The sequence below is a fragment of the Streptomyces sp. NPDC059679 genome, assembly GCF_042734105.1.
Classification (GTDB): domain Bacteria; phylum Actinomycetota; class Actinomycetes; order Streptomycetales; family Streptomycetaceae; genus Streptomyces.
This window is the reverse complement of the sequence record NZ_JBHWES010000010.1, coordinates 25,729-218,586: the sequence shown is the minus strand read 5'-3', so window position 1 is coordinate 218,586 and position 192,858 is coordinate 25,729. Positions and strand designations below refer to the sequence as shown.

Genomic DNA, 192,858 nt, shown 5'->3' with positions numbered 1-192,858 from the left:
GGGCCGGGGGGGTCGGGGCCCGTGGGGCGGCCCCCCGGTAGCCCCCCCGGGGTGGGCCCCCCGGCCGCACCCCGCTCGTCGCACGCAGGGGGCACCTCCCAGCGGTAGCTGGGGGAGCCGCGGAGCTCTCCTCACGGGGCACACCCATGCTTGCCCCTCGACCCGCTCCTTCACCTGCGCTCCCTACTGCCGGACGGTCTTATCGGGCCTCAGAACAGCCGCAGCTTGTCGTCCTCGATGCCGCGCAGCGCGTCGTAGTCCAGGACGACACAGCCGATGCCGCGGTCCGTGGCGAGCACCCGCGCCTGGGGCTTGATCTCCTGCGCCGCGAAGATCCCCTTCACCGGGGCCAGATGCGGATCGCGGTTGAGCAGTTCGAGATAGCGGGTCAGCTGCTCCACCCCGTCGATCTCTCCGCGCCGTTTGAGCTCCACCGCGACGGTGCCGCCGTCGGCGTCCCGGCAGAGAATGTCCACGGGGCCAATGGCAGTGGGGTATTCACGCCGAATAAGCGTCCAGCCATCGCCAAGTGTCTCGATACGGTCGGCCAGCAACTCCTGCAGATGGGCTTCCACGCCATCCTTGATCAGACCGGGGTCCACCCCGAGTTCATGCGAGGAGTCGTGCAGCACTTCCTCCATGGTGATGATGAGCTTCTCGCCCGCCTTGTTCACCACCGTCCACACGTCGCCGTCCCCCTCCTTGAGGGTGCACGGCGGAGACATCCAGTTGAGGGGTTTGTAGGCCCTGTCGTCCGCGTGGATGGAGACACTGCCGTCGGCCTTGATGAGGATCAGACGGGGTGCCGAGGGCAGGTGGGCGGTGAGCCGGCCGGCGTAGTCCACGGAGCAACGGGCGATGACGAGACGCATGGTCGGCAACGCTACTCGACGGCGGGTGGCCTACGCGATTCGTCCGACGCCGGGCCCCTGCGGAGGTGGCTGGTTGTGCACGCATTCTCCTGGTGCGCCCACAGTGGCCGAATTACCGTTGAAGCGGGCGGTCGTCATGCGGGTACGCTCCGTCGCCGTCCGCTCATCCGTCCCTGAGACCCCCGTCACGGGGGTCGCGAGAGGAGAATCCATGTCGCTCGACGTCTCACCGGCCCTCCTTGCCCAGGCCGAGCGAGGCGAGGTCGACGAAGCCGAATTCGTCGACTGCGTCCGGAACTCCCTGCCTTACGCATGGGAGATGATCAGCTCTCTGGTGGCCCAGTTGAAGATCGACGGCGGGGAATTCGCCGACAATCAGACACCGCCGCCGGACGAGCAGGCCCGCGGTCAGCTGCTGCGGGCACTCGCGAGCGACGCGATACGAGGCGCGCTGCAGCGCCACTTCGGGGTGCGGTTGGCCTTCCAGAACTGCCACCGGGTGGCGGTGTTCCCGTTGGACGGGTCGTCCGACGAGAGACTGGCGCGCTTCACCTCGCCGCGCGGTCAGCTGCTGAACCAGTCACCCGAGCTGCGCGACTGCTGACCGGATTGTCCGCTGCCGCTCCACGAGGGGGAGGTGTTCAGCGCCGCATCAGCCAAGGTTTGCCCCGCTCGCCGCCCTGGCACGGCCGCCCCCAGGCTTCGCCCGGGAGGTGCCCCCGGCTGCGTTGCCGAATCGGCCGAGTAGGCCCGCCCCCAGCCTTCGGCCGGGCGGTGCCCCCGGAGGCCGATCCGGCGCCTTGCATCTGACCGCACCAGGACGCCTCGCTACCGGGCAAACCTTGACTGACGCGGCACTGGCGCGCGCAGGACTTTTCCACACGAGGTCTTCAGCGCAGGAGCGGCAGCACCTCGGCGCCCAGCCGGCGCACATTCTCCTCTGTGGCCGCCAGCTCTCCCGAGCCCTCGACCAGCAGCGCGAAGCGGCGGATCCCGGTGCGCTCCGCCGTCGCCGCCAGCCGGTCCGCGCACAGCCGCGGCGGCCCGACCGGGTGCAGCCCGCACAGCAGCTCGGCATAGGCGAGCGGATCGCGCATCCGGCGCGGTCGGCCGTCCACCGTCACATGCGCGTCAAGGCCCTGGCGCAGCCAGCCGGGCATGGCCTTGACAAGGGTCTCCGCCGCGACGGGGCGGGCGTCCGCGATCTGCACCACCCCCGCCGAGACATGCTCTTCGGCCACCGCCGCGACCTCCTCCGGGGAGCGGCCCGCGGCCAGCGCGGATTCTCGCCACAGCCCGACCGCCTCGGCCTTCTCGTCGTCCCCGCAGTGCATCCCCAGCATCATGGGCAATCCGCGCTCGGCGGCCAGCCGCACGGTGCCCGGTGACGTACAGGCCACGATCACCGGGGGCCCGCCGACCATCCCCTCGTCCGTCAGCGCCTCGGTGGGCCGTGGGACGACCGGCACCTCGCGGAAGGTGAACCGCTCCCCGTCCGCGCCGACCCGTGGCTCGCGCAGCCAGCGCAGCAGCAGGTCGAGCGACTCGGGGAAGTCCCGTTCGTACGCCCGCAGACCGGTGCCGAACACCTCCAGGTCCACCCAGGGCCCGCCCCGGCCGACGCCCAGGGTGAAGCGCCCCCCGGAGACGAGGTGGAGCAGCGCGGCCTGCTCACCCAGCGCGACGGGGTGCGCGGTCGGCAGCACGCTCACGGCGGTGCCGACGCCTATCCTGCGCGTACGGCCGAGCAGCAGCGCGGCGAGCGTGACGGCGGACGGACAGACGCCGTACGGGACGAAGTGGTGCTCGGCGAGCCACACCGCGTCCAGCCCCGCCTCTTCGGAGAGTTGTGCGGACCGTACCGCCCGGTGCAGCGCCTCCCCCTGACCCTGGCCCGGGAATTGAGCGGCGAGGATGAAAGCCCCCACACGCATTGCCATCTGCCTCCTCTTGCGGTCGTCGCCGCCGCCACGGGCACCCTCCCCCCGCATAGGCATTAACGCCTGACACGTGCCAAGGGCACGGCCTGGCAAGAATTTTTCATGATGATCGGAGGACGGTTGTGGACACGGCTTTTCGGGACCGTGACGGTAACGCGTACGCTGGTCACAGCCAGTAGCTCCCAGCGTCCTTCGAGGTGCCCCGTGTCCCCACGCCGAAACCGCTCGCGAGGCGGCGAGAAGCCGAACGGCCGCCAAGACGAAGATCGCGCCGACCGCTATGGGCTGGAGTCGACGCAGAGCTGGCGGGGCGAGGAGTGGGTGGTGCGCCAGATCGGCGGCGGCGGCGCCACCAAGCACTACCGCTGCCCCGGCTGTGACCAGGAGATCCCGCCCGGTGTGCCGCATATCGTGGCCTGGCAGCAGCACAGCGGCGTGGACGACCGCCGCCACTGGCACAGATCCTGCTGGAACGCGAGAGACCGCCGGAGCGCGAAGCTCCAGCGGTCCCGTAACGCGCCGAGGCATTAGCCGGCGGTTCAGCAGGTGCGGTTCGGCAGGTATGGGCCTGCCGCCCGCGCCGGTCAGACGTCGCGCTTCTCCAGCAGCGCGTACGCCGCGATGAACGCCGCGGCCGTGACCCCGGCCAGCAGCCCCAGCTGGGACCAGCCGGTGCCGAGTTCGTCGTCGATCTGGAAGAGCGCGGCCAGCGAGTTGGGGGAGGAATACTTCTGCATCTTCTCGCCCAGGGTCTGCAGGCTGCTCGACATCATCAGGAAGGCGGGGAGGATCGCGGGGAGCAGCACCACACCGAGCATCGCGGTGATCGCGCCGGCCGAGTGGCGCAGCATGCTGCCGACCGCGAGCGAGAGCAGCCCGAGCAGCGAGACATACAGCCCGGCCCCCACGGTCGCCCCGAGCAGCTGCTTACCGGTCGGCTCCGCGACGTCCGGCCCGCTGTGCGCCCCCGTGCTCACGAAGGCCACGAACGCGAGCGCGGCGGTCGTGGTCAGGAAGGAGACCAGGAAGAAGACGAGCGCCTTCGCGGTCAGCACGCGTGAGCGCTGCGGCGAGGCGGTGAAGGTGGTGCGGATCATCCCGGTGCCGTACTCGGAGGAGACGACCAGCACACCCAGCGTCACGATGCACAGCTGGCCGAGCAGCGTGCCGAACAGGCCGGGGATGGTGGTGGGGGTGGTGGAGTAGTCGCTGTCCTTGGTGCCCGTCGCCACGAGCAGCCCGATGCCGATGACCAGCGCGGCCATGACGCTCAGCGTCCAGATCGTCGAACGCACCGACTTGATCTTGGTCCACTCGGAGGCGATCGCATGCCCCAGGTGCGTACGCCGGATCGGGATCGGCGAGGTGTACCCGGCGGGGGCGGCGGCGTAGGACTGCTGCGGTGCGCCCTGCATACCCGGCGCGCCACCCGGCATGCCCGGCTGCGGGGTCTGCACGCCCGGCTGCTGGGGCTGCATGGCCTGCTGGTGGGGTGCCTGCTGCGGGGCGGCCGGCATGCCCGGCGCACCGGGTACGCCCTGCGGCTGGGGTGCCTGCTGGGGCGGCTGCGGCGGGGCGGACGGCTGGGCAGCCTGGGCCTGCTGCTGGTACGGAGGGGTCGTCATCGGGCGTCCTCGCTGTCGCGCTTGTTCATGTCGGCGGGGGCGGGCGCGGCGGCCGGAGCGGGGGGAGCGGCCGGCGGCTGCGCGGGGGCGGCGGGCTGCTGCGGCGCGCCTTGCCCGACGAGCGGCTGCTGCGGCTGCCAGGGGGCCTGGCCCGGAGCGGGCTGTCCCGGGGCGGGCTGGCCGGGCGCGGGCTGGCCCTGGGGCGCGGGCGGCGGGTTGTAGCCCGGCATGGAGCCCATGGGCGGATAGCCTGCGGGCGCGCCGCCCGCGGTCGGCGGGGCGTAGCCGTACGGCCCGGCCTGCGGGGCCATGCCCGGTACGGGCTCCTGGAGCCCCGCCCGCTGGTCGGCGGTCGAGCGGTAGTCCACGGCGCCCTGCGTCATCCGCATGTACGCCTCTTCCAGCGACGCCTGGTGCGGGGAGAGTTCCCACAGCCGGACGTCCGCGTCATGTGCCAGATCGCTGATCCGCGGCAGCGGCAGCCCGGTCACCCGCAGCGCGCCGTCCTGCTCCGGCAGCACCTGGCCGCCCGCCTCGCTCAGCGCGGCGGTCAGCTTCTCGCGCTGCTCCGTCTCCCCGTCGGGTGTGCGCACCCGCGCGAAGTCCGCGGAGTTGTAGGAGATGAAGTCCTTGACGCTCATGTCCGCGAGCAGCTGCCCGCGCCCGATCACGATCAGGCGGTCGGCGGTCAGCGCCATCTCGCTCATCAGGTGGCTGGAGACGAAGACGGTACGGCCCTCGGACGCCAGCTGCTTCATCAGGTTACGGACCCAGAGGATGCCCTCCGGGTCCAGGCCGTTGACCGGCTCGTCGAAGAGCAGCACCTGAGGGTCGCCCAGCAGCGCGGCCGCGATGCCCAGGCGTTGCCCCATGCCCAGCGAGAACCCCTTGGAGCGCTTCCTCGCGACGCTCTGCAGCCCGACCACGCCCAGCACCTCGTCGACCCGGCGGGCGGGAATGCCGGACAGCTGGGCCAGGCACAGCAGGTGCTGGCGGGCGCTGCGGCCGCCGTGCACGGCCTTCGCGTCGAGGAGAGCACCCACCTGACGCGGGGCGTTGGGCAGCTTGCGGAAGGGGTAGCCGCCCACCGTGACATGGCCCGAGGTGGGCTCGTCGAGCCCCAGGATCATGCGCATCGTCGTCGATTTGCCGGATCCGTTGGGCCCCAGGAAGCCGGTGACAGTGCCAGGGCGCACCTGGAACGAAAGGTTGTACACGGCCGTCTTGGCGCCGTAGCGCTTCGTCAGGCCGACTGCCTCGATCATGCTCCGCCCCTCGTGCGATGCGTCCGGGGCGCGTGCCCCCGTGCGGGTAAGGAGGATAACCGCGCGAGGCTGGTTCCCGTTAAGCGAGAGTCGAGAGCGGATCGTGACCGTGCAGCACCCAGCCCTCCTCCGCGAACACCGAGGAGGCCGTCTCGCGCAGCGCGCGGTCCGCCGCCGCGCGCCGGATCCAGGTCCCCGGGTCGGGCCCCAACAGGCCCCGCAGCCGCGCCGAGGACGCCAGCAGCCCGGTCAGCAGGGCGCTCTGGTCGCCGCCGCCCGGCCGGGGTCTGCCGGAGGGGCGGTCCGGGGCGCCGTCGGGGCCCGCGAGCACTCCCCGCGCGCCGACGTAGAGATACGCGCCGCCCAGCCGCTCCCCGGACGGCAGCACCATCGGGAAGTCCGCGCCGGGCAGCAGGATCCGCCGGTAGTTGGGGAATTCGGTGGCGTCCACCGAAGCCAGCTGGGCGGCGTCGAGCCAGCTGACCACCAGCGGGGTCTCGGCCGTCGGATCCGCGTACGGCGCGGTGGCGACGTACCCGTACCGCCCGATGTGCGCCGAGCAGCCGACCCCTATGCCGCGCACCCGCACCGGCACCATCGGCACGGCGGCCGGGTGTCCGAGCGCCGTCAGCTTGTGGTGCAGCTGCGCGGGGGAGGCGTTGGAGCCGACCGCGATGACGGGATGGCGCTGCTCCAGGGGCACTTGGCCGAGCCGGGCCAGTACGGCGTCGAGCGGTTCGCGCGGCGAGCGTTGACCTGTCCGGGCCGCCCCGAGCACCGGCCAGCCGCCCGGCGCGCCCGGCGAGGGCGTCAACTCCCACAGCTCGGACCCCGCGAGAAGCACGGGTGCGGTGACGGGTCGGCCCGGATAGGTCAACGGCCGCAACGCGGGCACATCGACGAACCCCAGGGCGGCGAGGCTGCGGTCGGTCACAGGGGGAGGTTACGCACCGGGCGGCCCGCCCGTAAGAGGCCGTACACGAGGAGGACACCCAGGACCCGTAACGCCCAGGACCCGTAATGCCCGCGCCCGATGCGCCGTCACGCGCGTGCCCCGCGCCGCAGGGAGCGGGCGCGGGGCACGAGAAGCGCGGGCGTGATCCGACGTCAGCGGTGCTGGACGTCAGCGGTGCTGGACGTCAGCGGCTCTGCTGGGCCGGGACACCACGCGAGATCGGCTCGTCCTCGGTGGGGGAGCCGGCCGCGGCCACCGCGGCACCGGTCAGCGTGGCCAGCATCTCGCGGACGTTGGTCAGCTGGGCGTTGATGCTGTCGCGGCGGTTGGTGAGCGCCGCCAGCTCGCGCTCGGATTCGCTGCGGATGCGGTCGGCCTTGGCGTTGGCGTCGGCCACGATGTCCTCGGCCTGGCGCTGCGCGGTCTCCACCGTCTGGCGGGCGCGGCGCTCGGCGTCCGTACGCAGCTTCTCGGCCTCCAGGCGCAGCTGCTCCGCCCGGTGCTCGATCTCCGCCAGCCGCTTCTCGGCCTTGGCCTGACGGGAGGCCAGGTCGCGCTCGGACTGCTCGCGGCGCTTGGCGAGGTTCGTCTCGAAGTCCGCGGCGGCCTGGGCGGCCTTGGCGCGGGTCTCCTCGAAGAGGGAGTCGGCCTCCTCGCGCTTCTGCTGCGCGTCCTTCTGGGCCTCCTGGCGCAGCGTCGCCGCGTCGCCCTTGGCCTTCTCGACGATACGAGCGCCCTCGTCCTCCGCCTTGGCCTTGCGCTCGGCGGCGAACGACTCGGCGTCGTTGCGCACCTGCTGGGCCGCCGACTCGGCGAGTTCCCGGTGCTGTTCGGCGGCCCGGCGGGCCTCCTCGCGCAGGTCCTTGGCCTCCTCCTCGGCGAGACGGAGGATCTTCTCGACGCGCGCGCCGAGCCCCGCGTAGGACGGCTCCGCGTCGTTGATCTGGGCCTGAGCGTTCTGCGTCTCGAGGTGCAGCTCCTCGATGCGCTTTTCCAGAGAGGTGATACGGGCCAGTGCACTGTCACGGTCGGCGACGAGCTTGGTAATGCGGTCGTCCACCTGACCGCGGTCGTATCCACGCCGCACGAGCTCGAAGCCGAAGGGGGAGGAAGTGTCGCTCATGGGGTTCCTGTCGAAAGAGACCGGTGAGGTGATAGAGGGAATCCTAGGGGGCCAAACGGCGTGTCAACGAGTCAACGTCCGTTTGATCTGGAGAATGTCCAGCCTTTTGAGTGGCAGACAGCCAGACGGCTTGTCACTCGTCGGGATGATACGGACACGACACAGGGTGTGTCTCTAGCGCTTCCGCCCACGAACACTACGATTCGGCAGCGCCCGCCCCAGGAGTCTCAGCCGTCCGAACGCTTGCCGCTCGCCCGGGTGCCCGCGCCGGCCGCCGTCTTGACCCCACCGTTCTCGTTCCTTCCCGAGTTCCCGCCCGAACTGCTCCCCGATGCGGGGGCCTCAAAAGACTCCAACGCCGCCAGCACGTCCTGGACACGGGAGATCTCCGCGTTGATGTCCTCCTGGCGCCGTTTGAGCAGCTCCAGCTCGCGCTTTCCTTCGTCGACGATCCGCTTGGCCTCGGCCTCCGCGTCGGCGCGCCTGCGCGTCGCGTCCCGCTCGGCGTCGGCCTTCTTCTGCTCGGCCTCCTTGAGCAGCGACTCGGCCTTCTTCACCGCGGCGATACGGACCCGGCTGGCCTCGCTGTTGGCGTCGGAGACCAGCGTCTTGGCCTTCTCCTCGGCCTTCATCAGCTGCGCGGTCGCCGCCGCGACCAGCTTGTCGACGCGCTCGCCGGTCGACTTCATCTGCTCCGCCGACTCCCGGCGGGCCCGCTCGTGCAGCTCCTCGACGTCCGCCTCGGCCCGGGTCCGCAGCTCCTCGGCCCGCTCCCGGATGGCGGTCGCATCGCCCCGGGCCTCGCCGAGCATCGTGTCGGAGTCCGTACGGGCCTTCTCCACCAGGCTGTTCGCCTGCGCGGTCGCCTCGCCGACGAGCCGGTCGGCTTCCTTGCGGGCGACGCCGATCATCGTGTCGGCCTGCTCCTCGGCGGCGGTCGCGGTCCGCAGCGCGGCCTCCCGCGCCTCCTTCGTCAGCCGGTCCGCCTCCGCCGTGGACTCGGTGATCAGCCGGTCGACCTGGATCGCCGCGTCCGAACGCCGCTTGTTGGCGTCCTCGCGCGCGCTGTCGACCGTACGCTCGGCCTCGGCCTGCGCCTTGGCGCGGATCCGCTCCGCCTCCGCGGCGGCCTCGGTGGCCACCCGCTCCGCTTCCGCGCGGGTGCGCGCCGCGTGCTGCTGCGCCGAACCCACCGTCTCCGACGCCTCGGTGCGCAGCCGCTCGGCCTCCGCGCTCGCGTCCGTCAGCAGCCGCTCGGCTTCCTTCGTCGCCTCGCCGACCAGCCGGTCGGCCTGCCCGGCCGCCTCCGAGCGGATGTTGTTGGCGTCCCCACGGGCCTGGGCCCGGGTGCGCGCCGCGTCCTGCTCGGCCGCCGCCCGTGCGTCGGATGCCTCCGTACGCAGCTGCTGGGCCCGCGCGTTGGCCTCCGAGACCAGCCGCTGGGCCTCCTCGGTCGCGCCGCCGACCAGCGTGTCGGCCTGCTCGGCCGCCTCGTTGCGGGTCTTGTTGGCGCTGCGGCGCGCGTCGTCCAGCACCTGCTGGGCCTCGGTGCGCAGCCGCTCGGCCTCGTTCGTGGCCTCGGTGATCAGCCGGTCCGCCTGCTCGGCGGCGTCCGAGCGGCGCCGGTTGGCCTCCTCGCGGGCCTGGGCGGACAGCTGGTCCGCCTCCTCGATCGCCTCCGCGACCGTGCGCTCCGCGAGCGCCTTGGCCGCCTCCGTCTCCTCATGGGCCTCGCGCCGCAGCCGCGCCGCGTCCTCGGCCGCCCGCTCCCGCTCGGCGTGCGCGTCCGCGCGGACCCGGTCCGCCTCCGCCTGCGCCTCGTGGCGGGTGCGGTCCGCGGCGTGCTCGGCCGCCGTACGCAGCCCCGTGATCTCCGTCTCGGCCTGCTCGTGCAGCCCCGCGACCGAGTCCCGCACCGCTTGCGCGTGCTGCTCCGCCGCGCCCACCAGCTCCGCCGCGTGCCGCTCGGCCTCCTCGGCCAGCCGCTGCGCCTCGTCCTGCGCCTCGGCGACCCGGTTGCGGGCGGCGGCCAGCAGCTCCTCGCTCTGCTCGTGAGCCAGGCTCCGCTCCCGCTGCGCCTCCTCGCGGGCGTCGCTCAGCGTCTCCTCGGCCTCGCGGCGGCGGCGGACCGCCTCCTCCTGCGCGGCCGCCAGGGCCTCGGCGGCCTCGGCCCCGATGCGCTCGGCCGCGGCGTTCGCCTCCGCGCGCACCCGGTCGGCCGTGTCCTGCGCCTCGGCGCGCAGCCGCTCGGCCTCCGCGGCGGCCTCGCCGCGCAGCCGTACCGCGACCGACTCGCCCTCGGCGCGCATGTTCGACGCGTCCGCGACGGCCTCGTCGCGCAGCCGGTCCGCCTCCGTCTCGGCCTGCTGACGCAGCGCGGCCAGCCGCTCGGCGGTCTCGCCGCGCAGCCGCTCGGTGTCCTCGGCGGCCTCCCGGCGCAGCCGCTCGGCCTCCTCGCGGGCGTCCCGCAGCGCCTGATCGGCCGAGGAGAGCCGCTGCTCGGCCTCCCCGTGCAGCCGGGCCAGTTCGGCCTCGGCCTCCTCGCGGCGGGCCGCGGCGGCCGCCTCGGCCTCCTCGCGGATCCGCCGGGCGGCCTCCGCCGCCTCCGACCTGACCTGCTCGGCCTGGGTGTCGGCCGAGGTCACCAGCTCCTCGGCCTCGCCACGGGCCCGGTCGAGCGCCTCGTCGGCCTGGCGGCGCAGCGACGCGGCCCGCTCGATCGCCTCGGTCCGTACCCGCTCGCTCTCGGCGGTGGCGGCCGCGCGGGTCTCCTCGGCGCCGGTCTTCGCCTTGGACAGCAGATCCTCGGCGGTGCCGGCCGCCTCCTCGATCTGCTGGACCGCCTCCCGGCGGGCCTCGGCGCGGATCCGCTCGCCCTCGGCCACCGCCTCCGCGCGCAGCTGCTCGGCCTCGCCGCGCAGCCGGCGGGCCTCCTCCTGCAGCTCGACGGTCTTGGCGCGGTACTCCTTGGTGTCGTCCTTCGCCGCGCCCTTCAACTGCGCGGCGGTGTCATGCGCCTCGGCCCGCAGCCGGTCCGCCTCGGCCTCCGCCTTGGCCCGGATCCGCTCCGCCTCGTCGGCCGCCGCCTTGGTGGTGGCCTGCGCGTTCTCCGAGGCCTTGGTCAGCACCTCCTCGGCGCTGCGGGCCGCCTTGGCCAGCTGGGCGGCCGAGTCCTCGGCGGTCTTGGCGCGCGCGGTCTCCTCGGCCTCGGCGATCAGCCGCTCGGCCTCGGCGCGGGCGTCGTCCCGTACCTGCTCGGCCTCGGCGCGCAGCGCCTCGGACTCCTTGGTGGCCTCGCCGACCAGCCGGGCGATCTCCGCCTTGGCGGTCCGGGTGCGCTGCTCGTTGTCCGTCTCGGCGGCCGACAGCCGTTTCTCGGCCGCCTCCTTGGCCTCCGTGAGCACCTTCTCGGCCTCGAGACGCGCCTCGCGCAGCGATGTCTCGGCCTCCTGCATGCGCAGCTCGGCGGCCCGGGTCAGCTCGGTGGCCTGCCGGCGCGCCTGGTCGGACTCGGAGGCGGTGGAGGTGCGCAGCTGCTCCGCGTGGTGGGTGGCCTCCTGCGCCTGGGCGCCGGCCGTGTTCACCAGCCGCTCGGCCTCGGTACGGGCGCGGCGCAGGATCGCCTCGGCCTCGGAGCGGGCCGACTCCGCCTCCGAGCCGAGCCGGTCGCGGGTCTGGTCGGCCAGCCGCTGGGCCTCGGCACGGGCGGCGGCCAGCGCCTGCTCGGCCTCGGCGCGCGACTCGTCCATGAGCCGGCGGGCCTGTGCCTCGGTACGGGCGCGCAGTTGCTCGGCCCAGGCGACGTTCTCGTTGACGTGCGACTCGACGGTGGCGCGGCGCTCGGCGAGCTCTTGGTCGAGCCGCTGACGGCGCGCCACGGCCTCGGCGTGCAGCTCGGCTTCGAGCCGTGCCTGCCGCTCGGCCTGTTCCTGCAGCAGCCGCTGGGTCTGGGCCCGGGTCTCGCGCACCTCGCGCTCGGCGTCGGCGCGCAGCTGTTCCGCCTGCACCTGCGCGTTCCGCAGCAACTGCTCGGCCTGGTAGCCGAGGTTGGCGCTGTCGTAGGCAGGGCGGCTCGCGAGATTGCGGCGCGCCTCGTGCAGCTTGGCGCGCAGCACCTCGACTTGGTAGCCGAGGTCGTCGGCGTGCTGGACGGCCTTTTCCCGCTCGGTCTTCAGCCGCTCCATCTCGGCCTCGAACTTCGAGAGGTGGTCGTCAGGCTCGTAGCGGTCGTAGCCCCGCACTGCGCGGTCCCATCCGTCCCCTGGTCGCGTTGGCGGCCGGCTCCGTACCTGGGGGTGCCACGTGGCACCTCGCGGTCCCGACCTGGCGCCCGGCCGTGGCGGCCGGACCGGAGCTAGCCCTTCCGAAGAAATGGTGTCAGATCATCGGCAAAGCCTGGGCCGGACCCTGATCCCTTTCTGATCCCGTTCCCGTACCCCGGCCGAGGTTGCACTCTACCGGCCGGGGAAGCGGAAGGTCAGTGGTCCGCTTGAGTGATGGACTTCATCAGTCCCGCTCGTTGTCGGGGCCGTGGTCGGGGTTGTGTTCCTTGGCGGTGTGGTCCGCCGCCGCGGTGACGAGCTCGGTGAGCACGCCGTGGCAGTCCTTGGGGTGCAAAAAGGTGATCCGGGAGTCCATGGAGCCGCGGCGGGGCTCCTCGTACAGCACCCGGACGCCCTTGCCGCGGATGGCCTCGGAGTCGGTGTCCACGTCCGCCGTGCCGAAGGCGATGTGGTGCACCCCCTCGCCGTTCTTGGCCATCCACTTTCCGACGGCCGAGTCCTCCCGGATGGGCTCCAGGAGCTGCAGATACGAGGCTCCGCCGTCCGAGGTCTCGTTGATCTTGAGCATGGCCTCGCGGACCCCCTGCTCATCGTTGGTCTCGGTGTGGAACACCTCGAAGCCGTACGTGGCACGGTAGAACTCGACGGTCTTGTCGAGGTCGAAGCAGGCGATCCCGATGTGGTCGATTCTGGTCAGCATGGTTCCAGTGCACCGCTCACACGGGTGGTTACGCAACGTGCGCGCGATCACACTGATGGCCCGGTGACCCGGCGGGTACTCGTCAGTACATTGACGATAACCCTCGTTAACTTCCTTCTCCTCTGGAGGACGCACCATGACTCGGACATCTGTGATCGTGGCGGGCGCGCGCACGCCGATGGGACGGCTGATGGGCAGCCTGCGCTCCTTCTCCGGAGCGGACCTCGGCGGGGTCGCGATCAAGGCGGCGCTGGAGCGGGCCGGGATCGGCGGCGACCAGGTGGAGTACGTGATCATGGGGCAGGTGCTCCAGGCGGGCGCCGGGCAGATCCCCGCCCGGCAGGCCGCGGTGAAGGCCGGTATCCCCATGTCGGTGCCCGCGCTCACCGTGAACAAGGTCTGCCTGTCCGGGCTCGACGCCATCGCGCTGGCCGATCAGCTGATCCGGGCCGGTGAGTTCGACGTCGTGGTCGCGGGCGGCCAGGAGTCCATGACCAACGCCCCCCACCTGCTGCCCAAGTCCCGCCAGGGCTTCAAGTACGGCGCCGTCGAAATGCTCGACGCGATGGCGTACGACGGGCTGACCGACTCGTTCGAGGGCATCGCCATGGGCGAGTCGACCGAGAAGCACAACACCCGGCTGGGCATCCTGCGGCCCGAGCAGGACGAGATCGCCGCGCTCTCCCACCAGCGGGCCGCCGCGGCCCAGAAGAACGGCGCCTTCGACGCCGAGATCACCCCGGTGGAGATCCCGCAGCGCAAGGGTGAGCCGGTGATCTTCGACAAGGACGAGGGCATCCGCCCGGAGACCACCGTGGAGTCGCTGGCCAGGCTGCGGCCCGCCTTCACCAAGGACGGGACGATCACGGCCGGGACGTCGTCGCAGATCTCGGACGGGGCGGCGGCCGTGGTCGTGATGAGCAAGGCCAAGGCGGAGGCGCTGGGCCTGGAGTGGATCGCGGAGATCGGGGCGCACGGGAATGTGGCGGGACCCGACAACTCCCTCCAGTCGCAGCCGTCCAACGCGATCGCGCACGCACTGCGGAAGGAAGGGATCGGGGTCCGGGATCTTGATCTGATCGAGATCAACGAGGCGTTCGCGGCGGTCGCGGTCCAGTCAATGAACGATCTTGGCGTTTCCTCCGAAAAGGTGAATGTGAATGGCGGCGCGATCGCGCTCGGTCACCCGATCGGGATGTCGGGCGCGCGCATCGTGCTGTCCCTGGCCCTGGAGCTGCGGCGGCGGGGCGGCGGCGTGGGCGCGGCGGCGCTGTGCGGTGGGGGTGGGCAGGGGGATGCGCTGATCGTCCGGGTGCCGCGCGCGGTGTAGTTCTTTACGCGGCTCTGCGCGCGGTTCGCGGTTCTGCGTGCGGCCGGTGGGGCCGCGCGCCGGTGGTTCCTGTCGTCGGGAGCGGAAGGGAGCGGCAGCGATGGCCGATGTGCCCACGCTGGTGGAGCAGGCGCGGCAGGGTCGGCCGCGTGCCGTGGCCCGGCTGATCTCGTTGATCGAGGGCGACTCACCGCAGCTGCGCGAGGTCATGGCCGCGCTCGCCCCGCTGGCGGGCGGCGCGTATGTGGTCGGGGTGACCGGTTCGCCGGGGGTCGGCAAGTCGACGTCGACCTCGGCGCTGGTCACCGCGTACCGCAAGGCCGGGAAGCGGGTGGGGGTGCTCGCGGTGGACCCCTCCTCGCCCTTCTCGGGCGGGGCGCTCCTCGGGGACCGGGTGCGGATGTCGGAGCACGCCTCCGACCCCGGCGTCTACATCCGCTCCATGGCCACCCGCGGCCACCTGGGCGGGCTGGCCTGGGCCGCCCCGCAGGCCATCCGGGTGCTCGACGCCGCCGGATGCGACGTGGTGCTGGTGGAGACCGTCGGCGTCGGGCAGTCGGAGGTCGAGATCGCCGCGCAGGCCGATACGAGCGTGGTGATGCTCGCGCCCGGGATGGGCGACGGGATCCAGGCGGCCAAGGCCGGGATCCTGGAGATCGGCGATGTGTACGTGGTCAACAAGGCCGACCGGGAGGGCGCCGACGCGACGGTCCGCGAGCTGGGGCACATGCTGGGCCTCGGCGAGGCCCGTGCGCCAGGGGACTGGCGGCCGCCGATCGTGAAGACGGTGGCGGCGCGGGGCGAGGGCGTCGACGAGGTGGTGGAGGCCCTGGAGAAGCACCGGGCGTGGATGGAGGAGCGCGGTGTGCTGGCGGAGCGGCGGCTGCGGCGGGCGGCGGGCGAGGTCGAGACCATCGCCGTAACGGCGCTCCGCGCCCGGATCGGCGACCTGCACGGCGACCGCCGGCTGGGGACGCTGGCCGAGCGGGTGGCGGCGGGGGAGCTGGACCCGTACGCGGCGGCGGATGAGCTGGTGGCCGGGGTGACCTCCTCGGCCTGAGGCGCGTGGGTGTGCGCCTGCTGTGCGTGGTCCGGCGGGGTCGGGGCCTCCGGGGCTGTCACCCTGGACCGCATATTTACGGCGCCGGTGACCCGAAGCGTGGCGTTGCTCGGAACTTGGCGCCACAAATATGCGTAAGCGTCCAGGGCGCCACCCCTGCACCCCCGCCCCCTCCCGTCTCGTCGGCGGCTACAGCCGCTCCGTGGCTTCCAGCCGTACGCGGCCGCCCACGTCGATCAGGCCGTCCGGCCGCGGTGCCGTCAGGATCTGGGAGCCGCGGCCCTGCGCGATGTTCAGGGCGCGTCCGAGCTGGGCCGTCAGCAGCAGCGCCGCCGCGCCCGTCGCCTCGTCCTCGTCGATGCCGTCGCCGCGCCCGGGGAAGGCGCGGGCCCTGATCCGGCCGGCCGCCTCTTCCTCCCACGCCCAGGCGTAGATCCACTCGCCAGGCGGCGGTACGGGGAGGCTGTCCACCTCGGCCGCCGAGTCGTAGCGACGCAGCGTGCGTGGCGGTGCCCATTCGGGGCGCGCCTCGATCCAGTTGAACTCGCCTTCGAGCCGGGCGCCCACCAGGCCCGCGGGTGTGACCAGTTCGGGCACGTCGAGCAGCCAGGCCGTGCCCACGCACGGGTGCCCGGCGAACGGCAGCCGCAGCGTCGGTGTGTAGATGTCGATGACGCCGCGCTCGGGGTCGTCGACGAACACGGTCTCGCTGAAGCCCAGCTTCCGCGCGAGGGCCTGGCGTTCGGCCTCGGTGGGGACGGCGGCGCCGCGGCGGATGACGCCGAGCGTGTTGCCGTGGCGGCCGTCGGGCCCGCAGAAGACGCGCAGCACGTCGTAATCGGTCACCTGTGCAGTACATCACGCCGCCGTGGCCGCTCATGCGGCCACGGCGGACCCGCTAGACGCGGCCGCGCTGGGCGCGCAGATGCTCGGCGATCGGGGTCAGGGAGGTGCGGAGGGCGTCTAGGGCTTCGGGGCTGAGCAGGTCGATGAAGTGCTTGCGCACCGATTCGACGTGGTGCGGTGCGACCTTGCGCATGGTCTCCCAGCCGTCTTCGGTGAGCACCGCGAAGAGCCCGCGCCGGTCGGACTCGCAGTGCTCGCGGCGGACGAGGCCCGCGTTCTCCATCCGGGTGATCTGGTGGGAGAGACGGCTCTTGGACTGCAGGGTGGCGGCGGCCAGGTCGCTCATGCGCATCCGGTGGCCCTCCGACTCCGAGAGGTTGACCAGGATCTCGTAGTCGTTCATGGTCAGGCCGAACGGCTGCAGGTCTCGTTCGAGCTGATACGTCAGCAGCCTGCTGACGTCCAAGTGGATGCGCCAGGCGCCCTGTTCCTCGTCGCTCAGCCAGCGCGTGCCGTTCTCGGTCTCCATGGGAAGCATTCTACCTGTAGAAGTTGAATTTCGAACCAATGGATATGAGGTCACCTGTTCGAGGTTACACTCCGCATGCTCACGCTCACGAACCGGTGCCCCCCGTGGTCCCTATGGGCACCTCGGCCATGACCTCTTCCGTCGACTGGAGCAGTACGGTCCCCGCGCCGACGAACTCGAACTGGTGCTCCTCGCCCGAGGTCCCCCCGAGGCCGGTGTGCGCCCGGATTCCGCCGAGGACGCCGCGCAAGTACTCGTGATCGTAGTGGTGGTTGGGCGTTGGGCAGTCCGCCCAGCCGACGAGCGCCTGCGGGTCGACACGGATCGGCGGCTCCATGAAGACCACCGGGCCGTTGGAGGCCGCGACGAACTTGCCGGTGCCGATCAGGGTGAGGAAGCCCGGGACGATCGACTGCTTGAGGGAGAGCGAGGGCTGGAAGGCCAGCAGATTGCCGGACCGGATGGTGAGATTGCCGTCGTCGAGGTCGTAGGAGTTGACGTCGAAGGCCCGGTCCGCGAGCACCATCTTGCCCTGCCCCTCGGCCACCACCCAGTCCGCGGCGTGCAGCGGGGAGTGGAAGCTGTGCGCGATGAGGCGGTCGAGCCGGCCCAGGCCCACGCCCTGGAAGTCGATCCGCCCGTAATAGGCGATCATCTTCCCCTTCTGCAGGAACCACTGGCCGTTGAGTTCGACGCTGAAGGCGTACGGATTGATGTTGTCGTCGACCGGGAGGGTGTACGCGTCGTGGATGACGGGGCCGTTCACCTGGAGCCTCCGAGGATGCCCCGGCCTTCAGGCCGGGGAGGAATCGGACTCCTGCGGAGCAGGGCGGTGAGCGGGGTTTCGCCCGCAGGGCGAAAGACGGTCCACCCCGTGACGGGGTGAGGGAGCCCGCATTGATCAAGAACTCTCAACTGTCAGTCCTCCCAGATAGGTTGGTGTGCATGACGACAGGAGCGATCACGGAGGATGCCGGGCATGCCCGGCACACCTTCCGTGTGCGTCTGTCGTCCACGGCCCGGCGCGCCCTCGAAGCCGAGTGGGACCGGTGCCGGTGGGTCTGGAACGAGTGCGTGGCCAAGTCCAAGGCGGTGCACCTGCACAACAAGGCTCACCCGGAGGACGAGCGGACGTGCGGTCCGGCGCAGCTCGACAGAATGCTGACCGAAGCCCGCAAGAAGACACCGTGGCTGCGTGAGGGCTCGTCCGTGCCGCAGCAGCAGCTCGTACGCGATTTCGGCAAGTCCCGCGCGAAGGCGCACAAGGACATCAAGGACCGGTTGCCGGTCAAACGGCGGGCCGGGATGCCCAAGTACAAGAAGAAGCGCGAGGCCGACCCGAGCCTGAACTACACCCGGCGTGGCTTCCGCCTCAAAGACGGTCGCCTGCACCTGGCCGGGAATATCGCGGTAACGGTGGTGTGGTCGAGAGATCTGCCCGCCGAGCCGTCCTCGGCGCGTGTGTACCGCGACAGCGTCGGGCACTGGTACGCCTCGTTCGTCGTCCCCGCTGAAGTCCAGTCGCTTCCCTCCACCGGTCGTGTGCTCGGGATCGACTGGGGTGTGAAGGAGATCGCCACCACTACATCCGACGACCACGACCTTCCTCACCCGGAACACGGCAGGAAGACCCAGGCGAAGCTGTCGCGGTACGACCGGATGATGGCCCGCCGCAAGCCCGCCAAGGGGCAGGCAGCCTCGAAGGGCTACCGCGAAGCGGAGCACCTGCGCGCCAAGGCGCACAAGAAGGTCGCCCGGCAGCGGCAGGACACCGGACGCAAGTGGGCCAAACGCGTCGTGCACGACCACGACGCCATCGCCGTGGAGGACTTCCGGCCGAAGTTCCTCGCCAAAACGTCGATGGCGCGTAAAGCGGCCGACGCCGCGATCAGCGCCACCAAACGCGCTCTGACCGAGATGGGCCGCAAGCACGGGCGGGACGTCCGCCTTGTGCATCCCGCGCACACCACGATGGACTGCGCGCAGTGCGGAGCGAGAACCAAGCACGCACTACCTCTTTCCGAACGAACCTATGCCTGCACCGCGTGCGGAGCCGTATCCCGCAGGGATAAGAACTCCGCCCGTGTGATGCTGGTCCGGGCTGGTCTCAACCCGGCTGGTGCTGAGGGCGTAAGACTTGCGGGAACGCTGCTCCCGCAGGCAGCCTGAGCCAGGAATCTCCTCCTTTCAGGGAGGGGAGGATTCAAAGCTTCTCCTCCGATGCCTGGACATACACCGTGCCGGTGCCCGAGAGCTCCAGCTGGAAGCCCTCTCCCGAGCCGCGGCCGACCATCTCGCGCCAGCCGAGCGCGGTCGAGAGCTTGTTACGGACGTCCCCGCGGTGGGCGACGTACGCCTGCGGGTCGACGTGGACCGGGCGGCCGGGGGCGATCGGCAGCTGGATCACGCCGCCGTGCGCCATGACCGCCGCCGAGCCGTGCCCCTCCAGGGTGGTGGTGAACAGCCCCTGGCCGGTGACCTGGCCGCGCACGATACCCATCACCCCGCCCTGCGAGCCCATGAACATCGTGCCCTGGCGCAGCGACCCGTCGAAGGCGAGCAGCCGGTCCGACTCGACGTAGAGCTTGTCGCCGGCCAGGTGGATCACCTCGACATGGTGGCCGCCGTGGCCGAACATCACCGTGCCGCTGCCCTCGACGGTCATCAGCGGGGTCGCCTCGCCCGCGACCCGGCGGCCGATCATGCCCATCACCCCGCGCTGCCCGCCGGTGATGCTCGGGGTGAACCGCACCTCGCCCCGGTAGGCCAGCATCGCGCCGCGCTGGCTGAAGACCGTCTGGCCGGGCTGCACCTGTGCCTCGACCATGCGTGAGTTGAGGATGTTGAACGGCATCAGACGTCCCCGCCGATCGTGTTGCGCTCGCTCGGCTGTACGTACACCAGTCCCTCGCCCTCGAAGCGGATCTGGAACGCCTCGCCCGAGCTCTCCCCTATGAGCGTGCGGAAGTTCACCCCGGCCTGGAAGTGCTGCTTGAGCTTGCCCGTATGGGCGATATACGCGCCCGGGTCGACCTGGAGCGGTAGCTGCGGGGTGACGCGCAGCACTACCGCCGTGCCGTCGGAGAGGATGGCCGCCTGCCCGGTGCCCTCGACGGTCGTGGTGAACAGGCCGTTGCCCTGTGCGGAGCCGCGCAGTCCGGTGAAGGAGGTGCCGGTGCGCAGCGCGGCGTCCGTGCACAGCAGATTGCTGGCCTCCACGTGCAGCGTCTCGCCGTGCAGCGAGACCAGGTTGATCTCGCTCGCCCGGTCGGCGAAGTAACACGTGCCGTGTCCTTTGACCTCCATGACCGCCATCTGCTCGCCGGTGAGCCGCCGGGTCACCATCCCGCGCAGCCCCTCCCCGCCGCCGGTTTTCTTCTTGAAGGTCATCTCCCCCTCGTACGCGACCATCGAGCCGTTCTTGGCCTTCACCGAATCGCCGGTCATGTCGACGGCGAGCACCTTGCTCCCCTGGAGCCGAAACTGAGCCACGGATCCGACGTTATCGGGACCGAACGGCGCGGAACAGGGACAGCCGGACCCCGGCGCGGTGATCGGTTACGAGGCTGCGACAATGCGAGGGGAGCTTGTGCATGACTTCACAAGCTCTGCTCCGTGTTCTCTCGTCGTCCTCTCCCTAAAGGTGCTGCTCCCGTGGACTTCAAGACCGCCACCGCACTGCGGCGGCTCCGCCTGGTCTCCGCGCCCGAGGCCGTCTCCTTCCTCCTGCTGCTCGTCTGCTCGGTGCTCAAGCGCACGACCGACTTCAACGCGGTCCCGGTGATGGGCATGGTGCACGGCATCCTGTTCATCCTGTATCTGGTCTTCTGGCTGGACGCCTGGAAGCGTGCCCAGTGGGACCGCAAGACCGCCGCGCTCTACTTCGTCCTCTCCATCCTCCCGACCGGCGGTTTCTTCGCCGAGCGCAAGCTCAAGCGGGAGGCCGAGGCCAGCGTGATCGCCGACCGGGCGCGCCGTGAGGGCGTGGTCAACGCATGATCGTCGCCTTCTCCGTGACGCCGCTGGGCGTCGGCGAGGACGTGGGGGAGTACGTCGCGGACGCGGTGCGGGTGGTGCGCGAATCGGGCCTGCCGAGCCGTACGGACGCGATGTTCACGTCCATCGAGGGCGAGTGGGACGAGGTCATGGACGTCGTCAAGCGGGCGGTCGCGGCCGTCGAGGCGCGGGCGCCGCGGGTGTCCGTGGTCCTCAAGGCCGACATCCGCCCGGGTGTCACCGACGGGCTGACCTCGAAGGTTGAGACGGTCGAGCGGCATCTGTCCGCGTAAGGGGCATCAGCCGGCGTTCCCGCCCAGCAGGGCGATGCCCAGCGGTGTGCGCTCGTACAGCACCCGGTGGCCGTCGCGGCGCGAGGTCAGCAGACCGGCCGCGCGCAACACCCCGAGGTGCGCCGAGACCGACGACGGCGCCAGGCCGAGCCGCTGGGCCAGCGCCGTCGTGGCGGCGGGGTCCTCCAGGGCGCCGAGGATGGCCGCGCGGTTGGCACCGAGGAGCCGTACGAGCGCGTCAGCCGCGCCCTCCGTCCGCTCCTGCCAGAGCCCGCCCACCCCGCGCGCCGGATAGATCACCGTCGGCTGCCAGGGCGGCACGAAACCGCTCACCACGTCCGGCCAGACGAAGACGCTCGGCATCAGCAGCAGGCCCCGGCCGTCGAGCTCCTGCACCTCCGGGCCCCCGGCGCGGGTGCGGACCGTGAGCCGCCCGTCGGCCCAGGACAGCGCTGGGCGCAGATCGGCGAAGAGCCGCTCGAGGCCGCCGTCTGCCAGCTGCCGGGCCCGATAGGCCACATCGGCCTCCAACAGGTCGCGAACCCGGGGCCAGTCCGGTTCGAGCACCGCGTGCCAGACCTGCTCGGTCAGATCCGCGAGCCGCCGCACCGCCCGCGCGGGGTCCGCCAGCACCGAGCGCCCGGCCGCGGACTCTGTGGCCCCCGGCGTGCTGGCCAGGGAAAGGGCCATCTCCCGACGGGCCGCCTCCGGCTCGGTCGCCCGCAGCCGCGCCAGCTCCTCCTCGAACGAGGGATACGGCACCGCCGGCGGCGGACCCAGAAAGTCCGGCGTGTAGCCGCGGATGGGGATGAACAGGGCGAGCGGGGAGAGGTCGAGCCCGGCCACGGCCGAGCGGACCCGGCGCAGCCACGGCAGGTGGTAGCCGTGCCGCTCGGAGCGCAGCAGGGTCCGCACCGCCTCGTGTGTCTGGCACAGCGGTGAGATCGCGAACCGGCAACGTAGTAAGTCGTCGCGACCGAAGCTCATGTGTAGTGGCATGCGTCCCCCGGTGAAGATTCGGCTCGGGGCGAAACACTAGAGGCCCCGGGCCGCACCAGGCACGCTGCCGCCATGCCAACCCCTTCCGGGTCCGGGACGACGGACCCCATCCCGACGCGCCCTGACGCAGGCGCGGTCGGTCCTGTCCCCCCGGAACCCCGCCCGGGCGGTGCCGGCTACTCGGCCGTCTTCGCGGTGCGCGAGTTCCGGGCCGTGTTCCTCGCGCATCTGCTCTCCATGCTCGGCGAGGTCATCTGCGGTATCGCGCTGTCCGTCCTGGTCTACCGGGTCACCGGCTCGCCGCTGCTCAGCGCCCTGGCCTTCGCTTTCGCCCTGTTTCCGTACGTCATCGGTGGCACCCTGCTGTCCGCCGTGGCCGACCGCTACCCCGCCCGCCGGGTGCTGGTCGTATGCGATCTGATCAGCGCCGGCTGCGTCGCCGTGATGGTGGTGCCGGGCATGCCGGTCGGGTTGCTGCTGGTGCTGCGCTGCATCCCCGCCGCGGTCTCCCCGGTGTTCAGCGGGACGCGCGCGGCGACGCTCGGCGACATCCTGGGGGAGGGCGATCTGTTCGTACTGGGCCGCTCCGTGATCCGGCTGACCGCACAGGGCGCGCAGCTCGTCGGGTTCGCCGCGGGCGGGCTGCTGCTGGCCGCGGTCTCTCCGCGGGCCGTGCTCGCGATCACGGCGGCGTCGTTCGTGGCGTCGGCGCTGGTGCTGCGCCTGGGCACCCGGCGCCGCCCGGCCCGTACGGGCGGCCGGCGGGGTGCGCTGCTCGGCGATTCGCTGCATGGCATGAAGCAGCTGTTCGCCGTCGCGCGGATCCGGGCCCTGTTCCTGCTGTACTGCGTGCCGCCGACGTTCGTGGTGATGTCGGAGGCGCTGATGACCCCGTACTCGGACGGGCTCGGCCTCGGCTCGACCGGGCTCGGGCTGCTGATGTGCGGGATGCCGATCGGCGCGATCGTCAGCGAGACCCTGGCGGGCACGCTGCTCGGCCCGGCGGGGCGGGCGCGGCTGACGCTCGTGGTGGCGGTGGTGTGCATGCTGCCCTCGCTGGGGTACGTCTTCGAGCCCTCGTTCGGCTGGGCGCTGGCGCTCCAGGTGGCGACGGGCTGCGGTATGGCGTACAGCCTCGGCCTCGACCAGTGGTTCATGGCGGCCGTACCGGAGGAGCTGCGGGGGCGGGCGATGACGCTGCTGACGGCGGTGCTGATGACCGCGCAGGGCCTGGGCATGGCGGTGGCGGGCGCGGTCGCCGAGGCCGCGCCGGTGTACCTGGTGGTGACCGGGGCGGGGGTGTGCGGCACGGTGTGCTCACTGCTCGCGGTGGCGCTGGTGCGGCGCGGTACCGCACGGCCGGGGGCCGCCGGCAACACGGGGTGAGGGGCGGCTCCGGGCTCGTCCGCCCGAAGGGTGAGACTGAGCTGACCACGATATGACTGGCCGGTAGGGTCGGTAGCGTGTCCAAGCCGCTCAGCCTTTCCTTCGACCCCATCGCCCGCGCAGACGAACTGTGGAAGCGACGGTGGGGGTCCGTGCCGTCGATGGCCGCGATCACCTCGATCATGCGGGCTCAGCAGATTCTGCTGGGCCAGGTCGACGCGGTGGTCAAGCCGTACGGACTGACCTTCGCCCGCTATGAGGCGCTGGTTCTGCTCACCTTCTCCCAGGCCGGTGAGCTGCCCATGTCCAAGATCGGCGAGCGGCTGATGGTCCACCCGACCTCGGTGACCAACACGGTGGACCGGCTGGTCAAGTCCGGTCTGGTGGACAAGCGGCCGAACCCGAACGACGGCCGCGGGACGCTCGCCTCGATCACCGACCGGGGCCGCGAGGTGGTCGAGGCGGCCACCCGCGATCTGATGGCGATGGACTTCGGCCTCGGGACGTACGACGCCGCGGACTGCTCGAACATCTTCGAGATGCTGCGGCCCCTGCGGGTCTCGGCGGGCGACTTCGACGAGGAGTAGGACCGGCGGGGGGTGGCGAAGATCGCCCCGGAACGGACGGTTACGCTCGACGTCATGAAGCGAAGCGTATTGACGCGCTACCGGACCATGGCCTATGTCACGGGCGTCCTGCTGATCCTGCTCACGATCGGTGTGATCGCCAAGTATCTGCTGGACGTGGACGGCGCGTCCGGCTTCGTCAGCGTCGTCGGTATCGCACACGGCTGGTTGTACGTCCTCTACCTGGTCTTCGCCTTCGACCTGGGCTCCAAGGCGAAGTGGCCGTTCGGCAAGCTGGCCTGGGTGCTGCTCGCGGGCACCGTCCCCACGGCGGTGTTCTTCGTCGAGCGCAAGGTCGTGGCGGAGATCGAGCCGCTGGTCAGCGGCGCCGAGCCGGAGCCCGCCAAGGCCTGATCGCAGCTGACCGGGCCCCGCCTGCTGTCCCTCGAACGGACCGGTGGGGCCCGTTTCGCGTCGACATTTACTAGGATGTCCAAGTAAATTTGACGTCATGGACGCGGAAGGCATTGAGGCGGGCCGCCGACGCTGGCAGGCCCGGTACGACGCGGCCCGCAAGCGCGAGGCCATCGGGGGTTCGGGGGCGCAGCCCCCGAGGGATTGGACGCGTACGACGCTGTCCGGGGACCCCGTCGACCCGGTCTACGGGCCCGCCCCCGGCGACCGCGTCGCGGGATTCGACCGCATCGGCTGGCCCGGCGAGTTCCCCTTCACCCGCGGTCTGTACTCCACCGGCTACCGGGGCCGCGCCTGGACCATCCGCCAGTTCGCCGGCTTCGGGAACGCCGGGCAGACCAACGAGCGCTACAAGATGATCCTCGAGGCGGGCGGCGGCGGCCTGTCGGTCGCCTTCGACATGCCGACGCTGATGGGCCGCGACTCCGACGACCCGCGCTCGCTGGGCGAGGTCGGCCACTGCGGGGTCGCCATCGACTCCGCCGCCGATATGGAGGTCCTGTTCAAGGGCATCCCGCTCGGCGATGTCACCACCTCGATGACGATCAGCGGCCCCGCCGTCCCCGTCTTCTGTATGTACCTGGTCGCCGCCGAGCGTCAGGGCGTCGACCCCTCCGTACTGAACGGCACGCTCCAGACGGACATCTTCAAGGAGTACATCGCGCAGAAGGAGTGGCTGTTCCAGCCCGAGCCGCAGCTGCGGCTGATCGGCGACCTGATGGAGCACTGTGTGTGCTCCATCCCCGCGTACAAGCCGCTGTCGGTCTCCGGCTACCACATCCGCGAGGCCGGGGCCACGGCCGCGCAGGAGCTCGCGTACACCCTCGCCGACGGCTTCGGGTACGTCGAGCTGGGGCTCTCCCGCGGGCTCGACATCGACACCTTCGCAGGCGGCCTGTCCTTCTTCTTCGACGCGCATATCGAGTTCTTCGAGGAGATCGCCAAGTTCCGCGCGGCCCGCCGGATCTGGGCCCGCTGGATGCGCGACGTGTACGGGGCGAAGACCGAGAAGGCGCAGTGGCTGCGCTTCCACACCCAGACGGCCGGGGTCTCGCTGACCGCGCAGCAGCCGTACAACAACGTCGTGCGCACGGCGGTGGAGGCGCTGTCCGCGGTGCTCGGCGGCACCAACTCGCTGCACACCAACGCCCTGGACGAGACGCTCGCGCTGCCCAGCGAGCAGGCCGCCGAGATCGCGCTGCGCACCCAGCAGGTGCTGATGGAGGAGACCGGCCTCCTCAATGTCGCCGACCCGCTGGGCGGTTCCTGGTACATCGAGGCGCTGACCGACCGTATCGAGGCCGACGCCGAGAAGATCTTCGAGCGGATCAAGGAGCGCGGCCGCCGGGCGGTGCCGGACGGACGGCACCCCATCGGGCTGATGACCTCGGGCATTCTGCGGGGCATCGAGGACGGCTGGTTCACCGGCGAGATCGCCGAATCGGCCTTCCAGTACCAGCGGGCGCTGGAGAAGGGCGACAAGAAGGTCGTCGGCGTCAACTGCCATGAGGGTTCGGTCACGGGCGATCTGGAGATCCTGCGGGTCGGCCATGAGGTCGAGCGCGAGCAGGTGCGGGTGCTCGCGGCCCGTAAGGAGGCCCGCGACGACGCACGGGTGGCCGCCGCCCTGAAGGAGCTGCTGGTCGCCGCCCGCGACGGCTCGAACATGATCGAGCCGATGCTGGAGGCGGTCCGGGCGGAGGCGACCCTCGGCGAGATCTGCGGCGCGCTGCGCGAGGAGTGGGGCAGCTATACGGAGCCGGCGGGCTTCTGAGCGGTGGCCGGCCTTTGAGCCGGCCCCGCCTCGTCCCCTCCCGTCACCGCCGGGAAGCCGCAGAGCAGCACCTCCGCGAAGTCGCGTGCCCAGGGCGCGTCGACGGGGTCGGCGCTCACCAGCGTCCGGTGCATCACCGCTCCCGCGATCACATCGAAGATCATGTCCGCGGTGCGGGCCGCCGCGGCGGGGTCGGTCTCCCGCGGCAGTTCGCCGCGGGCCTGGGCGCGCTCGCGGCCGAGCAGCACCAGCCGCTTCTGCCGGTTGACGATCGTGGTGCGGATCCGCTCCCGTAGCGCCTCGTCGCGGGTGGCCTCGGCGACCACGGCCATCAGCGAGGTCCCGGCCTCCGGGCGGGTCAGCAGTGCGGCGAACCGGAGCACCGTCTCTTCCACATCGGCGCGCAGCGACCCCAGATCAGGCAGTTCCAGCTGTTCGTCGAGGAGGGCCGCGACCGCGTCCACGACCAGCTCGCTCTTGTTCGTCCAGCGGCGGTAGAGCGTGGTCTTGGCCACGCCCGCCCGGGCCGCCACATCGCCCATCGTCAGCTTGGACCAGCCGAGCTCGACCAAGGCGGCCCGCGTCGCGCCGAGAATCGCGCGGTCGGCCTCGGCGCTGCGGGGGCGGCCGGTGCGCCGTGCTGGCGGGCTCATGTCCGTGACCTTACCCGTACGTCCACTTTGACCCCCTGGATCTCCGAGGGCGCTTCCAGTTACGCTACGAGTCGTAGCGTAAGGGTGCGCTTTTCCATTCACCGCGGGAAGAGGGGAGGATAGGACCATGCAGCCACGGAACATGTCCATGAGTGGAGTGGTCGACCTCGCCGCGGTGAAGGCGGCCGGAGAAGCGAAGCAGAAGGCGGAGAAGGCGCGGGCCGAGGCGGCCCGCACGGGCGGCGGCGCCGCCCCCACCCGTCTGGTCTTCGACGTCGACGAGGCGGGTTTCCAGCAGGATGTCCTGCAGCGCTCCACCGAAGTACCGGTCGTCATCGACTTCTGGGCCGAGTGGTGCGAGCCGTGCAAGCAGCTCAGCCCGATCCTCGAGCGGCTGACGAGGGAGTACGCGGGCCGCTTCGTCCTGGCGAAGATCGACGTGGACGCCAACCAGATGCTCTTCCAGCAGTTCGGGGTGCAGGGCATCCCCGCCGTGTTCGCGGTGGTCGCCGGTCAGCCGGTGCCGCTCTTCCAGGGCGCCGCGCCCGAGGCGCAGATCCGGCAGGTGCTCGACCAGCTGATCCAGGCGGCGGAGCAGCAGTTCGGCATTGTGGGCGTCCCGGTGCAGGACGAGGGTGACGACGGCGCCGAGGCGGTCGCGCAGCAGCCCGCGACCCCGTACGACGGTGCGCTCGCGGCGGCTCACGAGGCGCTGGACGCCGGCGATCTGGGCGGCGCGGTGCAGGCGTACAAGAACGTGCTGGCGGACGACCCGGGCAACACCGAGGCGAAGCTGGGCCTGGCGCAGGCCGAGTTGCTGAGCCGGGTGGAGGGGACGGACGCGCAGCAGGTGCGCAAGGCGGCGGCCGACAATCCCGCGGACCCGGCGGCGCAGATCGCGGCGGCGGACCTGGACCTGGTGGGGGGTCATGTGGAGGACGCCTTCGGGCGGTTGGTGGAGACCGTGCGGCGCACGGTGGGGGAGGACCGGGAGGCGGCAAGGCTCCATCTGCTGGGGCTCTTCGAGGTGATCGGCGCGGACGATCCCCGGGTCGTCTCGGCGCGGGGCGCGTTGGCGCGCGTGCTGTTCTGACCGTTGTCACCTCAAACAAATAAGCGGCCGCGCTTTACCAAAACTTGGTAAACGCGGTCGCTGTAACTGACGGTAAGTGTGCGTCAGGTTTTTGTCCGGGCATGGTGTGAATCTCCCCCTCTTTTCGGGCATGTGACGGCGACCGAGAGTGCTCGGCCTCTACCAGTCTGCCGCAGCACGGTTATCCGCCCGTTACTCGCTAGTAACGAACCCCTTGTGCACCTGCCCGTAAATGCACCACGATCGGCCAAGCTCGGTCCCGTTTCCCGCAGCCCGGCATCCGGTCGGTGCGGTCGGTGCGATGGGTCCCCACCGGGTAGGCCGGCGGCAGTGGCGTCGGCCGTGGACAGGGGGGTCTCTGCTGACCGGCAGGGCCTGTCCAGGAGGTTGCGCGAAGGCGTGGCCAGTGGTTGTCGCTCGGGGGTGATCGCCGGTGTTTCGGGTGCGGTTCGCGCCTGTGAGACGTGGGCGCTCTCCTTCCCGAGGACGTAGCACTTCTCCCATCCCAGGCTCGGGCCTCGGCCCCAGCCGGAGATGTACGTCCGAGAAGGAGGAAAGTCATGGAGTCCCAGGCTCGTGGCGGGACCAGATGGAAGCGGTTCGCCGTTGTCATGGTGCCGAGCGTCGCTGCCACGGCGGCGATCGGTGTGGCCGTCGCGCAGGGTGCGCTCGCGGCCTCGTTCAGCGTGTCCGGCCAGCAGTTCAAGGTGAAGGTGAAGGAGCTCGACGGCAGGGGCTTTGTTCAGTACGGCACGCTTGACACCCAGCACGGGGGCAAGAAGATTCCCGTCGCCGTGTCGGCGTTCAAGAACGCCAAGATCGAAAGCCTGTGCCAGTCCGTGGTGGTCCCGGTCCCGCTCTTCGGCGATGTCACGCTGAGGCTGGAGGCCGGCGGCGACGGCAAGAAGGTGGAGGCGAAGAACCTCTTCATCGACCTCGACCAGCTCAAGGCTGACGCGGTGTTCGGCAACATCAACATCGGCGTGGCGGCCGGCGACACGTCCAAGGGCCCGACGAACGACTCGAACAAGAAGGACCCCGGTTCCTTCGGTCAGGAAGCCGACACGGCGAAGCTGACCGATGTCGAGCAGACCGCATGGGCGACCAACGCGGGCACGTTCAAGCTCCCCGGCCTTTCCATGAAGATCTACAAGGGCAGCGGCAAGGGCAAGGAGTGCTTCTGACCCGTTGAGCGGGTGGGGGGCCGTGTCAGCCGCCCCTCACCCGGCATCGCTCAGCGGTGTCGGAGCATCAGCACCGCGTCCATCAGTACCGCATCAGAACACTTGCGATCGTCCAGATCGCCGGCCCCAGGGAGCTGTTTTCATTGAGTGCCGAGTCGCCGGGGGCGCGTGACCGTATCAGCCGTCTGCGCCTGGCTTTCAGGCATTGGCGCTGGCAGCGCCCGTTCTGGGCAGGGCTCTTGACCATGCTGGCCGGGCTGCCGATCGGGTACCTGCCGTATGCCAACATCACCTTGGGTCAGATGACCGTCCGGATGTCGACCACCACGGGGTCCGGCGCGCTGATCATCGGAGTCCTGCTGATAGTGCTGGGCCTGACCATGTGGTTCCAGCCCGTCGTGCGGGTCTTCGCGGGAGTCGCCACCATCCTGCTCGGTCTGGTCTCGATCCCTGTGGCCAACTTCGGGGGCCTCGTGGTGGGCTTCCTGCTCGCCCTGTTCGGCGGCGGGATGAGCGTCGCCTGGGCGCCGGGTGAGACGCCCACCGAGCAGCCCGCGCAGGACGCGGGGCCCGCGCCCATGGACGGCGCGGACGGTGTGGACGACGCGGACGCTGGGGACGGCGCGGGCGGCGGCGAGCCGGAGCCGGCCGTCGCGGGGGCCGCGCGGGACCAGGAATCCAGGGATGGGAGGCACCGTGCGGGGTGAACAAGAGCAGTCGGAGGGTGCGAGCGTCACGAATCCACGCCGGGCGAGAACGGGGCCGCGGCATGCGGCCCCCAAGAAGTCGATGCTCACCCGCCTTCAGGTGCCCGCCGGCAAGGCGATAGCGCTCGCCGCCATGCCGACGGCCGTACTGATGGGCATGGGGCTGACCCCGCAGCTCGCCCAGGCGACCTCCAGGGCCGAGGACCGCTACAAGCCCGGACCGTGCGTCACCCAGCCCGACGAGGCGGACAAGGACGACGCCAAGGACCACAAGAGCACCGACGCGGCGGGCGAGTCGAAGGACTCCAAGGACTCCAAGGACTCCGACGACAAGAGCGGGGCCAAGGGCTCGAAGAGCCAGGACAAGAGCTCCGAGGACAAGAGCGCGGACGAGGGCTCCAAGCCCTCCGCCACGCCGACGCCCTCGGCCACGTCCTCCGCCGACTCCGGCTCCTCCGGCAGCAAGACGGACGACTCGACGCCGGAGGAGTCCCCTTCGCCGAGCCCGTCCGAGTCCAAGAGCAAGAACCCACTGGACCCGCTGGGCCTCGGGGACGCGCTCAAGGACATCTTCACCGGGGGCGACAAGGACGAGACGGCCGAGCCGAGCGCCACGCCGACCCCGTCGTCCTCCGCGACCGGCTCGCCGGACAAGACGACCGACCCTGCCAAGGACGCGGCCGACAAGGCCGGGGACACGGCCAAGGACACGGTCGACAAGGCCGGGGACACGGTCGACAAGGCCACGGACGCGGCCAAGGACAAGGACGCCGAGGACAAGGCCGACAAGACTCCGTCGCCCGGCCCCTCCTCCTCGTCCTCCTCCAAGGCCGGGGACCGTGACAAGGACGGCAAGGAGCCGTTCCCCTGCCCCACGTACGACGCCGAGGCGTACGAGAACGCCGAGACCGAGCCGACCTCCAGCCTGCTGCCCGACAAGCCCTGGACGCTCAAGAGCACCCTGCTGACCCTGCACGGTCTCGACTACAAGGGCATCGTCGAGGTCAAGACGTACAGCGGGCAGGTCAAGAAGGTCCTCAAGTTCACCGCCTCCGGCGTGGACATCAAGGATCTGCACCAGCTGACGGTCGGGGCCGGCGGTACGACCACCCACGTGGCCGCGCGCGAGGGCTCCACCTCGACCTTCAGCAACGGCCCGATCACCATGTACACCGAGGAGCTGTCGGGCAACCTGCTGGGGATCGTCCCGATCACCTTCAGCCCCAAGACCCCGCCGCCGATCAACCTCCCCGAGGTGTTCTTCACCGATGTGACGGTCACCCAGGCCGGGCAGTTCGGCGGCGACCTGGCCATCCCCGGCATGCATATCTACAAGACGGGGGATTAACCCCGGAACGCAGACCCGTTCGGGAGCCGCAAGGCCCTCCCTTGGGAGGGCGAACGTCGGTGGGCACCACCCCAGCCCGGGGTGGTGCCCACCGGCGCGTCAGCCGTCCGCTCAGGGGCTCGTTCGCCCGCTCGGCGGCGGGGCTACTTGCTCTCGCCGCCCAGGTGGTGCACGCGGACCATGTTGGTGGTGCCGGGGACGCCGGGGGGCGAACCGGCGGTCATGATCATGGTGTCGCCCTCGTTGTAGCGGCCCAGCTTCGACAGCTCGGCGTCGACGAGGTCCACCATCGCGTCGGTGTGCTCCACGTACGGCACCACGAACGACTCCACGCCCCAGCTGAGCGTCAGCTGGTTGCGGGTGGCCACATCGGTGGTGAAGGCCAGGATCGGCTGCTGGGCGCGGTAGCGGGACAGCCGGCGGGCGGTGTCGCCGGACTGGGTGAAGGCCACCAGCGACTGGGCGCCCAGGAAGTCGGCGATCTCACAGGCCGCGCGGGCGACCGAGCCGCCCTGCGTACGCGGCTTCTTGCCGGGGACCAGCGGCTGCAGACCGCGCGAGAGCAGTTCCTGCTCGGCGGCCTGGACGATGCGGGACATCGTCTTGACCGTCTCCAGCGGATACGCGCCGACGGAGGACTCCGCGGAGAGCATGACCGCGTCGGCGCCGTCCAGGATCGCGTTGGCGACGTCGGACGCCTCGGCGCGGGTCGGCCGCGAGTTGGTGATCATCGACTCCATCATCTGGGTCGCGACGATCACCGGCTTGGCGTTCCGCCGGCACAGCTCGATCAGGCGCTTCTGCACCATCGGGACCTTCTCGAGCGGATACTCGACGGCCAGGTCGCCGCGGGCCACCATGACGCCGTCGAAGGCCGCGACGACCTCCTCCATGTTGGCGACCGCCTGCGGCTTCTCGACCTTGGCGATCACCGGCACCCGGTGCCCCACCTCGTCCATGACGCGGTGCACATCGCGGACGTCGCCGGCGTCCCGGACGAAGGACAGCGCGACCATGTCGCACCCCATCGCCAGGGCGAACTTCAGGTCCACGATGTCCTTCTCGGACAGCGCGGGCACATTGACCGCCGCGCCCGGCAGGTTGATCCCCTTGTGGTCGGAGATCACACCGCCCTCGATGACGATCGTCTTGACCCGCGGGCCGTCGACCGCGGTGACCCGCAGCTCGACATTGCCGTCGTTGATCAGGACCTGGTCGCCCTTGGAGACGTCGCCCGGCAGGCCCTTGTACGTGGTGCCGCAGATCGTCCGGTCGCCCGGTACGTCCTCGGTGGTGATGGTGAACTCGTCACCGCGAACCAGCTCCACCGGGCCGTCGGCGAAGGTCTCCAGCCGGATCTTGGGGCCCTGGAGGTCGGCGAGCACGCCGACCGCGCGCCCGGTCTCCTCGGAGGCCTTGCGGACGCGGTGGTACCGCTCCTCGTGCTCCGTGTGGCTCCCGTGGCTCATATTGAATCGGGCCACGTTCATCCCGGCCTCGATCAGCGACTTCAGCTGGTCGTAGGAGTCGACGGCGGGGCCCAGAGTGCAGACGATTTTGGAACGGCGCATGAGACGGATCCTATCCGTTTGTTTCGGAGCGGAATATTTACGCTATGGACAGCGGCGCAATGCCGGGGCAAGAGCCGCCGAACGGCCGGAGATCAGTCGGAAACCAAGCAGCGACCAGGTGGCGACCCAGCAGCGGCTAAGCAGCGACCAGCTCGAAGGTCTGGCTGGCGATCTCCAGCTCCTCGTCGGTGGGCACGACGGCCACCGCGACCCGGCTGGCCTCCGTGGAGATCAGCCGCGCCGAGGCGCCGCGCACCGCGTTGCGCACCGCGTCCACCTCGATGCCGAACGCGGGAAGGCCGCGCATCGCCGCCTCCCGCACCGCCGCGGAGTTCTCCCCGACGCCCGCGGTGAAGGCGATGGCGTCCACCCGCCCCAGCACCGCGGTGTACGCGCCCACATACTTCCGCAGCCGGTGGACGTAGACGTCGAAGGCGAGCTGAGCCGCCGGGTCGCCCTCGCCCATCCGGCGGCCGATCTCACGCATGTCGTTGTCCCCGCACAGGCCGAGCAGACCGCTGCGCTTGTTCAGCAGGGTGTCGATCTCGTCGACCGACATCCCGCCGACCCGGGCCAGATGGAAGATCGCCGCCGGGTCCAGATCGCCCGAACGGGTACCCATGACCAGGCCCTCCAACGGGGTCAGCCCCATCGAGGTGTCCACGCACACCCCGCCGCGCACCGCGGAGGCGCTGGCGCCGTTGCCCAGGTGCAGCACGATCGTGTTGACCTCGGAGAGGTCCCGGCCAAGCAGCGCGGCGGTGGCCCGGGAGACATACGCGTGGGAGGTGCCGTGGAAGCCGTAGCGCCGCACCCCGTACCGGTCGGCGGTCTCCTGCTCGATGGCGTAGCGTGCGGCCTCCTCCGGCATCGTGGCGTGGAACGCGGTGTCGAAGACCGCGACCTGCGGCAGATCCGGGCGCAGTGCGCGGGCCACCTTGATCCCGGTGACGTTGGCCGGGTTGTGCAGCGGGGCCAGCGGCACCAGCTTCTCGATCTCCTCGACCACCTCGTCGGTGATCAGGGTCGGCTCGGTGAACCGGGTACCGCCGTGCACCACCCGGTGGCCGACCGCCGCCAGTTGGGGCGAGTCCAGGCCCAGGCCCTGCGCGGCCAGTTCTTCGGCGACCTGCTTGAGGGCGGCCGAGTGGTCGGCGACGGGGCCCTCCCCGATCCGCTCCACGATGCCGGAGGCGAGCCGGGAGCCGTCGGCCATGTCGAGCAGCTGGTATTTGACCGACGAGGAGCCGGAGTTGAGGACGAGGACTCGGGAGCCGTTCACGCGGTGGGTGCTTTCTGTACGGGGGAGACGGGGGTAGGCGTCTGGGCCTGGACGGCGGTGATCGAGACGGTGTTGACGATGTCCTGGACCAGCGCCCCGCGGGACAGGTCGTTCACCGGCTTGCGCAGCCCCTGGAGCACCGGGCCGACCGCGACCGCGCCCGCCGAGCGCTGCACCGCCTTGTAGGTGTTGTTGCCGGTGTTCAGGTCCGGGAAGATCAGGACCGTGGCCTTGCCCGCCACCTCGGAGTCCGGCAGCTTGGTCGCCGCGACCGCGGCGTCCACCGCGGCGTCGTACTGGATCGGGCCCTCGACCAGCAGGTCCGGGCGGCGCTCACGGACCAGCTCGGTCGCCTTGCGCACCTTGTCGACATCCGCGCCGGAGCCGGAGGTGCCGGTGGAGTACGAGAGCATCGCGATCCGCGGCTCCACGCCGAACTGGGCGGCCGTCGTCGCCGACTGGATGGCGATGTCCGCCAGCTGCTCGGCGTTCGGATCCGGGTTGACCGCGCAGTCGCCGTACACCAGCACCCGGTCCGCCAGGCACATGAAGAAGACCGAGGAGACGATCTGGGCGTCCGGCGCGGTCTTGATGATCTCGAAGGCGGGCCGGATGGTGGCGGCGGTGGAGTGCACCGCCCCGGAGACCATGCCGTCGGCCAGGCCCTCCTGCACCATCAGCGTGCCGAAGTACGAGACGTCGGCGACCACGTCGTAGGCCAGCTCGTACGAGACGCCCTTATGGGCGCGCAGCCGCGCGTACAGCTCGGCGAAGCGATCGCGCAGCGGCGAGGTCTGCGGATCGATGATCTGCGCGTCCGCGAGCTGGATGCCCAGCTCGGCGGCGCGCTTGCGGACCGCGTCCTCCTCGCCCAGCAGTGTGAGGTCGCACACATCGCGGCGCAGCAGCACATCGGCGGCGCGCAGCACCCGCTCCTCGGTGCCCTCGGGGAGCACGACCCGGCGGCGGCCCGCGCGGGAGCGCTCGATCAGCTCGTGCTCGAACATCATCGGGGTGACCCGGCCGGAGCGGGCGACCGAGATCCGGTTGGTCAGCTCGGCGGTGTCCACATGCCGCTCGAAGAGGCCGAGCGCGGTCTCGGCCTTACGCGGCGCGCCCGCGGTCAGTTTCCCCTCCAGTGCGAACAGCTCGGCCGCGGTCGGGAAGCTGCCGCCCGCCACGGCCGCCACCGGGGTGCCCGGGGCCAGCCGGGAGGCCAGCGCCAGGATGTCCTCCCCCGGCCGCTCGTCCAGGGTGAGCAGCACCCCGGCGATCGGCGGGGCGCCCGCGCTGTGCGCGGCCAGCGCCCCGATGATCAGGTCGGCGCGGTCGCCGGGGGTCACCACCAGACAGCCCTCGGTCAGCGCGGGCAGAAAGCTGGGCAGCATGGCGCCGCCGAAGACGAAGCCCCGTACGTCCCGGGACAGCCCCGCGTGGTCGCCGAGCAGCACCTCGGCGCCCAGGGTGCGCACCACCTGGGAGACGGTCGGCGCGGACAGCGAGGAGTCCTCGGGCAGCGCGTAGCAGGGGACGGGGAGCTTGTCCCGCAGCCGCTCGGCCACGGCGTCCCGGTCGCCGGGCGCCACCCGGTTCACCACGACGGCGACGACATCGCAGCCCTGCGCCTCATAGGCGCGGTACGCGTTGTGCGCCTCGGCGCCCTGCGACTCGACGCTCTGATCCTTGCCGCTGACCACGGTGATCACCGAGGCGCCGAACTCATTGGCCAGCCGCGCGTTGAGACCCAGCTCGTCGGGGAGGCTGGTCGCGGCGTAGTCGCTGCCCAGCACCAGCACGTACTCGTACTCGCGGGCCACCTCGTGGAACCGGCCGACCAAATGCGCCACCAGCTCGTCGGTGCCCCGCTCGGCCTGGAGCGCGGACGCCTCGTCGTAGGTGATCCCGGAGACGGACTCGGGCGACTGGCTCAGCCGGTAGCGGGCCCGCAGCAGATCGAAGAGGCGGTCGGGGTTGTCGTGCACCAGGGGGCGGAAGACGCCGACCCGGTCGACATGGCGGGTCAGGAGCTCCATGACCCCGAGCTCGACGACCTGGCGGCCGTCGCCGCGCTCGATCCCGGTCACGTACACGCTGCGCGTCACGCCTGGCACTCCGATCTGATGGTCGACACTCCGGCCTGAAGTGCGGTCGAAACTTCCGTCGAAACTTCCCTAAAAACGGCCGTATCGGCGGCCCCGTCCCCTTGACAATACCTGCGGGCATCGATAAGGCGCTCCTCAGGTACGGGTACAGAGACGGACACAGCACCACCGGGCCCATGAAACAATCGGACTGGCTCACACCTACCCGAAGGCAGCAGGAGACACAGCACGATGCGCATCGGAGTTCTCACCGCAGGCGGCGACTGCCCCGGCCTGAACGCTGTGATCCGTTCGGTCGTCCACCGTGCCGTGGCCGGCCATGGCGACGAGGTCATCGGCTTCGAAGACGGCTTCAAGGGGCTGCTCGACGGCCGCCACCGCAAGCTCGACCTGGACGCCGTGGCGGGCATCCTCGCCCGCGGCGGCACCATCCTCGGCTCCTCCCGCCTGGAGCGGGCCCGGCTGCGCGAGGCGTGTGAGACCTCCAAGGACCACGCCCGCGACTACGGCATCGACGTGCTGATCCCGATCGGCGGCGAGGGCACCCTCACCGCCGCCCGGATGCTCTCCGACGCCGGGCTGCCCATCGTCGGCGTGCCCAAGACCATCGACAACGACATCTCCGCCACCGACCGCACCTTCGGTTTCGACACCGCCGTCGGCGTGGCCACCGAGGCCATGGACCGGCTCAAGACCACCGCCGAGTCCCATCAGCGGGTCATGGTCGTCGAGGTCATGGGGCGCCACGCGGGCTGGATCGCGCTGGAGTCCGGTATGGCGGGCGGCGCGCACGGCATCTGCCTGCCGGAGCGGCCGTTCGAGATCGACGCGCTGGTGAAGATGGTCGAGGAGCGCTTCTCCCGCGGCAAGAAGTTCGCGGTGATCTGCGTCGCCGAGGGCGCGCACCCCGCCGAGGGCACGATGGAGTACCAGAAGGGCGAGATCGACCAGTACGGCCACGAGCGGTTCACCGGCATCGGCAACCGCCTCGCCGCTGAACTGGAGCGACGCCTGGGCAAGGAGGCCCGCCCGGTCATCCTCGGCCACGTCCAGCGCGGCGGCACCCCGACCGCGTACGACCGGGTGCTGGCCACCCGCTTCGGCTGGCACGCCGTCGAGGCCGCCCACCGCGGCGACTTCGGCATGATGACCGCGCTGCGCGGCACGGACATCGAGATGGTGCCGATCGCCGAGGCGGTCACCGAGCTCAAGACGGTTCCGGTGGCCCGTATGGACGAAGCCGAGTCGGTCTTCTGACACCTGCTCCGCACGACACCTCCCCCGTACGACCCCTGCATCGCGTGACGCGGGCTCTGGTACTGTCCCGGCTTGATCAACGGGGTTATCTGATCACCTGATCAAGGGGGACGAAGGAGCGGGGGCGGGATGCGTCGGTTGTGGGCCCGCGTGTGGCTGCGCCACACGGCCCTGGTGGTACTCGTCATAGCGCTGGTCGCGGTCTTCGTCGTCGTGAACCGCGACAGCGACGGCGGCCATCTCACGGCCAACCGCGCCCAGCTGAGAAAGGCGTGCGACGGCACCCTCCCGTACGCGGATCTGAAGCGGCTCGTCCGCGACGGCCGGGCGGGCGAGCTCAGCCAGCACGGCACGATGCTCGAACCCGGCCGGACAAGCCGCTCGCTGCTCCACTGCGCGCTGTCGTGGGGCGACGGATACGGCGTCACCGTCCACGCCGAAGCGCTGGTCTCCGACGTCCCCGAGGGTATGGAGACCGAAGATCTCCTGGGTACGGCCAACACCGACGGCACGTATGTGGCCCCCGGCACCACCGGTCAGTACGGCAGGCGCGGCGCCTGGCTGGTGACCGAGTGCGTGGACGGCCTGCGCGGCCGGGTCCGGCCCACGACCGATCTGTATGTGTCGGCACTTGTCACCGACGGCGACCACGAGGCCGACAGCGCCGCCGAGCGCGAGGAGCGGACCAGGGCCGAACGGGCCGACGCCCTCACCGGCTTCCGCACCGCCGTCCACGTCGCGAACGCCATCACCGAGGCGCAGGGCTGCGGGAGCGCCCCGCTCAAGGCGCCGACCGAGGTGCTGGACACCTACGAGTCGCATGACGACAGCGGCGACTGGCGGTCCGAGCGCATCGAGGAGCCCGGCCGCGATCTGCGTAAATGCGGCTGGATCAACTCCCGTTCGCTGCCCGGCGTGATGCCCGGAGCCTGGACCACGCTCGGCGACCTCCAGGAGTCCCGGGTGGTGAACGCCTGCCAGGGCACCTGGGACTCGGAGGCCGAGAAGAACGACGGCAGCCGCCCGGCGGACTGGCAGGTCACCGGCGTCGAGGCGGCCAGCTGGGCGGGCATCCTCGGCCGGACCGCGTACGACTCGTACGAGCGCGAGGGCCATGTGCCGGGGTGGGGAGTGTCCCAGAACCAGGGAAAGCCGGCCGGTGACGGCAAGGGCGACGACGGCAAGGCCGGTGGGACCGACGGCGCCCAGGGCGAGGACCGGATCTCCTCCTACGTCGAGGACCCCCAACTCGCCCTGTGGGCACGCTCGGTGTGCGGCGGCCGGGACACCTACCACCGCGTCTCGGTGATCCCCTCGATCCTGATCGAGGACGGCGCGACCGCCACCCTGGGCGCCAAGGACCGCGCCAAGCTCTCCCGTACGGCGCGCACGGCGCTTGACCGCTATCTGAGCGCACCGGACGGCTGGCCGAAGTCGGCGGGGTGCCGCGATACGAAGGTGCTGGGGGAGGTCGAGGAATGGCACTGAGCAGACTGCGACGCGGCGAGCGGCCCGGCGAACCGGAGGGCGGCCAGGAGGGCGAGCGGGACGGCGAGAGCCCTTCGGGGTGGCTCGGTGGCAGGCTCACCCGCCGTCGCGCGTGGGGCCTCGGGGCCGCCGTGGTGGCGCTGGCCGCGCTGGCGGGCACGATCGTCTGGATGGCCGGCAGCGACGACCGCGCGCTCGACGCGGCCTGCGACGGAGTGCTGGCCAAGGACGAGGTCCGCGCGGTGCTCGGCGACGGCGAGATCAGCGTGAACAACCGCACCACGGGCACATTCGACGCCAAGGCCAAGGCCAAGGGCGATGAGGACCAGGCCAACACCCTCGCCGTACGGTGCGAGGTGACGGCCGATGACAAGGGCAGCGTCAAGGTGAGCATCGAGGCCGGCCCGCGGCCCCGCACCACGTACGGCATCGCCGGGACGTACACCCCCGTACCCGGGCGGGACACCCTCGCGGTCCCCCTCGGCCACGGCTGGTCCGGGGTCTTCGGCACCGACAATGTGCGGCAGGACGACAACGAGGACGGCGAGGGGACCGCCGCCGTACTGCTCGAATGCGCAAAGGGCGGCACCAGCCTGCTGATCACCGTGGAGACCAAGCTCGGCGGAGTCACGCTGGACGACCCCGCCGTCCGCCCCGACTTCGTCCGCACCGCGACCGCCACCGCCAAGGCGGCCAACGACCACTGGGGCTGCGGCGCCGGCCTGGGCAAACCGGTCCGCACGGTGGGCCTGCCGGTCAACGAGGACGAGTACGAGCCGCTGCTCGGCGCCGACGGCACCTGCGCCGGCGTCCCGACGGCCGCCCGCTCCGCGGTGTCCACGGCCCGGGAGACCGCCCGCGACCGGGCGCCGCGCGAGTCCTGCGCCCTCGGCGCGCGGGACGGCTCGCCGCGCTACCGCCTCGACGCGTACTACGGCCCGTACGCGGAGGAGGTCCGCGCCGAGTACACCGGCAGCCCGGGCCAGGACGGCCCGTCCCCCGGCGACGCACCCTCGGGCCGGCTGGGCCAGAGCGCCTACTGGGCCAGCGCCTCCTGCCCGGACGGCGCCGAGGACGCGCTGTTCCTGGTCCGCGCGGACGGCACCGAGGACGACACCCGCCGCAAGCCGGACCTGACGTACGAGCGCACCGCGCTCAAGGCGTTCGCGGAGCGCTCGGCCCGACACCACGGATGTGAGGCACCGGCCACGCCCGCCAGGTGACCACGCCCGGTTGCCTGGGGCGCCCGCCGGCTGAGTTCAGACCACCTCGCCGCCCACCCCGGAACGTCCCGCGGGCACGCCGACGATGCCCACGGACACCTGCTTGCGGACGGACTCGCCGAAGACCTCGACGACGGCATCGGTGATCGACGCGATCAGCCGCGCGGGGGCGTTCTCGAACTCCGGGTGGTTCAGCGCCCCTTCGCGCATGCTCAGCGTGATGGCGGGGGCGTTCTCCTCGGTCGGCACGCCGCCGATGCCATGGCGCCCGCGCGGCACGCCGAACAGATCGACGACCGCGACGGAGCGCAACCGCTCGCCGTACACCACGCCCACCGCGTCGGTGAGCGCCCGGATGAGCTTCGGCTCGGTCTTTCCGTCGAGTTCTTCCTCGCGGATCTGCACGGTGAAGTGGGGCATGACGAATCTCCGTTCGGTCGGGCAGCTTGCACGCAGACGTGTTTGCTTTGAAAGCAAAGCATCTTTGAATGCAAAGCTATTGCCGTGGTTGATCAGTGTCAACCTCGGTCAGCCCTTGACGGCGCCTCCCAGCGCGAAGCCGCCGCCCATCCGGCGGGCGATCAGCACGTACAGCAGGATCACGGGGGTCGAGTAGAGGATCGAGAAGGCGGCGAGCTGGCCGTAGGCGACCTGGCCGTAGTTGCCGAAGAAGGTGAAGATGGACACCGACGCCGGGAGTTGGTCCGGGGTGAGCAGCAGCATGAAGGGGACGAAGAAGTTGCCCCACATCATGATGAAGCTGTAGATCATCACGACCGTGATGCCCGGTCCCATCAGGGGGAGGATGACGCGCACCAGGCTCTGCAGCCAGGACGCGCCGTCCGTCCACGCGGCCTCTTCGAGGATGACCGGGACGCCGTCCATGAAGTTCTTCATCAGCCAGATGGCGAACGGGAGTTGCGAGGCGGCCAGGAACAGCGCCGTTCCGTACATCGTGTCGATCAGGTCGACCTGTACGAAGAGGCCGTAGACCGGGACCATGATCGCGGTGATCGGCAGACAGGTGCTGAACAGGATCGTCAGCAGATACGGACGTACGAGACGGGAGCGGAACCGGGACAGCGGATAGGCGGCCAGGGCCGCGCACGCCACGGTCAGGATGGTGGCCCCGCCGCACAGCAGCAGGCTGTTGAGCATCGGTGTGAAGGTGATCTCGTCCGTCCACACCGCCTGGAAGTTGTCCAGCGTGGGGGAGCCGGGGGCGGAGACGCGTAAGGTCGCCTCGCCGTCGACGGAGGCCAGGATCAGCCAGGCCAGCGGGAGTACGAAGGCCGCGGCGACGACGAACAGGGCGGCGTCGGCGGCCAGTCGGCGGCGGGTGCGGGGGGACCAGGCGGCGCGGGGACCGGCGGTGCGGCGCTTGGTGGTGCGGGATCTGGTGATACGGGATCTGAGCGGGGCGGACTTGGCCGGATGGGACAAGGTGCGGCCGGACAGTGCGGACAACCTCGGACCTCCTCGCGCCTGCTGAGCGCAGTCGATCAGCGTTCCGTACATGAAACCGCCCGTCCGGCCGGGAGGGGAAGACTGCGGTCAGCGGCTTCAGTTCGGGTGGGCCGCGAGCGCGGTGGCGTGGCGTAGGGCCGCGTCGCCTTGGTGGGCGGCGGTGCGCATGGCGATATAGCCGTCCGGGCGGATGAGGACGAGTCCGTCTTCGCGCATGTCGTAGATGCGGTGGGCCTGGCCGTCGGTGTCGATGACCGTGTCGGGACCGGTCGCCGTCGGGTCGTCGGTCACCCGATAGGCGCGCAGCGGGACGGGCGCGTCCCATGCGGTGGCCGTGTTGTGGCCGCGGCCGAAGGACAGCAGCGTCCAGTGCGGGCCGCGCAGCAGGTCGAAGAGGCGGTGTTCGCGGCCGGTCGCGGCGTCGCGGCAGGGCGCGTCGGGCGCCCGGTCGCCGGCCTGGGGGCCGCTCGGTCGGGTCGTCAGTGGGCTGGTGGGGTACGCGATGGTGAGCCCGGTGGTGAAGTCGTCGGTGAGACCGCGCAGCGCGGTCGAACCGTCGCTGTCGCCGAAGGCGCGCAGCATCGCGTGCATGCGGGAGGTGCTGTCGTCGAGGACGGCCTGGGCGACGGGGCGGCGTTCTCGTTCGTAGGTGTCCAGCAGGGCGGCGTCGGCGCCGCCGAGGACGGCGGCGAGTTTCCAGCCCAGGTTGTAGGCGTCCTGGATACCGGTGTTCATGCCCTGCCCGCCGGCGGGCGAGTGGATATGCGCCGCGTCCCCGGCGACGAAGGCCCGGCCGACGCGATACCGGTCGACCAGGCATACGTTGACCTGGTACAGCGAACGCCAGCCCGCGTCCTGGAGGTCCACGCCCGGCAGGCCCGCGCGTTCGGCGAAGATGCGGCGGAACAGCTCCAGTGTGGGCGTGCCGGGCTCCCGCTCGTCGGCGGGGACGGACGCCTGGAACTGCCAGATGTCGGTGCTGGGCAGCGGGAACAGGGACAGGATTCCGTGCTCGGGGCCGGCCCAGAGGTGCTGGCAGTGCCGGTCGAGGCCGTTGATGCGTACGTCGCCGAGGTACCAGCGGTGGTCCGCGTACGAGGTGCCCCGCAGGACGGCCCCCATCCGCTGCCGGACGATGCTGCGGCCCCCGTCGCAGCCGACGGCATAGCGCGCCCGAATCCCGCGCTGCCCGGCCGCCGTCCGTACGGTCGCGGTGACGGAGTCGGCGTCCTGGCTGAGGTCGCTCACGGCCGAGCCCCATTCCACCTGGCCGCCGAGTTCCGTCAGGCGGTCGCGCAGGACGGACTCCAGTTGGGGCTGTGACAGCCAGACCGGCGGGTACGGAACGCCGGGGGCCGCCGTGCCCACGGCCAGTTCCACGGCTTCGGTGACCACGCGCTCCCGGTCGTAGCGCCGGGTCGGGACGTTGATGGCCCCCAACTGCAGGACGCGGTCGATGACGCCGAGGTCGTCGGCGATCTCCAGTGCGCGCGGCTGGATGGTCTTGGCGCGGGAGGCGGTGCTGGGCCCCTCGGCGGCCTCGACGATGCGGCAGTTGACACCGCGCCGGGCGAGATCGCAGGCCAGGGTCAGCCCGGTGGGTCCGGCGCCGACGATCAGTACGTCGCTCATGGTCATGACGTCCATTACCTAACTTAGGTATCTTTATTGAAGGCGAACGTCCCCAGGGGGCGTTGCCTGGCTGAGATGAATATATACCTAACGTAGGTAACTATCGAAAGGAGCGCCCGCGTGCCGCACGACAACGAGGGGCTGAGGGGACTGCTGCCCGTCATGAACCGGCTCAGCGGCACGCTGAGCCGTGGGCAGCTCTTCGAACGGGCCACCGCGGCCGCCGGGGTGACCCTGGAGCGGCCCGCCGTGACGATCCTGGTCATCCTCGACGCGGCGGACCGGCCCCTGCGGGTCGGGGAGATCGCCCAGCGCATGCAGGTCGCCGGTCCGCACGCCACCCGCCAGATCCACGGGCTGGAACAGCGCGGCCTGGTGGAACGGGTGGCCGACCCCGACGACCAGCGGGCCCGTCTGATCACCCTCACCGCGGCCGGCGAAAAGCTCGCCGACCGCTATCTGCGGGTCATCAACGGCTGGTTCGCCGATGCGCTGTCCGGATGGTCCGATGCGGATCGGCGGCACCTCGTCCTTCTCCTCGGCCGCATGGTCGACGACCTGTCGGCCCATCTGGAGACGGTCACCAGGGATGCCGGGGGCGCCGGGGGTGCCGGGGATGCCAGGGGTGCCGGGGACGCAGGGGGCGACCACCCCGCCGAGTGACTTCAGTCCACGAAGAAGCTGTCGTGGCGGATGCGGAACTCCTCGAGCTCCTTGCCGCCACGCCGGGTCATCTCCGCGACCTGCTCGAAATACTCCTCGCGCGGTGCGCCCGGGGCGAAGAGCAGCAGCAGGGACGCCGGGTCGTCGGAGTCGTTCTTGAACGCGTGCAACCCGCCCACCGGTACGTACAGGAAGTCACCCGGCCGCGCTGTGATCCAGCGATCTCCGTCGTAGAGCCGCACGGCCCCCGACAGGATGAAGAAGGACTCCGAGATCGAGCGGTGGAAGTGGGTGCTGGGCCCCGGCGACCTGGGTCCCATGTCAACCCGGTAGAGCCCGAATTCACCCCCGGTGGTGGCATGGGTGGCCAGATAGTGGGTCCGGTTGCCCGTGGGGGAGTCCAGCTCGGGCGTGGTGTCAACTGGCCGGTAGACCGCGTTGACCTCGCCGTTCTCGCCGAGATAGCGGGGCTCGGGGTACGACATGATCGGCTCCTTTGTCTCATCCGTCCCCGCATTGTGGACACGGACGGAGCCGGTGGTCATCGGCCGGATGAACGGGAGGGCCAGGGCGCCGGGACCAGGGGGGGTGGCTCATCGGCTCGGTCAAAAGACCGAGCATGTGCGGCCGTTGTCGCCCCAGTCGTACGCGGCCGGCCCCACCCGGCCGACCCCATTCGGCCGGGTTCAGGCCAGGACGGCGGGCTTGAGGACTTCCTCGCACCACTGGCGGAAGCTGGTGGGGGTGGTGGACCGGGGGGTGCGCGGTTCGGCGTTGTCCAGGCCCTGGCTCTTGGCCACCATCATGTCGAACATGCCCCGCACCATCGCCTCGGACATCCCGTGTTCGGTCAGCGCCGCCGTGTAGTCGTCGGCGGGGACGTGCTGGAAGCGCACCGGCTTCCCCAGTACCTCGGACATGATCCGCGCCATGTCCTCGTTGGAAAGGTCCTCGGGCCCCAGGATCGGGACCTCGCCATGGGCTCCGCTCCAGGAGTCGTCCAGCAGCAGTTCGGCGGCGACGGCCGCGATGTCGCGGGTGGCGCAGGCGGGGGCCTTGAGGTCGCCGGTGAGCGGGGAGAAGAACACGCCCTGGTTCTTGATCGAGTCGACTTCGCGGAGCATGTTGTCCATGAACGAGGCTGCCGTCAGCGCCCGGTAGTTGACGCCCGTGGCCGCGATCAGGTCGTCCATGGCCAGCGAGCCCGACACCAGCCCGGCGTTCACGATCACCCCGCGGCCCAGGGCCGAGACGCCGACCACCCGCTTGACCCCCTGGGCCTTGAACGCGTCACACGCGGGTCGGGTGAACTCCAGATACATCGCCTCGAGGCTCTTGGCGCGGGGATTCGGCGGGGCCAGCCAGAAGACGGCGTCCGCGCCCGCGCATGCCTTGTCGATGACGTCGGAGTCGCCGTGCGACCCGGCCATGACCTCGACGCGCTCCTGTATCCGCGGGGAGAGCCGGGAGGGATCGCGTGCGATCACCCGGATCGGCTCGTCGCTGTCAAACAGGTTCTCAAGGACCTGGCTCCCGATCTGGCCGGTGGGAGTGGTGATGACGATCATGGAAAAGGGACCTCCCGATGAGTGGCGAACCGGCTTCCCGGACGCCGTGCGGAGGTAACTCTCCGCCGATAAAGGAGTGTTCGTCCAATACCTCTTCGCGCACATTGATACCCTCCGGGTATGGATCTGGATCTGCGTAAGCTGCGCTACTTCGTGGCCGTCGCCGAGCTCGGGCACTTCGGCCGGGCAGCCGACCGGCTGCATATCGCGCAGCCCGTCCTCAGTCGGCAGATCCGCGCGCTGGAGCAGGAGCTCGGCTGCGCGCTGCTGGAGCGCACCACCCGTTCCGTACGGCTGACCCCGGCCGGTGAGCAGTTGCAGAAGGACGCACTCGACGTGCTCGCCGCCGCGCGCGCCGCCACCCGCCGCGTGCACAGCGCGGCGCGCGGCGCCCACCGCCTGGTCGTCGGCTTCACCCCCGGGCTGAGCGTCTCGACCGCCGTCCGCGCGTTCGCCCACGAGCACCCCGGCGTCGAGATCGAACTGCTCCGCCTGAACTGGTACGAGCAGGTCGAGGCGCTACGGGACGGCCGGGCCGACGTCGGTTATCTCCGCAACCCATTCGACACGGACGGGCTTCACACCGTCCCGATCGGCAGCGAGCCGCAGGTCGTCTGCCTGCCCGCCGCCCACCCCCTGGCGTCCCGGCGGCGGCTCACGCACGCCGATCTCGACGGCGAGGAGATCCTGGACGGTGAGCGGCGGCGCATCGCGACGATCGAAGAGAAGCTTGAGCTCGTCGCGGCCGGGGTCGGTATCGCCCTGGTGCCCCGTAGCGTCGCGCGCTACTACTCCCGGCCCGACCTGGTGCACCGGCCGGTGACCGACGCCGTGTCGCACGAAACCTGCCTCGCCGTGGTCGAGGACCGCCGCCAGCAGCATCTGTGGGACTTTCTGGCCGTCGCGGCACAGGCGCTGGCCGGGCGGCGTACGTGAGGTGCCCGTGAGGCGCGCGACACGCACGGCTTGCACGGATGACAACTATTGAAATCTGTCAGCCCTGCATGTCATGCTTCCCGGGCACACCCCACCCCCGTCCCGAGGAGCGTCCTGTGCAGACCCGCACCCTTGGCACCACCGGCCCCCAGGTCTCCGCGCTCGGTCTCGGCTGCATGGGCATGTCCGGCATGTACGGCGAGGCCGACCGCGCCGAGTCCATCGCCACCATCCACGCCGCGCTCGACGCCGGGATCACCCTCCTCGACACCGGCGATTTCTACGGCATGGGCCATAACGAACTGCTCATCAACGAGGCGCTTCGCACCGCCCCCGCCGCCCTGCGCGCACAGGCCCTGACCAGCGTGAAGTTCGGCGCCCTGCGCGATCCGGCGGGCGGCTGGCGCGGCAACGACGGCCGTCCGGAAGCGGTCATGAACTTCCTCGCCTACTCCCTGCAGCGCCTGGGCACCGACCACATCGACATCTACCGCATCGCCCGCGTCGACCCCGTCGTGCCCATCGAGGAGACGGTCGGCGCCATCGCGGAGGCCGTCCAGGCCGGATACGTACGCCACATCGGCCTCTCGGAGGCGGGCCCCGAGACCATCCGCCGGGCCGCCGCCACCGCCCCGATCGTGGATCTCCAGATCGAGTACTCCCTGCTCGACCGGGCCATCGAGGACGAGATCCTGCCCGTCTGCGGCGAACTGGGCATCGGCATCACCGCATACGGAGTGCTCTCGCGCGGCCTGATCAGCGGCCACTGGAGCCGGGACCGCAAGGCCGCCGCCGACGACTTCCGCGGCCACAGCCCGCGCTTCAGCGGGGACAACCTCGACCGCAACCTCGCCCTCGTCGACGCGCTCCGCGAGGTCGCCGACGGCAAGGGTGTCAGCGTCGCGCAGACGGCCATCGCCTGGGTGCTCGCCCAGAACGCCCGGCAGTCCGCCGCCATCGTCCCGCTCGTCGGCGCCCGCCGCCGCGACCGCCTGGCGGAATCGCTCGGCGCGCTGGAGGTTACGCTCGATGCCGACGACCTGGCCGCCATCGAGGAGGCCGTTCCGGCCGGCGCCGCGGCAGGCACGCGCTACCCGGAAGAGCAGATGACCCACCTCGACAGCGAGAAGTAGCCGATGACGTAAGGGACCTGATGCCGCCGCCCGAGAATCCCCTGACCCCCGCCCGCATCCTCGAAGCCACCGAGGACGTACTGCGCCGCTACGGCCCGGCCAAGGCCACGGTCGTGGACGTCGCCCGCGCGCTGGGGGTCAGCCACGGCAGCGTCTACCGCCACTTCGCCACGAAGGCCGCGCTGCGCGAGGCGGTCACCGAGCGGTGGCTCGACCGGGAGCACGACGAACTGTCGGCCATCGCCGACGGCAAAGGCCCCGCGGCAGAGCGCCTGCGGCGCTGGCTGGCGGCCCTCTTCGCGGCCAAGCGGCGCAAGGCAGGCGACGACCCGGAGCTGTTCGCCACCTTCCTGGAGCTGGCCCGCGAGAACAGCGGCACCGTCGCCCGGTATCTCACGACGCTGCTGAAGCAGCTCGCCACGATCGTGGAGAGCGGGGTCGCGAGCGGCGAGTTCGCCGCGCGCGACGCGGCGGCGACGGCGCGGGCGCTGTGGGACGCGACGGCGCGTTTCCACGACCCCATGTACGCGTCGGAGTGGATGGACCCCGAGATCGACGCGGACTTCGCGGAGGTGTGCGAGCTGCTGCTGCGCGGCCTGCGAGCGTAGCGATCTGCGGTCACGACGATCTACGGTCAGCGGAAGGCCCCTGGCATTCGCCGGGGGCCTTCCGCTGCGCCGTGCCTTATGCGGTGCTGTACCTTCTCAACGCACCTCGATGTAGACGTTGTTGTCCTTGACTCGGGCGCCGATGTCGCACCACACGGTCGAGGTTCCTCCGGTGAAGACCCAGGGACCTAGGTGGTAGTACTCGTAGCCGTCCGCCTTCTTGCACCAGACCCATGCCCTGTAACTGTCCGATGAGGTGCCACCCGTGCACCTCACCTCCCCTCCTCGGTGCCCCTCGCTCCCCGTGACGAGCCAGGAGAGGCAGTTGCTGGGGGTGGCGCTGGCTGACGGGGCGAGAGTCACCAATCCGCCGCCGGCGATGGCAACCGCCGCGGCGAGACCGGCAATATTTCGTCGAGTGAACATGCCGGGCATGTCCCCTTTCTGAAGCTGCTGGACGTTGTGGTCTCACTGTCGTCCACGCCGGTATGTCCCGTCGTTAGCAAGGGGTGCGAGCATTTTTCGCATTCAGCGCGAGGGTCCGGACTTCGCGGTGAGCACGATCTGGGTCTGGGTGGTCTGTCCCACCAGCCGGTCCTTGTCGTCCCGCAGATCGGTCTGTACGACGATGAGGGTGCCGCCGACGTGCAGGGGCCGGGCCGTGGCGTGGACTCGCCCGGAGGCCACTCCCCGCAGGAAGTTGGTCTTGGACTCCACCGTGGACGTCCCCGTGCCCTGCGGGAGGTTGAGATAGGCACAGACGGCGCCGACGGAGTCGGCCAGCGCCATCAGGGCCCCGCCGTGTATGACTCCACCCGCGGTGCAGACCTCCGGTGACCAGGCCAGACTGCCCACGGCCCGGTCGGGGGCGGCCTCGTGGAGTTCGATGCCCAGCTGTGCCGTGAAGGGCATGGCTGCCAGGAGGGTGGCGGGGCTGAGGGCTGCCGTCTCGGACGTCTCGGACGTCTCGGACGTCACGGAAGGCTCGGAAGTCTCGGGAGGGGGCATGGCGTGCTGCCTTTCGGGCTCGGGCGCGCGATCTCGTGGCGACCACACTGGCATGTTCCGGCGCCCTGGGGTCGCGGATCAGCGGCGATCTCCGTCAGCCAGGCGGTCGGCGCCCTGCTGGTGCCGTCCGTGCCGTCCGACCGGCGCGCACCGCCCGCCTGCGCGCATTCGGAGGTGGTGGGCACGTTCGCCGGATCGCTCTGGAGACCAACGTGGTCGCGCTCGACGTCACCGAGGTCTGCCCTCCGTACGACCACGCCGACCTGACGGTCAACAACGCCCATCGGCTGATCTGGGAGACGCTTGCCGGCCTGGCCTGCAAGCGAGCCCGACGAACTGAGTAACCCCATGTGCGCGGCCGATGCGACGGCGAGCCCTCTGCGGGCGGTGCGCTCCGCTGCGCTGCGCGTTGGCTGCGCTTCGCCTGCGCCTATGCGTCGTCTCGCGGCATTCGGCGCACGCGAGTGCGGCTTTCGTCTCGGACCCTCCGGGTCCAAAGCGGCAGCAGCGGGAGGGAAGGGGGCGGCCGACGCGGCGTCTCGGTCCTCGGCCCGGTGGACGGCTGAGCTCAAAGCAGGCTCCGCTGCGCTCCGCCGCAGCTGCTGCCGCGCGGTGGCCGAGCCGGTCAGTCGGCTCTCCCCCACCCCCTCTTGAAGCATCGCTTGATGCAGTACTTGATGTAGAGCAAGCACTTTCTTAAGAGCAGGTGGGGGGAGAGCCCAACCGGACCGGCGCCACCGCTCCGGACGGCCACCGGCCGTTCCGCCGCCTGTCGGCCGGTGACGACCCGTTGGGCTGGACGGCGACGACACCTGCGGCGCCCCCGCCCTTCCCGCTGCTGGCCGCTTTGCGCCGAAGGCGCGAGACGATACCCGCTCTCGGCAACCGGGCCATGCCGTCCAACGGCGAGGCGACCCGAAACGCGACGCCGTCGCCGTTACGCGCGGTCTGGGGCTGTGCGCCGGGTGAAGTCCATGTGCCAGTTGGTGATCCAGGTCTGCCCGTCGTCGAGGGAAAACGCCTGCTCCCAGTGGGCGCGGTCGGCGGTGATGCCGGACCAGATGAAGCGCGCCCGGACCTTGCGGCCGTCGTGCTCGTCGTCGCCGTGGAAGACGCCGGTGCCGTCCGCGCCGAAGCTGCCGGTGACGGGTGGGAAGAGGGTGCCGGTGCGCTTGCTGGCCCAGTACAGCGACCACTGTGCGGTCGCCGGGTTGAACAGCCGCAGCGTCAGCCCGGAGAAGCCCTTCGTCGGGAACTCGATCTCGTCGAAGCTGGCGGAGCCCTCGAAATGAACGGAGGCGCGGGTGGTACCGGGGAACTCCTCCCAGCGGCCGTCGCCCTCGGTGGGGTCCAGGAAGTCCTTGCGCCAGCGATTGGCGACGTCGTAGGTGCCGGTGAAGAACGCGAAGTCGTTGTTCGTCATGCCGCAGACGCTAAGGCCGGTCCCCTGACATCCTTTGTCAGCGAACCGGCGTAGGTTTGCGGCCATGCGTGCCAGCCGACTCCTCTCGCTTCTGCTCCTGCTGCAAAACCGTGGCCGGATGACCGCTGTCGAGCTGGCGGCGGAGCTTGAGGTGTCCGTGCGCACGGTGTACCGGGATGTGCAGGCGCTGATTGCGGCGGGCGTGCCGCTCTACGGCGAGGCGGGCCACGCGGGCGGCTATGCCCTGCTGGACGGCTACCGCACGCGGTTGACCGGGCTGACCGCGGACGAGGCGCAGACGCTGTTCCTGGCTGGTCTCCCGGGGCCGGCGGCCGAGCTGGGGCTGGGCTCGGTGCTGGCGGCCGCCGAGCTGAAGTTGGAGGCGGCCCTGCCGGCCCAGTTGCGGGATCAGGGCCGGCGGATCCGTGAGTGCTTCCACCTCGACGCCCCGGGTTGGTACCGGGAGGCGGACGAGGTGCCGCATCTGCCGGCGGTGGCGGCCGCGGTGTGGCAGCGCCGTGCCATCTGGGTGCGCTATCGCCGGTGGTATGCCCCGCAGGTGGTGGAGCGGCGTCTGGAGCCGTGCGGGATCGTGCTCAAGGCCGGACGCTGGTACACCGTCGCTCGTGCCGATGAGGAACTGCGCACGTACCGGATCGGGCAGATCCTCGCCCTGGAGCAACTGGACGAGGTGTTCGATCCGCCGGCCGGTTTCGACCTGGCTCGTCACTGGCAGGCCCATTCGGCGGGGCTGCAGGAGCGGTTGTGGCAGGGCGAAGCGGAGATACGCATCTCACCGGTCGGCATCGCCCGGCTGCAGGACTTCGCGGCGCAGGCGGTGATCGACGGTGTGAACCGAGGAGAGCCGGAGGCCGATGGCTGGCGCCGAAGCCTCATCCCCGTCGAGAGCCTCGCACACGCGGAGTCGGAGCTGTTGCGGCTGGGCCCGGAGGTGGAGGTGCTCGCGCCGACCGAGCTTCGGGAGCACATCGCGGCATCGACACGAGCCATGGCGGCGCTCTACGGCTGAAGTCACAATCCCGGGCTTCCAGCCACGCCGGCCGCGACCGCTCACGCTCAGCCTCGCAAGCGATCATCCGCGAGGTCGGTGCGAACTTGTCGGCGGAGGTCCACCATGTAGAACACCTTGTCGTAGCGGCGTTCGCCGACGGCGACGAAGGCGGGCAGACGGCCGTATTCGCTGAAGCCCAGTGACCGGTAGAGGTCCAGGGCCTTGGCGTTGTCGCCACGGGCATCCAGGGTGAGGACTTCGATACCGGCCTGGCGGGCGTCCGCGATCAAGGCGGCGGTCAGCGCCCGGCCGATGCCACGCCCATGGGCGGCTCCAGCCACCGCGATCTTCTCCAGGTCGGCGTGCGGCCTGTGGGTCGGCCGGGCGTAGCGCAGCCAGTACCCCAGCCCGACCAGCCGACGGTTGAGATAAGCGGCGCGCAGGGCGCCATCCCCGGCCCGCACCGCGGCGACGACCTGGCCGAGGAGTTCCGCCACCTCTGGGCGTGAGGGCGGTTCGACCCAGCCGAGTGCTGCACCTTCGCGGACCAGGTCCGCCAGGATCCGGTGGGCCGACTCCGCGAAGCGGGCTGCCAGCTCCGGATCGGACATCAGCTCCATCGCGCTCAGGATGACCGGCTCGCCGGTCCCGCCGCTGGTCATGGCCGTATTCATGGCCGAGAGACTATCCAGCCGCCCATGGCCCGGCCGAGACCCCGCATCCCCCGCCGTCAGCAAGCACCAGCGCGCCGGCTTCCTGCCCTTCCCGGGGGAACTGCTGGAACCATCGTCCAGCGACAGCAGATGACGACAGGCACAGAAGGGCATCGCATGACCAGCCGCGACCTCGACACTGACAGCGAAGTCTGGGACCCCTTGGGCACCTTGCATCAGGCGTTATGGATCTGCGGGGGCCAGTGGGCCGGAAAATCGACCGTGGCCAGAATCCTGGCGGCACGGTATGGCGTCACCGTCTATCACTACGACTACCACGACGCCCGCGCTCACAACGATCGCCGCATCGCACGTCGCATCAGCCTTGGCGAGCCCGTCGCCGATCCTGACCTGGACGAGGTGTGGGTCAACACCACCCCCGAAGCGATGGCCGCCCAGACCCTGGCCGATTTCCCGGTCCGCTTCGAATGGACGCTTGACGACCTGCGTGCGTTGGTTTCCGGAAGGCCGATCATCGCCGAGGGCTGGGGGCTCCGCCCCGAGCTCGTAGCCCCCATCATCGACTCACCGCGCCGGATGATCGTCATGGTGCCCACACCCGAGTTCCGCCAACATCAAGTTCGCGTGCTGCCCCGGGCCGCCGCGCTCGATCACCGCGTCAGCGACCCGGCCAGAGCGCAGGCCAATCGCCTCGTCCGTGACCGCCTCATCGCCGAGGAGGCCGTGCGTGCCGCCCGAGGGCTGGGTATCCGCGTGCTCGAAGTCGATGGTTCCCGCGACGCCATGGCCATCGCCGATGACCTCGCAGACCACTTCAGCCCCTACCTCGGGCCACGGCGGGACCAAGAAGACTAGTCACCCATGCGGTCACGGATGCGCGCGGCCATGGCGGAGGCTTCCTCGGGCTCCACGGCCAGCACGCCGTTCTCGGTCATCAGCGACGCGAACTGCTGCCGCTCGTACGGGGTGCCTGGCGGCAACCCGGCGATGTGCCAGTGCAGATGTGCGTTCCCTTGCTGGCTGCCCAGTGAGTAGAGGTACGTCCGCTCGGCGCCCACGCAGTCCTCCACAGCGAGGGCGACCTCCCGCACCACCAGCATGAGCCGCGCGTAGGACTCCGGATCCAGGTCGCGAACGACGTGCTCGATGTGTCGCTTCGGGGCGACCAGAACCTTGCCGACGACGGTGGGCCACCGGTCGAGGAAGGCGATGTGGTCGTCGTCCTCGTAGACGGTGTGATGTGCGAAGTCGGGGTGTCCGGATACGAAGGCGCATACGAAGCACGGCCCGCGCTGCGCTCTGGCCGTGTACGCCTTCAGATCCATCGGCTGTCGTTCCGGTGGCATGGGCGGCCCCTCTCTGGGGATGTGGGTCAGTACTACCGGCTGATCTGCCGCGGTGCCGTCAGCGCGAGGAGTTTGTCCGGATTGCGGATGGCGTAGAAGTGGCTGATCTTCCCGTCGACGACGTCGGTCAGGAAGGCACCCTCCAGATGGCCGCCGCGGTAGGCGATAAGCGCGGGCATGTTGTTGCAGTTCACCACCTCGATCCGGGTGCCCGCGCGGAAGATGCGCAGGAGGAGCGCGGCCACCTGCTCCGCGCCCACCACAGGCCGACGCACCGCGATCACCTTCCCGCCGCCGTCTGCGGTCCAGGTGACGTCCGGCGCGAGCAGCGAGAGCAGCCCCTCCATGTCGCCGGTGGTCACCGCGGACATGAACCGCTCGGTGATCCGCGCGGTCCTGCCGGAGCCCCCCGGCTCGAAGCGCTTGCGCCGCGCCTGTACGTGCTCACGGGCGCGGTGCGCCACCTGGCGCACCGTCACAACCGATTTGCCCACCGCGCCCGCGATCTCGTCGTAGTCGAAGCCGAACACTTCGCGCAGGACGAACACCGCGCGCTCATCGGGGGAGAGCGTTTCGAGCAGCACCAGCATCGCCATCGACACCGACTCGGCGAGCACCACGTCCGCCGACGCATCGCGCTCGTCGAGCAGCAGCGGCTCCGGCAGCCACACACCGACGTAGTCCTCACGGCGGCGCGCGCCGGCCCGCGACGTGTTGAGCGCCTGCCGGGTCACCAGCCGCGCCAGGTACGACTTGGTGTCACGGACCGTCGCCAGGTCCACGTCCGCCCACCGGAGATAGCTGTCCTGCAGCACGTCGTCGGATTCTGCCGCCGAACCGAGTATTTCGTAGGCGATCGTGAACAGCAGCGGCCGCAACAGGGTGAACCGCTCGGCATGCTCGTCGGCGGTCATGGGGACGGGACCATCCGCGCGGCCCGCGGCCCGCCCTTCTGCCACACGACGGCACCCGGGCTGCGGGCCTCCATGCCGATACCCATCACCGCCATCCGGCACAGCTCCTCCTTGATCTCCGCGGCCTTCTGCCCGTCGATGCAGGTGTCCAAGGGTGTGTCGTCCTCGCGGGCGGGCTGCATCGTGCCGGCGTGCCGGCCCAGGCTGATGCACGATCCCTTGAATGCCTGGTCTATCACCGCTGGCGCTGTTCCCGCGATGCGGCTCAGCACGGTGTTGGCGGCCTGCACTCCGAGCGGTATCGCGGCCTGGCAGCTCATCCGCAGCGGCCGGCCAGACGGTGAAGCGGCGTCCCCCGCCGCGACGATGCGGTCGTCATCGACGCTGACCAGCGTTTCGTCGGTGAGCAGCCGACCGAGTGCGTCGACGCGCAACCCGCTGGCCGCCGCCAAGCCCGGCACACCGAAACCGGCCGTCCAGATGGTGAGCGCGCTCTGCCGTATCGCTCCGTCGGCGAGGACGACCGCGTCCTGCCGGACCTCGGCCACCGCGTTGCCCTCCAGCACGGTAACGCCGTGCTCGGACAGCCACGTCGCGACGGATCGGCGGCCAGGTTCGCTGAGTGCCGGAGCCAGGGTTCCGCCGCAGACCAGAGTGACCGTACGTCCCTGTTCGGCGAGTTCCGCGGCGGTCTCGATGCCGGTCAACCCGCCGCCGACCACGGTGACCGCGGCCCCGGCCGGCAGCTCCGCCAGCCTGGTGCGCAGCCGCTGGGCGAACTCGAACTCGGCGACGGAATATGCGAATTCGCTCGCGCCCGGCACCGAGGGCGGGACCGCGCCGGTGCTGCCGACCGCGTAGATGACGTGGTCGTAGTCCAGCGCACGGCCCGACGCCAGCTCCACTACGCGGGAGGCGGTGTCGATACGGGTGGCGTTGTCGACCACCAACTGGATGCCGTCGCCGAGCAGCGTGCCGTAGTCGACAGAGGCGTCGTAATCGCCGGCCACGAACTGGTGCAGCCGGATCCGTTCGACGAACTTCGGGCGGGAGTTGACCAGGGTGATGTCGACGTCGGTACGCATACGCAGATGGTTGGCCGCGACGGTTCCCGCGTAGCCGCCGCCGATGACCACGATCTTGTGGGCTGTGCTGTGTTCAGTCATGCCCTCAAGACACCGCGGCTCTATTCGACGTGACACGAGGTGGCGCACCTCACAGATCGAGCCCGCCTCGTGCGTTCCCTTGCCGTGGTCCGGTCAGATTTCGACGGGGGAGGTGGCCAGGTCGAGTTCGACCCAGACTTCCTTGCCCACGGTTCGCTCCCGTACGCCCCAGCGGGTCGCCAGCGCGCGCACGATGAGGAGCCCGCGCCCGAACTTGTCGTCGGGGGTGGGGCGGCGCGGCTGCGGGAGGCGTTCGCCCTTGGCGTCGGAGACGGCGATGCGCAGGAGTGTTTTGGTGAGGGTGAGTTGAACGCGGAAGTTGCGCCCCGGGACGCCGCCGTGCAGCACGGCGTTGGCGCTCAGCTCGGAGACGATGAGCGCGGCGTCGTCCGCGAGGGCGGGGTGGCCCCAGTGGGCAACCATCTTGGCGGTGTAGCGGCGGGCGAAGGTCACGCTTTTGGGGAACGGCGAATAGTCCACGCGATCGTGATGGACGACCGGGTCGTGGGAGTTGTTGGGGTCGGGGCTCCGTGGGTCTTGCGGCGCGAATGCCATCGCGCACCTCCAGCAGGCGAGTTTGGGCCTGAGCGCGCGAGGGCGTGGCGGGTCTCGGCCCGCCGACTCGCCTCGCTGCGCGAGCAGTTCATCACGGACCGTAGCGTCGTCTGCGAGATCAACGCAAGTTCCTCTTGGAGGAAATCCTCCGATCGGTTTGCGGGGGTGTGTTCGCTGACGACAGACTGGGCGTGTGACTACGAGTCAGCTGATGCAGGGAAACAGCACCTCGACCGTTCTGGGGCGCAGACTCGGCGGCGAACTCATCAAGCTCCGCACCGAGGCGGGGCTTACGCAGACGCACGCCGCCAAAGCTCTGACGGCGTCCACCACCAAGGTCGCCAAGATGGAACGCGGCTGGGTCCCCATGCGCGACCCGGACATCCGGGCCTTGTGCGAGCTGTACGGAGTGAGCGATCCTGCGGTTGTGGGCGGGCTGCTGGAGTTGGCGCGAGTCGACCGTGAGCGGCGAAGGGCCAAGGGGTGGTGGGACGACTTCCCGAACCTTGGAGTGATGCAGGAGTACGTCGCCCTGGAGAACGTGGCGACCAGCATCAGGACATGGCAGCTCAGCCTTGTGCCCGGTCTGCTGCAGACCCCCGATTACGCCCGCGCATTGGCCCTCGGTAACTCGATGCGCGGCCACCCGGACGACGGCGAACAGTTCGTTGCCGCCAGAGTGGCCCGTCAGCGGCGGCTCACCGAAGAGCCTGTGCTGGCACTACGGGCGCTGATCCATGAAGGTGCGCTCCGGCACCATGTCGGCGGGCCGGAGGTGATGCGCTCGCAGTTGGCGCACCTGTGTCAGGTCGCGGATCAGCCGCACATCACCCTTCAGGTCCTGCCGTTCACAGCCGGGGCGCACTTGGGCATGAACGGAGCCTTCAACATCGTTTCGTTCGCCGAGCCCGGTGCCATGGATGTGGTGTATACAGAAACCGCCTTCGGTCAGTTGTGGGTCGAGGGCGGCGACGAAGCCGCCCAGCACCAGGATCTCTTTGAGGAGATCTCCCGAAGCGCCCTCACTGAGCCGGAGACCAAGGCATTTATCGAAGTCCTCCGCGAAGAGATGTGAGAGATGACCACGCTTGAGTTCCGGAAGTCGAGCTACAGCAACGGTGACAACGAATGCGTCGAGGTGGCCACCAACCACCCCGACACCGTCGCGATACGCGACTCCAAGCACCCCGAGGGCCCGATACTGCGCGTCGCGCCCGCCGCCTGGACCGCCTTCCAGCAGGCCGTCGTTCAGACCTCGTCTTGCATCAGCCGCAGGTAGACCAGCGAGAACACCGCACCCACCAGCAGCAACAGCAGCGCCACCGCCGTGCCGTAGCCGATCAGCGACTTGTTGAACGCCTGGTCGTACATGAAGACCGGCAGCGTCTGGCTGCGGTTGCCGGGGCCGCCTCGGGTCATGGCCCAGATCAGACCGAAGACGGACAGTGTCTGGAGCGTGTTGAGCATCAGGTTCGTGCCGATGGAGCGGCGGATCATCGGCAGGGTGATGTGCCAGAAGCGGCGCGGCCCACTCGCGCCGTCGACCTCCGCGGCCTCGGTGATCTCCTTGGGGATCTCGGAGAGCGCGGCGGAGTAGACGAGCATCGAGAAGGCCGTGCCGCGCCAGACGTTGGCGAAGGAGACGGCGAGGATGGGGAGGGTGTAGAGCCAGTTCTGGGACGGCAGGTGGAGCCAGTCCAGGATGGCGTTGAGCGTGCCCTCGCGGCGGAAGAAGGCGTACAGCAGAAAGCCCGCGACGATCTCGGGCACGACCCACGCCGCGATGACGATCGAGCCGGTGATGGTCCGTACCGGCTTGGAGGCGCGCTGCATGGCGGTGGCGAGGGCCAGGCCCAGGGTGTTCTGGCCGATCAGCGAGGACAGCAGGGTGAAGACGAGGGTGAGGATGACCGCGTTGCGGAAGTTGTCGTCCTCGAAGGCGCGTTGGAAGTTGTCGAGGCCGACGAAGTCCGTGGTGGCGGCGCCGGTCAGCTGCATATTGGTGAAGGCGATGTAGACGCAGTAGCCGATCGGCCCGCCGAGGAAGAGCAGCAGGAGCACCGTCGCCGGGGCGAGCGGGAGCCAGCGCAGGGGGCGGCGTCTTGGGCGGGCCGGGGCCGCCGGAGCCACCGCCACCTTGGTCGCGGTCGCCATCAGCCCTTGGCCACCGTGGCGCCGTCGGCGATCGTCTTGAGCTGGTCGCCGTACGACTCGGCCGCCTTGGCGGGGGAGGTGTCACTCGTGGTCACCGACTCCATGGCCTCGCCGATCGCGGTGGAGACCTGGGGGTAGACGGGGAGCGCCGGCCGGTAGTGGGTGTACTTCACCAGGTTGGTGAAGAAGGTGATGCCCGGCATGGCAGACAGATAGCGCGGGTCCTTCGCCACATCCTTGCGGACCGCGATCTGCGCGTCGACGACGCACCATTCGACCGCGTTCTTCTTGGTCTGCATCTGCTCGATGAATTTCCAGGCCAGGTCGGGGTTCTTGGACTTGGCGGTGATCGCCCAGGTCCAGCCGCCGGACATGCTGACCTTGCCGGGCGCCTGGCCGTTCTGGGTGGGCATGGCGGCCTGGCCGAGGGTCTTGGACCACTCGGGCCATGGCTTGCCGCCGGTCTTGAGCCAGTTCTGGCCGAGCCAGGAGCCGTCGAGGGCGATGGCGAGCTTGCCCTCGGGCAGCCATTCGCTGAAGACGGTGGTGCCGACGTTGGGGTCGAGGGCGTCGGAGACGTCGGGGCCCAGCTTCTCGTCGTAGACGGTCTTGATGAAGCCGAGGGCGTCCTCGAACCCCTTGCCGCCGGTGACCCACTTCTTCGCCTTCGGGTCGTACAGCGGGTTCTCGCCCGTGCCGTACAGCAGCATCTCGAAGCTCTGCATCACGGCGGTCTCGCCGGGGGCCTTGCCGGTGTAGACGTTGAGCGGGGTGACGTCGGGGACCTTCTTCTTGATCGTGCGGGCCGCGGCGAGGATGTCGTCCCAGCTCCCCGGCTGCCAGTCGGCCGGCAGCCCGGCCCTGGCGAAGATCTTCTTGTTGAACCACAGGCCGCGGGTGTCGGTGCCGTCCGGGATGCCGTACGTCTTGCCGTCCTCGGCCTTGGCCGCCGCCTTCGCGGTGTCGACGAACTGGTCCCAGGTCTGCCACTTGGCCAGATAGTCGTCGAGGGGGCGCAGATAGCCCGCCGTGATGTCGGAGTTGATCCGGAAGGTGTCCTCGTAGACCAGGTCGGGCGCGGTCTTGGGGGACCGCATCATCTGCTGGACCTTGGTGGCGTAGTCGTTGTCCTGGGCCTGGATCGGGATCAGCTTGACCTTCTTGCCGGGGTTCGCCTTCTCGAACTCTTTTTTCACTCCGGCCAGGAAGTTGTCCTTGAATCTGATCTTGTTGTCGGTGCTGCGGTTGTAGGCGATCTTGACCGTGTCCGGGTCGCTTCCCGAGCCGCCGCCGCAGGCGGTGAGTCCTGCGGCGGCGACGAGGGTGGCGGCTGTGAGGATCAGTGGGGCGGTGGGGCGCACTGGCACGACCTCCTTGCTGGCCTCTGGGCTGCGGCCCGACCGTACGGTCGGGCCCGAGTCAAGGTCAATCCCCTTGACCAGGAACGCCCTTGATCGAACGTCAGCTCGGAGGCTCAGCGGTGGATGGCCGTCAGCCGGTGTAGCCCGCCAGCACCTTGGTGAAGTCGTACGTCCCCTGGTCGATGCCGCTGCACGCGTCCGCGTCCCCGTCGGAGCCGCACTTGCGGTCGCGGTTGAGCGACCAGAAGCTGACCCGGGCCAGGTGGTGGCTCTTGGCGTACGAGACCACGGACTTGAAGTTGTCGAGGGTGACCGTCTCACCCGCGACATCGGTCTTGCCGTTCATGGAGGAGAAGCCGACCTTGCGGTACGCGTCGTCGGAGGACAGCCCGTACGCGCTCGCGACCGTGTTCTTCAGCCCGTCGACCGCCGACTTGGTGGCCGCCGCCATGTCCACGGAGCCCTGGCCGAAGTCGAACGGCATGACCGCCCAGCCGTCGACGTCGACGCCGGACGCGGCGCCGCGCTTGACGAGGTCCTTGCCGTTGGAGTCGGGGCCGCTGGTGGTCGTGCCGAAGGTGACGTACACCTTGATGCCGCTGTTCTTCTGCTTGACGATCTTCAGCGCGTCGATCACCCGCTGCCGGACCGTCGCGTTCTCGAACTCGCTCGCCTCGATGTCGATGTCGATCGACTTGAGCTTGTAGGCGTCGATCACCTTCTGGTACGCGCCCGCCAGCGCGGAGGCGGAGGAGCACTTCTCGCCGAGCTTGTTACCGCTCCAGCCGCCGAAGGACACCGTGACATCGCCCCCGGCCGAACGTATGGAGTTGATCGTCGACTGGTCACTGCCGCCGGTGAGCGCGCGGGAGCCGTCCCACTTCGGGTTGCAGCCGCCGTCCGAGAGGATGAAGGCCATCGTGAACTGGGTGGTGCCGGTGGCCGACATCACATCGGTGGCCTTGGGCGGGCTGCCCCAGCCGAGGTAGAGGTACGGGCCGGTCTGGCCGCTGGCGGCGGCGGTCGCTTTCGGGGTGGTCGGGGTGGCCTGGGCGGTGGTGGCGACGAGGGTCGCCGTTCCGCCCGTGGCTATCAGCGCGCAGGTCGCGGTGAGGGCGAGTCTGCGGGTGCGCTTGGAACGCTTGGACATCTTCATGGCGGTCTGGTCCTCCTGAGGGGGGTTGGGAAGGAGGCGACGTGCGGGTTGCGGCTGTGAACCTAGCGAGCCGTCGCCGCTCCGACAAGATGGTGGATAGGAAAGTTTCCTATTGCCTGGTTCGGCCAGCGTCGCCCGGCGGTCAGCCGGCGGTCAGCCAGCGGTAGACCAGCTCGGGGCGGCCGACCTGCCCGTACTGTGGCGCCCGCGCCGCGCGCCCCGCGTCGACCAGGTGCTCCAGATAGCGGCGCGCGGTGATCCGCGAGATCCCCACCGTCTCCGCCGTCGCCGCGGCGGAGATCCCGTCGTCGGCGGCGCGCAGGGTGTCGGTCACGGCCTGGAGGGTGGCCGGGGTCAGCCCCTTCGGGAGCTCGGCCGGCTGCGGTGCGCGCAGTGCGGCCAGTGCGCGGTCCACCTCGTCCTGGCCGCTGGCCTCGCCCACGCTGGCGCGGAATTCCGCGTAGCGCAGCAGCCGGTCCCGAAGCGTTGCGAATGTGAACGGCTTGAGGACGTACTGCACCACCCCGAGCGAGACGCCCTCGCGGACCACCGCCAGGTCACGGGCCGAGGTGACCGCGATCACATCCGCGGTGTGACCTGTCGCACGCAGCGCCCGGAGCAGCTGCAGACCATGTCCATCGGGCAAATACAGGTCCAGGAGCAACAGATCGGCGGGCGTGCGCTCCAGCAGGCGCTGCGCGTCGCCGCGCGTCCGCGCCACGCCGACGACCGAGAAGCCGGGGACCCGCTCCACATACATCCGGTGCGCGTCCGCGGCGACCGGGTCGTCCTCGACGACGAGGACCCGTATCGGGGCGGGCCGCGCCGGGTTCGCCTGCGACGGGCTCGGGCTCATCGGGCGGGTTCCTCTTCTTGGGCGGGTGGCTCTTGGGTGGGTTCCTGTGGGGTGGTGTCCTGTGGGGCGGGCTGCTTCGGGATGGCTTTTGTGAGGGGGGTCACTGGTTCCGCGAGCGCTGCATCTGTCAGCGGCATTCGGACCGTGAACTCCGCGCCGCCGTCCGGCGTCCGGGACACCTCGACCGTGCCGGAATTGCGCCGCACCGCCTGCTGTACGAGGGCGAGCCCCAGCCCCCGCCCCGCGGACTTGGTGCTCCAGCCGCGCCCGAAGGCCGCCTCGGCCGTCGCCGGGTCAAGCCCGGCGCCCGTATCGCTCACCCGCAGCGTCAGCTCGTCGGTGACGGCGCGCGCGGTGACCGTGACGCGGGCGCTTCGGGCCGCGCCGCGGCCGACGCCTTCGGCGGCGGCGTCCGTCGCGTTGTCGATGAGGTTGCCGAGGACGGTGACCAGGTCGCGGGTCGGGAGGCCGGGCGGCAGCAGCCCGTCGTCGATACGGGTGTCGGGGGCGAGGACCAGCTCCACGCCGCGCTCATTGGCCTGGGCGGCCTTGCCCAGCAGCAGGGCGGCCAGCACCGGTTCGGCGACGGCCCCCACCACCTGGTCGGTCAGCGCCTGCGCCAGCTCCAGTTCGGCGGTCGCGAAGTCGACCGCCTCCTCGGCCCGCCCCAGCTCGATCAGCGAGACGACGGTGTGCAGCCGGTTGGCGGCCTCGTGCGCCTGGGAGCGCAGGGCCTCGGCGAAGCCGCGTACGGAGTCCAACTCGCCCGACAGGGCCTGGAGTTCGGTGTGGTCGCGCAGGGTGACGACCGTGCCGCGCTGCTCTCCGCTGCTGACCGGGGAGGTGTTGACGACCAGGACCCGCTGGGCGGTCAGATGCAGCTCGTCCACCCGTGGCTCGGCGGCCAGCAGGGCGCCGGTCAGCGACGGGGGCAGGCCGAGGTCGGAGACGTACCGGCCGACCGGGTTCACCGAGTTCTCGGACAGGCCGAGCAGTTCCCGGCCTGCGTCGTTGATCAGCGCGATCCGCCGCCGCCCGTCGAGCATCAGCAGCCCCTCGCGGACGGCGTGCAGCGCGGCCTGGTGGTAGTCGTGCATCCGGCTCAGCTCGCCGGCGTTCATACCGTGGGTATGGCGGCGCAGCCGGGCGTTGATGACATAGGTGCCGATGCCGCCGATCGCCAGCGCGGCGAACGCGACGACGAACAGCGCCAGCATCTGGCGGCGCACCTGCGCGCTGATGGTGTCGACGGTGATGCCCGCGCTGACCAGCGCGGTGATCTTGCCCCCGGCGCGTGCGTCGCGCACCGGGGCCACCACGCGCACGGAAGCGCCCAGGGTGCCGGTGTACGTCTCGTCGAAGATCCGGCCGTGCAGCGCGGGCCCGGTGTTGCCGAGGAACTTCTCCCCTATACGGGCCGGGTCGGGGTGGGTCCAGCGGATGCCCCGGGTATTCATGATGGTGACGAAGGCGACACCGGTGTCATGGCGCACCCGCTCCGCGTACGGCTGGAGCCGGGCGGTGGGGTCGTCGGACCGTACGGCCTCGGCGACGGTCGGCGAGTCGGCGACGGCGGTCGCGGCGGCGGTGGCCTGGCGGCGCGCGGACTCCTCCGCCTGGCTCCGGCCGGTGATGTACGAGAAGACCGCGCACCCGGCGACCACGACGGCGACCAGGACCACCTGCATGGCGAACAGCTGGCCTGCCAGACTCCGGGGACGGGGGACGCGCATGCCACACAGTGTGCACATGGCCGTTTCGTGAACGAAATGAACGGAAGGGTGACCGCCATCACAGGCGGGGTGCATAGTCCTCGGGACCGTCCAGGGCGAAGTGCGAGCCGCACGACGCATCAGCCGGGACAGCTGGGCGGCAGAGCAGAAGGAGGCAGCACCGTGGCTGCGCAGACCTCGCCGCCCGATTCCGTGGGTACGGATGCCGGGCGGCCGAAGAAGGACCGGATTCATTTCCTCTACCTCGCGGTGATCGCCGCGGTGGCGCTCGGCATCCTGGTGGGCTTCGTCGCCCCCGACACCGCCGTCGAGCTCAAGCCGATCGGCACCGGCTTTGTGAATCTCATCAAGATGATGATCTCGCCGATCATCTTCTGCACGATCGTGCTCGGCGTCGGCTCGGTGCGGAAGGCCGCGAAGGTCGGCAAGGTCGGTGGCCTGGCGCTCGGCTACTTCCTGCTGATGTCGACCGTCGCCCTCGCCATCGGCCTGGTCGTCGGCAACATCATCGAGCCGGGCAGCGGGCTGCACCTGACCAACGAGGTGGCCCAGGCCGGACAGGGCCAGGCCAAGAACGCCGTCAGCGAGTCCCTTCCGGACTTCCTGCTCGGCATCATCCCGACCACGCTCGTCTCCGCCTTCACCGTTCCCGAGGTGCTGCAGACCCTGCTGATCGCGCTGCTGGTCGGCTTCGCGCTGCAGGCCATGGGCAAGAGCGGCGAGCCGATCCTGCGCGGGATCGGCCACATCCAGCGGCTGGTGTTCCGCGTGCTGTCCATGATCATGTGGGCGGCGCCGGTGGGTGCCTTCGGCGCGATCGCGGCGGTGGTCGGCGAGACGGGCGTGGACGCGCTGAAGTCGCTCGCCGTCATCATGATCGGCTTCTACATCACCTGTGCGCTGTTCGTGTTCCTCGTGCTCGGCACGATCCTGCGGCTGGTCGCCGGCGTGAGCATCTTCTCGCTGCTGAAGTACCTGGCGCGCGAGTTCCTGCTGATCGTGTCGACCTCGTCCTCGGAGTCCGCGCTGCCGCGCCTGATCGCCAAGATGGAGCACGCGGGCGTCAGCCAGCCCGTCGTGGGCATCACCGTGCCGACCGGCTACTCCTTCAACCTGGACGGCACCGCGATCTACCTGACCATGTCGTCGCTGTTCATCGCGGAGGCCATGGACAACCCGCTCTCGCTCGGCGAGCAGATATCCCTCCTGGCGTTCATGATCATCGCGTCGAAGGGCGCGGCGGGCGTGACCGGTGCGGGCATGGCCACGCTGGCCGGCGGTCTGCAGTCGCACCGGCCGGACCTGGTGGACGGCGTCGGCCTGATCGTCGGCATCGACCGCTTCATGAGCGAGGCGCGCGCGGTCACCAACTTCGCGGGCAACGCGGTCGCCACCGTCCTGGTCGGCACCTGGACCAAGGAGATCGACAAGGAGCGCATGCAGGAAGTGCTCGCCGGTCGGCTGCCGTTCGACGAGACGACGCTCGTCGACGACCACTCGCCGTACGGCGGGGACGACGCGGACGACGACACGAGCCCGGCGGTGCCGGAGCAGCGCGGCGGCTCGGGTACGGCGAAGGAGCACGCCTCCATCTGACCTGCGCCCCACCCGCGCGGCACCCATCGCGCGCGGACATCGCGGCCCTGCCCTCCTGAATCGGGGCAGGGCCGCGCCCGTTCATCCCCCGGCCGTTCATCCCTCGGCCCGTTCATCCCCCGTCTGAGAACCCCGCGGGCAAGTGCGCGACCCCCGTGGCCGACTCCGCGTGAACGCCTGGGACGAAGGGGAGGAACGGCGCGACCAACAGGGCGACCCCCATGACCGCCGTGGTGATCCGCCCCCAAAGAGGCATGAGCCCCCACCTCTCTTCCTGTTGCTTCGTACGGTCCACTTCACCGGCCCGGCGGTTGTTCGGCAGCCCCATCGCCGTACGAAACAAAGGGAGTAGCGTCTGGGGCCGTACCAGGCCGTCAGGTGGGGGGAATGGGGCATGGGCCGCAAAGAGAGCCCGCTGGATCCGAGCGCGGGCCCGGTCCAGCGTTTCGCGTACGAGCTGCGCAAGCTGCGGAGCGAGGCGGGTGGGCCGACCTACCGGGCGATGGCGCAGCGCGTGCCGTACTCGCTCACCACGCTGTCCCGGGCCGCCGCGGGGGACCAACTCCCCTCGCTGCCGGTCACGCTCGCGTATGTGGAGGCGTGCGGCGGCGACTCGGCCGACCGGATCGCCTGGGAGGCGCGCTGGCGCGAGGCGGCGGAGGAGACGACCGGCCTCCCGGCCGAGGAGGACGACGCCACCCCGCCCTACCGCGGACTGGCCCGCTTCGAACCGGGCGACCACGAACGGTTCTTCGGGCGGGAACAGCTCGTAGCCGATCTGCTGGAGCTGGTCCGGGAGAGCAGGTTCGCCGCCGTCTTCGGCCCCTCGGGCAGCGGTAAGTCCTCACTGCTGCGGGCCGGTCTGATCCCGGCCCTGCGCGACGGCACGGCCGCGCCGTTACCCCGCCCGTCCGTGATCCGCGTCCTCACTCCCGGCGACCGCCCGCTCCGCACCCACGCCGACGCGCTCGCCCCGAAGCTCGGCCCGAACGGGGACGACGACGGGGACACCTGGCTGGTGATCGACCAGTTCGAGGAGGTCTTCACCCTCTGCCAGGACCCGGCCGAACGCGCCGGGTTCATCGAACGCCTGCTGTCCGCCCAGGACGAGGACAGCCGACTGCGCGTGGTCATCGGCGTACGGGCCGACTTCTTCGGCCGCTGCGCCGAACACCGGGAGCTGACGGCCGCACTGCGCGGCGCCACCCTGCTCGTCGGAACGATGGGGCGAGCGGAGCTGCGGGAGGCGATCGTCAAGCCGGCCGCGGCCGAAGGGCTGATCGTCGAGCGGGCGCTGACCGCCAGGGTCGTGGAGGAGGTCGTCGACGAACCCGGCGGCCTGCCCCTGATGTCCCACGCCCTGCTGGAGACCTGGCGCCGCCGCCGCAGCCGGGCGCTGACGGTCGAGGCGTACGAGGCGGCGGGCGGTGTGCACGGCGCGATCGCCCTGACCGCGGAGCGGGTGTACGGGGAGCTCAGCGAGCGGCAGGCGGAGGCCGCGCGGCGGATCATGCTCCGGCTGATCACACCGGGGGAGGGGGCCCAGGACACCCGGCGCCCGGTGGACCGGGAGGAGCTGGGACTGGACTCCGGCTCTGGCTCCGGTGACGCGGCTGATACGGCGCTCGTACTGGAACGCCTGGTGCGGTCGCGCCTGGTCACCCTCGACGAGGGCACGGTCGACCTCGCCCACGAGGCCCTGATCACCGCCTGGCCCCGGCTGCGCGGCTGGATCGACGAGGACCGCCAGCGGCTGCGCACCCACCGCAAGCTGACCGAGGCCGCCCGCACCTGGGAGGAGCTGGGACGGGATCCCGGCGCGCTCTACCGGGGCGCGCGGCTGGTCGAGGCGCGGGAGGCGTTCGAAGAGCCCGACGACTCGGCCGAACTCACCGCCGTGGAGCGCGACTTCCTGGCCGCCAGCCGGGCGGCGGGCACGCGGGAGCGCCGACGGGTGCGTACGTTCGTGGGTGCGGTGGCGGTGCTGGTGGCGCTGGCGCTCGTGGCCGGGGTGGTGGCCTGGCAGCAGAACCGGGCGGGGGAGCAGCGGCGGGCGGAGGCCGTGTCCCGCCGGATCGCGTCCGTCGCACAGAACATGCGGTACGCGGATCCGGTGACGGCGATGCGGCTGAGCGTGGCGGCGTGGAACATCAGCCACACGGTGGAGGCGAGAGCGGCGCTGCTGGGGGCGATGGCGCAGCGCGAGCAGGACACTTTCACCGCTTCGGGAGGCGGCGCGGACGACGACGCGATGCTGAGCGGTGACGGCCGTACGCTCGTGACCTCTGGGATGAACGGCGAGCTGCGCGGCTGGGACGTCCCCACTCATCGCCGGATCAGCTCCGTCAAGATGAGCAACGAGACGGCGATCGTGTCGGCCGTCTCCCCGGACGGGCGGCAGGTCGTGACGTTCGGGGACGATGGTCTCCGACTGCGGGACCGCGCCTCCGGCCGACCCATCGGCCCGCGCCTCGATACCGAGGACGAGGACGGGGACGCGTACTTCGGGGCGAGCGGACGCACCGTCGTCGTGGTGGACGGGCACTGGCTCCGGCTGTGGGACATCCGGCATCGCCGCATCCTGTTCCAGCGCTCCAGCGAGAGCATGCAGGTGCCGGGGCTCAGCGCGGACGACAGGAGGGTCGCGCTGTGTTCGGACCAGGATGACCTGGAGGTCTGGGATGTCCGCGAGCATCGCCGGATACGTACGCTCCCCGCTGTTGTCTCGCGTCCGGTCTGCGATCCGGACGCCGATGTCGACAGCGAGTTCACACTCACACCGGACGGCCAAAGGCTGCTGATCGCCACCGCGAAAGGGATTCGCGGCTGGGAGCTGGCCTCTGGAAAGGAACTGCCAGGCATCTCCCACTCCGGGCTCTCGGACCTCACCGTCAGCCGTGACGGGCGGTTGCTGGCAGCCACGGATGACCAGGAGATCCTGATGTGGCGGCTCGACAGCCCTGGGAAGCCCGTCTACCGGCATCCCCTGGCCGGTCGGCGGATCTCCGGTCTGAAGCTGGATGCGGACCACGGGGTCATCCGGTACCAGGAGGGGGACATCGTCATGAGCGACGCGGTGCGCACCCTGCACCTGGGCAACGCCACGGCCCCGGGATGGGGGCCGAAGCGGGACGGGGCAGCCCTGTTCAGCCCCGACGCGAGCCTGATCGCGGAGGTGCGGACGTCGGGCGAGCGCGAACGGATCGAGCTGCGGCCCACCGGCGGAGGAGCCTCGGTTGCCGCCGCCCTGCCCTCGGCCGACTGCCGGACCACTGCTCAACCGGGGCACAGGGGCCAGTACTGCTTGCCGCTCATGGCGTTCAGCGCGGACGGGCGGACCTTCGCCTATGGGTTCGGCGAGCGCAACGCGGCCGACGGCCGGCCCCGGGCGGAGCGGGTTGCGGTGTGGGACGTGCGCAAGGGCCGTAGAACGGCCGACCTCGTGCTCACCCCGAAGGACGAAGACGGGTCGGGCGCCGACCCGCTCGCGCTGACGGAAGACGGGTCGGGCGCCGACTCGATCGCGCTGACGCCGGACGGGAAGACCGTGCTCGCCTACCGGCACAATCCGGAGACCCTGGAGCTCTGGGGAATCCGCAGCCGCACCAAGGTGACCCGGTGGCCGGACGGGTCGGGGGAGATGGTGAGCAGCGGTAGTGGCAACCTCTGGACGGGGGGGTTCCCGGACTCCTCGGCCCTGGCCGTGCGACCCGACGGCCGGATGGTCACCACGGCGTCCGGGCAGCGCTTCACCCTCCCCTCGGGCCGTCCGCAGCGACCCACCCGTTCCCAGGACCCGGTCTACGCGCTGGCCTACCGCCCTGACGGTGAACAACTGGCCCGCGGCACGGACTCGGGGCAGGTGACGCTGTGGGACGGCAGTGCCGAGCGTCGTCTGGGCGTTGTCGCCGGGACGCTCACCGGCGAGGGGCGGGAGAGCGCCGAACCCGTGAAAGCCCTGGCCTACTCACCCGACGGCAAGATCCTGGCCGTGGCGGGCGACAAGGGCACGCTGCGGCTGTGGGACACCGCGTCCGGCCTTCCGCTGGGATCCGTTCTGCTCACCGCGGGCGACAACATCCGGGCCCTGTCCTTCAGCGAGGACGGCAGAACCCTGCTGGTCGCGGGCGAACACGTACCGCTCCAGAAGATCGCCGTCGACCCCGGGCGCGTCACCGCCGCCGTCTGCGAGCGCGCGGGCGGCGGCCTGCACCGCGCCGACTGGAAGACGTACATCCCCGAAGTCCCGTACCGCAAGGTGTGCTGAACGGGACCGTCATGGCAGGCGAACGAGATCCCGCGCCTCCCCCCGTGGAAGGCGCGGGCGCATAAGGGTGCGCTGACATCAGCGCACGTATCAGCGGGACATCAGCGGGAGTTAAGCGCTTACTGAAATCCGTGCTGAAACCCGTACTGAAATCCGTACGGAGACACCGCCGCGCAAGCGCGTCAGCGTTCGCCGTCCACAGCGGGCCGCAGCTGCTCCGGGAGCGCGGTCCATTCGGGGCCGTCGTCCTGGGGCTTGATCCAGGCGACGTTTCCGCCGGTGTCGATATAGGCGACGCGGCCGATGGCCTCGCGCTCGATGTCGTACACGAGGTCGCCTATCCGAGGGAGGGTGCGAGTCTGTCCCGTAGCCGTCATGAGCTGCCCTTTCGCCATAGCGCTGCCTGTCGGCGCGGATCTGGCCGCCTCGGCCTTGTAGCCGGCCGCCCCGAGAAAACCAATCGCGAGGAGTCCGGCTGCCAGGGCCCGGTTGTACCGGCCGCTCGGTCTGCGCGGTCCGGCCGGTCCGGCGGTATTCGATACGCGGATCAAGCCCCCCATGTCGCCCCCGCTGTCTGGGTACAGAGGGCTCCCCGTTACCGCGGGCTCCCCATCCAGCGGGGTATGCGCCGGACGTGAGCGTGGGTGCGCCGCGGCGCCCTCATTGCCCGTAGGGTGCAACGCGGAGCTGATGTCTCGCTGATGCGGCGCTGACCTGTCCCTGTGGGTAGGCTGCGAGATGGCCGCAGGGAATCTCAGGTACCGACGGGGGAAGCGCGTGCACGGGACCGAGTTTCGTCTGCTGGGCCCGGTCGGTATATGGCAGGGCGAGCAGGGACTCGGCCCGACCGCCGCTCAGCAGCGATCCGTCCTGGCGATGCTGTTGCTGGAGCCGGGGCGAGTGGTCTCCGTGGACCGGCTGGTGAAGGCCGTATGGGGGGAGGACCCGCCGGGGTCCGCGCGCAACGCCGTACAGGTCCAGATATCCAAACTGCGCAGGATCCTGGCCGCGCTGGCCGACACCGAGCTGTCCACCTCCGCACAAGGGTACTGCCTCACCGTCGACCAGGAGCGGGTGGACCTGCACCGTTTCCGGGAGTTGGTGCGTGAGGCGCGGACGGTCGGCGACGGCCCGGCCGGTGAACTGCTGCACGCGGCGCTCCAGCTGTGGCGCGGCCCCGCGCTCGCGGACGTCGCGGGCGGCTGGCTGCCCGAGACCGTCGGGGCGGGCCTCGAGGAGGAGCGGCGCGCGGTGGTGGAGGAGTGCGCCGCGATCGATCTGCGCTCCGGGCGGCACCAGGAGGCGGCCGCTGTCCTGTCCCCTCTGGTGGCGGAGCACCCGCTGCGGGAGCGGTCGGTGGGCCTGCTGATGGAGGCGCTGAGCCGGAGCGGCCGGCGGGCCGACGCGCTCGCGCTCTTCCGCAGTACGCGGCAGCGGTACGTCGACGAACTGGGCATCGAGCCGGGGGACGACCTGCAGCGGCTGCACCGGAAGGTGCTGGACGCGCAGCCGGCGGGGGCGGACCGGGCGGGTGTGGCTCTGGCGGGCGCGGATTCGGCCCCGGCAGCCGCGGACCAAACGCCCGCCCCAGCTGCCGCAGCCCCCACGGCGGCCGTGGCTCCAGCCACGGCCCCAGCCGCCACAGCCCCAGCTACCGCCACCCCACCCCCATCCGCCCCGCAGGACACCTCCCCCGAGCCCCCCGCCGAGTCCCCACCGGCCGCCGAGGTCGCCGTCCCACAGCAACTCCCCGCCGATGTCGTCCACTTCACCGGGCGGGAACGGGAGCTGGCCGGGCTCGACGCGCTGCTGCGACCCGCGCCCGGGTCCGGAACTGGATCCGCAACCGGGTGGGTGCCCACCGCGGCGGTGATCTCCGTGATCGCGGGCAGTGGCGGCCTCGGCAAGACCACCCTGGCCGTGCACTGGGCCCACCGGGTCTGCGACCGCTTCCCCGACGGTCAGCTGTATGTGAACCTCCGCGGCTTCGGCCCGACCGGCTCGGCGATGACCCCCTCCGAGGCGGTACGGGGCTTTCTGGACGCCTTCCAGGTGCCCGCGCACCGGATACCGGCCACCGTGGAGGCCCAAACCGCCCTCTACCGCAGCCTGTTGGCGGGCCGCCGGGTGCTGATCCTGCTGGACAACGCGCGCGACGCAGATCAGGTCCGCCCCCTGCTGCCCGGGGCGCCCGGCTGTCTGGTGCTGCTGACCAGCCGTAACGAGCTCACCGGACTGGTCGTCGCGGAGCAGGCCCAGCCGTTGCCGCTGGATCTGCTCGACCGCACCGAGGCGCGCGAACTGCTCGCCCGCAGGCTGGGTCCCGAGCGGGTGGCGGCCGAGCCGGAGGCGGTGGAGGACGTTGTCACGGTGTGCGCGGGGCTGCCCTTGGCGCTGGCCATCGTCGCCGCCCGCGCGGCCACTCACCCCGGCTTCTCCCTCGAAGCTCTCGCCCGCGAGCTGCACGACGCCCGCGGCAGCCTGGACGCGTTCGACGGCGGTGACGCCACGACCGACGTCCGGGCGGTGTTCTCGTGGTCGTACCACACCCTGGGCACCGACGCCGCCCGGCTGTTCCGGCTGCTGGGCGTGCACCCCGGCCCGGACATCTCGGCCGCCGCCGTGGCCAGCCTGATGGGGTTGCCCGTACCGCAGGCCCGGCGGCTGCTGCTCCAGCTGACCCGGGCCCATCTGCTCACCGAGCGCAGCCCGGGCCAGTACGCGCTGCACGACCTGCTGCGCGCCTACGCCACCGAGCTGGCCGAGGCGTACGACTCCGAGGACGACCGGCGCGCCGCGCTGCACCGCATCCTCGACCACTATCTGCACACCGCCGTCGCCGCCGGCCGGGTGTTCACCCCGCAGCGCACGCCGCTCACCCTCCCCGAGGCGCAGCCCGGCGTGTGCACCGAGCCGTTCGCCGATTACGCCGAGGTGCTGACCTGGTTCACCGTCGAACACCATGTGCTGATCGCCGTGCAACAGCAGGCGGCGGAGAGCGGATTCGAGACCCACGTCTGGCAGCTGGCCTGGTCGCTCGCCGAGTTCCTGGACCAGCTCGGCCACTGGCACGACCAGGGCGTCGTACACGCCGTGGCGCTCGACACGGCGCGGCGTACGGACAACCTGACCGGGCAGGCCCACGCCCACCACGGCCTCGGCCTCGCCGATCTGCGGATGGCCCAGTACGACCGGGCCCGCGACCACCTGATGTGCGCCCTGGACCTGCACGGCAGGACCGGCAACGCGGCCGGCCAGGCGCTCATCCACGTCGCGCTCAACCAGGCGGGCGAGCGGCAGGGCCGCCACGAGGAGGGGCTGTACCACGCGCAGCGCACCCTTGAGCTGTACCGCGAGGTCGGCCAGCGCAGCGGGGAGGCGTACGCGCTGAACAACCTCGGCTGGGCGTACGCCATGGTCGGCCAGTACCAGCAGACCCTGATCCACTGTGAGAAGGCGCTGCGGATGCTCCAGGAGGCACACGACGGGCGGGGCGCCTCGGCCGCCTGGGACAGCCTCGGCTACGCCCACCACCGCCTCGGCGACCACGAGCAGGCCATCGTCTGCTACCGCAACGCCGTGGAGCTGCGCCGCGAGCGCGGCCAGCGGGTCAGGGCGGCCGAGACCATGTACCGCCTCGGCAGCGCCCAGTTGGCCGCCGACGATGTCCGCGGCGCCCGGGACACCTGGCGGCAGGCCCTGACCATGTTCGACGCCCTCGGCCACCCGGACGCCGGCCGGGTCCGCGAGGAACTCGGCCGGCTCGGGTGACCTAGCAGCACCTACTGACGGGGGCGGCGCTCGCCGCCGTCGCCGTCATACCGGACGCCGCGACGAGGCCGCCCGCGATGAGCGCGATGGAGAGCGCCCGCAACAGCCGCTGTTTCATGTTGTCCTCCTTCCGCCTTTGCTCTGCCGTACGGAAGCGAGTACAGCAGTGGCGCGATTGTTCGGCGACCCGTTCCACCGCGCGGAACAAAGGCGGAACATGGACCGAGCGGAACTCAGCCGAACGGAATCCGCACGTACGACTGGTTGCCCGTCCCCAGCGTGCTGCCGCCGTTGCCGATGGCGTTCCAGACCTCGACCCGCACCTTCCCGTTGCTCAGGTTTCCGAGCGAGCCGGTGGCGGACTTCAGCCCGCGGGCCTGGGTGTAGTGCTCATAGCCCGCGACGGGATCGGTGGCGAAGTACTGGTAGGTCTCGGTGCGGTCCCAGCTTCCGTCGCCGGTCAGGTCGTAGGAGATACGGACCTGCTGGCCGTTGGCCACGGTGGTGCCCGCGTCCACGAACAGGTCGAACTGCGTGGCGCCGCCGCTGTAGGTGGCGTTCAGCCCGGAGGCGAGGAAGGTCTGCGGCTGGTAGGGCGTGCCGTCGTGGTTGGTGCCGCCCGCCGAGGGCAGCGTCGCGGTGGACGCGGAGGAGGACGCGGCGCCGAGGGCCCCGCCGCTGCCCAGGTAGCGGGTGGCGGAGCCGGACGGGGGATCGGTGGGCGGGTCGGTGGTGCCGCCGCCGCGGGTCCAGACGGCGACGTAGTCGACGAGCATGGGGTGGCCGGGGTCGGTGGCGGCGGTGGGGGTGGCCGAGCCGTGGACGCCGTCGGGGAAGGCGCCGCCGATCGCGACGTTGAGCAGGATGAAGTAGCCGGCGTGGTCGGTCATGTTCGACCAGGTGGCGGCGTCGACGCTGTTCTGGCTGACGCTGTGGAACTGCTGGTCGTCCACGTACCAGCGCAGCTGGTTGGGCGTGGTGGAGCGGTCCCATTCGAAGCGGTACGTGTGGAACGCGGACTGGCAGCTCGCGCCGGGGCAGGCGCGGCTGGCGCCGACGCCGGTGGTCTCGTTGCAGGGTCCGCCCGGGTTGACGCCGCAGTGGAGCACCCCCCACACGGAGTTGATGCCGTTGACGTTCTCCATGATGTCGAACTCGCCGATGCCGGGCCAGTTCCAGTAGTTGCCCCGGTACGGGCTGCCGAGCGCCCAGAACGCGGGCCAGTAGCCGAGCGCGGCGTTGCCGGTGACGTTGGGCATCTGGATACGGCTCTCGATCCGCAGCACGCCGCCCGCCGGCGCCTTGAAGTCGGCGCGCTGGGTCTCGACACGGGCCGAGGTCCAGTTGCCCGCGCCGTCGCGGAGCGGGGTGATGCGGAGGTTGCCGCTGCCGTCGAGGCTGAGGTTGCTGGTGGAGTTGGTGTAGTTCTGGATCTCTCCGGTGCCCCAGTTGCCGGGGCCGCCGGGGTAGGAATGGCCGGTGTCTATCCGCCAGTTGGCGGAGGACGGCAGCGTGTTCGCGGAACCCTTGAAGTCATCGCTCCACTGCAGGTTCCAGCCGGCGGCGGGCGGCACGTCGCCGCGCGCGGGCGAGGTGCCGAACAGCGTGGCGAGGGCCGCCAGCGCGAGCGCGGCGACGGCCAGCGCCGCGGTGAGGGGTGAGGTGAGGGGTGCCCTGGGTCTGGGTCTGGTGCTCGTGCGTGTGCTCACGGGGGACGACCTCCAGGAGGTGTGTGGGGGTGTGAGAGCGCTCTCACGTTTATGTAGGTGCACACGGGAAGGGCGTCAATGGCTCGTGCGTGTTGGTTTGCCGGCGGGTCTCTGACGCGCGTACGTGTCGTCAGGCCGGCCCGAGCCAGATCGTGGCCAGCGGTGGCAGCACCGGCAGGATGCTCGCGGGCCGTCCGTGCCAGGCGGTGGGTTCGGCCTTGAGCGGTTCCGGGTTGCGGACGCCGCTGCCGCCGTAGCGGCTGTCGTCGGTGTTCAGCACCTCGCGCCACAGCGGGACGTGGTCCGGGACGCCGATGCGGTAGTCATCGCGTACGACGGGCGAGAAGTTGCTGATGGCCAGCAGCGGAGAGCCGTCCGCGGCGAAGCGCAGGAAGGCGAAGACGTTGTCCTCGCGCGCGTCGCCCTCGACCCAGGCAAACCCCTCCGGGTCGGTGTCCCGCTGCCACAGCGCGGGCGTGGCCAGATACACCTGGTTCAGCTCGCGGACCAGGTCGCGTACGCCGCGGTGGTCGGGCTCGGCGGAGTACGAGGGGTCGAGCAGCCACCAGTCCGGGCCGTGGCTCTCCGACCACTCGGCGCCCTGGGCGAACTCCTGTCCCATGAAGAGGAGTTGCTTGCCCGGGTGTGCCCACATGAAGCCCAGGTACGCGCGGTGGTCGGCGCGCCGCTGCCACCAGTCGCCGGGCATCTTCGACACCAGTGACCGCTTGCCGTGCACCACCTCGTCATGGGAGATGGGCAGCACATAGTTCTCGCTGTACGCGTACACCATCGAGAAGGTCATCTCATGGTGGTGGTACTTGCGGTGCACCGGCTCATGGCCGATGTAGCCCAGCGAATCGTGCATCCACCCCATGTTCCACTTCAGCCCGAAGCCGAGGCCGCCGAAGCCGCTGGGGCCCACATGGTGGGTGGCGCGGGTGACGCCGTCCCAGGCGGTGGACTCCTCGGCGATGGTCAGCACGCCGGGGCAGCGGCGGTAGACGGTCGCGTTCATCTCCTGCAGAAACGCGACGGCGTCCAGGTTCTCCCGGCCGCCATGGACATTGGGCGTCCACTGGCCCGGCTCGCGGGAGTAGTCGAGGTAGAGCATGGAGGCCACGGCGTCCACCCGCAGGCCGTCCACATGGAACTCCTCGCACCAGTACACGGCGTTCGCCACCAGGAAGTTGCGCACCTCCGTGCGACCGTAGTCGAACTCCAGCGTGCCCCAGTCCGGATGCGCGGCCCGGGCCGGGTCGGCGGGTTCGTACAGCGGTCTGCCGTCGAACTCGGCCAGCGCCCACTCGTCCCGCGGGAAGTGCGCGGGCACCCAGTCGACCAGCACCCCGATGCCCGCCTGGTGCAGGGCGTCGACCAGGTACTTGAAGTCGTCGGGGGTGCCGAGGCGGGCGGTGGGCGCGTAGAAGCCGGTGACCTGGTAGCCCCAAGAGCCGCCGAAGGGGTGCTCGGCCACCGGCATCAGCTCGACATGGGTGAAGCCGAGGTCCTTGACGTACGCGGGAAGCTGCTCGGCCAGCTGGCGGTAGGTCAGCCCCGGGCGCCACGAGGGAAGATGCACCTCGTACACCGAGAACGGCGACTCGTGTACGCGCTGCCCCGCCCGGCGGGCCAGCCACGCCTCGTCGCGCCACTCGTGGTGGGAGGTGTGCACGATCGAGGCGGTGGCGGGCGGACACTCGGTGCGGCGCGCCATCGGGTCGGCGCGCAGGGTGTGGCTTCCGTCCGGGCGGGTGATGTCGAACTTGTACACCGCGCCCTCGCCCACACCGGGCAGGAACAGCTCCCATACGCCACTGCCGCCCAGCGAGCGCATCGGGCAGGCCGTACCGTCCCAGTAGTTGAAGTCCCCGGCCACGCGTACGCCTCGGGCGTCCGGCGCCCACACCGTGAACCGCGTCCCGGCCACGCCCTGGTGCGTCATCGGATGCGCGCCCAGCGCGCGCCACAGCTCCTCGTGGCGGCCCTCGCCGATCAGGTGCAGATCCAGTTCGCCGAGGGCGGGGAGGAAGCGGTACGGGTCGTGGTGCGGGGCCGCGCCGCTGCCGTACCCCCCGTTCCGGTGCTCCCCGTTCTCGTAGTCGACCAGCAGCCGGTAGTCGGGGATCTCCCGGAGCGGGAGCACCCCGGAGAACAGCCCGTCCCCCTCGGGGCGCAACTGCGCGCGCAGCCCGGTGGCGGTCACGGCCACGGAACGGGCGTACGGGCGCAGCGCGCGGAAGAGGATTCCGCCGCGCACGGGGTGGGCGCCGAGGAGTGCGTGCGGGTCGTGGTGGGAGCCGGAGAGCAGCCGCTCCCGGTCGGTGTCCCCGAGCGGCGTCGCGGCGAGCACACCCCCGCCGCCGGGGGGCGCGGCATCGGTGCGTGGTGCGGTCTCGGCGCGCGGTGGGCCGGTGGGGGCGGGGTCGGGGCCGGCGCTCGGGCTGTGGCTTGGCCTGGGCGCCCGCGGGGTGGGCGGTGCGGTGTACGAGGAGCGGGACATCGGGCCGTCTCCGGGGCCGTGCGCGGCGGCCCGGTGGGCGGGCGGCCGGTCGGGGTCCGGGCGGAAGGTGGCGGGGACGGGCGAGGGCGGGCCGGACGGAGGCGCGTCTGACGAGGCGGACGGAGGCGGGCCGGATAGCGGCGGGTCATGCGGGGGCGGGCCGGACGAAGGCGAGTCCTGCGGAGTCAGGTCGTGAGGGGGCGGGCCGGACGAAGGCGGGTCATGCTGCGGCCGGTCGGACGGCGGACGTGCGGTCACGGGGGTGTCCTCCCAGGGGGCTGGGTGCGTCGTATCAGGTGCGGGTCGCGGCCAGGCGGCGGATGGCCGACATCGGGACGGGCAGCCACTCGGGGCGGTGGCGGGCCTCGTAGACCACCTCGTACACCGCCTTGTCGGTCTCGTGGGCCCGCAGCAGCTCCGGATCGTCGCGCGGGTCGCTCCCGGCTGCCTCCGCGTAGCCCGCGCAGTACGCGGCACGGGAGCCGCCGGCCCAGTCCTGTGGGCTGTCGTGGCCGCCCACGGCCGCCGCGTAGTCGAACGAGCGGAGCATGCCCGCGATATCGCGCACCGCCGGCTGCGGGCGGCGGCGCTCGTCGAGCGGGCGCGAGGGCTCGCCCTCGAAGTCGATGAGCGACCAGTGCGCCTCGCCCTCGACCGTCCGCCGCAGCACTTGGCCCAGGTGCAGATCGCCGTGGATGCGCTGGGCCGTCCAGGTGCGTCCGGCGCGGCCGAGCGCGGCCAGGTCCTCGTACGCGGAGTGCAGCGCGGCGCGGTACGGGTGGAGGGCGGGTACGGCCGCGGCGGCCGAGTCCAGGCGCTCGGACATGGTGGCGGCGAGGTGTTCGATCTGCGGGCGGCGCAGATGGGAGGTGGGCAGCGCGCGGGCCATCGCCAGATGGACCTCGGCGGTGGCCTGGCCGAGGGCGTGGGCGGCGGCGGTGAAGTCGCCCCGGGCGGCCACCGCGTCGAGCGCGAGCTGCCAGCCGTCGGTGGAGCCGGCGAGGTAGGGCTGCAGCACGCCGAGGGTGAAGGGGTCGGCGCGCGGGCCCGTCCCCTCGCCGAGCGGGGCGGCCTCGAACCAGGCGGCCGGGGCGGGCACCCGGGTGCAGCCCGTGCGGGCGAGGGCCAGGGGCAGTTCGAGGTCGGGGTTGGTGCCGGGGCTCACTCGGCGGAAGAGCTTGAGGATAAACGTATCTCCATAGATCACCGAGGAGTTGGACTGCTCGACGTTCACCAGCCGGGGAGCGAGCCCCGAGGGGATGTCCGCGGACGGCTCGCGCAGGAAGCGCAGCGGGCCGAGGGTGCCGGGCATCCGCAGCCGTTCGAGGAGGAGCGTGGTGAGGCGGGGGTCGAGCAGCGCCTCGTAGACGGTCCGGCCGTGCAGCGGCCCGCCGCTGGGGTGGCCGATGAGGGCGGGGGCGAGGTGGGGCGGGAGGGTGGCGCGCACGCCGAGGAGGATCTGGTAGCAGTCGCTGGCCGCCGCGCCGCGCCGGTGTCCGCAGCCGGAGCCGTGCCGGTGGCCGGGCGGCTCGGGCTGCTGGGCGCGGACGAGCAGATGGAGCAGGCCCGGCGTGTTGCCGCCGGTCGCGCACGGCAGCAGCTCGGTCGCGCAGACCAGGGCGAAGCCGGTGACCGGACGGCCCTTGCCCGCGAACCAGCGCTGCCGGGGCAGCCATTCCGAGAGCAGCGGGGCGAGGGAGGCGAGCAGCCCGGCGGGGCCCGCGGCCGCGGCGGGGCGGATGGCGGACGGCGGGGGGTCGGCCCGCGGTACGGCGGTCGGCGGCTGCTGTGCCCCCGGGGAGGCCCCCCGGGAGAATGAAGCTTCCGGCATGGCGTCGCGTCCTTTCCCCGGGCACACGACATATCAGGGCAAAGTGTCCCGGATTGCGGCATTGACTGTGCGACGGTGCGGGACGTGTCGGGCGAGGATCGTCCGTACGGCGAGTACAGAGCGGTACGGCGCGGTACGGCGCAGTACGGAGTGCGCGATCTGCTCCGCCCGTGCGGTAGTAGGGAGGCTGCCCATGATGTGGGGCCGAAAACGCCCGTACGCGCCCGAGGTGGACGCGTACGGACGAGAACGGCAAGCGTGCCCGTCGGCCCGTCGGCCCGTCGGCCCGTCGGCCCGTCGGCCCGTCGGCCCGTCACCCCGTCCAGTGGCCCGCCGCGTCGCCCGCCCGCAGCCGGAACCAGTAGAAGCCGTGGCCCGCGAGCGTCAGCAGATACGGGAGTTCGCCGATGGCGGGGAACCGGACGCCGCCGATCAGCTCGACCGGGTGGCGGCCGCTGAACGCCTGTAGATCGAGCTCGGTGGGCTGGGCGAAGCGCGAGAAGTTGTGCACGCACAGCACGAGGTCGTCCCCGCCGTCCTCGGTCGGCGGCGCCTCGCGCAGAAAGGCGAGGACGGCCGGGTTGGAGGAGGACAGCTCGGTGAAGGAACCAAGCCCGAAGGCCGGGTTCTGCTTACGGATCTCGATCATCCGCCGGGTCCAGTGGAGCAGCGAGGACGGGCTGCTCATGGCCGCTTCGACGTTGGTGACCTGGTAGCCGTAGACCGGGTCCATGATCGTGGGCAGGAACAGCCGCCCGGGGTCGCAGGAGGAGAAGCCCGCGTTGCGGTCGGGGGTCCACTGCATGGGGGTGCGTACGGCGTCGCGGTCGCCGAGCCAGATGTTGTCGCCCATGCCGATCTCGTCGCCGTAGTAGAGGATCGGCGAGCCGGGCAGGGACAGCAGCAGCGCGGTGAACAGCTCGATCTGGTTGCGGTCGTTGTCCAGCAGGGGCGCCAGTCGTCTGCGGATGCCGATGTTGGCGCGCATTCTGGGATCCTTGGCGTACTCCGCGTACATGTAGTCGCGCTCTTCGTCGGTGACCATCTCCAGCGTCAGCTCATCGTGATTGCGCAGGAAGATGCCCCACTGGCAGCCGGAGGGGATGGCGGGGGTCTTGGCGAGGATTTCCGAGACCGGGTAGCGGGATTCGCGCCGTACGGCCATGAAGATGCGCGGCATGACCGGGAAGTGGAAGGCCATGTGGCATTCGTCGCCGCCCTTGGTGAAGTCGCCGAAGTAGTCGACGACGTCCTCCGGCCACTGGTTGGCCTCGGCGAGCAGCACGGTGTCCGGGTAGTGGGCGTCGATCTCGGCGCGGACCCGCCTCAGCATGTCGTGGGTGCGGGGCAGGTTCTCGCAGTCCGTGCCCTCCTCCGCGTACAGATACGGTACGGCGTCCAGCCGGAAACCGTCGATGCCCAGGTCCAGCCAGAAGCGCAGGGCGGCCAGTACCTCCTCCTGGACGGCGGGGTTCTCGAAGTTGAGGTCCGGCTGGTGCGAGAAGAAGCGGTGCCAGTAGTACTGCTTGCGCACCGGGTCAAAGGTCCAGTTGGACGTCTCGGTGTCGATGAAGATGATCCGGGCGTCCTGGAATTGCTTATCGTCGTCGGCCCACATGTAGTAGTCGCCGTACGGACCCTCCGGGTCGGTGCGGGACTCCTGGAACCACGGGTGCTGATCGCTGGTGTGGTTCATGACGAAGTCGATGATCACCCGCATACCGCGCTGATGGGCGGCGTCCACGAACTCGACGAAGTCGGCGAGGTCCCCGAACTCCGGCAGTACGGCGGTGTAGTCGGACACGTCGTAGCCGCCGTCGCGCAGCGGGGAGGCGAAGAAGGGCGGCAGCCAGAGGCAGTCCACGCCCAGCCACTGCAGATAGTCGAGTTTGGCGGTGAGTCCCTTGAGGTCGCCGACGCCGTCGCCGTTGCTGTCCTGGAAGGAGCGCACCAGCACCTCGTAGAAGACGGCGCGCTTGAACCAGTCGGGATCGCGGTCCTTGGCCGGAGTGTCCTCGAACTTGTCCGGGACGGGCTCATTGACGATCATGATGTGGGTGACCCTCCGATCGGTGAGGACGGTCGCACGGACAGCACATGCGCGGGAGCCATCGGGCGGCCCGGCTCCAGGCGCACATAGTTGTCCCTGCCCCAGTGATAGGTCTCGCCGGTGAGCTCGTCGCGCACCGGGGCGGACTCATGCCAGTCGAGGCCGAGTTCCGGCATGTTCAACGAGACCGTCGCCTCCTGGGTGTGGTGGGGGTCCAGGTTGACGACCGTGAGCACGCACGAATCGCCCGCTCGCTTCGAGTAGGCGATGACAGAGTCGTTGTCGGCGTGGTGGAATCGCAGATTGCGCAGTTGCCGCAGCGCGGGATGGCGGCGGCGCAGCCGGTTCAGGCAGCTGAGCAGCGGTGTGATGGTACGTCCCGCGCGCTCGGCGGCCTCCCAGTCGCGCGGCCGCAGCTGGTACTTCTCGGAGTCCAGGTACTCCTCGCTGCCGGGCCGCAGCGGGGCGTTCTCGCACAGCTCGTAGCCCGCGTAGACGCCCCAGGTGGGGGCCAGCGTGGCGGCCAGCACGGCCCGCGCCTCGAAGGCGGGACGACCGCCGTCCTGGAGGTAGGCGTGCAGGATGTCCGGGGTGTTCACGAACAGGTTGGGCCGCATGTATCCGGCCGCGTCCCCGGACAGCTCGGTGAGGTAGTCGGTGAGCTCCTGTTTGGTGTTCCGCCAGGTGAAGTACGTGTACGACTGCTGGAAGCCGATGGCGCCGAGGGTGTGCATCATGGCCGGCCGGGTGAAGGCCTCGGCGAGGAAGATGACGTCGGGGTCGGTCCGGTTGATGTCGCCGATCACCTTCTCCCAGAAGACCACCGGCTTGGTGTGCGGGTTGTCCACCCGGAAGATCCGCACCCCGTGGGACATCCAGAAGCGCAGCACCCGCTCGGTCTCGCGGACCAGCCCCGTGAAGTCGGTGTCGAACGCGATCGGGTAGATGTCCTGGTACTTCTTGGGCGGGTTCTCGGCGTACGCGATGGTGCCGTCGGCGCGCCGGTGGAACCACTCCGGATGCTTGTCCACCCAGGGGTGGTCGGGCGAGCACTGCAGGGCGAAGTCGAGCGCGACCTCCATGCGCAGCTCGCGGGCGCGCTCCACGAAGTGGCCGAAGTCGTCGAGGGTGCCGAGGTCGGGGTGGATCGCGTCGTGGCCGCCGGCGGCGGAGCCGATCGCCCAGGGGGAGCCGACGTCGTACGGGCCCGCCGAGAGCGCGTTGTTGGGGCCCTTGCGGTACGAGGTGCCGATGGGGTGGATCGGCGGGAGGTAGACCACGTCGAAACCCGCCGCGGCGATGGCGGGCAGCCGTTCGGCGGCGGTGCGCAGCGTACCGCTCAGCGGCCGCCGGTCCTCGGCGACCCTGGCGCCCTCCGAGCGCGGGAACAGCTCGTACCAGGACCCGAACAGCGCGCGCTCCCGCTCGACCAGGAGGGGCATCGGGCGGGAGGCGGTGACCAGTTCGCGCAGCGGGTGGCGGCCGAGGACGTCCGTCACGTCGGGAGCGAGGGCGGCGGCGAGCCGGTCGGCGACCGGGCGCCGCTCGTCGCGCAGCCCGTCGACGGCCCGCAACACCGCCTCCCGGCCGTCGTTCTTGGGCACGCCCGCCGCCGCTCTCTCATGCAGCCGCGCGCCCTCCTCCAGGACCAGATCGGTGTCGATCCCCGCGGGGATCTTGATGGTGGCGTGGTGCCGCCAGGTGCCGATCGGGTCGCTCCACGCCTCGACCGTGTACGACCAGCGGCCCTGTGCGCTCGGGGTGACCTCGGCGCCCCAGCGGTCGGTGCCCGGGGCGAGTTCGCGCATCGGTGTCCAAGGTCCCGAGCGGCCTGCCGGGTCGCGCAGGACCACATTGGCCCTGACCGCGTCGTGGCCCTCCCGGAACACGGTGGCGCTCACTTCGAAACTCTCGCCCACCACCGCCTTCGCGGGGCGGCGGCCGCAGTCGATGAGCGGGCGGATGTCCAGGACGGGGATGCGACCGATCATAGGATCACCTGACGGCGTTGCGGGCGTATATTCTTTGGCGGCTTTTGTCCTTTGTATCGGTTGTGCCGCCTTGCGGCGGGTTGCGGGCATGACAGCTCCTGTCCGCGTTCACTCTGGTGGGCGGATGGGGTCGGCCATGGGGGGCGTGTTCGGAAAGCCTTCCCCTACGGCGCGGGGGGACAATCCGGGTTCCCGTTAACTTCCCGTGCGTAACGCGCTCGGCCCCGTACGGCCCGTGAAACACGAACCGTACGGGGCCAATATTTTGCCGTGAGTTGCCCGTCCGTCAGTTGCCCACCTGTCAGTTGCCCACCTGTAGGAGGCGGTTCGGCGAACCGGTCCCCGCGTTCCGCACCTTGCCCTTGGCCGCGTGGGCCGTGAGCGCCGCACTCACCTGGGCCGGGGCCGCCCGCGGATGGTCCGCGAGATACAGCGCGGCGGCACCGGCCGCGTGCGGGGCGGCCATCGAGGTGCCCGACATGACCTTCGACCCCGTGTCGCTCGTGTTCGACGCCGAGACGATCCGTTCCCCGGGCGCGAACAGGTCAACCGCCGGGCCCCAGTTGGAGAAGGCGGAGCGGCGGTCGTCCGGGCCCGTCGAACCGACCGTGATGGCGCCCGCCACCCGGCCCGGGGAGTACGAGCCCGCCGAGCGGTTCTGATTGCCCGCCGCCACCGTGAAGGTGAGGCCGGATGCGATCCCGGACCGTACCGCCTCGTCCCACTCGGGGATGGGAGCGTCCTGCGTGGCGCCCAGGCTCAGATTGACCACGGCGGGCCTGTGGGCGTGTTCCATCACCCAGTCGAGACCGGCCAGCACCTGGGCGCTGGTGCCCTGGCCCGTATCGTCCAGCACCTTGACCGCGACGATGTCCGCCTGCTTCGCCACTCCGTACGCCGATCCGGCGGCGGTGGCCGCGATGTGCGTGCCATGGCCGTTGCCGTCCTCGGCGACCGCGTCGTTGTTCACGAAGTCCCAGCCCGAGCGGGCCCGGCCGCCGAAGTCCCGGTGCGTGGTGCGTACACCGGTGTCCAGGACGTAGATCGTCGTGCCCCGGCCGGCGCTGCGCGGCGAGGTGTACGACGCGTCGAGTGTGCGGTCCGGCTGATCGATCCGGTCCAGGCCCCAAGACTGGGGGTGCTGCTGGCTGTTCTGCTGCCGGGTGCGCAGTGAGACCTGGGTGTCCGGTGCGACCGAGGCGATATGCGGGTCGGCCGCCAGCCGCTCGGCCTGTGTCCTGTTCGCCCGCACCGCGTAGCCGTTCAGCGCCGTGCTGTACGTACGGCTGATTCTCGCCCCGTAGCGCGCGGCGAGCTCCCGGCCCCCCTCGGAGTCCGCGCGGAGGCCCTGCGCCCCCTCCTTCAGCGTGACGATGTAGCTGCCGTCCGCTGTGGCCGCTGTGGCCGCTGTGGCCGCCGTGGCCGCTCTGGCGGTCGCGTCCGTCCTGGCGGCTGCGGCCGACGGCATCGCGGCCGCCAGGACCACCGCGGCGATGCCCGCGACGACGGCCCAGGCCCGGCGCCGGCGGCCGGCGCTCGTATGCGGCATGGATCGATCCCCTCCCCGTCCCTCCCCAATGCGACGGCGTCAGCCTCTCGTGGGGAGGAGGATCGGGACAAGACCGCTTTGGGTGGTTAAATCGGCCAGATCGGTCACGGAGCGGGGGTCGCTGCTGCCTCCGACGCCCCAGCCGTTGCCGCCGCCGACGACGTCCCGGCCGCCGCCGCCGACGCCATGCCCGACGCCAGCAGGCGCAGGGCCGCCTCCGACGAGGAGCCCGGCTCCGCGCCGTACATCATCAGGCACTGGCCCGAGGAGTCCGGCAGCCGCGTCATCTCGAAGGTCAGCTCCATCGGCCCGACCAGCGGGTGGTGGAAGGACTTGATGCCGAAGGCGCATTTGCGCACCGGGTGGCGCGACCACAGCGCCGCGAACTCGGCGCTCTTCATGGACAGCTCGCCGATCAGCTCCGCGAGCCGCCGGTCGTCGGGGTACTCGCCCGCCGCCAGCCGCAGCGCGGAGACCGCGCGCGGCGCCTCGCCCTCCCAGTCGGGGTAGAGCTCGCGGGTGTGCGGATCCAGGAACAGCAGCCGCTGGGTGTTGGGGCGGTCCGCGGGGCGTTGTGGGCTGTCGGCGGCCAGATGTCCGGCGAGCAGCGCGTGCCCCAGCGGGTTCCAGGCCAGTACGTCGAACCGGGCCGTCAGCACGAGCGCGGGCACCCCGGCCATGGCCTCGACCAGCAGCCGGGTGCTCGGCCGGGCGGTCTCGGTGCGCGGCGCCGGACGGCGCCCGGTCCGCGCCGGGCGGGCCAGATTGCGCAGATGCGCGTGTTCGTCGGGGCTCAGCCGCAGCGCCCGGGCGATCGCGTCGAGCACGCCGTCCGACGCGCCCGGCGACTGGCCCTGCTCCAGCCGCGTGTAGTACGCGACGCTCACTCCGGCCAGCTGCGCCAGCTCCTCGCGGCGCAGCCCGGGCACCCGGCGGCGGGTCCCGTACGAGACCAGCCCGACGTCCTCGGGCCGCAGACGGGCGCGGCGGGTGCGCAGAAAGTCCCCGAGCTCGGCAGGCGGTGTGTCTGTGTTCACGGGTCCCAGTGTCCGGCAACCGGGCCCGGCGTGCCTGCCCCTGTCGGGGTCAGGCACGCCGGGCCTGGGCCGGCATTACCTGTAGGTGATGTCCGAGGTGGAGTACTTGCAGTACGTGCCGTCGGGGCCGCTGCCGTTCTTCGACGGCTCGGCGCCCGTGTTGTTCCCGATGTACTTCTGGCACGGGACGATCTTCTTGCTGCTGTCGCCGACGATGGTGATCGAGCGCAGCGTGAGGGAGTCACCGTAGTTGGTGTTGATCCCGCCGCCGACCTTGCCGGGTGCGGTGAGCTCCGTGTTGCTCACGTTGATGGTGCGCTTGTACTGCGTCGAGCAGTTGCCGCAGGACCGGACGAAGGTTCCGAAGTCCTGGCCGGCGAAGTTGGAGATGTTCAGCGTGCCGCCGCCGTTGAACTGGAAGATCTTGTCCGCGGCCTTGCGCGCGCCGCCGCCGATGACGTTGAACGTCTTGCCGCTGCCCCGGAAGGTGGCGGCGTCCTCGCCGACGTCCTCCCACCAGACGTTCTGCAGGGTGCAGCTGCCCTCACAGTGGACGCCGTCGGCGGCCGGGGCGCCGAGGATGACGTTCTTGAGGGTGGCCCCGTCGGAGAGCTTGAAGAGCGGGTCCTGGTCCTCGTTCTGGCCGCCGGAGCCCAGGTCGCCGGAGCCGTAGTAGCGCTTCATCCCGCCGTCCATGGACCCGCTGACCGGGATGGTCTTGGTGACCGCCTGGGGGGTGCCGCTGGGCGTGGGCCAGGTGGCGGCGGAGGCGGTGGGGAGGGTCAGGCCGGTGGTGACGGCGCCCGTGGTGAGGGCGACGGCGCCCAGGAGGCCGGCCATCGCCCGCTTCCTGTTCCTGTTCAGCTGCTTGGTGCGCGGTGCCGGTAGTGCCATGTCACTCTCCTTTTTCCGATGATCCGTGGGGGGTGCGGATGGAGCTGACTGGTGCTGGTCGTGCCGGTGGTGCGGGGGACGGTCGTTCAGGGGGTGGCGATCTTCGGCCGCGGCGGGGTCGCCATCTTGTTGCCGATGAAGAAGCTGGGGTGCGGCGGCTGGTTGTACGCGGTGTTCTGCCAGGCCAGGGCCTCCCGGTACTGGCGGTCGTGCAGCAGCGTGGTGATCTTCCGGTCGGTCTCGTACGGCGTGGAGTAGATCCGCAGCGCCTTGTTGTCCGACGTCGGCCAGATCACCTCCTCGCGCCAGTCGCCGAGGATGTCGCCGGACAGCGACGGGGTGGCCTTGGTGCCGTTGTTGGAGTGCACCCCGGAGCCGGTCAGCAGCCGGGTGTCGGCGGAGGTGCCGTACTTGTCGATATGCGTGCCGTCCAGCAGCTCACGCACCGGGTCGCCGTCCCACCACGACAGGAAGTTGATCGACGACGGCTTGCGGCCCTTGGCGCCGCCGCCCTCGTCGCGGATCTGGTCGTCCTTCGCGGACCACATCTCGGCGCCGTCGTTGCCCGCCCAGATGTCGCCGGCCACGCCGCGCCCGTTGTCGCCGCTGGCCGCGGTGGACCAAAGCACCTGGCCGGTCCTGGCGTCCGCGAAGTACGAGGACGGCTTGGAGGAGTCCTCGTCGACCTTGAAGTACTCCAGGCCCGGCCGGGACGGGTCCAGGTCACCGAGATGGGCCGCGTCGCCGTGGCCGTTCTTCGTGGTCCACAAGGCGTTGCCGTTGTCGTCCACGGCCATCGAGCCGTAGACGATCTCGTCCCTGCCGTCGGAGTCCACATCGCCGATCGCCAGGGCGTGGTTGCCCTGCCCGTCGTAGCCCTTGCCGCTGTTGGTGGAGCTGTTGGTGTCGAACGTCCACCTGCGGGTGAGCTGCCCGCCGCTGTAGTTCCAGGCGCTGATGACCGTACGGGTGTAGTAGCCGCGCGCCTCGACCAGCGAGGGCTTCGAACCGTCCAGATAGGCCGTGCCGGCCAGGAAGCGGTCCACGCGGTTGCCGTACGAGTCGCCCCACGAGGACACCGTGCCGCGCGGCGGGACGTAGTCGACGGTGGAGACCGCCGCGCCCGTCTGCCCGTTGAACATGGTCAGGAACTCGGGGCCGTCCAGCACATAGCCGCTGGAGTTGCGGTGGTCGGCGGAGGCGCTGCCGATGGTCTTGCCGGTGCCGTCGACCGTACCGTCCGCGGTCTTCATCGCGACCTCGGCCTTGCCGTCGCCATCGTAGTCGTACACCTGGAACTGGGTGTAGTGGGCGCCGGAGCGGATGTTGCGGCCCAGGTCGATCCGCCACAGCCGCTGCCCCTGAAGGGTGTAGCCGTCGACGATGGTGTTGCCGGTGACGCCGGACTGCGAGTTGTCCTTGGCGTTCGTCGGCTGCCACTTGAGGACGATGTCGAGGTCGCCGTCGCCGTCCAGGTCGCCCACCGAGGCGTCATTGGCCTCGTAGGTGTAGTCCGAGCCGCCGGACGGGGGCGAGATCGGCACGTCGTAGTAGCCGGAGCGGAACTGCACGGCGCTCGGCGAGGCGGGCTGCTCCGTGCCGCCCACGATCGCGCGGACGGTGTAGTCGGCGCTGTTGGGGGCGTCCTTGTGGAGGTAGTTGGTGGTGGTGATGGGGGAGGAGTTGACCTTGACGCTGCCCCGGTAGAGGTTGAACGTGACATCGTCCGGGTCGGTGGCCAGCCAGCGCCAGCTGACCAGGTTGTCGTTACCGGTGTGCACGCTGACCAGCCCGCGGTCCAGCTTCTCCAACTGGGCGGCCTGGACGGCGGCCTTGGGAGTGCCGTTCTCCACGCGGCCGGCGGGGGCGGCGTGCGACAGGGCGGCCGGTCCGGTGGTCAGCAGCGCCCCGACGGCGGCCAGGGCGAGCGCGACGCGTCCGGCCCGTCTTGTCCGGGGGCGGGCGGAGGGGGCGGGCGAACCGTGCGGGGGTGCCACGGGACCTCCTGGGGGTGGGGGTGGCGGTGGGGGAGTGCGGGGGGTGGGTGTGGGGGGTGTCGGGGTGTGGTCGCCGCTCTGGCCGGAAAGGTTGCCGTCTCTTTCCGTGGAATTCCCGCGCCGGATTCCCGGACGGAGGGCGCGGTGGGAGCAAGCGCTCTCACTGCCGCCCTCTTCTGTCGGCCGCTGCGCCCTCCGCCCCTACTGCCGACTGGTGACCACGTCTTTGGCGACCAGTCGCCCGTCCGCGAAGCACAGCCGATAGGCGGACCGCCCGTCGTACCTGCGCACCCCGTAGTAAGCGCAGTCCCAGCCGTGGGGCGGCGCGGCGATGCCGTCCGGGGGCCCGTCCATCGTGTACGGCGGCATCCGCGACTCGACGTCGGCACGCGGCTCGCCGATCTCCAGCCGGTCGTAGGTGCGCCGGTCCAGGACCGAGTGGTACTGCGTATAGAAGGTGAACCCGCCCCACAGGACAGCCAGTCCGGCGGTCACGGCCAGCGGCACCGTGATCGACTGCACCAGCCTGCGCCGCACCCGCTCCCGGGCGCGGGCCAGCTCCCGCGCCGACGTGGACGCCGGGGCCGCCGCCCGCTCGGCGACGAGCGCGACCCCGGCCGCGAGCGGCAGCCGCGCCGACACCGCGAAGCCGCCGTCGGCCGACGGCCCGTGGGCCAGCACCCCGCCGGCCAGCCGTACGCGCTCGTCCAGGCCCACCAGACCGTTGCCGCCCGAGGCCAGATCCGGCGGCGAACCGTCCGCCGGGCGCGGCCCGTTGACGACGGACACCGCGATCTCGCCCGCCGCCGGGTCCCGGACCAGCTGGACGCGGACCGCCGCGCCCGGGGCGTGCTTGGCGGCGTTGGTCAGCGCCTCCTGGACGACGCGGTAGACGGCCCGGTCGGCCATGGGCGGCAGGCCAGGCCCCTTCGGGCCGTCTGCGCCCTCCTTGTGTTTCCCGTCCCGCGCCCCGTACTCCAGCTCGACGGCCAGCCCGGAGGACCGCGCGCGTTCCACCAGCGGGCCGACGCCCTCGTCGGCGGGGGCCGTCGGGGCGGGGTCGTCGGCGGTCCGCAGCACGCCGATGATGTCCCGCAGCTGGCTGGTGGCCGTCGAGGCCGCCTCGCGCAGTTCGGCGGCCGCCGCCCGGTGGCGGTCGCTCAGCTCCGGGTCGACCTGGAGGGCGGCGGCGCGCAGCGCGATCAGGGCCAGGTCGTGGCCGAGCGAGTCATGCATGTCCCCGGCGATCCGGGACCGCTCGCGCAGCCGCGCCTGATCGGCGACGGCCCGCTGCTCCCGCTCCATCCGGTCGGCCAGCTCCCAGCCGGCGTGGACCAGGTGGTCGTACTGACGGCGGTAGCGGCCCAGCAGCCACGGCACCACGACGTTGAGCAGCAGCGTGGTCAGCGCGGTGAACCAGGTCCAGACCCCGGCGTCCGTCAACCAGGTGAGCAGCGCGCCCGCCACCGCGAAGGCCGCGAAGAACCACAGCGCGGGCCGCGCGCCCGCCGTCCACCGCCCGGCCAGATAGCCCCACAGCGCCAGCGCCGCCCAGTACGAGGAGGTGTACAGCTCCAGGTTGAGGGCCAGGCTCAGCCCCACCGCGACCGCCAGCCCCACCAGCGGCCGCGTACGCCCCACCACGGCCGCACCCGCCAGCAGCGGAAACCCGGCCAGCAGCACCCACAGCTCGCGCCCGCTCGCCGATGTGGCCTTCAGCAGCACGGGCGCGCAGGCCGTCAGCCACAGGAGCAGGGCCGTCCGCGCGGCGCCACCATGTCGTATCCACCGGATCATGCGCCCCAGCATCCCCCGCGGCGGGCCGGGCGCGCCTCTGACGAAAGTAGGGCTTCGTCCGCCGGCACACACGAGGTGGGGAAAAGGGTTGCGTGGGCGGAGGCCCCGCGTGTTTACATGACCTCCATGGTGTCCACCGACCGCCTCCTCGCCTTCGCGGCCATGTCGTTCCTGCTGATCGTGATCCCCGGCCCCAGCGTGCTGTTCGTGATCGGCCGGGCCCTGGCCCAGGGCCGCCGGGCCGCGCTGACCACCGTCATGGGGAACACGGTCGGCGCGTATGTGCTCGTGGTGGCCGTGGCGCTGGGGGTCGGCACCATCGTGGAGCGCTCGGTCCTCGTCTTCACGGCGCTGAAGCTGGTGGGCGCCGCGTATCTGGTCTACCTGGGGGTCAAGGCGGTGCGGCAGCGGGGCTCGCTGCGGGCCGCGTTCAGCGGAAACGGCCCGGTTGAGCAGGGTGCCCTGCGCACGTTCTGGGAGGGGTTCGCGGTCGGTGTCGCCAACCCCAAGACCATCGTGTTCTTCGCCGCCGTACTGCCCCAGTTCGTCGACCGCGAGCAGGGGCATGTCACGCTGCAGATGCTGCTGCTCGGCCTCGTCTTCAACGTCATCGCCGTAACCTCCGACAGCATCTGGGGCCTCGTCGCCGCCACCGCACGGGGCTGGTTCGCCCGCTCACCGCAGCGGCTGGCCATGGTCGGCGGGGTCGGCGGGCTTGCCATGATCGGTCTCGGCGTCACGGTCGCCGCGACCGGCCGCAAAGAGTAAGTACGCCGACGGAAGGTTGATGAAAAAGTGCACTACCGCGAACTGGGCCGCAGTGAACTGACCGTGTCCGAGATCGGCTACGGCGCCTGGGGCATCGGGGAGTCCAACTGGGTGGGCGCCACCGAGGACGAATCCGTACGCGCGCTGCACCGCGCCATCGACCTCGGCGTGAACTTCATCGACACCGCCCGGGGCTACGGCGAGAGCGAGCGGATCGTCGGCCAAGTCGTCCGCGAGCGGGCCGGCACCGGCGACGACGTGCTCGTCGCGACCAAGGTCCCCCCGAAGAACCGGGTCTGGCCGGCCCCGGACGGCCTGGACCCGGCCGACACCTTCCCCGGTGCGCACATCCGCGAAAGCCTGGAGACCAGCCTGCGCACCAGCGGCCTGGACTACTTCGACGTCCTCCAGTTCCATGTCTGGAGCGACGAGTGGCTCGGCCGCGGCGACTGGCTGGAGACGATCGCCGAGCTCAAGCAGGAGGGCAAGATCCGCCTGTTCGGCGTCTCCATCAACGACCACGAGCCCGACAACGCCCTCGCGCTCGTCACCAGCGGCGCCGTCGACAGCGTGCAGGTGATCTACAACATCTTCGACCAGTCGCCCGCCGAAGCGCTGCTGCCGGCCTGTGTGGAGCACGGCGTCGGCGTCATCGTGCGGGTGGCCCTCGACGAGGGCGGGCTCACCGGCCGCATCACCGCCGGTGCCACGTTCCCCGAGGGCGACTTCCGCAACCGCTACTTCCGCGGCGACCGCCCGGCCCAGGTCGAACAGCGGGTGGCCGCGATCGTCGCCGACCTCGGCATCGCCCCCGACGAGATGGCCGAGACCGCGCTGCGGTTCGTCCTCAGCTCCCCGGCGGTGTCCACGGTCATCCCCGGTATGCGCACCGTACGCAACGTCGAACGCAATACGGCCCTGAGCGACGGCCGCCCGCTGACCGCCGACCAGCTGGCCGTACTCGCCAACCACCGCTGGCAGCGCAACTTCTACAGCTGAGCCGGGCCGTTCACGCACGGGAGGGCGCTAGCCGCCGGCCTGGGCCAGTGCTTCGATGAGACGTTTACGGACGACGTCCAGCGCGGAGATCTTCTCCTCCACATCGGCGAGCCTCCGGGCGATGACCCGCGCGCTCGCGGGACAGACGGGACCGTCGACGATGTCCTGACCGAGACAGGGCAGAAAGGCGCGGATGTCATTGGCGGTGAGGCCGAGCGAGAGCAACAGCTTGATGTTGCCCACCTGCCCGACAGCCGTCTCGTCATACTCCCGGTAACCGTTCGGCGCTCGCTGGGGGTGGAGCAGACCCTGCTGTTCGTAATAGCGCAGTGCCCGAACGGTGGTGCCGACCTCGTTCGCCAGTTCTCCGATCAGCATCGTTCCATCATCATCCAGTCGCGCTCAGCCCGCCGTCGACACGAATGACCGTACCGGTGAGGTAAGCGGCCTCGGGGCGCGTCGCGTTCACGATCCACCAGGCGATCTCCTTGGGCTGAGCGATCCGCCCGAGCGGGATTCGGGCCCGAAGCTCCTTGCCCGCCGAGGCGATCTGCTCGTCCGAGAAACCGGCATGGCTCAGCACCGGAGTCGCCGTTATCCCGGGGGCCACGGAAAGTACGCGAATGCCGCGCGGCGCGAGCTCGACAGCCCATGTGTGGGTCAGGAAGTCCAGAGCCACCTTCGTGGCTCCGTAGATCGAGTTGTTGGCCCAGCCGTAGTGGGGCGGGTTGGACGTCACGTTGACGACGGCGCCACCGGCCTCCAGATGCGGCAGAGCGTGCTGGGTGAGGAACACCGGGGCGAGAAGGTTCGTGGCGAGCTGTTTCCCGGCGGCCTTCCGGTCGATCGCGCCGAGCGGGGCCGGACGAGTGATCGCGGCATTGTTGACCAGAACATCGATGCGGCTGCGGCCGAACGCCTCCACCGCGGCGGCGACGATATCGGCGGGGGCGTTCGGCTCGGCGACGTCGGCCACGAACGTCCGGATGCGCGAGTGTTCTTCGGCCGTCTTGGCCAGGCTTTCGGCAGTCCGGCCGACGATGAGAACCTCGGCGCCCGAGGCGGCGAACTGCTGGGCCGTCGCACGACCGATCCCGGTGCCTCCTCCGGTGATAAGCACTGCCCGGCCGTGAAGGGTGTTTGTCTCGTCCATGCTTGCGACGCTAAGCCTTGACCCTGGCGTCAGGGTCAAGGTCAAGGACGGGTGTGGCCGCCCGCCAGTTACCAGGGCTGACCTGTGGCAGGGTTCAGCTCCGAGTCGTGTCGGCGCTGCTGCTCACGCCAGTTGACGAAGGACCCCTCCTCCGGCAGGACCACGCTGATGGTCTCCTCCTGGAACTCGGCATCGCCGAGGAGCCGCCGAAGGAACTCGGCCATCCCGAAGGGGTGCACCTGGAACGACGGACTGGTGTGCCGCCCGCACACCAGCACCGGCCACCGGTCCGGGTCCTCGTCCGTGGTCAGCCAGCAGTAGATGTCGGCGCCCGTGGTGACGCCCCACGCCACGATGGACTCGGGGTCCACCTCGAAGTCGACCTCGTCCCCGCACATCTCCCAGGTGAGGCGGGCATTCTCGGTCTCCTCCTGCAGGCCCGACCCGTCCGTGTACGTACCGGGCCGTGGTGCCGGCAGCAGAATCACGATCTCCCCGCTGACCAGCCCCGGCCCGTACACCTCCATGAAGCGCACGTAGTCTGCGGGGAACCGTCTCCCCCAGATCCCCTCGACCTCGCTCCAGTCGACCCGCTCGTCCACGCCGTTCGCCACCGGTATGAGCGGCGCAAGCGCCGCCACCGAGTCGTGTCCGCCCACTGGCCTGCTCCTTCTTCTCTCTGAGTAGCCCAAACCTACGCGAACCGCGCTCAGCGCCGGCAAGGGCCTTTCTGGCGCTGTGCAGAAAGCCGCGAGACGGCGCGTAGGCACAGCGAAGCGAAGCGGAGCCCACACCCGCGAGGCCGACGACGAGTCAAGCGGCGTGCACCGTGAGCGGGCTGCGGGCCTGGGCTCGGGGCCGCGTGACCTGATCAGGGGGCAAAGGAAACGTCCTGTTGGCCCGGCGACCGACGCCCGCCGCCGTAAGAGGATAAGGCGGTGGGCTTGAGTCTCCTGTAAGGGGAGACGCGAAGGTAGGGGCATGGACGGCGGCGCGCTTTACTCGATCGGGGACCTGGCCCGGCGGACCGGGCTCACGGTGAAGACCATTCGGTTCTACTCGGATCGCGGGATCGTCGTGCCGGCGGACCGTAGCCCGGCCGGTTACCGGCTGTACGGCGTCGACGCCGTCGCCCGCCTGGAGCTGGTGCGGACGTTGCGTGAGCTGGGGCTGGATCTGGCGACGGTCCGGAAGGTCGTGGACCGGGAGCTGTCGCTGGCGGAGGTCGCGGCGGCGCATGCGGAGGCGCTGGCGGTGCAGATCCGTACGTTGCGGCTGCGGCGGGCGGTGTTGAGTGCGGTGGCGGAGCGTGGGGCGAGCCCGGAGGAGATGGAGATCATGCATACATTGGCCAGGCTCTCCGACGGTGAGCGTCGGCGTCTGATCGACGAATTTCTGGACGCCGTTTTCGGCGGCCTGGACGGGAATCCGGAGTTCGCGGCGGCCAGGCGCTCGATGACGCCCGAGCTGCCCGAGAGTCCGGAGGCGGAGCAGGTACGGGCGTGGGTGGAGCTGGCGGAGCTGGCGCGTGACCCGGAGTTCCGGGCCAGGGTGCGGCGGGTGGCCGAGGAGCACGCGGCGGAGGGAGCCCGGGGGAGTGCCCTGCGGCGCGACGTTGTCGCGGTGGTGCGGGAGCGGGCCGGGGCGGCGCTGGCGGCCGGGGTCGATCCGGCTTCGCGGCAGGCCGACCCGGTTGTCGACGAACTCGTGGGGCACTATGCGGGGATCGTCGGGCGCCCGGGTGACGCCGCCCTCCGGCGTCGGCTGCTGGCCCGCCTCGAGAACGTCAACGACCCGCGTAGGCAGCGGTATGTGGAGCTGCTCGCGCAGGTCAACAGCTGGCCGGCACCGGAGCGGCTGACGCCGGTGCTCGACTGGGCCGTGGCGGCCCTGCGGGCCCGGATGCCCGATGCTGTCTGATCCCGGGCGCCCGGGTGGTGCGGGTACCGACGAATGATCGCGCATTACTGCGGGCTGTCTGCGGATGGATGGATGGACGGACGGGGCGCCTGCGAGGGCTGTGGCGCTAGTGTTGCGGCCATGACGGGGGCGGATCAGGCGGGGGTTCCACGGGTGTCCGTCGACGTGCCGGACGTCGTCGTGGTGGACGGTCGGGCGCAGTCCTACAGCGGCAATGTCCATGAAGAGCTCAAGCTCCTGCTCGTGACCGGCTCCGGCTTCACCATACGCAGGCGCGGCGCGACCTTCCGGGCCGCGCCTGGCCAATTGGTCGTTCTCCACCCGGACGACGCGCATTCCGGGGCGCCGGACGATCCCGGCTCGGCGCGCTGGCTCATCATGTGTGTGTCACCGTCCCTGATCGCCGAGGTCGCCGCGCCTGAGGCCGTGCGGTACGGGGATCCGGTGATCCGGGACGGCGGGCTGGCGGACCGCTTCCGGTCCGTACACGACGCCCTCCACCAGCCTTCGGAGCCACCCGGTTCGGCGCTGAGGCAGGAGACGGGGGTACTGGAGTTCATCTCCGTGCTGGCGCGGCACTCGTACGGCGCCGAGGGCGGGAGGGACACGGGGCGGCGTGTGCCCGAGGTCGTGCGTGAGTACCTGCGGGCGAATCTGGCCCGCAACGTGACGCTGGACGAGCTCAGCGCGGTGTCGGACCTGAGCAAGTACCGGCTCGCACGCGCGTGCACGGCGTGGTTCGGTCTGCCGCCGCACAAGCTGCATCTGCGTCTCCGGCTCGATCGGGCCAGGGACCTGCTCCGGCGTGGCACAGGGATCGCCGAGGTCGCGTACGAGACGGGATTCCACGATCAATCCCATCTGACCCGTGTGTTCGCCGGGGCCTACGGGGTGACACCCGCCAGGTACCAGTCGACGTATCGGGGTACGGAGTGGGCCGGCTGGGCCGTGCGCTGACCCGGGAGGGGCAAGAACGTGCAATACGGCGGGTGACCACGGCAGTTAGTTTCCTTCGCGACGCCAAATTGGCACGAGCGTGGGGATTGGTGATTGTGATGCGTTACCGACTGCTTGGCCGCACCGGGCTGCGGGTGTCCGAAGCGTTCCTGGGCACGATGACCTTCGGCGAGGAGTGGGGGTGGGGCGCCTCCGTCGAGGAGTGTCGCAAGATGTTCACCGCCTACGCGGAGGCGGGCGGGAACGTGATCGACACCGCCAACCGGTACACGGAGGGCAGCAGTGAGCGGATCGTCGGGGAGCTGCTGGGCTCGGACCGCGACCGCTTCGTGGTGTCAACGAAGTACACGCTGACGATGGACGGCACCGATCCCAACGCCAGCGGCAACCACCGCAAGAATCTGGTCCGTTCGGTGGAGGCCAGCTTGCGGCGGCTGGGTACCGAGTACATCGATCTGCTGTGGGTGCACATCTGGGACCCCAACACCCCGATCGAGGAGACCATGCGGGCCCTCGACGATCTCGTGCGGGCGGGCAAGGTGCTGTATGTCGGGATCTCCGACGCACCCGCGTGGCTGGTCTCGCGAGCCAACACCATCGCCGAGTTCCGCGGGTGGGCGCCCTTCGCCGGACTGCAGCTGCCCTACAGCCTGGTCAAGCGCGACATCGAGCGGGAGCTGCTGCCGATGGCCTCGGCTCTGGAACTGTCGGTGGCCGCGTGGTCGCCGCTGGCCGCCGGCGTGCTGTCGGGCAAGTTCACCCGCTCCGGCGCCGATGGTCCCTCCCGGGTCGACCGCTCCGCCGTCTCCGAACGCGACCTGACCATCGCGCGCACGGTGGACGCCGTGGCCGACGAGCTCGGCGTGTCCTCCTCGCAGGTCGCCATCGCGTGGACGCGAGCGCACCGGCCCTGGATCCACCCCATCCTCGGCGCCCGCACCGTGGATCAGTTGACGGACAACCTCGCCGCGATCGACCTGGAACTGCCCGAAGAGGCGGTCAGCCGGCTGGACAAGGCCAGCGCGATCGAACTGGGCTTCCCCATGGAATTCATCCTGGACACCACGACCGACTTCGTCTACGGAACCAGCGGAAAGCAGGTTGACGGCCGACGCGCCGGATGACGGAAGGCCGGCCGCCGGGCGGCGTGTGTGGGCCTGGGCCGCGGTTGGGGTCCTTCTCCCACGGAGATTCGGCAGAAGGGCCCTACCCGTCCGATGCCGCGTCGTCGGCCACATCCCGCCTGACCGCGGAGAGCTTGTCCGGGTTGGTGACGAGGTAGACGCTCGAAATCTGGTCGCCCTCCGGGGTCAGGTCCATGACCATCACGGCGTACGGGGCCTCGCCCGCGAAAATCACCGCCGAGGGGTCGCCATTGACACTCCGGTACTGGATGTCCAGACCCTGCGGGGGGCGGGAGGAGTAGCCGGTCAGCGTGCGGGCGACCTTCTCCCGGCCCTGGATCGGCCGCAGAGCCGACCGTGCCTTGCCTCCGCCGTCGGTCCACAAGGTCACCTCCGGTGCCAGGACCTCCATGAGGGCGCCGACGTCGCCGCCGAGCGCCGCGGAGACGAATCGCTCGGTCGCCTGGCGCTGGACGCGTGGGTGGGCCTGGTAGCGGGGGCGGCGGGCGTGGACGTGTTCGCGGGCGCGGTGCGCGAGCTGGCGGACGGCGGACGGGCTGCGGTCCAGGATGTCCGCGATCTCGGGGTGGGCGTAGCCGAAGACCTCGTGGAGGACGAACACCGCCCGTTCCAGGGGGGTCAGGGTCTCCAGGACCACCAGCAGCGCCATCGACACGGTTTCGGCGCGCAGTGCCCGGTCGGCCGTGTCGGCGGTGTCCGCCGGGGGGTCGGCGGCCGTGTCGGTGACCAGGGGCTCGGGCAGCCACGGCCCGACGTAGGTCTCACGTCGGCGATTGATGCCGGCCCGTCGGGCGAGCGCGTGGTTCACCGCTATCCGCACCAGATAGGCGCGCGGATTGTCGATCTCCGCCATCGACGAGCGGCGGCTTCTGCCCGCCCAGGACAGCCAGGTCTCCTGGAGTACGTCCTCGGTGTCGGCGACGCTGCCGAGCATGTTGTAGACGACGGAGAACAGCAGTTCTCGGTAGCCGACGAACACCCGCGTCGCGGTGTCCGCCGGGCTCTGTGCCGGGCTGTCGGACATGTCATGCCTCCTGTGCGCGCTCCCTGCTGAGAGGCGCCGCGCTGCCGGGAATGTGACATCCGCCCAGGCGATGTGGTCCAGGTCATATGAGGGACCGGGATGTCACACTCGCCGCCGCCGGTGCCCTCTCGGGTGGCAAGACCATCGTCCGTGAGAGGGAGAAACAGGTGAAGCTCGTCATATTCGGCGCGAACGGACCGACCGGGCGGCAGACCACCGAGCAGGCGATCGCCGAGGGCCACACGGTCACCGCCGTCACCCGCCGGCCCGAGTCCTTCCCGCTGAGCGATCCGCGGCTGCGGGTGGTCGGTGCGGATGTGCTGGACCCCGTCGCGGTCGAGCGCACCGTGGCCGGGCAGGACGCGGTGATCTCGACGCTCGGGGTTCCCTACGGCCGGAACCCTGTCACGGTGTACTCCGGGGGCATGACCCACATCACCCGGGCGATGACGGAACACGGCGTCCGCCGTCTGGTCTGCGTGAGCTCGACGGTGCTCTTCGGGACGGCGGCGCCCGGCGAGGGTTTCTTCTTCCGGAAGGTGCTCGAGCCGTTCATCGTGCGCTTCGCCGGGCGCACCGTGTACGACGACATGCGGCGGATGGAGGAGGCCGTGAGCGAAAGCGAGCACGAGTGGACGGTCGTCCGCCCCGCGGGTCTCTTCGATACGAACGCTGTCAGCGACTACCAGGTGGCCACCTCACGCCTTCCCGGCCGGTTCACCTCGCGTGCCGATCTCGGAAACGCGCTGCTGCGCCAGGCGGTCGGCGACCGCCATCTGCGCGCCTTCATCGATGTGCGCACCACGGAAGGTGTGCCGAGCCTCCTCGATGTCATCCGGAAGGAAGCGTTCGGCGGAGGGGACAAGAGGGAGAAGAGCTGAGGCCGGAAGGCCGGGCGGGCGGTGCGCCCGCCCGGCCCCACCAGCTCGGGTCTCAGTGCGTCACCGCACGTTGATCACCGTACGTTGATGCCGCCCCAGGCGTTGTTGACCGCCTTGTACTCCGCGCTGGTCCCGCCGTACAGGGCCTTCGCCGCCTTGAGCGTCGCGGTGCGCGCCTTGGCGTAGTTGGTGGTGGAGGTCATGTACGTGGTGAGCGCCTTGTACCAGATCTTCTCGGCCTTGGCGCGGCCGATGCCCGTGACGGTGCGGCCGTCCTTGGTCGGGCTGTTGTAGGTCACGCCGTTGATGACCTTGCGGCCGCTGCCCTCGGAGAGCAGGTAGAAGAAGTGGTTGCCGGGCCCGGAGGTGAAGTGCGGGTCGTCCTCGGCGATGCTGCTGGACCAGTAGTCGTAGGACATGCCGTCCTTGCTGGGCTTGTCCATGTAGCGCAGCGGGGTGCCGTCCCCGTTGATGTCGATCTTCTCGCCCATGAGGTAGTCGCCGGGGTCGTTCGGGTTCTTGGCGTAGAACTCGACGGCCGTGCCGAAGATGTCGGAGGTGGCCTCGTTGAGGCCGCCCGCCTCGCCGCTGTACTCGAGCTTCGCGGTGGCGGCGGTCAGACCGTGGCTCATCTCGTGGCCGGCGACGTCGAGCTGGGTGAGCGGCTTCTTGTCGCCTTCGCCGTCGCCGTACGTCATGCAGAAGCAGTCGTCGTCCCAGAAGGCGTTGACGTACTCGTTGCCGAAGTGGACGCGCGAGTAGGCGGCCTTGCCGTTGTTCTGGATGCCGTTGCGGCCCAGGACCTTCTTGTAGTAGTCCCAGGTCATGGCCGCGCCGTAGTGGGCGTCGACGGCGGCGGTCTGCGCGATGGTCGGCTTGCCGTTGCCCCAGACGTCGTCGGCGTCCAGGAACTTCGACCCCCTGCCGTCTTCGGCGTGCTTGAGGTTGTAGGTCATATGGCCGCCGCGCGCGGTGTCCTTGAGCAGGTACTGGGTGCCGCTCTTGGTGGTGCCGAGGGTGACCTTGCCGTTGTGCTGCCCGGTGCCGGTGCCGTTCTGGACGGCCTGGAACTGGTACAGCTTCTTGCCGGTGTCCGCGTCCGTGATGACGTGCAGCTTGCTGGGCGTGCCGTCGTCCTGGAAGCCGCCGACCACGGTCTCGTACGCGAGGACGGGCTTGCCGGAGGCGGCCCAGATGACCTTCCGGGGGGTGGCGGAGGTGTCCGCCTTGTCGCCGGCCTCGGTCTTTGCCACCCCTACGGCGGTCCGCTCGGCAGCGGCCGGGGCGACGGCCGCCGTGGTGTCGGCCACCTTGATCTTGGCGTCGGTGGCCTTGGTGACCTCCTCGGTCTCGCCGTCGGCGGACTTGTGGACGATCAGATCGCCGCCGAGGACGGGCAGTCCGTCGTAGGTGCGCTCGTACCGGGTGTGGACGGTGCCGTCTGCGTCCTTGATGACGTCCCGTACGACCAGCTTCTCCTTGGCGCCGAGCCCGAGGGACCGGGCGGTGCCGGCCGTGGCGGCGTCGGCCTCGCGCAGCAACTCGGCGCGGACGGAGGGGGAGAGGGCGAGGGACTGGGCGCCCTTCACGGTGGGCGGGGGCGGCGGGGTGGCCGCGCCCGCGGTGCCGGCCGTGGCGCCGGCCGCGATGAGGGCTCCGGCGAGCGTCGCCGCCCCCGCGGCGACGACGGTACGGGAGCGCTTGAACGCGGTGGCGCGGGAGGTGCGGGATATGCCGGAGGTGCGGGACGAGCCGGATCTGCCGGAGGTCGAGCCTTGCGTCACGTTGTCTCCTGTTGCTGTGGGGTGCCGGGTGCCGAAGGGGCTACCCGGCGGAACAAAGTGCGGAAACATGACGGTGCCCGGGAACGGGACCCGGGCACCGGCTATGTGGTGCTACTTCAGTTGATGCGTTTTTACGGCTTGACGTTCACTCCGGCCCACGCCGAGTTCACGCCCTTGTACTCGGCGCTGTCCGCCCCGTACAGGTCGGTCGCGGCCTTCAGCGTCGCCTCGCGCGCGGCGTGGTAGTCGGTGGTCGAGGTCATGTACGTGGTGAGCGCCTTGTACCAGATCTTCTCGGCCTTGTCGCGGCCGATGCCCTCGACCTTGGAGCCGTCGGCGGTCGGGCTGTCGTACTTGACGCCGTTCACTTCCTTGGCGCCGCTGCCCTCGGAGAGCAGGTAGAAGAAGTGGTTGGCGACGCCGGAGGAGTAGTGCACGTCCAAGTCGCCCACGCCGTCGGACCAGTTGTCCGCGGAGTTGCCGTCCTTGCTGGGCTTGTCCATGTAGCGCAGCGGGGTGCCGTCGCCGTTGATGTCGATCTTCTCGCCGACCAGGTAGTCGCCGGGGTCGCTCGCGTTCTTCGCGTTGAACTCGACGGCCGCGGCGAAGATGTCCGAGGTGCCCTCGTTGAGGCCGCCGGACTCACCGCTGTAATTCAGGTTGGCGGTGGCCGACGTGACGCCGTGGGACATCTCGTGGGCCGCGACGTCGATCGAGGTGAGCGGGGCCTTGTCGCCCTGGCCGTCGCCGTACGTCATGCAGAAGCAGCTGTCGTCCCAGAAGGCGTTGACGTAGTCGTGGCCGTAGTGCACCCGGGAGTACGCGCCCTTGCCGTCGCCCGCGATGCCGTCGCGGCCGTGCACGTTCTTGTAGTAGTCCCAGGTGAGGGCCGCGCCGTAGTGGGCGTCGACGGCCGCGGTCTGCGCGTCGTCGGGCTTTCCGGTGCCCCACTTGTCGTCGTCGTCCGTGAACGCCGAGCCCTCGCCGGACTCGCTGCCCTTGAGGTCGGTGGTCCGGTGGCCGCCGCGGTCGGCGTCGGTCAGGGTGTAGCCGCTGCCCTCCTTGGCGGTGCCGAGCTCCACCGAGCCGCTGTACTGGCTGGTCCCGCTGCCGGTCTCGATGCCCTGGTACTCGAAGAGCTTTGCGCCGGTGCCGGCGTCGGTGATGACGTGCAGCTGGTTGGGGGTGCCGTCCTTCTGTATGCCGCCGACGACGGTCTCGTACGCGAGGACCGGCTTGCCGGAGGCGGCCCAGATCACCTTGCGCGGGGCGCCGTCGGCCGCCGCCCGCCGGGCGTCGTCCGCCTGGGCGCGCTTCACCGCGGCCCGCTCGGCGGCGGCCGGGGTCACCTTGGCGGTCGTGGAGGGGACCGCGAGGGTGGCCTTGACGGCCTTGGTGACGCTCTTGATCTTGTTGTTCGCGGACTCGTGGACGATCAAGTCGCCGCCGAGGACGGGCAGTCCGTCGTAGGTGCGCTCGTAGCGGGTGTGGACGGTCCCGTCGGCGTCCCGTACGACGTCCTTGACGACCAGCTTCTCCTTGGCGCCGAGGCCCAGCGCCTTGGCGGTGTCGGCCTTGGTGGCGTTGGCGTCGCGCAGCAGCTCCGCGCGGGCCGAGGCGGAGAGCACGGTGGGGCGCGCGTCCGCCTTGGTGCCGGTGTTCGTGGTGGCGGCGCCGGCCTGGCCCGTGGTGACGCCGGTGGCCAGCAGGGCCGCTGCCGCGACCGCGGCACCGGTGGCGGCCGCCGTGCGGCGCTTCCTGCGGGCAGGGGAGTGGGCAGGCGAAACGGACATGTTCGAGGTCTTGCTCACGCGAACTCCTCATTGCTGTGGGGGGTCAGGTCCGGGCGGCGGGGAAGTGCCGCCCGGACCTGAACAAGAGGTACGGTGCGATCGCGTTGGGCAGACTGTCACACAAGGCGCGTACATGTCACGAGCTTTGGGGCAGGTAGGCGGCAAAATGTTCGTTTAATGTTGATCAATGTTCGCCATGCGGGGCGGAGTTGTGGCTCGGAGAGCGACAGAAGAGGCGCCGCCAGGGGGAGTCGGGTCACCCCTGGCGGCGCCTGCCCGGTGTCCGGACGGCTCAGCACCTCATCCGGATGTGCGCGTCGTTCAGAACGTCAGCTTCCAGCTGTTGATGTAGCCGGTGTCCAGCGAGGCGACGTCCTGCACCTTCAACTTCCAGGTGCCGACGGCCACCTCGGACGAGGCGTCCACGGTGTAGGTGGTCTTCACGTCGTCCGCCGAGTCCGAGGAACTGGAGTTCTTCAGCCGGTACGCCGTACCGTCCGGTGCCACCAGGTCGATCACCAGGTCACCCCGCCAGCTGTGCACGATGTCCACGCCCACCTGGAGGTTGGACGGCGCGTTGCCCGCCCGGCTCACCGTGATCGAGGAGGTGACCGCGTCGCCCGCGTCCGGGATGGCGACGTCAGCGGTGTTCTCGAAGACGTTGCCGCCAGTGGTGTTCACGGTCCAGGTGAAGGACAGGGTGGCCGACTTGCCGGTCGAGTCGGTCACGGTGACCGTCACGGTGCCGGAGCCGAGCGTGGTCGGAGTGCCGGAGATCAGGCCGGTCGAGGAGTCGATCGACAGCCCGGCGGGCAGCCCGCTGGCGGAGTAGGTGAGCGCGCCCGGGTTGGAGCTGGTCGCCGCGATCTGCAGGCTGACGGCCTGGTCGACGATGCTGGTCTGGTCGCCGGGCGCGGTGATGGAGACGCCCTCGACGATCCGGGATCCGACGTTGACCGCGGCCCAGGTGTTGGCCACCGTGTTGTACTCGGGGCTGGCCTGGCCGAAGAGCTCGCTCGCCGCCCACAGTGTGGCGTCCCGCGCCCCCGCGTAGTTGGTGTTGGAGGTCATGCGCTGGGTCAGCGCCTTGAACCAGATCTTCTCGGCGTTGGCCCGCCCGATGCCGGGGACCGGCAGGTTGTCGTAGGTCGGGCTGTCGTAGCTGACGCCGTTGATCACCTTCGCGCCGCTGCCCTCGGAGAGCAGGTAGAAGAAGTGGTTGGCGACGCCGGAGGAGTAGTGCACATCGACGTTGCCGACGCCGGAGTACCAGTTGTCCTTGGACGCGCCGTCCTTGCTGGGCTTGTCCATGTAGCGCAGCGGGGTGCCATCGCCGTTGATGTCGATCTTCTCGCCGACCAGGTAGTCGCCGGGGTCGTTCGCGTTGTTGGCGTTGAACTCGACGGCGGCGGCGAAGATGTCCGAGGTGCCCTCGTTGAGGCCGCCGGACTCACCGCTGTAGGTGAGGTTGGCGGTCGCGGCGGTGACGCCGTGGGACATCTCGTGGGCCGCCACGTCGATCGAGGTCAGCGGCTTGGCGTTGCCCGAGCCGTCGCCGTACGTCATGCAGAAGCAGGAGTCCTGCCAGAACGCGTTGACGTAGCCGCTGCTGTAGTGCACCCGGGAGTACGCCCCGACGCCATCGCCCCGGATGCCGCTGCGGCCGTGCACGTTCTTGTAGTAGTCCCAGGTCAGCGCGGCGCCGTAGGCCGCGTCCACACCGGCGGTCGCGGCGTCGCCGGTCGTCCCGTTGCCCCAGACGTCGTCGGCGTCGGTGAAGAGCGTGCCCGTCCCCGAGGTGCCCCGGTTGAGGTTGTACGTCTTGTGCCCGCCGCGCCCGCCGTCGGTCAGGTTGTACGAGCCCGAGCTGCCCGACGTACCGAGGGTGACCTGCCCGCTGTACTGGCTGTTGCCGGTGCCCTCCTTGACGCCCTGGAACTCGAAGAGCTTGGCGCCGGTGTTCGCGTCGGTGATGACGTGCAGCTCGTTCGGCGTGCCGTCCTCCTGGAGGCCGCCGACGACCGTCTCGTACGCGAGCGTGGGCGTGCCCTTGGCCGCCCAGATCACCTTGCGCGGCGCCCGCTCGGCCTCCGTCTTGCGCGAACCCTGCGCGTTCGCCGCCTTCACCGCCGCCTTCTCGACCGTGGCGGGCGCGACGGCGGCGCTGGTGGAAGCGACCTTCACCTGCGCCTTGGTCGCCTTGGCGACCGACTTCACGGCGCCGCTCTTGGCCCCCTCGACGACCAAGTCGCCGCCGAGGACGGGCAGCCCGTCGTAGGTGCGCTCGTAGCGGGTGTGGACGGTGCCGTCGGCGTCCTTGGTGACGTCCTTGACGACCAGTTTCTCCTTGGCGCCGAGGCCGATTGTCCTGGCGGTGGCGGCCTTGGCGGCGTCGGCTTCCCGGATCAGCCCGGCGCGCTTGGCGGGGGAGAGGGCCACCGGCAGGGCGCCGGGGTCCGGCTTGGCGAAGACCGTGCCGGCGGCCGGGGCGGAGGTGTTCGGGGAGCCGTCCGGGCGGGCGGCGGCGGGGCCGGTCTGCATCCCGACGGCGAGCATGGCCGCCGCGGCAACCAAGGCGCCGCTCGCGACGGCGCGGCGGCGGGATGCCTGGGGTCTGTGGGGTCTGTGGGGGCGTTCGGAGGTCGATCTCACACTGACTCCTTCTGCGCTGGCCGCGCGGTGGCGCGACCGGGTACGACCGGACGGCCGGGTGAGGCCGCCCGGGCATGACGGGGCAGAGCGCGTGGGGGGAAGGTGCGAAGGTGTGCATGCGGGTGCCGACGGTGTCGAAGCTCAGCCGCGAGCTGTGGGGGAGCTGTGCGCCGAACGAGGGAAGGGTGTCATCGGTGGACTAGTCCTGTCAGGACCGCGACAAGAACTTGGCCGGAAAGCGTTCGTTGGCAAACGGCCCGCGTTCGCATTTCGGATGGGGCGGGGTGGGGCGGGGTCCGTCCGTAGCATCGCTCCATGCCGACGCCTGTGAACCCGATCGACGAACCGCCGCACTCGCTCGCCGACACCCGCCAGATGCTCGACGCCTATCTCGACTACTACCGGAGCGTCGTGCTCCATAAGCTCGACGGGCTCAGCGAGAGCGAGCTGCGCACCTCCCGACTGCCCTCCGGCTGGAGCTCGTTGGAACTGCTCCACCACCTCACCCACGTCGAACGGCGCTGGCTGCGCTGGGGTTTCCTGGGCGAGCCGGTGGAGTCGCCCTGGGGCGACCGGGGCCCCGACGACCGCTGGCACGTCCCCGACGACATGTCACCGCAGGAGGTCCGGGCGCGGTTCGAGGAACAGTGCGCCTGGTCCCGGCGGGCCGTGGCGGACGTACCGCTCGACCGCCGGGCGCCCGTCGGCGGCCGTTTCGCCACGGAGGCCGAGGCCCCGACGCTCGGCTGGATCCTCTTCCATCTGCTCCAGGAGTACGCCCGGCACGCCGGACAGCTCGACGTCGTACGGGAGTTGACGGACGGCGCGGTCGGGGAGTGAGCCGCGGGGCGCGCGTGGATCAGGCCCGGCAGGCGGTTCGGGCCGGGCAGGGGTTCAGGCGGGGCAGGCGGTTCAGGCGGGGCTGTCGAACCGCGGGCGCTCGTCCAGCAGGGCGCTCAGGTCCGCGCCGGGGCTGAGCTCCGCAGGCGCCGCGCCGCGCCGGAACAGGACGGCTCCGGCCGCGATCCCGCCGAGCGTCAGCCGGTCCGCGTCCCGGCGCAGCCAGGTGCCCTCGCGCAGCCCCACCACCGGCACGTCGTTCTCCTCCAGGAACTGCTCCAGCCGCTCGGCCCGCGTCTCGCCCATGTGGCCCAGGTCCGGCCGCGGGTCCAGGTAGTGCGGGTTGATCTGGAACGGCAGCAGGCCCAGGGCCTCGAAGCTGGGCGGCTGGACGATCGGCATGTCGTTGGTGGTACGCAGGGTGGGGCAGGCCATGTTGGTGCCCGCGCTCGACCCCATGTACGGCACACCGGCCGCCACCCGCTCGCGGATGGCCCGCACCAGGCCGTGCTCGTGCAGGGCCTTCAGCAGCCGGAAGCTGTTGCCGCCGCCCACGAACACGGCCTCCGCACCGCCGATCAGCCCGGCCGGGTCGGCGGCGGTGTGCGCGCCGGTCACCTCGATCCCCAGGGGCTCAAGGGCCTTCGCCACCTGCGCGGTGTAGCCGTCCCGGTCGGCCAGGGCGTACGGCACGAACACCAGCCGCCGTACGCCGTCGAGCAGCGCGCCGATCTCCTCCCGCGCGTGATCCAGATAGCCGCGCCCGGGGGCGGTGGAGTTGGACAGCAGCAGCAACCGCATGATGGATGGTCCTTCCTCGGACGGACAGAAAAATGGGCGGAAAAAATGTGATGCAGCAGCTCAGCGCCACACGTGTGACGTTGCCGCTCAGCGCCCGTCGTGGCGCGGCGGGACATGGCGCGGATGGGCCGGCGTCAGCAGCCTGCCCAGGTCCGCCGCGGCCTGCTGCAGCGGCCCGGTCAGTTCCTCCCGGCGGCCCCGCAGCTCCTCGAGAGCCGCGGCCAGGGACAGCGTGCCCACCGGCCGCCGGCCGACGAGCACGGGAACCGCGAGCGCCGCGGTCTGCGGATCGTACTCGCCCTCGGAGTACGCGTGGCCGAGGCGCCGCACCTCGGCGAACCGCTCCTCCAGCCGCACCGGATCGGTCAGCGTGTTCTCGCTGAACCGCGCCATCGGGCGGCCGTACAGCAGGACGGCCCGATCGCCGGGCGGCAGCATACCGAAGTAGGCGCGGGAGGTGGCCCCGGCGTGGGCCGGGTAGAGCTCGCCCGCCAGGGCGTAGTACCGCAGCGGCCCGGTCGCCCCGTCCGCGGCGGCGACACAGCGCATATGGACGCCGTCCGGCACCGCGAACAGCGCGCCGACCCCGACCCCCTCGGCGAGCGCCTCCAGCGTGGGCCGCACCAGGCTGGCCATGCCGCCGCCGCGCTCCCACACCCGTGACAGATGCCACACCGCCGGGCCCAGCCGGTAGCGGCGGGTGCGCTGGTCGGAGACCAGGAAGCCGCGGTACGCCAGCGCGGCCAGCAGCCGCTGCGCGACCGACTTGTCCAGGCCGAATTCCGCGGCGATCTCGGTGACGCCCCACTCCGGGCGCTCCCGGTCGAAGGACAGCAGGACATTGAGGACGCGATCCGCGGTCTGCAGCGGTGGCGTGCCGGTTACGGGTGACTGCTCGGGCATGACGGAAGAATAAACATTCCCGCATATCGAGAAAACATTGCGCTCGGCGGGACGGTCGGCTGACTCTGGGGCGACCGGAATCCGGGCCTCCCCATCGCCGCTCGCCCGGACCGCAACCTCGTTCGTCCTGAGAGGCACCCGTGCTCAAACACGTCCTTGAGATCATCGAACTCCTCGACCGCCCGCAGACCAGCGGGAAACTGCTCGCCGACCACCTGCGCGCCGTCCAGGCCGCCGCCGGTGCCGACCCGGCCACCGCGCCGCGGATCGAGGTGCGCACGGTCGAGGGCGACAAGGGCAGCACGGACTTCGTCACCGTCACCGTCCCCGGCCGCCGCGGCCGGCTCAGCGGTGGCGACGCGCCGACCCTCGGCATCCTCGGCCGGCTCGGCGGCGTCGGCGCCCGCCCGGAGCGGATCGGGCTGGTCTCCGACGCCGACGGGGCGGTCGCGGCGCTGTCCGCCGCCGCGAAGCTGCTGGACATGCACGCCCGCGGCGACGTCCTGGACGGCGATGTGACGCTCTCCACCCATGTGTGCGGGTGGGCCCCCACCCAGCCGCACGACCCGGTGCCCTTCATGGACTCCCCGGTGGACACCCTGGTGTGCAACCGCGAGGAGATCTCCCCCGCGATGGACGCCGTCGTCTCCATCGACACCACCAAGGGAAACCGGCTGCTCAACCACCGCGGCCTCGCCCTGTCGCCGACGGTCCGCGAGGGCTGGATCCTGCGGGTCAGCGAGGACCTGGTGTCCATCCTGGAGACCGTCACCGGGGAGCCCGCGCGTGTGCTGCCCATCACCACGCAGGACATCACCCCGTACGGCAACGGGGTGCACCACCTCAACTCCATCCTCCAGCCCGCCGTCGCCACCGAGGCCCCCGTCGTCGGCCTCGCCATCACCGCCGCGACCGCCGTGGCCGGCTGCGCCACCGGCGCCAGCCACGAGACCGACATCGCGGCCGCCGCCCGGTTCGCGATCGAGACCGCCAAGGAGTTCGGCCGCGGAGCCGCGCGCTTCCTCGACGACGAGGAGTTCGCGCGCCTGGTCGAGCTGTACGGCCCCATGACCCATCTGCAGGCGCCCGTCCCCGCGCAGTGATTCCCCGCGCCCAGGAGTCCCCATGAACCCGAACACCCAGACCACCGCGGAGGCCACCTCCACGCCGGTCGAAGCGCACCCCAGAGCCTTCGAACCGATCACCCTCGTCATCACCGTCCTGATGTCGGTCCTCGGGGCCCTGATCGGCATCGTGCTGATCACCTCGCTCGGCGTGTCCCCCAACACCGCCGTGATCGGTGCCCTGGTGGCCATGCTGATCGGGCGCATCCCGGTCGGTGTGCTGGCCCGGATGCGCTCCCAGCACCGGCAGAACCTGGTGCAGTCGGCGATCTCCGGCTCCACCTTCGCCGCGGCCAACTCCCTGCTCACCCCGATCGCCGTGCCCTTCGCCCTGGGCCGTACCGACCTGGTGTGGCCCATGCTGGGCGGCGCCGTCATCGGGCTGGCCGTCGACAGCTGGGTGCTGTACCGGGTGTTCGACTCCAAGCTGCTGCCCGCCACCGGCTCCTGGCCCGCGGGCATCGCCGCGGCCGAGACCATCAAGGCCGGGGACACCGGCGGGCGCAAGGCCGCGGTCCTCGGCGTGGGCGCGGTCGTCGGCCTGGTGGGCGCGCTGTTCAAGTTCCCCACCAGCGCCGCGGGCGTCGGCTTTCTGGGCAACATCTGGGCGCTCGCGATGTTCGGCGTCGGGCTGGCCGTCGGCCAGTACGCCCCGGACTTCGGCTTCGACCTCGGCGCCGAGCGGGTGCCGCACGGCCTGATGGTCGGCGCCGGTCTCGTCGCCCTGGTCCAGGCGCTGCTGCTGATGCGTACCCGCAAGGGGAGCACAGGCCCGGCCGCGGACGCAGAATCCGACGAGGACGAGCGTACGGTCCAGGCCCCGCGGCTGCGCCGCGGCCTGCTGGAAGGCATGGGGCTCTTCGTGTGCGGCGCGATCGTTGTCGCCATCGCCGGCGGAGTGGTCGGCCGGCTGTCCGTCCCCGCCCTGGTCGGCTGGGTGGCGCTGGCCGGGATCGCCGCCATCGTGCATCAGCTCATCGTGGGCCTCGCGGCGATGCACTCCGGGTGGTTCCCGGCCTTCGCCGTCACACTGATCTTCCTGATCATCGGCCTGGTCCTGCACATCCCCACCGTGCCGCTCGCACTGATGGTGGGCTACACCGCCTCCACCGGCCCCGCCTTCGCCGACCTCGGCTACGACTTCAAGGCCGGCTGGCTGCTGCGGCGGAACGCCGTGCCGTGGCAGCCCTTCGAGATCGAGGGGCGGCGCCAGCAGTACCTCGCCCAGCTCGTCGGTTTCGGCGTCGCGCTCGTCGTGGTCGCCATCGCCTGGAAGTCGTTCTTCTCGGACGGGCGGGTGCCGCCGGTGTCGGAGGTGTACGTGGCCACCATCAAGGGCGGCCTCGAACCCGGCACCATGACGACCATGCTGCTGTGGGCGATCCCCGGAGCGCTCATCCAGCTCATCGGCGGGCCGTCCCGGCAAATGGGCGTTCTGCTGGCCACCGGGTTGTTGGTGGCCACGCCCGACGCCGGGTGGATGGTGCTCGGTGCCCTGGCCATCCGCCAGGCGTACACCATGTGGCGCCGCCGCGGGCTGACCGACCCCGAGGCGCGCAAGGAGTCCGATGAGCAGTCGGAGAACGATCTGTCGCTCGTGGGCGCCGGGCTGGTGGCCGGGAGCTCGCTGAACGACGTGGGCCAGCTGACCAAGGCCCTGTGACCCGGGCGCGCGTGCTGTTCCCGCCCTCCCAGAACACTGATTCCCGCCCTCTCCGAACACTGATAACCAGAACACTGATGAGGAGCCACCACCCGTGACCACCCCGGCCCTCGGCCTCGTCACCATCGGCCAGGCCCCGCGTTCCGATCTGCGGCCGGACGCCGAACCGCTGCTGCCGGGCGTGCGCCTGGTGGAACACGGCGCGCTCGACGGCGAACGGTTCGACGGCCCTGCCGAGCGGGAGACCCGTCGGCTGCTGGCCCCCGAGCCCGGCGAGGCGCCCCTGGTCTCCCGGCTGCGCGACGGCGGCTCGGTCGTGCTCGGCCATACGGCGCTGGTCCCACGCATCGAGCGGGCCGTGGCCCGAGCGGAGCAGGACGGTGCCGCCGCGACGCTGCTGCTGTGCACCGGCCACTTTCCCGCCGTACGGGCGAACCGGCCGCTGCTGTTCGCCGAACCCCTGGCGCTGCACGCGGTCGCGGCCGCCGTCGGCCCCGACCCGGTCGGTATCGTCTGCCCGCACCCGGATCAGGCCGAGGACGCGGTCCGCCGCTGGTCCGACGTACTGCCCGGCAGTGTCCTCGCCGCCTCCGCCAATCCGTACGCACCGCCGGAGCAGGCCCTGGACGAGGTGGCGGCCGCCGCGCGGACCCTCGCCCAGGGCGGCAGCTCCTGGATCGTCCTGGACTGCATCGGCTACACCGAGCGGATGCGGGAGGCCGCGGTCCGCGCCGCCGGCCGCCCGGTCCTCCTGGCCAGGGCCATCGCGATCCGTACGGCGGGGGAGGTGGTGGCCGCCTTCGGCCACTCCGCCCAGGCGCTCGGAGGCCGGCCCGGGAACGGCTCATGATCTCGCACATCGGCGTGATCCGCGTCCTCACCAGCGATGACGCCCTGGCCGTGGCGGCCCACGGCAGGGTCATCGAGGAGCGGTACGGCATTCCGGCCGTCTCCCGGTGCATCCCCGGGCAGCCGCACGGCATCCACGACGACGAGTCAGAGCGCCGCGCCGAACCGAAGATCGTCGCGCTGGCCCGCGAACTGGCCGCCGACGGGGCAGCGGCCCTGGTCATCAGCTGCGCCGCCGACCCGGCGCTTGAGCGCACCCGCGAGGCGGTCGACGTGCCGGTGATCGGCGCGGGTTCGGCGGCCGCCGCTGTAGCGCTGGGCCTCGGCAGCCGTGTCGGCGTGCTGGGCATCAGGGACCAGGCGCCACCCGCCGTGCGCGCGGTCCTCGGTGAGCGCTTCGCGGGCGCCGCACGGCCTCGGGGAGTGCACCGTACGACGGACCTGCTGGCCCCCGAGGGCCCCGCGGCGGTGCTGGAGACCGCCGCCGGGCTGGTCGTGGCGGGCGCGGACACCCTGCTGCTGGCCTGCACCGGCCTGAACACGATCGGGATCCGCCCGCTGCTGGAGGACCGGCTCGGGGTGCCGGTCGTGGACCCGGTGCTCGCCGCCGGACTGATGGCCTCGTACGGGCGGGGCTGAACGGCACGGGCACGGCGGGTACCGCAGCAGACGCTGCCCGGCCCCGGCGAGCGTGGCGAGCGATCACACCAGACTCTCCCGCCACGCCTGGTGCAGCGCCGCGAACCGGCCCTCGCCCGAGATCAGCCGCTCCGGGGAACCGTCCTCGACGATCCGGCCGTCCGCCATCACCAGCACCCGGTCGGCGATCTCCACCGTCGACAGGCGGTGCGCGATGACGACGGCGGTGCGGCCGCGCAGCACCGTGTGCATGGCGCGCTGCACCGCCCGCTCGCCCGGGATGTCGAGCGAGGAGGTCGCCTCGTCGAGGATCAGTACGGACGGGTCCGCGAGCAGCGCCCGGGCGAAGGCCACCAGCTGTCGCTGGCCCGCGGAGATCCGCCCGCCGCGTTTGCGCACATCCGTGTCGTAGCCGTCGGGCAGGGCGGCGATGAAGTCGTGCGCGCCGATGGCCTTGGCGGCGTGCTCGATTTCGGCTCGGGTGGCGTCGGGGCGGCCGATGGCGATGTTGTCGGCGACCGTGCCGGAGAAGAGGAACGCCTCCTGGGTGACCATCACCACGCCGCGGCGCAGCTCGGGCGTGGCCAGTTCGCGCAGGTCCACGCCGTCGAGCAGGACCCGGCCGTCGGTGGGGTCGTAGAAGCGGGCGAGCAGTTTGGCGAGGGTGGACTTGCCCGCGCCGGTCGCGCCCACCACGGCCACCGTCTGTCCGGCCGGCAGCGTGAGGTCGAAGCGGGGCAGCACCTCGCCGCCCGTACGGTAGGCGAAGCGCACACCGTCGAAGACCACTTCGCGGCCGGGCAGTTCGGAGGAGCGGGGCGGCAGCGGCTTGGGGTCGGCGGGCTCGGCCACGGAGGGCCGCTGGGTGAGCAGGCCGGCGATCTTCTCCAGCGACGCGGCCGCGGACTGGTACGAGTTCAGGAACATCCCCAGGCGGTCGATGGGGTCGTAGAGCCTGCGCAGATAGAGCGCGGCCGCGGCCAGCACGCCCAGCGCCAGGTCGCCGGAGGCCACCCGGTAGGCGCCCCACAGGACGATCGCGGCCACCGCCGCGTTGGCCACCAGCCGGGAGCCGACCACATAGCGGGCCATCTCCAGGATCGCGTCCCCGTTCACCCGCTCATGGCGGTGGTTGAGCGCGTGGAAGTCCGCGTCGTTGACCCGCTCGCGGCGGAACGCCTGCACCGGCCGGATGCCGTTCATGGTCTCGGTGAACTTGACGATGACCGCGGCGATGGCCGTGGACCGCTTGCGGTAGACGAGCATGGAACGCCGCTGGAAGCGGCGGACCAGCAGATACAGCGGCCAGAAGGAGAGCACGGCCGCACCGCCCAGGCCCCAGTCCAGATAGAGCAGCGTCACGGAGATGTAGACGCCGGAGAGCGCGACGCCCAGCAGCTCCTCCAGCCCCTCGCTGAGCAGTTCGCGCAGCGACTCGACGTCCGTGGTGGCGCGCGAGATCAGCCGGCCGGAGGTGTAGCGCTCATGGAAGTCGACGCTGAGCGCCTGCGCATGGCGGAAGATCCTGCCCCGCAGATCGAGCAGCACGTCCTGGCTGATCCGGGCCGAGGTGCGGATGAAGGCGTACTGGAGCGCCCCGGAGGCGAGCGCGCAGCCGAGGTAGGCGACGGCGACGGCGATGAGGGGGCCGTGGCCGCCGTCGCGGAAGGCGGGTACGGCGGTGTCGATGGCGTACGCGACGAGCAGCGGGCCGGCCTGCACCGCGGCCTGCTGCAGGAGCAGCAGTACGGCCGCCACCCAGACCCGGCCGCGGCGCGGGGCGAGCAGCGAGCGCAGCAGCGTGAGGGAGGCGCCCTTGGGGGCGGGCAGCACATCCCGGTCGAAGGGGTCGCCGTCCGGCGCCGCCCCGGGCTTGTCCGCGGTCCCTGGCTTGTCCGCGGCTTCTTCCGCGTTCGTGCCGGTGCCAGTGCCGGTAGCGGTCTGGGTCATCGGGCCTCCTCCCGCTCGATACCGGACATCAGCGACCGGTACTCCGCGCTGTCGCCCAGCAGTTGATGGTGGGTGCCGACCGCGGCGATCCGCCCGCCGGAGAGCAGCGCGACGCGGTCGGCGAGCAGCACGGTGGACGGGCGGTGGGCGACCACCAGCGCCGTCGTCGTCGCCAGCACCTGGCGCAGTGCGGCCTCCACCAGGGCCTCGGTGTGCACGTCCAGCGCGGACAGCGGATCGTCGAGGACGAGGAACCGGGGCTGCCCGACCACGGCCCGCGCCAGGGCGAGCCGCTGGCGCTGACCGCCCGACAGGCTCAGCCCCTGCTCGCCGACCTGGGTGTCGGCGCCCTGCGGCAGGGCGTGTACGAAGTCGGCCTGGGCCACCTGGAGCGCCCGTACGAGATCGGCCTCGGCCGCCCCGGCCGCGCCCATCCGAACGTTCTCCCCCGCGGTCGCGGAGAACAGCGTGGGCTCCTCGAACGCGACGGCGACCAGCTCGCGCAGCTCGTCCCGGGGGAGGGTGGTGATGTCCCGGCCGTCGAGGGTGATCCGGCCGCGCGTCGGCTCATGGAGGCGCGGCACCAGGGCGGTGAGCGTGGTCTTGCCCGAGCCGGTCGCTCCGACCAGGGCCATCGTCTCGCCGGAGCGGATGTGCAGATCAACCCCGGCCAGTACGGGCGGGGCGTCCGGCGGCGCGTCCGCGTACCGGAACTCCAGGCCCTCGAAGCGCAGCCCGTCGTGGGGTGTGGTGGTGCGCAGGGCGTCGGCGCGGGGGGCCGCAGACTGCTGCTCCGCAGTCGACTGCTCCGCCGTCGGCTCGTCCATCACCTCGAAGAACCGGTCCGTCGCCGTCGCCGCGTCCTGGCTCATCGCCAGCAGGAAGCCCAGCGACTCCACCGGCCAGCGCAGCGTCAGCGCCGTGGAGAGGAAGGCGACGAGCGTGCCGGCCGACAGATCGCCGTCGGCGACCTGCACCGTGCCGAGGACCAGGGCCGCGCCGATCGCCAGCTCGGGCAGCGTCATGATCAGCGCCCAGATCGTGGCCAGCAGGCCCGCCTTGTGCAACTCCGTCGAGCGGACCCGCCCCGTCAGCGCCCGGAAGGCGCGCGCCTGGCTGCGGTGGCGCCCGAAGCCCTTGACGATACGGATGCCGAGGACGCCCTCCTCGACGACCGTGGTCAGATCGCCGGTCTGGTCCTGGACGGTGCGGGCGACGACCGCGTAGCGCGTCTCGAAGACGGAGCACAGGATGATCAGCGGAATGGCCGGGAGCAGCAGGACCAGCCCCAGCGTCCACTGCTGCGCGAGCAGGATGGCGAACCCGACGAGGACCGTGACCCCGTTGACCACCAGGAAGGTGAGCGGGAACGCGAGGAACATCCGCAGCAGCATCAGGTCGGTCGTCGCGCGCGAGAGCAGCTGCCCGGACGCCCAGCGGTCGTGGAAGGAGACCGGCAGCCGCTGCAGATGCTGGTACAGGGCGGCGCGCATCGAGGCCTCCACGAAGGCCAGCGGCCGGGCCACCAGCCAGCGCCGCACCCCGAACAGCCCCGCCTCCGCGACGCCGAGCCCCAGCAGCAGGGCGCCGCCCAGCCACACCCCGCCCGGCTCCCGGTGGGCCACCGGGCCGTCCACCAGCCACTTGAGCACAAGCGGGATGACCAGGCCCATACAGGAGGCGACGGCCGCGACCCCGGCCGCCATCAAGAAGCGCGTTTTGACGGGCCGTACATAGGGCCACAGGCGCGACAGCGAGCGCGTGGCCGAGCGTTTGGTTCTCGGTTCCTTCTCCGGTTCCCTGAGTCGTTCATGGGTGGCAGCCATCACCTGCCGAGGTTACGGTCCGGCACTGACAGCGCTCACTCGGTTTTCCGGTCCTCCTCCACGGCCGTGACGGCGCGTAGGAGCAGCACCGAGCGCTCGCGCTGCCCGATCCGTGAACCGGCGCGATGCCGGGCGCCCGGGGGCGCGTCCTGGTCCTCCCGCGAGGTGTCGACGAGGAGTTCGTACGCGGCGGCCCACGGCTGACCGGGGAGGGTGAAGTCCACCGGTGCGGGGCCCGAGTGCAGCAGCACCAGGAAACTGTCGTCGGTGACCGGGGCGCCTTGCGCATCGCGCCGCGCGGTGTCGTGGCCGGACAGGTACAGTCCCACGGCGGCCGTCGGCGCGTACCAGTCCCGCTCGGTCATCTCCGTGCCCGCCGCGGTGAACCAGGCCAGGTCGCGAAGCCCGTCGGGGCCCTGGGCGCGGCCGGAGAAGAAGGCGGGCCGGCGCAGTACGGGGTGGTCGCGGCGCAGCTGGATCAGGCGGGCGGTGAGGTCGGTGAGCGCGCGCCAGCCCGGGTCCTCCAGCAGCGTCCAGTCCAGCCAGCCGGTCTCGTTGTCCTGGCAGTACGCGTTGTTGTTGCCGCCCTGGGTGCGGCCCATCTCGTCGCCGGCGACCAGCATCGGCACGCCGGTGGACAGCAGCAGCGTGCTGAGCAGATTGCGCAGCTGGCGGCGGCGCAGCGCCCCTACCGCCGGATCCTCGGTCTCGCCCTCGGCGCCGCAGTTCCAGGAGCGGTTGTCGCCCGTGCCGTCGCGGTTGCCCTCGCCGTTGGCCTCGTTGTGCTTGCGGTCGTAGCTGACCAGGTCGCGGAGGGTGAAGCCGTCGTGGGCGGTGATGAAGTTGACCGAGGCGTACGGCCCCCGGCCACCCCATCCGTACAGGTCGCTGGAGCCGGACAGCCGGGTGCCGAGGTCGCGTACGTCGGGCAGGGCGCCGCGCCAGAAGTCGCGTACCGCGTCGCGGTAGCGGTCGTTCCACTCCGACCAGAGCGGGGGGAACGCGCCGACCTGATAGCCGCCGGCGCCCACGTCCCACGGCTCGGCGATCAGCTTGACCCGGCGCAGCACCGGGTCCTGGGCGATCACGGTCAGGAAGGGGGAGAGCATGTCCACGTCGCTCGCGGTGCGGGCGAGGGTGGCGGCGAGGTCGAAGCGGAAGCCGTCCACGCCCATCTCCGTCACCCAGTAGCGCAGCGAGTCCGTGATCAGCCGCAGCACATGGGGGTGCGGCACCTGCAGGGTGTTGCCGCAGCCCGTGTAGTCGGCGTAGCGGCGCGGGTCCTGCTGGAGGCGGTAGTAGGCGCGGTTGTCGATGCCGCGCAGCGAGAACGTGGGCCCCAGCTCGCCGCTCTCCGCGGTGTGGTTGTAGACCACGTCGAGGATCACCTCGATGCCCGCGTCGTGCAGCGCGCGCACCATCCGCCGGAACTCGCCGACCTGCGCGCCGCGGGTGCCGCTCGCCGCGTACGCGCCGTGCGGCGCGAAATAGCCGATGGAGTTGTAGCCCCAGTAGTTGCGCAGACCGCGCCGGAGCAGATGGTCCTCGTGCGCGAACTGGTGCACCGGCAGCAGCTCCACGGCCGTCACCCCGAGCCGGGTCAGATGCTCGATCGCGGCCGGATGCGCGAGCCCCGCGTAGGTGCCGCGCAGTTCGGGCGGGATCCCGGGGTGGCGCTTGGTGAAGCCGCGCACATGGAGTTCGTAGATGACGGTGTCGGCCCAGGGGGTCTTCGGGCGCCGGTCGTCGAGCCATTCGTCGGGCGATTCGTCGGGAGGGCCGTCGGGAGGGCCGTCGGGGCCGCCCGGGTCGTCGTCACCGACGACCACGCCCTTGGGGACGTACGGCGCCGAGTCGCGGTCGTCGCGCACGGTGTCGGCGATGTGCTGCTGCGGCCAGTCCCGCACATGGCCGTAGACCTCGGGCGGCAGCGCCCCGTGCCACGCGCGCGGGATCACCCCCGCGCCCCCGAAGTCGCCGTCCACGGCGCGAGCGTACGGGTCGAGCAGCAGCTTGGCCGGGTTCCAGCGGGCGCCGGTCCACGGGTCCCAGCGGCCGTGCACCCGGTATCCGTACCGCCGCCCGGGGAGCACACCGGGCACGAAGCCGTGCCAGATCTCATGGGTCCGCTCGGTGAGCGGACAGCGGGTCTCGGCCCCGTCGTCGTCGAACAGGCACACCTCCACGCCCTCCGCCCCCTGCGCCCACAGCGCGAAGTTGGTGCCGACCACCCCGCCGGGCCCGGTCCGCACCCGCGCCCCGAGCGGCTGCGCGCTGCCCGGCCATACGGGGGCGCCCCCGGCCGGCTCGCCGTAAGGGGCGCCGTACGGGGCGGGGAGCAGCGCGGGCGCGGCGGGCGGGCCTGAGCCCGCGCGGCGGCCGTTCCGTAAGCCGTCCCGGTCGCTGCCGCGATCGTCGTCTCGTACGCCGTCCCGGTCGTCGTCTCGTACGCCGCCTGGTCCGGCGGCCCGCTCGTCACCCCCTCCGATGGCCGCCGCGCCCGTGCGCGGCCTCGGCAGCCCGTTGTGCGCTTTGCCCTGCTCGGCTGCATGCTGCGACACGTAGCGCCTCCGGCGTTCGCGGCTCCGGCCGTCGGGCTTGGACCGGCCGTGGGGCTTGGACCGCGCGGCGTCCCGTGCCGCTGCCGCCCTCTCCTGTTCTGCCCGCGATGGGGCCAACCCTCACGTTTCGCCCGGCGCGCCCGGGGTCAGGGCCCTCACCTGGGACTGAACCGTGACATAGAACCGGGAGCCCGCTGTCAGCGGCGTGTGATTTCCTGATCGCTACGCGCGCGTACGCGACCGAACTCCCCGCCGTCCGGGTGGGTATGAGTTCCTGTCGAACGCGCGCGTGCGCGGGACACAGAGGGAGACAGCGGGGGTGCCGCGGGGCGCGGTGCGGGCGGAGGGGAGAGCCGTAGTGGAAGTACAGCCGATATCAGGGGCGTTGAGGGCGCGGGGCCGTAAGGGGCTTCTCGCGCTGCTGACCGGGGGGATGCTGGTGTTCGCGACCGCCTGCGGTGGGGGCGGCGGGTCGGGCGACGGGAAGAAGGACGGGAGCGGCGACAAAGGCGGGGGCGGCCGGAAGACCTCGCGCGCCGTCGTGGCGATCACGCCGCGGGACGGGGCGAAGGGCGTCAACACCCATGGGGCGCTCAAGGTGACGTCGGACAACGGCAAGCTCACCTCCGTCAAGGTCAAGGACCCCAAGGGCAAGGAGATCGACGGCGAGATCACCGAGGACGGCGGCAGCTGGCGGCCCTCCCGGCATCTGAGCTCCGCGACCACCTACACGGTCGACGCCGTCGCCAAGGACTCCCAGGGGCTGACCGCCTCCCGGCACTCCTCCTTCACCACGCTCCGGCCCAAGAAGACCTTCGTCGGGGTCTACACACCGGAGGACGGCTCGAAGGTCGGCGTCGGCATGCCGGTCTCGATCCACTTCACCCGTGGCATCACCGACCCGGGGGCCGTAGAGAAGGGGATCAAGGTCTCGGCCTCGCCGTCGGTGCCCATCGAGGGCCACTGGTTCGGCAACGACCGGCTGGACTTCCGGCCGGAGAAGTACTGGGCGCCGGGCACCAAGGTCACCCTGAGCATGGACCTCGACGGCGTCGAGGGGCGGCCGGGGGTGTACGGCGAGCAGAAGAAGACCGTGAAGTTCACCATCGGCCGCAGCCAGGTCTCCGTGGTCGACGCCAAGAGCAAGAAGATGGTGGTCAAGCGGGACGGTAAGACCATCAAGACGCTCCCCATCACCTCCGGCGCGCCGGGCTACGAGACGTACAACGGCAAGATGGTCATCAGCGAGCGGCTGGCGGTGACCCGGATGAACGGCGCCACGGTCGGTTACGACGGCCAGTACGACATCAAGGACGTGCCGCATGCGATGCGGCTGTCCACCTCGGGCACCTTCATCCACGGCAACTACTGGGCGGGCAAGCCGACCTTCGGCTCGGCGAACGTCAGCCACGGCTGTGTCGGCCTCTTCGACCAGCGGGGCGGTGGCGACAAGTCGACCCCGGCGGCCTGGTTCTTCCGTAACTCGATCGTCGGTGACGTGGTCGTGGTGAAAAACTCGCACGACGACACCGTCCAGCCGGACAACGGGCTCAACGGGTGGAACATGTCGTGGGCGAAGTGGAAGGCCGACCAAAAGGGATGACAGGGAGCGGCGGGGCGTAGGAGGCGCGGGGGGACGGGGACACGGGGAGGCTGTGGGCGGCGTGCTAACGGACGCTAACCTGCGCTCATGACTGTGAACCTCGAGGTCGCCGAGGGCGTCGGCACCATCCGGCTGGACCGTCCGCCCATGAACGCGCTGGACATCGCCACACAGGACCGGCTGCGGGAGCTCGCCGAGGAGGTGACCGGGCGCGACGACGTACGGGCCGTGGTGATCTGGGGCGGCGAGAAGGTGTTCGCGGCCGGCGCGGACATCAAGGAGATGCGGGACATGGACCACGCCGGAATGGTGGCCCGGTCCCGCGCCCTCCAGGACTCCTTCACCGCCGTCGCCCGGATCCCCAAGCCCGTCGTCGCGGCCGTCACCGGTTACGCCCTCGGCGGCGGCTGCGAGCTGGCGCTGTGCGCCGACTACCGGATCGCCGGCGAGAACGCCAAGCTCGGCCAGCCGGAGATCCTGCTCGGTCTGATCCCGGGCGCGGGCGGCACCCAGCGGCTGTCCCGGCTGATCGGCCCGTCCCGCGCCAAGGACCTCATCTTCACGGGCCGTCAGGTCAAGGCCGACGAGGCGCTGGCGCTCGGGCTCGTGGACCGCGTCGTACCGGCGGAGGAGGTCTACGAGCAGGCGCACGCGTGGGCGGCCCGGCTGGCGCGGGGGCCGGCGATCGCGCTGCGCGCGGCCAAGGAAGCGGTGGACGCGGGCCTGGAGACCGATCTGGAGACCGGCCTCGCCATCGAACGCAGCTGGTTCGCGGGGCTGTTCGCCACCGAGGACCGCGAGATCGGGATGCGGAGCTTTGTCGAGGAGGGGCCGGGTAAGGCCAAGTTCCGGTGAGCGGTGGCCCGGGCGGCGGCGGCCGTCGCCGTCCGGGCTTCCGACGGCGTTGCGGTGGGGGCGCCGTGGGGGTTTTCGTGGGGGTCTCTGCTCGGTGAGCGATGCCCCGTGCGGGCGAATTTGTTTGGCCACTCGCGAGTCCTTGGACAACCCGCTCCGGTACGCTGGGTGATTGCGCAGATGCGCCGTGAGATCGCTGGTCAGGCGCGGTATTTGGGATATCTGGCTGCCTCTGGCATATGTTGGAGCCGGTTTGTGGCGCCTGGGGCCCGGCCGTTCGGAATCCCACGGTTCGGCCCCGGACGGCCAGTCGGGTGGCCATGATGGGGGGCATGGCGGGCTTGGAGGGTATGGAGCAGCCGCAGCGCACCGGTACGGCCGCGGCTCGGCGGGTGCCGTCCATCAATGACGAGTCGGTCGCCAAGGCGGTCGACCTGTTCGGGAACCCCGCGGTCGACGAGGTGCGGCTGCCCTCCCGCCCGGAGTCGGCGGGCACCGCCCGCCGGCTGGCCGAATGTGTGGTGCTGCGTGACTGGGGCCTGACCCCTCAGCTGGCCGAATACACCGTGCTGCTGGTGTCGGAGTTGGTGGGCAATGCCGTCCGGCACACCGGCGCCCGTACCTTCGGGCTGCGGATGCTGCGGCGGCGTGGCTGGATCCGGGTGGAGGTGCGGGACCCGTCGCGCGGTCTGCCGTGTCTGATGCCGGTGGCCGCGCTCGATACTAGCGGGCGGGGGCTGTGGCTGGTGGATCAGCTCGCCCAGCGGTGGGGGGCGGATCTGCTGCCGCGCGGTAAGACGACGTGGTTCGAGATGCGGGTGACCGAGCCCTGAGCGCCCTGGCGGGGGCAGCGCCTGCTGAATGCCGAAGAGGCCCCCACCGTCGGTTCGCGACGATGCGGGACCTCTTGCGGATCCGCCGCGGATGGTGAAAGGGGTGTCATCCGTGGCAGAGGGGTGAACGACCTGACCCGGGTCGATGGGGGTCGCATGCCTCACTATCGCAGAGGCCGCAGGCCGCGACCAACTCAATCCAAGGTGAGGTATGACACTTGCCTTGCTAATGCTGGGTATTAGTTGCAGGTTTCCTTTATAGCGTCTTTCCGGCTGCTGAATTTCCAGTGGTCCATACCGTGACGCGAATTCTTTCTTTGCCTCTCAATCCTTGGCATGGCCCTGTCGACACCTCACCATGGAACCGCGCTACGCGCGTCACACCCCCACTGTCACGGCTATGGATTCCGGGAGACCCCCCATGGAAACGCACGGCCGCACCCCCACCCCCACCCCCTCCCGCCGTACCCTGCTGCGTTCCGGCGCCTATCTCGCCGCCGCCGCGGGACTCACTACCGCCGCCACGACCCCCGCACGTGCCGACGCCAGACGCGATCGAGCCGCCGTCGCCTACCCACCCACCCACTGGATCCCGGCCAGCACCTCGAATTACCGGGTGTCCAGCCGCCCCACCTCGTATCCGATCGACTTCGTCGTCATCCATGTGACGCAGGAGACGTTCCAGGACGCGATGAAGATCTTCCAGGACCCGGCCAAGCAGGTCTCCGCGCACTACATGGTCGCCTCGGCCGACGGCTACATCGGGCAGTTCGTGCGCGAGAAGGACGTCGCCTGGCATGCGGGAAACCGGGACTACAACAACCGCAGCATCGGCATCGAGCACGAGGGCTGGGTGGACAAGCCGGAGTACTTCACGGACGAGCTGTACGCCTCCTCCGCGGCCCTGACCGCCGCCGTCTGTGACCGCTACGGCGTGCCCAAGACCCGGGCCCACATCATCGGACACAACGAGGTCCCGAACGCCGACCACACCGATCCCGGCAAGTACTGGGACTGGGACCGCTACATCGACCTGGTCAAGGCTGCCTGACGCGGCGCCGCGCGGGCCCCGCTAATCTGTGCGGGTCAGAGAAATGCACAGAAGGGGCGGTCACGTGGCGGACATCGAGGCGGCGCGGAAGGCGTTCGAGCGGTACGACCTCAACGGGGACGGACTGATCAGCGCGGCCGAGTACAAGAGCGTGATGGCTCAGCTGGGGGACCCGTATGTCACGGAGCCGGTCGCCCAGGCCGTGATCAACTCTCACGACTCGAACGGCGACGGACTGCTTTCCTTCGAGGAGTTCTGGGCCGCCCAGAACGGCGGCTGAACGACTCCCAGGCACGACAGAACGAGCGAGCGCATGCGGCGCGGCCGGCGGATCACCGCCCGCCGCGCCGCTGTGCGCCGGCCCGCCGCCGGCGGTCGTTGCACAGCAGGCAGCGCCCGTATCCCGGCGGCAGCGGGTCGTCCTTGTCCCCGTACAGCGGGTCGACGGCACCGCGCGGATGCTCCGAACAGCCCGTCGCACCGTGCTCCGCCCCCAGCGCGTTGGCCGCCGCGAGCGCCCGGCGCAGGGCGTCGGTCAGCAGCTCGGTCTCCTGGCCGGAGGGTGTGGAGTCCAAGGAGAAGGCGATGTCCGACGCGGTGGTGAGCGCGCTGCGGAGTTCGCGCAGGTCTGCGTAGCTCATACCGGAAGAGTAGGCCCACCCACCGACAGCACTGCTGGCTGCCTGCTATTCCTTCCGCGCCCAGGCGCGCAGGTCGGCCTTGCTGTCGAAGCGCGCCACGTCCTTGTCCAGCGGGTGCTCGGCGTACTGGTGGATCCGCCAGCTCGCCTTGATACGCGGCTTGCCCGCCTCCACGTAGTCGGCGATCCACAGCCCGTCCCCGGCGTACGACGTGGTGTCGATGTTCAGCCAGAAGGTGCGGTTGCAGTAGAGCAGCACCCGGTGCCCGGGGCGGAGCTTTTTGACCTCTCGTATGAACCGGTCCTTCTCGGCGTTGCTCGCGTGGGTGCCTTCAGATGTGGTCTCCCAGTCCACGGCGAGCAGATCATGCGACTGGGAGGCGCACTTCTCGACGAAATAGCTGGCCTGCGCCGCGATATTGCCGGGCCACAGGAAGTGGTAGAAGCCGACCACGCACCCCGCCTCGCGGGCGCGGGCCGCCTGTGAGGACTGGCGTGGGTTGATGTACGAGCGGCCCTCGGTCGCCTTGACGAAGACGAAGGCGAGCCCGTCCGGGTCGAAGGAGGTCTGGTGTGAGCTGACGTCGATGCCGCGCAGCATGCTGCCTGCCTTGGGGAGAGAGAAGGAGTCGAGGGGGGAGGGGAGCGGAGTGGGGGGAGGCGAGGGAGGACTCTGTTCTTGTCATGCCCGGTACACCAGCCCGTACGCTCCTCCGGTCGATGGGCACTGCCGACTGCGCAGGCTAACGAGGCGTCAGGCGCGGCTCAACCGGTTTGCGGGATTTGCCCGTTGCGGTCGGGCGGGCCCGGCCCGTCTGCTACGGCCCGAGGAGGAGAACGGCCGCGATCGCCAGATGAGTGGCGTACTGGCAGACCATGAAGGCGCGGTAGGGGGCGCGTTCCCGCCCGGAAGCGGGATGCCGGCACAGCCAGGAGATCCAGCAGGCACCGCACAACAGCACCAGGGCGGCGGCCAACAGTGGCGGATCGTACGCCAGGGCGCCCACGGCGAACGCCAGCCCCACCGCCGGGGCGCAGACCGCCGTGACCGTACGAGCCGCCTTCTCGCCGCGCACCACCGCGAGCGTACGGCGGCCACCCTCCCGGTCCCCGGGGATGTCGCCCAGATCCTTCGCGAACGCCCCGACCAGCCCCATCCACGCCGACATCACGGCCGCGAACAGCCAAAAGCCCGCTCGTGGTTCACCTCCCGCGGCCTGCGCCCCGGCCCCATAGGCGCACAGGCCCGTGACGGTCACCGACAACGACGAGGACCAACTGCGTCGCTTGGCGCTGAGCGGGGGCGCGGAGTACGCCCAGCCGAGGAACAGCATTACGCCCACGCAAAGAAAAAGCCCCAGGTCGAAGGCGCTGAGGAGAAGAGCGGCCGGGGTCAGGAGGCCAATGGCCCAGCGGGCGGCGCGGGCCGACAGTACGCCGGAGGCCAGTGGTCGCCGCGAGCCGTTGGCCCGGTCCTCCGGCAGGTCCATCATGCCGTTGAGCAGATAGGCGGAGGCGGTGGCACAGAACCAGGCGAGGGCGCCCGTGGCGACCCGCACGGCCGGTAAGTGCTCGCCCGGCCAGGCCCCGAGGGCCCCCACGGTGAAGCGCGCCAGAAACACCACCTGAACCACGGGGCGCGCCTCGCGCAGACACAGCCAGGCCACCTGCGCGGCGGCGGTGTGCGGAGGCAGTTGCCGGGGTGACGGAGAGCCGGGGGCAGCTTGTGGGGCCTGTGAGGCTCGTGGCATGGGGCAAAAACTAGTGGTTCCACTAGCGACTCGAACAGCGGTAGGCCGCCACCTCGCCCGAAAACCAGTGGAGCCGCACTCCCGTGTGCCGTTACCGTGCTTTCGCCCGCAGTCACCCTGTGAAGGACGTGCCGTTGTACACCAGTTGAGCCCCCAAGCGCTGATCCGTCGCGCGTCGCGCCTGTGCGCCGTGCTCCTTTTCGCTGCGGTCTTCTCACTGGAAGCGGTGTAACTCTGTGTCCAAAAACTGGGCGGTCGCGCCCGTGCCCACCTGCCTGCCGATCGTTCTCCGCCGTTGCCACAGGTGCGCCTCCGGGCGCTTGCGGGCGAACGGCGAATTCCACGTCAGTTCCGTACAGCTCGAGCTCCTGAACCGCCGCGACATGGGCGGCTCGGGTCGAACCGATCGGCCGGCCTGGCAGTCGCCGTACGGTCCGCCGGCGCACCGGACACACCGTGGCCGGTGGGCGCCTGAGCCGGGATTGGGCAGGTCTGGGTCCGCTTCGCGGCGTGGATACCCGTGCGGCCGGTGCGACTGATCGCCGAAGGCTTCTGCTTTGCGTGGGCCGAGGTATCGCGGCCTCCTGAGCACGGCGTACGAAGGGGCGGTGCACACCGTGCACCGCCCCTTCACGCGGCCCAGGGTTTCATGGCCGGGGTTTGGCTTCCGGGGGGAAGCGGAGGGTGGCGGCATCGGCCGTCCACTCGACTCCGCCCCGGGCGGGGCGCAGGAAGGCGACGCGGCTTCCCGTTGTCCTGTGGTCGAAGAGCAGTTCCGTGGTGGCGTGAATCGCCTGGATCACGCCTGTGCGGTCGCTGATCGGGTCGTACGCCTCCTGGCCGGGGCCCGGGCCGGGCCCGGGGGCAGTCCTTCCGGTGTTCATGCTCGTGGCCCTCCGGACTGTCGAGGCACGTGGACGGCGTGGGCGGGGTGGCGTCGGTGCAGCACCTCGTAGTCGGTCGCCTTGCTGTAGTCCCCGGCCTGTTTGGCCTGTTCGCGCAGCGCGCGGTAGTGGCGGCAGGTGGGGCATTGGTCGTTCATTCGGTCGCCTGTTCGGTGTTAGCTACTTTGGGTGGTTCTTTCTGACTTGGATGTGCCTTGCGGGCTTTAATTACGGTGTGTACTCCAAGCGTTGCGTCGAGAGACAACGCACGACAGGGGTGGGGGCACACCAAGTCGGCCTGGGGTGAGGGGAGATCCACGCGGTGAGTGAGATGACGAGCGAGGAGCAGGACCAGCTCAGCGGACCCGCGTTTTTCGGCAAGGAGGTACGGGCCTGGAGGACGCGGGCGGGGATGAGCCAGCGGGAGCTGGGCGAGCGAGCCAACTACGGGCAGCAGTACGTGGCGAAGGTGGAGGCGGGGGAAAGGCTGGCCAGCTGGTCGTTCGCCAGAGTCTGCGACGAGGTCTTCGGCACGCCGGACACGTTTGTGCGGCTCCGGGAGTGGGCCAGCCTGCACGGCTATCCGGCCTGGTTCCTGCCGTACGTTCAGTTGGAGCGGCAGGCGACAGGCATCTCCAACTTCTCCGCCACGTTCATCATGGGCATGTTGCAGACGGCCGACTACGCGCGTGCTGTCTTCCGGGCCGCGCATCCACGGGAGGCTGTGGACAAGCTTGACGCCAGGGTTGAGCGGCGAATGCGGCGGCGCGAGGTGATGGAGAAGGACTCGCCACCTCTGGTGTGGTGCGTCCTGTATGAGGCCTGCCTACGCGCCGAGGTGGGCGGGCGCGACATCATGAGCGCGCAGATGGCTCACCTCCTGACCGAAGCCGAGTCCCCACACGTGGCTCTGCAGGTACTACCGTTCGGGGCGGGAGCACCCCCTACGCCGGGAGGCTTCACCCTTCTGAGGTTCGACGAAGGGCCGGGCATCGTGTACGCGGATACGGCGATGGCTGGCCAGATGACCGACACCCCGGAAGAGGTGCAGAGTGCGACTGCCAGGTACGACCGGCTACGGGCCGCTGCTCTGTCTCCGCAGGAGTCGTTGGCCATGATCCGCAGAGTGATGGAGGAATTCGCCCAATGAGTAGAGCCCTTGATCTGTCCCGCGCTGAATGGGTCAAGTCCAGCTACAGCAGCGGAGACGAAGGGGAGTGCGTCGAGTTCGCTCCCGACATAGCCACCACTGCCGGTGTCGTCCCCGTCCGGGACAGCAAGAACCCGGCAGGTCCATTGCTTGTCTTCTCGGCTGCCGCGTGGAGTTCGTTCACCACTGCCATGCGGGCCGGGGCATTTCTCACTGCCTGAGACGCAGCGCTTCGCGGCCCCGTCGCACCGCTCAGCCCGAGGCGTCATCGTCGTCCTCGCCCGCGAGAACGCGTCGCAGCGCGGCGACGTTGCCCAGTCGGGTGGCGGTGTCGGGGTGGTCGGGGCCGAGGGCCGCCTCGGCGATGGCCAGTGCCCGCTCTGCCAGTGGCAGTGCGTCGACGGGGCGACCCAGGTCGCAAAACGTGGCACCGAGGTTGTTCAGTCGGGTGGCGGTGTCGGGGTGGTTGGGGCCGAGGGTTGCTTCGGTGATGGCCAGTGCCCGCTCCTTCAGCGGGAGTGCGTCCGCGGGGCGACCCGTTTTGCTGAGCGTGACGGCTAGGTTGCCCAGTCGGGTGGCGGTGTCGGGGTGGTCGGGGCCGAGGGTTGCTTCGGTGATGGCCAGTGCCCGCTCCTCCAGCGGGAGCGCGTCGGCGGGGCGACCCAGATCGCTGAGCGTGCAGCCGAGGTTGGCCAGGCGGCGGGCGATGTCGGGGTGGTTGGGGCCGAGGGCTGTCTCGGTGATGGCCAGTGCCTGCTTCGCCAGCGGGAGTGCGTCGGCGGGGCGACCCAGATCGCCCAACGCAGCAGCAACGTTGGCCAGGCGGCCGGCGGTGGTGGGGTGGTTGGGGCCGAGAGCTGTCTCGGTGATGGCCAGTGCCCGCTTCGCCAGTGGCAGTGCGTCGGCGGGACGACCCAGGACGCGCAATGTCCCGGCAAGGGCGGCCAGGCAGTCGGCGGTGTAGGGGTGGTTGGGGCCGAGGGTTGCTTTGGCGATGGCCGATGCCCGCTTCGCCATCGGTAGCGCTTGTGCGGCCTGGCCCCGTACCTGCAGGTGTAAAGCCGACTGCGCCAGCACTGAAACGAGGTCAGGATGGCTGTCGCTGATCTCAGCACGGCTAACTACAGCTTGGATGTGCGGCAGAAGTGTGTGCCACGCAGGCCAGGTGTCGAGGTCGCCGGGGCTGGCGGACGGCATCGCCGCGTTCAGGAGTGCCAGGGTGGTGGAGCTGGGATGGAGCGGTGCGGGTGGCCTGCGGTCGGGCAGGAGCCGACGGATCCCCCTGGCAGGAGGCGGTAGGAGGGCGCGCGGCGTTGTGGCGCGGATGACGGTCTGGACGAGGCGATGGACGGTGACGGTGGTCTCGGTGAGGGTGATCATGCTGTAGGCGGCCAGCACGCCCAGGGCGTGGTCGACGGCACGCCGAGTCTCCAGCGCCGTGTCCAGCACGGCACGGGGGAGTGGGTCCGGGGCGGAGTACGCGAGGATGCGCAGCAGGTGCACCGCGTGCGGGTCGGCGGTCTGCACAGCGCTCAGCGTGACGCTCCACAGCTGGGCGATGGTGCGCTGCTGGGGGTCTCCTGGGGTGGCGGCCGCCAGGACCCCGTGCGGGTCCTGCTGGAGCTGGGCGAGGTAGTCACCGGGGCTGGTGCGGGTCTGGGCCAGATACGCGCTGGCCTGCTGCAACGCCAGCGGCAGGTAACCGAGCTCCTCGGCCAGACTGGCCAGCCCCGCTGTATCCGTGCTGCCGGTGATCTCCCGCAGGACGTCCACCGCTGCCTCGGAGGTGAGGGTGTCCAGGCGAAGCGGCGTACCCAGGTCGCGCCAGGGAAGATCGCGGCGGGTGGTGATCACGACTTGTCCGGTTGTCAGGGGCCCGAGGTACGGGTCGAGGTCGGAGGGGTCCTCCGCGTTGTCCAGCACCAGCAGCCACCCGCTACGGCCCTGCAGCCAGACCACCGCCCACTGCGCCGCGTCCTCCAGCGGCAGCCCCGCATGCACGGGGTTCAGCGCCGTCGCCAGCCCGGCCAGCCCCGACATCACCTTGGACGCGGACTCGGCATCCACCCACCACACGGGCCCGCCACCTGTCGCCAGGAACCGGCGGGCGTGATGCAGCACCAGCGTGCTCTTGCCGACACCACCCAGCCCACGCACACTCTGCGCCACCACCCCCGCCCCGGCCGCCGGTAACGCCTCCAGCGCGGCCAGCGCTTCATCCCGGCCCCGGAACACCGCGCTGTCAGGCGTCGGGAGGTTGTTCACTCGCACTACGGCGTCATCCGCCACCGCCGCGCTCAGACCCCCCGCAGGCAGAACCACCGTCCGGTGCTCGATGTGGTTGTGGTCACCGGTCGCGACCACCCCGGAATTGCTACCCGCCACCGCCGAGCGGTCCCCGGACGCGGGCGGCACGATCTCCCCGCTCACCGCTGAACCGTGCCTCCGTCACCCGTGACGATGACACCTGAGTTGTCCACCACCGCCACTGACCGCTCCCCGGACGCCGTAGGCCCACCCGAACCCGCCCCAGGCGACGGCGGCGCGGGCGGCGGCGGAGCCGGGGACCCGGACAGCGTGGACACCCACGCCACCAGCACCCCAGCCACCACAGCTCCAGCCCCCGCACCCGTCCCGATGCGCTCCGGCCGGTCCCAGGGCAACACCAACTCCCCCAGCCACACGAACAATCCGAATACCGCCAGCGACCCCACCTCCGCCAGCAGCCACCGCATCCAGGCGCTCATCTGACGCCCCCTCACGCCGTCGAGACTTTCCATATTGGCACGCCACAGCATGCGGGGGCGGTCTCGCCGCTTACCCGTGGTCCCCCGAGCCCCGCGCGCGACGCCACGCGCCATCAGCCAGCAGCCGCAGACCGTTGAGACCGACGATCACCGTGGAGCCCTCGTGGCCCGCGACACCCAGCGGCAGCGGCAGCGTCCCGGCCAGGTCCCACACCACCAGACCGGTGATGAAGGTCCCGGCGATGACCAGGTTCTGCACCACAAGCTGCCGGGCGCGGCGGGAGAGCGCGACAACAGTCGGAATGGTGGCCAACTCGTCTCGCACCACCACCGCGTCGGCGGTCTCCAGGGCGAGGTCGGAGCCGGCGCGGCCCATGGCGATGCCGGTGTGGGCGGCGGCCAAAGCAGGGGCATCGTTGACGCCGTCGCCGACGACCAGGACCTTTCGCCCGGCGGCCGCCAACTCCCTCACCGCCGCCACCTTGTCCTGCGGCAGCAGTCCCGCCCGTACGTCCGCGATGCCGACCTCGTCGGCCAGGCGCGCGGCGGCGCGCGGGTTGTCGCCGGTGACGAGGACCGGCGCGGTGCCCGTGAGCGCGGCCAGGGCGGCGACGGTGGCGGTGGCCTCGTCGCGGAGGCGGTCGGCGATGCCCAGTACGCCGACCGGGGCGCCGTCCACCAGGACCAGGACGGCGGTACGGCCCTCGCGCTCCAGTCGCTCGGCGAGCGCCGCGGCGGGGTGGTCGGCGCGGTCGGCCAGGAGCCGGGCCGGGCTGCCGACCGCGACGGCCTGGCCGTCGACGCGGGCGGTCACGCCCGTGCCGGGCTTGGAGTTGAAATCCTCAGCCGGGGGGAGACGGAGGTCACGCGCGGCGTCCACGACGGCGCGGGCCAGGGGGTGTTCGCTGGGGTGCTCGGCCGCCGCCGCGAGCCGTAGCAGCGCGTCCTCGGTCAGGTCGGAGGCGGGCAGCGGGCGGATGTCCGTCACCTTCGGGGTGCCCTCGGTGAGGGTGCCGGTCTTGTCGAGGGCCACGGCGTCGATCTGCCCGAGGCGTTCCATCACCACGGCGGACTTAACGAGCACGCCGTGGCGTCCGGCGTTGGCGATCGCGGACAGCAGCGGGGGCATGGTGGCCAGCACCACCGCGCAGGGAGACGCGACGATCATGAAGGTCATGGCCCGCAGCAACGTCGGTTGCAGAGCGGCGCCGAAGACGAGAGGGAGCGCGAACAGCGCCACGGTGGCGGCGACCATGCCGAGGCTGTAGCGCTGTTCGACCTTCTCGATGAACAACTGGGTGGGGGCCTTGGTCTCGGCGGCCTCCTCGACCATGGCCACGATGCGGGCGATCACCGAGTCCGACGGATCGCGTTCGACCTTCACCCGCAGCGCCCCGGTGCCGTTGAGGGTGCCGGCGAACACCTCGTCGCCCGTCTCCTTGGCCACCGGCAGCGGCTCGCCGGTGATGGTGGCCTGATCGACGTCGCTCGCCCCGTCCAGCACCCGGCCGTCGGCGCCGATGCGCTCCCCGGGCCGCACCAAAAGCGTGTCGCCCACGCGCAGCCGCTCCGTGGGCACCGTCTCCTCCCCGCCGTCGTCGGCGAGGCGCGTGGCGGTGGCCGGGGCGAGGTCGAGGAGACCGCGTACGGAGTCGGCGGTGCGGGCGGTGGCGATGGCCTCCAGTGCGCCGGAGGTGGCGAAGATGACGATCAGCAGGGCGCCGTCCAGCACCTGCCCGATCGCCGCCGCGCCGAGTGCGGCGACGACCATGAGCAGGTCGACGTCGAGGGTCTTGTCCTTGAGCGCCTGAAGGCCCGCCCAGCCGGGCTCCCAGCCGCCCGTCACGTACACGAGCGCGAACAGCGGACCCCATGCCCACCCCGGCGCCCCCAGCAGATACAGCGGCAGGCCGACCAGGAACAGCACCAGCGCGGCAGCCGCCCAGCGGGCTTCGGGCAAGGCGAAGATCCGCGTACGGCGCCTGGGCGGCGCCACCGCGTCGCGGGCAGCGCCGGGGGTCGGGGCGGAGCGGGTGAGTGTGGACGTCATCGCGGCAGTGGTCCTTCACAGGCGGGAGGAATCGCATCCGACGCCACCACCGTAACAGGAATGAATGAACAATGATTCATGCATTCATGAGGCGTCGGCGTACGATGACCGCATGGGTCATGGAGCCGCAACCCCCGCCAGCACCGTCCCTCGTGCGCGCCTGGACGCGGCCGGTGCCGCCAAGGTCGCCACGACCTTGCAAGCGCTGGCCACCCCCTCCCGACTGCTGATCCTCGCCCGGCTGCGCGAGGGCCCCCTCGCGGCCACCGAACTGGCCGCCGAGGTGGGCATGGAGCAGTCGGCCTGCTCCCACCAACTCCGCCTGCTGCGCAACCTCGGGCTGGTGACCGGCACCCGCAAGGGGCGCTCCGTGGTGTACGCGCTGTACGACAACCACGTCGCCGAACTCCTCGACCAGGCCCTCTACCACGTGGAGCACCTGCGCCTCGGGTTGAGTGACACCCCTGCCGGTGCGGCGGAGTCCGAGGGCGACGTGGTGGCCGGCCCGAGCGCCTGACGACGTGGCTGCACTACGCGAGCAGATCACGGCCGAGCAGTACGACTCCTGGTCCGAGGAGCAGTGCGCGGGCGTCGAGATCGTGGACGGGATGGTCGTGGTGAGCCCCCGCGCGTCCAAGCGGCACAACCGCCTGGCTCGTATCCTCGCGAACGCCCTGGAGACCGCCGCGGGACCTGACTGGAACGCCGACACGGACTTCGGCGTCCGGCTGCAGGACGTGGGCCGCTCACCAATCGCCACCCGGACGTGGTTGTGTACCGCGCGGAGGCGATCGACATCACGCCCACCCGCCCCGAGCATGTGCTGCTGGTCGCCGAGGTCGTATCCCCCGGGTCGGAGACCACCGACCGGATCGTGAAGGTGGACCAGTACGCCAAGGCCGGGATCGCCTTCTACTGGCGGATCGAGCAGACCGCGACAGGCGTCCCGCTGGTGTACACCTACGTCCTCGACCCAGCGACCAGGACCTATCGGGACGGGGACGGGTTCACGGGCGTGGTGAAGGTCGCGGCTCCGTTTCCGGTGGAGATTGACCTCGGCCAGATCTAGCGCGTTATCTGGCGCTTCGCTCAGGGCCCACTCTGCCGCTCGGTGCAGGCGACGCACCGCTCGGCGTGCGGCATGGCCATGACCCGTTCCGGGGCGATGGGGGCGCCACAGGTGGTGCAGGTGCCGAAGGTGCCGTCCTGGATGCGGGTTAGCGCGGCGAGGGTCCGTTCCAGGAGGGTGGTGGCGGCGTCGGTACGGGTGTGCAGTTCCTCGATGGCGAGGGTGGTCGCGCCGACGTCCGCGGCGTCCAGGGCGCAGGCGCGGCGGAGGGCCGACTCGGTTTCCCGTGCGGTGGCGATCTCCGCGTGGAGGCGGTCCCGCTGATCGGACAGCTTGGCGGCCGCTTCCTCAAGATCGTCTGGCCCGAGTGGGCTTTCGCGCGGGGGTGTGCCGTTCATTGCCCATCCGCTCCCGCCGTCGGCCTGGCGTTCAGCGCTTGCGGGGTTTCGTACTGCTGGACGAGGTTGCGCGGGACCGCGGGGTGTGCCATTAGCATGGGGCTTCCTTCGAGCGCGGAATCAGTACAGCGATGAGCGGCCCCTCGGATACCCGCATGGTGAAGGCGTATGCCCTCGGGTTTCGCGTTGCGGGAGTCCTGGGTGGTGTTAGAGCCGGGGAATGGCGGGGACGGGAAGTGTGACCCGATAGGGGCGTTGGTGAGCTTTTATATCCAATCGGGATGTCCCGAGGTTCTGAAGGTTGAAACCGCTGATGACATGGCCGACGCGGTGGGTCAGCTCTATCCTCTGGAGACCGAGCATGCGGTCTTGGTCTGGAACCGGATTCCGGTGCTGCTGGAGTATCGCTACGATATTCCGGTGCTGCTCGACGACCTAGTGCCGCTGCTTGAGGAGATTCAGCGTGCGGAGTTCTCCGAAACGCGGGTCTACTGGGGGTCGGACACCTTCTCCACTGAATGGCAGATCCGTCGGGACGGAGAATTGCTGAGAATCGATTCCCGCTGGATAGCCGTGTCCGGAAGTTATGAGTCCCTTCTCAACGAAAGAAGTCAATTGACGGTCGAGATCCGCTCGTTCGTCGCCGAGTGGCTGAAGGTGCTGCGACGGATTGCGTACGATCTCGGTGCCCAGGCCTCCGTACGTCTTGAGGATCACGATATAGCGGTCCGGGTGAACGCTCTGCTGACGCCATTGCACTGACGGCCTTCTCACCGTGACCGCTTCATCCGAACGGTGAACGGCTCCCCGTCAGAAGGAGCCGCGACAGTCAGGGTGAGCCTCGTCAGCCGCTCTCCCCACGACTCGCGCAGCAACGGGTCGTCGAGATCGCGGTGTTCGAGCCGGGCGGTGGCGCGCCCCGGGTCCCAGGTGATCAGCAACGAGCAGCCGTCGGCGGTGACCTGTGCCTGCCCCTCGGCCAGTTCGACGGCTCCCGACAGGATGTGCCGTAGCAGTACTGGGGTAGCGCGATCTGGCGTCCAGCGGTCCTCGATCAGGACGTGTGCCGGGGTGTCCGCCGTGGCGCGCACCAGTCGCAAGGAGCGGCGCCAGGTGCGCAGCAGGCCCGTCGGGTACGCAGCGGCGAGGTCGGCGTGCAGGGTGGCTGCGGCTGGGGTCAGGTCGACGCGTACGTCGGCCGCACCGTGGTCCGGGCCTGGTTGCTGCTCGGCGCCCGGCTCGGGGACGTTGTGCCAGGCGCTCTGGAGGGGCCATGCCTGGTAGCGGTCGGGGCCGAAGCTGGCGGCGGTGTAGGTCGGTTGGCCGATGTCGACGACCAGGGGGCGGCCGTTCAGGGCGACCCAGTACGAGCCGACGTCGAGGTGGTTGTGCCGCTCGCCGTTGTGGCCCGCCTTCGCCGCCAGGGTCAGGCCCGCGGCAGTGCCCGGCGTCTCCCGGGCGACGAGGACCTGGACCCGGGGCAGCCAGGTCTCCCGTGCCGCCCAGGGGGCATCGCCGTCAGCCACATCGGTTGTGGCCAGGGCGTGGCGCCAGTGTGGGGCGCAGAGTCCGGCGAGTGCTCGGCCGAGGCCAGCCCGGGGGCGTACGGTCGGTCCTCCGCGTGCGCATGCCAGGGCGTGCGCACGGACGTCGGGGTCGGTCAGTCGCTCGCCCCACTGGAAGAGCAGGTGCCAGGGCTGGTCGAGCCACAGCCGGGCGGGGGCGTCGCCGGCGTTGACGTACCAGTCGCCGGCGAGGTGCATACGGTGCGGGAACTTGCTGAGCGGACCGAATACGGGCAGGTCGCGGGCGTCGAGCGCGGGGCCGCCGGCGTCGGCGAGCAGGTCGAGGGCTTCCAGGAGCCGGCCGGCGCCCTGCCACCAGTACGCGACGCCTTCGTCGATCCCGCCGTCGTCGGGGAGTACGGCGAGGTAGTGGTCCAGGCCCTCGACGACGAGCCGTACGAGCCGGGCCCGCCGTTCCTCGTCGTCGGTCAGCAGGAGGGCCGCGGCGAGAACCGCCCCATGGATCCAGGGGTTCCAGTTGTGGGCGTCCCCGTCGAGCCCGATCCAGTGCCAGTCCCGGGTGCGCTCGAACGGCGTCAGCACCCGCAGGTCCACCTCGCGCCGGAGCCTCCTGCGCAGCCCGGGGACGCGAGTGTCCAGATGCGGGCCGAGTACGTGGTCGGCCCAGCCCAGCAGGGACGCCACCTCGGCGGCCCCCAGGTCGAGGAACGGCTCGTCCGGGTCCGGCAGCACTTCGTCGCGGGCCTTGGCGTAGCGGTCGTGCGGCGCCCAGCACCAAGTGCTGGTCTCGGCCAGGGCCATCAGGGCGTCGGCCGCGGCGTCGAGGTACGGGGCGGCACCGGGCGGGGCGTCGGCCGGTGCCACCTCGCCGGTGAGTGTGGCGGCAAGTACGAAGAGCGTGGCCCGCTCGCGCAGCCGCCCGGCGTTGTCCTCGTACGCGGTCCGCACTCCGTCGCGGAACGTCCGGGCCCAGTCGGATGCGGTCAAGGCCGGTGCGTTCCGGCGGAGTTCGGCCGCGGCCTCCTCCAGCAGCCCCTCCCGCGTGCCGGCGTCCACCGCCTCCCATACCGGGCGCGCGGTGACCGTGGGGACGGGGAGCCGCATAGGAGCATCGCGTAGGACTTCGACCAGCGGATTGGGGCTCAGGGCCGGGGCCAGTCGGCTCCGCAGGGAGCGGTACGCGGGGGACTCCGGCTCCGGCTCTACCAGGCCCATTATCTCTCCTGATCGATTCTGTTCGAAATCGTTGACTCGGGACTATGTCACGGGATGAGGTGGCAACGCCATCCATCCATCCATCACCCACCACCGCCTTCCGGAGGAAGCAGTGTCGCCTGACGAGGACCGGGACCTCGCCCCGTACACCGGCTGGACCAGGGCGCACTGGACCGCGCTCGCCGACCGGATGCTCGCCGCCGCCCAGCCGTACGCCTCCCCGGCGGGAGCCCGGATCGACCTGCCGGGTCCGGCGAGCGCGAACGGCGCGGTCTCCGACGGCCTTGAGGGCTTCGCCCGCACCTTCCTGCTCGCCGGGTTCCGCGTCGCGGGGGAGCGGGGCGCGGACCCCGGCGGGCTGCTCGGCGGGCTGCTGGAGCGGTACGCGCGCGGCTTGGCGGCGGGCACCGATCCGCATTCGCCCGAGGCGTGGCCCCGCCCCGACCAACTCGGCCAGGCCAAGGTCGAGGCCGCCTCCATCGCCCTGGTGCTGCAACTGACCAAGCCCTGGCTGTGGGACCGGCTCGACGACGGGGTGCGCGAGCGGGTCATCGACTGGCTGGGGACCGTCGTCGGACAGCCCTATCCGCCCATCAACTGGGTCTGGTTCAGGATCGTCGTCGAGTCGTTCCTGCGGGAGGTCGGCGGACCGTGGTCGGCCGCCGATATCGAGGAGGACCTGGCCGTCCACGCCTCGCTGCGCCGGACGGGCGGCTGGCTCAGCGACGGGCAGGAGCGGGCCTTCGACCACTACACGGGCTGGGCGCTGCATCTGTATCCGCTGCTGTGGACCCACCTGTTCGACGTCACCGGCACGCTGTGCCCGCCGGCCCTCCGGGAGACCTGGGCCGCGGACCTTACGCGCTATCTCGACGACGCGGTGTGCCTGGTCGGCGCGGACGGCTCCCCGCTGCTGCAAGGACGCAGCCTCACCTACCGCTTCGCCGCCGCCGCGCCCTTCTGGGTCGGCGCGATCACCGGGGAGGGCGGGCAACCGCCGGGACTCGTACGCCGCGCGGCCAGTGGCATCGTCCGGCACTTCGCCGAACGCGGAGCCCCCGACGGGGACGGACTGCTCAACCTCGGCTGGCACGCCGCCTGGCCCGCGATGCGGCAGTCCTACTCCGGGCCCGCCTCGCCGTACTGGGCGGCCAAGGGCATGCTCGGCCTGATGCTGCCCGAGGACCACCCCGTATGGACGGAACCGGAACTCCCGCTGCCGGTGGAGACCGGGGACGTCGTACGGGTCGTCGAGGCGCCCGGCTGGCTGGTCTCCGCGCGGCGCCGCGACGGGATCGCGGTGGTGCTCAACCACGGCACCGACCACGCGCGTCCCGGCGACACCAGCGCGGACTCGCCGCTGTACGCACGGCTCGGCTACTCCACCGCCACCGTGCCCCCGCTGACCGCCGCGTCGGCGGCCGACCCGGTCGACAACGCGGTCGTACTGCTCGACGAGGACGGCCGGGCCAGCCACCGCACCGGGTTCGAGACGCTGTTCGCCCTTGAGCTTCCCGGCGGTGTGCTCGCCGCCGCCTCCCGGGGGCCGGTGCGCTGGGTCGACAGCGGCGCCGACGACTCGCCCGACCACGGCTCCGGCCGGACCGGGCCGACGACGCCGGGGCCCGTGGTCACCGTCGCCTCGGTGCTGCGCGCGGGGGTTGAGGTACGGCTCGTCAGGGTGGACGCCCCGGCATCGGCGGCGGGCCGGAGCGGGGGCTCTGTGCGGATGGGCGGTTGGCCGGTCGCGGCCGGCACCCCGCCCGAGACGTGGGCGGGCACTGGTCGCGCGGGCACCGGCCGCGCGGGTTCCGGGCCGTACGCGGAGGCGGGCACCGCGTCCCTGCGTTCGTCGCTGCGCGGCCTGCGAGGGCTGCACCGCGGTGGAGTCGCCACCGGGAAGGACGACAGCCCGCTCGGCGCCCGGACCGCGACGCCGTGGCTGGCCACGGACGGTGTGCCGTACGGCGATGTGCTCGCGGCCGTGGTGGCCCTCGAGGGCGGCAGCCAGAGCGACCAGGGCGGGCCCGATCCTGCCGTCTCCGTCCACCCGGGTTCCGACGGTGGCCATCGGGCCCGGCTGACCTGGCCGGACGGTCTCACCACCGACGTTGAGCTGCCTGCGGTCGCGGTGCCCCCGGCGGCCCCCTGACCGGCTCGGTCCGCTCCGACCCGCCGACGCCCTACTGGCCTTGCGTCACCGGGCGGGTCCGTCGCGCCCTCACAGCGCCCGGGCCCGCTTGACCGACGAATCACGGAGGATCAGCTCCGGCAGGATGAGCACGCGCTGCGCCGGGCGGCGCTTGCCCTCCATGAGCCTGGACACCATCATCTCGACCGCCACCCGGCCGACCCGGGCCTTGGGCGGGCGTACGGCCGTCATCGACGGTTCCGCGAGATGGGCCACCTCGTCGTCGTAGCTGACCAGGGCCATGTCATCGGGGATGGAGTACCCCTGTTCGGCGAGGTATTGGGCGACCGACATCGCGTCTGGGTCGCTGTGCACGATCAGCGCGGTGATCCGGGACCCGCGGCACCGGTCGAGGATGCCCTCGATGATCTGCCGGTGGCCCGGCTGGTCGAGGGCGACGCTTTCGCGGACCACGAACTCGCTGGGCAGATCCAGCTCCGTGCATGCCTTCAGCCAGCCCTGGGCGAGGTGGGCCGAGGTCGGGCTGCCCTTGGACAGCACCAGACCGATCCGGCGGTGGCCGTGCTCGTGGAGGTGGCGTACGGCCAGCTCCATGCCGAGCGCGTGGTCGCTGCGCACCCACTCCAGCTGGCGCGGGGTCGGCGTCCACTGCGGGGTCTGCCGCTCCACGAGGATCGTCGGCACCGGCAGATTGCCGATCCAGTCGATCATCTCGTCGACCCCGTTGCCCTCCAGATTGGGCGCCAGCAGCAGCCCCTGGACCTGCTTGGCCTCGATCAGCCGGCTGATCTGGCGGCGGTCCTCGGCCTGGTCGTAGCTCGATCCGCGCAGTTGGAGCTGGACGCCGAGGCCGGCCGCCGCCGAGCGGGCGCCGCTGACGATCGACGGCCAGTAGAAGTCCAGGGAGGGTACGACCATGCCGATCGTGAACGGCACAGGCGTGGGGCGGGGCCGACGGGCCGGGGCCTGGTCGAGATCGGTCGGCAGGGTGGCGCCGCCGTGCACCTTGGTGAGCAGGCCGCGGGCGGCGAGGGCGGTGATATCCCGCCGTACGGTCAGTTCGCTGACGTCGAGCAGCCGGGCGAGGTCACGGACCCGCACGGTGCCGTGCCGGCGCACCTCGTCCATCAGGCGTTCCCTGCGCTGAAGGGCGAAAGGTCGGTCTGCGCTCATCGGGCCCCCTCGGTCGACGGCCTGATGGCCTGTTCGAATCTGAACGAATCGCTTCGATTGTGTTCGATCTATGGCGGATATGTGCTGCTGACCACTATCCCTGTTCCAACGTGTTCGGCGGGTTCCAATGTGTTCTACGCAACACGGGATTCAGCGGGACATAGCAACTTCGCGATTTCGCGATTTCGCGTCAGATGGCAACGGTGCCGGTCCAGACCGGCCTAGGGAAGGACTCGACGCCCGATGCAGACGAAGCCCAACGCGCTGGTCGTCATGAGCAGGCCGAGCTTCGACGCGCACTTCGACTCCGCCCGGCTGGCGCGGCTGGCGGATCTGGTGAACCTGGGCGACCCGGTCTGGACCGACGACCTCGACCATCCGGCGGTGCGGGCGCGCCTGGCGGACGTGGAGGTCATGCTCACGTCCTGGGGCGCGCCCAAGCTGACGCCGGAGCGGATCGCCGCGGCCCCCGCGCTGCGGGCGGTGCTGCACTGCGCCGGCAGTGTGCGGGGGCTGGTGGGCGAGGAGGTGTGGCGCCGTGGGATCCAGGTGACCAGCGGCGCGGACGCCAATGCGATCCCCGTCGCCGAGTACACCCTGGCGGCCATCATCTTCGCCGGCAAGAAGGCCCCGTTCCTCGCCGCCGACGAGGAACGCGCCTACCAGGGCTGGGGCACGGTGTCGGGATACGGCGACCTGTCCAACTTCGGCCGGACCGTGGGGATCGTCGGCTTCTCGCGGATCGGCCGCCGGGTGGTCGACCTGCTCAAGATCCTCGGGGACACCACCTGCCTGGTCGCCGATCCGTACGCCGACGCGGAGGAGGTGAAGCGGGCGGGCGCCGCCCTGGTCCCGCTGGAGGAACTGCTTCCGCGCGTCGATGTGCTGTCCCTGCACGCTCCCGAACTCCGGGAGACCCACCACCTCATCGGCGCCGACCAGCTCAGCCTGCTTCCCGATCACGCGACCGTGATCAACACGGCGCGCGGCAGTCTCATCGACTCCGTCGCGCTCGCCGCCGAATGCGCCTCCGGACGCCTCTTCGCCATCCTCGACGTCACCGACCCCGAGCCCCTGCCCATCGACTCGCCACTGAGACACCAGGCCAGCGTGATGATCACCCCGCATATCGCGGGCTCGCTCGGCACGGAGATCGGGCGCCTCACCGACCACGCCATGGACGAGCTGGCCCGGTGGACCGCGCGCGAACCCCTGCAGTCCGAGATCACCGCGGAGGCGCTGGCGCTCGGCCTGAGCGCGTGAGTGCCTGAGCCTCTGAACGCCTGAGCCTCTGAACGCCTGAGCCTCTGAACGCCTGAGCCTCTGAACGCCTGAGCCGCCTGGCGCCCAAACCCCCCGGGCGCCGCACCCCGAGCCCCGCTCACCCCACCAGGACACCAGGACTCTTCGCACCACCACCCCCCGCGACACGCACCTCCCGCATCACAACCCCTCATCACAAGGAGCCGCTCCCGTGATACGCACCCTCAAAGGACCCGTCAGAGGCCTGACCGCGGCCGTCGCGCTGTCCCTGCTCGCCGTCGGCTGTGGCAACGGCGAGGGCAGTGGCAAGACCGCCGACGGCAAGACCATCGTCAAGGTCGCGGTATGGGACTACGAGAAGACCCCCGAGTTCAAGGCGCTGATCGACGGATTCGAGGCCGAGAACAAGGACATCGACGTACAGCCGGTCGACATCCTCTCCGCCGACTACTCCAACAAGGTCACCACCATGCTCTCCGGCGGTGACAGCACCGACGTGCTGACCATGAAGAACGTCACCGACTACGCCCGCTACGGCACGCGTGGCCAGCTCCAGTCGCTCACCACCGACGTCAACAAGCTCGACAAGGCCAAGTACTCCGGCCTCGACGCCTTCGACCTCAAGGGCGACTACTACGCCGTGCCGTACCGGCAGGATTTCTGGGTGCTCTTCTACAACAAGGACCTCCTCAAGAAGAGCGGCGCGGATCTGTCCAAGCTCTCCTGGTCCGACTACGCCGAGCTGGCCAAGAAGCTCACCACCGGTTCGGGTTCGGCCAAGGTCTACGGCACCTACCACCAGACCTGGCGCTCGGTGGTGCAGGCGATCGCCGCCGCGCAGACCGGCGGGGACCAGCTGAGCGGCGACTACGGGTTCTTCAAGAAGCAGTACGAGATGGCACTGGACCTGCAGAAGTCCGGCGCCGTGATGCCGTTCGCCACGGCCAAGACCCAGCAGACCACCTACGACGCGATGTTCTCCACCCGCAAGACCGCGATGGTGCCCATGGGCACCTGGCTGGCCGCCCGTCTGCTGCAGCTGAAGGCCGAGGGCAAGAACGACGTCGACTGGGGCATGGCACCGCTGCCGCAGACCAGCGCGAACGGCAAGACGGTCACCTTCGGCTCCCCGACCGCGTTCGCCGTGAACAAGAAGGCCAGGAACTCCGCGGCGGCGAAGAAGTTCGTACTGTGGGCCTCCGGCCCGAAGGGAGCGGCCGCGATCGCCAAGGTCGGCGTCGTGCCGTCCTACACGGATGACGCGGTCATGAAGAACTTCTTCGGCGTCAAGGGCATGCCGAACGACGACCTGTCCAAGAAGGCCATGAGCCCGGACACCGTCAAGCTGGAGATGCCGGTCAGCCCGAAGTCCTCCGACATCGACCAGATCCTCAAGGAGGAGCACGAGCTGGTGATGTCCGGTGAGAAGTCCATCGACAAGGGCATCGAGGAGATGGAATCCCGCGTGAAGTCCGAAGTCGAATGAGCGAGATCTCCGGCGCCACGGCTGCGGCTGCGGCCACAACCGCAGCCACGGCCACGGCCACGGCCAAGACGACGGGCGGCCTCGACAAGACCTCCGGCGCCCGCGGCCCCGGCAAGACCTCCAACACCGCGGCCCTCAAGCGGCGCCGCCGCCGCACCGCGCTGGTGGGCTGGAGCTTCATCCTGCCGAACCTGCTGGGCTTCGCCGCCCTGACCCTGGTCCCGGTGGTCTTTACGCTGCTGCTGTCGTTCACCGACTGGAACTCGTACAACACCCCCCAGTGGATCGGGCTCGACAACTTCCGCCGGATGTGGGACAACGACAACTTCTGGACGGCGCTGTCCAACACCTCCTGGTACGCGGCCGGGCACATCCCGCTCACCATGGCGGCCTCCCTGGGCCTCGCGGTGCTGCTCAACCAGAAGCTGCGCGGCGTCGCCTTCTTCCGTACGGCCTTCTTCTTCCCCTACATCACCTCGCTCGTCGCGGTGGCCGTGGTGTGGAACATGCTGTTCAGCCCGGACGCCGGTCCGGTGAACCAGCTGCTGAAGGCCGTGGGGACGGCCCATCCGCCGGGGTGGACCACCGACACCGACTGGGCGCTGCCCGCGATCATCATCACCAGTGTGTGGCGGGACATGGGCTACTACATGGTGCTGTATCTGGCGGGGCTCCAGGCCATCCCGGCGGAGCTGTACGAGGCGGCCAGGGTGGACGGCGCCGGTGCGTGGAAGCGGTTCTGGCATGTCACGGTGCCGTCGCTGCGGCCGACGACCTTCTTCGTCCTGGTCATGCTGACGGTCTCCAGCTTCAAGGTCTTCGACCTGGTGCAGGTCATGACCGAGGGCGGCCCCGGCCGCTCCACGCTGGTGCTGTCCCAGCTCATCTTCCGAGAGGGCATCACCCAGGGCCGGTTCGGCTACTCCTCGGCCATCTCCATGGTGTTGTTCCTCATCGTCCTGATCATCACCGTGACCCAGTTCCGATTCCAGCGGAGGAACGAGCGATGAAGACGACGGCGCTGCGGCCCGTCGGCCGGGCCCTGCTGTACGTGGTGCTGACGGTGCTGTCGGCCGCGGTCCTGCTGCCGTTCATCTGGATGCTGGTGTCCTCGCTGAAGACGGACAACGAGGTCTTCACGGTCCCGATCCAGTGGATACCGAAGTCCTTCCGCTGGGAGAACTTCTCCGACATCTGGACCGAGATCCCGTTGTGGACTTATATGGGGAACTCGCTGTTCCTCAGCGTCGTCATCACCGCACTGCAGGTGCTGACCGGGAGCTTCGCGGCCTACGGCTTCGCGAAGATGCGCTTTCCCGGGCGCGATGCCGTCTTCATGGCCTACATCGCCACCATCGCGGTGCCGTGGCAGGCGTACATGGTGCCGCAGTACATCATGATGCAGAAGCTGGGCCTGGTGAACACGCACCTGTCGCTGATCCTGCTCCAGGCGTTCGGGGCGTTCGGCGTCTTCCTGATGCGCCAGTTCTACCTGACCATCCCGGACGAGCTCAGCGAGGCCGCGCGGCTGGACGGGCTGACCGAGTACGGCATCTGGGCGCGGATCGTGCTGCCGCTGTCGAGGCCCGCGCTGGCCAGCCTCGCGCTGCTGACCTTCGTCAACACCTGGAACGACTACATGGGTCCGTTCATCTACCTGACGGACAACAACCTGTGGACGGTGCAGCTCGGCTTGCGGTCGTTCGTGGGCATGTACAGCTCCGAGTACGCGATGATCATGACCGGCTCGGTGCTGTCGGTGCTGCCGATCCTGGTGGTCTTCCTGCTCGGCCAGCGGTACTTCGTCCAGGGCATCGCCACCAGCGGGATGAAGTGAGGTGGCGGGGATGAGCACACCGAGCACACCGAGCACACCAGCGACCGGGCGCAGGCTCCGGCTGAACGTCGGCCACGACTCGTGGGACCTCATCTGGTCCCATGTCCACCGGGTCCTGGTGGTCAACCTCGGCGTGGCGGTCACCAGCCTGCCGCTGCTGCTGGCCCTGGCCGCCGAGCACCAACCCTGGCGGTACCCGGTCTTCTTCGGCCTGCTCTCGCTCGGGGCCGGCCCCTCCCTCGCCGCGGTGTTCGCCTACCTCAGGCGCACCGCCGACGACGAACGGGCGCCGGTGGCCGACCTGTTCCGCGGCTACCGGCGCCTGTTCACCCGGGCGCTCCTCGGCTGGACCCCCTTCGTCCTGCTGATCGCCGTGGCGGCCACCGACCTGGCCGCCCTCTGGGGATCCGCCCTCGGGTCCGCCCTGGCGCCGCTGCTGACCGTGGTGATCCTTCTCGCCCTCAGCTCCGGAGTCGTCGCCATGGCCGGGCTGGCCGAAGACCCGGCCGAGAACCCGACCGTCTCCCGGCACACCCTCCTGGCGGCCTGCTACGCCTCGGTGCGCCGCTGGCCGCTCGCGCTGCTCAACCTCGGCCTGCTGGGCGTCTCCCTGGCGCTCGTCAACCAGGCCCCGCTGCTGGGTCTTGCCGTGGTGCCCGGCTGCGCGCTGTTCGTCGTATGGGGCGACTGCGGCGCGATGCTGGAGTCGGTGCGTTGCGGAAATTCTTGTCTGCACCTTGTCTCCGACTTGTCACGGAGGCTGCGAAAGTCGGAATTGCGCTAGCCTCCCGCATGTCAGTCATTCTCATTGAATTCGGCGGTAGCGCACTGCCGCCCGGAGATTGGAGACAGCATATGAAGAATTTGCGTATCAAGGTCGCGGCTGCGGCCGCGGTGGCCACCGCGGCCGTCGTGCTGCCCCTGGCCGCGGCCGGCACCGCTGCTGCGGAGACCAACCTGGCCCCGCACTGGACCGCGTCCTACCTCGAATGTCAGACCCTGGGTAACAAGCTCGCCCAGGAGGGCCGTCTCACCGGGTTCAATTGCGTTGCCAAGGGCAATGGAATCTGGATGATGCCTTGGTGAATCGCGAATATCGCGACGAATTAATCGAGGCTGCCGGCACCGCAATGCGTACCCGCTCTGCGGGAAATCCGCACCATTAACCGGCGAACCGCCTCGCCCCGCCGTTGACAGCACCGGCCTCCGTCGCCGCTGCCGTCAACGGCGGAGGTGCGTCTGTGCGCGGGTGGAGGTGCGCGACCGACACAGGCCGGGCGAAACGTCCCTGAGCGGGGAGCAGTGCGGGCCGGCCGTGCCGCCAGGCGTCCAGCACCCGGGCGGCGAGGCGGTCCTCCAGGTGGCCTGTCGCGCGGATCCCGAAGACCACGTCGGCGTCCAACTGCGGCTCGTCCGCCAGCAGTCCGGCGACGACCTCGTGCCGTACAACCTGTTCGTGCACCGCGTCCGCCTCGACGTGCTCGGTGTAGAAGCGGACGGCCGCCGGGCCCGCACCCATCAGGCGCAGGGCCTCGGCCAGGCGGCGGGAGGCAGGGGAGGAGGTGACCTCGACGGTCGCGAAGTGGCCGATCAGCGCTCCGCGCAGGGCCCGGTGCAGGCCGAACAGGGACATCATGGTGACGGTGGCCAGAGCCTCGGCCGGTACGGCGTCGACGTAGTGACCGTACGACGTGTCCAGGCCCAGGTCCGCCATCAGGTCGGCGAACAGCTGGGCGTGGATCTCGTCCGCGTGGCCGGCGCCGAACTCGTCGAACTCCACCGCGACCATGGCGGCCTTGGCTCGCCCGCGCAGCCGGGGGATCACCCAGGCGTGCGGATCGGCCTCCTTGAGGTGGTAGAGCGAGCGCAGCGCGGCGTACTCGCGGAAGTGGTCGAGGGTGCCGCGGTCGCGGAGGAAGTGGGAGAGGCTGCCGTCGACCTCGCCGACCGGTTCGAGCTGGAGCTCGTCCAGGGCTTGTACGGCGGTGTCGGATGCGCCGACCGGTGCGTCCGCGCGCAGCGCGCTCAGGAAGCGTTTCTCCAACCCGGCGCGCAGACCGAGGAGTTCGGGGTCCCATTCGCGGCCGTCGGGTACCCCGTCGAAGCCGAGGTAGTGGAGTTCGTAGAGGATGTACAGGGCGAGTTGGAGATCGTCGCCATAGGGGTCGGCTTCGGCGGGGAGTGGTGGCAGGCCGGAGTCCGATTCACGCAGTACGGCGGTGAGCGCGGCCGAGAGCGGGCCGCGTGGCTCCGGCAGACGTACGTTCGTCCTCACGATGCCTCGTCCGGTTTCGCACGGCGGCGGTGGCTGGTGTCGCACCAGGGCGGGGTCCGGGTACGGCGGCAGGTGCAGACGGCCACGGTGAAGCGCCGCGACACGCTCACCTCGCCGTCCTCGCCCACGACTTCCACCGGCCCCTCCACCAGGAGCGGACCGAAGCGCTGGACGCGGATCCGGCGGGGGCGTTCAGATGCGTTCGGCACGGATCACCACCAGCTCCTCTGTCGTAGGGCCGGCGCAGTCGGCCAGCAGGCCGTGTTCACTCAGCCAGCCGAGCCGGGAGCGCAGTACGCGGCCGAAGGGCACCCGGGTACGGTCGACGACCTCCGCGCGCAGCCCGGCCTGCCGGAGGCCGGCCAGCGTGTCCTCGACGCCGCTGAGGTGCGAGTGCACCATCAGCAGCCGCCCCGCCGGGCGCAGGACCGACGGCGCCGCCGCGCAGATGCGGTCGATGAACAGGCGGCCGTCCGTCCCCGCGTCCCAGGCGCGGGTGGGGCCCCGGGGCGGGCCGTTGCCGGGCGGGGCGGGTACGTACGGCGGGTTGGTGACCACGAGGTCGAAACGGCGGCCCGGGACGGCGGACACCAGGTCACCGTGGCGCACCCGCACCACCTGCCCGTTCAACAGGGCATTGCACCAGGCCGTAGCGAGCGCCCGCCAGGAGATGTCCGCCGCCGTCACTCGTGCACCCCGACGGGCCGCCTCCAGCGCGAGCGCACCGCTGCCGGTGCACAGGTCCAGGACTTCCGTACGGCTGGTGATCCGCTCCCGGTGCAGGGCCCGCCGGAGCAGCCCGGTGTCGGTCTGCGGGCGGTAGACGCCCGGCGGGATCCAGCAGCGGAACCGGGAAGCGGTGCTGAGAGGTTCGACCGTCATTGTGGAACCTCCAGCGCTCTCACGGGTCTGCTCCACGGGGTGCGGGGAATGCGGGTGCCGGACGACGCCGACGGTCTTGCACGAGTACCCCTGGACCACGGCCGTAACGAAAGAGCCTTGCGGGGCAGCCTTGCGGGGCTGTCACGTCGACTGGATCTCGCGCTGCTCCAGCGGCCGAACGGCGGGACCTTGGAGGATGCGGCCGTCGGAGGCGAAGCGGGAGCCGTGGCACGGGCACTCCCATGCCTGTTCCGCCCGATTGAAGGCGACGAGGCAGCCGAGGTGGGTGCAGCGGGCCGAGACGGCATGGAGCTGACCGCTGTCGTCCCGGTGGACTGCGCACCGGTGCCCGCCCACGCGCAGCACCGCTCCGTCTCCGGGGGCGAGGTCCTCGGGCGCGGGTGCCGTGGTGGGTGGCAGCCGGTCGCCGACGAAGTGCCTGGCCACGTGGGCCTGGTGCTTGAGGAACGACATGCCTTCACGCACCACGGAACCGACTCGGCGCGGGTCGTACAGGCCCGCCCATTCCACCTCCCGGCCCTCGACAAGGTCGGCGATCAGCAGGCCGGCCATGATGCCGCCGCTCAGCCCCCAGCCGCCGAAGCCGGTGGCCACGTAGGTGTGGCGGCTGCCCGGGTGCAGCGGCCCTACCAGGGGGACCGAGTCGGTGGAGTCGTTGTCCTGGGTGGCCCAGCGGTGGGTGGGCGTCAGGCCCGGGAAGCGGCTTTCGGCCCAGGCGGTCAGCCGGCCGAAGCGTTCCTCGACGTCGGCGATGCCAGGGGCGCCGGGGGTGAAGTGCTCGCCGGTGACGATCAGCAGGCGTTTGCCGTCGGCGTAGGGGGCGCTGCGCACGGACCGGGTGTTCTGCTCGGGGGTGATGTACATGTCGCGTGGCGCCCGGTCGGCGTCGAGGGCCCCCGCTACGACCAGCTCGCGGCGCGGGGAGAGCCGGGTGAAGAGCAGGGCCCGGTCGAAGACGGGGTAGTGCGTGGCGACGACGACCTCGCGCGCCCGTACCTCCGCACCCGCGTCGGTCGCGAGGACACAGGGTTCGCCTTCGGTGAGTCCGGTGACGCGCGTCCCCTCGTACACGGCGCCGCCGCGCCGGCACAGGTCGTCGGCCAGGGCACGCAGGTACTTCACGGGATGGAACTGCGCTTGGCCGGTCACCCGGACCGCACCGGCCACCGGGTAGGGCAGCTCCGTTCCGGTGACGAACTCGGCCGGCAGGCCCGCGGCGCGAGCCGCCTCGGCCTCCGCCCGCAGCGGGGCCACGTACTCCGGGTCCTCGGCATATGTGCAGGCCGCCGCCTCCTCCCACGCACACTCGATGCCCAGGTCGCCGACGAGCTCGGCGGCGCGGCGGATCGCCGCTGACTGCGAGTGGGCGTACAGCCGCGCGCCTTCGCGGCCGCGGGTGCGGCGCAGGCGGTCGTACACGAGCGTATGCAGCACGGTCAGCTTGGCCGTCGTGTGCCCGGTGACCCCGCCGGCGATCCGTCCGGCCTCCAGAACGGCCACCTCACGCCCGCGCCGGGCCAGCTCCCAGGCCGTGCTGAGCCCCGCCATACCGCCGCCCACCACCGCGACATCGACGGCGAGGCCCCCGGCCGGCGGGGGAGCGGGCTCGCGGCCCGGCGCGGTCTCGATCCAGTACGACCCCCGGAATCCTTGCTCGGTGTTCATGGCCGCCGGGTTCCCTCACGGCCGAGGTGACACGCCTCGCCAAGCCCTTTCGGTCCGTTTCGCCGGAATCGTGTGCGGGGACCCGGGACGGACAGCGACAGCCCGCCCAGCCGCCCTTCGGTCGGCCGGACCGGAGTGGCCTGAAAGGAGAGACCATGAAGGCCGCCGTTTACGAAGGACCGCGTGCCGTGACCGTCAGGGACGTGCCGGACGCGAAGATCGAGCACCCCTGCGACATCCTGGTCAGGATCACGACTACCAACATCTGCGGCTCGGACCTGCACATGTACGAGGGACGGACGTCCTTCGAGCCGGGCCGCAGCATGGGGCACGAGAACCTCGGCGAGGTGGTCGAGGTCGGCTCCGCCGTCAGGAAGGTGAAGGTCGGCGACTACGTCGTCCTCCCCTTCAACGTCGCCTGCGGTTTCTGCAAGCAGTGCGAAAAGGGACTGACCAACTACTGCCTCACCATGCAGCCGGAACCCGCGTTGGCGGGAGCCGCCTACGGATTCGCCGAGATGGGGCCGTACCAAGGTGGTCAGGCCGAGTACCTGCGCGTTCCCTACGGCGACTTCAACGCCCTGCGTCTCGGCGAGGACGCCGTCGAGCGGCAGAAGGACTATGTGATGCTTGCCGACGTCTTCCCGACGGGCTACCACGCCACCGAGATGGCCGGCGTCGGGCCGGGTGACCAGACCATCGTCTACGGCGCCGGGCCGGTGGGGCTCATGGCCGCGTACTCGGCGATCCTCAAGGGCGCCGGCCGGGTGTGGGTAGCCGACCACCAGCAGGACCGGCTGCGCAAGGCCGAGGAGATCGGCGCCATCGCGATCGACACGACCAGCGAAAGCCCGGCCGAGGTCGTGAAGGAGGCAACCCTCGGGCTCGGCGCCGACAACGGCTGCGAGTGCGTCGGATACCAGGCCCACGACCCGAGCGGCCAGGAGGACGCCGCCCTCACCCTGAACGGGCTGATCGACAGCGTCCGCTTCACCGGCTCGCTGGGTGTGGTCGGCGTGTTCCTCCCGGAGGACCCGGGCGGCGCCGAGGCCCAGGGCGAGCTGGCGGCCCAGGGCAGGATTCCGTTCGACTACGGCCTGATGTGGTTCAAGGGCCAGCGCATGGGGACCGGCCAGGCGCCAGTGAAGAGGTACAACCGGGCCCTGCGCGACCTGATAGCCGGAGGCAGGGCCGAGCCCGGCTTCATCGTCTCGCACGAACTCGGCCTCGACGAGGCACCGTCGGCCTATGAACACTTCGACAACCGGGACGAGGGCTGGACCAAGGTGGTCCTGCACCCCGATGGCCACAGCTGAGACAGACGGGTCGGAGACATCAGCGCGCACTGCCGGGCGGTGCCGCCCGCCGTGACCGGCGCAGGGTGGGTGACCCCGGCCGGGTCTGCCGGACGCGCGGAGAAGCGAGGACACGAACCATGTCGACACCGATGCCGGGCACCCGCCCGCAGATCCGCAGGGTCCGCACGGACCTGCTCGGGATCTATCTCAACGACCATCTGGCAGGTTCCACGGTCGGAGCCGGACGCTCCCTGTTCATGGCCCGATCGCATCGCGACCCGCCTTTCGCGGAACCGCTGCGGCACCTCGCGGGCGAGATCGCCGAGGACCGTGCGAGCCTGCTGCGCATCATGCGGAGCCTGGGCGTGCCGAAGCGTCGCTACAAGGTCGCAGTATCCGGCGCGGCCGAGCGACTGGGGCGGCTCAAGAGAAATGGGCGCCTCTGCAGGCGTTCACCTCTGACGCTGGTGATCGAACTTGAGTTCCTCCGGCTGGGGGTGAAGGGCAAGGAACTCGGATGGCGCACGCTGCGCGCCCTGGCCGAGGCGGATGGCCGCCTCGACGAGCAGGAGCTCGACGGACTGATCGCACGGGCCGAGCGGCAGATGAGCACGCTGGAGGAGCTGCGCGTCAGAGCGGTCCGGGATGTGTTGCTCACCGGCTGACGGGAGCGGAAGGCCGACGGTTCGGCGTCTTCGATGAGTTCGCGTAGCCGGTCGCGCTCCAGCTGGCGCTGGATGAGGGCCTCGACGTAGGCGGACATGCCGCGTTTGCCGGTACGTGCTTTGAGAGCTGCGATGGTGCCCTCATGCAGGGAAACGGAGACCTTCAAGCCTGTCTCGGGGACATTCCGGGGGCTTTCCCCGCGTAAGCAGGGAAGGCCCTGACAGCGCTGAAAGACAGGAACGCGCTGGTCAGGGCCCATCCTCTCAGCACTCGATGACGTTCACCGCGAGCCCGCCCCGCGCTGTCTCCTTGTACTTGACCGACATGTCGGCCGCTTTTGAGCCAGTCGCGGCAGCGCGATCGTTTCGGGAGCTCGAAGAAGCGGTCCTCACCAGGGTGGATGAGATTTACGGCAAGGGCAGGGTTCCTGGTCTGCTTGTGCAGGACACTGCCCAGCTCGGTGGGGACGTTCTGGCGCATGGCCGCGATGAACGGGGTGCGGGCGCGGACCGAGCCGGCGGTGCGCTGCTCGAAGGCGGAAGCGCCGCCAGGACCGTGCCAGGAGCCGGTGCCCGGACAGCACCGTGAGCCGCATCCGCGGGATGCCGTACCAGCCCTCGTTCGAAAACGTCGTCGAAGAGGTCCTCGGCCATGGCCTGCGCCGACTCGGCCCGGTCTGCGGCGCGGTGACAGACGATCATGAGTGCCGGGTCCTCGCTGTGGGTGCGGGGTACCGGCAACGCGCCCGCGCGGACGTCGACGGCCAGGTCGGCGAACGCCCGTGCCATCCGCACCGTCAACGGCGGAATCACTCGCCCCGAAACCGAACCCATTGCCACTGCGGCCACCCCTCCGACCGCCGAGTCCAACCCGCTGCACCAGCGCAACACCACGAAGACATCACCACCGTCGAGGTCCGCAGACTTCACCCCACCGAGTGAAGATCATCAACAGCATCCCGAAAGTGAGACAGAGTCGAACCATTGACACACCCCCCTTCCGCCATGTTGCATGAAGTCATGGAACATGGTGGTGAAGGGGAGATGGCCGACGGTTCCGCGACGGCGGGCGAGGCGGCCCTTGCGGTCGCCGAGCTGAGCCGTCAGTTGGCGCACCCGCTGCGGGTCTTGGCGCTCACCCACGTCTCGCAGCACGGGCCCTGCCCGTTCAGCGAACTGGTCGAGGTGACCGGACAGTCGCAGGCCCAGGTCAGCAATCACCTCGCCGTGCTGCGCAAGGCCGGGCTGCTGGTCACCGAGCGCCAGGGCCGGCAGAGCCTCTACCGGCTGCCCAACGCCTACCTGGCGGAGGTGCTCGCCAACCTGCGCGCCGCCGCCGGAGTCACCTGCGCCGACACGCCGGACCTGCCCGGGCATGGCGAGGCCCGCGGCTGCTACGACCACGTTGGCGGCCACCTTGGGGTCGGTGTACTGCGCACCCTGATCGACCGCGGCGCCCTCGTCGGCGATCCGCTCGACGACGGGGACCTCGCCGTCGGCCCTGCCGCGGGCGACGTGCTGCCCGACTTCGGCGTCGCGGAGTGGGAACCGCTGCTCGGCGCTCGCCGCCGTTTCGCCTACGGCTGCCCTGACTGGACCGAGAAGGCCCCCCACCTCGGGGGCGCACTCGGCGCCGCCGTCGCCCAGGGACTCCTCGCGCGGCAGTGGATCCGGCCCCGGCACGGCAGCCGCCGGCTCGACGTGACCACCCTCGGCCGCGAGGCTCTGACCGCTGCCGGAGTGAGCGTCTGACTCTGTCCTCCTCCGACGCGCCCGTTCCCACCCAGTGACGGGCGCCATCCATCACCGTTCGACCCGGTCCAGGTGATCGGCTGGCCTGTGCGGGCTCCACCGTGCTCCGGTGCCCCATGCCCGCGGGCCCCCTTCCGCGCGCTCAACCTCGCGCGCACCGCTCCGTGCGGCGGACCTCGTCTCCGCCCGGTCGGCCATCCGTCAGCGCCGCAGCCCGCGGCACGCGGCCCCTTCCGCACCCCTGCCGTCCCGCTCGTCCAGTCCCGGGACTCCCGCTCCGCGCGCCCCTCCCCGGGAGCTCCCTCCCCGGGCGCTCCCTCCCCGGGCGCTCCCTCCCGTTCCGTACGTCCATGGAAGGTCTTCCATGCCCCAGAAGACAGCGTCAACCCTGCCCGCCGTATCCCCCCTTGCCCGCGTCGTGGGCACTCTTGCCGTCGCCGCTGCCACCCTGGCCGCCGAGTACGGCAGCGGCGTCAACCTCGTCCTCGTCAACGCCCTGGGCGCCCAGCCGGGCGTGACCTACCTCGTGCCGGTCGCCCTCGTCGTCTCCGGCTTCCTGCTCGGCCCCGCTGTGTGGCTCTTCGCCCGGTTCGCTCAGGCACTGCCCCGCGCTGGGTCGGTCTACGTCTGGATGACTCGCACCGTCGGACTCCGCACCGGCTTCGCCGCCAGCGCCCTCTACGTGGTCGGAGTCGTCGGTTCGATCGGATTCCAAAGCTACGGCTTCGCCGTCTTCCTCGGCAGCCTGCTGAAGGCCGTCGGCTGGACATCCGGCGCCGATCTCGCCCAGAGTCCCGGCGGCCACATCGTGCTCGGCGCCGGCCTCCTACTCGTCTTCACCCTGCTTCAGCTCGGCGGCATCCGCTCCTTTGGGCGCGTCATGGCCGTCATGCTCGCCATGGTGCTCGGCGTCGTCGTGCTGACCGTCGCGGTCTGCCTGGCCGGTGACCCGCACGCCTTCGCCGCACACGCCGCGACCCTCCTCGGCCACCCCGTGCACCGCCCCGCCGACGACACCCCCAGCCTCAGCGCGTTCCTCGGCGTCCTGGTGCTCTTCATCTACTCCTACGGCGGCGTGAGCGCCGCGCCCTCCCTCGGCGGCGAGACGCGTGACGGCGGCACCCTGGCCCGCGGACTGGTGCGTGGCTGGGCCGTGGCCATTGTGCTGTACGGTGTCGTGGCCACTTCCGTCTTCCACGCCGTTCCCTGGTACGCCGTGCACCCGCTGGCGGAGGCCGGCCACCAGGACGCTGCCTCCATCCCCGGCATCATCGCCGTGCTCGCCCCGCGCGCCGTCACAGTCGTCTTCGACCTTTTCGTCGTCGTGGTGGCAGGCAAGACCGTCGCGCCGCTGATGGTCGACTGCTCCCGCGTGATGTACGCGTGGAGCCAGGACGGACTGCTGCCCGCGGCCTGCGCCCGCACCACCCGTCGACAGGTCCCCGTCGTTCCCGTCCTGGTCACGGCTGTGCTGGGCCTGATCTTCCTCGTGGAGGAGGCCACCGCCGGCTTCCAGATCGGCATCGCCTTGCGTTCGGTGACGTTCATGCTGGTGATCGCCGTCGTGGGTGTCGGCTGGCTCGGCCTGAGGCTGCGCCCGGCGGCCCTCCGCCCGCAGTGGGCGCAGACCCTCGTCGAGCGCCGCGAACTGCTCTTCGCCGCTCCGGCCGCGATCGTCGTCTCCGTCATCATGATCGCCAAGGGCTTTGTGCAGCCGGACACCCCGCTGCTGCTCCAGCCCGCGATGCAGGCACTGGCCACTCTGGTCGTCGCGGTCGTGCTGTGGGTGACCGCGAAACGCCGCCGCGCGGCCATCAGCCTCGTTCCCGAACCCGCCGCCACGTCCGTCGCCCCCTGACCGCACCCCGGCAAAGCCGGACACCCGAAAGGAAGTCGAGCACCGATGTTTCCCGAAGTTCACTTCGTCACCGTCTTCGCCGACGGACCCGGCGGCGGCAACCCGGCGCCGATCGTGGTCGACGCGGCCACGATGACCGACGAGGAGATGCGGGACGTCGCCCGCCGCTCCGGCCACGAGAGCGGCTTCGTCCTGCCCGCGCCGGTCGGCTCCGGCTGCGACCTCGCCCTGCGCTTTTGGGTGCCGAACCATGAGATGTCGATGTGCGGCCACGTCACCGTCGGCGCCCTGTGGCTGCTGGATCGGCTCGGTCGCCTACCTGGCGACGAGGTCCGCGTGTTCACCCCCAGCGGCATCGTCCTCGGCCGGCTCGGTGGCCCGGTCGGGCGGCGCACCGTGGAGATCAGTCAGCCTCTCGGCGCCGTCGATTCCCTGGCGGACGACCGGGTCGAGTTCCTGCTCGATGTGCTCGGCATCACGCGGGACGACCTCGCCCCGGCGCCGGTGCAAAACGCCAGCACCAGCCGGGTCAAGACCCTGCTGCCGCTCGCCTCCCCCGCTCTTCTGGACGCCCTGCGGCCCGACTTCGACCGCGTCGAGGAGGCCTGCACCCTGGTGGACTCCACCGGCCTCTACCCTTACGCGGTGAGTGATCCGGGCCGCCCGGTCTTCGACGCCCGCCAGTTCCCCCGGTCCTCCGGCTACCCCGAGGACGCCGCCACCGGCATCGCCGCCACCGCGCTCGTCACCGGCCTGCTCGCTGCCGGCCGCGTCGCCCCGAACGCCGGGGCGGTGCATGTTCGCCAGGGCCGGGCCATGGGCCGTCCCTCCCGCATTGACGTGCGCTTCGCGCGCGACGGTGACGCGGTCACCGGCCTGCGGCTGGGCGGCGCCGTGGCCCTCGCTGACGGCGCTGAGAGGAGCACCCGTTGACCCCCGAGGCACGGCTCGCGGCCCTCGGCCTGACGCTGCCCGAACCACCCCGCCCCCACGGCGACTACCAGCCCGTCACCGTGCACGGGGGCATTGCCTTGGTCAGCGGGCAACTCTCCCGGGAGGGCGACGGCGTGGTGCGTGGCCCCGTCGGCCCCGCAACCGCCCCGGAGACCCTCGCCCGTGCCGGCCGGGCCTGCACGCTGCGCGCCCTGAGCACCCTGCGGCATGAACTGGGCGGCCTTCACGCTGTCGAACGGGTCCTGCACCTGCGGGGGTTCGTCAACGCCGAGCCCGCCTTCGAAGAGCACAGCCGCGTCCTCGACACCGTGTCCCGGCTGCTGCACGATGTCTTCGGCGAGCGCGGCCGGCACGCCCGCACCGCGGTCGGCGTCTCCAGCCTGCCGAGCAGGGGACTGCTCGAGATCGAGCTGACCTTGGCCGTCGCCAGGAGGTAAGCACGACCCGCTTGCGCAGGAGACTGAAGCCGGCGCGGCCGAACGTCTGCCGTTTGAGCATCTTTCGGTGGCTCCACGGCTCCGACAGGAAAGTCATGGGTCACGGCCTGCCATCCGACGCGTTCGGCGGCCCGGCGCAGAGTCCAGCGCCGCCGTCAGGGATGTTCATCCCGGTCCGGGAGCAGGCCGCCGACGTACGTCTGCGTGGACAGTGGGCGGGAGTGCTGCGCGTTGTAGGCACTGCGGGCGGCGCCATCGTTGGACTTTGACCTTGAACAGGACCTGGTCGTCGATGGCGCCGATGCGTTCGTGCGGTCGCTCTTCGGTGCCGTTGAAATGCTCCTGGGCTTTGTTCAGCGCAGGGTGATCGACCTCGTCCAGTGGTGTCGTGATGGGCGGGGCGGGTAAGCACAGGTCCTCGGTCAGGCAGCGCAGAGTGGGGCGCGTTCGATCCACCGGGGTGTTACCTCTCCTCGCCGATCCCACCGAGTCGGTCGATGTCCTCGGCGGAGATGCCCGTCAGCAGCGCGACGCGGGACTTCTACCCATCGGCGGCGCGTCGGCCAGGCCGCCCGGCCGGCGGTGGTGTCGCGGGTCGGGTTGACCATCAGGCGAGCACCGCCTCCACGGCGGGGCGGACGACGGACAGCGCGCCCAATTCACGGGCGATGTCCTGGAGTTCACTGACTCCGCCACGTCCGTTGCGGCGTAGATAGCGGCCGAGCGCGGACAGGGCGAGGGTCTCGCCGATGCGGCTGCGATGTCGCATCGGCACGGCGATGTGCACTGCTGAGGGGATGTTGTCGATCAGTTCGTGCAGGGCCAGGGCTGACTCGCCGCGCACGACCGCGCGAGGGGCTCGTGCGCCATCCCACGGAGGGGATCGATTCGATACAGCCTGTCGGTGCGGTGACGGCGGGTGCCCTTTGATGTCGCTCGGACGGCGGGTGTCCGGCGTGCGGTGACTGCCGCGAACCTCCACTCAGCACTCGATGACGTTCACCGCGAGCCCGCCCCGCGCCGTCTCCTTGTACTTGACCTTCATATCGGCGCCCGTCTCCTTCATGGTCTTGATGACCTTGTCGAGGGAGACGTGGTGCCGTCCGTCGCCGCGCAGTGCCATACGGGCCGCTGTGACGGCCTTCACCGAGGCCATGCCGTTGCGCTCGATGCATGGGATCTGGACGAGGCCGCCGACCGGGTCGCAGGTGAGGCCGAGGTTGTGTTCCATGCCGATCTCGGCGGCGTTCTCGACCTGTTCGGGGGAGCCGCCCAGGACCTCGGCGAGGCCGCCGGCGGCCATGGAGCAGGCGGAGCCGACCTCGCCCTGGCAGCCGACCTCGGCGCCGGAGATGGAGGCGTTCTCCTTGAAGAGCATGCCGATGGCGCCCGCGGCGAGGAGGAAGCGGACGATGCCGTCGTCGTGGGAGCCAGAGTCCGAGCCCGGGACGAAGTTGGCGTAGTAGTGGAGGACGGCGGGGATGATGCCGGCCGCGCCGTTGGTGGGGGCGGTGACCACCCGGCCGCCCGCGGCGTTCTCCTCGTTGACGGCCATGGCGTACAGGGTGACCCACTCCATGGCGCGGGTGGCCGGGTCGCCCTCGGCGCGCAGTGCGCGGGCGGCGGTGGCGGCGCGGCGGCGGACCTTGAGGCCGCCGGGGAGGATGCCCTCGCGGGACATGCCGCGTTCGACGCAGCCGCGCATGACCTGCCAGATCTCCAGCAGACCCGCGCGGATCTCGGCCTCGGTGCGCCAGGCCTTCTCGTTCTCCAGCATCAGGGCCGAGATGGACAGGCCGGTCTCGTGGGACAGCCGCAGCAGCTCGTCACCGGTGCGGAAGGGGTACTTCAGCACGGTGTCGTCGAGCTTGATGCGGTCCGCGCCGACCGCGTCCTCGTCCACGACGAAGCCGCCACCGACGGAGTAGTACGTCTTCTCCAGGAGGGGGAGACCTTCGGCGTCGTACGCGAAGAGGGTCATGCCGTTGGCGTGGTACGGCAGCGAGCGGCGGCGGTGCAGGACCAGCTCGGCGGTCTCGTCGAAGTCGATCTCGTGCTCGGCGCCGATCTCCGCGCCGAGCAGCCGCAGCCGCTTGCTGGTGCGGATGCGTTCCACCTCGTCGTCGGCGGTCTCGACGTTCACGGTGCGCGGGGAGTGGCCTTCGAGGCCGAGGAGTACGGCCTTGGGGGTGCCGTGGCCGTGGCCGGTGGCGCCGAGGGAGCCGAAGAGCTCGGCGCGTACGGCGGTGGTGTGGGCGAGCAGGCCGTCGTTCTTCAGCCGGCGGACGAACATCCTCGCGGCCCGCATCGGGCCGACCGTATGGGAACTGGACGGACCGATGCCGATCGAGAAGAGATCGAAGACGGAGATGGCCACCGGTGAACTCCTTGCGTCTGCACGGTGGGTGCGTGGTGCGTCCGCACGGTGGTTGCGTGCGTGGTGCGGGGTGGGCGGGGATGCGGGGTGTGCGCCCCCGCCCACCTTCCGGGCCCGTTACTTCTTCAGGTCCGGGTACAGCGGGTGCTTGTCGGCGAGCGCGGTGACGCGCGCCTTGAGCGCCTCCGCGTCGTACGACGGCTGGAGGGCGGCGGCGATGACGTCGGCGACCTCGCGGAAGTCGTCGGCGGTGAAGCCGCGGGTGGCCAGCGCCGGGGTGCCGATGCGCAGACCGGAGGTGACCATCGGGGGGCGCGGGTCGTTCGGGATGGCGTTGCGGTTGACCGTGATGCCGATCTCGTGGAGGCGGTCCTCGGCCTGCCGGCCGTCCAGCTCCGAGTCGCGCAGGTCGACCAGGACGAGGTGGACGTCGGTGCCGCCGGACAGCACGGCGACCCCGGCCTTGGCCACATCGGGCTGGGTGAGCCGGTCGGCCAGGAGCCGCGCGCCTTCGAGGGTGCGCTGCTGGCGCTCCTTGAACTCCTCGCCCGCCGCGATCTTGAAGGCCACGGCCTTCGCCGCGACCACATGCTCCAGCGGGCCGCCCTGCTGACCCGGGAAGACCGCGGAGTTGATCTTCTTGGCCAGTTCGGCCGTGGAGAGGATCACCCCGCCGCGCGGGCCGCCGAGGGTCTTGTGGGTGGTGGTGGTCACCACATGGGCGTGCGGCACCGGGGAGGGGTGCAGCCCGGCCGCCACCAGACCGGCGAAGTGGGCCATGTCCACCATGAGGTACGCGCCGACCTCGTCCGCGATCCGGCGGAACGCCGCGAAGTCCAGCTGGCGCGGGTACGCCGACCAGCCCGCGATCACCAGCTTCGGGCGGTGCTCCTTGGCCAGCCGCTCGACCTCGTCCATGTCGACCAGGCCGGTCTCGGCGTCCACGTGGTAGGGCACCACGTTGTAGAGCTTGCCGGAGAAGTTGATCTTCATCCCGTGGGTGAGATGACCGCCGTGCGCCAGGTTCAGGCCCAGGATGGTGTCACCGGGGGAGAGCAGGGCGAACATCGCGGCCGCGTTCGCCTGGGCGCCGGAGTGCGGCTGGACGTTGGCGGCCTCGGCGCCGAAGAGCGCCTTGACGCGGTCGATGGCGATCTGCTCGACCACGTCGACGTGCTCACAGCCGCCGTAGTAGCGGCGGCCCGGGTAGCCCTCGGCGTACTTGTTGGTCAGGACCGAGCCCTGGGCCTCCATGACCGCGACCGGAGCGAAGTTCTCCGAAGCGATCATCTCCAGGGTGGACTGCTGGCGGTGGAGTTCGGCGTCGACCGCGGCGGCTACGTCCGGGTCGAGCTCGTGCAGGGAGCTGTTGAGAAGCGACATCAGGGTCCCGATCGAAAGGAGAGGGTCAGTTTTCGGTGAAGGCGGTGTACTCGTCGGCGGAGAGCAGCTCGTCCGGCTCGTCCGTCACCCTCACCTTGAACAGCCAGCCGCCCTCGAAGGGGGCGGAATTCACCAGCGCCGGGTCGTTCACCACGTCCTCGTTGATCTCCGTGACCTCGCCGGTGACCGGCGCGTAAAGATCGCTGACGGACTTCGTGGACTCCAGCTCGCCGCAGGTCTCACCCGCGGCGACCGTCGTGCCGACCTCCGGAAGCTGGACGAAGACGACGTCGCCGAGCGAGTTGGCCGCGAACTCGGTGATACCGATCGTCGACACACCGTCCTCGCCGGCGGCCGACAGCCACTCGTGCTCCTTGCTGTAACGCAGCTGCTGGGGGTTGTTCATAGGTCCGATTCTCCTGGATACGGGGGAGTGCTTGGGAAACGCGTCTTGCCTGATGGGACAGGCGGTACGGGAGATATGGGCGGGATGGCGCGCCGCCGGCGGGCGACGGGCTCAGCGCCGCTTGTAGAAGGGGAGGGCCACGACCTCGTACGGCTCATGGGTACCGCGAATGTCCACCGATACCCCCGCCGTCCCCGGCGCGGCATGCGCGGCGTCCACATACGCGATCGCGATCGGCTTGCCGAGGGTCGGCGAGGGCGCGCCCGAGGTGACCTCGCCGATCACCGCGCCGTCCGCGCCGACCACCGCGTACCCGGCGCGCGGGACCCGGCGGCCCGCCGCGACCAGGCCGACCAGCACCCGTGGCGGGTCGGTCTCGGCCCGCCGCGCCGCCGCCTCCAGGGCCTGGCGTCCGACGAAGTCACCGGGCTTGTCGAACTTCACCACCCGGCCGAGCCCCGCGTCGAAGGGCGTGGTGCCGCCGGTCAGCTCATGCCCGTACAGCGGCATCCCGGCCTCCAGGCGCAGCGTGTCCCGGCAGGACAGCCCGCACGGGACCAGCCCGGCCGGGGCCCCCGCCTCGGTCAGCGCCTGCCACAGCCGCTCGGCGTCGCCCGGCGAGACGAACAGCTCGAAGCCGTCCTCGCCCGTGTAGCCGGTACGGGCGATCAGCGCCGGGACGCCGGCGACCGTGCCGGGCAGGCCCGCGTAGTACTTGAGGCCGTCCAGATCGGCGTCGGTCAGGCCCGCCAGGATCGTCGCGGACGCCGGGCCCTGGACGGCGATCAGCGCGTACGCCTCCCGGTCGTCCCGTACGGCCGCGTCCAGGCCCTCGGCGCGCTCGGTGAGCGCGTCCAGCACCACCTGGGCGTTCGAGGCGTTGGCGACCACCAGGAACTCCTGCTCGCCGAGGCGGTAGACGATCAGATCGTCCAGGATGCCGCCGTCGGCGTCGCAGATCATGGTGTAGCGGGCGCGGCCGACGGCGAGCGCCGACAGATGGCCCACCAGCGCCCGGTCCAGGGCGGCGCCGGCCTGCGGGCCGGTCAGTGTGATCTCGCCCATATGGGAGAGGTCGAAGAGGCCGGCGCGGGTGCGCACCGCGGTGTGCTCATCACGCTCGCTGCCGTAGCGCAGCGGCATGTCCCAGCCGGCGAAGTCGGTCATGGTGGCGCCCAGCGCGCGGTGCACCGCGTCCAGGGCGGTGCGGCGGGGGCTTGAGGCATGGGGCATGGGTGCTGGCTCCAGGACGGGACGGCTACGAGGACGACGGGGAACGTGTCCTCCCCATCTGTCATCGGAACCTGAGAGGTTCGCCGTGACCCACTCCTTCGAGCGGTCCGGCTTGCACCGTGGGTGGAGCCACGCCAGCGGCTCGCTTTTCAGATCTGCCTCGTCCACGCGGTATCGGGGCCTGAGAGATTCAAGGGAGGACTTGCTCCTTCGGCGCCCCGGACGGCCGGCACTGCTGCCGGTGGCCGAGGACTCTCCCGCGCGGATTCAAGCGGCCGGTATGGAGTTGCGCGCAACATCATCGCACGTACGCCCGAGAAGGGAAGAGCCGAGCGGGCAGAACCGCTTTCCCCCCGGGACGCCAGGACTCCCCGGGACACCCGGACTCACAGGGCATGAAGGCCCAGCCCACAGGAATACCACCTTGCTGGACATTACCTTTTCTTGACACTCTTCGGGAACGAGCCGCAGTGACCGACCTAGGAGGACGATCACGGTGCACGGGCAGGGGCAGGGTACGTACGCGACGACATGGGGGCCCCTGCCGGTGAGGCAGGGCACGGCGCCGACCGCAGGTGCGCTCAGGCCGGGGCGCAGGGCGCCCGTGCACGATCTGCGCGGCGACGGCGGCGACAGCGGCCCGGCGGCGACCGGGCCCGGCGCGCGCGAGCTGCGCTACCGCGCGGGGGACGTGGTGGTCGCCTCCGGGCTGCCCGGCAGCGGCAAGACCACCATGATCGGCCGGGCCGTGCCCCGCCTGGACCAGAGCGGGCGCGCGGTGCTGCGGGTGGACTCACAGGACACCCGCGAGCGCTGGGAACGGCGGCTGCCCCGCTGGCTGCCGTACGCCCTCTACCGCCCGCTGGTGCGCTACGCCCACTACGCCGGGCTGCGCCGGGCGCTGCGCTCCGGCGCGAGCGTCGTGGTGCACGACTGCGGCACGCTCTCCTGGGTCCGCCGCTGGCTGGCCCGCGACGCCCGGCGCACCGGCCGCCGGCTGCACATGGTGCTGCTGGACGTGGACGCCGCGGTGGCCCTGGAGGGGCAGGCCGCCCGCGGCCGCGGGGTCTCCCGCTACGCCTTCGGACGGCACCGTCGCGCGGTGGGGCGGCTGGTCGCCGCCGCCGAACGCGGACGGCCGCCCGAAGGCTGCGCCTCGGTGGCGCTGCTGGATCGGGCGGCCGTGAGCGCGCTGCGCCGCATCGGCTTCGAGTGACGCGCGGCGGGACGGCGGAGCGCTGCCGTCAAGGAGCCTCGACGGTCGCCTCGACCGGGTGGGGCAGCGGCATGGGGGCCACGGAGTCGTCCTCGGCCAGCTTGGGCGTGGCGGGCTCAAGAGCGGACAGGGGGCTGGGGACCGTCGTGCTGGGACGCTGCGTACCGGGCTTCTTCACGTCCGGTTTCGTGGCGGGCTTCTGAGCGCCGGGCTCGTCGGTGCCGGGCTTGTCGGTGCCGGGCTTCTGGGCGCCGGGCTCGTCGGTTCCGGGCTTGGCGGTTCCGGGCTTGGCGGTTCCGGGCTTGGTGTCGCTGGGCTTGGTGTCGCTGGGCTTGGTGTCGCGCTTCCCCGCCTCCGCCTTCTTGGCGTCCTGCTTCTTGCCCTGGTCGTCCTTGGCGTGGTCGTTCTTGGCGTGGTCCTTCTTTCCGTGGTCCTTCTTGCCGTGCTCGTCGTCGCCGGGCTCGGGGGTGGTGTGCTCCGCGGCGGCCGCCATCGTGATGGGCCGGGCGGCGAGCGCGGACGCGTCGTCGGCGAGGGTCGACGCCTCGTCCGGCAGCGGCAGCATCGGGGGCGTCATCGGCTCGCCCATGCCCGGGAGCGGGCCGACGAGGGAGCTGATCAGCTCGATGATGGCGTCGGCGATACGGGGGAGCGCCGCGGCGGCCGCGGCCTCGTCGCCGGCGGCGATGGCGTCCAGCAGGTCGTCGATCGCCCGCTGCAGCGCGTCCAGCGGGTCAGTCGAGACGTCCGTGGGCTGAGCCTGGGGGGTGAGCGGCGGCATCTGGGCCTGTCCCTGCCCGGCAGCCTGTCCCTGTCCGGCCTGTCCCTGATCGGCGGCCTGCGGCGGCACGGTGATCTGGCCCTGGTCCTGACCTTGGTTCTGGCCTTGCTCCTGGTCCTGACTCTGGCCCTGGCCCTGGTTCTGGTCCTGACCCTGGTTCTGGCCTTGCTTCTGGCCCTCGTTGGGGTCGTCCGACGGCTTCCGGTCGCGGGCCTGGTCCCGGCCCTTGTCCTGGGCCTTGCTCTGTGCCTTCTCCTGGACGCGCGCAGACGCCCGCGGAGTCATGGCCGCCTCGGCCGACTTGCGGGCGGCCTTCACCGCGCTGTCGATCGCCGCCGCGTGCTTGACCAGGTCGGCCTCGGAGAGCATCCCGTTGGGGGCCTCCTCCACCGCCTTGGCCAGGTCCGTCACCCGCTCGAGGAGGGCCCGCAGATCGTGCATGGCCTGGACCTGGGCGGGACTCATCCGGGTGTCGGCGAGCGCCGCTGGGGTGGGGGCCGGGGCCTTGGCGCCGGCCGAACCCCCGGACCCGCCGGCCGTGGCCGCGGACAGCCCTGCGGTGCCGAACAGAAGAGAACCGGCCATGACGGAGGTGACGAGTACTTCGGCCTTGCGGGACGCGCGGATCATGAGACCTTCCTTCGCTGTGGGTGACGTACGGGCGTACTCGACACCACGGTGCGAAGAGTGCAAACCGTGCGCAACTCGACGATTACTGTCCGAAGCGGTCGCAAGTCGCCTATCTTCGGCCATCGCCCACCCCTCGACCTGGGGATTTGCTGTGGAGATCGACGGCCCCCGATGCCGCCAGGCGATGCAGCCGTTAGGGTGCCTGTGCAGGTCCGACGAGATGGCGGTTGAGCGGAAATGAACATCCCGGAGCAGCACGGTCCAGTACCGGCTCACGGCGGGTTTTCTGACGGTGCGTCTTCTGGGGTTCCGGCGTTTCCGTCGTTTCCGGGCAACGAGCTGGAAGAGGTGCTGGTCGCCTCGGTCGGCATCCCCGGCGCCGGTGCCCGCATCGTCGAGACCCTGGCCCGCAGCCGGATCTGGGTGCCGCTGCCCAACGGGGGCGGCCCGGACAGCAACGGCCTGGACCTGCCCACCATGGAGATCGAAGGCGGCGCGTATGTGCCGGTGTTCAGCTCCGAACAGCAGTTCCTGCAGATCGTCGGCGCCCATATGGCGTTCACCGTCGCCCCGGCCGTCGAATTCGCCCGCGGTCTGCCGCCCCAGCTCGGTATCGCGGTGAACCCAGGCGGTCCGGTGGGCGTCCCGCTTCCGCCGCTGGCCGTGGCCGAGCTGTGCCGGGCCGGGCGCAGCGAGCTGGACGGTCCGGCCACCGGCGGCCGGGTGCGCCTCTTCGAACCTGACTGGCAGGACGAACCGGTCGACTTCCTGGCCGCCGCCGGGCTCGAGTTCGGCAAGGTGGCCGGGTTGCGGACCGCCCGGCGCGCGCTGGCCAGCGTCGAGGGGGAGCCGCCCGCGCTGTTCGTCGGCGTCGAGCTGGACGTTCCGGGCCCGGAGGGCCAGGCCACCGCCGTGGAAGCGCTCGGCCGCGCGCTCGGCGCCGTACCGTTGCCGTGGACGGTCCAGCTCGTTCTGCTGGACATCGCGCAGGATCCGGTGGCGGACTGGATACGCGAACGGGTGCGACCGTTCTACGACCGTGACCGCTGAGTCGCCCGGGAGACCACTGCAAGGGCCCGTAAGCTGGTTGGATTACCGGTGTCGGGGCGCGGTCGCGCGCCCCTGACCAAGTGTGTGGACAGGTCGAGAGAGGGGCGGACCCAGGTGAGCGCGGGAGGCGGCCACGTCGAGCGGATGCTGCAGCAGGTCGCTCCCGGCCGGTACGACGCCTACGAGTCACTGCTGTACGCGCTCGCCGAAGGCCAGGTCTGGATGCTGCTGTGGCACGGCACCCCCGGCTCGTCCGACGCGCAGTACGGAAACATGGACGTCGCCGGGCTCGGCTACGCCCCCTGTGTGACCTCCGCCCAGGAGCTCGCCGCCAGCGGCTGGAACCGCGCCCATGAGGTTGTGGGCGGGCGCCAGATCGCGTCCTCCCTCTTCCCCGACCGCTACGGCCTGTGGCTCAACCCGCATGCCCCCGGCGGCGGCGTCGGCATCCCCTGGCTCGATCTGCGCCGAATCGCCCGCGGCCTGGATCTGTTGCCCGCGGGGCCGCTGCGGCTCAGCGAGCCCGCCATTGAAATCCCCCAGTTCTACGCCCTGCTGGGGCAGAACGCGCACCGCACGGCCGCGGTGCGGTCGCTGCGCCGCGCCTGGGTGCAGCCCGCGCTCGGCGCCCCGTATCTGGCGATCGGGCTCGACCTGTTCGACACCGGCGCCGCCGGGGTGGAGGCGGCGCGGGCGATGATGAGCCAGTCGATCGGCGCGGTGCCCGACGGGCTGCCGGTCTCCACGGTCGCGATGTCCGACGAGTACGACCCGGTGGCCCTGTGGATGCGGGCCAACGCCCGCCCGTTCTTCAACCGTGACGCCTTCGGCGCGGCCCAGCCCGGCCCGCCCGCCCCCTCGTACGGCTATCCGCCGCAGCCCGGCGGCCGGCAGTCCGGGCCCGCCCCGAGCACCTGGTAACACCCCTGTAGCACCCCCGTCATCGGTCCCGTTGACCGGACGGCGCGCACCGCTGAGCGGAGTCGCGGTCCGGATAACGGAACACTCCTCGCCACATCACGGTTAGGCATCCATTGCCCGGATGGGCTGGCGGGTGATCACGAGCGCGATGAAGACTCCCGCAACGGGAAGTGTCCGTACCTGCGGGTAGTGCATGCTTCCCCTTCACTAAACTTCCGCACCACGAGCACCACATTCACCTGCGTTTGTGAACCACGCCGCTACAGCGGCAGGTCGTGGGCCGGTCACCACCGGTCGAGAGGGGTCCCCACCACGATGACGGCACCAGTGCACGGCACGAGCACGGATGCGGAACCGGCCGCGCCCGTCGATGTCGCCGCGGATGTAGTCAAGGCCTCGGTCGAGGGCAGGTCGCTGCGCCAGATCGCCTGGATGCGCCTGAAGCGGGACAAGCTGGCGCTGGCCGGCGGGGCCGTGGTTCTCTTCCTGGTGCTGGTGGCCGTCTTCGCGCCGCTGATCGTGAGCCTGCTGGGGCACCCGCCCAACGAGTTCCACCAGGAGGAGATCGACCCGCTGTTCGGCACCCCGAAGGGTTCCTGGGGCGGTATCAGCTCCGACTTCCTCTTCGGCGTCGAACCGTCCAACGGCCGCGACGTGTTCAGCCGGGTCGTCTACGGCGCGCGGATCTCGCTGCTGGTGGCCTTCCTCGCGGCGGTCGTCGCCGTGGTGCTGGGGACTGTCTTCGGCGTCATCGCGGGGTATTTCGGCGGCTGGGTTGACACCGTTATCAGCCGGGTGATGGACATGCTGCTGGCCTTCCCGCAGCTGCTGTTCATCATCTCCCTGGTCTCGGTGCTGCCGAACGATCTGCTGGGGCTGTCCGGCAGCGGGGTGCGCATCGCGATCCTGGTCTCCGTGATCGGCTTCTTCGGCTGGCCGTACGTCGGCCGCATCGTGCGCGGCCAGACGCTGTCGCTGCGCGAGAAGGAGTACGTCGAGGCGGCGCGCAGCCTGGGCGCGGGCCGGCGCTACATCCTCTTCCGGGAGCTGCTGCCCAACCTGGTCGCGCCCATCACCGTCTACGCCACGCTGATGATCCCCACCAACATTCTCACCGAGGCGGCGCTCAGCTTCCTGGGCGCGGGCGTGAAGCCACCGACCGCGTCCTGGGGGCAGATGCTCTCCGACGCCGTCGGCACCTACAAGGACGACCCGATGTTCATGATCATTCCGGGTCTGGCGATCTTCGTCACCGTGCTGGCGTTCAACCTCTTCGGCGACGGCGTCCGAGACGCCCTCGACCCGAAGGGAACGCGTTGATGGCGTCCCGCGCGACCGCGGCCCAGCCGCACCGAAACGAATCTGCCCCTGCCGCACCGTCAGTCAGGCGGCGGTCACCCGATGGTTCCCCGGCGCCATGCCAAGGACCGATATCCCGGAGGTTGCACGAAACAATGAAACCCCTACGTTCCTCGAGAAGTAGGCGGATCGCCGGTGCGGCGGTCGTCGTCGGGGCCCTGATGGCCACCGCGGCCTGCGGCGGTGACAAGAACGACGACAAGGGTGAGGGCGCCGGGTTCAACGCCGCGACCAAGGGCATCGCCAACGCGTCGACCAAAACGGGCGGCACGCTCAAGTTCATCAACAAGCAGGACTTCGACTCGCTCGACCCGCAGCGGCAGTACTACGGCTTCGCCTGGGACTTCTCGCGCTTCTACGCGCGCCAACTGATCACCTACGCGCCCAAGCCGGGCAAGGCCAGCAACACGCTGGTCCCCGACCTGGCCACCTCCACGGCCAAGATCAGCGACGGCGGCAAGACGTACACCTACACCCTGCGTGACGGGATCACCTGGGAGGACGGCTCGCCGATCACCGCCCAGGACATCAAGTACGGCATCGAGCGCATCTGGGCGAAGGACCTCATCTCCGGTGGTCCGGCCTATCTGCGCCAGGTCCTGGACCCCGATGGCAAGTACAAGGGCCCGTACAAGGACAAGACCAAGGACAAGCTGGGCCTGAAGGCGATCGAGACGCCGGACGCGAAGACCATCATCTTCCGGCTGCCCAAGCCCAACGGTGACTTCGAGCAGATGCTGGCGATGCCCACCGGCTCGCCCGTGAAGGCGTCCAAGGACACCGGCGCCAAGTACACCAACCAGCCCTTCTCCTCCGGCCCGTACAAGGTCCAGTCGTACAAGCCGGGCAAGGGCGCGGTCCTGGTCCGCAACGACAAGTGGAAGAAGGAGTCCGACCCGATCCGCCCGGCCCTGCCGGACAAGGTGACGGTGACCCTCAACTCCAACCTCGACGCCGTCGACGAGCTGCTGATCAAGGGCGACTACGACGTCTTCCTCAGCGCCACCGGCATGGGCCAGGCCGGCCGCAGCGAGGCCCTCAAGCAGCACAAGGGCAACGTCGACAACATCGAGACGAGCTTCGTCCGGTACGTCGACTTCGCCACCAAGGTCAAGCCGTTCGACAACATCCACTGCCGCAAGGCGGTCTTCTACGGCGCCGACTACACGTCGCTGCAGACCATCCGCGGTGGCCCGCAGGCCGCCGGTGACATCGCCACCACCATGCTCCCCAAGAGCATCGCGGGCGCGGATGACTACGACCCGTACGGCATCCTGGCGCGCAAGGGCAAGCCGGACGCGGCCAAGGCCAAGGACGAGCTGAAGCAGTGCGGCAAGCCGGGCGGCTTCTCCGCCAACATCGTCGCCCGTAACGACCAGCCGAACGAGGTCAAGGCCGCCGAGGCGCTGCAGGAGTCGCTGGGCAAGGTCGGCATCAAGCTTCAGGTCGAGAACATCGACGGTGCCTCCTCGGCGAGCATCACCGGCTCCCCCTCGGTGATGAAGAAGCGCAACCTGGGTCTGTCCATGACCGGCTGGGGCCCCGACTTCCCGACCGGCCAGGGCTTCGAGCAGCCGCTGATCGACGGCCGCTTCATCCAGCAGACCGGTAACTACAACGTCTCCGAGACCAACGACCCGACGATCAACGGGCTCTTCGACAAGGCGCTCAAGGAGACCGACCCCGCCAAGGCCGGTGAGTCGTACAAGGAGATCAACCACAAGATCGTCGACCTGGCCGTGCAGATGCCCTTCCTCTACGAGAAGAACATCACCTGGCGCAGCTCCCGGCTGACGAACGCCTTCTCTTCGGCGGCCTACAACGGCCGTTACGACTACTCCCAGCTCGGCGTCGTCAAGTGATGGTTCGCCAAGCGACCGTCACACCCCACCATCGCCGAACCGTATAGGCCCGAAGGGCAGGTGATGGCCGCGGGTGGTGGTCCGGGAGTCCTCTGATCGGGGGCTCCCGGGCCGCCGCCGGGCCGCGCACAGTGCTTGCATATGTCATCCGGCGCTTGTTCGCCGTCATCATGATGCTGTTGGTCGTCACACTCACGACCTTCGCCATCTTCTTCATGATCCCGAAGTGGGCCGGTTCCGATCCCGCGCTCCTCTTCGTCGGCAAACAGTCCGACCCGGAGGCCATCGAGGGCATCAGACAGAAGCTGAGTCTCGACGATCCGCTGCTGGTGCAGTTCTGGCACTTCATCGAGGGTCTGTTCGTCGGTCGTGACTATGCCAACGGCAACGATGTCACCCACTGCCCCGCGCCGTGCTTCGGCTACTCCTTCCGCACCGAGCAGGCGGTGTGGCCGCAGCTGACCGACGCCATGCCGGTCACCCTCTCGCTCGCCGCGGGCGCCTGTGTGCTGTGGCTGGTCGGCGGCGTCACCGCCGGTGTCGTCTCCGCGCTGCGCCGGGGCACCCTGTGGGACCGCGCGGCGATGGGCGTCGCCCTCGCCGGTGTCTCGCTCCCCATCTACTTCACCGGTCTGCTCTCCCTGGCCATCTTCAGTTACCAACTGAACTGGGTCGACGTGGACTACCAGGGGATCACCGAGGATCCGGCCATGTGGTTCCAGAGCCTGATCCTCCCCTGGATCACCCTCGCGTTCCTCTACGCCGCGACCTACGCCCGGCTCACCCGGGCCACCATGCTGGAGATCATGGGCGAGGACTACATCCGCACGGCCCGCGCCAAGGGTCTGCGGGAGCGGGTCGTCATCGGACGGCACGCCATGCGCTCCACCTGGACGCCGATCCTCACCCTGCTCGGCCTGGACCTCGGCGCCCTGCTGGGCGGCGCGGTGCTGACCGAATCCACCTACAACCTGCCGGGCCTCGGCCGGCTCGCGGTGACCGCGATCAGCAACAAGGACCTGCCGGTCATCCTCGGCGTCACCTTGATCGCGGCCCTGTTCATCGTGGTGGCCAACCTCATCGTGGACCTCCTGTACGCCGTCGTCGACCCGCGAGTGAGGCTCGGATGACCGATATCGAAAAGTCCGGGACCGACAAGCCCGCCAAGCTCGACAAGCCCGAGGAGACCGGGAAGACCGGCGATCTGCCGACCACCGGCACCGCGCTCGGAGAGGTCGCCGCGGCCGGCTCCCCGGCCCCCACCACCTTCCTCGAGGTGCGCGACCTCAAGGTCCACTTCCCGACGGACGACGGCCTGGTCAAGTCGGTGGACGGGCTCAGCTTCCGGCTGGAGAAGGGCAAGACGCTCGGCATCGTCGGCGAGTCCGGCTCCGGCAAGTCCGTCACCTCGCTGGGCATCATGGGCCTGCACACCGCCGGGCAGTACGGCCGGCGCAAGGCGCAGATCTCCGGCGAGATCTGGCTGAACGGGCAGGAGCTGCTGAGCGCCGACCCGGACGAGGTGCGCAAGCTGCGCGGCCGTGAGATCGCGATGATCTTCCAGGATCCGCTGTCGGCGCTGCACCCCTACTACACCATCGGCCGCCAGATCTCCGAGGCGTACCGGGTCCACCACGACGTCACCAAGGACGTGGCCCGCAAGCGCGCCATCGAGATGCTGGACCGCGTCGGCATCCCGCAGCCGGACAAGCGGGTGGACAGCTATCCGCATGAGTTCTCCGGCGGTATGCGGCAGCGCGCGATGATCGCGATGTCGCTGGTCAACAACCCCGAGCTGCTGATCGCCGACGAGCCGACCACCGCCCTGGACGTCACCGTGCAGGCGCAGATCCTCGACCTCATCCGGGATCTGCAGAAGGAGTTCGGCTCCGCGGTCATCATCATCACCCACGACCTGGGCGTCGTCGCCGAGCTCGCCGACGACCTCCTGGTGATGTACGGCGGCCGCTGCGTCGAGCGCGGTCCGGCCGAGAAGGTCTTCTACGAGCCCCAGCACCCCTACACCTGGGGCCTGCTCGGCTCGATGCCGCGTATCGACCGCGACCAGACCGAGCGCCTCATCCCGGTCAAGGGCTCCCCGCCCAGCCTGATCAACGTGCCGTCCGGCTGTGCCTTCCACCCGCGCTGCCCGTACGCCGATGTGCCCAAGGACAACATCACGCGCACGGAGCGGCCGGAGCTGCGTGAGGCCGGGAGCGACGACCACTTCTCCGCGTGCCACATGACGCAGGAGGAGCGCACGCGGATCTGGACCGAAGAGATTGCGCCGAAGCTGTGACGGACACGAAGGATCCGAAGATGACGGTCCCGGAGCAGGCGACCACCACCCCCGAACCGCTGCTCAAGGTGTCCGGCCTGGTCAAGCACTTCCCCATCAAGAAGGGGCTGCTGCAGCGGCAGGCCGGCGCGGTGCAGGCGGTGGACGGCCTGGACTTCGACGTACGGCCAGGGGAGACCCTGGGCGTGGTGGGCGAATCGGGCTGCGGCAAGTCGACCATGGGAAGGCTGATCACCCGGCTGCTGGAACCCACCGGCGGGAAGATCGAGTTCGAGGGCAAGGACATCACACACCTCGGCACCGCCGGGATGCGGCCGATGCGCCGCGATGTGCAGATGATCTTCCAGGACCCGTACTCCTCGCTGAACCCCCGGCACACGATCGGCACCATCATCTCGGCGCCCTTCCGGCTCCAGGGAGTCAAACCCGAGGGCGGGGTCAAGGCGGAGGTGCAGCGGCTGCTGTCGGTGGTCGGCCTCAACCCCGAGCACTACAACCGCTATCCGCACGAGTTCTCCGGCGGCCAGCGCCAGCGCATCGGCATCGCCCGGGCGCTCGCGCTCAGGCCCAAGCTGGTGGTGGCGGATGAGCCGGTCTCGGCGCTGGACGTCTCGATCCAGGCCCAGGTGGTCAACCTGCTGGACGACCTCCAGGAGGAGCTCGGCCTCACGTATGTGATCATCGCGCACGACCTGTCGGTCATCCGGCATGTCTCGGACCGGATCGCGGTGATGTACCTCGGCAAGATCGTCGAGCTGGCGGACCGCAAGGACCTGTACGAGCGGCCGATGCATCCGTACACCAAGGCGCTGCTCTCGGCGGTGCCGGTGCCGGACCCCAGGCGGCGCGCCCAGCGTGAGCGGATCCTGCTCAAGGGCGATGTCCCCTCGCCGATCTCGCCGCCGTCCGGCTGCCGCTTCCACACCCGGTGCTGGAAGGCGACCGAGGTGTGCAAGCAGCAGGAGCCGCCGCTGATCGCGCTGGCGACCGGGCACCAGGTGGCCTGCCACCACCCGGAGAACGCTTCCGATCAGGTGCCGGAGGAGAAGGCCGGGCCGGAGGCGGCGGCGAAGGTGCAGAAGAAGGCGGAGTAGAGGGCTGGACGGGCCCGGGAAGAGAGCAGCCGAGGGAGCGGCCCGAGGGCGAGAACACCCGATGAGTAAAAATGTCGGGTGTTCATCGATCTGTTCAGCCCGTCCGTCCAGCACTCGCTCGACCTCGTCGGAATCTTCGTCTTCGCGATATCCGGCGCGCTGCTCGCCGTGCGCAAGAACTTCGACGTCGTCGGCATGGCCATGCTCGCCGAGGTCACCGCGCTGGGCGGCGGGGTGTTCCGCGACCTGGTCATCGGCGCCGTACCGCCGGCCGCCTTCACCGATCTCGGCTACTTCATCACCCCGCTCATCGCCACCGTCATCGTCTTCTTCCTGCACCCCGAGGTGGAGCGGATCATGGCGGCGGTGGGCGTCTTCGACGCCGCCGGCCTCGGGCTGTTCTGCGTCACCGGCACCATGAAGGCGTACGACCACGGGCTCGGCCTCACCTTCTGCGCCGTCCTCGGCATGACCACGGCGATCGGCGGCGGCGTGCTGCGCGACCTCCTCGCCCACGAGGTGCCCTCACTGCTGCGCTGGGACCGCGGCCTGTACGCGGTCCCGGCCATTGTGGGCGCCACGATCGCGGCGCTGCTCATCCACTACGACGCGCTGACCGGTGGCACCAGCGCCCTCGCGGCCACCGTGGCGTTCCTGGTCCGGCTGATGGCGATGCGGTTCGGATGGCGCGCACCGCGCGCATGGAACCGGCGCAGCACGGCGGCCGAGGAGGTCTGACCGGGGTCCCCTCGGTGCCGGCTCAGGGCGCGGGGAGCCGTGGTTGGATGGGGATGGCGAGGGGGCGGTCCGGCGGGGGAAGCGCACGTGGATGGGAGATGCGCGATGAAGGACACCCTGAACTCGACCGAGGGCGGTCGCTCCGCCCTGCGCCTGGAGCGGCGGATCGGCCATCCGCCGGAGGAGGTCTGGCGGGCCCTGACCGAGCCCGCCCTGATGGCCCACTGGTTCCCCGCCGAGGTCCGGCTGGAGTCGCGGGTCGGCGGACGGATCGACTTCGTCTTCCCCGGGCATGACGTACCGGATACCCACGGGGCCGTCACAGAGCTCGACCCGCCGCGCCTCTTCGCCTTCACCTGGGGCGACGATCTGCTCCGCTGGGAACTGCGCCCCGAGGCCGACGGCAGCGCGCTGACCCTCACCCACACCTTCCGCGACCGCTTCGGCGCGGCCAGCTTCGCCTCCGGCTGGCACACCTGCATCTCGGCGCTGGCCACCTTGCTGGACGGCGAGAAGACCGGGATCGCGGCGGACACGGCCGAGCTGCACGAGCGCTATGTCGAGGCGTTCGGACTGGCCGAGGGGGTCGTCGAGACCACCGAGGACGGCTGGCGGCTGCGGTTCGAGCGGCAGCTGGTCCGTCCGGCCGAGACCGTGTGGCAGGCGCTGACCGGACCGGCCGGCGCCGAGGAGCCCGTGGTGGGCGGCGCGGTGCCGATCGGGTTCCGTACGGACGCGGTCCCGCCCGGCCCGGTCGCGGACGTGACCGCGCCGCGCGAGCTCTCCTACGACTGGCTCCTCGGCGGCCGCCCGGTCGGCCGGGTCCGGTGGCAGCTGACCGTCGGCACGGGCCACGGCGCGCGCCTCATCCTCACCCAGACCGGCCCGGCCGAGGCCGCCGAGGAGCGGGCCGCGGCGCTCGCGGAGTGGCGTAAGCACCTCGCGCTGCTGGCCACGAAGCTGCTGCACATGCGGGGCTGAGCCCACCGGCGCGGCGCCGCGCCCACGATGGGGCGCCGCTCCCTGACGCGGCGCCGAGCCCGCGCGACGCGCTACGACCTCCGACGCCGCGACGCGCCTACTCGCCGAGAAAGCCCAGCAGCGCGGCCGTGAGCTCGGCCGGGGCGTCCTCCTGGACGAGATGGCCCGCGCCCTCGAACAGCCGCAGCCGCGCACCGGGGATCAGGGCGGCCAGCTCCCGCCCCCGCTCCGGCGGAATCCAGCTGTCCGCGGAACCCCAGCAGACCAGGACGGGCAGGTCGAGCTCGCCGTAGCGGCCCTGGATCTCGTCGGTGAAGCGCTGGTCGTTCTGCGTCATCTGCCGGTAGAGCGCGGCCTGCCCGTCCCCGTCGCACCACGGTTCGACGAGCCGGTCCAGGACCGTCGGGTGCAGCCCGGGACCGCTCGCCGAGGCGACGTACTCGCGCACCAGAGCCCGGTGCAGCCCGGGTGGCAGCCGCTCGAAGACCTCCGCGTGCTCACCGAGCAGCCGGTAGGTGGGGGAGCCCCAGGGGGCCAGGGCCACCGGGTCGACGAGGGTCAGCCGGCGGTAGTGCGCGCCGTGCAGCAGATGGGCGCGCAGGGCGACGCAGCCGCCGAAGTCATGGGCGACGACAGAGGGCGCCCGCTCGCCCCCGGCCAGCCCCCACAGGTCGAGCAGCTCGGTGAAGACCCGGGCCTGGGCGGCCAGGGAGACGTCCTGGCCCGTGCGCTTCTCCGAGGCGCCGTAGCCGGGCATGTCCCAGACGAAGACCCGGTGGCGGTCGGCGAGCGCGCGGGCGACGGACCGCCAGACGTACGAGGAGAAGGGCGTGCCGTGGAGGAGGACGACCGGCGGGCGGTCCGGGGCGCCGAGCGCGGCCCAGCGGACCTCACCGGAGGAGCCGCGGTGGGTACGGTCCAGCGTCCAGTCATCGTTGTCGCGGGCTGTCATGAGCAAAACGCTAGTTGCTCATGACAGCCCTGTCGAGGCCGTTGCGTCAGCTGTTCTGCGGGGCGTCGGTGCCGGCGTCGGTGCCGGGGACGGGCAGCAGCCCGCGTTCGCCGAAGACCTTCTTGGCGACGAAGGTGGCGTTGAGGGACTTGGGGATGCCGCAGTAGACGGCCGCGTGCAGCAGCGCCTCGGTGATCTCGGTCGGGGTGAGTCCCACGTTCAGCGCGGCGTTGATGTGCACTTCGAGCTGCGGCTCGCAGCCGCCGAGGGCGGTGAGTATGCCGAGGGTGACCAGCTGCCGGTCCCGGGGGGCCAGCTCAGGGCGGGCGTACATGTCGCCGAAGGCCCAGGCGGCGACCTGGTGGCCGAGCTCGGGGGAGATATCGGCCAGCGAGTCGACCACTCGCTCGCCCACCTCGCCGTCGATCCGGCTCAGCACCTTCATGCCGTACTCGAACCGCTCCTGCTTGATCGTGTCGTTCGCGTTGCTCATGTCCTGAACGCTAGGAGTTGGAGTGCACTCGAAGGCAAGCGGTCAAGCGGAGGGGCGGGCAGGGGGGCGGGCAGGGGCCAGGTGCGGCGCTCCTCCGTGCGCCCGGCACGCGCCCCCACTCCGGCTCGTAGAATCGAGCCCACCATGGTTTACCTCGACCACGCCGCCACCACCCCGATGCTTCCGGAGGCGGTGCAGGCGATGACCGCCCAGCTCGCCGTCACCGGCAACGCCTCCTCGCTGCACGCCGCCGGCCGCCGGGCGCGCCGTACCGTCGAGGAGTCCCGCGAATCGCTCGCGGCCTCGCTGGGCGCGCGCCCGAGTGAAGTCGTCTTCACCTCGGGCGGGACCGAGGCCGACAACCTCGCGGTGAAGGGACTCTACTGGTCCCGCAGGGACGCCGACCCCGCCCGCACCCGCGTGCTCGCCAGCCCCGTCGAGCACCACGCCGTCCTCGACGCCGTCGACTGGCTCGCCGAGCACGAGGGCGCGCGGGTCGAGTGGCTGCCCGTCGACGCGTACGGGCGGGTGCACCCCGACGCGCTGGGCGAGGCGATCGCCCGCGACCCCTCCGATGTCGCACTCGCGACCGTGATGTGGGCCAACAACGAGATCGGCACCATCATGCCGGTGCCCGAACTGGCCGCCGTGACGGCGGAGTTCGGTATTCCGCTGCATGCCGACGCGGTCCAGGCATTCGGCCAGCTCGACCTCGACTTCGCCGCCTCGGGCCTGGCCGCGATGACCGTCAGCGGCCACAAGATAGGCGGGCCGTACGGGATCGGCGCGCTGCTCCTCGGCCGCGAGTGGACCCCGGCGCCGCTGCTGCACGGCGGCGGCCAGGAGCGCCAGGTGCGCTCCGGCACGCTCGACACCCCGGCCATCGCGGCCTTCGCGGTCGCGGCCGCCCATGCCGCCGCCCACCGCGAGGAGTTCGCGCGCGAGATCGGGGCGCTGCGCGACGCGCTGATCGGCGCCGTCCGGGCCGCCGTCCCCGACGCGGTGCTGGGCGGCGACCCGGACCCGGCGGGCCGCCTCCCCGCCAACGCGCACTTCTCCTTCCCCGGCTGCGAGGGCGATTCGCTGCTCCTGCTGCTGGACGCGCGGGGCATCGAATGCTCGACCGGCTCGGCCTGCACCGCGGGCGTCGCCCAGCCCAGCCATGTCGTCCTGGCCACCGGCACGGACCCCGACCTGGCGCGCGGCACGCTGCGTTTCTCGCTCGGCCATACGTCCACGAAGGCGGATGTGGAGGCGGTGGCGGACGCGATCGGCCCGGTGGTGGAGCGGGCGCGCGGCGCGGGTCTGAGCTAGGGCGAAATCAGCGGCACGACCAAAGGCTCGACCAATGGCGGAATTCGCCCTGGCGAAAAACACGCCAAGGTGGTTCGGGATATCTTTCCGACCCACCTGAAAATCGTCCTCGGCGGCTAGTCTCTCCTCGGAATGCAACCCCTTCCGAGGAGGCTCAATGATGAGATTTTCGGTGAGACGGAGCATGGCCGCCGCCGCAATTGCGGCGACGGCTCTTATAGGAACGAGCGCGACGGCACAGGCCACACCGGCCAATTCGGAATACGAGCCCGTAACCGGCATTCAGAACTGCTGGGTGGGCGGACACACCTGGTTTGGCGTACAGGGCGGCGAGGTCGAGGTCGCGGCCTGCTACGACATCCAGAAGGACGACCAGGGGTACAAGGTCGCGTCGGTTATCCGGATACGGCGGGAGGAGGGAACTCCGGCCCCGGTGAACCTCACGACCCTCGTCACCGGCGGCGACGACCAAAACGCCACGTCGGCGACCGTGGACGTCTCCAAGGACTCCGTGTGGCACGAAGTGCGCAGCCCCTGGAATCGGGCTTCCGGCGTCTATAACGCGTACGGCAGCTACTTCGCTCCCGGGATGAAAGACGCGAACGGCTGGCCGGTGACGACGCCGCGCGAGCTCAATTTCATGCACAACGGGGACGTCTGGCTGCCGTAAAACAAAGCCCAAGCTCACCGGTCCGCCAGGGCCGCCCGCACCAGCCGCAGATAGCGGGCCCAGTCCCAGAGCGGCCCGGGGTCGGTGTGGTCGGTGCCCGGCACCTCGGAGTGGCTGACGATGTGCTCGCGGTCCGCCGGGAATCCGTACCGCCGGCAGATCCTGGCCGTCAGCCGCGCCGAGGCCCGGTACATCGGGTCCGTGAAGGAGCTCGCCCGGTCCACGAACCCCTCGTGTTCGATGCCGACGCTGCGCTCGTTGTACGGGCGGTTGCCCGCGTGGAAGGCGACGTCCAACTCGCGGACCGTCTGCGCGATACGCCCGTCGCCGCGCACCACATAGTGCGCCGCGGCGGCGTGGCCCGGGTCCCGGAACGCCTCCAGCGCGTCGTAGAAGCTCCCCTGGACGACATGGATCACCACTCGGTCGACGGTGTAGTCGTACGGCCGGTCCGCCCGCCGCCAGTTCAGCTGCGAGGCCGGGACCCACAGCGCCCCCGGGTAGTCGACCTCGCCCTCCTCGCGCGGCTGGTCCACCCCGGGCAGCCGCCACCACAGCCGCTCCAGCTCGTCCCGCGCCGCATAGCCGACCCCGCCAAGACCGGCGGCGACCCCGCCGATCAGCAGCGCCCGCCGCCCGAGGCGCCGCCGGCCGCTGGGCGGCTCTTGGCCGGCCTCCGCGCGGTCCGGGGCGGCGGCGTCCGTGGTCTCGTTCATGGAACTGTCAACGGGCGGCGAGGCGCGCCCGGTTCCACGGCGGTTGCCGGATCATGGCGCAAACCGAACGCTGAGGGACCGACCGCTCTACCCCTGGGTAGATGAAAGTTGGACCATCTAGTGGCTCGACAGTGACTCGACGAGGAGTGAACAACATGCGCATTGGGTTCTCGCTGCCCCAGTTCGGCGCTCTGGCGCACCGCCCGGAGGAGGTGGCGCGGTTCGCGCGGCAGGCCGAGGAACTTGGCGCGGCGAGCCTGTGGGTCGGCGACCGGCTGCTCGACCCGGTCGATCCGACCGTCGGATACGCGGGCGCCGATACGATCCCGCCGGAATTCCGCACCGCCCTGGACCCCTTCGCCACGCTGGCCACGGCCGCCGCCGTCACCGAGCGGGTCCAGCTGGGCAGCAACGTCATCAACGCCCCCTGGTACCCGCCGGCCGTGCTGGCCCGCTCGCTCACCACCATCGACGCGATGAGCCGGGGGCGGCTGCTGGTCGGGCTCGGCACCGGCTGGTCCCCGGAGGAGTACGAGGCCGTGAACATCCCGATGGCCGAGCGCGGCCGCCGCCTCGACGAAATCCTCGACGCCCTGACCGCCTGGTGGACCACCAACCCCGTCGAATACCGCGGCGAACACTGGACCGTGCCCGCCTCGTACATCGATCTCAAGCCGGCCACCCGTCCCCACCCGCCCGTCTACCTGGGAGGCTGGGCCCCCACCGCCCTGCGCCGGGTGGCCCGCCGCGCCGACGGCTGGCTGCCGATCGTCGTCCCGCCCGCACCGTTCGACGCCCAAGCCGCCGTCATCGGTCCCATGACCACCATCCGGGAGGCGGCCGAGCGCGAGGGCCGGGACCCCGCCGCGCTGGACGCGATCCTGCGGGTCAACCCTTCGTCCGAGGCCACGGTCCGGGACATTACGACGGTGCTGGCCCGGGCGGAGGCGGAGGCGGGCGTGGACCACGCCTTCGTGGACCTGATCTATCTGGCCAAGGACGTGGACCAGGCCCTGGACCTGGCACAGCGCATCCTGGAAGGCGCAAGCGTCCGCTGACCGCTCCACTACTCTCCGCTACCCCCCGCCGCCCTCCGTAACGATCGGCCGGGGAGTCGACCGCCCAACCCCAGGGCCTACCCTGGAGGGGTTATGAATGACTTCCCCGGTGCGCCCACAGGCCCCCGCGACGGTCGTCGTCTGCGCGTACTCGCCGCCATGTCCGGCGGCGTGGACTCCGCGGTCGCGGCGGCGCGGGCGGCCGAAGCGGGCCACGACGTGACCGGCGTCCACCTCGCCCTCTCCGCCAACCCGCAGTCCTTCCGCACCGGCGCCCGCGGCTGCTGCACCATCGAGGACTCGCGCGACGCCCGCCGGGCCGCGGACGTCATCGGCATCCCCTTCTACGTATGGGACCTCGCCGAGCGCTTCCGCGAGGACGTGGTGGACAACTTCATCGCCGAGTACGAGGCGGGGCGCACCCCCAACCCCTGCCTGCGCTGCAACGAGAAGATCAAGTTCGCGGCGCTCCTCGACAAGGCGCTGGCCCTCGGTTTCGACGCCGTCTGCACCGGCCATTACGCCACGGTCGTCCACCGCGAGGACGGCACCCGTGAGCTGCACCGGGCCTCCGATATGGCCAAGGACCAGTCGTATGTCCTCGGCGTCCTCGACGAGCGCCAGCTGGCCCACGCCATGTTCCCGCTCGGCGACACCCTCACCACCAAGGACGAGATCCGCGCCGAGGCCGAGCGGCGCGGCCTGGCCGTCGCCAAGAAGCCCGACAGCCACGACATCTGCTTCATCGCGGATGGTGACACCCAGGGCTTCCTGGCCAAGCACCTCGGCACGGCCGAGGGCGACATCGTCGACGAGGACGGCCGCAAGCTCGGCACCCACGAGGGCGCGTACGGCTTCACCATCGGCCAGCGCAAGGGCCTGCGCATCGGCCACCCCGCCCCCGACGGCAAGCCGCGCTACGTCCTGGACATTTCGCCGGTGAACAACACCGTCACCGTCGGCCCCGTCGATGCCCTCGATATCGCGTCCCTCACCGCCATCACCCCCCGCTGGTGCGGCACCCCGCCCACCGGCCCCGCCACCTACACCGCCCAACTGCGCGCCCACGGCAGCGAGACCGAGGTGACGGCGGAAGCCGTCGACGGCGAACTGCGCGTGACCTTCGCCGAGCCGGTCCGCGGCGTGGCGCCGGGGCAGGCGATCGTGCTGTACGACGGGGCGCGGGTCGTGGGATCGGCGACGATCGCGACGACGGATCGGGCGGATCGGACCACGTCGGCGCGCTGACGCCGATGGCGCCCGTGCCCCACGCTTATGCGGGCGCCGGACGGTTGGGGATTCCCCAGCCAGAAGGTTGCGTGCGCTCTGCCGCGTTGCCCCCGGCTGCGGTGCCGTGCCGTGAAAATCGGGGCAACTGGGCTGCCGGGCGCGCCCGATCAGGCTCCGCGGTCTTGACGGCGTAGTGCCACCTGATGCAATTTATGTTTCTGGTGCATCACGAGAAACTTTCCTTCGAAAAGTATCGCATTTTTGAGGACGTACGAGGGCGGCCGGCACCAGGTCCGCAGTCCGTATCGCCGGCGCCCTGAGAGCACGGATGGCTGAGCACCAGCACTGAACGGGTACGACGGTGGCCGCCGGGAATCCGCATCCGCAGCGTCCCGCGCGTGCCCCGGTCTGCGTCCCGGTACCCACGAACCGCCGCGCATCGCACCACATCGACAGTCCGGACGGCCTCTGACGGGGGCGACCGGAAACCCGCTCACTCAAGGAAGCATGAGGTCCCCATGCGCAGATTGAGTTTCAGCCGCAGACGTATGTCCGTGGTGCTCGCCGCTACGGTTACGGCCCTGATCTCGTTAGCGGCGATGCTCGTCGCCAGTCCGGCTCAGGCGGCCGTCAGCGGCGCCTTGCGCGGTGCCGGTTCCGGCCGGTGTCTCGATGTGCCGGGTGCCAGCCAGGCCGAGGGCACAAACGTGCAGATCTGGGACTGCATCGGCGGGGTCAATCAGCAGTGGGCGCTGACGGACAGTAACCAGCTTACGGTGTACGGCAACAAGTGCCTGGACGTCCCGGGCCACGCCAACACGGCCGGTACCCGGCCGGTGATCTGGGCCTGTAACGGCGGTACGAACCAGCAGTGGCGGGTGAACTCCGACGGCACGATCGTCGCCGTGGAGTCCGGGCTGTGCCTGGACGTGTCGGGCGGCGCTACGGCCAACGGCACGGCGGTGCAGCTCTGGCCGTGCAGCGGCACCAGCAACCAGAAGTGGACCGGCCTGTCCGGAGGGGGCGGCACGTGTTCCCTTCCGTCGACGTACCGGTGGTCCTCGACGGGCTCGTTGGCGCAGCCGGCGAACGGGTGGAACTCGCTGAAGGACTTCACCAACGTGGTGTACAACGGCAAGCACCTGGTCTACGGCTCGAACGTGTCAGGGGGGACGTCGTACGGCTCGATGGCGTTCAGTCCCTTCACGAACTGGTCGGACATGGCGTCGACCGGCCAGACCGGGATGAGCCAGGCCGCGGTGGCGCCCACGCTGATCTACTTCGCGCCCAAGAACATCTGGGTGCTGGCCTCCCAGTGGGGTGCCTCGCCCTTCATCTACCGCACCTCCAGCGACCCCACCAACCCCAACGGCTGGTCCTCCCCGCAGCCGCTGTTCACCGGCGGCATTCCCAACGGCGGCCCGCTCGACCAGACCCTGATCGCCGACGACAAGACCATGTACATGTTCTTCGCCGGCGACAACGGCAACATCTACCAGGCGAGCATGCCGATCGGGGACTTCCCGGGCAGCTTCGGCTCCTCGTACAAGACGATCATGACCGACACGACGGCCAATCTGTTCGAGGCACCGGAGGTCTACAAGGTCCAGGGCCAGAACCAGTACCTCATGATCGTCGAGGCAATGGGTGCCAACGGGCGCTTCTTCCGCTCGTTCACCGCCTCCAGCCTGAACGGTCCGTGGACCCCGCAGGCCGCCACCGAGTCCAACCCCTTCGCAGGCAAGGCCAACAGCGGTGCCACCTGGACCAACGACATCAGCCACGGTGACCTGGTCCGCACCAACCCCGACCAGACCAAGACCATCGACCCCTGCAACCTGCAGTTCCTCTACCAGGGCCTGTCCCCCGCCGCCGTCACCCCGGGCATGCCCTACAACGAGCTGCCCTGGCGGCCGGGCGTGCTGACCCTGCAACGCTGACCAGCCCACGGTGATCGCTATGTGGTGCGGTCCGCCGACGCGTGGACGAGCGGTTTACGGCGTGGGCAACTTCACCTGCTGACCGATACTCACCGCCTTGAGGAACCCCAGCCGCGCGTCGGCCGGGGTTCCTCTCTTTCGTGGACGTTCATCGTGACCTGCGGCAATGGTGCGCAGCTCGCTCAGATGCCCGACGATAGCCAGTAGGCGACGAGTTCCCCTGGGCGGGTGACCGATCGGTCTTCGGGTCCCAGTCGACCGCGGCGGTGACCTGGAAGGTGACGGGGTCGAGCAGTACGTTGTTGGGCCCGTAGTCGCCGTGCACCAACACCTTGCCCTCGTCGCGGGCGCCCACCTCATGGACGCGCCGCAGCAGTTCCCCGCAGGCCTCCAGCACCTCCACGGCGTGTCCGGGTGGCACGGGGAGCCGGCCCCGGAGCCGGGTCAACAGCGTGCGCTCACGGTCGAGCCCGAGCTCGGCGTCCGGACCTTCGTAGGTCTTCCGCACGACGGCTCCTCGACGCGTGAGCGGCGAAGACACCTCGCCGCGGTCGCTCTCCTCCTGGGCGCCGCCATATCCTTGACCGCCTGCGGTGAGCAGCGCGGCACGGACCCGGGGGCCATCGCCCCGAACCCGCCCACGAGCTCCGGCCCGGCTTCCTCCGGCGCCTCGCCCTACGTGGAGCCCGGAGCGGGCGACGGCGCCCCCGTTTGGGCGCCCGCGAAGCCGCGCCACTGGACGCGCAGCAGCTGCCGTGCGTGATCCGCGCTACTGCCGGCAAGAGCCGCCGCGTTCGTCAGCGCGAGCATGTCGTCCACCGTCAGGTCCGTATCAACGGCCCCGTCGCGTTGGGCTCTCGCGAGCAGCTTCTGCGCGGTCGAGCGCATGGACGTGTGCCAGTGGTCGAACAACGTGGTGCGCCGCTGGGCGCTGTCCGCGGTCCCGGCCAACGCCAAGGCGCGTTTCGTGGCGACGTGGACGACGAAGCTGTCCAGCCAGGTGAACAGCGCCTCAGCCGCCGACTCGGATTCCAGCAGGTCGGCGCCCTGCTCACAGAGGAACGTCACCTCATCCGCGTACACCGCGACGATCAGGTCCTGACGGGTGGGGAAATGGCGATAGAGCGTCGCGTTGCCGACACCCGCCCGGCGCGCCACCTCGTCCAGCGCGATGTCGGGGCCGTGCGCGTCGAAGAGCGCCTTCGCCGCGGCGAGCAGCGACTGGACGCTCCTTGCCGCGTCTGCCCTGCGCGGTCGCGGTCGCGGGGCCATCGGCGGATCCGGATGCGTCATTGCCGTGCTCCCATGCTCTCTGGTTGCGATATGGGGATGTCCCCGCTTACGGTATCGCGCAGTGAAACGGGGAGCTCCCCACATCGGCTCGCAAAGGATCGCCCATGACTCTTACCTGCGAAGACCGCTGCGCCATCACCGAGCTGATCGCGCTGCACGGGCATCTCTGCGACAGCGGAGAACTCGACCGCCTGGACGAGGTGTTCACCACGGACGTCGTCTACGACGTCACGGATTTCGGGCAGGAAGTCCTGAAGGGAGTAGAGGCGTGCGCCGAGGCCGGGCGCGCTCTGGGCGAGTTGAACCCGGTCGGACACCATGTCACGAACACCGTCCTGAGCGAGCAGACCGACGGCCGCGTGCGCGCGTGCTCCAAGGGAATCGGCGTCTACGCCGATGGCACGACCGGGAGCGTGACGTATGAGGACATCGTTGTGCGCGTGGACCAGGGCTGGCGGATCAGCCACCGAAAGCTGCTCGCGCGACGGGTTCCCCTGGGCGGGTGATGGCCGGCCTTTGCCGACCGGAGGCCGGTGAGACCTGTGGCGACGGCCGGCCGTCCCGGTTCGCGCGCTCCCGGGCTACTCCTGCCAACCCGCCGTCACAACGGCGCGCTCCCGCCACAGCGACACACCCGGGCCATTAGGCTCCCAGCGATGGCAGAACTCCCGCAGGGACTCGCATCTGGCCACCATGGCGGCCCGGCGGACCGGCCACGGCGGCACCGCATCCCCGCCATAGGCGCGGAAGAAGCCGTCGAGGGCGTGGCGGTGCCCGGGGTGGTGCATCCGTACGATCCACTCGCACCAGGCCAGGTCCTCGACCGGTTCCCCGAGGTGGGCGAACTCCCAGTCGACCACGGCGGTGACCTGGAAGGTGACCGGGGCGAGCAGCACGTTGTTGGGCCCGTAGTCGCCGTGCACCAACACCCTGCCCTCGTCGCGGACGCCCACCCCATGGATACGGCGCAGCAGCTCCCCGCACGCCTCCAGGACCTCCACGGCGTGTCCGGCGTCCAACAGTTCCTGGCCGGGTGCGCCGGTCATGAAGCCGAGCGTGAGGGTGCCGGCGTCCGCCGCGTGCACGGGTGGCACGGGGAGCCGTCCCCGGAGCCGGGCCAACAGCGTGCGCTCGCGGTCGAGCCTGAGCTCGGCATCCGGACCTTTGTAGGTCTTCTTCACGACGGCGCCGTCGCCGAGGGTGCGGTTGGTGTAGCCGTGCTTCAGTGGACGCATCCCCCGATGGTCAGCCACGAGCCAGTACGCCGCTACCCAGTTCGTGGCAGAGTCATGACCATGTTGACCTCGACGCGTGAGCGGCGAAGACACTTCGCCGCAGTCGCTCTCCTCCTGGGCGCCGCGATATCCCTGACCGCCTGCGGAGAGCAGCGCGGCACGGACCCGGCGGCCGGCGCCCCGGCCTCGCTCCCGGCCCCGCCTCCGAGTTCCAGTCCGGCTTCCTCCGGAGCCTCCCCCTATGTGGAGCCCGGAGCAGGCGACGGCGCCCCGCACTACAACGAGAACAACGCCGGCCGCCGCCCCGGTGAGATGTCCGTCGACAGCGCGGAGGACGCGCGCAAGGAGGCCGCCCGCATCGAGCCCGTGCTCAGGCGGCTCTGGAAAGAGAAGAAGTGGGACGTCAAGACCGTGCGCGCGGCGATGCTGGAGCTCGGGTACGAGGAGGAGCGGACCGGGGCCGGGGGCAAGCGGCTCGGTGGGACGCTCAGCGTGAGAGGGATGGAACCGCGCTACGAGACCGACCACTACGTGACGCCCGAGGGCGCCCGGGTCGGCCTGCGCGTCCATGACGACGCCTGCGTCACGGCCTTCGTACAGAAGACCAACTACCAGGTGCGGACGAACGGCCCGTACTTGGAGACCGGCTGCTTCGAGCCGCCCTTCGCCCACTGAGAAACGAGTCTGCAGTCCCGGCAGCGGCCCGCGCGGGGTGAGCTGAAGGCTCGGTCGTAGCCGTCGCAGTTCTGCAGCGGGACGACCGGCGGGTGAACGTGATTCCTTGAACGGAGCGGGGCGCGGCCGAGCATCGGCCGCGCCCCATCGGCCGCGCCCCGCTCTCGCGGGCCGGGCGCGGCTGGGCTACTTGATGTAGACCAGGCCGTCGGTGGTGACGGTCGGGCGTCCGCTGGTGCCGACGACGACGATCTTGACGGTGTGCTTGGCACTGGTGGACCAGGACTTCGTCCAGATGGCGTTGCGGTACATCGTCGAGGAGGAGCGCAGGTCGACGGTGGCGGTCTTGATGCCGTCCACATAGACGTACGCCTGGCCGGAGGTTGATGCCCGGGAGACCGTCCAGGCCGCGGAACGGCCGGTGAAGGTCCAGGTCAGGCTGGCGCCCTTGCTGCCGCTCGAGTACGACTTGCCGCCCAGGTAGCTGGTGGAGGATCTGGTCGTCCAGCTACCGGACTTCACCGCCGAGGACTCCTGGAGGATGACGGGCGTGTAGGAGGGCGAGGAGGTGCGGTAGTTGCCCGCGTAGTCGTAGGCGCGCATGGACCAGGTGGAGGCGGTGCCGGACGCGGCCGTGCGGTTGGAAGTCGTGGTCGTCGGGCCGAACGTCGCGGTGGTCGGGGACAGCAGCTTGACCTCCCGCAGAGCGGCGTCGTCGGTTGCCTTCCAGTCCAGGCGGACCGGGACCGCGGTGGTGTTGACCGTGCCTGTCCGCAGGGTGAGCTTCGGCGCCGTGGTGAAGGTCGGGGCGGTGGTCTCGGCGATGGCGGTGGTGGCGGCGGTGGTCGCCGTCTTCCCCGACTGGTGCACGGCCCGTACCGCGACCTTGTGGGTGCCCAGCGCCAGGGTGGTCGACGCGGAGGTGCTGGTACCGGAGGTGGTGGCGACGACCTTGCCGTCGACCAGCAGCTCGTACCTCTTGATCAGGGCTGCGGGAGTGGTGGCCGACCAGTGAACGGTGATGCCGGACTTGGTGTAGTAGGCCGAGTTGTACAGGCCGGCCCCGGATACCGAGGTGATCTTCAAACCGGCGACGGGGCCGGATGCCCAGCTGCGGATGGTGGGCAGTTGGGCGTACAGCGAGCTGCCGGGGCACTCGGTGTTGTAGCCGTCGCGGTGTCCGGAGATCCGGTTGAAGGTGTACTTCGCGTCGGCCGTGTAGCTGGTGCCGAAGTAGTTCTTCTGGGTCGCCCCAGCGGTGAGCTGGACGGTGCCGGCGGGGTCGGCGCCGTACTGGCCGAGCTTCCATCCGGCCAGCCGGGCGATCGACGTCAGTGCGTCCGTGGACGCGCCGGTGGAGGTGTAATTGCCCAGGACGGCGATGCCGGCGCTCTCGCGGTTCCAGCCGTAGGTGTGCGCGCCGAGTACCGGCATGTCGACGCCGCCTGCGCGGCCTTCGAAGATGGTGCCGCACTTGTCGACCAGGAAGTTGTACCCGATGTCATTCCAGCCGTTGGTCTTGACGTGGTAGATGTAAATGCCACGCACAATCGAGGCGGAGTCTGCGCAGCTGTAGTCGTTGGTCCCGTCCGTGTGGTGGACGAAGACCGATTTGACGTCAGTGTTGTACGTCGGAGGGTCTTCCGGCGTGATGCCCGTGGTGTCGGCGCCCCATGTGGTACGCGAGACGATCGGCGGCTCGGGCACGGTGGAGGGCGGCCCGCTGGTGGGGGTGGCGCTCGGCGAGGGTGAGGTCGTCGCCGAGTCGCTCGGCGAGGCGGACGGGGTGTCGCTGGTCGTGGCCTGGGTCGGCGTGTCGCTCGGTGAGGGGGAGTCCGTCGCCGTGGTGGGGGTGTCGGTCGCCGCGTCTGTGGGTGTGCCGGTAGGCGTATCGGCCGGTGTCGCGCTGTCCGAGGCGGAGGCGGAGGCGCTGGGATCATCGAGGGTGTACGCGGCCGGGGCGGGGTCGGCGGTGGCGGCCTTTCCGGGGTCCACCAGATCGAGGCGCAGACCGTGCGGCAGGGTGGCCGAGGTCTTGCTGCCCGCCAGGACGCGCAACTGGACGCCGTTGGAAGGCCCGACCCAGTAGGGCTCGGTCGCTCCCCGCTCGCCCTTCGTTGGGACATCCCCCCGGGCGTCATTGTTTCCCACGGTGAACCACTGCGACCACGCCCCGGTCTTCGCGTCACGGGTGCGCGCTTCGACCTTCTTGGGCGCCTTGGCCCTGGGGTTGGTCCAGCTCACTCCGAGCAGACTGAAGGGTTCGGTGGAACGATTTCCCAGCGTCACGTCCCCGTCCGCGCCGGGCTTCAAGGCGATGCGGTGGACAGCGGCCTTGACCGGCCCGGAAGTCGCTGCCCTTCCGGTGTCCGCCGAGCCGTCGGCCAGTCCTTCGAAGACGAGCACCCCCGCCAGACCGACTGTCACTGCGGCAGCCGTTCCCCATATGCGTCGTGATCTCAACGTTCTCTCCCAGCCCACGGTTGTCCGGGCGGTCCGGTGGCCCGCTCGGGGGCGGGCCGGCTATCTGGTCAGGCGTGAACGGTCGTCGTGACCGCTGCCGCGTGTGGGGGGAAGCGGATTGAGTTGTTCCGGTAACTGCATTGGGCAGCTTATGGGGCTGGAAGGTCACTTTGCCGGGTCATCTGGGTGATGCCCGTCACTCATCGGTGTGAGTCGCGGCATACGAGGGGCCCCGATCGCCTGGCCGTGTCCGCCCTGCACCGTTGAGGTGCGTGATGCGGCGAGCGGTCATCGGCGCACGGACCTTCCGCCTCAGGCGCGTCGGGGGTTGAAGACGGCTCGTACGGCAGCTTCATCGCCTTCGATGTCGACGAGCCCAGGGGTGTCGTCGAGGGTGAGCGCACCCGCTGCCAACCCGAGAACGATCGAGGCGTCAGCGCGCAAGACGGCATCGAGATCGCGACCATCATGCAGGCTCACCTCTGTGCCCGACCGTGTCGCACGCACCTGGAGCAGCCGGTCGTCGACCGGGAGGATCCCGACCGTCGATGACCTACCTGCGGCCGCCCTGCCGCCGATGAGGGCTGAGAGAGCCAGGACGAGCCATTCGGCGCGGAAGCGGTCGCCGCCTGGCCCGCGCGCCATGAGTGGCGTGGACCAGCGGATGAGGCTCTCGACTGGCTCCCGGAGCTCGGCGCCCCATGGGGTGAGGGCGTACACGATGGCATTGCCGCCGTCAGCCAGCCGCCGCTCGACCACTCCGGCGGTCTCGAGGTCGCGGAGACGGTCGGCGAGCAGGTTCGTGGCCACGCCGGGGAGCCCATCGAGCAGCTCGCGGTAGCGGGCGGGAGCGATAAGGAGCTCGCGGACGATGAGCAGATTCCACCGGTCGCCCACGACATCGAGCGCCCGGGCGAGACCGCAGTACTGGCCGTAGCTTCGACTCATTCCTGCACTTTACATTCTCAAGTCCGCCTGACAATATCCAGCATCCTGGCGAGAGGAGCGTGGCCATGGCAGACGCGGGACGGCCCGCGTGGGTCAACGCCGACGCTGCTTCTGCTGCATGGCAACCCGACATGGTCGTTCGTGTGTCGCGACGTGATCAGCGCCCTGCGCTCCGCCACGGGACGGAATCGATGACGGACACCCCGTGCCTCGGACGAGGGCCGGACTCTGATGCCCAGAAAGGTGCTGACATGCTCCCTGCTGCGACGCGCGGTGGTGCACCCGATGCGATGGCCCAGGCTCGTGCGGCGCTGCGGGACGTTGTCCCCCGCCTTGTCGCACTTGTGCGGAGCGCCCCTGACGCCAACGCCGCGTCGGTCGGCACTTGGACGGTGGGCGATGTCGCGGCTCACCTGTCTCATGTTTTTCACTTCGACACCAATGCCGTCGCCGGAAGACCCATCCTGGAAGCGATGGTGACGAAGACCGGAATGGCCGGGGTCAACGCGAAGATGCTGGCCGAAGACGGCGAACGGGACCCGGCCGTACTCGCGGACCGCATCGACATGCTTGCAAACGAGTTCGACGATGTCGCGTCGCGTGCGCGAGCAGCCACCGTCACATGGCTGCAAGGTGTCGGACTGCCGCCTTCAGCGGTGGCGTGTCACCTGCTCGAGGAATGCCTGATCCACGGCCACGACATCGCCAAAGCCACTGGGCGGCCGTGGTCAATACAGCGTGACCACGCTCTGCTCGCGGTCGAGGGCGCCGTACTTCCGCTTATCGGGGCTCTTCCGCCCACTGCCTTCTTGAACCAGGAAAAGGCCGGATCCTTCCGAGCCCGCTTCGAACTGCGCCTGCGTGGTGGCGAACGCGCAACGATGAACTTCGATCGCGGTTCGCTGACGCTCGACGCGGGGTGCGCACGTGATGTCGACGCCCACATCTCTGCCGACCCCTCCGCTCTCATGCTGGTGTTCATCGGCCGACAAGGAATATGGAAACCGCTTCTTGAAGGGAAGCTCACCGCTTGGGGGCGTCGGCCATGGGAGCTCGCCCGCATGCTCACCGTCATAAGCCCCCCGTAGCCCGTTCGGCGTGGGCCGGCTCGTCGGGTCCGCTATCAGCGGTCCAGCAGGGGGTCGAAGCGCCCGTTCTTCACCCCGAGGACGAAGGCGCGCAGCGCGGTTCGGTCGGTGGTCAGGACGGCGCTGGGCTCGGAGCTCTCGCGTATGGCTATGCGGCTGCCGTTCACAGCGACCTCTATGCAGTTGTTGCCGCCGCCGCCGCAGAACGATGACCGCTGCCAGGTGGACTCGTGCACCGATGGCTCCTCTCACATATCGCGGGCGATGGACCGGATGAACTTCTGAGACTCGTCGGGTGGCAGCGCTGAGTCTTCCATCAGGTCCAGCAGGGCGCGATAGTTGGCGAGCGGAGTTGGCGCATCGGCGAAGTAGGGACCGTACGCCGTGTCCAACTGCACGGTGTCGAGCTGCCGTACGGGCCCTTCCGCGTACAGGATCGACTGCCCGGCGCCGTGGAAACTTTCCGCGCTGAACGGGATGACGAGCAGCGTGATGTTGTCGCGGTCGGCTGCGTCGGCCAGGTATTCGAGCTGTGTCCGGGCCACGTCCCGGCCGCCGAACTGCATGCGCAGTGCGGCTTCGTGAATGATGCCGACGTAGGGGGTTGGCTGCTCCCGGCCCAGGATGTTCTGACGTTCCAGGCGGTGTGCCACACGCAGTTCGACTTCCAGGCGCGGCAGTTTCGGAACCACTAGCTCGAAGAGCGCCCGGGCGTGTTCCTCGGTCTGGAGCAGTCCTGGCAGGTGCACAGTCTGCGCGGTGCGGATGCGCGCGGCGTGGTGCTCGATCTCGGAGATGTCCAGGAAGCCGTCCGGCAGCTTACCTCTGTACTCCACCCACCAGTCCCGGTTCCGACGACTGCCTGTCATGGAGGCCAGCGCGTTGGTCAGCGGCTCGTCCGCGCATCCGTAATTGCACGCGAGCTGGCGGACGCGCTCTTCGCTCAGCCTCGTGCGGGCGGCCTCGACGTTGGAGATCATCGTTCGGTCGGCGCCGAGCATCGTGGCCGCCTGTTGGATGGAAACCCCAGCCTGTTCGCGCATCCGCCGCAGCTCCACGGCGAGGCGGCGCTGACGGCCTGTAGGGGCGCTTCTTGGTGCCATGAGTCCTCTCTCGCTGCCCGTCCAGGCAGTCTGGCAGGGGGCGAAGTGAGGGTCTACTGAGCCGAGTTTCGTTTCACTCGTTCGTGTCTAAGTGACTCACAAGTTACTCAACGTGCTCTAGCTTGTGACCGCGAACACAACGCCCACCGGAGGTGCCACGTGACCCCGCATCCACCACCGCTGCTGTTCACCGAGCCCTGGGAGTACGAACTCCGCTTTCCCCGAGACCCCCGTGGCCCGGGCATCGTCCGGGCCACGCTGCGCGCCGTACTGACCGCTCACGGGCTGCGCGAACTGGTCGATCTGGCCTCGCTGCTCGCCTCCGAGCTGGCGACCAACTCCGTCCGCTACTCCGACGACTGCGCGTCCGTGCGGCTGCTCTGGAGGCACCCCGTGCTGCGGGTCAGCGTCACCGACACCAATCCCGAGCTCCCCGAGCCGTTCAAGCCTTCCGTCGAGGTGGACAACGGCCGGGGGTTGTTCATTCTCGACGTCCTCGCCGACCGGTGGGGTGGCTGCGCCATGGGCGAGGAGCCCTTTGGGCTCGGCGGGAAGACCGTGTGGTTCGAGCTGGCCTGGGGCGGGCCGCCGCCGACACGCGTGGCGGCGCTCGCCGCCTGAAGCGGGCGTACGTACCCCGCGCGGGCGCGGATCCGGGGCGCTGTCGGACCCTGACCGTAGAGTGGCGGGCATGAATATCTGCGTCTTCTGTTCCGCCGCCGACCTGGACGACCGCTACACCGCCCCCGCCCGCGAATTCGCCGAGCTGATCGGCAAGCGTGGCCACACGCTCGTGTGGGGCGGGTCGGACGTCGGGTTGATGAAGGTGATGGCGGACGGGGTGCAGGAGAGCGGCGGGCGGCTCGTCGGGATATCGGTGGAGTTCCTGTCCGCGAAGGCCAGGGAGAACGCCGACGAGATGGTGATCGCCAAGGATCTCGCCGAGCGGAAGGCGCAGCTGCTTGCGCGGGCGGACGCGGTGGTGGTCATGGTGGGCGGCACAGGGACGCTGGACGAGGCCACCGAGATCCTGGAGCTGAAGAAGCACGGCCTGCACATCAAGCCGGTGGTGCTGCTCAACACGGCGGGCTTCTACGACGGGCTGAAGCAGCAGTTCCAGCGGATGGAGGACGAGGGCTTCCTGCCGCTCCCGCTCAGCGAGCTGGTCTTCTTCGCGGAGAGCGGCGCGGACGCGATGGCGCACCTGGAGCAGTGACAGCCGTGAGCGTGGGGGCCCCGGGGGGGGGCCCCCCGCCCCGGCCACCGGGGGCGGCGGCGCCGGCCCCCCCCGGAAAAAGGGGCCGTGGCCGGGTCAGCCCCGGCCCCCCGAATGCGGGCCCGGACCCC

173 protein-coding genes, 1 pseudogene and 1 riboswitch are annotated in these 192,858 nt (G+C 70.6%); of the genes and pseudogenes, 85 read left to right on the top strand and 89 right to left on the bottom strand.

The window, feature by feature from the left end; all coding sequences use genetic code 11:
* Positions 1-209: 209 nt before the first annotated feature.
* Positions 210-872 (bottom strand): endonuclease NucS, encoded by a 663-nt coding sequence (gene nucS / locus ACFV2X_RS14795; RefSeq protein ID WP_014176358.1) that lies wholly within the window; start codon positions 870-872, stop codon positions 210-212.
* A gap of 211 nt (positions 873-1,083) precedes the next feature.
* Here nucS and ACFV2X_RS14790 point away from each other — a divergent pair, with 211 nt between their 5' ends.
* A complete protein-coding gene (locus ACFV2X_RS14790) occupies positions 1,084-1,476 on the top strand; it encodes an SCO5389 family protein (protein ID WP_089513058.1) in 393 nt (130 codons plus the stop codon).
* A 286-nt stretch (positions 1,477-1,762) separates the two neighbouring features.
* Here the strand turns inward: ACFV2X_RS14790 and ACFV2X_RS14785 are convergent, their stop codons facing one another.
* Positions 1,763-2,806: an LLM class flavin-dependent oxidoreductase gene (locus tag ACFV2X_RS14785; protein ID WP_385616011.1), complete on the bottom strand. Its 1,044-nt coding sequence runs from the start codon at positions 2,804-2,806 to the stop codon at positions 1,763-1,765.
* A 210-nt stretch (positions 2,807-3,016) separates the two neighbouring features.
* On the opposite strand from ACFV2X_RS14785, the gene ACFV2X_RS14780 reads away from it, so the two are divergent.
* Positions 3,017-3,343, top strand: coding sequence for an ATP/GTP-binding protein (locus ACFV2X_RS14780; RefSeq protein WP_385616008.1), 327 nt, complete (start codon positions 3,017-3,019; stop codon positions 3,341-3,343).
* 53 nt (positions 3,344-3,396) lie between these two features.
* Here ACFV2X_RS14780 and ACFV2X_RS14775 read toward each other — a convergent pair whose 3' ends face one another.
* The 6 genes from ACFV2X_RS14775 to mce all read right to left on the bottom strand — a co-directional run bounded on the left by ACFV2X_RS14775 (position 3,397) and on the right by mce (position 12,763).
* Positions 3,397-4,437 (bottom strand): ABC transporter permease subunit, encoded by a 1,041-nt coding sequence (locus ACFV2X_RS14775; protein ID WP_385616005.1) that lies wholly within the window; start codon positions 4,435-4,437, stop codon positions 3,397-3,399.
* Positions 4,434-5,702, bottom strand: a complete 1,269-nt coding sequence (locus ACFV2X_RS14770; protein ID WP_385616002.1) for an ABC transporter ATP-binding protein — start codon at positions 5,700-5,702, stop codon at positions 4,434-4,436. Before ACFV2X_RS14770 ends, ACFV2X_RS14775 begins: the two co-directional genes overlap by 4 nt.
* A 79-nt stretch (positions 5,703-5,781) precedes the next feature.
* Entirely contained in the window at positions 5,782-6,636 is an 855-nt protein-coding gene (locus tag ACFV2X_RS14765; RefSeq protein WP_385615999.1) for a hypothetical protein, read from the bottom strand.
* 205 nt (positions 6,637-6,841) lie between these two features.
* Complete coding sequence (locus ACFV2X_RS14760; protein ID WP_385615996.1) at positions 6,842-7,780, bottom strand: cellulose-binding protein; 939 nt, start codon at positions 7,778-7,780, stop codon at positions 6,842-6,844.
* Between the two features lie 227 nt (positions 7,781-8,007).
* A complete protein-coding gene (gene scy / locus ACFV2X_RS14755) occupies positions 8,008-12,021 on the bottom strand; it encodes a polarized growth protein Scy (RefSeq protein ID WP_385615993.1) in 4,014 nt (1,337 codons plus the stop codon).
* A 265-nt stretch (positions 12,022-12,286) separates the two neighbouring features.
* The gene (gene mce / locus ACFV2X_RS14750) at positions 12,287-12,763 is read right to left on the bottom strand and encodes a methylmalonyl-CoA epimerase (protein WP_385615991.1); all 477 of its coding nucleotides are present in this window, start codon (positions 12,761-12,763) and stop codon (positions 12,287-12,289) included.
* A gap of 136 nt (positions 12,764-12,899) precedes the next feature.
* Between mce and ACFV2X_RS14745 the strand changes: the two genes are divergently transcribed.
* Positions 12,900-14,093, top strand: coding sequence for an acetyl-CoA C-acetyltransferase (locus ACFV2X_RS14745; RefSeq protein ID WP_385615988.1), 1,194 nt, complete (start codon positions 12,900-12,902; stop codon positions 14,091-14,093).
* 100 nt (positions 14,094-14,193) lie between these two features.
* Complete coding sequence (meaB, locus tag ACFV2X_RS14740) at positions 14,194-15,153, top strand: methylmalonyl Co-A mutase-associated GTPase MeaB (protein WP_385615985.1); 960 nt, start codon at positions 14,194-14,196, stop codon at positions 15,151-15,153.
* Positions 15,154-15,342: 189 nt separating this feature from the next.
* Here the strand turns inward: meaB and ACFV2X_RS14735 are convergent, their stop codons facing one another.
* The 3 genes from ACFV2X_RS14735 to ACFV2X_RS14725 all read right to left on the bottom strand — a co-directional run bounded on the left by ACFV2X_RS14735 (position 15,343) and on the right by ACFV2X_RS14725 (position 17,294).
* A complete protein-coding gene (locus ACFV2X_RS14735) occupies positions 15,343-15,999 on the bottom strand; it encodes a PhzF family phenazine biosynthesis protein (RefSeq protein ID WP_385615981.1) in 657 nt (218 codons plus the stop codon).
* Between the two features lie 52 nt (positions 16,000-16,051).
* Positions 16,052-16,528 carry a MarR family winged helix-turn-helix transcriptional regulator gene (locus ACFV2X_RS14730; protein ID WP_385615979.1) on the bottom strand — a complete coding sequence of 159 codons (477 nt, stop codon included), beginning with the start codon at positions 16,526-16,528 and terminating at the stop codon, positions 16,052-16,054.
* Positions 16,529-16,613: 85 nt separating this feature from the next.
* The gene (locus tag ACFV2X_RS14725; RefSeq protein ID WP_089513045.1) at positions 16,614-17,294 is read right to left on the bottom strand and encodes an AIM24 family protein; all 681 of its coding nucleotides are present in this window, start codon (positions 17,292-17,294) and stop codon (positions 16,614-16,616) included.
* 179 nt (positions 17,295-17,473) lie between these two features.
* Here ACFV2X_RS14725 and ACFV2X_RS14720 point away from each other — a divergent pair, with 179 nt between their 5' ends.
* Positions 17,474-18,697, top strand: coding sequence for an RNA-guided endonuclease InsQ/TnpB family protein (locus tag ACFV2X_RS14720; protein WP_385615975.1), 1,224 nt, complete (start codon positions 17,474-17,476; stop codon positions 18,695-18,697).
* A gap of 34 nt (positions 18,698-18,731) precedes the next feature.
* Here ACFV2X_RS14720 and ACFV2X_RS14715 read toward each other — a convergent pair whose 3' ends face one another.
* Together ACFV2X_RS14715 and ACFV2X_RS14710 are read right to left on the bottom strand one after the other, a co-directional pair.
* On the bottom strand, positions 18,732-19,382 hold the full coding sequence (locus ACFV2X_RS14715) for an AIM24 family protein (protein WP_014176343.1): 651 nt from the start codon (positions 19,380-19,382) through the stop codon (positions 18,732-18,734).
* Positions 19,382-20,020: an AIM24 family protein gene (locus ACFV2X_RS14710; protein WP_385615972.1), complete on the bottom strand. Its 639-nt coding sequence runs from the start codon at positions 20,018-20,020 to the stop codon at positions 19,382-19,384. Before ACFV2X_RS14710 ends, ACFV2X_RS14715 begins: the two co-directional genes overlap by 1 nt.
* Before the next feature lie 162 nt (positions 20,021-20,182).
* On the opposite strand from ACFV2X_RS14710, the gene ACFV2X_RS14705 reads away from it, so the two are divergent.
* Both ACFV2X_RS14705 and ACFV2X_RS14700 read left to right on the top strand, forming a co-directional pair.
* Complete coding sequence (locus ACFV2X_RS14705; RefSeq protein WP_014176341.1) at positions 20,183-20,527, top strand: DUF3817 domain-containing protein; 345 nt, start codon at positions 20,183-20,185, stop codon at positions 20,525-20,527.
* Entirely contained in the window at positions 20,524-20,817 is a 294-nt protein-coding gene (locus tag ACFV2X_RS14700) for an MTH1187 family thiamine-binding protein (RefSeq protein WP_385615969.1), read from the top strand. Before ACFV2X_RS14705 ends, ACFV2X_RS14700 begins: the two co-directional genes overlap by 4 nt.
* Before the next feature lie 6 nt (positions 20,818-20,823).
* On the opposite strand, the gene ACFV2X_RS14695 is transcribed toward ACFV2X_RS14700, so the two are convergent.
* Entirely contained in the window at positions 20,824-21,816 is a 993-nt protein-coding gene (locus tag ACFV2X_RS14695; protein ID WP_385615966.1) for a DUF5937 family protein, read from the bottom strand.
* Between the two features lie 72 nt (positions 21,817-21,888).
* On the opposite strand from ACFV2X_RS14695, the gene ACFV2X_RS14690 reads away from it, so the two are divergent.
* The 4 genes from ACFV2X_RS14690 (at position 21,889) to ACFV2X_RS14675 (ending at position 26,016) form a co-directional block, all read left to right on the top strand.
* On the top strand, positions 21,889-23,202 hold the full coding sequence (locus tag ACFV2X_RS14690; RefSeq protein ID WP_385615963.1) for an MFS transporter: 1,314 nt from the start codon (positions 21,889-21,891) through the stop codon (positions 23,200-23,202).
* A gap of 77 nt (positions 23,203-23,279) precedes the next feature.
* Complete coding sequence (locus ACFV2X_RS14685; RefSeq protein WP_089513038.1) at positions 23,280-23,789, top strand: MarR family winged helix-turn-helix transcriptional regulator; 510 nt, start codon at positions 23,280-23,282, stop codon at positions 23,787-23,789.
* Between the two features lie 54 nt (positions 23,790-23,843).
* A complete protein-coding gene (locus ACFV2X_RS14680; protein WP_043490159.1) occupies positions 23,844-24,182 on the top strand; it encodes a DUF3817 domain-containing protein in 339 nt (112 codons plus the stop codon).
* Between the two features lie 97 nt (positions 24,183-24,279).
* Positions 24,280-26,016 carry a methylmalonyl-CoA mutase gene (locus ACFV2X_RS14675; RefSeq protein WP_385615959.1) on the top strand — a complete coding sequence of 579 codons (1,737 nt, stop codon included), beginning with the start codon at positions 24,280-24,282 and terminating at the stop codon, positions 26,014-26,016.
* Here ACFV2X_RS14675 and ACFV2X_RS14670 read toward each other — a convergent pair.
* Entirely contained in the window at positions 25,992-26,669 is a 678-nt protein-coding gene (locus tag ACFV2X_RS14670; protein WP_385615956.1) for a TetR/AcrR family transcriptional regulator, read from the bottom strand. The genes ACFV2X_RS14675 and ACFV2X_RS14670 overlap by 25 nt on opposite strands.
* Positions 26,670-26,796: 127 nt before the next feature.
* On the opposite strand from ACFV2X_RS14670, the gene ACFV2X_RS14665 reads away from it, so the two are divergent.
* From ACFV2X_RS14665 to ACFV2X_RS14650, 4 genes are all read left to right on the top strand, one after another.
* The gene (locus ACFV2X_RS14665; protein WP_385615952.1) at positions 26,797-27,762 is read left to right on the top strand and encodes a tetratricopeptide repeat protein; all 966 of its coding nucleotides are present in this window, start codon (positions 26,797-26,799) and stop codon (positions 27,760-27,762) included.
* 560 nt (positions 27,763-28,322) lie between these two features.
* On the top strand, positions 28,323-28,946 hold the full coding sequence (locus ACFV2X_RS14660; protein WP_385615949.1) for a DUF6230 family protein: 624 nt from the start codon (positions 28,323-28,325) through the stop codon (positions 28,944-28,946).
* A 143-nt stretch (positions 28,947-29,089) separates the two neighbouring features.
* Positions 29,090-29,653 (top strand): DUF6114 domain-containing protein, encoded by a 564-nt coding sequence (locus ACFV2X_RS14655; protein ID WP_385615946.1) that lies wholly within the window; start codon positions 29,090-29,092, stop codon positions 29,651-29,653.
* A gap of 82 nt (positions 29,654-29,735) precedes the next feature.
* Positions 29,736-31,001 carry an antitoxin gene (locus ACFV2X_RS14650; protein WP_385615943.1) on the top strand — a complete coding sequence of 422 codons (1,266 nt, stop codon included), beginning with the start codon at positions 29,736-29,738 and terminating at the stop codon, positions 30,999-31,001.
* A 143-nt stretch (positions 31,002-31,144) separates the two neighbouring features.
* Here the strand turns inward: ACFV2X_RS14650 and pyk are convergent, their stop codons facing one another.
* The 3 genes from pyk to pta form a co-directional block, all read right to left on the bottom strand.
* Positions 31,145-32,572 carry a pyruvate kinase gene (gene pyk, locus ACFV2X_RS14645; protein ID WP_385615941.1) on the bottom strand — a complete coding sequence of 476 codons (1,428 nt, stop codon included), beginning with the start codon at positions 32,570-32,572 and terminating at the stop codon, positions 31,145-31,147.
* Positions 32,573-32,708: 136 nt separating this feature from the next.
* Positions 32,709-33,854 (bottom strand): acetate kinase, encoded by a 1,146-nt coding sequence (locus ACFV2X_RS14640; protein WP_385615939.1) that lies wholly within the window; start codon positions 33,852-33,854, stop codon positions 32,709-32,711.
* Positions 33,851-35,956 carry a phosphate acetyltransferase gene (gene pta / locus ACFV2X_RS14635; RefSeq protein WP_385615937.1) on the bottom strand — a complete coding sequence of 702 codons (2,106 nt, stop codon included), beginning with the start codon at positions 35,954-35,956 and terminating at the stop codon, positions 33,851-33,853. Before pta ends, ACFV2X_RS14640 begins: the two co-directional genes overlap by 4 nt.
* Positions 35,957-36,187: 231 nt before the next feature.
* Between pta and ACFV2X_RS14630 the strand changes: the two genes are divergently transcribed.
* The 3 genes from ACFV2X_RS14630 to ACFV2X_RS14620 all read left to right on the top strand — a co-directional run bounded on the left by ACFV2X_RS14630 (position 36,188) and on the right by ACFV2X_RS14620 (position 39,924).
* Positions 36,188-37,213: a 6-phosphofructokinase gene (locus ACFV2X_RS14630; RefSeq protein ID WP_089513030.1), complete on the top strand. Its 1,026-nt coding sequence runs from the start codon at positions 36,188-36,190 to the stop codon at positions 37,211-37,213.
* A gap of 129 nt (positions 37,214-37,342) precedes the next feature.
* A complete protein-coding gene (locus ACFV2X_RS14625; protein WP_385615935.1) occupies positions 37,343-38,701 on the top strand; it encodes a hypothetical protein in 1,359 nt (452 codons plus the stop codon).
* The gene (locus tag ACFV2X_RS14620; protein ID WP_385615933.1) at positions 38,692-39,924 is read left to right on the top strand and encodes a hypothetical protein; all 1,233 of its coding nucleotides are present in this window, start codon (positions 38,692-38,694) and stop codon (positions 39,922-39,924) included. Before ACFV2X_RS14625 ends, ACFV2X_RS14620 begins: the two co-directional genes overlap by 10 nt.
* A gap of 36 nt (positions 39,925-39,960) precedes the next feature.
* Here the strand turns inward: ACFV2X_RS14620 and ACFV2X_RS14615 are convergent, their stop codons facing one another.
* The 3 genes from ACFV2X_RS14615 to ACFV2X_RS14605 form a co-directional block, all read right to left on the bottom strand.
* Complete coding sequence (locus ACFV2X_RS14615) at positions 39,961-40,344, bottom strand: 4-oxalocrotonate tautomerase family protein (RefSeq protein WP_385615931.1); 384 nt, start codon at positions 40,342-40,344, stop codon at positions 39,961-39,963.
* 108 nt (positions 40,345-40,452) lie between these two features.
* Positions 40,453-41,391 (bottom strand): carbohydrate ABC transporter permease, encoded by a 939-nt coding sequence (locus ACFV2X_RS14610; protein ID WP_385615929.1) that lies wholly within the window; start codon positions 41,389-41,391, stop codon positions 40,453-40,455.
* 96 nt (positions 41,392-41,487) lie between these two features.
* Entirely contained in the window at positions 41,488-43,023 is a 1,536-nt protein-coding gene (locus ACFV2X_RS14605; RefSeq protein WP_385615927.1) for an FAD-dependent oxidoreductase, read from the bottom strand.
* A gap of 120 nt (positions 43,024-43,143) precedes the next feature.
* Between ACFV2X_RS14605 and ACFV2X_RS14600 the strand changes: the two genes are divergently transcribed.
* Positions 43,144-43,686, top strand: coding sequence for a MarR family winged helix-turn-helix transcriptional regulator (locus ACFV2X_RS14600; RefSeq protein ID WP_385615925.1), 543 nt, complete (start codon positions 43,144-43,146; stop codon positions 43,684-43,686).
* 2 nt (positions 43,687-43,688) lie between these two features.
* Here the strand turns inward: ACFV2X_RS14600 and ACFV2X_RS14595 are convergent, their stop codons facing one another.
* Together ACFV2X_RS14595 and ACFV2X_RS14590 are read right to left on the bottom strand one after the other, a co-directional pair.
* Positions 43,689-44,171 carry a cupin domain-containing protein gene (locus ACFV2X_RS14595; protein WP_385615923.1) on the bottom strand — a complete coding sequence of 161 codons (483 nt, stop codon included), beginning with the start codon at positions 44,169-44,171 and terminating at the stop codon, positions 43,689-43,691.
* Between the two features lie 201 nt (positions 44,172-44,372).
* Complete coding sequence (locus ACFV2X_RS14590) at positions 44,373-45,254, bottom strand: NAD(P)H-binding protein (protein ID WP_385615921.1); 882 nt, start codon at positions 45,252-45,254, stop codon at positions 44,373-44,375.
* A 120-nt stretch (positions 45,255-45,374) separates the two neighbouring features.
* Between ACFV2X_RS14590 and ACFV2X_RS14585 the strand changes: the two genes are divergently transcribed.
* From ACFV2X_RS14585 to ACFV2X_RS14575, 3 genes are all read left to right on the top strand, one after another.
* Complete coding sequence (locus tag ACFV2X_RS14585) at positions 45,375-46,190, top strand: LysR family transcriptional regulator (protein ID WP_385615919.1); 816 nt, start codon at positions 45,375-45,377, stop codon at positions 46,188-46,190.
* A gap of 116 nt (positions 46,191-46,306) precedes the next feature.
* Positions 46,307-47,323, top strand: a complete 1,017-nt coding sequence (locus ACFV2X_RS14580) for an aldo/keto reductase (RefSeq protein ID WP_385615917.1) — start codon at positions 46,307-46,309, stop codon at positions 47,321-47,323.
* Between the two features lie 20 nt (positions 47,324-47,343).
* Positions 47,344-47,931, top strand: coding sequence for a TetR family transcriptional regulator (locus ACFV2X_RS14575; protein ID WP_385615914.1), 588 nt, complete (start codon positions 47,344-47,346; stop codon positions 47,929-47,931).
* A gap of 96 nt (positions 47,932-48,027) precedes the next feature.
* Here the strand turns inward: ACFV2X_RS14575 and ACFV2X_RS14570 are convergent, their stop codons facing one another.
* Both ACFV2X_RS14570 and ACFV2X_RS14565 read right to left on the bottom strand, forming a co-directional pair.
* Complete coding sequence (locus ACFV2X_RS14570; RefSeq protein ID WP_385615911.1) at positions 48,028-48,207, bottom strand: hypothetical protein; 180 nt, start codon at positions 48,205-48,207, stop codon at positions 48,028-48,030.
* Between the two features lie 252 nt (positions 48,208-48,459).
* On the bottom strand, positions 48,460-48,909 hold the full coding sequence (locus ACFV2X_RS14565) for a PaaI family thioesterase (RefSeq protein ID WP_385615908.1): 450 nt from the start codon (positions 48,907-48,909) through the stop codon (positions 48,460-48,462).
* A 65-nt stretch (positions 48,910-48,974) separates the two neighbouring features.
* Between ACFV2X_RS14565 and ACFV2X_RS14560 the strand changes: the two genes are divergently transcribed.
* Positions 48,975-49,283 (top strand): arginase family protein, encoded by a 309-nt coding sequence (locus ACFV2X_RS14560; RefSeq protein WP_385615906.1) that lies wholly within the window; start codon positions 48,975-48,977, stop codon positions 49,281-49,283.
* Positions 49,284-49,876: 593 nt separating this feature from the next.
* Here the strand turns inward: ACFV2X_RS14560 and ACFV2X_RS14555 are convergent.
* On the bottom strand, positions 49,877-50,362 hold the full coding sequence (locus ACFV2X_RS14555; RefSeq protein WP_385615903.1) for a hypothetical protein: 486 nt from the start codon (positions 50,360-50,362) through the stop codon (positions 49,877-49,879).
* A 64-nt stretch (positions 50,363-50,426) separates the two neighbouring features.
* Here ACFV2X_RS14555 and ACFV2X_RS14550 point away from each other — a divergent pair, with 64 nt between their 5' ends.
* Positions 50,427-51,392, top strand: coding sequence for a helix-turn-helix transcriptional regulator (locus ACFV2X_RS14550; protein ID WP_385615900.1), 966 nt, complete (start codon positions 50,427-50,429; stop codon positions 51,390-51,392).
* Positions 51,393-51,439: 47 nt separating this feature from the next.
* Here ACFV2X_RS14550 and ACFV2X_RS14545 read toward each other — a convergent pair whose 3' ends face one another.
* Positions 51,440-52,036, bottom strand: a complete 597-nt coding sequence (locus ACFV2X_RS14545; RefSeq protein ID WP_385616037.1) for a GNAT family N-acetyltransferase — start codon at positions 52,034-52,036, stop codon at positions 51,440-51,442.
* Between the two features lie 168 nt (positions 52,037-52,204).
* Between ACFV2X_RS14545 and ACFV2X_RS14540 the strand changes: the two genes are divergently transcribed.
* A complete protein-coding gene (locus tag ACFV2X_RS14540; RefSeq protein ID WP_385615898.1) occupies positions 52,205-52,903 on the top strand; it encodes a hypothetical protein in 699 nt (232 codons plus the stop codon).
* Here ACFV2X_RS14540 and ACFV2X_RS14535 read toward each other — a convergent pair.
* The 4 genes from ACFV2X_RS14535 to ACFV2X_RS14520 all read right to left on the bottom strand — a co-directional run bounded on the left by ACFV2X_RS14535 (position 52,900) and on the right by ACFV2X_RS14520 (position 56,029).
* Positions 52,900-53,394 (bottom strand): HIT family protein, encoded by a 495-nt coding sequence (locus ACFV2X_RS14535; protein ID WP_385615895.1) that lies wholly within the window; start codon positions 53,392-53,394, stop codon positions 52,900-52,902. The two genes, ACFV2X_RS14540 and ACFV2X_RS14535, sit on opposite strands and share 4 nt — an antisense overlap.
* A gap of 32 nt (positions 53,395-53,426) precedes the next feature.
* Positions 53,427-54,308 carry an RNA polymerase sigma factor SigJ gene (sigJ, locus tag ACFV2X_RS14530; protein WP_385615893.1) on the bottom strand — a complete coding sequence of 294 codons (882 nt, stop codon included), beginning with the start codon at positions 54,306-54,308 and terminating at the stop codon, positions 53,427-53,429.
* A complete protein-coding gene (locus tag ACFV2X_RS14525; protein ID WP_385615890.1) occupies positions 54,305-55,474 on the bottom strand; it encodes an NAD(P)/FAD-dependent oxidoreductase in 1,170 nt (389 codons plus the stop codon). Before ACFV2X_RS14525 ends, sigJ (ACFV2X_RS14530) begins: the two co-directional genes overlap by 4 nt.
* Before the next feature lie 93 nt (positions 55,475-55,567).
* The gene (locus tag ACFV2X_RS14520; RefSeq protein ID WP_385615888.1) at positions 55,568-56,029 is read right to left on the bottom strand and encodes an ATP-binding protein; all 462 of its coding nucleotides are present in this window, start codon (positions 56,027-56,029) and stop codon (positions 55,568-55,570) included.
* 211 nt (positions 56,030-56,240) lie between these two features.
* On the opposite strand from ACFV2X_RS14520, the gene ACFV2X_RS14515 reads away from it, so the two are divergent.
* The gene (locus ACFV2X_RS14515; protein ID WP_385615885.1) at positions 56,241-57,104 is read left to right on the top strand and encodes a helix-turn-helix domain-containing protein; all 864 of its coding nucleotides are present in this window, start codon (positions 56,241-56,243) and stop codon (positions 57,102-57,104) included.
* 3 nt (positions 57,105-57,107) lie between these two features.
* Positions 57,108-57,308: a DUF397 domain-containing protein gene (locus ACFV2X_RS14510; protein ID WP_385615883.1), complete on the top strand. Its 201-nt coding sequence runs from the start codon at positions 57,108-57,110 to the stop codon at positions 57,306-57,308.
* Here the strand turns inward: ACFV2X_RS14510 and ACFV2X_RS14505 are convergent.
* From ACFV2X_RS14505 to ACFV2X_RS14485, 5 genes are all read right to left on the bottom strand, one after another.
* Entirely contained in the window at positions 57,278-58,183 is a 906-nt protein-coding gene (locus tag ACFV2X_RS14505; protein ID WP_385615880.1) for a carbohydrate ABC transporter permease, read from the bottom strand. The two genes, ACFV2X_RS14510 and ACFV2X_RS14505, sit on opposite strands and share 31 nt — an antisense overlap.
* The gene (locus tag ACFV2X_RS14500; RefSeq protein WP_385616035.1) at positions 58,183-59,544 is read right to left on the bottom strand and encodes an extracellular solute-binding protein; all 1,362 of its coding nucleotides are present in this window, start codon (positions 59,542-59,544) and stop codon (positions 58,183-58,185) included. Before ACFV2X_RS14500 ends, ACFV2X_RS14505 begins: the two co-directional genes overlap by 1 nt.
* 130 nt (positions 59,545-59,674) lie before the next feature.
* Positions 59,675-60,700, bottom strand: a complete 1,026-nt coding sequence (locus ACFV2X_RS14495) for a chitinase (protein WP_385615877.1) — start codon at positions 60,698-60,700, stop codon at positions 59,675-59,677.
* 142 nt (positions 60,701-60,842) lie between these two features.
* On the bottom strand, positions 60,843-61,556 hold the full coding sequence (locus tag ACFV2X_RS14490; protein WP_385615873.1) for a response regulator: 714 nt from the start codon (positions 61,554-61,556) through the stop codon (positions 60,843-60,845).
* Entirely contained in the window at positions 61,553-63,289 is a 1,737-nt protein-coding gene (locus tag ACFV2X_RS14485) for an ATP-binding protein (protein WP_385615870.1), read from the bottom strand. The genes ACFV2X_RS14490 and ACFV2X_RS14485 overlap by 4 nt, the downstream gene beginning before the upstream one ends.
* Positions 63,290-63,451: 162 nt before the next feature.
* Here ACFV2X_RS14485 and ACFV2X_RS14480 point away from each other — a divergent pair, with 162 nt between their 5' ends.
* Entirely contained in the window at positions 63,452-64,885 is a 1,434-nt protein-coding gene (locus ACFV2X_RS14480; RefSeq protein WP_385616033.1) for a cation:dicarboxylate symporter family transporter, read from the top strand.
* 394 nt (positions 64,886-65,279) lie between these two features.
* Positions 65,280-69,152, top strand: a complete 3,873-nt coding sequence (locus ACFV2X_RS14475) for a hypothetical protein (RefSeq protein WP_385615867.1) — start codon at positions 65,280-65,282, stop codon at positions 69,150-69,152.
* A gap of 182 nt (positions 69,153-69,334) precedes the next feature.
* On the opposite strand, the gene ACFV2X_RS14470 is transcribed toward ACFV2X_RS14475, so the two are convergent.
* On the bottom strand, positions 69,335-69,529 hold the full coding sequence (locus ACFV2X_RS14470; RefSeq protein ID WP_385615864.1) for a hypothetical protein: 195 nt from the start codon (positions 69,527-69,529) through the stop codon (positions 69,335-69,337).
* A gap of 400 nt (positions 69,530-69,929) precedes the next feature.
* Between ACFV2X_RS14470 and ACFV2X_RS14465 the strand changes: the two genes are divergently transcribed.
* A complete protein-coding gene (locus ACFV2X_RS14465; protein WP_385615861.1) occupies positions 69,930-72,923 on the top strand; it encodes a BTAD domain-containing putative transcriptional regulator in 2,994 nt (997 codons plus the stop codon).
* A 233-nt stretch (positions 72,924-73,156) separates the two neighbouring features.
* Here ACFV2X_RS14465 and ACFV2X_RS14460 read toward each other — a convergent pair whose 3' ends face one another.
* From ACFV2X_RS14460 to ACFV2X_RS14415, 10 genes are all read right to left on the bottom strand, one after another.
* A complete protein-coding gene (locus tag ACFV2X_RS14460; RefSeq protein ID WP_385615858.1) occupies positions 73,157-74,632 on the bottom strand; it encodes a glycoside hydrolase family 16 protein in 1,476 nt (491 codons plus the stop codon).
* A gap of 130 nt (positions 74,633-74,762) precedes the next feature.
* Positions 74,763-77,135, bottom strand: a complete 2,373-nt coding sequence (glgB, locus tag ACFV2X_RS14455; RefSeq protein ID WP_385615856.1) for a 1,4-alpha-glucan branching enzyme — start codon at positions 77,133-77,135, stop codon at positions 74,763-74,765.
* 292 nt (positions 77,136-77,427) lie between these two features.
* Positions 77,428-78,966, bottom strand: a complete 1,539-nt coding sequence (locus ACFV2X_RS14450) for a phosphotransferase (RefSeq protein WP_385615853.1) — start codon at positions 78,964-78,966, stop codon at positions 77,428-77,430.
* A 313-nt stretch (positions 78,967-79,279) separates the two neighbouring features.
* Positions 79,280-81,016, bottom strand: a complete 1,737-nt coding sequence (gene treS, locus ACFV2X_RS14445) for a maltose alpha-D-glucosyltransferase (protein ID WP_385615851.1) — start codon at positions 81,014-81,016, stop codon at positions 79,280-79,282.
* A complete protein-coding gene (locus tag ACFV2X_RS14440; protein ID WP_385615848.1) occupies positions 81,013-83,007 on the bottom strand; it encodes an alpha-1,4-glucan--maltose-1-phosphate maltosyltransferase in 1,995 nt (664 codons plus the stop codon). The genes treS and ACFV2X_RS14440 overlap by 4 nt, the downstream gene beginning before the upstream one ends.
* Before the next feature lie 301 nt (positions 83,008-83,308).
* Positions 83,309-84,556, bottom strand: coding sequence for a S8 family peptidase (locus tag ACFV2X_RS14435; protein WP_385615845.1), 1,248 nt, complete (start codon positions 84,554-84,556; stop codon positions 83,309-83,311).
* A gap of 104 nt (positions 84,557-84,660) precedes the next feature.
* Positions 84,661-85,593, bottom strand: a complete 933-nt coding sequence (locus tag ACFV2X_RS14430) for a helix-turn-helix transcriptional regulator (protein ID WP_385615843.1) — start codon at positions 85,591-85,593, stop codon at positions 84,661-84,663.
* 75 nt (positions 85,594-85,668) lie between these two features.
* A complete protein-coding gene (locus ACFV2X_RS14425; RefSeq protein WP_385615841.1) occupies positions 85,669-86,487 on the bottom strand; it encodes a pectate lyase in 819 nt (272 codons plus the stop codon).
* An 86-nt stretch (positions 86,488-86,573) separates the two neighbouring features.
* Entirely contained in the window at positions 86,574-88,484 is a 1,911-nt protein-coding gene (locus ACFV2X_RS14420; protein ID WP_385615839.1) for a rhamnogalacturonan lyase, read from the bottom strand.
* A gap of 201 nt (positions 88,485-88,685) precedes the next feature.
* Positions 88,686-90,281 (bottom strand): sensor histidine kinase, encoded by a 1,596-nt coding sequence (locus tag ACFV2X_RS14415; RefSeq protein ID WP_385615837.1) that lies wholly within the window; start codon positions 90,279-90,281, stop codon positions 88,686-88,688.
* Positions 90,282-90,407: 126 nt separating this feature from the next.
* Between ACFV2X_RS14415 and ACFV2X_RS14410 the strand changes: the two genes are divergently transcribed.
* On the top strand, positions 90,408-91,049 hold the full coding sequence (locus ACFV2X_RS14410; RefSeq protein ID WP_385615834.1) for a LysE family translocator: 642 nt from the start codon (positions 90,408-90,410) through the stop codon (positions 91,047-91,049).
* A 27-nt stretch (positions 91,050-91,076) separates the two neighbouring features.
* The gene (locus ACFV2X_RS14405) at positions 91,077-92,048 is read left to right on the top strand and encodes an aldo/keto reductase (protein WP_385615832.1); all 972 of its coding nucleotides are present in this window, start codon (positions 91,077-91,079) and stop codon (positions 92,046-92,048) included.
* 27 nt (positions 92,049-92,075) lie between these two features.
* Here the strand turns inward: ACFV2X_RS14405 and ACFV2X_RS14400 are convergent, their stop codons facing one another.
* The 3 genes from ACFV2X_RS14400 to ACFV2X_RS14390 form a co-directional block, all read right to left on the bottom strand.
* A complete protein-coding gene (locus tag ACFV2X_RS14400; RefSeq protein ID WP_385615829.1) occupies positions 92,076-92,426 on the bottom strand; it encodes a MerR family transcriptional regulator in 351 nt (116 codons plus the stop codon).
* A 10-nt stretch (positions 92,427-92,436) separates the two neighbouring features.
* Positions 92,437-93,168, bottom strand: a complete 732-nt coding sequence (locus ACFV2X_RS14395) for an SDR family NAD(P)-dependent oxidoreductase (RefSeq protein WP_385616030.1) — start codon at positions 93,166-93,168, stop codon at positions 92,437-92,439.
* Between the two features lie 101 nt (positions 93,169-93,269).
* Positions 93,270-93,860 (bottom strand): SMI1/KNR4 family protein, encoded by a 591-nt coding sequence (locus tag ACFV2X_RS14390; RefSeq protein WP_385615826.1) that lies wholly within the window; start codon positions 93,858-93,860, stop codon positions 93,270-93,272.
* Between the two features lie 322 nt (positions 93,861-94,182).
* Here ACFV2X_RS14390 and ACFV2X_RS14385 point away from each other — a divergent pair, with 322 nt between their 5' ends.
* From ACFV2X_RS14385 to ACFV2X_RS14375, 3 genes are all read left to right on the top strand, one after another.
* The gene (locus ACFV2X_RS14385) at positions 94,183-95,121 is read left to right on the top strand and encodes a MerR family transcriptional regulator (RefSeq protein ID WP_385615824.1); all 939 of its coding nucleotides are present in this window, start codon (positions 94,183-94,185) and stop codon (positions 95,119-95,121) included.
* A 120-nt stretch (positions 95,122-95,241) separates the two neighbouring features.
* A complete protein-coding gene (locus ACFV2X_RS14380) occupies positions 95,242-96,078 on the top strand; it encodes a helix-turn-helix domain-containing protein (protein WP_385615822.1) in 837 nt (278 codons plus the stop codon).
* Positions 96,079-96,176: 98 nt separating this feature from the next.
* The gene (locus tag ACFV2X_RS14375; protein ID WP_385615819.1) at positions 96,177-97,202 is read left to right on the top strand and encodes an aldo/keto reductase; all 1,026 of its coding nucleotides are present in this window, start codon (positions 96,177-96,179) and stop codon (positions 97,200-97,202) included.
* A gap of 82 nt (positions 97,203-97,284) precedes the next feature.
* Here ACFV2X_RS14375 and sigJ (ACFV2X_RS14370) read toward each other — a convergent pair whose 3' ends face one another.
* Positions 97,285-98,247 (bottom strand): RNA polymerase sigma factor SigJ, encoded by a 963-nt coding sequence (gene sigJ, locus ACFV2X_RS14370; RefSeq protein WP_385615817.1) that lies wholly within the window; start codon positions 98,245-98,247, stop codon positions 97,285-97,287.
* Between the two features lie 167 nt (positions 98,248-98,414).
* On the opposite strand from sigJ (ACFV2X_RS14370), the gene ACFV2X_RS14365 reads away from it, so the two are divergent.
* Complete coding sequence (locus ACFV2X_RS14365; protein WP_385615815.1) at positions 98,415-99,128, top strand: NAD(P)-dependent oxidoreductase; 714 nt, start codon at positions 98,415-98,417, stop codon at positions 99,126-99,128.
* Between the two features lie 74 nt (positions 99,129-99,202).
* Here the strand turns inward: ACFV2X_RS14365 and ACFV2X_RS14360 are convergent, their stop codons facing one another.
* The 3 genes from ACFV2X_RS14360 to ACFV2X_RS14350 all read right to left on the bottom strand — a co-directional run bounded on the left by ACFV2X_RS14360 (position 99,203) and on the right by ACFV2X_RS14350 (position 105,261).
* The gene (locus tag ACFV2X_RS14360; protein ID WP_385615814.1) at positions 99,203-100,912 is read right to left on the bottom strand and encodes a M4 family metallopeptidase; all 1,710 of its coding nucleotides are present in this window, start codon (positions 100,910-100,912) and stop codon (positions 99,203-99,205) included.
* Between the two features lie 131 nt (positions 100,913-101,043).
* Entirely contained in the window at positions 101,044-102,705 is a 1,662-nt protein-coding gene (locus ACFV2X_RS14355) for a M4 family metallopeptidase (RefSeq protein ID WP_385616028.1), read from the bottom strand.
* Between the two features lie 321 nt (positions 102,706-103,026).
* Positions 103,027-105,261 (bottom strand): M4 family metallopeptidase, encoded by a 2,235-nt coding sequence (locus tag ACFV2X_RS14350; protein ID WP_385616026.1) that lies wholly within the window; start codon positions 105,259-105,261, stop codon positions 103,027-103,029.
* Between the two features lie 411 nt (positions 105,262-105,672).
* Between ACFV2X_RS14350 and ACFV2X_RS14345 the strand changes: the two genes are divergently transcribed.
* On the top strand, positions 105,673-106,197 hold the full coding sequence (locus tag ACFV2X_RS14345; RefSeq protein WP_385615812.1) for a DinB family protein: 525 nt from the start codon (positions 105,673-105,675) through the stop codon (positions 106,195-106,197).
* 72 nt (positions 106,198-106,269) lie between these two features.
* Here ACFV2X_RS14345 and pepE read toward each other — a convergent pair whose 3' ends face one another.
* Positions 106,270-106,998 (bottom strand): dipeptidase PepE, encoded by a 729-nt coding sequence (gene pepE / locus ACFV2X_RS14340; protein WP_385615810.1) that lies wholly within the window; start codon positions 106,996-106,998, stop codon positions 106,270-106,272.
* A gap of 87 nt (positions 106,999-107,085) precedes the next feature.
* The gene (locus ACFV2X_RS14335; RefSeq protein ID WP_385615807.1) at positions 107,086-107,901 is read right to left on the bottom strand and encodes an IclR family transcriptional regulator; all 816 of its coding nucleotides are present in this window, start codon (positions 107,899-107,901) and stop codon (positions 107,086-107,088) included.
* Positions 107,902-108,041: 140 nt separating this feature from the next.
* Between ACFV2X_RS14335 and ACFV2X_RS14330 the strand changes: the two genes are divergently transcribed.
* From ACFV2X_RS14330 to ACFV2X_RS14315, 4 genes are all read left to right on the top strand, one after another.
* Complete coding sequence (locus ACFV2X_RS14330) at positions 108,042-109,004, top strand: DUF1177 domain-containing protein (RefSeq protein ID WP_014176261.1); 963 nt, start codon at positions 108,042-108,044, stop codon at positions 109,002-109,004.
* Between the two features lie 22 nt (positions 109,005-109,026).
* Positions 109,027-110,688 carry an OPT family oligopeptide transporter gene (locus ACFV2X_RS14325; protein WP_385615804.1) on the top strand — a complete coding sequence of 554 codons (1,662 nt, stop codon included), beginning with the start codon at positions 109,027-109,029 and terminating at the stop codon, positions 110,686-110,688.
* A 94-nt stretch (positions 110,689-110,782) separates the two neighbouring features.
* Positions 110,783-111,538, top strand: a complete 756-nt coding sequence (locus tag ACFV2X_RS14320) for an AroM family protein (RefSeq protein ID WP_385615801.1) — start codon at positions 110,783-110,785, stop codon at positions 111,536-111,538.
* Positions 111,535-112,176, top strand: coding sequence for an aspartate/glutamate racemase family protein (locus ACFV2X_RS14315; protein WP_385615798.1), 642 nt, complete (start codon positions 111,535-111,537; stop codon positions 112,174-112,176). Before ACFV2X_RS14320 ends, ACFV2X_RS14315 begins: the two co-directional genes overlap by 4 nt.
* Before the next feature lie 63 nt (positions 112,177-112,239).
* On the opposite strand, the gene ACFV2X_RS14310 is transcribed toward ACFV2X_RS14315, so the two are convergent.
* The 3 genes from ACFV2X_RS14310 to glgX are packed head-to-tail and all read right to left on the bottom strand — an operon-like array spanning position 112,240 to position 118,294.
* A complete protein-coding gene (locus ACFV2X_RS14310) occupies positions 112,240-114,126 on the bottom strand; it encodes an ABC transporter ATP-binding protein (RefSeq protein ID WP_385615796.1) in 1,887 nt (628 codons plus the stop codon).
* Complete coding sequence (locus tag ACFV2X_RS14305) at positions 114,123-115,952, bottom strand: ABC transporter ATP-binding protein (RefSeq protein ID WP_385615793.1); 1,830 nt, start codon at positions 115,950-115,952, stop codon at positions 114,123-114,125. Before ACFV2X_RS14305 ends, ACFV2X_RS14310 begins: the two co-directional genes overlap by 4 nt.
* Positions 115,953-115,987: 35 nt before the next feature.
* Entirely contained in the window at positions 115,988-118,294 is a 2,307-nt protein-coding gene (gene glgX, locus ACFV2X_RS14300; RefSeq protein WP_385616023.1) for a glycogen debranching protein GlgX, read from the bottom strand.
* 577 nt (positions 118,295-118,871) lie between these two features.
* Between glgX and ACFV2X_RS14295 the strand changes: the two genes are divergently transcribed.
* The 5 genes from ACFV2X_RS14295 to ACFV2X_RS14275 all read left to right on the top strand — a co-directional run bounded on the left by ACFV2X_RS14295 (position 118,872) and on the right by ACFV2X_RS14275 (position 123,135).
* Positions 118,872-120,116: an Ig-like domain-containing protein gene (locus ACFV2X_RS14295; RefSeq protein ID WP_385615791.1), complete on the top strand. Its 1,245-nt coding sequence runs from the start codon at positions 118,872-118,874 to the stop codon at positions 120,114-120,116.
* Positions 120,117-120,203: 87 nt separating this feature from the next.
* Positions 120,204-120,971 (top strand): enoyl-CoA hydratase/isomerase family protein, encoded by a 768-nt coding sequence (locus tag ACFV2X_RS14290; protein ID WP_385615789.1) that lies wholly within the window; start codon positions 120,204-120,206, stop codon positions 120,969-120,971.
* 320 nt (positions 120,972-121,291) lie between these two features.
* Positions 121,292-121,804 (top strand): ATP-binding protein, encoded by a 513-nt coding sequence (locus ACFV2X_RS14285; protein WP_385616020.1) that lies wholly within the window; start codon positions 121,292-121,294, stop codon positions 121,802-121,804.
* 421 nt (positions 121,805-122,225) lie between these two features.
* The gene (locus tag ACFV2X_RS14280; RefSeq protein ID WP_385615786.1) at positions 122,226-122,855 is read left to right on the top strand and encodes an N-acetylmuramoyl-L-alanine amidase; all 630 of its coding nucleotides are present in this window, start codon (positions 122,226-122,228) and stop codon (positions 122,853-122,855) included.
* A gap of 64 nt (positions 122,856-122,919) precedes the next feature.
* Complete coding sequence (locus tag ACFV2X_RS14275; RefSeq protein ID WP_089511039.1) at positions 122,920-123,135, top strand: EF-hand domain-containing protein; 216 nt, start codon at positions 122,920-122,922, stop codon at positions 123,133-123,135.
* Between the two features lie 52 nt (positions 123,136-123,187).
* Here ACFV2X_RS14275 and ACFV2X_RS14270 read toward each other — a convergent pair whose 3' ends face one another.
* The 5 genes from ACFV2X_RS14270 to ACFV2X_RS14250 form a co-directional block, all read right to left on the bottom strand.
* Positions 123,188-123,496 carry a hypothetical protein gene (locus ACFV2X_RS14270; protein WP_385615782.1) on the bottom strand — a complete coding sequence of 103 codons (309 nt, stop codon included), beginning with the start codon at positions 123,494-123,496 and terminating at the stop codon, positions 123,188-123,190.
* A 45-nt stretch (positions 123,497-123,541) separates the two neighbouring features.
* Positions 123,542-124,096 (bottom strand): glycoside hydrolase family 25 protein, encoded by a 555-nt coding sequence (locus ACFV2X_RS14265; protein WP_089511037.1) that lies wholly within the window; start codon positions 124,094-124,096, stop codon positions 123,542-123,544.
* A gap of 217 nt (positions 124,097-124,313) precedes the next feature.
* Positions 124,314-125,246, bottom strand: a complete 933-nt coding sequence (locus tag ACFV2X_RS14260; RefSeq protein ID WP_385615779.1) for a UbiA family prenyltransferase — start codon at positions 125,244-125,246, stop codon at positions 124,314-124,316.
* A gap of 647 nt (positions 125,247-125,893) precedes the next feature.
* A complete protein-coding gene (locus tag ACFV2X_RS14255) occupies positions 125,894-126,130 on the bottom strand; it encodes a hypothetical protein (RefSeq protein ID WP_385615776.1) in 237 nt (78 codons plus the stop codon).
* Complete coding sequence (locus ACFV2X_RS14250; protein WP_385615773.1) at positions 126,127-126,288, bottom strand: hypothetical protein; 162 nt, start codon at positions 126,286-126,288, stop codon at positions 126,127-126,129. Before ACFV2X_RS14250 ends, ACFV2X_RS14255 begins: the two co-directional genes overlap by 4 nt.
* Positions 126,289-126,461: 173 nt before the next feature.
* Between ACFV2X_RS14250 and ACFV2X_RS14245 the strand changes: the two genes are divergently transcribed.
* Positions 126,462-127,280: a helix-turn-helix domain-containing protein gene (locus ACFV2X_RS14245; protein ID WP_385616017.1), complete on the top strand. Its 819-nt coding sequence runs from the start codon at positions 126,462-126,464 to the stop codon at positions 127,278-127,280.
* A complete protein-coding gene (locus tag ACFV2X_RS14240; protein WP_385615770.1) occupies positions 127,277-127,501 on the top strand; it encodes a DUF397 domain-containing protein in 225 nt (74 codons plus the stop codon). Before ACFV2X_RS14245 ends, ACFV2X_RS14240 begins: the two co-directional genes overlap by 4 nt.
* 31 nt (positions 127,502-127,532) lie before the next feature.
* Here the strand turns inward: ACFV2X_RS14240 and ACFV2X_RS14235 are convergent, their stop codons facing one another.
* The gene (locus ACFV2X_RS14235; RefSeq protein ID WP_385615768.1) at positions 127,533-129,710 is read right to left on the bottom strand and encodes a tetratricopeptide repeat protein; all 2,178 of its coding nucleotides are present in this window, start codon (positions 129,708-129,710) and stop codon (positions 127,533-127,535) included.
* Between the two features lie 24 nt (positions 129,711-129,734).
* Between ACFV2X_RS14235 and ACFV2X_RS14230 the strand changes: the two genes are divergently transcribed.
* On the top strand, positions 129,735-130,031 hold the full coding sequence (locus tag ACFV2X_RS14230; RefSeq protein WP_385615765.1) for a hypothetical protein: 297 nt from the start codon (positions 129,735-129,737) through the stop codon (positions 130,029-130,031).
* Positions 130,032-130,097: 66 nt separating this feature from the next.
* Here ACFV2X_RS14230 and ACFV2X_RS14225 read toward each other — a convergent pair whose 3' ends face one another.
* A complete protein-coding gene (locus ACFV2X_RS14225; protein ID WP_385615762.1) occupies positions 130,098-132,077 on the bottom strand; it encodes a heavy metal translocating P-type ATPase in 1,980 nt (659 codons plus the stop codon).
* Between the two features lie 112 nt (positions 132,078-132,189).
* Between ACFV2X_RS14225 and ACFV2X_RS14220 the strand changes: the two genes are divergently transcribed.
* Both ACFV2X_RS14220 and ACFV2X_RS14215 read left to right on the top strand, forming a co-directional pair.
* Positions 132,190-132,594 carry an ArsR/SmtB family transcription factor gene (locus ACFV2X_RS14220; RefSeq protein ID WP_385615760.1) on the top strand — a complete coding sequence of 135 codons (405 nt, stop codon included), beginning with the start codon at positions 132,190-132,192 and terminating at the stop codon, positions 132,592-132,594.
* Between the two features lie 4 nt (positions 132,595-132,598).
* Positions 132,599-133,146: pseudogene (locus ACFV2X_RS14215) on the top strand (Uma2 family endonuclease).
* Positions 133,147-133,166: 20 nt separating this feature from the next.
* Here ACFV2X_RS14215 and ACFV2X_RS14210 read toward each other — a convergent pair.
* Positions 133,167-133,544, bottom strand: a complete 378-nt coding sequence (locus tag ACFV2X_RS14210; RefSeq protein WP_385615757.1) for a TraR/DksA family transcriptional regulator — start codon at positions 133,542-133,544, stop codon at positions 133,167-133,169.
* A gap of 258 nt (positions 133,545-133,802) precedes the next feature.
* Between ACFV2X_RS14210 and ACFV2X_RS14205 the strand changes: the two genes are divergently transcribed.
* Entirely contained in the window at positions 133,803-134,306 is a 504-nt protein-coding gene (locus ACFV2X_RS14205) for a hypothetical protein (RefSeq protein ID WP_385615755.1), read from the top strand.
* An 8-nt stretch (positions 134,307-134,314) separates the two neighbouring features.
* On the opposite strand, the gene ACFV2X_RS14200 is transcribed toward ACFV2X_RS14205, so the two are convergent.
* Positions 134,315-136,285 carry a heparinase II/III family protein gene (locus ACFV2X_RS14200; protein WP_385615752.1) on the bottom strand — a complete coding sequence of 657 codons (1,971 nt, stop codon included), beginning with the start codon at positions 136,283-136,285 and terminating at the stop codon, positions 134,315-134,317.
* 112 nt (positions 136,286-136,397) lie between these two features.
* Here ACFV2X_RS14200 and ACFV2X_RS14195 point away from each other — a divergent pair, with 112 nt between their 5' ends.
* Positions 136,398-138,437: a DUF2264 domain-containing protein gene (locus ACFV2X_RS14195; protein WP_385615749.1), complete on the top strand. Its 2,040-nt coding sequence runs from the start codon at positions 136,398-136,400 to the stop codon at positions 138,435-138,437.
* A gap of 69 nt (positions 138,438-138,506) precedes the next feature.
* On the opposite strand, the gene ACFV2X_RS14190 is transcribed toward ACFV2X_RS14195, so the two are convergent.
* A complete protein-coding gene (locus ACFV2X_RS14190; protein WP_385615746.1) occupies positions 138,507-139,610 on the bottom strand; it encodes a substrate-binding domain-containing protein in 1,104 nt (367 codons plus the stop codon).
* 243 nt (positions 139,611-139,853) lie between these two features.
* On the opposite strand from ACFV2X_RS14190, the gene ACFV2X_RS14185 reads away from it, so the two are divergent.
* The 6 genes from ACFV2X_RS14185 to ACFV2X_RS14160 all read left to right on the top strand — a co-directional run bounded on the left by ACFV2X_RS14185 (position 139,854) and on the right by ACFV2X_RS14160 (position 145,282).
* On the top strand, positions 139,854-140,873 hold the full coding sequence (locus ACFV2X_RS14185) for a hydroxyacid dehydrogenase (protein WP_385615743.1): 1,020 nt from the start codon (positions 139,854-139,856) through the stop codon (positions 140,871-140,873).
* A gap of 211 nt (positions 140,874-141,084) precedes the next feature.
* A complete protein-coding gene (locus ACFV2X_RS14180; RefSeq protein ID WP_385615740.1) occupies positions 141,085-142,359 on the top strand; it encodes an ABC transporter substrate-binding protein in 1,275 nt (424 codons plus the stop codon).
* A complete protein-coding gene (locus tag ACFV2X_RS14175; protein WP_385615737.1) occupies positions 142,356-143,369 on the top strand; it encodes a carbohydrate ABC transporter permease in 1,014 nt (337 codons plus the stop codon). The genes ACFV2X_RS14180 and ACFV2X_RS14175 overlap by 4 nt, the downstream gene beginning before the upstream one ends.
* Positions 143,366-144,196, top strand: a complete 831-nt coding sequence (locus tag ACFV2X_RS14170; protein ID WP_385615734.1) for a carbohydrate ABC transporter permease — start codon at positions 143,366-143,368, stop codon at positions 144,194-144,196. Before ACFV2X_RS14175 ends, ACFV2X_RS14170 begins: the two co-directional genes overlap by 4 nt.
* Positions 144,197-144,206: 10 nt before the next feature.
* Positions 144,207-144,980: a YesL family protein gene (locus ACFV2X_RS14165; protein ID WP_385615731.1), complete on the top strand. Its 774-nt coding sequence runs from the start codon at positions 144,207-144,209 to the stop codon at positions 144,978-144,980.
* A gap of 71 nt (positions 144,981-145,051) precedes the next feature.
* Positions 145,052-145,282, top strand: a complete 231-nt coding sequence (locus tag ACFV2X_RS14160; RefSeq protein WP_385615729.1) for a hypothetical protein — start codon at positions 145,052-145,054, stop codon at positions 145,280-145,282.
* Between the two features lie 76 nt (positions 145,283-145,358).
* Here ACFV2X_RS14160 and ACFV2X_RS14155 read toward each other — a convergent pair whose 3' ends face one another.
* From ACFV2X_RS14155 to ACFV2X_RS14140, 4 genes are all read right to left on the bottom strand, one after another.
* Positions 145,359-146,471, bottom strand: coding sequence for an iron-containing redox enzyme family protein (locus ACFV2X_RS14155; protein WP_385615726.1), 1,113 nt, complete (start codon positions 146,469-146,471; stop codon positions 145,359-145,361).
* Positions 146,468-146,680, bottom strand: coding sequence for a CDGSH iron-sulfur domain-containing protein (locus tag ACFV2X_RS14150; RefSeq protein ID WP_385615723.1), 213 nt, complete (start codon positions 146,678-146,680; stop codon positions 146,468-146,470). Before ACFV2X_RS14150 ends, ACFV2X_RS14155 begins: the two co-directional genes overlap by 4 nt.
* Entirely contained in the window at positions 146,664-147,353 is a 690-nt protein-coding gene (locus ACFV2X_RS14145; protein WP_385615720.1) for a HemK2/MTQ2 family protein methyltransferase, read from the bottom strand. The genes ACFV2X_RS14150 and ACFV2X_RS14145 overlap by 17 nt, the downstream gene beginning before the upstream one ends.
* 141 nt (positions 147,354-147,494) lie before the next feature.
* The gene (locus tag ACFV2X_RS14140) at positions 147,495-149,039 is read right to left on the bottom strand and encodes an FAD-dependent oxidoreductase (RefSeq protein WP_385615717.1); all 1,545 of its coding nucleotides are present in this window, start codon (positions 149,037-149,039) and stop codon (positions 147,495-147,497) included.
* 155 nt (positions 149,040-149,194) lie between these two features.
* Here ACFV2X_RS14140 and ACFV2X_RS14135 point away from each other — a divergent pair, with 155 nt between their 5' ends.
* The 6 genes from ACFV2X_RS14135 (at position 149,195) to ACFV2X_RS14110 (ending at position 156,003) form a co-directional block, all read left to right on the top strand.
* Positions 149,195-150,355 (top strand): glutathione-independent formaldehyde dehydrogenase, encoded by a 1,161-nt coding sequence (locus ACFV2X_RS14135; protein ID WP_385615715.1) that lies wholly within the window; start codon positions 149,195-149,197, stop codon positions 150,353-150,355.
* A gap of 131 nt (positions 150,356-150,486) precedes the next feature.
* Positions 150,487-151,002 carry a hypothetical protein gene (locus tag ACFV2X_RS14130; RefSeq protein WP_385615712.1) on the top strand — a complete coding sequence of 172 codons (516 nt, stop codon included), beginning with the start codon at positions 150,487-150,489 and terminating at the stop codon, positions 151,000-151,002.
* A 1,044-nt stretch (positions 151,003-152,046) separates the two neighbouring features.
* A complete protein-coding gene (locus tag ACFV2X_RS14125; RefSeq protein ID WP_385615709.1) occupies positions 152,047-152,754 on the top strand; it encodes an ArsR/SmtB family transcription factor in 708 nt (235 codons plus the stop codon).
* Between the two features lie 364 nt (positions 152,755-153,118).
* The gene (locus tag ACFV2X_RS14120) at positions 153,119-154,612 is read left to right on the top strand and encodes an APC family permease (RefSeq protein ID WP_385615706.1); all 1,494 of its coding nucleotides are present in this window, start codon (positions 153,119-153,121) and stop codon (positions 154,610-154,612) included.
* A gap of 45 nt (positions 154,613-154,657) precedes the next feature.
* Positions 154,658-155,545, top strand: a complete 888-nt coding sequence (locus tag ACFV2X_RS14115; protein ID WP_385615703.1) for a PhzF family phenazine biosynthesis protein — start codon at positions 154,658-154,660, stop codon at positions 155,543-155,545.
* Positions 155,542-156,003, top strand: coding sequence for a RidA family protein (locus ACFV2X_RS14110; protein WP_385615700.1), 462 nt, complete (start codon positions 155,542-155,544; stop codon positions 156,001-156,003). Before ACFV2X_RS14115 ends, ACFV2X_RS14110 begins: the two co-directional genes overlap by 4 nt.
* A 607-nt stretch (positions 156,004-156,610) precedes the next feature.
* Here the strand turns inward: ACFV2X_RS14110 and ACFV2X_RS14105 are convergent.
* The 5 genes from ACFV2X_RS14105 to gcvT form a co-directional block, all read right to left on the bottom strand.
* Positions 156,611-156,847, bottom strand: a complete 237-nt coding sequence (locus tag ACFV2X_RS14105; protein ID WP_385615697.1) for a hypothetical protein — start codon at positions 156,845-156,847, stop codon at positions 156,611-156,613.
* A gap of 138 nt (positions 156,848-156,985) precedes the next feature.
* Positions 156,986-158,380: an L-serine ammonia-lyase gene (locus ACFV2X_RS14100; protein WP_385615694.1), complete on the bottom strand. Its 1,395-nt coding sequence runs from the start codon at positions 158,378-158,380 to the stop codon at positions 156,986-156,988.
* Positions 158,381-158,497: 117 nt separating this feature from the next.
* Positions 158,498-159,763, bottom strand: coding sequence for a serine hydroxymethyltransferase (glyA, locus tag ACFV2X_RS14095; RefSeq protein ID WP_385615691.1), 1,266 nt, complete (start codon positions 159,761-159,763; stop codon positions 158,498-158,500).
* A gap of 25 nt (positions 159,764-159,788) precedes the next feature.
* The gene (gcvH, locus tag ACFV2X_RS14090) at positions 159,789-160,169 is read right to left on the bottom strand and encodes a glycine cleavage system protein GcvH (protein ID WP_385615689.1); all 381 of its coding nucleotides are present in this window, start codon (positions 160,167-160,169) and stop codon (positions 159,789-159,791) included.
* A gap of 111 nt (positions 160,170-160,280) precedes the next feature.
* Entirely contained in the window at positions 160,281-161,402 is a 1,122-nt protein-coding gene (gcvT, locus tag ACFV2X_RS14085; RefSeq protein ID WP_385615687.1) for a glycine cleavage system aminomethyltransferase GcvT, read from the bottom strand.
* A gap of 159 nt (positions 161,403-161,561) precedes the next feature.
* Positions 161,562-161,672, bottom strand: a riboswitch (glycine riboswitch).
* Between the two features lie 277 nt (positions 161,673-161,949).
* On the opposite strand from gcvT, the gene ACFV2X_RS14080 reads away from it, so the two are divergent.
* Complete coding sequence (locus tag ACFV2X_RS14080) at positions 161,950-162,618, top strand: AAA family ATPase (RefSeq protein ID WP_385615686.1); 669 nt, start codon at positions 161,950-161,952, stop codon at positions 162,616-162,618.
* 28 nt (positions 162,619-162,646) lie between these two features.
* Here the strand turns inward: ACFV2X_RS14080 and ACFV2X_RS14075 are convergent, their stop codons facing one another.
* Positions 162,647-164,029, bottom strand: coding sequence for a hypothetical protein (locus ACFV2X_RS14075; protein ID WP_385615684.1), 1,383 nt, complete (start codon positions 164,027-164,029; stop codon positions 162,647-162,649).
* A 237-nt stretch (positions 164,030-164,266) separates the two neighbouring features.
* Between ACFV2X_RS14075 and ACFV2X_RS14070 the strand changes: the two genes are divergently transcribed.
* From ACFV2X_RS14070 to ACFV2X_RS14030, 9 genes are all read left to right on the top strand, one after another.
* A complete protein-coding gene (locus tag ACFV2X_RS14070; protein WP_385615682.1) occupies positions 164,267-165,079 on the top strand; it encodes an enhanced serine sensitivity protein SseB in 813 nt (270 codons plus the stop codon).
* A 144-nt stretch (positions 165,080-165,223) separates the two neighbouring features.
* Positions 165,224-166,000, top strand: coding sequence for an enhanced serine sensitivity protein SseB C-terminal domain-containing protein (locus ACFV2X_RS14065; protein ID WP_385616015.1), 777 nt, complete (start codon positions 165,224-165,226; stop codon positions 165,998-166,000).
* Positions 166,001-166,315: 315 nt separating this feature from the next.
* Positions 166,316-167,320, top strand: a complete 1,005-nt coding sequence (locus ACFV2X_RS14060; RefSeq protein ID WP_385615679.1) for an ABC transporter permease — start codon at positions 166,316-166,318, stop codon at positions 167,318-167,320.
* Positions 167,321-167,454: 134 nt separating this feature from the next.
* A complete protein-coding gene (locus ACFV2X_RS14055) occupies positions 167,455-169,221 on the top strand; it encodes an ABC transporter substrate-binding protein (RefSeq protein WP_385615675.1) in 1,767 nt (588 codons plus the stop codon).
* A gap of 131 nt (positions 169,222-169,352) precedes the next feature.
* Positions 169,353-170,351 (top strand): ABC transporter permease, encoded by a 999-nt coding sequence (locus ACFV2X_RS14050; protein WP_385615672.1) that lies wholly within the window; start codon positions 169,353-169,355, stop codon positions 170,349-170,351.
* Positions 170,348-171,520 carry an ABC transporter ATP-binding protein gene (locus tag ACFV2X_RS14045; protein ID WP_385615669.1) on the top strand — a complete coding sequence of 391 codons (1,173 nt, stop codon included), beginning with the start codon at positions 170,348-170,350 and terminating at the stop codon, positions 171,518-171,520. Before ACFV2X_RS14050 ends, ACFV2X_RS14045 begins: the two co-directional genes overlap by 4 nt.
* Before the next feature lie 20 nt (positions 171,521-171,540).
* Positions 171,541-172,614: an ABC transporter ATP-binding protein gene (locus tag ACFV2X_RS14040; protein ID WP_385615666.1), complete on the top strand. Its 1,074-nt coding sequence runs from the start codon at positions 171,541-171,543 to the stop codon at positions 172,612-172,614.
* A gap of 78 nt (positions 172,615-172,692) precedes the next feature.
* Complete coding sequence (locus ACFV2X_RS14035; protein ID WP_385615663.1) at positions 172,693-173,352, top strand: trimeric intracellular cation channel family protein; 660 nt, start codon at positions 172,693-172,695, stop codon at positions 173,350-173,352.
* Positions 173,353-173,457: 105 nt separating this feature from the next.
* On the top strand, positions 173,458-174,333 hold the full coding sequence (locus ACFV2X_RS14030) for an SRPBCC family protein (RefSeq protein WP_385615660.1): 876 nt from the start codon (positions 173,458-173,460) through the stop codon (positions 174,331-174,333).
* 97 nt (positions 174,334-174,430) lie between these two features.
* Here ACFV2X_RS14030 and ACFV2X_RS14025 read toward each other — a convergent pair whose 3' ends face one another.
* Both ACFV2X_RS14025 and ACFV2X_RS14020 read right to left on the bottom strand, forming a co-directional pair.
* Positions 174,431-175,285 carry an alpha/beta fold hydrolase gene (locus ACFV2X_RS14025; RefSeq protein ID WP_385615657.1) on the bottom strand — a complete coding sequence of 285 codons (855 nt, stop codon included), beginning with the start codon at positions 175,283-175,285 and terminating at the stop codon, positions 174,431-174,433.
* A 46-nt stretch (positions 175,286-175,331) separates the two neighbouring features.
* The gene (locus ACFV2X_RS14020) at positions 175,332-175,778 is read right to left on the bottom strand and encodes a carboxymuconolactone decarboxylase family protein (protein ID WP_385615653.1); all 447 of its coding nucleotides are present in this window, start codon (positions 175,776-175,778) and stop codon (positions 175,332-175,334) included.
* 144 nt (positions 175,779-175,922) lie between these two features.
* Here ACFV2X_RS14020 and ACFV2X_RS14015 point away from each other — a divergent pair, with 144 nt between their 5' ends.
* Both ACFV2X_RS14015 and ACFV2X_RS14010 read left to right on the top strand, forming a co-directional pair.
* A complete protein-coding gene (locus ACFV2X_RS14015; RefSeq protein WP_385615650.1) occupies positions 175,923-177,092 on the top strand; it encodes a cysteine desulfurase family protein in 1,170 nt (389 codons plus the stop codon).
* 184 nt (positions 177,093-177,276) lie between these two features.
* A complete protein-coding gene (locus tag ACFV2X_RS14010) occupies positions 177,277-177,762 on the top strand; it encodes a hypothetical protein (RefSeq protein WP_385615647.1) in 486 nt (161 codons plus the stop codon).
* Positions 177,763-177,776: 14 nt separating this feature from the next.
* Here the strand turns inward: ACFV2X_RS14010 and ACFV2X_RS14005 are convergent, their stop codons facing one another.
* Positions 177,777-178,478, bottom strand: coding sequence for an N-acetylmuramoyl-L-alanine amidase (locus ACFV2X_RS14005; RefSeq protein WP_385615644.1), 702 nt, complete (start codon positions 178,476-178,478; stop codon positions 177,777-177,779).
* Between the two features lie 155 nt (positions 178,479-178,633).
* Here ACFV2X_RS14005 and ACFV2X_RS14000 point away from each other — a divergent pair, with 155 nt between their 5' ends.
* The 3 genes from ACFV2X_RS14000 (at position 178,634) to ACFV2X_RS13990 (ending at position 182,706) form a co-directional block, all read left to right on the top strand.
* The gene (locus tag ACFV2X_RS14000; protein ID WP_385615642.1) at positions 178,634-179,536 is read left to right on the top strand and encodes a TIGR03619 family F420-dependent LLM class oxidoreductase; all 903 of its coding nucleotides are present in this window, start codon (positions 178,634-178,636) and stop codon (positions 179,534-179,536) included.
* A gap of 93 nt (positions 179,537-179,629) precedes the next feature.
* Entirely contained in the window at positions 179,630-180,784 is a 1,155-nt protein-coding gene (mnmA, locus tag ACFV2X_RS13995) for a tRNA 2-thiouridine(34) synthase MnmA (protein WP_385615639.1), read from the top strand.
* A gap of 500 nt (positions 180,785-181,284) precedes the next feature.
* On the top strand, positions 181,285-182,706 hold the full coding sequence (locus tag ACFV2X_RS13990; protein ID WP_385615636.1) for a non-reducing end alpha-L-arabinofuranosidase family hydrolase: 1,422 nt from the start codon (positions 181,285-181,287) through the stop codon (positions 182,704-182,706).
* A 148-nt stretch (positions 182,707-182,854) separates the two neighbouring features.
* Here ACFV2X_RS13990 and ACFV2X_RS13985 read toward each other — a convergent pair whose 3' ends face one another.
* Complete coding sequence (locus ACFV2X_RS13985) at positions 182,855-183,214, bottom strand: hypothetical protein (protein WP_385615633.1); 360 nt, start codon at positions 183,212-183,214, stop codon at positions 182,855-182,857.
* Between the two features lie 167 nt (positions 183,215-183,381).
* The gene (locus ACFV2X_RS13980; RefSeq protein ID WP_385615631.1) at positions 183,382-183,999 is read right to left on the bottom strand and encodes a TetR/AcrR family transcriptional regulator; all 618 of its coding nucleotides are present in this window, start codon (positions 183,997-183,999) and stop codon (positions 183,382-183,384) included.
* Between the two features lie 104 nt (positions 184,000-184,103).
* Here ACFV2X_RS13980 and ACFV2X_RS13975 point away from each other — a divergent pair, with 104 nt between their 5' ends.
* Positions 184,104-184,505 carry a nuclear transport factor 2 family protein gene (locus ACFV2X_RS13975; RefSeq protein WP_385615628.1) on the top strand — a complete coding sequence of 134 codons (402 nt, stop codon included), beginning with the start codon at positions 184,104-184,106 and terminating at the stop codon, positions 184,503-184,505.
* Positions 184,506-184,580: 75 nt separating this feature from the next.
* Here the strand turns inward: ACFV2X_RS13975 and ACFV2X_RS13970 are convergent, their stop codons facing one another.
* On the bottom strand, positions 184,581-185,234 hold the full coding sequence (locus tag ACFV2X_RS13970; protein WP_385615625.1) for a phosphotransferase family protein: 654 nt from the start codon (positions 185,232-185,234) through the stop codon (positions 184,581-184,583).
* 60 nt (positions 185,235-185,294) lie between these two features.
* On the opposite strand from ACFV2X_RS13970, the gene ACFV2X_RS13965 reads away from it, so the two are divergent.
* Positions 185,295-185,909, top strand: a complete 615-nt coding sequence (locus ACFV2X_RS13965; protein ID WP_385615622.1) for a hypothetical protein — start codon at positions 185,295-185,297, stop codon at positions 185,907-185,909.
* 186 nt (positions 185,910-186,095) lie between these two features.
* On the opposite strand, the gene ACFV2X_RS13960 is transcribed toward ACFV2X_RS13965, so the two are convergent.
* Together ACFV2X_RS13960 and ACFV2X_RS13955 are read right to left on the bottom strand one after the other, a co-directional pair.
* The gene (locus ACFV2X_RS13960; protein WP_385615620.1) at positions 186,096-188,336 is read right to left on the bottom strand and encodes an N-acetylmuramoyl-L-alanine amidase; all 2,241 of its coding nucleotides are present in this window, start codon (positions 188,334-188,336) and stop codon (positions 186,096-186,098) included.
* A gap of 348 nt (positions 188,337-188,684) precedes the next feature.
* On the bottom strand, positions 188,685-189,320 hold the full coding sequence (locus ACFV2X_RS13955; RefSeq protein ID WP_385615617.1) for a winged helix-turn-helix transcriptional regulator: 636 nt from the start codon (positions 189,318-189,320) through the stop codon (positions 188,685-188,687).
* Between the two features lie 251 nt (positions 189,321-189,571).
* Here ACFV2X_RS13955 and ACFV2X_RS13950 point away from each other — a divergent pair, with 251 nt between their 5' ends.
* Complete coding sequence (locus ACFV2X_RS13950) at positions 189,572-190,408, top strand: maleylpyruvate isomerase N-terminal domain-containing protein (protein ID WP_385615615.1); 837 nt, start codon at positions 189,572-189,574, stop codon at positions 190,406-190,408.
* Between the two features lie 35 nt (positions 190,409-190,443).
* Here the strand turns inward: ACFV2X_RS13950 and ACFV2X_RS13945 are convergent, their stop codons facing one another.
* Both ACFV2X_RS13945 and ACFV2X_RS13940 read right to left on the bottom strand, forming a co-directional pair.
* Positions 190,444-190,644 (bottom strand): DUF397 domain-containing protein, encoded by a 201-nt coding sequence (locus tag ACFV2X_RS13945; protein ID WP_385615612.1) that lies wholly within the window; start codon positions 190,642-190,644, stop codon positions 190,444-190,446.
* Between the two features lie 12 nt (positions 190,645-190,656).
* Positions 190,657-191,511: a helix-turn-helix transcriptional regulator gene (locus tag ACFV2X_RS13940; RefSeq protein WP_385615609.1), complete on the bottom strand. Its 855-nt coding sequence runs from the start codon at positions 191,509-191,511 to the stop codon at positions 190,657-190,659.
* Between the two features lie 159 nt (positions 191,512-191,670).
* Between ACFV2X_RS13940 and ACFV2X_RS13935 the strand changes: the two genes are divergently transcribed.
* Both ACFV2X_RS13935 and ACFV2X_RS13930 read left to right on the top strand, forming a co-directional pair.
* Entirely contained in the window at positions 191,671-192,132 is a 462-nt protein-coding gene (locus ACFV2X_RS13935) for an ATP-binding protein (protein WP_385615607.1), read from the top strand.
* 70 nt (positions 192,133-192,202) lie between these two features.
* Complete coding sequence (locus ACFV2X_RS13930) at positions 192,203-192,727, top strand: TIGR00730 family Rossman fold protein (RefSeq protein ID WP_385615604.1); 525 nt, start codon at positions 192,203-192,205, stop codon at positions 192,725-192,727.
* Positions 192,728-192,858 lie beyond the last annotated feature (131 nt).

What these genes read in the sequence shown, in the direction of transcription:
- nucS (WP_014176358.1), bottom strand. Translation starts at nt 872, where the DNA reads ATGCGTCTCGTCATCGCCCGTTGCTCCGTGGACTACGCCGGCCGGCTC.
- ACFV2X_RS14790 (WP_089513058.1), top strand. Translation starts at nt 1,084, where the DNA reads ATGTCGCTCGACGTCTCACCGGCCCTCCTTGCCCAGGCCGAGCGAGGC.
- ACFV2X_RS14785 (WP_385616011.1), bottom strand. Translation starts at nt 2,806, where the DNA reads ATGCGTGTGGGGGCTTTCATCCTCGCCGCTCAATTCCCGGGCCAGGGT.
- ACFV2X_RS14775 (WP_385616005.1), bottom strand. Translation starts at nt 4,437, where the DNA reads ATGACGACCCCTCCGTACCAGCAGCAGGCCCAGGCTGCCCAGCCGTCC.
- ACFV2X_RS14770 (WP_385616002.1), bottom strand. Translation starts at nt 5,702, where the DNA reads ATGATCGAGGCAGTCGGCCTGACGAAGCGCTACGGCGCCAAGACGGCC.
- ACFV2X_RS14760 (WP_385615996.1), bottom strand. Translation starts at nt 7,780, where the DNA reads ATGAGCGACACTTCCTCCCCCTTCGGCTTCGAGCTCGTGCGGCGTGGA.
- mce (WP_385615991.1), bottom strand. Translation starts at nt 12,763, where the DNA reads ATGCTGACCAGAATCGACCACATCGGGATCGCCTGCTTCGACCTCGAC.
- ACFV2X_RS14745 (WP_385615988.1), top strand. Translation starts at nt 12,900, where the DNA reads ATGACTCGGACATCTGTGATCGTGGCGGGCGCGCGCACGCCGATGGGA.
- meaB (WP_385615985.1), top strand. Translation starts at nt 14,194, where the DNA reads ATGGCCGATGTGCCCACGCTGGTGGAGCAGGCGCGGCAGGGTCGGCCG.
- ACFV2X_RS14730 (WP_385615979.1), bottom strand. Translation starts at nt 16,528, where the DNA reads ATGGAGACCGAGAACGGCACGCGCTGGCTGAGCGACGAGGAACAGGGC.
- ACFV2X_RS14720 (WP_385615975.1), top strand. Translation starts at nt 17,474, where the DNA reads ATGACGACAGGAGCGATCACGGAGGATGCCGGGCATGCCCGGCACACC.
- ACFV2X_RS14715 (WP_014176343.1), bottom strand. Translation starts at nt 19,382, where the DNA reads ATGCCGTTCAACATCCTCAACTCACGCATGGTCGAGGCACAGGTGCAG.
- ACFV2X_RS14700 (WP_385615969.1), top strand. Translation starts at nt 20,524, where the DNA reads ATGATCGTCGCCTTCTCCGTGACGCCGCTGGGCGTCGGCGAGGACGTG.
- ACFV2X_RS14695 (WP_385615966.1), bottom strand. Translation starts at nt 21,816, where the DNA reads ATGCCACTACACATGAGCTTCGGTCGCGACGACTTACTACGTTGCCGG.
- ACFV2X_RS14690 (WP_385615963.1), top strand. Translation starts at nt 21,889, where the DNA reads ATGCCAACCCCTTCCGGGTCCGGGACGACGGACCCCATCCCGACGCGC.
- ACFV2X_RS14680 (WP_043490159.1), top strand. Translation starts at nt 23,844, where the DNA reads ATGAAGCGAAGCGTATTGACGCGCTACCGGACCATGGCCTATGTCACG.
- ACFV2X_RS14675 (WP_385615959.1), top strand. Translation starts at nt 24,280, where the DNA reads ATGGACGCGGAAGGCATTGAGGCGGGCCGCCGACGCTGGCAGGCCCGG.
- ACFV2X_RS14670 (WP_385615956.1), bottom strand. Translation starts at nt 26,669, where the DNA reads ATGAGCCCGCCAGCACGGCGCACCGGCCGCCCCCGCAGCGCCGAGGCC.
- ACFV2X_RS14665 (WP_385615952.1), top strand. Translation starts at nt 26,797, where the DNA reads ATGCAGCCACGGAACATGTCCATGAGTGGAGTGGTCGACCTCGCCGCG.
- ACFV2X_RS14660 (WP_385615949.1), top strand. Translation starts at nt 28,323, where the DNA reads ATGGAGTCCCAGGCTCGTGGCGGGACCAGATGGAAGCGGTTCGCCGTT.
- ACFV2X_RS14650 (WP_385615943.1), top strand. Translation starts at nt 29,736, where the DNA reads ATGCTCACCCGCCTTCAGGTGCCCGCCGGCAAGGCGATAGCGCTCGCC.
- pyk (WP_385615941.1), bottom strand. Translation starts at nt 32,572, where the DNA reads ATGCGCCGTTCCAAAATCGTCTGCACTCTGGGCCCCGCCGTCGACTCC.
- ACFV2X_RS14630 (WP_089513030.1), top strand. Translation starts at nt 36,188, where the DNA reads ATGCGCATCGGAGTTCTCACCGCAGGCGGCGACTGCCCCGGCCTGAAC.
- ACFV2X_RS14625 (WP_385615935.1), top strand. Translation starts at nt 37,343, where the DNA reads ATGCGTCGGTTGTGGGCCCGCGTGTGGCTGCGCCACACGGCCCTGGTG.
- ACFV2X_RS14620 (WP_385615933.1), top strand. Translation starts at nt 38,692, where the DNA reads ATGGCACTGAGCAGACTGCGACGCGGCGAGCGGCCCGGCGAACCGGAG.
- ACFV2X_RS14615 (WP_385615931.1), bottom strand. Translation starts at nt 40,344, where the DNA reads ATGCCCCACTTCACCGTGCAGATCCGCGAGGAAGAACTCGACGGAAAG.
- ACFV2X_RS14605 (WP_385615927.1), bottom strand. Translation starts at nt 43,023, where the DNA reads ATGAGCGACGTACTGATCGTCGGCGCCGGACCCACCGGGCTGACCCTG.
- ACFV2X_RS14595 (WP_385615923.1), bottom strand. Translation starts at nt 44,171, where the DNA reads ATGTCGTACCCCGAGCCCCGCTATCTCGGCGAGAACGGCGAGGTCAAC.
- ACFV2X_RS14590 (WP_385615921.1), bottom strand. Translation starts at nt 45,254, where the DNA reads ATGATCGTCATCACCACTCCCACCGGCCAGATCGGGAGCCAGGTCCTT.
- ACFV2X_RS14585 (WP_385615919.1), top strand. Translation starts at nt 45,375, where the DNA reads ATGGATCTGGATCTGCGTAAGCTGCGCTACTTCGTGGCCGTCGCCGAG.
- ACFV2X_RS14575 (WP_385615914.1), top strand. Translation starts at nt 47,344, where the DNA reads ATGCCGCCGCCCGAGAATCCCCTGACCCCCGCCCGCATCCTCGAAGCC.
- ACFV2X_RS14555 (WP_385615903.1), bottom strand. Translation starts at nt 50,362, where the DNA reads ATGACGAACAACGACTTCGCGTTCTTCACCGGCACCTACGACGTCGCC.
- ACFV2X_RS14550 (WP_385615900.1), top strand. Translation starts at nt 50,427, where the DNA reads ATGCGTGCCAGCCGACTCCTCTCGCTTCTGCTCCTGCTGCAAAACCGT.
- ACFV2X_RS14545 (WP_385616037.1), bottom strand. Translation starts at nt 52,036, where the DNA reads ATGACCAGCGGCGGGACCGGCGAGCCGGTCATCCTGAGCGCGATGGAG.
- ACFV2X_RS14540 (WP_385615898.1), top strand. Translation starts at nt 52,205, where the DNA reads ATGACCAGCCGCGACCTCGACACTGACAGCGAAGTCTGGGACCCCTTG.
- ACFV2X_RS14535 (WP_385615895.1), bottom strand. Translation starts at nt 53,394, where the DNA reads ATGCCACCGGAACGACAGCCGATGGATCTGAAGGCGTACACGGCCAGA.
- sigJ (WP_385615893.1), bottom strand. Translation starts at nt 54,308, where the DNA reads ATGACCGCCGACGAGCATGCCGAGCGGTTCACCCTGTTGCGGCCGCTG.
- ACFV2X_RS14525 (WP_385615890.1), bottom strand. Translation starts at nt 55,474, where the DNA reads ATGACTGAACACAGCACAGCCCACAAGATCGTGGTCATCGGCGGCGGC.
- ACFV2X_RS14520 (WP_385615888.1), bottom strand. Translation starts at nt 56,029, where the DNA reads ATGGCATTCGCGCCGCAAGACCCACGGAGCCCCGACCCCAACAACTCC.
- ACFV2X_RS14515 (WP_385615885.1), top strand. Translation starts at nt 56,241, where the DNA reads ATGCAGGGAAACAGCACCTCGACCGTTCTGGGGCGCAGACTCGGCGGC.
- ACFV2X_RS14510 (WP_385615883.1), top strand. Translation starts at nt 57,108, where the DNA reads ATGACCACGCTTGAGTTCCGGAAGTCGAGCTACAGCAACGGTGACAAC.
- ACFV2X_RS14505 (WP_385615880.1), bottom strand. Translation starts at nt 58,183, where the DNA reads ATGGCGACCGCGACCAAGGTGGCGGTGGCTCCGGCGGCCCCGGCCCGC.
- ACFV2X_RS14495 (WP_385615877.1), bottom strand. Translation starts at nt 60,700, where the DNA reads ATGAAGATGTCCAAGCGTTCCAAGCGCACCCGCAGACTCGCCCTCACC.
- ACFV2X_RS14490 (WP_385615873.1), bottom strand. Translation starts at nt 61,556, where the DNA reads ATGAGCCCGAGCCCGTCGCAGGCGAACCCGGCGCGGCCCGCCCCGATA.
- ACFV2X_RS14485 (WP_385615870.1), bottom strand. Translation starts at nt 63,289, where the DNA reads ATGCGCGTCCCCCGTCCCCGGAGTCTGGCAGGCCAGCTGTTCGCCATG.
- ACFV2X_RS14475 (WP_385615867.1), top strand. Translation starts at nt 65,280, where the DNA reads ATGGGCCGCAAAGAGAGCCCGCTGGATCCGAGCGCGGGCCCGGTCCAG.
- ACFV2X_RS14470 (WP_385615864.1), bottom strand. Translation starts at nt 69,529, where the DNA reads ATGACGGCTACGGGACAGACTCGCACCCTCCCTCGGATAGGCGACCTC.
- glgB (WP_385615856.1), bottom strand. Translation starts at nt 77,135, where the DNA reads ATGTCCCGCTCCTCGTACACCGCACCGCCCACCCCGCGGGCGCCCAGG.
- ACFV2X_RS14450 (WP_385615853.1), bottom strand. Translation starts at nt 78,966, where the DNA reads ATGCCGGAAGCTTCATTCTCCCGGGGGGCCTCCCCGGGGGCACAGCAG.
- treS (WP_385615851.1), bottom strand. Translation starts at nt 81,016, where the DNA reads ATGATCGTCAATGAGCCCGTCCCGGACAAGTTCGAGGACACTCCGGCC.
- ACFV2X_RS14440 (WP_385615848.1), bottom strand. Translation starts at nt 83,007, where the DNA reads ATGATCGGTCGCATCCCCGTCCTGGACATCCGCCCGCTCATCGACTGC.
- ACFV2X_RS14435 (WP_385615845.1), bottom strand. Translation starts at nt 84,556, where the DNA reads ATGCCGCATACGAGCGCCGGCCGCCGGCGCCGGGCCTGGGCCGTCGTC.
- ACFV2X_RS14425 (WP_385615841.1), bottom strand. Translation starts at nt 86,487, where the DNA reads ATGGCACTACCGGCACCGCGCACCAAGCAGCTGAACAGGAACAGGAAG.
- ACFV2X_RS14415 (WP_385615837.1), bottom strand. Translation starts at nt 90,281, where the DNA reads ATGATCCGGTGGATACGACATGGTGGCGCCGCGCGGACGGCCCTGCTC.
- ACFV2X_RS14410 (WP_385615834.1), top strand. Translation starts at nt 90,408, where the DNA reads ATGGTGTCCACCGACCGCCTCCTCGCCTTCGCGGCCATGTCGTTCCTG.
- ACFV2X_RS14400 (WP_385615829.1), bottom strand. Translation starts at nt 92,426, where the DNA reads ATGCTGATCGGAGAACTGGCGAACGAGGTCGGCACCACCGTTCGGGCA.
- ACFV2X_RS14385 (WP_385615824.1), top strand. Translation starts at nt 94,183, where the DNA reads ATGGACGGCGGCGCGCTTTACTCGATCGGGGACCTGGCCCGGCGGACC.
- ACFV2X_RS14380 (WP_385615822.1), top strand. Translation starts at nt 95,242, where the DNA reads ATGACGGGGGCGGATCAGGCGGGGGTTCCACGGGTGTCCGTCGACGTG.
- ACFV2X_RS14375 (WP_385615819.1), top strand. Translation starts at nt 96,177, where the DNA reads ATGCGTTACCGACTGCTTGGCCGCACCGGGCTGCGGGTGTCCGAAGCG.
- sigJ (WP_385615817.1), bottom strand. Translation starts at nt 98,247, where the DNA reads ATGTCCGACAGCCCGGCACAGAGCCCGGCGGACACCGCGACGCGGGTG.
- ACFV2X_RS14355 (WP_385616028.1), bottom strand. Translation starts at nt 102,705, where the DNA reads ATGTCCGTTTCGCCTGCCCACTCCCCTGCCCGCAGGAAGCGCCGCACG.
- ACFV2X_RS14350 (WP_385616026.1), bottom strand. Translation starts at nt 105,261, where the DNA reads ATGCTCGCCGTCGGGATGCAGACCGGCCCCGCCGCCGCCCGCCCGGAC.
- ACFV2X_RS14345 (WP_385615812.1), top strand. Translation starts at nt 105,673, where the DNA reads ATGCCGACGCCTGTGAACCCGATCGACGAACCGCCGCACTCGCTCGCC.
- pepE (WP_385615810.1), bottom strand. Translation starts at nt 106,998, where the DNA reads ATGCGGTTGCTGCTGCTGTCCAACTCCACCGCCCCCGGGCGCGGCTAT.
- ACFV2X_RS14335 (WP_385615807.1), bottom strand. Translation starts at nt 107,901, where the DNA reads ATGCCCGAGCAGTCACCCGTAACCGGCACGCCACCGCTGCAGACCGCG.
- ACFV2X_RS14325 (WP_385615804.1), top strand. Translation starts at nt 109,027, where the DNA reads ATGAACCCGAACACCCAGACCACCGCGGAGGCCACCTCCACGCCGGTC.
- ACFV2X_RS14315 (WP_385615798.1), top strand. Translation starts at nt 111,535, where the DNA reads ATGATCTCGCACATCGGCGTGATCCGCGTCCTCACCAGCGATGACGCC.
- ACFV2X_RS14310 (WP_385615796.1), bottom strand. Translation starts at nt 114,126, where the DNA reads ATGACCCAGACCGCTACCGGCACTGGCACCGGCACGAACGCGGAAGAA.
- ACFV2X_RS14305 (WP_385615793.1), bottom strand. Translation starts at nt 115,952, where the DNA reads ATGGCTGCCACCCATGAACGACTCAGGGAACCGGAGAAGGAACCGAGA.
- ACFV2X_RS14290 (WP_385615789.1), top strand. Translation starts at nt 120,204, where the DNA reads ATGACTGTGAACCTCGAGGTCGCCGAGGGCGTCGGCACCATCCGGCTG.
- ACFV2X_RS14285 (WP_385616020.1), top strand. Translation starts at nt 121,292, where the DNA reads ATGATGGGGGGCATGGCGGGCTTGGAGGGTATGGAGCAGCCGCAGCGC.
- ACFV2X_RS14280 (WP_385615786.1), top strand. Translation starts at nt 122,226, where the DNA reads ATGGAAACGCACGGCCGCACCCCCACCCCCACCCCCTCCCGCCGTACC.
- ACFV2X_RS14270 (WP_385615782.1), bottom strand. Translation starts at nt 123,496, where the DNA reads ATGAGCTACGCAGACCTGCGCGAACTCCGCAGCGCGCTCACCACCGCG.
- ACFV2X_RS14265 (WP_089511037.1), bottom strand. Translation starts at nt 124,096, where the DNA reads ATGCTGCGCGGCATCGACGTCAGCTCACACCAGACCTCCTTCGACCCG.
- ACFV2X_RS14260 (WP_385615779.1), bottom strand. Translation starts at nt 125,246, where the DNA reads ATGCCACGAGCCTCACAGGCCCCACAAGCTGCCCCCGGCTCTCCGTCA.
- ACFV2X_RS14255 (WP_385615776.1), bottom strand. Translation starts at nt 126,130, where the DNA reads ATGAACACCGGAAGGACTGCCCCCGGGCCCGGCCCGGGCCCCGGCCAG.
- ACFV2X_RS14250 (WP_385615773.1), bottom strand. Translation starts at nt 126,288, where the DNA reads ATGAACGACCAATGCCCCACCTGCCGCCACTACCGCGCGCTGCGCGAA.
- ACFV2X_RS14245 (WP_385616017.1), top strand. Translation starts at nt 126,462, where the DNA reads ATGACGAGCGAGGAGCAGGACCAGCTCAGCGGACCCGCGTTTTTCGGC.
- ACFV2X_RS14240 (WP_385615770.1), top strand. Translation starts at nt 127,277, where the DNA reads ATGAGTAGAGCCCTTGATCTGTCCCGCGCTGAATGGGTCAAGTCCAGC.
- ACFV2X_RS14225 (WP_385615762.1), bottom strand. Translation starts at nt 132,077, where the DNA reads ATGACGTCCACACTCACCCGCTCCGCCCCGACCCCCGGCGCTGCCCGC.
- ACFV2X_RS14220 (WP_385615760.1), top strand. Translation starts at nt 132,190, where the DNA reads ATGGGTCATGGAGCCGCAACCCCCGCCAGCACCGTCCCTCGTGCGCGC.
- ACFV2X_RS14210 (WP_385615757.1), bottom strand. Translation starts at nt 133,544, where the DNA reads ATGAACGGCACACCCCCGCGCGAAAGCCCACTCGGGCCAGACGATCTT.
- ACFV2X_RS14200 (WP_385615752.1), bottom strand. Translation starts at nt 136,285, where the DNA reads ATGGGCCTGGTAGAGCCGGAGCCGGAGTCCCCCGCGTACCGCTCCCTG.
- ACFV2X_RS14190 (WP_385615746.1), bottom strand. Translation starts at nt 139,610, where the DNA reads ATGAGCGCAGACCGACCTTTCGCCCTTCAGCGCAGGGAACGCCTGATG.
- ACFV2X_RS14185 (WP_385615743.1), top strand. Translation starts at nt 139,854, where the DNA reads ATGCAGACGAAGCCCAACGCGCTGGTCGTCATGAGCAGGCCGAGCTTC.
- ACFV2X_RS14175 (WP_385615737.1), top strand. Translation starts at nt 142,356, where the DNA reads ATGAGCGAGATCTCCGGCGCCACGGCTGCGGCTGCGGCCACAACCGCA.
- ACFV2X_RS14170 (WP_385615734.1), top strand. Translation starts at nt 143,366, where the DNA reads ATGAAGACGACGGCGCTGCGGCCCGTCGGCCGGGCCCTGCTGTACGTG.
- ACFV2X_RS14165 (WP_385615731.1), top strand. Translation starts at nt 144,207, where the DNA reads ATGAGCACACCGAGCACACCGAGCACACCAGCGACCGGGCGCAGGCTC.
- ACFV2X_RS14160 (WP_385615729.1), top strand. Translation starts at nt 145,052, where the DNA reads ATGAAGAATTTGCGTATCAAGGTCGCGGCTGCGGCCGCGGTGGCCACC.
- ACFV2X_RS14145 (WP_385615720.1), bottom strand. Translation starts at nt 147,353, where the DNA reads ATGACGGTCGAACCTCTCAGCACCGCTTCCCGGTTCCGCTGCTGGATC.
- ACFV2X_RS14140 (WP_385615717.1), bottom strand. Translation starts at nt 149,039, where the DNA reads ATGAACACCGAGCAAGGATTCCGGGGGTCGTACTGGATCGAGACCGCG.
- ACFV2X_RS14135 (WP_385615715.1), top strand. Translation starts at nt 149,195, where the DNA reads ATGAAGGCCGCCGTTTACGAAGGACCGCGTGCCGTGACCGTCAGGGAC.
- ACFV2X_RS14130 (WP_385615712.1), top strand. Translation starts at nt 150,487, where the DNA reads ATGCCGGGCACCCGCCCGCAGATCCGCAGGGTCCGCACGGACCTGCTC.
- ACFV2X_RS14125 (WP_385615709.1), top strand. Translation starts at nt 152,047, where the DNA reads ATGGCCGACGGTTCCGCGACGGCGGGCGAGGCGGCCCTTGCGGTCGCC.
- ACFV2X_RS14120 (WP_385615706.1), top strand. Translation starts at nt 153,119, where the DNA reads ATGCCCCAGAAGACAGCGTCAACCCTGCCCGCCGTATCCCCCCTTGCC.
- ACFV2X_RS14115 (WP_385615703.1), top strand. Translation starts at nt 154,658, where the DNA reads ATGTTTCCCGAAGTTCACTTCGTCACCGTCTTCGCCGACGGACCCGGC.
- glyA (WP_385615691.1), bottom strand. Translation starts at nt 159,763, where the DNA reads ATGTCGCTTCTCAACAGCTCCCTGCACGAGCTCGACCCGGACGTAGCC.
- gcvH (WP_385615689.1), bottom strand. Translation starts at nt 160,169, where the DNA reads ATGAACAACCCCCAGCAGCTGCGTTACAGCAAGGAGCACGAGTGGCTG.
- gcvT (WP_385615687.1), bottom strand. Translation starts at nt 161,402, where the DNA reads ATGCCCCATGCCTCAAGCCCCCGCCGCACCGCCCTGGACGCGGTGCAC.
- ACFV2X_RS14075 (WP_385615684.1), bottom strand. Translation starts at nt 164,029, where the DNA reads ATGATCCGCGCGTCCCGCAAGGCCGAAGTACTCGTCACCTCCGTCATG.
- ACFV2X_RS14070 (WP_385615682.1), top strand. Translation starts at nt 164,267, where the DNA reads ATGAACATCCCGGAGCAGCACGGTCCAGTACCGGCTCACGGCGGGTTT.
- ACFV2X_RS14065 (WP_385616015.1), top strand. Translation starts at nt 165,224, where the DNA reads ATGCTGCAGCAGGTCGCTCCCGGCCGGTACGACGCCTACGAGTCACTG.
- ACFV2X_RS14060 (WP_385615679.1), top strand. Translation starts at nt 166,316, where the DNA reads ATGACGGCACCAGTGCACGGCACGAGCACGGATGCGGAACCGGCCGCG.
- ACFV2X_RS14055 (WP_385615675.1), top strand. Translation starts at nt 167,455, where the DNA reads ATGAAACCCCTACGTTCCTCGAGAAGTAGGCGGATCGCCGGTGCGGCG.
- ACFV2X_RS14045 (WP_385615669.1), top strand. Translation starts at nt 170,348, where the DNA reads ATGACCGATATCGAAAAGTCCGGGACCGACAAGCCCGCCAAGCTCGAC.
- ACFV2X_RS14040 (WP_385615666.1), top strand. Translation starts at nt 171,541, where the DNA reads ATGACGGTCCCGGAGCAGGCGACCACCACCCCCGAACCGCTGCTCAAG.
- ACFV2X_RS14030 (WP_385615660.1), top strand. Translation starts at nt 173,458, where the DNA reads ATGAAGGACACCCTGAACTCGACCGAGGGCGGTCGCTCCGCCCTGCGC.
- ACFV2X_RS14025 (WP_385615657.1), bottom strand. Translation starts at nt 175,285, where the DNA reads ATGACAGCCCGCGACAACGATGACTGGACGCTGGACCGTACCCACCGC.
- ACFV2X_RS14020 (WP_385615653.1), bottom strand. Translation starts at nt 175,778, where the DNA reads ATGAGCAACGCGAACGACACGATCAAGCAGGAGCGGTTCGAGTACGGC.
- ACFV2X_RS14015 (WP_385615650.1), top strand. Translation starts at nt 175,923, where the DNA reads ATGGTTTACCTCGACCACGCCGCCACCACCCCGATGCTTCCGGAGGCG.
- ACFV2X_RS14010 (WP_385615647.1), top strand. Translation starts at nt 177,277, where the DNA reads ATGGCCGCCGCCGCAATTGCGGCGACGGCTCTTATAGGAACGAGCGCG.
- ACFV2X_RS14005 (WP_385615644.1), bottom strand. Translation starts at nt 178,478, where the DNA reads ATGAACGAGACCACGGACGCCGCCGCCCCGGACCGCGCGGAGGCCGGC.
- ACFV2X_RS14000 (WP_385615642.1), top strand. Translation starts at nt 178,634, where the DNA reads ATGCGCATTGGGTTCTCGCTGCCCCAGTTCGGCGCTCTGGCGCACCGC.
- mnmA (WP_385615639.1), top strand. Translation starts at nt 179,630, where the DNA reads ATGAATGACTTCCCCGGTGCGCCCACAGGCCCCCGCGACGGTCGTCGT.
- ACFV2X_RS13990 (WP_385615636.1), top strand. Translation starts at nt 181,285, where the DNA reads ATGCGCAGATTGAGTTTCAGCCGCAGACGTATGTCCGTGGTGCTCGCC.
- ACFV2X_RS13980 (WP_385615631.1), bottom strand. Translation starts at nt 183,999, where the DNA reads ATGACGCATCCGGATCCGCCGATGGCCCCGCGACCGCGACCGCGCAGG.
- ACFV2X_RS13975 (WP_385615628.1), top strand. Translation starts at nt 184,104, where the DNA reads ATGACTCTTACCTGCGAAGACCGCTGCGCCATCACCGAGCTGATCGCG.
- ACFV2X_RS13970 (WP_385615625.1), bottom strand. Translation starts at nt 185,234, where the DNA reads ATGCGTCCACTGAAGCACGGCTACACCAACCGCACCCTCGGCGACGGC.
- ACFV2X_RS13965 (WP_385615622.1), top strand. Translation starts at nt 185,295, where the DNA reads ATGTTGACCTCGACGCGTGAGCGGCGAAGACACTTCGCCGCAGTCGCT.
- ACFV2X_RS13955 (WP_385615617.1), bottom strand. Translation starts at nt 189,320, where the DNA reads ATGAGTCGAAGCTACGGCCAGTACTGCGGTCTCGCCCGGGCGCTCGAT.
- ACFV2X_RS13950 (WP_385615615.1), top strand. Translation starts at nt 189,572, where the DNA reads ATGCTCCCTGCTGCGACGCGCGGTGGTGCACCCGATGCGATGGCCCAG.
- ACFV2X_RS13940 (WP_385615609.1), bottom strand. Translation starts at nt 191,511, where the DNA reads ATGGCACCAAGAAGCGCCCCTACAGGCCGTCAGCGCCGCCTCGCCGTG.
- ACFV2X_RS13930 (WP_385615604.1), top strand. Translation starts at nt 192,203, where the DNA reads ATGAATATCTGCGTCTTCTGTTCCGCCGCCGACCTGGACGACCGCTAC.